Source organism: Aliivibrio salmonicida LFI1238, from assembly GCF_000196495.1.
GTDB lineage: Bacteria > Pseudomonadota > Gammaproteobacteria > Enterobacterales > Vibrionaceae > Aliivibrio > Aliivibrio salmonicida.
This window is the reverse complement of sequence record NC_011312.1, coordinates 2764372-2995057: the sequence shown is the minus strand read 5'-3', so window position 1 is coordinate 2995057 and position 230686 is coordinate 2764372. Positions and strand designations below refer to the sequence as shown.

At 39.9% G+C, this 230686-nt stretch carries 189 protein-coding genes, 8 tRNA genes, 3 rRNA genes, 1 other RNA gene and 12 pseudogenes (2 of these 213 running past the window's edge); 116 read left to right on the top strand and 97 right to left on the bottom strand.

Annotation, left to right across the window (positions count from 1 at the left end; translation table 11 throughout):
- The 7 genes from priB to VSAL_RS14455 all read left to right on the top strand — a co-directional run.
- On the top strand, positions 1-224 hold the 3' portion of the coding sequence (gene priB / locus VSAL_RS14485; protein WP_012551201.1) for a primosomal replication protein N. Its footprint begins 79 nt before the window's first position; only the last 224 of its 303 coding nucleotides appear in the window; the start codon falls outside the window, past its left edge; its stop codon occupies positions 222-224.
- A 15-nt stretch (positions 225-239) separates the two neighbouring features.
- Positions 240-467: a 30S ribosomal protein S18 gene (gene rpsR / locus VSAL_RS14480; RefSeq protein WP_005421136.1), complete on the top strand. Its 228-nt coding sequence runs from the start codon at positions 240-242 to the stop codon at positions 465-467.
- A 40-nt stretch (positions 468-507) separates the two neighbouring features.
- On the top strand, positions 508-957 hold the full coding sequence (gene rplI, locus VSAL_RS14475; RefSeq protein ID WP_012551200.1) for a 50S ribosomal protein L9: 450 nt from the start codon (positions 508-510) through the stop codon (positions 955-957).
- Between the two features lie 294 nt (positions 958-1251).
- Entirely contained in the window at positions 1252-2148 is an 897-nt protein-coding gene (metF, locus tag VSAL_RS14470) for a methylenetetrahydrofolate reductase (protein ID WP_012551199.1), read from the top strand.
- A gap of 148 nt (positions 2149-2296) precedes the next feature.
- Entirely contained in the window at positions 2297-2611 is a 315-nt protein-coding gene (tnpA, locus tag VSAL_RS14465; RefSeq protein ID WP_012548925.1) for an IS66 family insertion sequence element accessory protein TnpA, read from the top strand.
- A complete protein-coding gene (gene tnpB, locus VSAL_RS14460; RefSeq protein ID WP_012548924.1) occupies positions 2608-2955 on the top strand; it encodes an IS66 family insertion sequence element accessory protein TnpB in 348 nt (115 codons plus the stop codon). The genes tnpA (VSAL_RS14465) and tnpB (VSAL_RS14460) overlap by 4 nt, the downstream gene beginning before the upstream one ends.
- Positions 2956-3026: 71 nt before the next feature.
- Positions 3027-4514, top strand: a complete 1488-nt coding sequence (locus VSAL_RS14455) for an IS66-like element ISVsa2 family transposase (RefSeq protein ID WP_012549088.1) — start codon at positions 3027-3029, stop codon at positions 4512-4514.
- Positions 4515-4640: 126 nt separating this feature from the next.
- Here the strand turns inward: VSAL_RS14455 and VSAL_RS14450 are convergent, their stop codons facing one another.
- The 3 genes from VSAL_RS14450 to argC form a co-directional block, all read right to left on the bottom strand.
- On the bottom strand, positions 4641-5852 hold the full coding sequence (locus tag VSAL_RS14450) for an argininosuccinate synthase (RefSeq protein WP_012551198.1): 1212 nt from the start codon (positions 5850-5852) through the stop codon (positions 4641-4643).
- 67 nt (positions 5853-5919) lie between these two features.
- Complete coding sequence (gene argB, locus VSAL_RS14445; RefSeq protein ID WP_044583335.1) at positions 5920-6699, bottom strand: acetylglutamate kinase; 780 nt, start codon at positions 6697-6699, stop codon at positions 5920-5922.
- A 15-nt stretch (positions 6700-6714) separates the two neighbouring features.
- The gene (argC, locus tag VSAL_RS14440) at positions 6715-7719 is read right to left on the bottom strand and encodes an N-acetyl-gamma-glutamyl-phosphate reductase (RefSeq protein ID WP_012551196.1); all 1005 of its coding nucleotides are present in this window, start codon (positions 7717-7719) and stop codon (positions 6715-6717) included.
- Between the two features lie 206 nt (positions 7720-7925).
- Here argC and argE point away from each other — a divergent pair, with 206 nt between their 5' ends.
- Together argE and ppc are read left to right on the top strand one after the other, a co-directional pair.
- Positions 7926-9062, top strand: coding sequence for an acetylornithine deacetylase (argE, locus tag VSAL_RS14435; RefSeq protein WP_012551195.1), 1137 nt, complete (start codon positions 7926-7928; stop codon positions 9060-9062).
- A gap of 177 nt (positions 9063-9239) precedes the next feature.
- The gene (gene ppc, locus VSAL_RS14430; protein WP_012551194.1) at positions 9240-11870 is read left to right on the top strand and encodes a phosphoenolpyruvate carboxylase; all 2631 of its coding nucleotides are present in this window, start codon (positions 9240-9242) and stop codon (positions 11868-11870) included.
- Positions 11871-11987: 117 nt separating this feature from the next.
- Here the strand turns inward: ppc and VSAL_RS14425 are convergent, their stop codons facing one another.
- The 7 genes from VSAL_RS14425 to VSAL_RS14395 all read right to left on the bottom strand — a co-directional run bounded on the left by VSAL_RS14425 (position 11988) and on the right by VSAL_RS14395 (position 21577).
- On the bottom strand, positions 11988-13475 hold the full coding sequence (locus VSAL_RS14425; protein ID WP_012549818.1) for an IS66-like element ISVsa2 family transposase: 1488 nt from the start codon (positions 13473-13475) through the stop codon (positions 11988-11990).
- 71 nt (positions 13476-13546) lie between these two features.
- On the bottom strand, positions 13547-13894 hold the full coding sequence (gene tnpB / locus VSAL_RS14420) for an IS66 family insertion sequence element accessory protein TnpB (protein WP_012548924.1): 348 nt from the start codon (positions 13892-13894) through the stop codon (positions 13547-13549).
- Positions 13891-14205, bottom strand: a complete 315-nt coding sequence (gene tnpA, locus VSAL_RS14415; RefSeq protein ID WP_012548925.1) for an IS66 family insertion sequence element accessory protein TnpA — start codon at positions 14203-14205, stop codon at positions 13891-13893. The genes tnpB (VSAL_RS14420) and tnpA (VSAL_RS14415) overlap by 4 nt, the downstream gene beginning before the upstream one ends.
- 386 nt (positions 14206-14591) lie before the next feature.
- Positions 14592-16427, bottom strand: coding sequence for an AMP-dependent synthetase/ligase (locus tag VSAL_RS14410; protein ID WP_012551193.1), 1836 nt, complete (start codon positions 16425-16427; stop codon positions 14592-14594).
- A 247-nt stretch (positions 16428-16674) separates the two neighbouring features.
- Positions 16675-17649: a transcriptional regulator LeuO gene (gene leuO / locus VSAL_RS14405; protein WP_012551192.1), complete on the bottom strand. Its 975-nt coding sequence runs from the start codon at positions 17647-17649 to the stop codon at positions 16675-16677.
- A gap of 341 nt (positions 17650-17990) precedes the next feature.
- A complete protein-coding gene (locus VSAL_RS14400) occupies positions 17991-20411 on the bottom strand; it encodes a bifunctional aspartate kinase/homoserine dehydrogenase II (RefSeq protein ID WP_012551191.1) in 2421 nt (806 codons plus the stop codon).
- Positions 20411-21577, bottom strand: a complete 1167-nt coding sequence (locus tag VSAL_RS14395; protein WP_012551190.1) for an O-succinylhomoserine (thiol)-lyase — start codon at positions 21575-21577, stop codon at positions 20411-20413. Before VSAL_RS14395 ends, VSAL_RS14400 begins: the two co-directional genes overlap by 1 nt.
- Positions 21578-21764: 187 nt before the next feature.
- On the opposite strand from VSAL_RS14395, the gene metJ reads away from it, so the two are divergent.
- A complete protein-coding gene (metJ, locus tag VSAL_RS14390) occupies positions 21765-22085 on the top strand; it encodes a met regulon transcriptional regulator MetJ (protein WP_012551189.1) in 321 nt (106 codons plus the stop codon).
- Positions 22086-22425: 340 nt separating this feature from the next.
- On the opposite strand, the gene VSAL_RS14385 is transcribed toward metJ, so the two are convergent.
- Entirely contained in the window at positions 22426-23673 is a 1248-nt protein-coding gene (locus tag VSAL_RS14385; protein ID WP_012551188.1) for a malic enzyme-like NAD(P)-binding protein, read from the bottom strand.
- Positions 23674-23905: 232 nt separating this feature from the next.
- Complete coding sequence (gene rpmE, locus VSAL_RS14380; RefSeq protein WP_012551187.1) at positions 23906-24124, bottom strand: 50S ribosomal protein L31; 219 nt, start codon at positions 24122-24124, stop codon at positions 23906-23908.
- A 255-nt stretch (positions 24125-24379) separates the two neighbouring features.
- Between rpmE and priA the strand changes: the two genes are divergently transcribed.
- The 5 genes from priA to hslU all read left to right on the top strand — a co-directional run bounded on the left by priA (position 24380) and on the right by hslU (position 30589).
- A complete protein-coding gene (gene priA, locus VSAL_RS14375; RefSeq protein ID WP_012551186.1) occupies positions 24380-26581 on the top strand; it encodes a primosomal protein N' in 2202 nt (733 codons plus the stop codon).
- A gap of 203 nt (positions 26582-26784) precedes the next feature.
- Positions 26785-27792, top strand: a complete 1008-nt coding sequence (cytR, locus tag VSAL_RS14370) for a DNA-binding transcriptional regulator CytR (RefSeq protein ID WP_012551185.1) — start codon at positions 26785-26787, stop codon at positions 27790-27792.
- Positions 27793-27963: 171 nt separating this feature from the next.
- Positions 27964-28533 (top strand): SPOR domain-containing protein, encoded by a 570-nt coding sequence (locus tag VSAL_RS14365; protein WP_012551184.1) that lies wholly within the window; start codon positions 27964-27966, stop codon positions 28531-28533.
- A gap of 178 nt (positions 28534-28711) precedes the next feature.
- Positions 28712-29242, top strand: a complete 531-nt coding sequence (gene hslV / locus VSAL_RS14360; RefSeq protein ID WP_012551183.1) for an ATP-dependent protease subunit HslV — start codon at positions 28712-28714, stop codon at positions 29240-29242.
- A 12-nt stretch (positions 29243-29254) separates the two neighbouring features.
- Positions 29255-30589, top strand: a complete 1335-nt coding sequence (hslU, locus tag VSAL_RS14355; RefSeq protein ID WP_012551182.1) for an HslU--HslV peptidase ATPase subunit — start codon at positions 29255-29257, stop codon at positions 30587-30589.
- A 72-nt stretch (positions 30590-30661) separates the two neighbouring features.
- Here the strand turns inward: hslU and VSAL_RS14350 are convergent, their stop codons facing one another.
- Positions 30662-31063, bottom strand: a complete 402-nt coding sequence (locus tag VSAL_RS14350) for an OsmC family protein (protein WP_012551181.1) — start codon at positions 31061-31063, stop codon at positions 30662-30664.
- A 245-nt stretch (positions 31064-31308) separates the two neighbouring features.
- Here VSAL_RS14350 and crp point away from each other — a divergent pair, with 245 nt between their 5' ends.
- Positions 31309-31941 carry a cAMP-activated global transcriptional regulator CRP gene (gene crp, locus VSAL_RS14345; RefSeq protein WP_005421074.1) on the top strand — a complete coding sequence of 211 codons (633 nt, stop codon included), beginning with the start codon at positions 31309-31311 and terminating at the stop codon, positions 31939-31941.
- An 84-nt stretch (positions 31942-32025) separates the two neighbouring features.
- On the opposite strand, the gene VSAL_RS14340 is transcribed toward crp, so the two are convergent.
- The 16 genes and pseudogenes from VSAL_RS14340 to VSAL_RS14265 all read right to left on the bottom strand — a co-directional run.
- A complete protein-coding gene (locus VSAL_RS14340; RefSeq protein WP_012551180.1) occupies positions 32026-32820 on the bottom strand; it encodes a DUF1338 domain-containing protein in 795 nt (264 codons plus the stop codon).
- Positions 32821-32832: 12 nt separating this feature from the next.
- Complete coding sequence (gene astD / locus VSAL_RS14335) at positions 32833-34290, bottom strand: succinylglutamate-semialdehyde dehydrogenase (RefSeq protein ID WP_012551179.1); 1458 nt, start codon at positions 34288-34290, stop codon at positions 32833-32835.
- A gap of 12 nt (positions 34291-34302) precedes the next feature.
- The gene (gene astA / locus VSAL_RS14330; protein ID WP_044583334.1) at positions 34303-35319 is read right to left on the bottom strand and encodes an arginine N-succinyltransferase; all 1017 of its coding nucleotides are present in this window, start codon (positions 35317-35319) and stop codon (positions 34303-34305) included.
- A gap of 164 nt (positions 35320-35483) precedes the next feature.
- Positions 35484-36698 carry an aspartate aminotransferase family protein gene (locus tag VSAL_RS14325; protein WP_012551177.1) on the bottom strand — a complete coding sequence of 405 codons (1215 nt, stop codon included), beginning with the start codon at positions 36696-36698 and terminating at the stop codon, positions 35484-35486.
- A gap of 187 nt (positions 36699-36885) precedes the next feature.
- Positions 36886-38373 carry an IS66-like element ISVsa2 family transposase gene (locus VSAL_RS14320; RefSeq protein WP_012549088.1) on the bottom strand — a complete coding sequence of 496 codons (1488 nt, stop codon included), beginning with the start codon at positions 38371-38373 and terminating at the stop codon, positions 36886-36888.
- A gap of 71 nt (positions 38374-38444) precedes the next feature.
- Entirely contained in the window at positions 38445-38792 is a 348-nt protein-coding gene (tnpB, locus tag VSAL_RS14315; RefSeq protein ID WP_012548924.1) for an IS66 family insertion sequence element accessory protein TnpB, read from the bottom strand.
- Entirely contained in the window at positions 38789-39103 is a 315-nt protein-coding gene (tnpA, locus tag VSAL_RS14310; protein WP_012548925.1) for an IS66 family insertion sequence element accessory protein TnpA, read from the bottom strand. The genes tnpB (VSAL_RS14315) and tnpA (VSAL_RS14310) overlap by 4 nt, the downstream gene beginning before the upstream one ends.
- A gap of 225 nt (positions 39104-39328) precedes the next feature.
- A complete protein-coding gene (locus VSAL_RS14305; RefSeq protein WP_012551176.1) occupies positions 39329-39907 on the bottom strand; it encodes an aminodeoxychorismate/anthranilate synthase component II in 579 nt (192 codons plus the stop codon).
- A gap of 96 nt (positions 39908-40003) precedes the next feature.
- On the bottom strand, positions 40004-41020 hold the full coding sequence (gene trpS, locus VSAL_RS14300) for a tryptophan--tRNA ligase (protein ID WP_012551175.1): 1017 nt from the start codon (positions 41018-41020) through the stop codon (positions 40004-40006).
- A gap of 119 nt (positions 41021-41139) precedes the next feature.
- On the bottom strand, positions 41140-41823 hold the full coding sequence (locus VSAL_RS14295) for a phosphoglycolate phosphatase (protein WP_012551174.1): 684 nt from the start codon (positions 41821-41823) through the stop codon (positions 41140-41142).
- A 5-nt stretch (positions 41824-41828) separates the two neighbouring features.
- A complete protein-coding gene (gene rpe / locus VSAL_RS14290) occupies positions 41829-42506 on the bottom strand; it encodes a ribulose-phosphate 3-epimerase (protein ID WP_012551173.1) in 678 nt (225 codons plus the stop codon).
- Positions 42507-42628: 122 nt separating this feature from the next.
- A complete protein-coding gene (gene dam / locus VSAL_RS14285; RefSeq protein ID WP_012551172.1) occupies positions 42629-43459 on the bottom strand; it encodes an adenine-specific DNA-methyltransferase in 831 nt (276 codons plus the stop codon).
- Positions 43460-43530: 71 nt separating this feature from the next.
- Positions 43531-45048: an SPOR domain-containing protein gene (locus tag VSAL_RS14280; RefSeq protein ID WP_012551171.1), complete on the bottom strand. Its 1518-nt coding sequence runs from the start codon at positions 45046-45048 to the stop codon at positions 43531-43533.
- A gap of 3 nt (positions 45049-45051) precedes the next feature.
- Positions 45052-46140, bottom strand: a complete 1089-nt coding sequence (aroB, locus tag VSAL_RS14275; protein WP_012551170.1) for a 3-dehydroquinate synthase — start codon at positions 46138-46140, stop codon at positions 45052-45054.
- Positions 46141-46178: 38 nt separating this feature from the next.
- A complete protein-coding gene (gene aroK / locus VSAL_RS14270) occupies positions 46179-46697 on the bottom strand; it encodes a shikimate kinase AroK (RefSeq protein ID WP_012551169.1) in 519 nt (172 codons plus the stop codon).
- Positions 46698-46921: 224 nt separating this feature from the next.
- A pseudogene (locus VSAL_RS14265) lies at positions 46922-47308 on the bottom strand (type IV pilus secretin PilQ); the annotation flags it as partial.
- Positions 47309-47402: 94 nt separating this feature from the next.
- Here VSAL_RS14265 and VSAL_RS14260 point away from each other — a divergent pair.
- Positions 47403-48284 carry an IS982-like element ISVsa6 family transposase gene (locus tag VSAL_RS14260; protein WP_012549007.1) on the top strand — a complete coding sequence of 294 codons (882 nt, stop codon included), beginning with the start codon at positions 47403-47405 and terminating at the stop codon, positions 48282-48284.
- A 25-nt stretch (positions 48285-48309) separates the two neighbouring features.
- Here the strand turns inward: VSAL_RS14260 and VSAL_RS14255 are convergent.
- From VSAL_RS14255 to pilM, 5 genes and pseudogenes are all read right to left on the bottom strand, one after another.
- Positions 48310-49626, bottom strand: a pseudogene (locus tag VSAL_RS14255) (type IV pilus secretin PilQ); the annotation flags it as partial.
- Positions 49627-49676: 50 nt separating this feature from the next.
- Positions 49677-50195: a pilus assembly protein PilP gene (locus tag VSAL_RS14250; RefSeq protein ID WP_012551168.1), complete on the bottom strand. Its 519-nt coding sequence runs from the start codon at positions 50193-50195 to the stop codon at positions 49677-49679.
- Positions 50188-50769, bottom strand: a complete 582-nt coding sequence (locus VSAL_RS14245) for a type IV pilus inner membrane component PilO (RefSeq protein ID WP_012551167.1) — start codon at positions 50767-50769, stop codon at positions 50188-50190. Before VSAL_RS14245 ends, VSAL_RS14250 begins: the two co-directional genes overlap by 8 nt.
- Complete coding sequence (locus VSAL_RS14240) at positions 50762-51331, bottom strand: PilN domain-containing protein (RefSeq protein ID WP_012551166.1); 570 nt, start codon at positions 51329-51331, stop codon at positions 50762-50764. Before VSAL_RS14240 ends, VSAL_RS14245 begins: the two co-directional genes overlap by 8 nt.
- The gene (pilM, locus tag VSAL_RS14235; protein ID WP_012551165.1) at positions 51316-52314 is read right to left on the bottom strand and encodes a type IV pilus biogenesis protein PilM; all 999 of its coding nucleotides are present in this window, start codon (positions 52312-52314) and stop codon (positions 51316-51318) included. The genes VSAL_RS14240 and pilM overlap by 16 nt, the downstream gene beginning before the upstream one ends.
- Positions 52315-52452: 138 nt before the next feature.
- Here pilM and VSAL_RS14230 point away from each other — a divergent pair, with 138 nt between their 5' ends.
- The gene (locus VSAL_RS14230; RefSeq protein WP_012551164.1) at positions 52453-54951 is read left to right on the top strand and encodes a penicillin-binding protein 1A; all 2499 of its coding nucleotides are present in this window, start codon (positions 52453-52455) and stop codon (positions 54949-54951) included.
- Positions 54952-55017: 66 nt separating this feature from the next.
- Here VSAL_RS14230 and oxyR read toward each other — a convergent pair whose 3' ends face one another.
- On the bottom strand, positions 55018-55926 hold the full coding sequence (gene oxyR, locus VSAL_RS14225) for a DNA-binding transcriptional regulator OxyR (RefSeq protein WP_012551163.1): 909 nt from the start codon (positions 55924-55926) through the stop codon (positions 55018-55020).
- Positions 55927-56105: 179 nt separating this feature from the next.
- Here oxyR and VSAL_RS14220 point away from each other — a divergent pair, with 179 nt between their 5' ends.
- The 3 genes from VSAL_RS14220 (at position 56106) to VSAL_RS14210 (ending at position 58781) form a co-directional block, all read left to right on the top strand.
- On the top strand, positions 56106-56834 hold the full coding sequence (locus tag VSAL_RS14220) for a glutathione peroxidase (protein WP_012551162.1): 729 nt from the start codon (positions 56106-56108) through the stop codon (positions 56832-56834).
- An 89-nt stretch (positions 56835-56923) separates the two neighbouring features.
- Positions 56924-58390 (top strand): dihydrolipoyl dehydrogenase, encoded by a 1467-nt coding sequence (locus VSAL_RS14215; RefSeq protein ID WP_012551161.1) that lies wholly within the window; start codon positions 56924-56926, stop codon positions 58388-58390.
- 127 nt (positions 58391-58517) lie between these two features.
- Positions 58518-58781, top strand: a complete 264-nt coding sequence (locus VSAL_RS14210; protein WP_012551160.1) for a DUF3624 domain-containing protein — start codon at positions 58518-58520, stop codon at positions 58779-58781.
- Between the two features lie 152 nt (positions 58782-58933).
- Here VSAL_RS14210 and argH read toward each other — a convergent pair whose 3' ends face one another.
- On the bottom strand, positions 58934-60808 hold the full coding sequence (gene argH, locus VSAL_RS14205; protein WP_012551159.1) for an argininosuccinate lyase: 1875 nt from the start codon (positions 60806-60808) through the stop codon (positions 58934-58936).
- Positions 60809-61052: 244 nt separating this feature from the next.
- Between argH and tnpA (VSAL_RS14200) the strand changes: the two genes are divergently transcribed.
- The 6 genes from tnpA (VSAL_RS14200) (at position 61053) to VSAL_RS14175 (ending at position 67641) form a co-directional block, all read left to right on the top strand.
- Positions 61053-61367: an IS66 family insertion sequence element accessory protein TnpA gene (tnpA, locus tag VSAL_RS14200; protein WP_012548925.1), complete on the top strand. Its 315-nt coding sequence runs from the start codon at positions 61053-61055 to the stop codon at positions 61365-61367.
- Positions 61364-61711: an IS66 family insertion sequence element accessory protein TnpB gene (gene tnpB, locus VSAL_RS14195; RefSeq protein ID WP_012548924.1), complete on the top strand. Its 348-nt coding sequence runs from the start codon at positions 61364-61366 to the stop codon at positions 61709-61711. The genes tnpA (VSAL_RS14200) and tnpB (VSAL_RS14195) overlap by 4 nt, the downstream gene beginning before the upstream one ends.
- Positions 61712-61782: 71 nt before the next feature.
- The gene (locus VSAL_RS14190) at positions 61783-63270 is read left to right on the top strand and encodes an IS66-like element ISVsa2 family transposase (RefSeq protein WP_012551158.1); all 1488 of its coding nucleotides are present in this window, start codon (positions 61783-61785) and stop codon (positions 63268-63270) included.
- Positions 63271-63430: 160 nt separating this feature from the next.
- Positions 63431-65152 (top strand): acetolactate synthase 3 large subunit, encoded by a 1722-nt coding sequence (locus VSAL_RS14185; RefSeq protein ID WP_012551157.1) that lies wholly within the window; start codon positions 63431-63433, stop codon positions 65150-65152.
- Positions 65152-65646, top strand: coding sequence for an acetolactate synthase small subunit (gene ilvN, locus VSAL_RS14180; RefSeq protein ID WP_012551156.1), 495 nt, complete (start codon positions 65152-65154; stop codon positions 65644-65646). The genes VSAL_RS14185 and ilvN overlap by 1 nt, the downstream gene beginning before the upstream one ends.
- Before the next feature lie 120 nt (positions 65647-65766).
- On the top strand, positions 65767-67641 hold the full coding sequence (locus VSAL_RS14175) for a sensor domain-containing diguanylate cyclase (RefSeq protein WP_044583332.1): 1875 nt from the start codon (positions 65767-65769) through the stop codon (positions 67639-67641).
- Between the two features lie 310 nt (positions 67642-67951).
- Here VSAL_RS14175 and VSAL_RS14165 read toward each other — a convergent pair whose 3' ends face one another.
- The 6 genes from VSAL_RS14165 to VSAL_RS23920 all read right to left on the bottom strand — a co-directional run bounded on the left by VSAL_RS14165 (position 67952) and on the right by VSAL_RS23920 (position 73478).
- Positions 67952-68611, bottom strand: coding sequence for a GntR family transcriptional regulator (locus VSAL_RS14165; RefSeq protein WP_012551153.1), 660 nt, complete (start codon positions 68609-68611; stop codon positions 67952-67954).
- A gap of 228 nt (positions 68612-68839) precedes the next feature.
- The gene (gene pykF, locus VSAL_RS14160; RefSeq protein WP_012551152.1) at positions 68840-70252 is read right to left on the bottom strand and encodes a pyruvate kinase PykF; all 1413 of its coding nucleotides are present in this window, start codon (positions 70250-70252) and stop codon (positions 68840-68842) included.
- A gap of 381 nt (positions 70253-70633) precedes the next feature.
- Positions 70634-71035, bottom strand: a complete 402-nt coding sequence (locus VSAL_RS14155; RefSeq protein ID WP_012551151.1) for a hypothetical protein — start codon at positions 71033-71035, stop codon at positions 70634-70636.
- An 89-nt stretch (positions 71036-71124) separates the two neighbouring features.
- Entirely contained in the window at positions 71125-72669 is a 1545-nt protein-coding gene (locus VSAL_RS14150; RefSeq protein WP_012551150.1) for a long-chain-fatty-acid--CoA ligase, read from the bottom strand.
- A gap of 187 nt (positions 72670-72856) precedes the next feature.
- Entirely contained in the window at positions 72857-73183 is a 327-nt protein-coding gene (locus VSAL_RS23925; protein WP_231850855.1) for an outer membrane protein, read from the bottom strand.
- Positions 73184-73220: 37 nt separating this feature from the next.
- The gene (locus VSAL_RS23920) at positions 73221-73478 is read right to left on the bottom strand and encodes a hypothetical protein (RefSeq protein WP_231850854.1); all 258 of its coding nucleotides are present in this window, start codon (positions 73476-73478) and stop codon (positions 73221-73223) included.
- Positions 73479-73665: 187 nt separating this feature from the next.
- On the opposite strand from VSAL_RS23920, the gene VSAL_RS14140 reads away from it, so the two are divergent.
- Positions 73666-73848 carry a hypothetical protein gene (locus VSAL_RS14140; RefSeq protein ID WP_044583330.1) on the top strand — a complete coding sequence of 61 codons (183 nt, stop codon included), beginning with the start codon at positions 73666-73668 and terminating at the stop codon, positions 73846-73848.
- 25 nt (positions 73849-73873) lie between these two features.
- Here VSAL_RS14140 and VSAL_RS14135 read toward each other — a convergent pair.
- The 5 genes from VSAL_RS14135 to rpsU form a co-directional block, all read right to left on the bottom strand.
- A tRNA-Ile gene (locus tag VSAL_RS14135) sits at positions 73874-73949 on the bottom strand.
- Between the two features lie 151 nt (positions 73950-74100).
- Positions 74101-75933 carry an RNA polymerase sigma factor RpoD gene (gene rpoD, locus VSAL_RS14130; RefSeq protein WP_012551149.1) on the bottom strand — a complete coding sequence of 611 codons (1833 nt, stop codon included), beginning with the start codon at positions 75931-75933 and terminating at the stop codon, positions 74101-74103.
- A 97-nt stretch (positions 75934-76030) separates the two neighbouring features.
- Positions 76031-77791: a DNA primase gene (gene dnaG, locus VSAL_RS14125; protein ID WP_012551148.1), complete on the bottom strand. Its 1761-nt coding sequence runs from the start codon at positions 77789-77791 to the stop codon at positions 76031-76033.
- A gap of 113 nt (positions 77792-77904) precedes the next feature.
- Positions 77905-78348, bottom strand: coding sequence for a GatB/YqeY domain-containing protein (locus tag VSAL_RS14120; RefSeq protein WP_012551147.1), 444 nt, complete (start codon positions 78346-78348; stop codon positions 77905-77907).
- 29 nt (positions 78349-78377) lie between these two features.
- Positions 78378-78593 (bottom strand): 30S ribosomal protein S21, encoded by a 216-nt coding sequence (rpsU, locus tag VSAL_RS14115; RefSeq protein ID WP_005421025.1) that lies wholly within the window; start codon positions 78591-78593, stop codon positions 78378-78380.
- A 227-nt stretch (positions 78594-78820) separates the two neighbouring features.
- On the opposite strand from rpsU, the gene tsaD reads away from it, so the two are divergent.
- The gene (gene tsaD / locus VSAL_RS14110; RefSeq protein WP_012551146.1) at positions 78821-79837 is read left to right on the top strand and encodes a tRNA (adenosine(37)-N6)-threonylcarbamoyltransferase complex transferase subunit TsaD; all 1017 of its coding nucleotides are present in this window, start codon (positions 78821-78823) and stop codon (positions 79835-79837) included.
- A gap of 73 nt (positions 79838-79910) precedes the next feature.
- Here tsaD and plsY read toward each other — a convergent pair whose 3' ends face one another.
- Complete coding sequence (gene plsY / locus VSAL_RS14105; RefSeq protein ID WP_012551145.1) at positions 79911-80492, bottom strand: glycerol-3-phosphate 1-O-acyltransferase PlsY; 582 nt, start codon at positions 80490-80492, stop codon at positions 79911-79913.
- Positions 80493-80637: 145 nt separating this feature from the next.
- Between plsY and folB the strand changes: the two genes are divergently transcribed.
- The 3 genes from folB to VSAL_RS14090 are packed head-to-tail and all read left to right on the top strand — an operon-like array spanning position 80638 to position 82288.
- Complete coding sequence (gene folB, locus VSAL_RS14100) at positions 80638-80991, top strand: bifunctional dihydroneopterin aldolase/7,8-dihydroneopterin epimerase (protein WP_012551144.1); 354 nt, start codon at positions 80638-80640, stop codon at positions 80989-80991.
- The gene (gene folK, locus VSAL_RS14095; protein WP_012551143.1) at positions 80988-81476 is read left to right on the top strand and encodes a 2-amino-4-hydroxy-6-hydroxymethyldihydropteridine diphosphokinase; all 489 of its coding nucleotides are present in this window, start codon (positions 80988-80990) and stop codon (positions 81474-81476) included. Before folB ends, folK (VSAL_RS14095) begins: the two co-directional genes overlap by 4 nt.
- A gap of 8 nt (positions 81477-81484) precedes the next feature.
- Positions 81485-82288: an undecaprenyl-diphosphate phosphatase gene (locus VSAL_RS14090; protein WP_012551142.1), complete on the top strand. Its 804-nt coding sequence runs from the start codon at positions 81485-81487 to the stop codon at positions 82286-82288.
- A 65-nt stretch (positions 82289-82353) separates the two neighbouring features.
- Here VSAL_RS14090 and VSAL_RS14085 read toward each other — a convergent pair whose 3' ends face one another.
- Positions 82354-83577, bottom strand: coding sequence for a multifunctional CCA addition/repair protein (locus VSAL_RS14085; RefSeq protein WP_012551141.1), 1224 nt, complete (start codon positions 83575-83577; stop codon positions 82354-82356).
- A gap of 141 nt (positions 83578-83718) precedes the next feature.
- On the opposite strand from VSAL_RS14085, the gene VSAL_RS14080 reads away from it, so the two are divergent.
- From VSAL_RS14080 to VSAL_RS14060, 5 genes are all read left to right on the top strand, one after another.
- Complete coding sequence (locus VSAL_RS14080) at positions 83719-85278, top strand: ExeA family protein (RefSeq protein WP_012551140.1); 1560 nt, start codon at positions 83719-83721, stop codon at positions 85276-85278.
- Complete coding sequence (locus VSAL_RS14075) at positions 85279-85980, top strand: general secretion pathway protein GspB (protein ID WP_012551139.1); 702 nt, start codon at positions 85279-85281, stop codon at positions 85978-85980.
- A 176-nt stretch (positions 85981-86156) separates the two neighbouring features.
- Positions 86157-86468, top strand: a complete 312-nt coding sequence (gene tnpA, locus VSAL_RS14070; protein WP_012549149.1) for an IS66 family insertion sequence element accessory protein TnpA — start codon at positions 86157-86159, stop codon at positions 86466-86468.
- Entirely contained in the window at positions 86465-86812 is a 348-nt protein-coding gene (tnpB, locus tag VSAL_RS14065; RefSeq protein ID WP_012548924.1) for an IS66 family insertion sequence element accessory protein TnpB, read from the top strand. The genes tnpA (VSAL_RS14070) and tnpB (VSAL_RS14065) overlap by 4 nt, the downstream gene beginning before the upstream one ends.
- Positions 86813-86883: 71 nt before the next feature.
- Complete coding sequence (locus VSAL_RS14060; protein WP_012549008.1) at positions 86884-88371, top strand: IS66-like element ISVsa2 family transposase; 1488 nt, start codon at positions 86884-86886, stop codon at positions 88369-88371.
- Between the two features lie 23 nt (positions 88372-88394).
- Here the strand turns inward: VSAL_RS14060 and VSAL_RS14055 are convergent, their stop codons facing one another.
- From VSAL_RS14055 to VSAL_RS14045, 3 genes are all read right to left on the bottom strand, one after another.
- The gene (locus tag VSAL_RS14055; protein WP_012551138.1) at positions 88395-89006 is read right to left on the bottom strand and encodes a TIGR04211 family SH3 domain-containing protein; all 612 of its coding nucleotides are present in this window, start codon (positions 89004-89006) and stop codon (positions 88395-88397) included.
- Positions 89007-89180: 174 nt separating this feature from the next.
- Positions 89181-90467 carry an inorganic phosphate transporter gene (locus VSAL_RS14050; protein WP_012551137.1) on the bottom strand — a complete coding sequence of 429 codons (1287 nt, stop codon included), beginning with the start codon at positions 90465-90467 and terminating at the stop codon, positions 89181-89183.
- Between the two features lie 27 nt (positions 90468-90494).
- Positions 90495-91175 (bottom strand): TIGR00153 family protein, encoded by a 681-nt coding sequence (locus VSAL_RS14045; RefSeq protein ID WP_012551136.1) that lies wholly within the window; start codon positions 91173-91175, stop codon positions 90495-90497.
- Between the two features lie 186 nt (positions 91176-91361).
- Here VSAL_RS14045 and VSAL_RS14040 point away from each other — a divergent pair, with 186 nt between their 5' ends.
- A complete protein-coding gene (locus VSAL_RS14040; protein ID WP_012551135.1) occupies positions 91362-92879 on the top strand; it encodes a CYTH and CHAD domain-containing protein in 1518 nt (505 codons plus the stop codon).
- Between the two features lie 54 nt (positions 92880-92933).
- Here VSAL_RS14040 and VSAL_RS14035 read toward each other — a convergent pair whose 3' ends face one another.
- Complete coding sequence (locus VSAL_RS14035; RefSeq protein WP_012551134.1) at positions 92934-93695, bottom strand: potassium channel family protein; 762 nt, start codon at positions 93693-93695, stop codon at positions 92934-92936.
- A 109-nt stretch (positions 93696-93804) separates the two neighbouring features.
- Between VSAL_RS14035 and VSAL_RS14030 the strand changes: the two genes are divergently transcribed.
- The 3 genes from VSAL_RS14030 to hldE all read left to right on the top strand — a co-directional run bounded on the left by VSAL_RS14030 (position 93805) and on the right by hldE (position 99972).
- Positions 93805-95406, top strand: coding sequence for a methyl-accepting chemotaxis protein (locus VSAL_RS14030; RefSeq protein WP_012551133.1), 1602 nt, complete (start codon positions 93805-93807; stop codon positions 95404-95406).
- Between the two features lie 125 nt (positions 95407-95531).
- On the top strand, positions 95532-98372 hold the full coding sequence (gene glnE, locus VSAL_RS14025) for a bifunctional [glutamate--ammonia ligase]-adenylyl-L-tyrosine phosphorylase/[glutamate--ammonia-ligase] adenylyltransferase (RefSeq protein ID WP_012551132.1): 2841 nt from the start codon (positions 95532-95534) through the stop codon (positions 98370-98372).
- Positions 98373-98541: 169 nt separating this feature from the next.
- A complete protein-coding gene (hldE, locus tag VSAL_RS14020) occupies positions 98542-99972 on the top strand; it encodes a bifunctional D-glycero-beta-D-manno-heptose-7-phosphate kinase/D-glycero-beta-D-manno-heptose 1-phosphate adenylyltransferase HldE (protein ID WP_012551131.1) in 1431 nt (476 codons plus the stop codon).
- A 75-nt stretch (positions 99973-100047) separates the two neighbouring features.
- Here the strand turns inward: hldE and tolC are convergent, their stop codons facing one another.
- The gene (tolC, locus tag VSAL_RS14015; RefSeq protein WP_012551130.1) at positions 100048-101373 is read right to left on the bottom strand and encodes an outer membrane channel protein TolC; all 1326 of its coding nucleotides are present in this window, start codon (positions 101371-101373) and stop codon (positions 100048-100050) included.
- A gap of 232 nt (positions 101374-101605) precedes the next feature.
- Here tolC and nudF point away from each other — a divergent pair, with 232 nt between their 5' ends.
- The 6 genes from nudF to parC all read left to right on the top strand — a co-directional run bounded on the left by nudF (position 101606) and on the right by parC (position 108409).
- A complete protein-coding gene (gene nudF, locus VSAL_RS14010) occupies positions 101606-102253 on the top strand; it encodes an ADP-ribose diphosphatase (protein WP_012551129.1) in 648 nt (215 codons plus the stop codon).
- On the top strand, positions 102246-102677 hold the full coding sequence (locus VSAL_RS14005; RefSeq protein ID WP_012551128.1) for a DUF1249 family protein: 432 nt from the start codon (positions 102246-102248) through the stop codon (positions 102675-102677). Before nudF ends, VSAL_RS14005 begins: the two co-directional genes overlap by 8 nt.
- A gap of 23 nt (positions 102678-102700) precedes the next feature.
- Complete coding sequence (gene cpdA, locus VSAL_RS14000) at positions 102701-103525, top strand: 3',5'-cyclic-AMP phosphodiesterase (protein ID WP_012551127.1); 825 nt, start codon at positions 102701-102703, stop codon at positions 103523-103525.
- A gap of 1 nt (position 103526) precedes the next feature.
- Positions 103527-104111, top strand: a complete 585-nt coding sequence (yqiA, locus tag VSAL_RS13995) for an esterase YqiA (protein ID WP_012551126.1) — start codon at positions 103527-103529, stop codon at positions 104109-104111.
- Positions 104112-104254: 143 nt separating this feature from the next.
- Positions 104255-106135 carry a DNA topoisomerase IV subunit B gene (gene parE / locus VSAL_RS13990; protein WP_012551125.1) on the top strand — a complete coding sequence of 627 codons (1881 nt, stop codon included), beginning with the start codon at positions 104255-104257 and terminating at the stop codon, positions 106133-106135.
- Between the two features lie 3 nt (positions 106136-106138).
- Positions 106139-108409, top strand: a complete 2271-nt coding sequence (gene parC, locus VSAL_RS13985; protein ID WP_012551124.1) for a DNA topoisomerase IV subunit A — start codon at positions 106139-106141, stop codon at positions 108407-108409.
- Between the two features lie 123 nt (positions 108410-108532).
- On the opposite strand, the gene degS is transcribed toward parC, so the two are convergent.
- The 3 genes from degS to zapG form a co-directional block, all read right to left on the bottom strand.
- Complete coding sequence (gene degS, locus VSAL_RS13980; RefSeq protein WP_012551123.1) at positions 108533-109597, bottom strand: outer membrane-stress sensor serine endopeptidase DegS; 1065 nt, start codon at positions 109595-109597, stop codon at positions 108533-108535.
- Positions 109598-109729: 132 nt separating this feature from the next.
- Complete coding sequence (locus VSAL_RS13975) at positions 109730-111097, bottom strand: Do family serine endopeptidase (RefSeq protein ID WP_012551122.1); 1368 nt, start codon at positions 111095-111097, stop codon at positions 109730-109732.
- A gap of 80 nt (positions 111098-111177) precedes the next feature.
- The gene (zapG, locus tag VSAL_RS13970; protein ID WP_012551121.1) at positions 111178-111633 is read right to left on the bottom strand and encodes a Z-ring associated protein ZapG; all 456 of its coding nucleotides are present in this window, start codon (positions 111631-111633) and stop codon (positions 111178-111180) included.
- A gap of 124 nt (positions 111634-111757) precedes the next feature.
- Here zapG and zapE point away from each other — a divergent pair, with 124 nt between their 5' ends.
- The 8 genes from zapE to sspB all read left to right on the top strand — a co-directional run bounded on the left by zapE (position 111758) and on the right by sspB (position 118248).
- Complete coding sequence (gene zapE / locus VSAL_RS13965; RefSeq protein ID WP_012551120.1) at positions 111758-112864, top strand: cell division protein ZapE; 1107 nt, start codon at positions 111758-111760, stop codon at positions 112862-112864.
- 278 nt (positions 112865-113142) lie between these two features.
- Positions 113143-113571 carry a 50S ribosomal protein L13 gene (rplM, locus tag VSAL_RS13960; protein WP_012551119.1) on the top strand — a complete coding sequence of 143 codons (429 nt, stop codon included), beginning with the start codon at positions 113143-113145 and terminating at the stop codon, positions 113569-113571.
- Between the two features lie 15 nt (positions 113572-113586).
- Positions 113587-113979 carry a 30S ribosomal protein S9 gene (gene rpsI, locus VSAL_RS13955; protein ID WP_012551118.1) on the top strand — a complete coding sequence of 131 codons (393 nt, stop codon included), beginning with the start codon at positions 113587-113589 and terminating at the stop codon, positions 113977-113979.
- A 396-nt stretch (positions 113980-114375) separates the two neighbouring features.
- Entirely contained in the window at positions 114376-114969 is a 594-nt protein-coding gene (gene petA, locus VSAL_RS13950) for a ubiquinol-cytochrome c reductase iron-sulfur subunit (RefSeq protein ID WP_023604180.1), read from the top strand.
- Complete coding sequence (locus VSAL_RS13945) at positions 114969-116237, top strand: cytochrome b (RefSeq protein ID WP_012551116.1); 1269 nt, start codon at positions 114969-114971, stop codon at positions 116235-116237. Before petA ends, VSAL_RS13945 begins: the two co-directional genes overlap by 1 nt.
- A complete protein-coding gene (locus VSAL_RS13940; protein WP_012551115.1) occupies positions 116234-116971 on the top strand; it encodes a cytochrome c1 in 738 nt (245 codons plus the stop codon). Before VSAL_RS13945 ends, VSAL_RS13940 begins: the two co-directional genes overlap by 4 nt.
- 156 nt (positions 116972-117127) lie before the next feature.
- The gene (sspA, locus tag VSAL_RS13935; RefSeq protein ID WP_012551114.1) at positions 117128-117793 is read left to right on the top strand and encodes a stringent starvation protein SspA; all 666 of its coding nucleotides are present in this window, start codon (positions 117128-117130) and stop codon (positions 117791-117793) included.
- Positions 117793-118248, top strand: a complete 456-nt coding sequence (gene sspB, locus VSAL_RS13930; protein ID WP_012551113.1) for a ClpXP protease specificity-enhancing factor — start codon at positions 117793-117795, stop codon at positions 118246-118248. Before sspA ends, sspB begins: the two co-directional genes overlap by 1 nt.
- Positions 118249-118294: 46 nt before the next feature.
- Here sspB and VSAL_RS13925 read toward each other — a convergent pair whose 3' ends face one another.
- From VSAL_RS13925 to VSAL_RS13910, 4 genes are read right to left on the bottom strand one after another with little or no spacing between them, the layout of a single operon-like run.
- Positions 118295-118882 (bottom strand): BON domain-containing protein, encoded by a 588-nt coding sequence (locus VSAL_RS13925; RefSeq protein ID WP_012551112.1) that lies wholly within the window; start codon positions 118880-118882, stop codon positions 118295-118297.
- Positions 118883-118887: 5 nt separating this feature from the next.
- Entirely contained in the window at positions 118888-119478 is a 591-nt protein-coding gene (locus VSAL_RS13920) for a phosphoheptose isomerase (RefSeq protein ID WP_012551111.1), read from the bottom strand.
- Positions 119479-119481: 3 nt separating this feature from the next.
- Positions 119482-119853 (bottom strand): YraN family protein, encoded by a 372-nt coding sequence (locus tag VSAL_RS13915; RefSeq protein ID WP_012551110.1) that lies wholly within the window; start codon positions 119851-119853, stop codon positions 119482-119484.
- Positions 119834-121645 (bottom strand): penicillin-binding protein activator, encoded by a 1812-nt coding sequence (locus VSAL_RS13910; RefSeq protein WP_012551109.1) that lies wholly within the window; start codon positions 121643-121645, stop codon positions 119834-119836. The genes VSAL_RS13915 and VSAL_RS13910 overlap by 20 nt, the downstream gene beginning before the upstream one ends.
- 136 nt (positions 121646-121781) lie before the next feature.
- Between VSAL_RS13910 and rsmI the strand changes: the two genes are divergently transcribed.
- From rsmI to lpxC, 16 genes and pseudogenes are all read left to right on the top strand, one after another.
- Positions 121782-122645, top strand: coding sequence for a 16S rRNA (cytidine(1402)-2'-O)-methyltransferase (gene rsmI, locus VSAL_RS13905; RefSeq protein ID WP_012551108.1), 864 nt, complete (start codon positions 121782-121784; stop codon positions 122643-122645).
- A gap of 55 nt (positions 122646-122700) precedes the next feature.
- An RNA gene (gene rnpB, locus VSAL_RS22455) (RNase P RNA component class A) lies at positions 122701-123109 on the top strand.
- Between the two features lie 167 nt (positions 123110-123276).
- The gene (rsmH, locus tag VSAL_RS13900) at positions 123277-124227 is read left to right on the top strand and encodes a 16S rRNA (cytosine(1402)-N(4))-methyltransferase RsmH (RefSeq protein ID WP_012551107.1); all 951 of its coding nucleotides are present in this window, start codon (positions 123277-123279) and stop codon (positions 124225-124227) included.
- On the top strand, positions 124224-124550 hold the full coding sequence (ftsL, locus tag VSAL_RS13895; protein ID WP_012551106.1) for a cell division protein FtsL: 327 nt from the start codon (positions 124224-124226) through the stop codon (positions 124548-124550). The genes rsmH and ftsL overlap by 4 nt, the downstream gene beginning before the upstream one ends.
- On the top strand, positions 124547-126286 hold the full coding sequence (locus VSAL_RS13890) for a peptidoglycan glycosyltransferase FtsI (RefSeq protein ID WP_012551105.1): 1740 nt from the start codon (positions 124547-124549) through the stop codon (positions 126284-126286). The genes ftsL and VSAL_RS13890 overlap by 4 nt, the downstream gene beginning before the upstream one ends.
- A gap of 7 nt (positions 126287-126293) precedes the next feature.
- The gene (gene murE / locus VSAL_RS13885; protein WP_012551104.1) at positions 126294-127775 is read left to right on the top strand and encodes a UDP-N-acetylmuramoyl-L-alanyl-D-glutamate--2,6-diaminopimelate ligase; all 1482 of its coding nucleotides are present in this window, start codon (positions 126294-126296) and stop codon (positions 127773-127775) included.
- Positions 127772-129130 (top strand): UDP-N-acetylmuramoyl-tripeptide--D-alanyl-D-alanine ligase, encoded by a 1359-nt coding sequence (locus tag VSAL_RS13880; RefSeq protein ID WP_012551103.1) that lies wholly within the window; start codon positions 127772-127774, stop codon positions 129128-129130. The genes murE and VSAL_RS13880 overlap by 4 nt, the downstream gene beginning before the upstream one ends.
- On the top strand, positions 129130-130212 hold the full coding sequence (mraY, locus tag VSAL_RS13875) for a phospho-N-acetylmuramoyl-pentapeptide-transferase (protein ID WP_012551102.1): 1083 nt from the start codon (positions 129130-129132) through the stop codon (positions 130210-130212). Before VSAL_RS13880 ends, mraY begins: the two co-directional genes overlap by 1 nt.
- A gap of 1 nt (position 130213) precedes the next feature.
- Positions 130214-131542, top strand: a complete 1329-nt coding sequence (gene murD, locus VSAL_RS13870) for a UDP-N-acetylmuramoyl-L-alanine--D-glutamate ligase (RefSeq protein ID WP_012551101.1) — start codon at positions 130214-130216, stop codon at positions 131540-131542.
- 2 nt (positions 131543-131544) lie between these two features.
- Positions 131545-132747 (top strand): cell division protein FtsW, encoded by a 1203-nt coding sequence (gene ftsW, locus VSAL_RS13865; RefSeq protein ID WP_012551100.1) that lies wholly within the window; start codon positions 131545-131547, stop codon positions 132745-132747.
- Complete coding sequence (gene murG, locus VSAL_RS13860) at positions 132731-133795, top strand: undecaprenyldiphospho-muramoylpentapeptide beta-N-acetylglucosaminyltransferase (protein ID WP_012551099.1); 1065 nt, start codon at positions 132731-132733, stop codon at positions 133793-133795. Before ftsW ends, murG begins: the two co-directional genes overlap by 17 nt.
- Before the next feature lie 18 nt (positions 133796-133813).
- Positions 133814-135277: a UDP-N-acetylmuramate--L-alanine ligase gene (gene murC / locus VSAL_RS13855; RefSeq protein WP_012551098.1), complete on the top strand. Its 1464-nt coding sequence runs from the start codon at positions 133814-133816 to the stop codon at positions 135275-135277.
- A gap of 224 nt (positions 135278-135501) precedes the next feature.
- Positions 135502-136254, top strand: coding sequence for a cell division protein FtsQ/DivIB (locus VSAL_RS13850; RefSeq protein ID WP_231850853.1), 753 nt, complete (start codon positions 135502-135504; stop codon positions 136252-136254).
- A gap of 1 nt (position 136255) precedes the next feature.
- Complete coding sequence (gene ftsA / locus VSAL_RS13845) at positions 136256-137518, top strand: cell division protein FtsA (protein WP_012551096.1); 1263 nt, start codon at positions 136256-136258, stop codon at positions 137516-137518.
- Positions 137519-137550: 32 nt separating this feature from the next.
- Positions 137551-138670, top strand: a pseudogene (gene ftsZ, locus VSAL_RS13840) (cell division protein FtsZ); the annotation flags it as partial.
- Between the two features lie 221 nt (positions 138671-138891).
- Positions 138892-139809 carry a UDP-3-O-acyl-N-acetylglucosamine deacetylase gene (gene lpxC, locus VSAL_RS13835; protein ID WP_012551094.1) on the top strand — a complete coding sequence of 306 codons (918 nt, stop codon included), beginning with the start codon at positions 138892-138894 and terminating at the stop codon, positions 139807-139809.
- Between the two features lie 62 nt (positions 139810-139871).
- On the opposite strand, the gene VSAL_RS13830 is transcribed toward lpxC, so the two are convergent.
- Complete coding sequence (locus VSAL_RS13830; protein WP_012551093.1) at positions 139872-140339, bottom strand: DUF721 domain-containing protein; 468 nt, start codon at positions 140337-140339, stop codon at positions 139872-139874.
- Between the two features lie 313 nt (positions 140340-140652).
- Between VSAL_RS13830 and secA the strand changes: the two genes are divergently transcribed.
- Positions 140653-143376, top strand: coding sequence for a preprotein translocase subunit SecA (gene secA / locus VSAL_RS13825; protein ID WP_012551092.1), 2724 nt, complete (start codon positions 140653-140655; stop codon positions 143374-143376).
- Positions 143377-143475: 99 nt separating this feature from the next.
- Positions 143476-143877 (top strand): 8-oxo-dGTP diphosphatase MutT, encoded by a 402-nt coding sequence (gene mutT / locus VSAL_RS13820; protein WP_012551091.1) that lies wholly within the window; start codon positions 143476-143478, stop codon positions 143875-143877.
- A 67-nt stretch (positions 143878-143944) separates the two neighbouring features.
- Here the strand turns inward: mutT and yacG are convergent, their stop codons facing one another.
- From yacG to nadC, 8 genes and pseudogenes are all read right to left on the bottom strand, one after another.
- Entirely contained in the window at positions 143945-144154 is a 210-nt protein-coding gene (gene yacG, locus VSAL_RS13815; RefSeq protein ID WP_012551090.1) for a DNA gyrase inhibitor YacG, read from the bottom strand.
- 7 nt (positions 144155-144161) lie between these two features.
- Complete coding sequence (gene zapD, locus VSAL_RS13810; RefSeq protein ID WP_012551089.1) at positions 144162-144908, bottom strand: cell division protein ZapD; 747 nt, start codon at positions 144906-144908, stop codon at positions 144162-144164.
- A gap of 8 nt (positions 144909-144916) precedes the next feature.
- On the bottom strand, positions 144917-145540 hold the full coding sequence (gene coaE / locus VSAL_RS13805; RefSeq protein WP_012551088.1) for a dephospho-CoA kinase: 624 nt from the start codon (positions 145538-145540) through the stop codon (positions 144917-144919).
- Positions 145537-146424 (bottom strand): prepilin peptidase, encoded by an 888-nt coding sequence (locus VSAL_RS13800; protein WP_012551087.1) that lies wholly within the window; start codon positions 146422-146424, stop codon positions 145537-145539. The genes coaE and VSAL_RS13800 overlap by 4 nt, the downstream gene beginning before the upstream one ends.
- 108 nt (positions 146425-146532) lie before the next feature.
- A pseudogene (locus tag VSAL_RS13795) lies at positions 146533-147770 on the bottom strand (type II secretion system F family protein).
- A 27-nt stretch (positions 147771-147797) separates the two neighbouring features.
- The gene (gene pilB / locus VSAL_RS13790; RefSeq protein ID WP_012551086.1) at positions 147798-149489 is read right to left on the bottom strand and encodes a type IV-A pilus assembly ATPase PilB; all 1692 of its coding nucleotides are present in this window, start codon (positions 149487-149489) and stop codon (positions 147798-147800) included.
- Positions 149490-149491: 2 nt separating this feature from the next.
- Positions 149492-149908, bottom strand: coding sequence for a pilin (locus VSAL_RS13785; protein ID WP_012551085.1), 417 nt, complete (start codon positions 149906-149908; stop codon positions 149492-149494).
- A 348-nt stretch (positions 149909-150256) separates the two neighbouring features.
- Positions 150257-151144: a carboxylating nicotinate-nucleotide diphosphorylase gene (gene nadC / locus VSAL_RS13780; RefSeq protein WP_044583329.1), complete on the bottom strand. Its 888-nt coding sequence runs from the start codon at positions 151142-151144 to the stop codon at positions 150257-150259.
- A gap of 113 nt (positions 151145-151257) precedes the next feature.
- Between nadC and ampD the strand changes: the two genes are divergently transcribed.
- From ampD to VSAL_RS13740, 8 genes and pseudogenes are all read left to right on the top strand, one after another.
- A complete protein-coding gene (gene ampD, locus VSAL_RS13775) occupies positions 151258-151809 on the top strand; it encodes a 1,6-anhydro-N-acetylmuramyl-L-alanine amidase AmpD (RefSeq protein ID WP_012551083.1) in 552 nt (183 codons plus the stop codon).
- Between the two features lie 286 nt (positions 151810-152095).
- Positions 152096-152866, top strand: a complete 771-nt coding sequence (gene pdhR, locus VSAL_RS13770; RefSeq protein WP_012551082.1) for a pyruvate dehydrogenase complex transcriptional repressor PdhR — start codon at positions 152096-152098, stop codon at positions 152864-152866.
- Between the two features lie 55 nt (positions 152867-152921).
- A complete protein-coding gene (gene aceE / locus VSAL_RS13765) occupies positions 152922-155585 on the top strand; it encodes a pyruvate dehydrogenase (acetyl-transferring), homodimeric type (protein WP_012551081.1) in 2664 nt (887 codons plus the stop codon).
- 20 nt (positions 155586-155605) lie between these two features.
- Positions 155606-157183, top strand: a pseudogene (aceF, locus tag VSAL_RS13760) (pyruvate dehydrogenase complex dihydrolipoyllysine-residue acetyltransferase); the annotation flags it as partial.
- A gap of 278 nt (positions 157184-157461) precedes the next feature.
- Positions 157462-158889 (top strand): dihydrolipoyl dehydrogenase, encoded by a 1428-nt coding sequence (lpdA, locus tag VSAL_RS13755; RefSeq protein ID WP_012551080.1) that lies wholly within the window; start codon positions 157462-157464, stop codon positions 158887-158889.
- A 163-nt stretch (positions 158890-159052) separates the two neighbouring features.
- On the top strand, positions 159053-159367 hold the full coding sequence (tnpA, locus tag VSAL_RS13750) for an IS66 family insertion sequence element accessory protein TnpA (RefSeq protein WP_012548925.1): 315 nt from the start codon (positions 159053-159055) through the stop codon (positions 159365-159367).
- Positions 159364-159710: pseudogene (gene tnpB, locus VSAL_RS24275) on the top strand (IS66 family insertion sequence element accessory protein TnpB). The gene tnpA (VSAL_RS13750) and the pseudogene tnpB (VSAL_RS24275) overlap by 4 nt, the downstream one beginning before the upstream one ends.
- Before the next feature lie 71 nt (positions 159711-159781).
- A pseudogene (locus tag VSAL_RS13740) lies at positions 159782-161271 on the top strand (IS66-like element ISVsa2 family transposase).
- 17 nt (positions 161272-161288) lie between these two features.
- Here the strand turns inward: VSAL_RS13740 and VSAL_RS13735 are convergent.
- Complete coding sequence (locus VSAL_RS13735; RefSeq protein WP_012551079.1) at positions 161289-161894, bottom strand: TetR/AcrR family transcriptional regulator; 606 nt, start codon at positions 161892-161894, stop codon at positions 161289-161291.
- A 325-nt stretch (positions 161895-162219) separates the two neighbouring features.
- Here VSAL_RS13735 and hpt point away from each other — a divergent pair, with 325 nt between their 5' ends.
- Positions 162220-162750, top strand: a complete 531-nt coding sequence (gene hpt, locus VSAL_RS13730) for a hypoxanthine phosphoribosyltransferase (protein WP_012551078.1) — start codon at positions 162220-162222, stop codon at positions 162748-162750.
- A 486-nt stretch (positions 162751-163236) separates the two neighbouring features.
- Positions 163237-163488: a hypothetical protein gene (locus VSAL_RS13725; RefSeq protein WP_012551077.1), complete on the top strand. Its 252-nt coding sequence runs from the start codon at positions 163237-163239 to the stop codon at positions 163486-163488.
- A 90-nt stretch (positions 163489-163578) separates the two neighbouring features.
- Here VSAL_RS13725 and can read toward each other — a convergent pair whose 3' ends face one another.
- Entirely contained in the window at positions 163579-164238 is a 660-nt protein-coding gene (can, locus tag VSAL_RS13720) for a carbonate dehydratase (RefSeq protein WP_012551076.1), read from the bottom strand.
- Between the two features lie 96 nt (positions 164239-164334).
- Here can and VSAL_RS13715 point away from each other — a divergent pair, with 96 nt between their 5' ends.
- From VSAL_RS13715 to VSAL_RS13695, 6 genes are all read left to right on the top strand, one after another.
- On the top strand, positions 164335-165252 hold the full coding sequence (locus tag VSAL_RS13715) for an ABC transporter ATP-binding protein (RefSeq protein ID WP_012551075.1): 918 nt from the start codon (positions 164335-164337) through the stop codon (positions 165250-165252).
- Positions 165252-166022 carry an ABC transporter permease gene (locus VSAL_RS13710; protein WP_012551074.1) on the top strand — a complete coding sequence of 257 codons (771 nt, stop codon included), beginning with the start codon at positions 165252-165254 and terminating at the stop codon, positions 166020-166022. Before VSAL_RS13715 ends, VSAL_RS13710 begins: the two co-directional genes overlap by 1 nt.
- 87 nt (positions 166023-166109) lie before the next feature.
- Entirely contained in the window at positions 166110-166424 is a 315-nt protein-coding gene (gene tnpA, locus VSAL_RS13705; RefSeq protein ID WP_012548925.1) for an IS66 family insertion sequence element accessory protein TnpA, read from the top strand.
- Positions 166421-166621, top strand: coding sequence for an IS66 family insertion sequence element accessory protein TnpB (gene tnpB / locus VSAL_RS22340; RefSeq protein ID WP_049940413.1), 201 nt, complete (start codon positions 166421-166423; stop codon positions 166619-166621). Before tnpA (VSAL_RS13705) ends, tnpB (VSAL_RS22340) begins: the two co-directional genes overlap by 4 nt.
- Positions 166621-166761 (top strand): hypothetical protein, encoded by a 141-nt coding sequence (locus VSAL_RS23535; protein WP_158306883.1) that lies wholly within the window; start codon positions 166621-166623, stop codon positions 166759-166761. The genes tnpB (VSAL_RS22340) and VSAL_RS23535 overlap by 1 nt, the downstream gene beginning before the upstream one ends.
- A 71-nt stretch (positions 166762-166832) precedes the next feature.
- Positions 166833-168320, top strand: coding sequence for an IS66-like element ISVsa2 family transposase (locus VSAL_RS13695; protein ID WP_012551073.1), 1488 nt, complete (start codon positions 166833-166835; stop codon positions 168318-168320).
- 102 nt (positions 168321-168422) lie between these two features.
- On the opposite strand, the gene panC is transcribed toward VSAL_RS13695, so the two are convergent.
- The 7 genes and pseudogenes from panC to sfsA form a co-directional block, all read right to left on the bottom strand.
- Positions 168423-169319 (bottom strand): pantoate--beta-alanine ligase, encoded by an 897-nt coding sequence (gene panC, locus VSAL_RS13690; RefSeq protein WP_012551072.1) that lies wholly within the window; start codon positions 169317-169319, stop codon positions 168423-168425.
- Positions 169320-169328: 9 nt separating this feature from the next.
- Positions 169329-170123 (bottom strand): 3-methyl-2-oxobutanoate hydroxymethyltransferase, encoded by a 795-nt coding sequence (panB, locus tag VSAL_RS13685; protein ID WP_012551071.1) that lies wholly within the window; start codon positions 170121-170123, stop codon positions 169329-169331.
- A gap of 22 nt (positions 170124-170145) precedes the next feature.
- The gene (folK, locus tag VSAL_RS13680) at positions 170146-170631 is read right to left on the bottom strand and encodes a 2-amino-4-hydroxy-6-hydroxymethyldihydropteridine diphosphokinase (protein ID WP_012551070.1); all 486 of its coding nucleotides are present in this window, start codon (positions 170629-170631) and stop codon (positions 170146-170148) included.
- Positions 170628-171971: a polynucleotide adenylyltransferase PcnB gene (gene pcnB / locus VSAL_RS13675; RefSeq protein WP_207211021.1), complete on the bottom strand. Its 1344-nt coding sequence runs from the start codon at positions 171969-171971 to the stop codon at positions 170628-170630. Before pcnB ends, folK (VSAL_RS13680) begins: the two co-directional genes overlap by 4 nt.
- Positions 171972-172076: 105 nt before the next feature.
- Positions 172077-172971: pseudogene (gene gluQRS / locus VSAL_RS13670) on the bottom strand (tRNA glutamyl-Q(34) synthetase GluQRS).
- 64 nt (positions 172972-173035) lie between these two features.
- The gene (gene dksA, locus VSAL_RS13665; RefSeq protein ID WP_023604206.1) at positions 173036-173485 is read right to left on the bottom strand and encodes an RNA polymerase-binding protein DksA; all 450 of its coding nucleotides are present in this window, start codon (positions 173483-173485) and stop codon (positions 173036-173038) included.
- A gap of 165 nt (positions 173486-173650) precedes the next feature.
- Positions 173651-174358, bottom strand: a complete 708-nt coding sequence (sfsA, locus tag VSAL_RS13660) for a DNA/RNA nuclease SfsA (protein ID WP_012551067.1) — start codon at positions 174356-174358, stop codon at positions 173651-173653.
- 59 nt (positions 174359-174417) lie between these two features.
- Between sfsA and hrpB the strand changes: the two genes are divergently transcribed.
- The 5 genes from hrpB (at position 174418) to VSAL_RS13635 (ending at position 179805) form a co-directional block, all read left to right on the top strand.
- Positions 174418-176883 (top strand): ATP-dependent helicase HrpB, encoded by a 2466-nt coding sequence (gene hrpB / locus VSAL_RS13655; RefSeq protein WP_012551066.1) that lies wholly within the window; start codon positions 174418-174420, stop codon positions 176881-176883.
- A gap of 30 nt (positions 176884-176913) precedes the next feature.
- Positions 176914-179289: a penicillin-binding protein 1B gene (mrcB, locus tag VSAL_RS13650; RefSeq protein WP_012551065.1), complete on the top strand. Its 2376-nt coding sequence runs from the start codon at positions 176914-176916 to the stop codon at positions 179287-179289.
- Between the two features lie 202 nt (positions 179290-179491).
- A tRNA-Phe gene (locus VSAL_RS13645) sits at positions 179492-179567 on the top strand.
- Between the two features lie 56 nt (positions 179568-179623).
- Positions 179624-179699, top strand: a tRNA-Thr gene (locus VSAL_RS13640).
- A 30-nt stretch (positions 179700-179729) separates the two neighbouring features.
- Positions 179730-179805: transfer RNA gene (locus VSAL_RS13635), tRNA-Asn, on the top strand.
- Positions 179806-179947: 142 nt separating this feature from the next.
- Here VSAL_RS13635 and VSAL_RS13630 read toward each other — a convergent pair.
- A pseudogene (locus VSAL_RS13630) lies at positions 179948-181572 on the bottom strand (methyl-accepting chemotaxis protein).
- A gap of 698 nt (positions 181573-182270) precedes the next feature.
- Between VSAL_RS13630 and VSAL_RS13625 the strand changes: the two are divergent.
- The 13 genes from VSAL_RS13625 to acnB all read left to right on the top strand — a co-directional run bounded on the left by VSAL_RS13625 (position 182271) and on the right by acnB (position 196304).
- Positions 182271-183815: ribosomal RNA gene (locus VSAL_RS13625) — 16S ribosomal RNA — on the top strand.
- A 95-nt stretch (positions 183816-183910) separates the two neighbouring features.
- Positions 183911-183986: transfer RNA gene (locus VSAL_RS13620), tRNA-Glu, on the top strand.
- Positions 183987-183988: 2 nt separating this feature from the next.
- Positions 183989-184064, top strand: a tRNA-Lys gene (locus tag VSAL_RS13615).
- A 31-nt stretch (positions 184065-184095) separates the two neighbouring features.
- Positions 184096-184171 (top strand) — tRNA-Val (locus tag VSAL_RS13610).
- Positions 184172-184440: 269 nt separating this feature from the next.
- Positions 184441-187331, top strand: a 23S ribosomal RNA gene (locus tag VSAL_RS13605).
- Positions 187332-187426: 95 nt separating this feature from the next.
- Positions 187427-187542, top strand: a 5S ribosomal RNA gene (gene rrf, locus VSAL_RS13600).
- Together the 16S, 23S and 5S rRNA genes with 4 tRNA genes alongside form the textbook arrangement of a ribosomal RNA operon.
- 97 nt (positions 187543-187639) lie before the next feature.
- Positions 187640-187716, top strand: a tRNA-Asp gene (locus VSAL_RS13595).
- Positions 187717-187924: 208 nt separating this feature from the next.
- On the top strand, positions 187925-188239 hold the full coding sequence (tnpA, locus tag VSAL_RS13590) for an IS66 family insertion sequence element accessory protein TnpA (protein ID WP_012548925.1): 315 nt from the start codon (positions 187925-187927) through the stop codon (positions 188237-188239).
- On the top strand, positions 188236-188583 hold the full coding sequence (gene tnpB / locus VSAL_RS13585; protein WP_012548924.1) for an IS66 family insertion sequence element accessory protein TnpB: 348 nt from the start codon (positions 188236-188238) through the stop codon (positions 188581-188583). Before tnpA (VSAL_RS13590) ends, tnpB (VSAL_RS13585) begins: the two co-directional genes overlap by 4 nt.
- A 71-nt stretch (positions 188584-188654) precedes the next feature.
- Positions 188655-190142 carry an IS66-like element ISVsa2 family transposase gene (locus tag VSAL_RS13580; RefSeq protein ID WP_012549818.1) on the top strand — a complete coding sequence of 496 codons (1488 nt, stop codon included), beginning with the start codon at positions 188655-188657 and terminating at the stop codon, positions 190140-190142.
- Between the two features lie 82 nt (positions 190143-190224).
- Positions 190225-192471, top strand: a complete 2247-nt coding sequence (locus VSAL_RS13575) for a patatin-like phospholipase family protein (protein WP_044583327.1) — start codon at positions 190225-190227, stop codon at positions 192469-192471.
- Positions 192472-192559: 88 nt separating this feature from the next.
- Positions 192560-193441, top strand: coding sequence for an IS982-like element ISVsa6 family transposase (locus VSAL_RS13570; RefSeq protein WP_012549007.1), 882 nt, complete (start codon positions 192560-192562; stop codon positions 193439-193441).
- 274 nt (positions 193442-193715) lie between these two features.
- Positions 193716-196304 (top strand): bifunctional aconitate hydratase 2/2-methylisocitrate dehydratase, encoded by a 2589-nt coding sequence (gene acnB, locus VSAL_RS13565; protein WP_012551064.1) that lies wholly within the window; start codon positions 193716-193718, stop codon positions 196302-196304.
- Between the two features lie 89 nt (positions 196305-196393).
- Here the strand turns inward: acnB and VSAL_RS13560 are convergent, their stop codons facing one another.
- From VSAL_RS13560 to VSAL_RS13550, 3 genes are all read right to left on the bottom strand, one after another.
- Positions 196394-197533, bottom strand: coding sequence for a glycerate kinase (locus VSAL_RS13560; protein ID WP_012551063.1), 1140 nt, complete (start codon positions 197531-197533; stop codon positions 196394-196396).
- Between the two features lie 12 nt (positions 197534-197545).
- Entirely contained in the window at positions 197546-198811 is a 1266-nt protein-coding gene (locus VSAL_RS13555; RefSeq protein WP_012551062.1) for a GntP family permease, read from the bottom strand.
- A 127-nt stretch (positions 198812-198938) separates the two neighbouring features.
- Complete coding sequence (locus VSAL_RS13550; RefSeq protein WP_012551061.1) at positions 198939-200084, bottom strand: sugar diacid recognition domain-containing protein; 1146 nt, start codon at positions 200082-200084, stop codon at positions 198939-198941.
- A 143-nt stretch (positions 200085-200227) separates the two neighbouring features.
- On the opposite strand from VSAL_RS13550, the gene VSAL_RS13545 reads away from it, so the two are divergent.
- The 6 genes from VSAL_RS13545 to VSAL_RS13520 all read left to right on the top strand — a co-directional run bounded on the left by VSAL_RS13545 (position 200228) and on the right by VSAL_RS13520 (position 206283).
- Positions 200228-200596, top strand: a complete 369-nt coding sequence (locus VSAL_RS13545; RefSeq protein ID WP_012551060.1) for a YacL family protein — start codon at positions 200228-200230, stop codon at positions 200594-200596.
- 167 nt (positions 200597-200763) lie between these two features.
- Positions 200764-201102, top strand: a complete 339-nt coding sequence (locus tag VSAL_RS13540; RefSeq protein WP_012551059.1) for a P-II family nitrogen regulator — start codon at positions 200764-200766, stop codon at positions 201100-201102.
- A gap of 20 nt (positions 201103-201122) precedes the next feature.
- Positions 201123-202352 (top strand): ammonium transporter, encoded by a 1230-nt coding sequence (locus VSAL_RS13535; RefSeq protein WP_012551058.1) that lies wholly within the window; start codon positions 201123-201125, stop codon positions 202350-202352.
- A 178-nt stretch (positions 202353-202530) separates the two neighbouring features.
- Positions 202531-203544: a Fe(3+) ABC transporter substrate-binding protein gene (locus VSAL_RS13530; RefSeq protein WP_012551057.1), complete on the top strand. Its 1014-nt coding sequence runs from the start codon at positions 202531-202533 to the stop codon at positions 203542-203544.
- 67 nt (positions 203545-203611) lie between these two features.
- Positions 203612-205243 (top strand): ABC transporter permease, encoded by a 1632-nt coding sequence (locus VSAL_RS13525; RefSeq protein ID WP_012551056.1) that lies wholly within the window; start codon positions 203612-203614, stop codon positions 205241-205243.
- Entirely contained in the window at positions 205243-206283 is a 1041-nt protein-coding gene (locus VSAL_RS13520; RefSeq protein WP_012551055.1) for an ABC transporter ATP-binding protein, read from the top strand. The genes VSAL_RS13525 and VSAL_RS13520 overlap by 1 nt, the downstream gene beginning before the upstream one ends.
- A 92-nt stretch (positions 206284-206375) precedes the next feature.
- Here the strand turns inward: VSAL_RS13520 and VSAL_RS13515 are convergent, their stop codons facing one another.
- From VSAL_RS13515 to hemL, 14 genes and pseudogenes are all read right to left on the bottom strand, one after another.
- Complete coding sequence (locus VSAL_RS13515) at positions 206376-207788, bottom strand: phosphoglucomutase/phosphomannomutase family protein (protein WP_012551054.1); 1413 nt, start codon at positions 207786-207788, stop codon at positions 206376-206378.
- A 78-nt stretch (positions 207789-207866) separates the two neighbouring features.
- Positions 207867-210180 (bottom strand): annotated as a pseudogene (locus VSAL_RS13510) (GH36-type glycosyl hydrolase domain-containing protein).
- 38 nt (positions 210181-210218) lie between these two features.
- Positions 210219-212123 (bottom strand): annotated as a pseudogene (locus tag VSAL_RS13505) (beta-N-acetylhexosaminidase).
- Positions 212124-212144: 21 nt separating this feature from the next.
- On the bottom strand, positions 212145-213020 hold the full coding sequence (locus VSAL_RS13500; protein ID WP_012551051.1) for an N-acetylglucosamine kinase: 876 nt from the start codon (positions 213018-213020) through the stop codon (positions 212145-212147).
- Positions 213013-214740, bottom strand: coding sequence for a glycoside hydrolase family 9 protein (locus tag VSAL_RS13495; RefSeq protein WP_012551050.1), 1728 nt, complete (start codon positions 214738-214740; stop codon positions 213013-213015). Before VSAL_RS13495 ends, VSAL_RS13500 begins: the two co-directional genes overlap by 8 nt.
- Before the next feature lie 51 nt (positions 214741-214791).
- Positions 214792-215787 carry an ABC transporter ATP-binding protein gene (locus VSAL_RS13490; RefSeq protein WP_012551049.1) on the bottom strand — a complete coding sequence of 332 codons (996 nt, stop codon included), beginning with the start codon at positions 215785-215787 and terminating at the stop codon, positions 214792-214794.
- 23 nt (positions 215788-215810) lie between these two features.
- Positions 215811-216794, bottom strand: a complete 984-nt coding sequence (locus VSAL_RS13485) for an ABC transporter ATP-binding protein (RefSeq protein ID WP_012551048.1) — start codon at positions 216792-216794, stop codon at positions 215811-215813.
- A gap of 1 nt (position 216795) precedes the next feature.
- Positions 216796-217821 carry an ABC transporter permease gene (locus VSAL_RS13480; protein WP_012551047.1) on the bottom strand — a complete coding sequence of 342 codons (1026 nt, stop codon included), beginning with the start codon at positions 217819-217821 and terminating at the stop codon, positions 216796-216798.
- 2 nt (positions 217822-217823) lie between these two features.
- Complete coding sequence (locus VSAL_RS13475) at positions 217824-218810, bottom strand: ABC transporter permease (RefSeq protein WP_012551046.1); 987 nt, start codon at positions 218808-218810, stop codon at positions 217824-217826.
- Between the two features lie 147 nt (positions 218811-218957).
- Positions 218958-220603, bottom strand: a pseudogene (locus VSAL_RS13470) (ABC transporter substrate-binding protein).
- 613 nt (positions 220604-221216) lie between these two features.
- Positions 221217-224600, bottom strand: a complete 3384-nt coding sequence (locus VSAL_RS13460; RefSeq protein WP_012551045.1) for a response regulator — start codon at positions 224598-224600, stop codon at positions 221217-221219.
- Positions 224601-224764: 164 nt separating this feature from the next.
- On the bottom strand, positions 224765-225784 hold the full coding sequence (gene rsmC / locus VSAL_RS13455; RefSeq protein WP_044583325.1) for a 16S rRNA (guanine(1207)-N(2))-methyltransferase RsmC: 1020 nt from the start codon (positions 225782-225784) through the stop codon (positions 224765-224767).
- Between the two features lie 126 nt (positions 225785-225910).
- Complete coding sequence (locus tag VSAL_RS13450; RefSeq protein ID WP_012551043.1) at positions 225911-226996, bottom strand: AI-2E family transporter; 1086 nt, start codon at positions 226994-226996, stop codon at positions 225911-225913.
- 259 nt (positions 226997-227255) lie between these two features.
- A complete protein-coding gene (hemL, locus tag VSAL_RS13445) occupies positions 227256-228551 on the bottom strand; it encodes a glutamate-1-semialdehyde 2,1-aminomutase (protein WP_012551042.1) in 1296 nt (431 codons plus the stop codon).
- 235 nt (positions 228552-228786) lie between these two features.
- Between hemL and erpA the strand changes: the two genes are divergently transcribed.
- The 3 genes from erpA to VSAL_RS13430 all read left to right on the top strand — a co-directional run.
- Positions 228787-229128, top strand: a complete 342-nt coding sequence (gene erpA, locus VSAL_RS13440) for an iron-sulfur cluster insertion protein ErpA (RefSeq protein ID WP_012551041.1) — start codon at positions 228787-228789, stop codon at positions 229126-229128.
- 130 nt (positions 229129-229258) lie between these two features.
- Positions 229259-230371 carry an efflux RND transporter periplasmic adaptor subunit gene (locus VSAL_RS13435; RefSeq protein WP_012551040.1) on the top strand — a complete coding sequence of 371 codons (1113 nt, stop codon included), beginning with the start codon at positions 229259-229261 and terminating at the stop codon, positions 230369-230371.
- 9 nt (positions 230372-230380) lie between these two features.
- Positions 230381-230686, top strand: the beginning of a protein-coding gene (locus VSAL_RS13430; protein WP_012551039.1) for an efflux RND transporter permease subunit. It continues 2823 nt past the right edge of the window; 306 of the gene's 3129 nt are visible here — the first part of the coding sequence; it begins with the start codon at positions 230381-230383; its stop codon lies beyond the right edge, outside the window.

The following is a 230686-nucleotide window of genomic DNA, read 5'->3' as shown; positions in this document are numbered from 1 at the left end:
GTCATTTTGTCATTGAGCATCGTTCGGTTAAACAGGAAGCTGGCTTATCACGTGAAGTCTATTGCAGAATGAACGTGGTAGTTAGTGGACAAGGGTCTCAAGCTTTAACTGCAAACTTGGCTCAGGGTAGTAACGTTATGGTAGGTGGTTTTATCACGTACCAGACAGGCCGAAATGGTGTGTCTAGAGTAGTGTTACATGCTGAGCATATTAAATTCATTTAGATCTGGAGATAGCCCATGGCTCGTTTCTTCCGTCGTCGTAAATTCTGCCGTTTTACAGCAGAAGGCGTACAAGAGATTGACTACAAAGACGTAGCAACTCTAAAAAACTACATCACTGAAGCTGGTAAAATCGTACCTAGCCGTATCACTGGTACTCGTGCTAAATACCAACGTCAGCTAGCTCGCGCTATCAAGCGTTCTCGTTACCTTGCACTTCTACCGTACACAGATAAGCATCTGTAAGTCGATAGCGGTTTAAATAAGTTTATAGAGGACTAAGATAATGCAAGTTATTCTACTTGATAAAATCGGTAACCTAGGTGGCCTTGGCGACCAAGTTAACGTTAAAGCTGGTTACGCACGTAACTTCCTTATCCCACAAGGTAAGGTTGTTATGGCAACTAAAGCTAACGTAGAGATGTTTGAAACTCGTCGCGCTGAATTAGAAGCTAACGTTGCTAAGCAACTAGCTGCTGCAGAAGCTCGCGCTGAGTCTGTTAACGCTCTAGAAGTTACTATCGCATCAAAATCTGGTGACGAAGGTAAACTATTCGGTTCAATCGGTAATCGTGATATCGCTGACGCTGCTACAGCTGCTGGCGTTGCAATCGCGAAAAGCGAAGTTCGTCTTCCTGAAGGCGCTCTACGTACAACTGGTTCTTTCGAAGTTAGCATCCAACTTCACTCTGAAGTATTTGCTACATTGAAATTAGAAGTTGTTGCTGCTGAGTAATCAATAGCCAACTAATAATTTTAAACGCCAGCACTCGTGCTGGCGTTTTTTTATGTTTGAATTTAATATCTAATTAATAGCTTTAGAATAAATGGACACGCTATCTCTTCTCTTCTCTTTATTTCTTTCTGCTTGAAAATCCCTCATTGTTAACTTGAAAAAAATTCATAATCAGATCCTTGACTTTGAACTCTATAACATACATTCTGTAGACATATAGACGTCCAAACATGATGTCACGGATGATAGAGTTTTGTAGTATTCCTTTTAATACTACAGCAGGGAGAGCAAGACATGGCCTATTCACACGCAAGCCACTTAGAGTCGTTAAATCAAAATATTGCAGAGCTTAATGGCTGTATCAATGTATCTTTTGAGTTTTTTCCACCAAGTTCAGAGAAGATGGAAGAAACGCTCTGGAACTCAATTCATCGTTTAAAAACACTAAAACCAAAATTTGTGTCTGTAACGTATGGGGCTAACTCTGGTGAACGTGATCGTACCCATTCCATTATTAAAGAAATTAAAGAGCAAACGGGTCTTATTGCTGCTCCGCATTTAACGTGTATTGATGCGAGCCGTTCAGAGTTAATCGACATTGCGAATGATTACTGGGCAAATGGTATTAAAGATATTGTTGCATTGCGTGGTGATATTCCAGCGGGTGGTGGTGCACCAGATATGTATGCTTCAGATTTGGTTGAGTTACTAAAATCACAACATGATTTTGATATTTCAGTGGCTGCATTTCCTGAAGTACATCCAGAAGCCAAAAGCGCACAAGCGGATTTATTAAACCTAAAACGTAAAGTAGATGCGGGTGCTAACCGTGCGATTACTCAGTTTTTCTTTGATGTGGAAAGCTATTTACGTTTCCGTGATCGCTGTGTTTCTGCGGGCATTGATGTTGAAATTATTCCAGGTATTTTACCCGTTTCAAATTTCAAGCAAGCCTCACGTTTTGCTAAAATGAATAACGTAAGAATCCCAGGTTGGATGGCTCAGCAATTTGAAGGCTTGGATGATGATCCTGTGACTCGTCAAATGGTTGGGGCAAGTCACGCGATTGATATGACGCGAATTTTAAGTCGTGAAGGCGTAAAAGATTTTCACTTCTATACGTTAAATCGTGCAGAACATACTTATGCTCTTTGTCATACATTAGGGGTTCGTCCTGACGTTAATCGTTAATGATAATGTATTAAGAAAAACCGCCATTTGTGGCGGTTTTTTTGTTTGTATAAGAGGATCTTTTAACGTAAGCGTGCGGGGAACTACACCTAACAAATAAAATTCATTATGCGTATCTTACGATCTTTCATTTAACGAGAACGTAATTATGCAAAAAGATAAAAAGAGAACACCAGAGCAATGGCACGCTCTATTTGAATCTCAGCAATCTAGCAAGCTTAGTGCCGCTGAATTTTGTCGTAACCATAATATTCTGCCAAAGACATTTAGTGCACGTAAAGCACGATGGAAACAAAAGATTAACGCTTCTACTTTCTTGAAAGTAGAAGCGTTAACATCAACTATCATCGCCACTCCACAATTACCAGATATTCAACTTTCTATCGGAAAATTGCGATTAACATTGCCAGCTAATACTGAACCTCACTGGATAGGACTCTTATTAAAAGGGTATCAATCATGAATGTATTTACTGATGTTTCCACCATTTATCTTCATCGTGATTTTGTCGATTTTCGCAAGGCCATTAATGGCCTTGTCGTGATTGTTGAGCAAGAAATGCAACTATCACCGTTTAGTGATGCTCTATTTATATTTTGCAATAAGCCTCGTGATAAACTCAAAATATTGTATTGGGATAAAACAGGATTCGCTTTATGGTACAAGCGATTAGATGAAGACCGCTTCAAATGGCCACGAAATATAAATAACGATACGTTAGCATTATCAGAGCAGCAACTGACACTGCTATTACAAGGTTTTGATATCTTAGGACATCAACCGGTACATTATCAAACAACCCTTTAAATAGTTGATTCTCAGTCAAGAATAGGAGGCAACCGATTGATTACCTGTATTATCGTTATATAGTCATCTACATGACTGATAAAATAAAACCACTTCCTGATACCATTGACGAGCTGAAAGCACTTGTGCTTCAGCTTGAAAATAAATATAACCGTCTTCTAGAGCAATTTCGGCTGGCTCAACATCAGCGCTTTGGTAAAAGCAGTGAATCTGACTCGACTCAATTTGATTTATTCAATGAAACAGAAGAAGAAATCATCATTGAAAATGATGACACACAAACGATTACCTACACTCGTCAAAAGCCAAAACGCCAACGCTTACCTGAAGACTTACCGCGTACTGTTATTATCCACGACATAAAAGATAAAACTTGTAAGTGTTGCGGTCTAGAGATGCATGCGATGGGTAAAGACATCAGTGAAAAGTTGGAATTTGTACCAGCTAAAGTGGAAGTTATTCAACATGTTCGTCCTAAATATGCTTGCCGAAATTGTGAAAAAAACAATACTTCAGTAGACATTAAACAAGCCCCAATGCCAGCGTCACCAATCCCTAAAGGGATTGCGACCGCAAGTTTACTTGCTCAAATTATTACGGCTAAATTTCAATACAGTCTTCCACTTTATCGTCAAGAAACGTTATTTCAGCAATGGGGTATCATTATTGGACGGCGAACGATGGCGGATTGGTTAATAAAATGCTCGGTACTATTTACCCCTCTTAATAACGAGTTACATCGTATTTTGCTTGAACAACCCACTCTGCATTGTGATGAAACAACGGTAAATGTGTTGGATGTTGAAAAAGCAAAATGTTATATGTGGGTCTACTGCTCTGGCTATGATTCTCCAGGCTCTGGTGTTTTGCCTGGAATTGTACTTTATGATTATCAATCTAGCAGGCATGGCTACCATCCAGTTAACTTTTTAAAAGGTTATAACGGGTATTTACATACCGATGGTTACCAAGGTTATGAACAAACTGAAGCGATGTTAGTTGGCTGTTGGGCACACGCACGTCGACGATTTATTGAGGCTCAACGTGTTCAAGTAAAAGGGAAAACAGGGAGTGCAGATTGGGTATTGAGTAAAATCCAAAAGCTATACCGGATCGAATCGTTATTAAAAGAGGCTTCCCCTGAAGCCAAGTATGTTGCTAGGCAGACAGAAGCCCGCGATTTACTTAAAGAGCTCCGTGATTGGCTTGATAGCGCAGTTAGTCGAGTATCACCTAAAACAAAATTAGGTGAGGCGATTAGCTATACATTAAATCAATGGGATAAATTAGTTCGTTATATTGATGATGGATTGTTATCTATTGATAACAATCGAGCAGAGCGAGCGGTTAAACCGTTTGTTATCGGCCGGAAAAACTGGTTATTTTCGGGTTCAACGGCTGGTGCAGATTCAAGTGCAATGCTTTACAGCATTGTAGAAACAGCAAAGGCAAACGGATTAATCCCTTACGATTATATTAGGTATTGTCTAGATCGTTTATGTGTTGGATCGCCAGATATCGATTCACTTTTACCTTGGAATGTAAAAGACAAGGTGTAGTTCCCCGCACGCTTACAAAGTTCTTATTATAATAATGTAGACAAAAAAAATCGAAGTTCATTTAATCATTAAATGAACTTCGACTAGTGTAAAACAAATTATCAAACAGTTGTTACATAATAGTAATTACTTACTATTTAGAGCACGAATACGGCTTGATAATGAGTAAAGACGGATAAAACCTTCTGCATGGCTTTGGTCGTAAACTTCATCAGCACCAAAAGTAGCAAACTCTTCTGAATACAAGCTATTATCAGAGCGCTTTTGAGTTACGGTCGCTTGACCTTTATAAAGCTTAATAACAACATCACCATTAACGTCTTGAGCCAGTTCTTCTGTTGCCGCTAAGATTGATTTACACAATGGTGTAAACCAACGACCATCATAAACAAGATGAGAGGCTTTGATCCCTAACTCTTCACGAAATTCAAATGACGCTTTATCTAACACCAATTGCTCAACCGCACGTAGTGCTTCATTGATAATCGTGCCACCTGGAGTTTCATAACAACCACGAGATTTCATTCCAACAAGGCGGTTTTCAACGATATCGATACGACCAACACCGTGTTTTATTCCTTTCTCGTTTAGATAAACAACCACTTCATAAGGGGTCATCGCTTTACCATCAACGGCAACAACCGCGCCTTTTTCAACTTTTATTGATACTGTTTCTGATTCATTTGGCGCTTGCTCTGGATCGACAGTCCATGCCCAGCAATCTTCGTTTGGCTCGTTCCATGTATCTTCAAGAACACCACCTTCAGTTGAGATATGCCATGCGTTTGCATCACGAGAGTAGATCTTTGTAAGTGAAGCAGTACAAGGGATATTACGTTCAGCAAGGTAATCAAGACACTCTTCACGGCTCACTAAATCCCACTCACGCCATGGTGCAATTACGTGTAGATCTGGTGCTAATGCTGCGAATGCACCTTCAAAACGGATTTGGTCATTACCTTTACCTGTGCAGCCATGGCAAAGTGCATCTGCGCCAACATTACGCGCCACTTCAACTTGTGCTTTTGCGATAATAGGACGAGCCATTGACGTACCAAGTAGGTATTTACCCTCATAAAGAGCGCCTGTTTTTAACGTAGGAAAAATGTACTCAGAGACCATTTCTTCTTTTAAGTCAGCCACATAGCACTCAGATGCACCGGAAGCAATCGCTTTAGCTTCAATACCTTCTAACTCTTCAGCCCCTTGACCCACATCAGCAACAAATGCAATCACTTCACAATCGTAGTTTTCTTTTAACCACGGGATAATCACAGATGTATCTAGACCACCAGAGTATGCAACAACGACCTTGTTTACGTTTACTTTCTTATTCATTCTATTCTCCTTGATCCGCATACTCGCGGCGACTGTATTCTATAAAGTTAATTCTATTCAATGCCAATTAAGGCTGAAACTGTGTGCCGATGCTATTTCCAATAAACAACTCGGCTAATTTTTCAGGTGAGCGCCATGACGCGACCTCTATCGCTTTGCCTAATGTTTGTGCCGCTTCTAGAGCCGCGCGCACTTTCACTATCATGCCATCAGTGATAACACCTTGTTGAATTAACAACTCGGCCTGCTCTGAATCCAAACTTGGTATCAATGATTTATTTGCATCGAGTACGCCAGCAACATCCGAAAGTAAAACGAGATCTGCATTTAATACGGTAGCAACCGCCACAGCAGCTTGGTCAGCATTCACATTCATCAGCTCACCATCAGCAGTAATGCCAATAGAACTGATAATGGGGGTAACTTGTGTCGCTAGAATGGCATTTAATACCTTTGCATCACCCGCTGTCGCTAAACCCACATTTCCGAGCTCAGGGCTTAATTGAGTAATGCGACATAAACCGCCATCAGCCAAACTTAATCCAATCGCATTCACACCATTTTTCATCGCTTGGCCTTGCAGCATTTTATTTGCCGTCCCTGCCAGTGCGCCGGTGATATAACCAATTTGCTCTTTTGGTGTTACACGTAATCCTTCTTTTTTAATCGTTTCTAACTGAAGCTTTTCCATTAACTCATCAACTAAATACCCACCGCCATGAACAATAACTAATGATCGTTGGGCTTGTTGTTGATAATTTGAAACCGTTTTAAATAATAGTGTTAACGTTTCGGTTGATGCCAATACCGCACCACCTAACTTAATCACTAATGGACATTGATTCATACTATATTCCATACCTTATATTAAAGCGGTTAACATTGGAAAGCAGAAACGAATATTAATGCACTGCATCGCTTGGCTTGATGCACCTTTTAATAAATTATCGATCGCAGAAACAACAATTAGGTGTTCGGCTTGCACTTTCCAACCAATATCACAGAAAGGCGTCTTCTCTACTGACTGCAATTTTGGCATTTCATTACCGAGTAGACGAACCACGGGTGTATCGGTATAAGCGGCATCAAATGCTTTTTGAATTTGCTCTTCTGTCACCCCTTTTTGTAATTTAGTCGTGATGGTTGCTAAGATCCCACGTTTAAAGTTACCAAGGTGAGGCGTAAAAATAACATCACACCCTAAATGTGCGGCAATTTCAGGTTGATGACGGTGATTGAACACCCCATAAGGTTGAAGACTCACTTCACAAAAACTACTGGCTAAATTAGCTTTACGTCCAGCCCCTGTCACTCCGCTCGTTGCATTAATAACAGGCCACTGATTTTGATCTAATAATCCAGCGTCAACTAATGGTTTTAATGCTAATTGTGACGCCGTTGGATAACATCCAGGAACGGCAATTAATTGGGCTTTAGCAATCGCATCCGCATTCCACTCAGCCAATCCATAAACCGCTTTATCTAACCAATCTTCATATTTATGTTCAAAACCATAGAACTCAGAATAGAAACCTTCTTTTTGAACACGAAACGCACCTGACAAGTCAAAAACAACACAGCCATTCTCTAAAAAAGTGGCCGCCAAATCGTGACTCACTTCATGAGCCGTCGCTAATAAAACAATATCACTCTCTTTAGCCACTTGATTTACATTTACTAGAGGTTGCAATGTGTCATCCACCACCCCTCTTAATGAACCATGTAATTTACTGATCGCTTTTCCTTTATCCAAACTGTTTTCAGACACATATAAGCCAGATAAAGAAAGATGCGGGTGCTTAAATACCATCAATGCCAGTTCAGCACCTGTGTATCCGCTTGCTCCGATGATGGTTGTTTTCAACATAAATACGTCCATTTAGCTCTTCAACTATTGAAGGAAAAAGCCATTCAAGGTAACTTGAGCGTTACACATATTAGATACTGCTTTCCTTTTTAAATTTTAGTTTATTCATTAAAATTAAACTAAACTGTATTTCTATTCACTTATTGTGATTTAATATGTGTTTTACAGGGTTCTCTCTTTTGTGTCAACAGTGGATGTATGAATAAATGAAAATACCAGAATTTAAAGAATATTATCAACAGCTCATCTCAACCTCTTCAATCAGCTCTACAGACTCAAGCTGGGATGAAGGTAATGCAAAAGTCATACATAAATTAGCACAGTGGTGTGAAGATTTAGGCTGTGAAGTTGAAATTGAAGAAATAGAGAAAGGAAAACTCAACCTATTGGCTAAATTAGGTTCAGGAGAAGGCGGGTTATTACTCGCAGGACACACCGATACCGTCCCTTATGATCAAGGTCGTTGGAACTACGACCCTCACACTCTAACCGAAGCCAACGATCGATTTTATGGGCTTGGAACCGCTGATATGAAAGGCTTCTTTGCCTTTATCTTAGAGGCAATAAAAAACATCAATTGGAAAGACCAATCTAAGCCACTTTATATTTTGGCCACCTGTGATGAAGAAACAACCATGCTTGGCGCCCGCCATTTCGCCTCAAACACTAGCATCCAACCGGATTACTGTATTATTGGTGAACCAACAAACTTAATGCCTATTCGTGGTCATAAAGGCCATGTCGCCAACGCCGTTCGTGTTACCGGTAAATCTGGTCATTCATCAAACCCGGCTTATGGTGTTAATGCGTTAGAAATCATGAATGAAATCATGTTTGCTTTAATGAATTTAAAAAATAAATTAGTTAAGGAATACCACAACCCTGGTTTTTCTATTCCTTATCCAACCCTTAATCTTGGCCATATCCATGGCGGTGATAGCCCGAATCGTATTTGCGGCTGTTGTGAACTTCATTATGACGTACGCCCATTACCGGGAATTAGCCTTGATGGATTAGATAATATGCTGCGTGATGCATTGAAAGACGTCGAAGAAAAATGGCCAGGAAGAATTGAAATAACCCCGTTGCATGAACCTATCCCAGGTTATGAATGCAGCGCTGATAGCCCTATCGTAACAAGTGTTGCTGAGATTTGTGGCCAAGAAGTAGAAACCGTTAATTACTGTACTGAAGCTCCTTTCTTACAAGATCTTTGTCCAACATTAGTGTTAGGTCCGGGTTCCATTGAACAAGCGCACCAACCTGATGAATTTTTAGCATTTTCATTCATTGACCCGACAATCAATATATTGAGCAAATTAATGTATAAACATTGCTTTTAATCTGAAATAAATTTACAACACTCATTAAAAGCAAATCAATATTCGATGATCTACGGCAATGTATCGTTTAAAAAATCATCGTTTATTCTTCAAAGTTTGACGAAGAGCCGTAAATTCGGATAGATTGAATGCAGAAAAAATTTAGGATGTAATAAAATTACAGTATAGGAAGTATGTATGAATGAAAAGTACGCGGCTTTAAAAAGCAATGTAAGCATGTTGGGTCATCTACTTGGAAACACAATTAGAGACGCTCATGGTGAAGAGCTATTAGCAAAAGTTGAAACCATTCGTAAGCTGTCTAAAACAGCGCGCGCAGGAAGCGACAATGACCGTAATGCATTAATTGAAGAGATTAAAAGTCTCCCTAATGATCAACTGACCCCAGTTGCTCGTGCATTCAGTCAGTTCCTAAATTTAACCAATATGGCAGAACAGTATCATACGATTTCTCGTCACTGCGAAGAACACGTATGCGAACCTGATGCGATCAGCTCACTGTTTTCTAAATTAAGCCAAAACAACATCAGCAAATTAGATACGGTACAAGCGGTGCGTGAACTCAACATTGAGCTAGTGCTAACTGCGCATCCAACAGAAATTGCGCGCCGTACCATGATCAATAAATTGGTAAAGATCAATGAATGTTTATCAAAACTTGAACTGAGTGATATCTCATTTTCTGAACGAGAAAAAACAGAACGTCGCCTTGAGCAACTGATTGCTCAAGCTTGGCATTCTGATGTTATTCGTCAAGAACGTCCAACGCCATTAGATGAAGCAAAATGGGGGTTTGCCGTTGTTGAAAATTCATTATGGCAAGGTATTCCTGATTTCTTACGTGAATTTGATCAACGTCTTGAAAATCATTTAGGTGAAGGCTTACCGATTGATGCTCGTCCTGTCCATATGTCTTCTTGGATGGGGGGAGATCGCGATGGTAATCCATTTGTAACTCACACGATAACACGTGAAGTTATGCTGCTTTCTCGCTGGAAAGCGGCCGATCTTTACTTAAAAGACGTAAATGAGTTAATCAGTGAATTGTCGATGGTGAAGTGTACCGATGAAGTTCGTAAGCTTGCTGGTGATCAACACGAACCTTATCGAGCTATCTTAAAACAACTTCGTACTCTATTAAACGATACGCTTGAAAATCTTGATGCACAAATGAAAGGTGAGTTAACCAATAACAAACCGATCCTTCGTAATGCTGAACAATTATGGTTACCTTTGCACGCTTGTTACCAGTCACTACACGCTTGCGGTATGGGTATCATTGCTGAAGGTTCTTTATTAGATACGCTACGCCGTGTCAAAGCCTTTGGAGCCCATCTTGTTCGCCTAGACATACGTCAAGAAAGTACTCGCCATTCAAATGTACTCTCTGAACTAACGCGTTACTTAGGCATTGGTGATTACGATCAATGGAGCGAACAAGATAAGATTTCTTTCTTAGTGAATGAATTAAGCTCTAAACGCCCTCTTCTTCCTCGCGATTGGACTCCAACAGCAGAAGTTCAAGAAGTTATTGATACATGTAAAATTGTCGCTGAGCAATCAAAAGAAGCTCTCGGTTCTTATGTAATTTCAATGGCTCGCACCGCATCAGACGTATTGGCTGTTCATCTTCTGCTTCAAGAAGCAGGTTGCCCATTCCGTATGGATGTGTGCCCATTGTTTGAAACATTAGACGATTTAAACCGCTCTAAAGAAGTCATGGAACAATTGTTCTCTATTGATTGGTACCGCGGATTTATTCAAAATCATCAGATGGTCATGATCGGCTATTCAGATTCAGCAAAAGATGCCGGTGTGATGTCTGCTGGCTGGGCGCAATACAGTGCGATGGAAGCCTTAGTTGATGTCTGTGAGAAAGAAAGCATTGAACTAACCTTATTCCACGGCCGTGGCGGTACAATTGGTCGTGGGGGTGCACCAGCCCATGCCGCACTTCTATCTCAACCACCAAAAAGCTTAAAAGGTGGCCTACGTGTTACTGAGCAAGGTGAGATGATCCGGTTTAAGCTTGGTCTACCTGAAGTGGCAGTAAACAGCTTTAATTTATACGCAAGTGCGATTCTTGAAGCGAATCTTCTTCCACCACCAGAGCCTAAGCAAGAATGGCGCGATTTAATGGAAGTACTTTCTGAAGTATCGTGCGAAGCGTACCGTAATATTGTTCGTGGCGAAAAAGACTTCGTGCCTTACTTCCGAGCAGCAACCCCTGAGTTAGAGTTAGGCAAATTACCGTTAGGATCTCGCCCTGCAAAGCGTAATCCAAATGGCGGTGTTGAAAGTCTACGAGCTATTCCTTGGATCTTCTCATGGAGCCAAAACCGTCTGGTACTTCCTGCATGGTTAGGCGCGGGTGAAGCGATTCAATACTCGATTGATAAAGGTCACCAAGAGCTATTAGAAGAAATGTGTCGTGAATGGCCATTCTTCTCTACCCGTCTTGGTATGCTTGAGATGGTCTACACTAAGTGTAATCCACAAATGTCAGAGTACTACGACCAACGCTTAACGGATAAATCCTTATGGCCTCTAGGCGTACGTCTACGTAATCAATTACAAGCAGACATTAAAGCGGTCTTGAATGTAGAAAACAGTGACCACTTAATGGAAAGTGACCCGTGGGGATCGGAGTCGATACGTCTGCGTAATATCTACGTTGATCCACTAAATATGCTGCAAGCTGAATTACTGTATCGAACACGTCAGCAAGAAGAGACCTCTCCTGAGCTTGAAGAAGCGCTGATGGTCACTATTGCAGGCATAGCTGCAGGTATGCGAAATACAGGTTAATGCCTGATTAGCATGACATAACGCACTCTACATTAAGGTCACTTCGGTGGCCTTTTTTTATAATCTTATTTTTAACAATTACGATGAATTAACGTTAAAAGGTAAGCGTGCGGGGAACTACACCTTGTCTTTTACATTCCAAGGTAAAAGTGAATCGATATCTGGCGATCCAACACATAAACGATCTAGACAATACCTAATATAATCGTAAGGGATTAATCCGTTTGCCTTTGCTGTTTCTACAATGCTGTAAAGCATTGCACTTGAATCTGCACCAGCCGTTGAACCCGAAAATAACCAGTTTTTCCGGCCGATAACAAACGGTTTAACCGCTCGCTCTGCTCGATTGTTATCAATAGATAACAATCCATCATCAATATAACGAACTAATTTATCCCATTGATTTAATGTATAGCTAATCGCCTCACCTAATTTTGTTTTAGGTGATACTCGACTAACTGCGCTATCAAGCCAATCACGGAGCTCTTTAAGTAAATCGCGGGCTTCTGTCTGCCGAGCAACATACTTGGCTTCAGGGGAAGCCTCTTTTAATAACGATTCGATCCGGTATAGCTTTTGGATTTTACTCAATACCCAATCTGCACTCCCTGTTTTCCCTTTTACTTGAACACGTTGAGCCTCAATAAATCGTCGACGTGCGTGTGCCCAACAGCCAACTAAAATCGCTTCAGTTTGTTCATAACCTTGGTAACCATCGGTATGTAAATACCCGTTATAACCTTTTAAAAAGTTAACTGGATGGTAGCCATGCCTGCTAGATTGATAATCATAAAGTACAATTCCAGGCAAAACACCAGAGCCTGGAGAATCATAGCCAGAGCAGTAGACCCACATATAACATTTTGCTTTTTCAACATCCAACACATTTACCGTTGTTTCATCACAATGCAGAGTGGGTTGTTCAAGCAAAATACGATGTAACTCGTTATTAAGAGGGGTAAATAGTACCGAGCATTTTATTAACCAATCCGCCATCGTTCGCCGTCCAATAATGATACCCCATTGCTGAAATAACGTTTCTTGACGATAAAGTGGAAGACTGTATTGAAATTTAGCCGTAATAATTTGAGCAAGTAAACTTGCGGTCGCAATCCCTTTAGGGATTGGTGACGCTGGCATTGGGGCTTGTTTAATGTCTACTGAAGTATTGTTTTTTTCACAATTTCGGCAAGCATATTTAGGACGAACATGTTGAATAACTTCCACTTTAGCTGGTACAAATTCCAACTTTTCACTGATGTCTTTACCCATCGCATGCATCTCTAGACCGCAACACTTACAAGTTTTATCTTTTATGTCGTGGATAATAACAGTACGCGGTAAGTCTTCAGGTAAGCGTTGGCGTTTTGGCTTTTGACGAGTGTAGGTAATCGTTTGTGTGTCATCATTTTCAATGATGATTTCTTCTTCTGTTTCATTGAATAAATCAAATTGAGTCGAGTCAGATTCACTGCTTTTACCAAAGCGCTGATGTTGAGCCAGTCGAAATTGCTCTAGAAGACGGTTATATTTATTTTCAAGCTGAAGCACAAGTGCTTTCAGCTCGTCAATGGTATCAGGAAGTGGTTTTATTTTATCAATCATGTAGATGACTATATAACGATAATACAGGTAATCAATCGGTTGCCTCCTATTCTTGACTGAGAATCAACTATTTAAAGGGTTGTTTGATAATGTACCGGTTGATGTCCTAAGATATCAAAACCTTGTAATAGCAGTGTCAGTTGCTGCTCTGATAATGCTAACGTATCGTTATTTATATTTCGTGGCCATTTGAAGCGGTCTTCATCTAATCGCTTGTACCATAAAGCGAATCCTGTTTTATCCCAATACAATATTTTGAGTTTATCACGAGGCTTATTGCAAAATATAAATAGAGCATCACTAAACGGTGATAGTTGCATTTCTTGCTCAACAATCACGACAAGGCCATTAATGGCCTTGCGAAAATCGACAAAATCACGATGAAGATAAATGGTGGAAACATCAGTAAATACATTCATGATTGATACCCTTTTAATAAGAGTCCTATCCAGTGAGGTTCAGTATTAGCTGGCAATGTTAATCGCAATTTTCCGATAGAAAGTTGAATATCTGGTAATTGTGGAGTGGCGATGATAGTTGATGTTAACGCTTCTACTTTCAAGAAAGTAGAAGCGTTAATCTTTTGTTTCCATCGTGCTTTACGTGCACTAAATGTCTTTGGCAGAATATTATGGTTACGACAAAATTCAGCGGCACTAAGCTTGCTAGATTGCTGAGATTCAAATAGAGCGTGCCATTGCTCTGGTGTTCTCTTTTTATCTTTTTGCATAATTACGTTCTCGTTAAATGAAAGATCGTAAGATACGCATAATGAATTTTATTTGTTAGGTGTAGTTCCCCGCACGCTTACATAACAAAAGCCAACATTACGAAACAACTTTAACCTTTTCATAGCACCTTGGTCTAGCGTCATTTTAACTCTACAGAATATAAATTCAGGCTTTAATTAATTCTCAATATTTAAAATCAACCTAACCAAGATAAATCAGAAGTAAAAACCAAGTTATAGGCAATAAAGAGAGATTAAAATAGTTACGTTTCAATAAAAAACGAAGGCATAACGCTTTCTACATTGAGTAAGATCTCATTTTTTAGGCGAAAAAAAACCAGCCTAAAAGTGACTGGTTTTTTTATCTATGAATCTACAGAGATATACTATTCTGCTTTCTCTTTCTTCTCATCGTACATTTCTTCAATTTCGTCTTGATAACGCTCACTGATAACTTTACGACGTAACTTTTGTGTTGGGGTTAATTCACCTTTATCCATCGAAAATGCTTTCGATAATAATGTGAATTTTTTCACTTGTTCAAAACGAGCCAATTCTTTTTGTAAATTAGCGACACGCTTTTCAAGCATTTCGACAATTTCACTGTTCTTAACTAATTCCATACGGTCATGGTAAGCAATATTCAACTCTTTTGCGTATTCTTCAAGAGCATCATAACAAGGAACAATCAATGCAGAAACAAACTTACGCGTGTCAGCAATAACGGCAATTTGCTCAATAAAATGATCTTTACCAATCGCTCCTTCAATCACTTGTGGTGCAATATATTTACCACCAGAGGTCTTCATAAGCTCTTTAATACGATCAGTAATGTATAAATTACCGTCGGCATCAAACTCACCAGCATCGCCTGTTTTTAGGAAACCATCTTCAGTAAAGGTCAATGCGGTTTCTTCTGGCTTATTATAATATCCTTTCATGACCATCGGACCACGAACTAGAATTTCATTCTTTTTGCCAATCTTAACTTCAGCGCCAGGCATTAATGTGCCTATAGAATCAGGATGAAATTTACCGTCTTCCCAGCATGAAATCGTTGCTGTGGTTTCTGTCATGCCATAACCTAATTTAACATTGACGCCAAGCGCATGAAAAAACCGGCCAATGGTTGCATCCAATTTAGCGCCACCACACGGCATAAAATTGATGTTTCCACCCAAAATCATTCGTAATTTAGACAACACTAACTTATCTGCAATTTTATGAGACTGTTTCAGTATCCATGAAGGTTCACGTGCCTCTTGTTTACAAGCAGACATCTTCGCCCCCATATTTACAGCCCAAGTAAACATCACTTTACGATGAGCAGGAGCACGGGATACTTTTTCATGGACCGTTGAGAAAATCTTCTCGTAAAAACGAGGAACCGCACACATAACCGTTGGTTTAACTTCAATGAGTGCGTCTTTAATTAAGTTTGTGTTTGGTAAATAGCAGTTAATCGCGCCTTTATAAAGAACGTAAAACGTCCAAGCACGTTCAAAAACATGCGATAACGGTAAGAAACACAATGATACGTCTTTTTCCGTTAGCGCTAAATTCGTGTTATGTCCCTCTAATTGAGAACCAATATTGGTGTAATCTAGCATTACCCCTTTTGGCTCCCCTGTCGTACCAGAGGTGTAGATCAATGTCAGCAAATCATCCATTTCAGCCGTATCAAGGCGATGAGTTAACTCTTCTTGATGAGATTCATTTGCTGCAGAAATGAAGTCATTCCACGAAATACCAGCTTCGTGATCATTTAAATCAATGTCATCACTTAACGCAACAATATGAGTTAATTGTGGGCATTGTTCAAAAATCACAACCGCCGAATTATACTGCGCTTGTTCACCCACAAATAATATGCGGATATTTGCGTCATTAATAACATAAGCCGCTTGTGTTGGTGTGTTCGTTGGATAAATAGGCACAGGCACTGAACGCAATTGCATTGTTGCAAAATCAGCAACAGTCCAGCGAGGCATATTATTGGCGAAGATCCCTACTTTCTCTTGTATTTTCAATCCATGAGCTAATAGTGCTAAAGACAGAGTATCCATTTGCTGACCAAATTCACCCCAAGTGATGTCACTCCATGCTGAGCACTGAGTGTCACTCCAAGCGCCACATTTACGTTCACGTAATGCAGTGTCATTTGCACGAGTTGCAATGTGCTGGCGGATCTCTTTTACAATATGTGGATTTTGAATAGTCATCTCGTATCACCTTTAGGCTTACACTTGTAAGCTATAATCTAAACAAAGTGTACAAGTGGTGCTAAAAAAGGCAATACTTTCCCTGTATAAAATGTAAGGAATGTTGTACGAAACTCATTTCTGATGAGCCGTATTAACAAGTTCATTATTAATAATATACATTTCATTTATATCGAATGAGATCCTACAAAAAAGGCAACATCAATGATGCTGCCTTTTATTCTTCTAATTTTAGAGTATTTCAACGCTAAAACATCATACCTTTACTTGAAGCAACGACTTCTTCGCCACAAATAAGCATCAATTGATCACGCATCCAAATATGACCTTTGTCTTTTTGGTACGAGTCATGCCAGCTTAAATAGCCACTGATCCCTTTTGATTCAATTGGCAATGGAAGAATAGCCAGTTGATCGCGGTTTGGCATTGAACTGACCAACCACTTAGGAGCAACCGTAATCAACTCTGATTGAGAAACAACATAAAGAATGTTGCTGATGCTAGCCCCTTTGTAAGCTTGCTCATAAATAGCATCTTGATATAAATGGTCTGCAAACCCTTTTGTATTTTCAATACGAGCAGGAACAGCATGTTTCTCATTTGCCAATTGCTCTTTAGTAATCATACCCTGAATTCGAGGGTGATTAACGGCAGCAACAACCACTAATTCATCAGTAAATAACTCAGTGCTCATAAAACCAGGTTCGTCAAAACGAACATAATCAATCACAAAGTCAATTTCTTGATAACGAAGCTTTTGAGCAATATCCGCTTCATGTTCACCAGACAACTTTAAACTAATATGAGGCGATTTTTGCTGAATATCTCTCATGATTCGTGGAGCAAAACGAATATCCGAAGGGCTACAAATTGAGAGCTTAAATTGTCTCATTGATGTTTCAGGAATAAACGTCGAACTTGGTAATTCATTTTTTACCAATTGCAGTGCTTGACGCATTGGTGCGAATAATTGACGAGCACGTTGCGTTGGTTGAATACCACGACCATGGCGAATAAAGAGTTCATCATTAAACATCACTTTTAGTCGTGATACCGCATTACTCACTGCCGGTTGTGACATACCTAGGTTTTGAGCTGCTCGAGTAATATTTTGCTCTTGCATTACTGCATCAAAAACAGTCAGTAGATTTAAATCTACTCCACGTAATACTTGTTCTGCTCTAACGCTATTAGATGCAGAGGAAAATTCAGACATACTCATTTAAAGGCTCTCTCTATTTTTCAGCAAATTATTAAAATAAGAAAAAGTAAGCTGCATATTATTATAGTTATACACGTTATTGACAGAACGTATGCTAGCCAACTGTTCAACATAATCACTGAATAGATTTACAAAATCCATAGCACGTAACAGATTTTAATTTTAATTTATGCTTAATCAAAGTTAACCGATTAATTTTATTTACAAATCAATCAATTAGGAAAAAACATAAAATAACCTAAATATCAATAGTTTCCGATTTTTCCTACGTTAAACGAAAAAAACCATGCAACATGGCATGGTTTAAAATATAACGAAACGTTAATAAGTATTACATTTGGTTAAAATAACGCTGAAATTTTATTCAAATCAGACTGGATTGCTCCAGCGGTAACCTCTCTTCCGGCGCCTGGCCCTCTTATCACTAAAGGGTTATCTTTATACCACTGACTTTCAATCGCAAAAATATTATCGCACGGTAATAAATTAGCCAATGCATGATGTTCAGACAGCGCTTCAATCCCAACCGTTGCACTGCCATTTTTATTCAAACGGGCAACATAACGAAGTACTTTTTGTTCTCGCTGCGCTTGTTCCAAACGTTCCGATAATGCTTCATTTAAGGCATCACCTTTTGCCAAGAAGTCATCAAGACTCACTTGCTGTAATTCGGCGGGAACCAACGATTCGACTTCGATTTGATTCGGTTCGATTTGTAACCCTGACTCTCTTGCCAAAATAACAAGCTTTCTCATTACATCGGAACCATCTAAATCATGCCTAGGATCTGGCTCTGTCAATCCTTGTTGCCATGCTAAATCGACTAACTCAGTAAAGGGAGTCTCTCCAGTATATTGTTGGAATAACCAAGAAAGAGTGCCAGAAAAGATCCCAGAGAGTGCAACAATGCTGTCTCCGCTTTCACGCAAATCTTGCACAGTATGATTAATTGGTAATCCCGCGCCAACCGTTGCATTGTATAACCAATGTCGACCGGTTTTTGCAAACGCATCAACAACCGCTTGATATTCATGACTTGGTGCTGAACCAGCGACCTTATTTGCAGAGATCAAGTGCATGCCTTGTTCTGCAATTTTAGTGTATTGACTTGCAAGCTCAGAGCTTGCCGTTACATCTAAAATAACAACGTCATCGTATCCTTGGACTGAACCGATTTTTTCAATCCATTCAAATTCTTCGTAGCTCACCGCTTCATCATCAAAATGGCTGACTACCGATGCACTATCGATACCGTCAAAATCGAACCAGTATCGATGACTGTCAACGACTCCGACTAATGAAAAAATCATGCCTCGACGTTTTTCTAAAATTCGTTTTTGCTGAGTAAACAATGTAAGCCACTGCGCACCAATATTACCGTGACCACACAAAACAAGGCCAACTCGTTTCTGAGCTTGAAATAAACTGGTATGAATCTCATTGATCAATTCATCGGTGTCTAATTTACGAAGAATAGCAACAAGACTTAACCCTGATTCCGATTCACACACAAACTCTAAAGGTCTATTTTTTAATTGATGGTAAAAACCATGGCTATGAATGGCATTAGCCGTTACACCAGCACCTACTGCTGCAACCATTGAGTACCCTTCTTTTAATTTAATTTCAGCATGCACCGCTGTATTTTGCAGCATATCTAAAGCATCACTGACGATCTCTGAAGTGTAGGCAAGTAATAAAGTAAATTTATCGGCTTGTGCTTCTAACGCAAGAGGTTGAAGTTGAGCACGAGTTAAAAGAGAAAGCACCTCGGTTTGAGCTCGTTCAAAATCTTGCCCACGGCCAAAGCCAAGTTGAATTAAGTACACATCATCCAACGAAGTAACAATTTTAGCGCCACGACCAGAGGCCAAGACACGTTCAATGCGTGTTGAACCCGATTCTGGTTGATAACTGCAACGTAGACTCAAATCTAACGCACTTTGCGCTACTGGCTGTAATGTTCTGCTATGTAAAACAGGGGCAGCTAAACGAGCCAATTCACTGGCTTCATCCAAACGAAGTAGCGGCAATAAACAAGCGTCTTCCACTTTTCTAGGATCCGCACTAAATACCCCAGCAACATCACTCCAAATCGTAACACGAGAAACTTCAGCTAATGCACCAATCATAGTTGCTGAGTAATCCGATCCATTACGCCCTAATAATACGGTTTCACCCTTTTGGTCACGGGCCATAAATCCAGTAATAACAAGACGGCCATGAGGGTGTTGTGCTATTTGTTCTTTAAATAAAGGCCATGAAAGAACACGATCAACCTCAGGCTGAGCCCCTCTTTCTGCTCTTAAAAAATGGCGAGAATCCAACGGTGCCGATTTTAATTCAATCTGGTTTAAATAAGCCGACAACAAACGAGACGACCATATTTCACCATGACCAAGCACATCGGCTTGTTGAACTTCATTTAGCGGAGCATGTAATTGACCGATTGCAATCAACTCTTTATGCAACAATGCCTGCAATACTTCCGCCTGATCTGGCTCTAACAATTCAGAAATTAACTGTTGCTGATAATGACGCAAAGACTCCAATGTATCGTGAGCCAAACGACCATCTTTAGATAAGTTATCAATCCATTCAAGAATACGGTTTGTTGTATTACCCGCGGCAGAAACAACAACAAGATCATGCTCGTTTGAATATTCTTTTAAGATGGTTGCCACACGGCGATAACACTCAGGATCAGAAAGACTGCTGCCACCAAATTTATGTAACTGACGTTGCACCAAAGACGTTGTCATTATTTCACCTCTGCAGCCACAGCAAACGCTTGTGTAAGATCTGCGATTAAATCTCTACTGTCTTCTAGGCCAACAGAAATACGTAATAACGTCGGCACCAAACCGGCAGCAGCCTGAGCTTCATCTGACATCGCTCTATGTGTCATCGTTCCCGGATGAGCAATCAGACTTTCTACTCCTCCTAACGATTCAGCTAAAGAGAAATATTTTAACGCTTTCACAAAAACTTTAAGTTGGTCTAACGAACCGTTTAATTCAAAACTCAGCATTGCACCAAAACCCGCTTGCTGACGCTTTGCTATTTCATGCCCTGGGTGCTCAGGTAGACTAGGGTGATAGATCGTTCCCACTAACTCTTGCTGTTGTAAGCATTTTAATACTTCCATCGCATTTTCTTCATGCACTCGCATACGAGCACTAAGAGTACGAATTCCTCGCAGGGTTAAATAGCTATCAAATGCAGTACCTGTTGCACCAATGCAGTTCCCCCACCATGCCAATTCATCGGCATGTTCTTTCGTTTTAGATATGATCACACCACCAACAACGTCTGAATGCCCATTAATGTATTTTGTTGTGGAATGAAGAACGAAATCAGCCCCAAGAGTCAGTGGCTGCTGTAATACAGGAGAAAGGAACGTGTTATCAACCGCAACTAATGCACCGACTTCTGCCGCTTTTTTACAAATTTCGGCAATATCGACTACGCGAACTAATGGATTGGAAGGCGTTTCTAATAAGATCAGTTTTGGCTTTTTAGCAAGCGCTTCATCTAAAGCGGCGGCATTAGACTGATCCACAAACAACGTTTGAAAATCACCTTTATTTGCTCTGGTGTTAAAGAGTCGATAAGTGCCGCCATAGCAGTCATGAGGGGCAACAATTAAATCATCAGGACCAAGCAAGGCTGATACCATTAAATTAAGAGCCGCAGTGCCACAGTTCGTCACCACCGCCCCCGCACCACACTCTAAATCAGACAATGTTGTTTCTAATTGAGTTCGGGTTGGATTCCCTGAGCGAGCGTAATCGTACGTTGGAACATCTCCAAATTCTGGAAAGCTATAATTAGTCGATAAATAGATAGGAGGCACAACCGCATTGTGTTGTGAATCGGTTTCAATGCCAGTACGAACAGCAATAGTTGCAGGTTTTCTCTCGCTCATTATTTCCCTTCCAAACTGCTATGCAGTGGTATAATCTAATCCATAAGTTATATTCTTCTACTTTACCATCACAAAATGAGACGTCAATACTTCTAGACGTCTATATATCTTTGCTTATAGACGTAAATATCGCTAGAATTAGCTCATCGCATTTTAAACAACAATAATATTAGAACGAAGGTGAGCAATGGCTGATTGGAATGGTGACTATTTAAGTCCTTATGCCGAGCATGGTAAAAAAAGTGAACAGGTAAAAAAAATTACCGTGTCAATTCCAACGAAGGTACTACAAATCCTTACGGATGAACGTACTCGTCGTCAAGTAAGTAATCTTCGCCACGCCACAAACAGCGAATTGTTATGTGAAGCGTTTCTTCATGCTTATACTGGCCAACCATTGCCAACAGATGAAGATTTACGTAAAGATCGTCCTGATGATATTCCAACAGAAGCAAAAGCGTTAATGACCGCAATGGGCATTGAATTCGAAGCATTCGACGAAGAATAAAAGTGATTAACTCCTAGCTAATGATAACAATCATTAGCTAGATCACATTTTCGATTATTTCCTACTTTCTTTATCCCCTCTGTTTTTCTGCTCATTTCAATTTTACATTACCTCTCTGCCTCATACTTACCCTATCCAATTGGCCATGTTCAAGTTCTAAAAGCGCATGATAATTTACTCTATCGGCTGTATTACAATAGTGCTAAACAACAACGAATACATTAGTGGTATTCAAGTTAACGTTTGGTGGTAAACCCATAATTTAATTCCCTCTAATAAAAAGGCTTCCTCATCAATGACGTAGGAAGCCTTTTTACTTTAATTAATATATAAAAGCAGTTTACGCTTCCATGTATCCTTCTGGCATTTCAATACGAGCGACACCTGAATCAACCGCGGCTTGTGCTACCGCTTTTGCAACTCGAGGAAGTAAACGAGGATCCATCGGTTTAGGAATGATGTAACCTTTGCCAAACTCTAAAGAATCAACACCCGCCGCTTTTAATACTTCGACAGGCACAGGTTCTTTCGTTAATTGACGAATTGCTTCAACCGCAGCCAATTTCATTTCATCATTAATCACGCTTGCACGAACATCGAGTGCACCACGGAAGATAAATGGGAAACAAAGTACGTTATTTACTTGGTTAGGATAATCAGAACGACCAGTACCCATAATTAAATCATTACGAACTTCATGAGCCAATTCTGGTTTGATCTCAGGATCTGGATTTGAACAAGCAAATACAACGGGCTTATCAGCCATTAATTTAAGCGCTTCAGGTGGCAATAGGTTAGGACCCGATACCCCTAAGAATAAATCAGCGCCTTCAATAACATCTTCAAGCGTACGTTTATCTGTGTTGTTCGCAAAACGTTGTTTATATTCATTAATGTCATCACGACGAGTGTGAATTACGCCTTTACGATCAAGCATGTAGATCTTCTCGCGCATCGCGCCACATTTAATCAGCATTTCCATGCAGGCAACCGCCGCGGCACCCGCACCTAAACAAACAATGATCGCGTCTTCTAACTTCTTACCTTGAAGCTCGATAGCATTCAACATGCCCGCTGCCGTTACAATTGCAGTACCGTGCTGATCATCGTGGAATACAGGAATATCACAACGTTCAATTAAACGACGTTCAATTTCAAAACAATCAGGGGCTTTGATGTCTTCTAAATTAATACCACCAAAAGTATCTGCAATGTTCGCCACTGTATCTACAAATTCATCAATAGTGCGATGTTTCACTTCGATATCAATCGAATCTAGACCGGCAAATCGTTTGAAAAGTAATGATTTGCCTTCCATTACAGGTTTTGAAGCCAGAGGACCTAAATTACCTAAGCCTAAAATAGCCGTACCATTTGAAATAACCGCAACCATATTGCCTTTAGACGTGTATTTATAAACATCGTCTGGGTTTTTCGCGATTTCACGTACTGGTTCAGCTACTCCTGGGCTATAAGCCAAAGCAAGGTCTTCTACCGTATCGGCGGGTTTAGTCAGTGCTATTTCAATTTTACCCGGCGTTGGGTAAGCGTGATAATGGAGAGCTTGTTCGCGAAAATCTTCAGACATGGGGTTTTCCTGAATGCTAATAAATATAAGAGAATTGTTTCAAAATAGTAAACTATATAATAGTTGATCTAGCTCAAACTTCATAGTCTTCGCTTACAGATCGTACCAACAAAAATGTCGGGTTAATTAATGATTTTATGACTTAATTTCAAATAAGAAAGTGACTTTACTCTGAATTTTAGACATAAAAAAAGGAGTCCTAATGGACTCCTTTCTTATCGGAAATTGGTAATTATTTTTTAGAACCAATTGCACCGAAACGTTTGTTGAAGCGATCAACACGGCCGCCAGTATCTACGATACGTTGCTTACCAGTGTAGAACGGGTGACATTCGCCACATACGTCTAGGTGGATTGTGTCTTTGCCTAGCGCTGATTTGAATTCAAATTCGTTGCCGCAAGAACAAGTAGCTTTAACAGCTTTGTATTCTGGGTGGATACCTACTTTCATGGGAAAACCTTATAATTTAGGCCGTGTCGCCATCCGAATCTAAGCCGGACACCACACGTCGTGTAACAAAAATAATAAGCATAAATAAATTACACCTACTTAAGGTCGCGTATAATAATGAATCGCGGCCAATCAATCAACTAATCTGTTACTTTTTCCACCGATTATTTTACTCCTTTGCGATATTTTTATCTAAGAGTAGACTATTCATCCTATTCATCCTATTCATCCTATTATTCCTGATTAATGTTGGCTATGTCCTATTCAATTGCACACGTTTCACTGCCCGTTCCTCTTGACCGCACCTTTGATTACTTAATTAAAGCCGGACAACACCCTGTCATTGGGGGCCGTGTAAAAGTGCCTTTTGGTCGTCAGCGCCTTATCGGTATAGTCACAAAATTAAGCAATGACTCTGAATTTGCTCGTGAGAAATTAAAAGGATTAGACTCCGTACTCGATAGCACTTCTCTCTGGCCTCCTCACCTTTATAAGCTTCTTAATTGGAGCAGCACTTATTATCAATACCCATTAGGGGAAACCTTAGCGAATGCGATGCCATCGTGGCTACGTAAAGGCAGAGAAGCCAGTTTTGCTGCACTAAAAGCGTGGCAAATTACTGAGCTAGGAAAAAATCAAGATCTCAACAAACTGACTCGAGCACCGAAACAAGCCAAGGCCCTTAACCTTGTTCGTCACCAACAATGCAGTCACGAACAAATGCTTGAAGAAGACATTACGGCTGCAACCTTAAAAGCCGTCGTGGATAAAGGATGGATAGAAGAAATCTCTCTTGCTCCAAAACCAACTTATTGGCAACGTAATGTCGAAATAACACAAGAAAAGCCACAGTTAAATGAAGAGCAAGCTATTGCTATTGCCACGGTTAATGCAAACCCTGAATTTGGTTGTTACTTATTAGATGGCGTTACGGGATCGGGTAAAACGGAAGTGTATCTCCAGTTATTAGAGCCTATTTTACACGCAGGCCGACAAGCACTTATTCTTGTTCCTGAAATAGGATTAACCCCACAAACCATTAATCGCTTTAAGCGTCGTTTTAATGTGCCTGTCGACATGATCCATTCTGCACTTAATGATACCGAACGTTTAAATGCATGGTTAGCAGCACGAGATAACCATGCCGGCATCATTATAGGCACTCGCTCAGCACTTTTTACCCCATTTAATGATCTCGGTATCATCATTGTCGATGAAGAACACGATGCCTCTTATAAACAGCAAGACAGCATGAGATATCACGCCCGAGATCTGGCAGTAATGCGAGCAAATTTAGACAATATTCCGATTGTGCTAGGCTCAGCAACGCCAGCTCTAGAGACGTTACATAATGCTAAGGTCGGTAAATACCACCATCTCACATTAACCAAACGCGCGGGTACTGCAATCCCAGCTCGACATGGTGTGTTAGATGTCAAAGGCTTGTATCTAAACAGTGGATTATCTGCACCTTTAATTGCTCAAATGAGAAAACATTTATCTGAAGGCAATCAGGTGATGTTATTTTTGAATCGCCGAGGATTCTCCCCAGCCCTAATGTGTCACGAATGTGGCTGGATGGCCGAATGTAAACGCTGTGATGCTTATTATACGTTCCACCAACACAGTAATGAAATTCGCTGCCACCACTGTGGTTCACAGCAGCCAATAATGCATCAATGCCAAGGCTGTGGATCCACTCAGCTTATTTCTGTAGGGGTTGGTACCGAACAGCTCGAAACTCAACTAATGACCCTCTTTCCTGAATACAAAACCGTTCGTATCGATCGAGACAGTACTCGCAGAAAAGGCAGCTTAGAAAACTATCTAGACGCAATTAAAAACAACGAATACCAAATCCTTATTGGCACTCAAATGCTAGCAAAAGGGCACCATTTTCCTAACGTAACCCTTGTCGGTTTAATTGATGTAGATAGTTCATTGTTTAGTAGTGATTTTCGAGCTCCTGAACGTTTAGCTCAGTTGTTTATCCAAGTCGCTGGACGCGCAGGGCGAGCAAGTAAACCAGGGGAAGTGATCTTACAAACTCACCACCCTGAACACTCTCTTTTACAAAGCCTTCTACGTCATGGTTATGGTCACTTTGCTGAACATGCGTTAAATGAGCGCAAATTCGCTCAGCTCCCTCCTTATACGCATTTATCTCTCTTTAGAGCAGAGTCCAATAACAATGACAATGTCGAGCAATTCTTACGACAAGTCCGTGATATTTTAGAAAGTAACCCTCAATATCATGACGCCACACCAGTGCTAGGGCCTATTCCGGCACCTTTAGCACGTCGAGCCGGAAAATACCGTTGGCAACTGCTCTTTCAAGCGCCAAATCGTACCGTAATGCAATCAATGTTACGTGGTGCAAAAACCGCGATTGAGCTATTACCATTAGCTAAAAAAGTACGTTGGACTTTAGACATTGAGCCACAAGACCTTAGTTAATCACGCTTTTTTAATTTCAAAACTAAGACTTACTCAGGAAATACCCTCTCATGTGAGGGACATCACAATATAGATGTAACTTTTGTTAAATGCGCCGTATTTAAATCTTTATTTTACACATAAAATATCTTCTCAATAAACAAAGCAATCGTTTACTTTACGTATGTTGTTTAACTTTATATAAATAGTTGGGAGAGGTCTTTATGGCGACAATGAAGGATGTTGCTTTGTCTGCGGGAGTATCAACAGCAACCGTATCACGGGCATTAATGACACCAGAGAAGGTATCATTAAGCACTCGAAAAAGAGTGGAGGACGCCGTTCTGGAGACGGGTTACTCTCCAACAACATTGACGCGAACCTTGCGTCGTAACGAATCAAAAACCATCGTAACCATTGTGCCTGATATCTGTGATCCCTATTTCAGTGATATCCTACGTGGTATTGAAGATGCAGCCGTAGAGAATGGCTACATCATTTTGGTTGGCGACAGTAGCCAACAAAAGAAACGTGAACAAACTTTTGTCAATTTAGTCTATACCAAACAAGTTGACGGTATGGTTCTCCTCGGTTCAGATCTTCCATTTAGCGTCAGTCGTCAAGAACAAAAGAATTTACCCCCATTAGTGATGGCGTGTGAATACGCTCCAGAACTCGAATTACCTACCGTTCACATTGATAACCTAACCGCGGCTTATGAAGCGGTGAATTACCTAACAAAACTGGGTCATAAGCGCGTCGCTGAAATTTCAGGTCCTGAAGATTCAGCATTATGCCAATTTAGGCATCAAGGTTACCAACAAGCATTACGCCGCGCAGGAATAACAATGAACACCACTTATGTTCATTATTCTGATTTTTCTTTTCAGGCTGGCGCTAAAGCAATCACAAGCTTACTCTCATTATCATCACCGCCAACGGCTATTTTTTGTCATAACGATATAATGGCGATTGGTGCGATTCAAAAAGCAAAGCAAATGGGATTTCGAGTTCCACAAGACATTTCAATCATGGGCTTTGATGACATTGAATTTTCACAGTACTGCGATCCGCCACTCACCACCATATCTCAGCCTAGATATGAGATAGGACGCCAATCGATGTTAATGCTTTTAGATTTATTAAAAGGTCATGATGTGCGTTCAGGCTCTCGACTTTTAGAGTCATCTTTAGTGGTAAGAGAAAGTACGGCTCCCCCTAAAAACACCTAATTGAGCCTTTTATTCATAACTTAATTAAGCACACTTTAGTAAAGTCATTATTAAGAACAATAATTTTGTCCAAATAGTGACTTTTTGCGTACTTTTTTACACTAAGACTGGTATGAGTTCTCACAACTGATTACCATTGTAAATATCAGTGACTGCATTTAAGTAAAGACCGTGGCTAATAAAGATTATGTGAAACGTGGACGCTCTCCTCAGAAAGCGCCAAAAAAAACCGCCAAGAAAAAAGGCGTAAAAAAACCAGTATCTAGTGGCTCAACGCCATGGAAAGCTGTTGCTGTTGCAGGATTACTTGTCGCCGTATTTGGTTATGCATTGTACTTTCTAAACGATGCGCCAGAACCAAAAACAAAACCTGAAATAGTAGAAGCTGTTGCTCCTAAGCCAAAAGACTCAACAAGCAATATTCCACCGCTACCAAAAGAACAGTGGAGCTACATGGATGAGCTTCCAAATAAAGAAATCGCCGTTGAGCAAAAAGACCTAAAAGTCTCAGAAATTCCATACATAATGCAATGTGGTGCTTATAAAAATCGTTCTCAAGCAGAAGAGCGAAAAATGAATATTGCTTTCCAAGGGTTAACGTCGACGGTTCGACACTCAGAAGGAAGCAGTTGGTTTAAAGTGGTGCTTGGACCTTATAAATTCAAGCGTGACGCAGAAAAAGATCGTCATAAATTGCAACGTGCAAAAATAGAACCTTGTGCAATTTGGAAAGATCAATAACCGTCATTTAAAAAAGTAGACAACACATCACATATTTAAAAAGGAGTACCTAAGGTGCTCCTTTTTCTATTCAAGCAACTTGAAAACCGCAATCCCTCCCCCCATTACATAAGTAATAATCATGAAGAAGACAGTTATTGAATAAAGTAACTACTTCATCGAATAAGAGGTTTTACTCGTGACTACAATTGTTTCTGTTCGCCGTGAAGGCAAAGTCGTTATTGCTGGTGATGGCCAAGCATCTCAAGGCGATATGATCGCTAAAGGCAACGTAAAAAAAGTTCGTCGTTTATATAACGATTCTGTACTCGTTGGATTCGCAGGCAGCACCGCAGATGCCTTCATTTTGTTCGACCTATGTGAACGAAAATTAGAAATGCACCAAGGTAATTTAACGAAAGCCGCCGTTGAACTAGCAAAAGATTGGCGTAGTGATCGTAATTTACGTCGTCTTGAAGCCATGCTAATTGTTGCCGATGACACTACCTCACTGATCATCAGTGGTACTGGTGACTTAATCAATGCAGATAATGACCTCCTCACTATTGGTTCTGGTGGTTATTTTGCTCGTTCTGCGGCAACCGCATTATTAGAAAATACAGATTTAGATGCATACGATATTGCAGTGAAAGCACTGACTATCGCTGGTGATACTGATGTATACACCAATCATAACCATACCGTTGAAGTTCTTGATACCAACAAATAGTAAGGAATACCCATGTCTGAAATGACTCCTCGTGAAATTGTACACGAATTAGATAGCCATATTATTGGTCAAGATAAAGCAAAACGATCAGTCGCCATTGCATTACGTAACCGCTGGCGTCGAATGCAACTTCAACCAGAATTACGCGCAGAAGTAACGCCTAAAAACATTTTAATGATCGGACCTACAGGTGTCGGTAAAACAGAGATTGCTCGTCGTTTAGCAAAACTAGCCAATGCACCGTTCATTAAAGTAGAAGCGACTAAATTCACAGAAGTCGGTTATGTAGGCAAAGAAGTCGACAGCATCATTCGTGATTTAACCGATGTCGCGATCAAAATGACACATCAACAGGCGGTAGAAAAAGTAAAATTCCGCGCTGAAGAGCAAGCTGAAGATCGTATCCTTGATATTTTATTACCACCCGCTCGCGATGCATGGGGTAAGAATGAAGAAGGTGATAATGACTCTGGCACTCGTCAATCTTTCCGTAAGAAATTGCGTGAAGGCAAATTAGACGATAAAGAGATTGATGTTGATGTTGCTGCACCTCAAGTGGGTGTCGAAATCATGGCTCCTCCAGGCATGGAAGAAATGACGAACCAACTTCAGGGCATGTTTCAGAACCTATCTGGTGGCGAAACAACGAAAAAGCGCAAGATGAAAATCAAAGATGCGCTTAAAGCCCTTGCTGAAGAAGAAGGCGCTAAATTAGTCAACCCTGAAGAGCTAAAAGAACAAGCCATATTTAACGTAGAAAATCACGGCATCGTCTTTATTGATGAGATCGATAAAATCTGCAAAGGATCAAATTCTCAATCTGGTGATGTATCTCGCGAAGGCGTTCAACGTGACCTTCTTCCATTAGTGGAAGGCAGCACAGTAAGCACGAAACACGGCATGGTTAGAACTGATCACATGCTATTCATCACATCAGGTGCATTCCAAATGGCGAAACCATCCGATTTGATCCCTGAATTACAAGGTCGCTTACCGATCCGTGTTGAGCTAGAAGCGCTAACGGCAAATGACTTTAAGCGTATTTTAACCGAGCCAAATGCCTCACTAACTGAGCAATACATCGCTCTATTAGCGACTGAAAATGTCAATATCGAATTTACTGAAGATGGTATTAGTCGTATTGCAGAGTCTGCATTTAGAGTTAATGAAACGACAGAGAACATCGGTGCTCGTCGTTTGCACACCGTAATGGAACGTCTAATGGAAGAGATTTCTTATGATGCTTCAGAGAAAGGCGGTGACAGCTTAACGGTAGATGACGCTTATGTAACCTCTCGTTTAGGTGAATTAATTGAAAATGAAGACTTAAGTCGCTTCATTTTGTAATCATTCCCCCTTTTAAAAAAGGCCCTGTTCAACACTGAACGGGGCCTTTTTACATTAATTTTTCAAATGTAATTACGCAATGATTTCCCAGCTGTGAGTCATTTCAATACCCGAGCCAAGCATTAAACACACTGAACAATATTTCTGTAAAGAATCTGCCGTCACTCTTTCCACGATCGTAGGATCAAGCTTATCCCCTGTTACCTCAAAATGAATATTTACGTGAGTAAATAATTTTGGTGCCACATCTCGACGAGCACTTGATAGCTTAGCGACACAACCAGTGACCGCTTGATTGGCTGATTTCAAGCCATCAATCACATCAACAGAGCTACATCCCCCCGCCGCCATTAATACCAATTCCATCGGGCTTGGTGCTTTTTCTCCACCATTACCATCCATAACAACAGAGTGACCAGATTGTGATTGACCTAAGAAAGTAAATCCATCAATCCATTTAACTTCAGCATTCATAAAAGCCTCTTTACAACATAAAAGGAAAACTCGTGATCCATTTCACGAAATTGTGCCCTTGGTCGCACTATTCATACGATCAAAGTCAAGAAATCGATTGCGAAACAGGGTATTATTTTATCAATTATCTCAACGAACATGCAGCCTTGTTCCGATAACCATATTCTATAGGCCAAACTGATATTTGGCTCAGTTATTTTAAAATGGACATCGCCTACTTGGCAAACGCAGAGGAAGTATAAAGTATGGTTCTAGGTAAACCTCAGACAGATCCAACATTAGAGTGGTTCTTATCTCATTGTCACATTCATAAGTACCCATCAAAAAGTACTTTGATTCACGCGGGTGAAAAAGCTGAGACTCTTTACTACATCGTAAAAGGTTCTGTTGCTGTACTGATTAAAGATGAAGAAGGAAAGGAAATGATCCTTTCTTACCTTAACCAAGGTGACTTCATTGGTGAACTTGGTTTGTTTGAAGAAGGCCAAGAACGTTCAGCATGGGTTCGTGCAAAAAGTCCTTGTGAAGTTGCTGAAATTTCATTCAAGAAATTCCGTCAACTTATTCAAGTAAACCCAGACATTCTGATGCGTCTTTCTGCTCAAATGGCAACTCGTCTACAAATCACTAGCCAAAAAGTGGGTGATTTAGCATTCCTAGACGTAACAGGCCGTATCGCTCAGACTCTACTGAATCTAGCTAAACAACCAGATGCAATGACTCACCCAGATGGCATGCAAATTAAGATCACTCGTCAAGAGATCGGGCAAATTGTAGGTTGTTCACGTGAAACTGTTGGTCGTATCTTGAAGATGCTTGAAGAGCAAAACTTGATTTCAGCACACGGTAAAACAATTGTAGTTTACGGCACTCGTTAATTTAACGGTAACCATAAACAAATAAAAACGCAGCCCATAAGCTGCGTTTTTTTATGAGTAGACTTTACGACCTAAAGACTTAGGTTACCCATCGGTACTTTCAAAAATCTTATCCGCAGAAGCCTCAACAAACCCTTGATATAATTCCCCTGTAGGTAAGGCATAACGTTTGGCAAACTCATAAAAACCACCCGGAATGTCAAATTCACCCTCAGTAAAGTTTACGGTTACTTTATCAGCCATCGTTGAGGACTGCTCTAAATGAACCTCAGGAGATCCTTTTACTTCTCCACCAACTTCATTAATAGAAAAACCCGCTTTTCGAAGATGTTGATTTACATCCACCACGCTATCAAAACCATCCAACTGATTAACATACACAGTAAAATGATTTGCCCCATAACCATGAGCCGCCAACCAAGAAGCGTATTCACTTTCTTTTGCTAACGTTTCGTACTCTTCATAACTTAATGACCAAGGTCGGCCAGAAGACAAAAAGTCATTACTAACAAAATAGTGGGCAGGCACTTGTTTAACTAATTTATGAATAATATCTTGAGCCTGAACAGAAAGTTCCTCAACTAATAATTCACTAATAAACACTTTAGGCGCTTTTGGATCTGGGTGTTCGAAATGTTGAGCTTTTAATTTTTTAGCAACAAACTCATATTCATCACACGCTTTATAGCCCATCGCTAAAAATGGCGCCGCTAACGTAGATAAACCCACTTTAGATAGATTAAACGTTCTTAATGCGATGTGATCATTAATAATCTCGTCACCGCCAGACAGTAATTGTCGAACCTTCCCAGCAGAAGGAGATAGCCGAACGACATAATCTTGCCATAGTGCCGAAAATAAAGAATTCACATTATTCATACTCGTTACCTCTTAAAGAGTTAGTCCTGGAGATAATTGTGCAGGAATTTCACACGCATCACCTTCCATCGATGCCATTGGATAAGCACAATAATCTGCCGCATAATACGCACTCGGCTTCATATTACCCGATGCACCTGGGCCACCAAATGGCGCATCACCACTCGCACCTGTCAATTGACGGTTGCGATTAACGATACCTGCACGAATGTGTTCTACAAAGTATTCCCACTCACTGTCATCCGTCGATACTAGACCCGCAGATAAACCATAGCGAGTGTCATTAGCAAGCTCTACCGCTTCTTCTAATGTCTCGTAACGCACGACTTGTAGCAATGGTCCAAAGTATTCTTCATCGGGTAATTCAGCAACGTTAGTAGCATCGATAATCCCCGGAGAAACAAAGGCGTGACCTAGGCTTTTAGCTTCAAGTAGAGACTCCCCACCTAAATCTTGTAAATTCTTCTGAGCGTTGAGAATAAACTCTGCTGCTGCGATTGAGATTTGTGGTCCCATAAATGGCGTATTCTCGGCAAAAGGTTGATCAACCACGATGGTTTTTGCCACTTCAACAAGACGAACTAATAACTCATCTCCCGCCTTACCTATAGGAACATACAAACGACGGGCACAAGTACAACGCTGGCCTGCACTAATAAATGCCGACTGAATAATCGTATAAACTGCGGCCTCTTGCTCACCAAAGGACTTGGAAATAACCATTGGATTATTGCCACCCATTTCTAGAGCGAGCATTTTCCCGGTATCACCAGAAAATTGACGATGCAGGATATGCCCCGTATTGGCACTGCCAGTAAACAGCAAACCATCAATACCTTTGGCACTCGCTAACGCTTCACCAGTTTCACGAGCGCCTTGCACCAAATTAATCACCCCATTTGGCAAACCCGCTTGTTGCCATAACTTCATAATGACTTCACTGGTCCACGGCGTTTGCTCTGATGGTTTTAATACCACCGTGTTACCCGCAAGCAATGCAGGAACGATATGGCCATTAGGGAGGTGACCAGGGAAGTTGTACGGTCCAAAGACCGCCATTACACCTAATGGGCGATGTCTGAGTACTATTTTATTTCCCGCCGCTTCACGCTCTTTATGGGGCGTTCTTTCATGATACGCACGTATAGAGATAGCAATTTTACCTACCATCGCGCCCGCTTCTGTTTTTGTTTCCCAAAAAGGCTTTCCAGTCTCTTTAGAAATGACTTCAGCAATCTTATCCGTGTTCTCTTTCACTAACGCTGCAAAACGCTCAATAATCACTTGGCGCGCTTCGAAAGGCTGCTTTTTCCACTCAATAAAGGCATGTCGTGCCGCACTAACCGCAGACTCAACTTGATCTTTGGTTGCGCTTTCTCCCTGCCATACAACGTTGCTGTTGTATGGGCTTAATGATTGTATTGTTTCACCGTGGCCAGAAACCCAATCCCCTGCAATCCAATGTGTCATATCCTTTGTCCTCTATTGAGCCAGTAAACGTACGTAATCATCAACATCAACTTGTAATGCATCTGCCGCATCTCTAGTTAAATGAACGGTATCAGTGGCTTTGTCATAAGCAGCTGTTGTTGCCGTTGCTCTAAAGTTTTCAAACGATGTATTTGAAATTAAATACTGTTGAGAGCTGTTATGTTCTGTAATGATAACTTTGGCTTTAAATGAATTTCGCACCGATTCAATGCTGCGTAAATCGCACTCTACTGTTGGGCCCGCGTCAAAAATATCCACATAACCACGACAACGAAACCCTTCATTCTCTAACAGTTTTAAAGCTGGTTTAGTACTGTCATGCACCTTGCCAATAACCTCTTGAGCTTCCTTACTTAATAAGCTGACATAGATAGGTAATTTAGGCATTAAATCCGCAATAAACCCTTTATAGCCAATTCCAGTTAAATAATCGGCTTCTGTAAAATCGATAGAAAAGAAATGCTTTTGTAACCATTTCCAGAATGGTGATTGCCCCTCTTCATCTGACACACCACGCATCTCTGCAAAAATAGTGTCTGAGAAACGGTGCGGGTGTTCTGCCATCATTAAAAATCGGGCTTTTGACATCAAGCGACCATTGAGGCCTTCACGAAATTCCGGACGTAGAAATAGAGTACAAATCTCAGTGCTTCCCGTGTAATTACTGCCGAACGTCAGCACTTTTACCACATTGTTTACGTTTAATTTACGAGAGAAATGAACCACTTTACTGATGTGATAATTATAAAATGGTGAATCGAGTCCGACTGCCGCTTCTATCCCTGTGGTTCCGGTCACTTCACCGGTAACCGTGTCTTCGCCAACCATAAGGTAGCCTTCAGTCCCAGGGGAAAGCGCTTCTTTTTCAAAACTTTCTGTGGAATGATCAATACGATTTCTAAGCTGCTCTTCATTAACGGGTAATGACGTAAAACCATGTCCAGATTCTACGGCACACTGATGAAGTGCAGGATAATCTGCCTGAGTAATAGGGCGAATAACAAGCATCAATAATCCCTCCGATGCGATGTATAAAGATCATGCTAATTCCAATAAATAAAACCACGAGACTATTCATTGGAGTGAGCACTATACTGTAGAAATAAAAGTAAGATCGAACTGAGAAGAGTGACCCAAATTAATGGGTCACTGACATAATTAAGAGATGGCGATTATTTAGTTAATGATGCTAATGCGTTATCTAAACGCTCGAAACCTAACTCAACATCTTCTTTTGTGATAACTAGCGATGGCGTAAAACGAACAACATTAACACCGGCAACTAAGACCATTAAGCCTTGTTCACCAGCGGCAACTAACACGTCACGAGCTCGCCCTTGCCATGCTTCATTTAATGCCGCACCAAGCAATAACCCTTTACCACGTATCTCGGCAAACATATCGTATTTGGCATTCAACGCTTCTAAGCCGTCACGAAACCATTGTTCACGCTCTTTCACGCCAGCCAATACTTCTGGCTTGCTCACTTCGTTTACAACGGCTTCTGCCACTGCACAAGCTAATGGATTACCACCATAAGTTGACCCATGTGTACCCACTTTTAAATGTTGAGCAAGCTCGGTTGTGGTAAGCATCGCGCCAATAGGAAAGCCACCACCGAGTGATTTAGCTGTACTCAGAATGTCAGGCGTAACCCCTAAGCCTTGGTATGCATAAAAGTCACCAGTACGGCCGTTTCCGGTTTGAACTTCATCAAAAATAAGCAGTGCGTTGTATTTGTCACATAGCGCTCTGACGCCCTCAACAAATTCAGCCGTTGGTGAAATTAACCCACCTTCACCTTGCAGTGGTTCCATCATGATCGCACAGGTTTTTTCTGACATGTGCGCTTCAAGTTCGGCAAGGTTATTGTATTCAAGATGAGAGATATCACCCGGCTTAGGTCCAAAACCATCAGAATAAGCTTCTTGCCCACCGACCGTTACGGTAAAGAAAGTACGCCCATGAAAGCCTTGCTTAAATGCAATGATTTCACTTTTTTCTGCACCATGAACATCAACCGCCCAGCGACGAGCCAATTTCAATGCGGCTTCATTTGCTTCTGCGCCAGAGTTAGCAAAAAAAACTTTTTCAGCAAAAGAAACTTCGGTTAATTTTTTAGCCAGACGAATTGCAGGTTCATTCGTTAACACGTTACTTAAGTGCCACAGTTTTTGTGACTGCTCTTGCAGTGCATTAACCATAATTGGATGGCAGTGGCCAAGACAACTAACTGCAATCCCTCCAGCAAAATCAACGTATTCTTTTCCCGCTTGATCCCACACTCGTGCACCTTGACCTTTCACTGGAATAATTTCCATCGGGTTATAACAAGGTACCATTACATCATTAAAGTCTTTACGTTCTACTTGTGAATTGGTCGTCATCACACTTTCCTTCTGCGTATGCCGTTTTTCAGCATAGTATTTACAAACCATTACCTTTTCAATAGTACAAAATTCTTTTTTTGAACTAAAAAAGTTTCACCTTCTGTAATTAAATGACTGCTCAGTCATTATTTCAGAATAGTTATAAAATCAAGCTATAGGAGGTTTGTTGTAAGCGTGCGGGGAACTACACCTTGTCTTTTACATTCCAAGGTAAAAGTGAATCGATATCTGGCGATCCAACACATAAACGATCTAGACAATACCTAATATAATCGTAAGGGATTAATCCGTTTGCCTTTGCTGTTTCTACAATGCTGTAAAGCATTGCACTTGAATCTGCACCAGCCGTTGAACCCGAAAATAACCAGTTTTTCCGGCCGATAACAAACGGTTTAACCGCTCGCTCTGCTCGATTGTTATCAATAGATAACAATCCATCATCAATATAACGAACTAATTTATCCCATTGATTTAATGTATAGCTAATCGCCTCACCTAATTTTGTTTTAGGTGATACTCGACTAACTGCGCTATCAAGCCAATCACGGAGCTCTTTAAGTAAATCGCGGGCTTCTGTCTGCCTAGCAACATACTTGGCTTCAGGGGAAGCCTCTTTTAATAACGATTCGATCCGGTATAGCTTTTGGATTTTACTCAATACCCAATCTGCACTCCCTGTTTTCCCTTTTACTTGAACACGTTGAGCCTCAATAAATCGTCGACGTGCGTGTGCCCAACAGCCAACTAACATCGCTTCAGTTTGTTCATAACCTTGGTAACCATCGGTATGTAAATACCCGTTATAACCTTTTAAAAAGTTAACTGGATGGTAGCCATGCCTGCTAGATTGATAATCATAAAGTACAATTCCAGGCAAAACACCAGAGCCTGGAGAATCATAGCCAGAGCAGTAGACCCACATATAACATTTTGCTTTTTCAACATCCAACACATTTACCGTTGTTTCATCACAATGCAGAGTGGGTTGTTCAAGCAAAATACGATGTAACTCGTTATTAAGAGGGGTAAATAGTACCGAGCATTTTATTAACCAATCCGCCATCGTTCGCCGTCCAATAATGATACCCCATTGCTGAAATAACGTTTCTTGACGATAAAGTGGAAGACTGTATTGAAATTTAGCCGTAATAATTTGAGCAAGTAAACTTGCGGTCGCAATCCCTTTAGGGATTGGTGACGCTGGCATTGGGGCTTGTTTAATGTCTACTGAAGTATTGTTTTTTTCACAATTTCGGCAAGCATATTTAGGACGAACATGTTGAATAACTTCCACTTTAGCTGGTACAAATTCCAACTTTTCACTGATGTCTTTACCCATCGCATGCATCTCTAGACCGCAACACTTACAAGTTTTATCTTTTATGTCGTGGATAATAACAGTACGCGGTAAGTCTTCAGGTAAGCGTTGGCGTTTTGGCTTTTGACGAGTGTAGGTAATCGTTTGTGTGTCATCATTTTCAATGATGATTTCTTCTTCTGTTTCATTGAATAAATCAAATTGAGTCGAGTCAGATTCACTGCTTTTACCAAAGCGCTGATGTTGAGCCAGCCGAAATTGCTCTAGAAGACGGTTATATTTATTTTCAAGCTGAAGCACAAGTGCTTTCAGCTCGTCAATGGTATCAGGAAGTGGTTTTATTTTATCAGTCATGTAGATGACTATATAACGATAATACAGGTAATCAATCGGTTGCCTCCTATTCTTGACTGAGAATCAACTATTCAAAGGGTTGTTTGATAATGTACCGGTTGATGTCCTAAGATATCAAAACCTTGTAATAGCAGTGTCAGTTGCTGCTCTGATAATGCTAACGTATCGTTATTTATATTTCGTGGCCATTTGAAGCGGTCTTCATCTAATCGCTTGTACCATAAAGCGAATCCTGTTTTATCCCAATACAATATTTTGAGTTTATCACGAGGCTTATTGCAAAATATAAATAGAGCATCACTAAACGGTGATAGTTGCATTTCTTGCTCAACAATCACGACAAGGCCATTAATGGCCTTGCGAAAATCGACAAAATCACGATGAAGATAAATGGTGGAAACATCAGTAAATACATTCATGATTGATACCCTTTTAATAAGAGTCCTATCCAGTGAGGTTCAGTATTAGCTGGCAATGTTAATCGCAATTTTCCGATAGAAAGTTGAATATCTGGTAATTGTGGAGTGGCGATGATAGTTGATGTTAACGCTTCTACTTTCAAGAAAGTAGAAGCGTTAATCTTTTGTTTCCATCGTGCTTTACGTGCACTAAATGTCTTTGGCAGAATATTATGGTTACGACAAAATTCAGCGGCACTAAGCTTGCTAGATTGCTGAGATTCAAATAGAGCGTGCCATTGCTCTGGTGTTCTCTTTTTATCTTTTTGCATAATTACGTTCTCGTTAAATGAAAGATCGTAAGATACGCATAATGAATTTTATTTGTTAGGTGTAGTTCCCCGCACGCTTACGGTTTGTTTATATGTAAACGACTTTATTAGGATGAGCGCTCAATTTATTATGCATAAATCAGCACTTATTATTTTTAAAACGGAGAAAAAAGAAAAAGCAAGAAGGGTGAACTGGATCGCTCTCTTAATTAAGAGAGATATTAATTATTTATTAATAAAGTTAGATAAAATCTCATGACCTTGTTCTGTCATTATCGATTCAGGATGAAATTGAACCGCTTCTATTGGTAATGTTTTATGACGAAACCCCATGATCTCATCCATTTCTCCCTCATCATTTTCAGTCCAAGCAGTGATATCAAAACACGCAGGTAATGTGTCTGCTTTCACGACTAAAGAATGATAACGAGTAACCGTTAACGGATTATTCAACCCTGTAAATACACTGCAATTGGTGTGTGTAATTAACGATGTTTTACCGTGCATCACTTTTCTTGCACGCACAACATCACCACCAAAAACTTGAGCAATCGCTTGGTGGCCTAGACACACGCCTAAAATAGGTAATTTGTCAGAAAAATACGTAATGGCTTCTAATGAAATACCCGCTTCATTCGGGGTACAAGGGCCAGGAGATATGACTAAATGTGACGGGTTAAGCGCCTCAATACCTTTAATATCAATTTCATCATTACGTATTACTTTGACCTCTATACCTAACTCACAAAAGTACTGATATAGGTTATAAGTAAAAGAATCATAATTATCGATCATTAACAGCATAAAAAAGACTACATTCGCTAAGTAGAGAAGAAGAAATAAAAATTGCTCGCTAGCAAAAAGCTAACGAGCAATTCATTTAACTCATTGGCAGACTAACTATGGGCGAGTAACAAAACCAACGGCTTCATACGCTTTTTTCAGTGTCACTGCAGCGCGTTCTGATGCCTTTTCAGCTCCCGCTTTCATTACTGAATCCATATACGTACGATCATCACGAATACGTTTATATTCAGATTGAATCGGCTCTAGCATCGTCACAATCGCTTCACCAACGTCTTTCTTGAATGGACCATACATTTCAACACCTTGGTATTGAGCTTCGATCTCTTCAAACGTTTGGCCACTTGCTGCAGAATACAGACCCATCAGGTTTGAAATACCGGCTTTGTTTTCCCAATCATGAGCAATACGAGGGGGCATTTCTGCGTCTGTTTGCGCTTTATTGATTTTCTTAAGAATTGACTTAGGATCTTCTAACAGCGTAATAACATTCTTACGGTTATCATCTGATTTAGACATTTTCTTCGTCGCATCTTGTAGACTCATCACACGCGCATTCACTTGTGGGATGTAGGGTTCTGGAACCGTGAATAAAGGCGATTCAGGGCAGTAAGCATTATTGAAACGATTCGCAATATCACGCGCTAATTCTAAATGCTGCTTTTGATCACTGCCCACAGGCACTTGATGCGCGCCGTACAATAAAATATCAGCCGCCATTAAGACTGGGTAACCGAATAACCCAACATTCACATCATTTGAATGACGAGCAGACTTATCTTTAAACTGAGTCATACGACTTAGTTCACCCATTTGGGTATAACAGTTAAGAAGCCAACCTAGCTGAGCATGCTCTGGTACATGTGACTGAACAAATAACGTGCTCTTCTTTGGATCAACACCAACCGCGAGACAAATTGCCAGAGCATCGAGTGTCGCTTCATGCAATGCTTTAGGATCTTGACGAACCGTAATGGCATGAAGGTCTACAACACAGTACTGACAATCATAATCGTCTTGCATCTGTTGCCATTGACGTAGAGCACCCAAGTAGTTACCAATACTCAGTTCACCTGACGGTTGAACACCACTTAATACGATGGGCTTGCTCATGGTTATGATTCCTTGTTTAACTGTAAAAATTAAATGACCCGTTATCGGATCATTTAATGGTTATTCTATCGATATTAATAATGCCGAATTACGTTAATCCGTGTACTTATTAACGAATACTATCTTGCCACACTCATCACGGCTAATAAATGATTAAATTCATCACTCACAACATCAGGATCACTGTCTGCAATAGGTTCCCCATGGTTATAACCATAAGTTAATCCGAAACTATAACAACCAGCGGCTTTAGCGGCTTGAATATCATTTTGAGAATCACCCACCATCAACATTTGCGTCGGCAAAAGATGATGCTTATCGAGTAACCAATTTAAAGCGAATGGATTAGGCTTCTTCTCGACAAACGTATCGCCACCAATAACATCAACAAATAAATGTTCAAGTTGATGTTGTTTTAATAATTCAGGAACAAATTGCGCGGGCTTATTCGTCACAAGCGCTAGCGTATACCCTTCCTGATATAGCGACTCTAATGTCTCTTTTACGTTTGGGTAAAGATGGCTCAGCTTATGGCCACCCTCATGGTAATGATGATCTAAACGCCCACGAGCTGTTTTTACCAACTCAAGATTAAGACCTTCAGCAACGACCACACTTTGACTTAAAGCACGAGAGACCAAAACATCAGCACCATTGCCTATCCAATGAGAAGCTTGCTCTAATGTAACGCCAGGGTAATCTAGGTCTTGCATAGCAAGATCAACCGCACGAGCTAAGTCTGGAACACTATCTAGCAGTGTTCCATCCAAATCAAACGCGATCAGTTTGATGTTTTCAAACATGTCTCTTAATTACCTTTCACTTTAGCGAGTTCAGCACGCATTTCATCTATCACTTCTTTATAATTTGGTTGATTAAAGATTGCAGAGCCTGCCACAAACATATCCGCGCCCGCTTCTGCGATTTCACGAATGTTATCCACTTTTACGCCACCATCAATTTCAAGACGGATATCACGACCAGAGTCATCGATCAATTTACGTACTGCACGCAATTTATCTAACGTACTAGGAATAAATGACTGACCACCAAAACCCGGATTAACTGACATAAGTAAGATCATATCGACTTTATCAAGAATGTAGTCAAGACAGGATAATGGCGTTGCAGGATTAAGAACAACACCCGCTTTACAGCCGTGCTCTTTAATTAACTGAAGGGTACGATCAACATGTTCAGATGCTTCAACATGGAAAGTGATCATTGTTGCACCGGCTTTTGCAAACTCAGGAACAATACTGTCCACTGGTTTCACCATCAAATGCACATCAATTGGAGCGGTAATACCGTAATCACGTAACGCTTTACAAATCGGCGCACCGAACGTTAAGTTTGGTACGTAGTGGTTATCCATCACATCAAAGTGAACCACATCAGCGCCTGACGCTAATACTTTGTCTACGTCTTCACCAAGACGAGCAAAATCAGCAGAGAGAATAGATGGTGCGATCAAAAAATCTTTCATGTTGAGCCTCAGGTTAAAATAAGTATCTGATAAGAGTTACGCAATCGATTAAATCGACGGCGCAATTCTACCTGATATTTTAAACACTGTCTTAGGCAATTGTTTGAAAAGGGTCGCTTAGATTACTCGGTACATTTCGGCGCATAAAACAAAGCCATGAGTTCATCAACTTTATTTCGGCCAGCACCATTTCGACTAATGGTACGTTTAACTTTTATCTTATTCAGCGTTGCACCATGATACAAACGACGAGTCAAAATGGTGTCATGATTAGAAATCAGAACTGGAATATCTCGCCCAAATGCCGCTTTTTCCGCAATATCAGCGAGAGCCGCTTGGTCATCTAAAGAGAAACCATTCCCTGCGTACGAAGTAAAGTTCGCAGTTGTAGATAAAGGGGCATAAGGAGGATCGCAATAAATCACACAACCTTTGCGTGCTCGCTTAAAGGTTTCTAGATAGCCTTCGCAAACAAACGTCGCTTTCTTTGCTTTCTCAGCAAAAAAATACATTTCTTTTTCAGGGAAATACGGTTTTTTATAAGAACCAAAAGGAACGTTAAACCCTCCTTTTTTGTTATAACGACACAACCCATTAAAGCCATGACGGTTCATATAGAGAAATAACAAAGAACGACGGTACGTATCTGTACATTGATTAAATTCAATACGCAGATCTAAATAGACTTCTTTTTGATTATATTCAGGTTGGAATAATTCACGAACGTCTTCAACAAAGCGCTCTGGATTCTCTTTAAGATGGTTATAAAGATTGATCAAATCAGGATTAATATCCGCAAGAAGATAATGATCATAGTCTGTATTTAAAAATACAGAACCGGCCCCAACAAAGGGTTCGATCAATTTTCTAGCATCAGGAAGATGACGTTGAATTTCTTCTACTAGGCTATATTTGCCGCCAGCCCACTTAAGAAATGCGCGATGCTTTTTCATACGTCTTTTTAGCCTTTTACCCTAATCCAGAAAGCGGGCGATTGTACCCTATTTTTAATCAATACTCAGTGTTATTTTAAAGAATCAATTTCTCGATGTACTTGAACTAAAGATTTTGCCCAAGGACCCAGAGTTTGAACTGAATTTGGTAGATTCTTCACCGCACCACGAGCTTTTGAAATGGAGACATAATCACCATAACTCACGATATACCAAATCGAACCATTTCTTAATGCTTGATAAATTCGAGCTGAACTTCCAAGTTGATGTTCATCTAAGAACTCTTGCACTGCTTCTTCATTTGTTAAAGCGGCTAATTGCAATATATAGCGCTTTTCAGAAATGGCTTTAAGTTCAGAATTAGCCAAAGTAAACGTAATACGTTCTTTGCCTACGTCTGTATTTTTTTCGACAACTAAAGGCTTACTCTCATTAACAATACTCGCCATATCTTCTTTTTTAGAAGACACTGATGTCGTATTTTCTTTATTTACCGTCTCTTGAGTAGCAAGAATATCATCTGCAGAAGACGTTAATGACGCCGATTCATCCAAAGATTCAGAATCACCGACTAAAGCATCAACCACTTCAGAGGGGACGACAACACGCTTACCTTCTTCTTTACTTGATTCAATAATTATCGGCTTATCAATCACATCAGGAGGGATCGTATGTGTATCATCTTCAGGCAGATTAATACTGTTAAGCTCTGAGTTTTCTTTATTAAGTGCATCTAAGACTAAACTGTCATTATTTAATGATTGATTCAGTGAATCATGAAGCATTGAGTTCATAGAAGGCAACGATGACTGATTCATCCACCAATAACCACCTGCGGAACCAAGAAGTAAAATAGCCGCTAAACTTAAAATACCAACGGGAGATTGCGCTACTGAACGAATAATTACTCGTCGTTCTGCTTTTTTCTCACCTAATATAATAAGTTTCCCTGGCAATCTATTATTCTTATTCACCAAGCGACGAATTCTTGCTTTCTCTTCTTTGCTTGATGCAAAACGAATCACAAGCATTTCAGAAAACGTTGCAGCTTCATCTTGCGTCAATAACTCAATATCAATATCAATCGGTTTACTGTCCTGCCCATAAGACATCTGCGATAAAGGTTGTGTTAACGTTCCTTTATCAGCAAAAAGCAGCACATTAATTTGCCAGTTAGACGCTGACTGTGCTTTTTGAACCAGTAACCACAACTCACTAAGTAACTCAGAAGAGAGTAGATGTGCGTCATCAATAACCAGAACTAAGTTGCACTTTTCACCCGCTAACATCCGACTAATACTATCAACAACAGTATCGTGCTCATTAAAAAGCGGATCACGAACCATCTGTTTTAAAATGATCCCACGCTGTTGATATATTGATTGATTGGTATGGCACATCAATAGTACTTGATCTGCATCATCACACCATTTTTCAAGATAACGCTGAGATAGCCATGACTTTCCAGAGCCTTTAACTCCTTCAATATGTACCAAATTAGAACCAAAACGAGAAACAAACTGAATGCGAGATAACACATCAATCTGACTTTCTAATTCTAAAACAGTTGAATCATGACCAATATTCATCGTTTATGCCTTACATTGCTCTATCACATCAGCGAGAACACGCTCAGAAACACCTGTTACGACCTCAGAGCTACCAATTGAAGTTGGGAGTACCAAACGTAACTTGCCTGACAATACTTTCTTGTCACGCATCATGTGCTTCATAAATGCCTCTACCGTCATTTCTTTAGGTGCTTTCAAAGGTAATTTCGCTTTTTTAAGTAGAGCACAAATGCGATCCACTTCTTGCTGTGAAATTAAGCCTTCTTTTTGAGCTGTCACTGCAGCCATTACGGTTCCAGCAGACACGGCCTCACCATGAAGCCAATTACCGTAACCCATTTCGGCCTCTATCGCATGGCCAAAAGTATGTCCTAAATTCAAAAGTGCGCGAACGCCTGATTCTTTTTCATCTTTAGCCACAACATCCGCTTTGATTTGGCAACAACGTGAAATGGCATACACCAATGCATCGTGATCGAGTGCATAGAGTTTTTCCATGTTCTCATCAAGCCAATCAAAGAAATCACTATCAATAATAATGCCATATTTAATGACTTCAGCCATGCCCGCTGCAAATTCGCGTTCAGGTAACGTCTTAAGACAATTAATATCAATAATAACCGCTTTAGGTTGATAAAAGGCACCCACCATATTTTTACCTAGTGGATGGTTTATTGCTGTTTTTCCACCAACGGATGAATCCACTTGGGACAATAACGTCGTTGGAACTTGAATAAAATCGACACCACGCTGATAACACGCAGAGGCAAAACCAACCACATCACCAACAACACCACCGCCTAATGCAACAATAGTCACGTCTCGGCTGTGATTTTCTTCTAATAAGAACGTCAGGATTTGATTGAAAGTATCAAGATTTTTATATTGTTCGCCATCGTCTAATTCAAGCAGTGATACTTGGCATTCAAACGTATTTAAAGTGTCGATGATTTGTTGAGCATACAACGGCGCAACCGTTACATTACTAATAACGACAACACGTTTTTTGGCAGGTATTACAGATGAAAAATGCGCCGGGTTGCAAAACAACTCGGCGCCGATAGAGATGGGATAGCTACGTTCTGCTAAATCTACATGAATCGTTTCCATGATTCGTTCCCAATATCCGTCTTATAAAATGACTTGAATTAACGCTCTTCAAGCATTTGGATGATTTGATTTGCTACCACTTTTGCACTTTGATCATCGGTACGAACAACGTAATCAGACACTTCTTCATAAAGTGCGTTACGTTCTTTCGCTAGTGCTTCTAACACTTCTCGAGGCTCATCAGTTTGAAGCAACGGACGTTTTTTATCGCGTTGTGTGCGAGCTAATTGCTTCTCAATCGTAGTTTCAAGATATACAACAACACCACGAGCAGATAAACGATTGCGACTCTCTTTACTAATTACAGAGCCACCACCCGTCGCAAGTACAATACCTTGCTCTTGAGTTAAATCGTTAATTACACCTTCCTCACGTATACGGAAACCTTCTTCACCTTCAACGTCGAATACCCAAGCGATATCTGCGCCTGTGCGTTCTTCAATTACCGTATCAGAATCAAGAAACTCCATGTGAAGTTGCTGTGCTAAGTGCCTACCAATTGTACTTTTGCCGGCGCCCATTGGGCCAACAAGGAAAATATTTCGTTTTTCAGCCATTTTTTAGAAATTATGCAAAGTTCATTAACGACATTGCCAACAGTTGTCTCTTCAACAGACATGCTTCTGTGGCACCATATTCCTCACAGATATTTCGTGATAAGACCAAAAATTATCTCAGTTAATAGCTAGTAATTGCAATAGCTAGATGAAAAGTTCAGCATAATTATTTTTCTTTACACCTATTTCACCAAAAATAAACCATCAAATTTTCAGCTATCTTACTATTGTATAACAACTTTTTGTGTGACAAAGATTAATAATTCTTTTTTACCTATATTTTCGGAGCTGCGACGAAATAGCACTCCAAGTAGGGGTAAATCACCCAGAAGGGGTACTTTTTCTACACTATTTGATAAGGAATGCTGATAAATACCACCCAAAACAACAGTTTCGCCATTATCCACTAAAACTTGAGTCCCTATTCTTTGTGTTTCAATTGCGACCGCTTCACCTGTCCCCGTTTTCACAATTTGACCGGGTCTATCTTGCGTCACAATCAAATCAAGAACCAATCGATTATCCGGCGTTATCTGTGGTGTAACCATTAAACTTAATACCGCTTTTTTAAAGGCAACGGTTGTTGCACCGCTCGATGACGACTCTAAATAACCTGAATTCTGGATAAGGCTGAACTAATTGCCCACCTAACGATCAGATCTTTCGACCAAGAATTATTTGAACGTATTTTAAAAGGTGGGCAAGATGAATAAATTAGTTGATATATTTTGTGATGTCGATGATTTTTGTTATCAATTCTTATCTCAATGGGAAAAATACCTTGTTGAGGCTAGTGAGAGAAAAAGAAAACGTCAGTCAGTAATGTCTACTAGTGAATGTATGACTATTGTCATCGCTTTTCATCAATCAAATCATAGAGATTTCAAGAACTTCTATATCGGGTTAGTTCATCAATATTGGAAAGGATACTTTCCAAATTTACTTAGCCACACTCGATTTGTGAGCAAAATGCCTAGCCTAATCGCCCCAATGTGTGCCTATTTTCAATCTATCAAAGGTAAGCCGACTGGCATTGCTTTTGTTGACTCCACGAGTCTTAAAGTATGCCATAACATTCGAATTCCTCGCCATAAAGTCTTTGATGGTGTTGCGAAAAGAGGAAAAGGTACCATGGGATGGTTTTTCGGCTTCAAACTTCATTTATTGATTAACCATCTTGGAGAAATTATTTCGCTGAAAATCACAGCTGGCAATGTAAATGATAGGACTCCTGTACCTGATTTATGCAAAGAACTCTCGGGGAAATTGTACGCTGATAAAGGGTACATAGGTAAAAAGTTGAGTGAGAGCTTAAAGAACTCTGATGTCGATTTAGTGACTACCTCGCGAAAAAACATGAAAGCAAAAGAGATAAGTGCTTTTGATAAGGCTATGTTATCAAAGAGATACATTATCGAAACGATAAATGACCAATTGAAGAATATCTCTCAAATTGAACATAGCCGTCATCGTAGCGTGACTGGTTTCATGCTAAATGTAATTTCAGGCGTTGTGGCTTATTGTTTAAAAAAACAAAAGCCACGAATTAAGCTATCAGAATGTGAATTTGAACTAATCCTCGCTTAAAGCATGTTTTATCCAGAATTCAGGTTAAATAAGGAATTTCAGTCCCTTGTTCGATATAAGCGGGCTTTTTATTCGTCGTAATTAAGCGAGGACTCGAAATAATCTCCGCTTTTGATTCCGATTGAAGCGCGGAAAGTTCAAGATCCAGTAATAAGTTTGAACCGAGTTTCGCCACTTGAAAAGCAATACTTGATGCTGCTGGATTTGATAGCCCTAAATTCACATTTAAAAAATCATCTACGGGCAACCCATCTTTTCCACCATCATATAAACCCACAGCAGCCAAATTACTTTCAATCGAACCTCCTGCCGTTGCACTTCCGTTGGTATTTGAGAATCCCCAGCGAACCCCTAACTCATCAAGATTTCCTTCATTAACGGTAACAATTCGGGCTTCTATTTGCACCTGCTTAACCGGAATATCTAATGATTCAATAATGTATTTTATTACCATTATATTTTCTGATAAGTCTCTTAATAATAAGGAGTTCGTTCTTTCATCGACCGTAATACTACCTCGGCTCGATAACATGGTTATATCACCTTCGCCTACCAATAAATCAGCAATTTCAGAGGCCTTAGCGTATTTAATCGACAGAATTTCAGAGGACAATGCACTTAACTCTGACGCCATCTGAGCTTGCTCTAACACTTGCTTCTCTTGTGCATCGAGCTCGGCCTTAGGTGCGATCAAAACCACATTACCTTCAACTCGCTTATCTAATCCTTTTACTTTCAAAATAATATCGAGAACCTGCTGCCATGGAACACCATCGAGACGCAATGTCAAATTGCCTTTCACTGAATCAGCAACCACTAAATTAAAGTCGTTATAATCAGCGATCAACTGCAATACATGGCGTACGGGGATATCTTGGAAGTTGATTGAGATAGGTTTACTCTCTTCTTTAACTTTCGTCGCTTCTTTCTGCGCTGCTACAACAACAGGAGCAGACACTATCACTTCTAAAAAAGGCCCTTTAAGAGAATAGTCATAATCATAATCCCCCTTAATATCAACAAAAAGCAACGTACTCTTAGGCTCTCTAAATGTCTCAATACGAGACACCAACGTCGCAAAATCTTCGACATCCAAAATGACCAATTTATCATCATTCACTTTAGTGTCATGAAGCTCGATCACTAACTTACCGTTCTCTTTACGTAAATCTACCGTAGCGGCAGCAGAAGCAAGTTCGACGGTTATCTGCCCTCCTTTTTGCTTACTTAATTGAAAATCGACAGAAACGAGTTGATTCTCAAGCGACTCTTCAGCAAATGCATGAATATGAACAAAAAACAGTACAAGAAAAGCGCACCATCTCATTGCTCCAGTATTCATGTTACCTCTGCATCCTTGCGACATGTTATTTTCCTAATCCTAAAAATTAATTAATGGTTTAACGCTAATTTTATGTACCGTTTTTGCCAACACCCCATCCCATCAGACAGCGTTTCTTTTAGCGTGATTTGTTTTGATTGGATATCGACAACTTGACCATTATTCATGCCCATAAATTGTCCTTTTCGAATTTTTATAACCCCACCTTTTGGTGTTTGTATTAACGCAGTAATGTCATTTTCACTTCCCATAACACCTTTAAGACGTAATTTCCGTAATGAATAGCGCTCTAAACTGCCGGTTTTCTTTCTGTATGCTGGTTGCCAGCATGATTTCTTAGCGATTGGCTGACTGACTTTCTCTGGTAATTTAGGTAAAACAAAAGGAGAACGTTCATCAGCCCTATTATAGGAATCGACTTCAAAAGGAAGCACGCCAGCTAATACTTCAACCTCTTTACTGCCTTGTAATTTGGCCTCTACATAAAAGTCATTTAATGGCTCTTTGTTTGCTTTGCACCCTATTATCACGAAAAGAAAAGTGAGCATAACGAATAATGGCCTATTCATGGATCCCCCTAAATTGATAGGTATAAGCCATTACTCGAAAGTGCAATGTACTGCTCTCTTTACTCACTCGTTGAATATCAATATTCTCCAAACTTACAATTCGAGGGAGATCAGCAATTGCTTCTGAAAATGATCCGATATCATGATATTGCCCCGTTAGTTCGATATTTAGAGGCAGTTTATATAGAAATTCTTGATTCTGTTTTTCTCCCCAATCAATACGAGTAAACGTAAGTTTGTTTTGAATTCCGACTTGATTGATCCCTGACAACATACTCGCTAGTTCTTTTTGCGCAGGAAGCTGCTGCGCTAAAAATTCATAACGTAAATTCAATTCATTTAATTGATCTTCCATTTCAGGCATTGCCGCGACTTGATTGTATTTATATTTGATGGTTGTTTTTAACGTTAATTCGTCTCTCTTTAATTGCTCTGTTTTTTCGTGAATCGGTGATAACCAAAACCAATACCCTGCGGCATGCACACATAGGCACAGTAAAAACACGACAAGTAACTGAGGTAACAATGGCCACTCAGTAATTTCATCTATATCTAACTCACGCCAATCAATCATTATTGACCCTCTTCTTTGGGGCTAATAATCGAAAGGACACGTCAAAACGACTCATTTCATGCCCAAACATCGTTTGCCCAGAAACAATCGAATGCATTTCGACATCAACAATCTGCGTGGACCGTTCCAATTTATCCAGCATCGTCGCCAATCGAGCATTACTGTCACTAAACCCTTTCATTTCAATACTGCGAGCATCCATTCTAATTTTGTTTAAATAGACACCTTCAGTAATCACTTCCGGTAATATATTAAGAATTTGCGTTGTTTTATTTCTATTTTGCTGCAGATTCTCGACAACTTTTAAGCGAGTCAAAATAGCCTCATGCTGCTTTCCTATTTCTGCCAATCCCTTCAGTTCACTATTAAGCCAAGTAACGTGGGTAGTTAATGAGTTATTACGCGAATCTTGCAATGAAGCTTGATGATTCAAATACCGAGCAAAACCCCACTGCAAACAAACCGAAAGAATAACCGCCAAGACTAATATCGCTATAAACCGTTGTTTATATTTAAGCCTTTTTTCATCTCGCCAAGACAGCAAGTTTATCTCGTAAGCCATGACACCCCTCTCAACGCCAGACCTAAAGCAACCGCATATTGACTTGCATTGACAGCCATTGGCATCACTCGTTTTTTATCTTGAAAAAAAAGAGACGATACATTTAATTCCATTGTTGGGAGAGAGACTTCATAACTTAGACAGTCCGACAAGCCAGGTAACAGTGCTCCACCACCGACAACCCACAAACCTTCAATTTTATGGTGATGGATCGATGAATAGAGTGTGACTTGCCGTTTAATATGCTCAGAAAGTTGAGCAATAAACTTCGTATCATGTTCAAAACTAATACTTTCACTGGTTTCTTGTTCGTCTTTACTCTGTAAATCTTGCGCTCCAAACATAATATTTTTAGAGTAAAAGTTATGATTCGGTGACATCACACAAAAAATAGTTTGAGCGTGCCCAATATCAATTAACATCCAGTTTTTTTTATTCGGATAGGATTCCGTTGCCTTCTTCCACAGTGCGAATAACGAATGTGAATGAGCATCGGCTAAAACGGGGGTTAATCCTCCAGAAGAGAAACATAATTGACGAGATTCGATGAGATCCTTACGTGTAGCAAACACTTGATATGTGGTTGTTTTAACGCTGCTTACCCCTCGTTGATTTAACGCGACATAATCTAAATTAAGATCTTCCACAGAAAAAGAGGACTGCTGGTTAAAAGTATGCGCAATCGCAAACTCTGTTTCTTTTTCATCAAGCTGACTGTCTATCTGTATGACCTTGCTGATAATGTTGCTATCAGGTACAGAAAAAGCGATACGCTTTTGATTAAATGAGAGCATTTTTTTTAAACGAGTCAGATATGGCGTTAACTCTTCGAGGTTTACTGAGTTCGTATCAATAAAAACAGAGTCAGGTAATAACACTTCATGACAAGCAATCAGTTCAAATTGACCTTTTTTTAACCTTATAGACGCCGCTTTAATGCTATGATGCCCTATGTCTACACCAGTGACTGTAGGATAAATCATCTTGATTTGGCTCCGAGTAAAAAATAAATATCTCAAAATTAAGCGTTAATTTACGTTATTTTTCGTTGTGTTATATTTATACTACTCAGTTATTGGTTAGAAACGACAATACAGATTAAAGTAAACGGGAAATATCAGGTGAAGTTCATAAAGGCACTGCTCATAGTTACATTTTTTTGCATAATTATTGGGGTCACTACAATTTTTGGTTTTTACCAATATGTGAAACCAGAATTACCAGATGTCGCGACATTGAAAGACGTTCAGCTACAAACGCCAATGCAAGTTTATAGCCGCGATGGAAAGTTGATCGCTCAATTTGGTGAAAAACGCCGTATTCCTTTAAAATTGGAAGACATGCCCCCTCATTTACTTGAGGCCATCATTGCAACTGAAGACAGTCGTTTCTATAGCCATTATGGTTTTGATCCTATTGGTATTACTCGTGCCGCATTTGCAGTACTTGCTTCAGGTTCCGCAAAACAAGGGGCGAGTACCATTACTCAGCAACTTGCGCGTAATTTCTTCTTATCAAATGAGAAGAAAATCATGCGAAAAATCAAAGAGATTTTTATCGCGGTTCACATTGAGCAATTGCTAACAAAACAAGAAATTTTAGAACTCTATTTAAATAAAATTTACCTTGGTTACCGTTCATACGGTGTTGGTGCTGCCGCTCATGTTTATTTTGGTAAAGAAGTAAACGAATTAACGCTAGGTGAAGTCGCTATCATTGCTGGCTTACCAAAAGCGCCTTCAACGATGAACCCTATTTATTCAGTTGACCGTGCTACGACTCGTCGAAATGTCGTATTGGCTCGTATGCTCGATGAAGGCTATATCACAAAACAAGAATTTGAAGACGCAAAAGCGGAAGTGGTTATTTCTAAATATCACGGCGCAGAAATTAAACTACAAGCCCCTTATGTTGCAGAAATAGCTCGTGCATGGATGGTGAATAAGTACGGTGAAGAAGCGGCTTATACATCAGGTATGAACATCTACACGACTGTTGATTCAAAAATGCAAGCCGCTGCAAATAAAGCATCCATCGATAACTTACTTGCTTATGACGAACGCCATGGTTTCCGTGGTGCAGTCAAAACAGTCTGGGAACCGAAAGCCACACCGCTTAATGAAGACGCGATGGCAAAACACTTGAAAAAAGAACCTTCGTACGGTGAGTTAATGCCTGCAATTGTGACTCAAGTGAAAGGAAAAACAGTCACGGTTAATATCAAAAATAACGGTACAGCAACCATTCCCTGGGATGGATTAAAATGGGCTCGTCGTTTCAAAACAGATAAACGCCAAGGTTCTGCACCTCGTCGTGCCTCTGATATTTTGAGTGTTGGTGAGAAAATTTACGTTCGCCCTCTCAGCGAAGAAACAAAAGACGACGTTACGACTATCGTCTGGAAACTAAGCCAAGTTCCTGCAGCGAATACCGCATTTGTTGCAATGGATCCTAATGACGGAGCGATTACCTCTCTGGTTGGTGGTTTCAACTTTGTTCATAATAAATTTAACCGTGCGACTCAATCTGTTCGTCAAGTTGGTTCGAGTATTAAACCATTTATTTATTCCGCGGCGTTGTATCACGGTAAAACACTCGCAAGCTTAATTACCGATGCACCGATCAATACATGGGATGAAAGCCAAGGTACGGCGTGGAGACCTAAAAACTCACCACCAACCTACATTGGTCCTGCTCGTTTACGTATTGGTTTAGCTCAATCGAAAAATGTAATGGCTGTTCGCGTTTTGCGTGATGTCGGCTTAGATGAAACGATTGATTATCTTACTCGTTTTGGTTTCAAGAAAGATGAGTTACCTCGCTCAGATACCATTGCTCTTGGTGCAGGCAGTTTAAGCCCAGTGCAAATGGTACAAGGCTTTTCAGTCTTTGCTAATAATGGTTACTATGTTGAACCTTATTATATAGACCATATTGAAAGCCCATACGGCGATGAGGTTTACAAAGCAACGCCAAAACTTATCTGCCAAAAAGAGTGCGATCACCAAAATGATGAAAACTCACCTTATGCGAAAAAAGTTATCTCAGCTCAAAATGCGTTCCTCACAAAACAGATGATGTATAGCAATATCTGGGGTGGTGGCGTATGGAGCAAAGGTACCGGTTGGAATGGTACAGGCTGGCGAGCACAAGTGCTGAAACGTCGTGATATTGGTGGTAAAACCGGTACAACCAATGACTCTGTTGATGCATGGTATAACGGTTACGGTCCAAACGTTGTTGCAACGGCTTGGGTTGGTTTTGATAACCCATCACACCATTTAGGCAGCACAAGTAAAAATGACAACATGCCTAAAGATGAGATGCTAACTGGCGGAGAAGCTGGCGGTAAAACAGCAATCTACGCTTGGGTTAATTTCATGAAGGTTGCTTTAGAAGGTGTGCCTGAAGAAAACTTAAGACTTCCAGCCAACATCATTAAAGTAAAAATAGACCGTGAAACCGGCCTATTAAGTAATAAAAATGATGAAACGAGTATGTGGGAATATTTTGCTGGAGGTACAGAGCCAACTGAATACGTAAAACAAGATTTCCAAGATACTATCTATTCATCAGGTGATGCTGATGGCGACGGCGAAGAAGACGAAAGCTTATTCTAAGTACTTAGTTTAAAGTAAAGAACAAGGGACGCTCACTTAGCGTCCCTTTTTTTATTCGTATTTTATCTATAAAACAGTTTGATGGATAACGTCAGCCATTTTACTTTCTATTTCTTTTGCTAATGCCTCATAGCGGCTCTTTAAGGGTGAACCCGGACGATAAGCCAATACAATTTGGCGATGCGGTACAGGCGCTTTCGCTGGCAAATAACACACCCCATCACGCTCTTTTTCTTTTGGCACAGAAAGATAAGGCATCAATGTTATCCCTCCTCCAGCGGCGACCATATTTCGCAACGTTTCTAAGCTTGTTGCTTTAAAGTGATCGTCGTCTTTTGCGCCTGCCGCAAAGCAAAAACCTAATGCTTGATCTCGTAAACAATGTCCATCGCCAAGCATCAGTACGGATTCACCATTAAGACGAGACATATCGATCGACTTTTCTTCTGCCCACTTATGCTCTTTAGGGACAGCCAACACCATCGGTTCATCATAGACAGGCACTTCAATAAAGCCACTCGTCTCATCAACCGAGGCCAAAATCATACAATCAATCTTGCCTTCTTCTAGCATTTTAACCAATTGATGTGTCTGGGCTTCATGAAGATATAAATTCAAATCAGGAAACTGTGCTTTTAATGTTGGTACGATCCAAGGCAACAAATAAGGACCTACCGTTGGGATAAAGCCTAAATGTAATGGCCCTGTCATCTCTTTACCTTGCTGATTAGCAAGCTCTGAAAATAACTTTACTTCAATAAGAATACGCTTTGCTTGATCGACCAATTGTAAGCCCGCTTCGGTGAACAATACTTTACGACTGGTTCTCTCTAGCAGCGTCAATCCTACTTCTTCTTCTAACTTCTTGATTTGACCACTTAACGTTGGTTGACTAACAAAACAAGACTCTGCAGCTTTACGAAAATGTTTATGCTCAGCAAGTGCGACCAAGTACTCAAAATCACGGATATTCATGTATTACACTCCTGAAAGCTTATATCTTATTGATGGCAATAAGTTCGATAGCTTTTAACGATTGAAACGATAACACCAAACGATTAGAACTATCAAGCTGGCTTTTGCATAATAGCTACATCAACCGGGCAGACCCCGAAAAGAAATTCAAAATTATTTAAAAATTAAAGGACATCATTATGTTTACATCTAAAGAAGGCCAATCAGTTCCTCAAGTAACTTTTCCAACACGTAAAGGTGACGCTTGGGTTAACGTAACAACAGAAGAACTATTCAAAGACAAAACCGTTATCGTATTCAGTCTTCCTGGTGCATTTACTCCAACATGTTCTTCAAGCCACTTACCTCGTTACAACGAGCTTTATTCTGTATTTAAAGACAACGGCGTTGATGAAATCGTTTGTGTCTCTGTAAACGATACGTTTGTAATGAACGCATGGAAAGCAGACCAAGAAGCAGAAAACATTACCTTCATTCCAGATGGTAACGGCGATTTCACCGATGGTATGGGCATGTTAGTTGAGAAAAATGACATTGGTTTTGGTAAGCGTTCATGGCGTTACAGCATGTTAGTGAAAAACGGCATCGTTGAAAAAATGTTCATCGAAGAAAACGTACCGGGTGACCCGTTCAAAGTTTCTGATGCAGATACGATGCTGAACTACCTTGCTCCTGAGCACAAAGAGCAAGAATCAATCACTGTATTTACAAAACCTGGTTGTCCTTTCTGTATGAAAGCCAAACAAACTTTGATTGATAAAGGCCTAAACTACGAAGAAGTGGTACTGGGTAAAGATGCAACGACAGTAAGCCTACGTGCAATTACTGGTCGCACTACCGTTCCTCAAGTATTCATCGGTGGCAAACACATTGGTGGTAGCGAAGAGCTTGAAGTGTTCCTAGCTTAATCTCTCGCTCAAAATGAATAAAAATGGCCCACGACACCGTGGGCCATTTCAAAACTTCTTCTAAAATGAATCTACGTGAGATATGAATTATGAAACAAGTCAATGTTGATGTAGCTGTTATCGGTGGTGGTACAGCAGGTTTAGGCTCTTACCGTGCAGCAAAAGCACATACTGACAGTGTTGTCATGATCGAAGGCGGCCCTTACGGTACCACTTGTGCTCGTGTTGGTTGCATGCCATCAAAACTGTTAATTGCAGCGGCAGAAAGCGTTCACCAAATTGAAAAAGCACCTCAGTTCGGAATTCACCCTCAAGGTGACATCGTAATTAACGGCCGCGAAGTCATGGCCCGTGTTAAATTTGAACGTGACCGTTTTGTTGGGTTTGTTTTAGAAGGCGTTGATGAAATCCCAGCGGAAGATAAAATCTCTGGCTACGCTAAATTTTTAAACGACAATACATTGCAAGTCGATGATCATACGATCATTACAGCAAAACGTATTGTTATTGCAACAGGCTCTCGCCCTGCTTACCCTGCGGTATGGAATGAATTAGGTGATCGCCTTATCATCAATGATGACGTATTTGATTGGGATGATTTACCGACATCAGTCGCCGTATTTGGTCCTGGCGTTATTGGTCTTGAACTTGGACAATCACTTCACCGTTTAGGCGTTGAAACTAAGCTTTTTGGTTTAGGTGGTCAAGTCGGTCCGGTAACAGATCCTGAAGTAATGGCTTATGCAAACAAGGCCTTCAACGAAGAGTTTTACCTTGATGCCGATGTGAAAATAGAGAGCATGAAACGCATATCTCTTAATGATGATGAAGATAAAGTTGAAATCAAATTCATCAATAAACAAGGCGAACAAGAAACGATCCTAGTTGAGTATGTACTTGCAGCAACCGGTCGTCGTCCAAACACCGACAAATTGGGCTTAGAAAACACATTGGTTGAATTAGACGAACGCGGTGTACCAACAGCCGATCACTACACATTACAAACATCATTACCAACCATCTTCATTGCTGGTGATGCCAGTAATCAACTGCCCCTATTGCACGAGGCCGCTGATCAAGCACGTATTGCTGGTGATAATGCAGGACGTTTCCCAGAGATCCGCGCAGGCCTTCGTCGCTCGAAAATCTCAGCGGTATTCTCAGATCCACAAATCGCAATGGTTGGAGAAAGCTATAAAGAAATCACAACTCGTTTAGGGACTTGTGGTTGTTTCGCAACTGGTGAGGTTTCTTTTGAAAATCAAGGCCGTTCACGAGTAATGCTGCGGAACAAAGGAATTCTTCATGTATACGGTGAACAAGGAACGGGGCGTTTCTTAGGCGCTGAAATGATGGGACCAAATGCAGAGCATTTAGCGCACCTATTAGCTTGGGCACACCAAAATAAAATGACTATTTCTGAAATGCTAGATATGCCATTTTATCACCCAGTAATCGAAGAAGGTATTCGTACTGCACTTCGTGATTTAAATGCGAAACTGCATTTAGGCCCTGAAATGATTAAACATTGTATGGATTGTGGTCCTGGTTGTTAATCACCAGCAACTAACATAAAAACAAAATAAAAAAGGTCGATGTGAAAACATCGACCTTTTTTATTTCTATCTTACCCATCACTCGTTAAAATAACGGCCATAACTCGTCATTTAAAATGGAATCAACATGGCTTGCCAATTTTGTCACTCTGATATATTCAAACAAAAACTAGGCCGATGCTTTCGCTGTATGAAACAACTTACTTTTTTATCTATCGGCGGATGGTTAACATGGCTGGAGTTTTTTCAAGCAACACCTTATCAAATCGAAGCCATTGCCACTTTCATGGTAAGTGCTGCATTTAGCGGATTACTGACATTGCATTTATTAGCGATGGGCTATTATCGTTTGATAAAATCATCAAATATTAAAGGTAAGCACAAAAAATAAAGCCCCAATACCAATAAAGATATTAGGGCCTCTTAGAATCTATCTAAGAAAAAGCAGTATTAATAAGACTAGTCTTTAATTAAAAAGTTCACCACTTTTTCTCTTTATTCTGTATTTTTAGCTCAGTGCCGATCATTACCATTCAACGCCAGTTAAGCCACATTCGTTTTGATAATAATTTGCTCTTGCAGATTCACCTCTAATGCCACTTCATCACACGCATGTTGACGAGGACACTGATCGCAATCTTTCAATACTTTCTCTGGTAACAACGAACGAGATGTTGGAATAAAATCTTGTTTCATAAAGAATTCAGGCACACGAGTTAATACAAACACTTTATTAATCGCCATTTCACGCGCTTTTTCTACCAAGTGTTGAACAATCGCTTTCCCTTGACCTTGACTCTGCCATCCCGCTTCAACACCTAATGAGCGAATTTCAGCTAAACCAGAATCGTACACATACAAAGAGGCACACCCAGTCACTTCCCCATGATGTTCTGATACTGCAAACGATCCAATATCACGCACCAACTCATTACGACTACGTGGTAAATTCTCTCCAAGACCAGCCCAGTAAGCGACCATTCCTTCTAATGCATCTAAATCCGTTAATCGTGCAGGACGAACTTTAACCCCTGTCGAATCACGCTCTTCTAAACGTTTACCTGCTTGCTCAACAGCATAAGCTACCTGTTCAGGAGCAACACCACCTAGGGCATTACGTTTCGCAAGACAAGATTCGATAGTTAAAATTGCATACACATCGTCTTCAATCACATCAGAGAATACTTTTAATTCTGCAATAGATAACTCTTCTAATGCACAGCCTTTTTCTATTGCACTAACCACAGCAACACCAACGATATGATGAGCTTCGCGGAATGGAATGCCTTTCGCTACCAAATAATCGGCTAATTCGGTTGAGTTTGCATACCCTTGTTTCGCCGCTTCTAAAGTACGTTCTTTATTTATTTTAATGCCTTCAAAGCAAAGTGCAGCCATTTCAATACAATCAGACCAGCTGTCTAATGCATCAAACAAACCTTCTTTGTCTTCTTGCATGTCTTTATTATAGGCTAAGGGCAACGCTTTTACTGTCATCATCATACCAGCCAATGCGCCATATACACGGCCACATTTACCACGGATAAGCTCTAAGGCATCCGGGTTCTTTTTCTGTGGCATCAATGATGAACCAGACGTCACGGTATCCGCTAACTCAATGAAATTAGATTCACCTGAGTTATAAAAAATCATGTCTTCGGCAAGACGAGAAAGGTGAACCATAGAGATTGAAGCAATCGACATTAACTCCATCACATGATCACGATCCGATACAGAGTCTAAGCTATTACGTGTTGCTCTTTGAAAACCAAGATTACGAGCCAATTTCTCACGATCCATTGGATAAGCCGTTCCAGCCAAAGCCCCTGATCCTAATGGACACGTATCTAAACGCTTAATCGCATCTTCAAGGCGAGAGTAATCACGCTCAATCATTTCAACATACGCCAAACACCAATGCGCAAATGTCACAGGTTGTGCACGTTGTAGGTGAGTATAACCAGGAAGCACCGTCGCCTGATGCTCACTCGCTACATTCACGAGTTGGTTCAATAATAAATCTAATGTGCGAAGCAGTTGATGGCCTTGTTGACGACACCACAATTTTAAATCTGTCGCCACTTGATCATTACGAGAACGACCAGTGTGGAGTTTTTTACCTAAATCACCCACTTTACCGATAAGCTGTGTCTCAACCCAGCTATGAATATCTTCAGCGTCTGACAATAAGATCTGTTCAGGATCTTCCATCACTTCTAATTTCAATTCATTCAATGCTAATTCAAGTTTTTGTTGTTCTATTTCTGTAATAACATTGACAGAAAGTAGTGCTTTAGACCATGCGATAGAGCCGACAATGTCTTGTTCTGCAAGGCGATAATCAATACGAAGTGAATCGTTAAACTGTTTAAATCTTGTGTCTGCTGCTTGACTAAAACGTCCGCCCCATAATGCCATGGTGTTTCTCCTAAATGCACAGTGCTCACTGCTTTTTGAAACTATTAAGTCTGATTTAATTCAGTATTTTTCTTGATGATTCAAACTTACGGCAATTCCAGATAAAAATAAAGAATTAAATGCATTATTTTTACATATTTATTCAATTATTACTGAAAGTTCTGTAAGCGTGCGGGGAACTACACCTAACAAATAAAATTCATTATGCGTATCTTACGATCTTTCATTTAACGAGAACGTAATTATGCAAAAAGATAAAAAGAGAACACCAGAGCAATGGCACGCTCTATTTGAATCTCAGCAATCTAGCAAGCTTAGTGCCGCTGAATTTTGTCGTAACCATAATATTCTGCCAAAGACATTTAGTGCACGTAAAGCACGATGGAAACAAAAGATTAACGCTTCTACTTTCTTGAAAGTAGAAGCGTTAACATCAACTATCATCGCCACTCCACAATTACCAGATATTCAACTTTCTATCGGAAAATTGCGATTAACATTGCCAGCTAATACTGAACCTCACTGGATAGGACTCTTATTAAAAGGGTATCAATCATGAATGTATTTACTGATGTTTCCACCATTTATCTTCATCGTGATTTTGTCGATTTTCGCAAGGCCATTAATGGCCTTGTCGTGATTGTTGAGCAAGAAATGCAACTATCACCGTTTAGTGATGCTCTATTTATATTTTGCAATAAGCCTCGTGATAAACTCAAAATATTGTATTGGGATAAAACAGGATTCGCTTTATGGTACAAGCGATTAGATGAAGACCGCTTCAAATGGCCACGAAATATAAATAACGATACGTTAGCATTATCAGAGCAGCAACTGACACTGCTATTACAAGGTTTTGATATCTTAGGACATCAACCGGTACATTATCAAACAACCCTTTAAATAGTTGATTCTCAGTCAAGAATAGGAGGCAACCGATTGATTACCTGTATTATCGTTATATAGTCATCTACATGATTGATAAAATAAAACCACTTCCTGATACCATTGACGAGCTGAAAGCACTTGTGCTTCAGCTTGAAAATAAATATAACCGTCTTCTAGAGCAATTTCGACTGGCTCAACATCAGCGCTTTGGTAAAAGCAGTGAATCTGACTCGACTCAATTTGATTTATTCAATGAAACAGAAGAAGAAATCATCATTGAAAATGATGACACACAAACGATTACCTACACTCGTCAAAAGCCAAAACGCCAACGCTTACCTGAAGACTTACCGCGTACTGTTATTATCCACGACATAAAAGATAAAACTTGTAAGTGTTGCGGTCTAGAGATGCATGCGATGGGTAAAGACATCAGTGAAAAGTTGGAATTTGTACCAGCTAAAGTGGAAGTTATTCAACATGTTCGTCCTAAATATGCTTGCCGAAATTGTGAAAAAAACAATACTTCAGTAGACATTAAACAAGCCCCAATGCCAGCGTCACCAATCCCTAAAGGGATTGCGACCGCAAGTTTACTTGCTCAAATTATTACGGCTAAATTTCAATACAGTCTTCCACTTTATCGTCAAGAAACGTTATTTCAGCAATGGGGTATCATTATTGGACGGCGAACGATGGCGGATTGGTTAATAAAATGCTCGGTACTATTTACCCCTCTTAATAACGAGTTACATCGTATTTTGCTTGAACAACCCACTCTGCATTGTGATGAAACAACGGTAAATGTGTTGGATGTTGAAAAAGCAAAATGTTATATGTGGGTCTACTGCTCTGGCTATGATTCTCCAGGCTCTGGTGTTTTGCCTGGAATTGTACTTTATGATTATCAATCTAGCAGGCATGGCTACCATCCAGTTAACTTTTTAAAAGGTTATAACGGGTATTTACATACCGATGGTTACCAAGGTTATGAACAAACTGAAGCGATTTTAGTTGGCTGTTGGGCACACGCACGTCGACGATTTATTGAGGCTCAACGTGTTCAAGTAAAAGGGAAAACAGGGAGTGCAGATTGGGTATTGAGTAAAATCCAAAAGCTATACCGGATCGAATCGTTATTAAAAGAGGCTTCCCCTGAAGCCAAGTATGTTGCTCGGCAGACAGAAGCCCGCGATTTACTTAAAGAGCTCCGTGATTGGCTTGATAGCGCAGTTAGTCGAGTATCACCTAAAACAAAATTAGGTGAGGCGATTAGCTATACATTAAATCAATGGGATAAATTAGTTCGTTATATTGATGATGGATTGTTATCTATTGATAACAATCGAGCAGAGCGAGCGGTTAAACCGTTTGTTATCGGCCGGAAAAACTGGTTATTTTCGGGTTCAACGGCTGGTGCAGATTCAAGTGCAATGCTTTACAGCATTGTAGAAACAGCAAAGGCAAACGGATTAATCCCTTACGATTATATTAGGTATTGTCTAGATCGTTTATGTGTTGGATCGCCAGCTATCGATTCACTTTTACCTTGGAATGTAAAAGACAAGGTGTAGTTCCCCGCACGCTTACTTTGTTATCACATATAGCCATATGCATAGGGATTTAATTTAATTAATTCGGTTTAGGCTAAAAATAAGCCCTAACTATGTAAAACCAATAATTTGTAGATAATTCAAATCTTCTATTTGAGGTTTTCAGCGTCTGGAGATAAATATGGAAATGTTATCTGGCTCAGAGATGATCGTACAGTCTTTGATTGATGAAGGTGTAGAGCACATATTCGGATACCCTGGCGGTTCTGTTCTTGATATTTATGATGCGTTGCATATGAAAAGCGACGATATTCAACATGTATTAGTGAGACATGAGCAGGCAGCAACACACATGGCTGATGGTTATGCACGTGCAACAGGTAAACCTGGCGTGGTTCTTGTGTGCTCAGGCCCGGGAGCAACGAACACGATTACAGGAATAGCAACGGCCTATATGGATTCTATTCCAATGATTGTGCTATCTGGCAACGTACCAAACAACATGATTGGCACTGATGCCTTTCAAGAGTGCGACATGGTAGGCGTCTCTCGCCCGATAGTTAAGCATAGTTTTTTAGTTAAAAAAGCCGAAGACATTCCTGAAATTATAAAAAAAGCATTTTATATTGCATCGACAGGCCGACCAGGCCCTGTTGTTATTGATATTCCTAAAGATGTCATGAGCCCTGCATTTACATTCCCTTATCAGTATCCTGAAGCGGTTTCGTTACGTTCTTATAATCCCACAATGAATGGCCATAAAGGGCAAATTAAAAAAGGGCTAAAAGCATTACTTTCTGCTAAGAAGCCTGTCCTTTATATTGGTGGTGGTGCAATTATTTCTTCCGCAGATGCTCAAATATTAACGTTAGCTGAAGCGTTAAACTTACCCGTCATAAGTACCTTAATGGGGCTAGGAGCATTTCCTGGTACGCATAAGAATGCATTAGGTATGTTGGGTATGCATGGTACGTATGAAGCAAATATGACAATGCACAATGCAGATCTAATTTTTGGTATTGGCGTTAGATTCGATGATCGAACGACGAATAACTTAGAAAAATATTGTCCAGATGCAACCATTATGCATATTGATATCGACCCTTCTTCTATTTCTAAAAATGTTCGAGTGGATTTACCTATTGTTGGTTCTGCTGATATTGTCCTCGACTCAATGCTGTCATTAATGAATGAACAAGATGGACATAATGATGCCGAAGCGATGGAAGCATGGTGGAAAGATATCGCAGGGTGGCGTGCTCGTAATTGTTTAGCGTATAAAAAATTACCGGATAAAATTAAACCGCAACAAGTGATAGAAACACTCTATAAATTAACCAATGGTGATGCTTATGTTGCTTCTGATGTAGGTCAGCATCAAATGTTCGCGGCATTATATTATCCATTTGATAAACCTCGTCGTTGGATAAATTCGGGTGGTTTGGGGACAATGGGCTTTGGTTTACCTGCGGCTTTAGGGGTTAAATTTACGCATCCTGATGACGTTGTTGTGTGTGTTACCGGAGATGGCAGTATTCAGATGAATATCCAAGAGTTATCAACGGCGCTTCAATACGATATTCCGGTAAAAATTATTAATATTAATAACCGATTTTTAGGCATGGTTAAACAATGGCAGGACATCATTTATCAAGGCAGACACTCAAACTCTTACATGAGCTCTGTTCCTGATTTTGCAGCGATTGCAGAAGCTTATGGACACGTTGGAATCCGAATTAATCACCCTGATGAATTGGAATCTGGTCTAGAAAAAGCATTAGCAATGAAGGATCGACTGGTCTTTGTTGATATTAATGTTGACGAAACGGAACATGTTTACCCAATGCAAATTAAAGGGGAAGCAATGGACAAGATGTGGCTAAGTAAGACGGAGAGAACGTAATGAGACATATAATATCACTGCTATTAGAAAATGAGTCAGGGGCGTTATCTCGTGTTGTAGGTCTGTTCTCTCAACGAGGTTATAATATTGAGTCATTAACGGTTTCTCCAACTGAAGATAGAACCTTATCGCGCTTAAATATCACGACTGCAAGTGATGCTATGGAGCTTGAACAGATTCAGAAGCAATTACATAAATTAATAGATGTCATTAAAGTACAAGAAGTCACAGACGCTGACCATGTAGAGCGAGAACTTTTACTTATTAAGGTTAAAGCCAGCGGTTTTGCACGCGAAGAAGTCAAGCGTACTGCTGATATTTTCCGTGGACAAATCGTTGATGTAACCAGTTCTTTATATACCATTCAGTTAACAGGGACATCAGAGAAACTCGATGCGTTTATTACCGCGGTTTCTGAAGTGACGGATGTTATCGAAGTGGCAAGAAGTGGTGTTGTTGGTATTGCTCGAGGAGAAAAATCTCTTAGAGTGTAATATTCATTTACAATTCAATTAGATAGATTTATAAATCAAGCCTTCTTTTTGAGAAGGCTTGATTGTTTATATAATGATAAAAATATAGAATGACGCCCTGTATGTTTGAGTTCAACTGACATGAATAAGAAAAGTTTTAAAATAGTAGCTTATTCTAGCTGTGTTTATCTTGTGTTATCAATGATAACGCTGGTGTATTTTTATAGTGAATATCAGAAAGAAAAACTGGTTATTATTGAGCAAGTTCAAAATGAATCAACTCGACAGTTAGCTTATACACATCATGAATTTGATGAGTTATTAACTCGTATCCAAAATACATTAAGCTTACTCTCTGACAGCCGACCTGTTTATGATTATTTTTTATATCCTTCCAATCGTGCTAAAGCAGCCGTAGAAAGCTCATGGGTTAATTTGGTTAAAGCTGAAAAGTTCTTCTCTCAATTAGAGCTTATCGATAACCAAGGGATTGCTTTATTTAGCTTATCTTATAACGCCATCAATAATGAGACATCTAAACATAATTTGCCCTTAACTGTCGTGAATCACTCCTTATTAACAACGTTATCCCAATTAGCTGCCGGACAAGTATTTTCGGAAGGGGTGGTCTTAAATGAAAAGTTAGCGACGTCGGGTGTTTATAAGCCAGTCATGCAAATTATTATTCCAATTGAAGTGTTAGGATCTCGTAAAGGGTATGTTGTTGCTGAACTGAGTGAGACGAGAATTGAAAATGTGATTAAATTTTCTCCTACGCTTAATATCTCTCCCTCTATCGTTAATCAAGATGGTTATTATTTATTAACGAATAAGCGAAATAAAATGTTTGGTCATCTTGTTAATGGAAGAGAAGATCAAACATTAAAGGCTGAAAATTCGGAGTTATGGCGCTTAATGACTACTCAAAAAACAGGCAGTGCTTACATTGATAAAAATATTTTTTCGTTTTATAAATTCTCTCTTAATCAAAAAGTGCCAAATAAAGAAGTGTACTTTTTATTGGATTACTCTGAAGAAAGCTTGAATGTTTTATTTCAAGAAGCGAAGTCTGAATTAATCGAAGAAACAACGATTGTATTATTGTTATTAAGCTTAATCGTACTTCCTTGTGGGGTCGCTTTAACATTATGGGATAAATCAAATATTGAAAGCCAACTTGCAAAGTCAGCTCTTGAGGGGATGACGGCTGTGGTGATCACAGATAAATATCAACGAATTATAAAAGTAAATTCAGCGTTTTCTTTAATTAGTGGATGCTGTGCATCAGAGACGATAGGAAAAACCACATTTGATGTATTGAAGTCAGGTGTTGAACATTCAGAAAAGCGAGTTCAGAACTGGAAACAAGTCGAAGAACTGGGTGTTTGGCAAGGTGAAATCGAAGCATTAAATAAAGACGAAAAAAAATTAAGCTTGCTGGTAAGAATTCAAGTTGTTAAAAATAAGCGTAAAGACATTCAATATTATATTTTGTCTTATATTGATATTACTCAACGAAAATTATTAGAAAAAGAATTGCGTTATTTAAGTGAAAAAGACAGTTTATCGGATTGTTGGAATCGCAGAAAATTCGAGTTTGAATTAGAGAATCAGACGTTATTAACGAATCGTTATTACCCAGTACATCAATGTTGTTTAGCCATTCTTGATATTGACTGGTTTAAAAGAATTAATGACACTAAAGGCCATGACGTTGGTGATAAGGTCATTTTTCTTGTCGCAGGTATACTGCAAAAAGGCTCTAGAGATGGAGGAGAAGAGTTTGCGATAATTATGCCTCATACTGAGTTGAAAGATGCAGAGAGGGTCGTCAATCGCTTACGTGTCGCGGTTTCTCAATTGGAAGAATATCAATTAACGATTAGTGGTGGTTTGGCTGATATAGGTATTGCAGGTAATGATGCTTATAAATGTGCCGACTTAGCATTGTATGAATCAAAAACCAATGGACGTAATCTTATTTCTATTTGTAGTGATTTAGGGGATTTGGCTTAGGTACATTATCGCTTATTAGACTAAAGTAGTAAGACGGCTATACTTATTAGTATCGTTTAATTTGTCTACAGCAGGACGCTGATATTGCAAAGTGATGCGCAGGACTAAAGAGGCTGGGGTATTTATGCTTACAGATTTTTTAGTGAGATTAACAATCGGCAGTTTGGCTATTCTAGGATTTCAGTTAAGTGCAATATACTTTTTACTTATGGTGTTATTGATTGGTACGCATAATAAAGAGTTTTTTGGATGGTAAGCTAAACACGAATACAAAAAACCAGGTGATTTACCTGGTTTTTTTGTAGACAAATTAAGCTTCAAAATAGGCAGAGAGTAGATCCATGGTCTTAATATAATGACTTTCTAATAATGCAACCGCTTGATCTGTATTTCGAGAAAGCGTTAATTTCATGATTGTTTCATGTTCTTCCAAATAATCAGTATGTTCTTTATTAAACATTTTATGTGTATTTTGAAGATGGCGATAACGCCTAATTTGGTTTGTTAATTCTTGATAAAACTGGAACATAATAGGAGCGTCTGCGCCAGAAAGCAGTGAGTTATGAAAGTCAGAGTGACGCTGTGTCCATTCTTGGATTGCTTCTGGTGTATTCTCTAAGTTGACTTTACTTAATCTGTGGTAGCTTGTTAATACACTGAGTTCCCACGCTTCATCACCTTTAGAAATGGCTTTTTCTAACAGCATTTTTGCTACAACTCGTAAACCTTCGAATAGCTCTTCAAGTTCAATAATTGAGATCGTTGCAACCCAACATCCCTTTTGAGGTTCTAGCTTAACGTATTTGCTCCATGATAATTGAACAAGAGCTTCACGAATTGGAGATGCGCCTACGTTGTAGCGTTTTTTTAATTCAGCAACAACCAGCTTTTTACCGGGGTGAAGATCGCCACTAAGAATATCTTGGTGGATCATTTTTGATACTTTATCAGTAAGGGTAGGGCTAGACACTGCGATTCTCTCTATAAATATTCATAGCAGATCATCGGTTTAGGCCTGTGTTTAGCTTATCGAGTAAGGTGTGCTAAATAAAGGGTGGCTATACCATCTGCTGTGTGGTTAATAATGCGGAAGAGAGTATACCGTATTGCATGTTTTGTGCCAATGATAATTCATAAAAAAAGAGAGCCGAAGCTCTCTTTTATTGATTGTTACGTAATTTTTATATATTCATCTGAATTATAATACGTGAACAGATGCTGTGTTAGTTGTGCCTGATGGTACTAGAGCACCAGAAACCATAACAACGATATCGCCTTTAGCGCCAATACCAGACTCAAGAGCTAACTCTTTACCGCGTAGGTAGAATGCGTCAGTACTGTCGATAGCATCAACAACCATTGGTGTAATACCTTTAGAAAGACAAAGTTGAGCTGCTGTCTTAGTATTAGTCGTTACGGCAATGATTCTTGCTGTTGGGAAGTATTTACGAATAGAACGAGCTGATTTACCCGCTTCTGTCGCTACTACGATTACAGGTGCACTTAGTTTCTCTGCTGTATCAACAGCGCCTTTACATACCGCTTCAGTGATACGTAGACGTGGGCTGTCTAGGCGAGAGCTAAGCTCTGCTTTTAATACTGCATCTGTACGAGCACAGATTGTCGCCATGATAGTCACAGCTTCGATAGGGTATTTACCTTTCGCAGACTCACCAGAAAGCATTACTGCATCTGTACCATCAAGGATTGCGTTAGCTACGTCGCCCGCTTCTGCGCGAGTTGGACGTGGGTTTTTGATCATAGAATCAAGCATTTGAGTTGCAGTGATTACAACTTTACGTGCGCGATTACATTTCTCGATCATCATCTTCTGTGCAAAGATTACTTCTTCAACAGGGATTTCAACACCAAGATCACCACGAGCAACCATAATACCGTCAGAAGCTTCTAGGATTGAATCGAAGTTATCTACACCTTCTTGGTTTTCAATCTTAGAGATGATTTGGATGTGCTCGCCGCCGTTAGCAACAAGTAGAGCACGGATTTCTTTAACATCTTCTTCTTTACGAATAAAAGATGCAGCAACGAAATCAACGCCTTGCTCACAACCAAATTTAAGGTCAGCTTTATCTTTTTCAGAAAGAGCTGGAAGCTTAACTGAAACACCAGGAAGGTTAACACCTTTGTTTTCGCCTAGGTCACCGTTGTTAAGAACTTTACATTTAACTTCAGTTTCAGTAGTCGAAACTACTTCCATTTCAATTAGACCGTCATCAACAAGGATAGTGTTACCAGTAACAAGATCTTTTGCAAAACCTGGGTAAGTAACAGCAACAACGTCTTTATTACCTACAACTGAAACGTCAGTTGTAAATGTGAAGTCTTGACCAGCAACTAGAGCGACATCATTGCCGTTGTCTAGTTTGATAGTACGGATTTCAGGACCTTTAGTATCAAGAAGGATAGCAAGTTGCTTACCTGTGTTCTTCATTACTTGACGAAGATTATCGATACGGTTGCCGTGCTCTTGGAAATCGCCGTGTGAGAAGTTAAGGCGCATTACGTTCATGCCAGCATTTGCTAATTCAGTTAGTTTTTCTACTGATTCAGTTTTTGGGCCAATCGTACAAACGATTTTGGTCTTTTTCATGTGAGAAATCTCTCCAGATAAGTATATTTAAAATGATAAACACAGTTACGCTCAGCTTAATGGTATGAAGTGTTGAAATATAACAACAAATTCTTGCTTCATTACTCATATGGCTAAGCATATAAATTCAATAATTATTGGTAGTGTAGACCGAAAAGAGTAATGGATTATTGATTCAGGTAAACAATTTGCTCTTTAATCACAATATTAAAAACAAACTTACATTACTTACATTGTCTCGATCAGATCTTTTTCGTAATTTTCTATCTATTTTCGGGCAAATTCTAACAGTAAAACTGATGAAGATCACTTTCTTGTTGTTATGTTCGTTAGCAAATATTTATTTTACAAATCAAAAAAGGCACATAGAGTGCCTTTTTATTATTGATTTTCAATTGGTTGATATGCCTTAAGTTTTTGCATACCTTTAGCTAATTTTACAAACCAAGTCCCAATTGCTAATAATGAAATTATTGCACCAATAACGGGAATAGCAGAATAGATTTTCTCTAAAATAGAGCTATGTACCCAGTACTCTAAGCCGGCAACCATTCCACTCATTGTTGCAGCAGTAACACCAAGAACAACAAAGAAAGTGAGAAACAAAAAGAAGCTCTTGATAATGGCATAGTAGTGACTATTAATGACTTCGTCATTAGTCCCTTTATTCATTTGATAACCAGCGTATATGATGGCAACAATACCTGAGACCATTAATGTTAACGGAGTAAGAAGGCTGGCAATGTAGGCAAACCAAATGCCTTTATTTGTTTTATTCGACATGGTAGTTATCCAATTATTAAATTGTTCCGCAAGTATATACCTATTCTTTGTGTGGGAATATACCTGCAAAAATAGTGGTGAGGGGAGAGTTAAGGTTTTAGCATTCGCTTTAAGATTTTCCCCGTTGCTGTCATTGGTAGAGCTTCAACGATATCGAGATGTTTAGGGCATTTATAGTCGGCTAAATGTTGCTTGCTCCATTTTATCAATTCTTTTTCTGATATTGAGTGGCCTTCTTTTAAAATAACAAATGCTTTTACTTCTTCCCCAAATCGAGGGTGTTCAATGCCAATTACTGCCACCAAATGAACCGAAGGGTGCTTCATATACACTTCTTCAACTTCTCGTGGATACACATTATAGCCACCGCTAATGATCAGCTCTTTTAAGCGGTCAACGACATAGATATAACCTTCGTCATCAAAGCGTACAATATCTCCGGTATGAAGCCAGCCATCAATAATGGTTTTTGCTGTTTCCTGGGGCTTTTTGTAATAGCCTTTCATCACATTATGACCTCGGATTACCAATTCGCCTTCTTGTCCTACAGGTAATTCATGACCATTTTTATCGATGACTTTCATTGTTATGCCCGGCAAGGGTTGACCAATACTGCCGGGCTTGCGTTGAAACTCTAGATGATTAAAAGCCGCTACCGGAGATGATTCAGATAAACCGTAACCTTCAATGACAGGAACTTGTAGTTTCTCTTCAAATTGCTTTAGTACTTCTATCGGCATTGAAGCCCCACCTGAAATGGCCACTTTTAATGTTTGTGCTATTTCTTTTAGGTAGTCACCTTTATTTTTTTCGGCATAAGCAAGCAACCCAATAAACATGGTAGGCACACCAGCAAGGTGCGTAACTTTATGCTCATGAATTTGCTGCAAAACGGTTTTAGGTACAAAGCGAGAAATAAGCACTAATGCACTGCCAGCTAAGATAGAGGTGTTCATTATTAACGATTGGCCAAACGTATGGAAAAGAGGAAGTATGGCAATGCTAACGTCCGTTCCTTTTTGGTTCGTTAATGATTGGCAAGCCTGTGCATTACAAAGCATATTACTTTGACTTAATTCTGCGCCTTTTGCTGTACCTGTTGTTCCAGAGGTATATAAAATTACACAGCTGTCTTGAGCGGTTCTGCAAACGGTATCAAAGGTATCTCTGCCAGTGTTTAACCATTGATTAAAAGAATACGCAGCAACTGGTTTCTGTGATTCGGTCGTCTCAATTAAAATGAAATGCTCACAAAAATCGGCTTTTTCGTAGCCATCATAACCAAATTTACCTATCGGCATTGCATCAGAGCCTTGGTATGAAATAAGAGCAACAGCGTCGGAGTCTTTTAAATGATAAGCAACTTCATCACTTTTCAACATTACGTTGAGAGGAACGACTACTGCACCTATTTTTTGTATTGCGTAATAAGCGATAACAAACTCAGGGGTATTTGGGCACGAAAGTGCGATTTTGTCATCGGGTTGGATGTGCAGTTGTGTTAGATGATCAGCAATGGCATTTACTTTTTTATTGAGCTCTGAATAAGTCATCTTTAGGTCATGAAAAATTAGGGCAATATTATTTGGACGAAATGTGGCGTTACGCTCAAGGTTGGTCGCAAGATTGTACATATATAACCTTTCTTGGTTTTTGTTGTTGATGTTATATCGAGATCTAAGTCTCTCTAAATGCGTTAAGTGTATATCAAGAAATGAAAAAAAGTAGGGAGGTCAAAGGGGATTTTGTGTTTTTATTATCAATAAGAGCAGTAACTTACTTATTTGTCGATTACTGCTTATTTATTGAGATAGATTGGATTTAAAATTTATAGGAAGCACCTACATAAAGGGAATCCAATGAGTATAAGTTGGTCTCTGTGGTTAAGCCGCTGCCGCTTTGATAATCGAGATACTCCACAGAATATAAGTCCATTTCATAAGCGGCTCTAAATTGAATGCCGTTCAATGCTGTTGGGGTATATTCAACACCAAACCCAAATTTAAATGCGGCGCCTTTATCATCAGTTAACAATTCTTCATTTTGATTTAAATCTAAGCTAGACATACCAACTAAGCCAAAAGGTCTAAGCCCATTATCAAAGGTGTAGCCTAAATTAGCCGCTAATGAGATAGAGGTTGGCTTCATTGAATAGTTACCTACTTTGGCTTTTGCTGTTCCATAATCAGTATAGGTCCCTTCTAATGCCGACTATTTTATTAAATTGATAACCAAGATAAATTTTAGTGGAGTTACCATCCGCCTTTGCTGAAATCTCGTTACTATTGTATCCCCAAGAATCTTCTTCTGAGTACCCAAAAGTGCCGAAGCCTGCACCAATATAAACGCCACTGATTTTAGGTCCTTGTGTTGAAATATCCTCATTTGCAATAGCGAAAAGTGGGGATGTTGCTAGAACAAGCGGAAGTAATATTCTTTTCATTGATAACTCCATAATCAAATTAATTCGTTATCAGTATAGGTAGGTTTATTTAATATCCAAGGTGCGAATGATTGATTCTGAGGGATGGATAGTGCAATTGGTTCTTTGATAGAGGAAAAGGCTATTTTTCAATGCTCGCTTAATATTGAATAATGGATTTTTCTATGGCGTATCAAAGGAATTGAGAATGAATAATAAAGGGATCATTAGCGTTGTGATTTTATTGATTATGGCTGCGATATTCACTTCTGGATTAATAAGAGCAATGATTGAACTCTCTGTTTTCTCCATACTCATTGGGTATGTATTACTGGAGAAAAAGAAGAAAACAAATCGCTTTTCTCTCAATGACAAAAAGCCAGATAAGTAGTGATACTTATCTGGCTTTTTTAATTTGGTGGCCCCTCCCAGATTTGAACTGGGGACCGAACGATTATGAGTCGTGCGCTCTAACCACTGAGCTAAGGGGCCTTACTAGGTGGTGATTATAGGGGAAGATGAAAAGGGTGTCTAGAGAGAAGGCGTTTGCTTTTTAATCAGTTAGTCAAAAATATGGATTTAGATCGAAAAAAGGTGAGCCTAAGCCCACCTTTTTGATTCTATTGATGAATAATCGTAATTATTATTCGTCTAAGAAACTACGTAATACTTCAGAACGACTTGGATGACGCAATTTACGAAGCGCTTTTGCTTCGATTTGACGAATACGTTCACGTGTTACGTCAAATTGCTTGCCCACTTCTTCTAGCGTATGGTCAGTATTCATATCAATACCGAAACGCATACGAAGTACTTTTGCTTCACGAGGTGTTAAACCAGCAAGAACATCGTTAGTTGCAAATTTCAAACTGGTTGAAGTTGCAGAATCAACAGGAAGTTCAAGGGTATTATCCTCGATGAAATCACCTAGGTGCGAATCTTCATCATCACCAATTGGTGTTTCCATTGAAATAGGTTCTTTTGCAATTTTCAAAACCTTACGGATCTTGTCTTCTGGCATTTGCATGCGTTCAGCAAGTTCTTCAGGTAATGGTTCGCGACCCATTTCTTGTAGCATTTGACGTGAAATACGATTCAATTTATTGATCGTTTCAATCATGTGTACAGGAATACGAATAGTACGTGCTTGGTCGGCAATTGAACGAGTGATAGCTTGACGGATCCACCATGTCGCATAAGTTGAGAACTTATAACCACGACGGTATTCAAATTTATCAACGGCTTTCATTAGACCAATGTTACCTTCTTGAATAAGATCCAAGAATTGTAAACCACGGTTTGTGTATTTTTTTGCAATTGAGATAACAAGACGTAAGTTTGCTTCAACCATTTCTTTTTTCGCACGACGAGCTTTCGCTTCACCGATAGACATACGACGGCTGATGTCTTTGATATTTACAACTGGTAAACCTGTTTCTTTAACAATGCTGTTAATTTTCTTAATTGAACGGCGAATGTCTTCTTCGTAACGCTTTAGGCGTTCTACGTATGGCTTATCTGACGCAAGAATTTCGTTAAACCATTCGTCAGAAGCTTCATTGCCTGAGAACAGAGCAATAAATGACTTCTTAGGCATTTTCCCGTATTCAACACACATACGCATAATTAAGCGTTCTTGTGTACGAACACGATCCATGCTGCCACGCATTTCACGAACAAGAAAATCAAATTGTTTAGGGATCAGTTTGAATTCACGGAATACATCAGTGAGTTCACCGATTGCTTCACGAGCTTTTCCGTTATCACGACCATGCTCTTCGAAAGCAAGTTGCATGTTATGATAAGAAGTACGAAGTTGAGTGAATTTTTCCAAAGCAAGCTCTGGATCGATACCTACATCTTCTTCCTCATCATCTTTTGCTTCTTTATCTTCATCAGCAAGATCTGATTCGCTCAATTCTGAGCCGATATGAGTCGCAGTTGGTGCCGCTGAACCGTCATCATTAGGATCAACAAAACCAGAGATGATGTCAGTTAAGCGAATTTCTTCGGCTTGAACTTTATCAAACTGTTCTAGTAAGTATGAAATAGCGCCTGGGAATTCAGCAACAGAACACTGAACCTCATTGATGCCTTCTTCAATACGTTTAGCGATGTCGATTTCGCCTTCACGAGTAAGAAGTTCAACGGTACCCATTTCACGCATATACATACGAACTGGGTCCGTAGTACGGCCAATTTCACTTTCAACACTTGATAGTGCGGCTGCAGCGGCTTCTGCTGCATCTTCATCAGTTACGGCATCATCATCATTCAATGACATATCATCGGCATCAGGAGCGGTTTCAACCACTTTGATACCCATGTCATTGATCATTTGAATAATATCTTCAACCTGCTCAGAATCTACAATTTCTTCTGGTAGGTGATCGTTAACTTCTGCGTAGGTCAGATAGCCTTGTTCCTTGCCTTTAATTACAAGTAATTTTAGCTGTGACTGCGGATTTTGATCCATAGACGGTTCCTACTTTTGGTCTGTGTGACAGAATTAGTATGCGAAATGCAAACCACAAATAATAACAAATTTTTTTATTGATGACGATGTCGGGATTCTATGCTTTTAATTCTAGCATTAAGGCTAGTAGCTCCCGTTTTTCTTCGACTGATAAGCCAAGCGTTCTTTCTTTCGTCTGCAAACTTTCAATTTGTTGGTTGATGCACTGGGCTAAAATGTTGTCCAGCGAATCCATAAATACATCTTGTATATTGTCTTGGTCTATATGGAGTTCCCATGCTGCCAAGCGTGATAATAGTTTTTCATTTTTATCACCGCGCCAATATTCTAATAATTGGCCTGTAGTGATATGGGGATTATGTCGGCAATTTTCAAGTAATTGTAGAAATAAACTTAAACCCGGCAGTGGAATATCTTGAACACTGCTTAAATCTGGGACTAATTGAGCTAAATTTGGATTTTGTAATAACAACGTAATGACTTCGCGCATCGCTGTTCGTTTAATATCTGGTTGTACCTGTCGCTTGGTTTCAGGAGCACCTTGTTTAGATATTAGTTGCTGTAATTGGCTTTCATCCATAATTCCAAGCGTTTTGCCAAGTTGCTCACGTAAATAAAGGCGTAACGTACCACCAGGAACTTTGTCTATGAGAGGAACAGCAAGTGTTGTGAGTTTTGCTTTGCCTTCTCGGCTGCTTGTATCTACTTGATCAATCAAGCTTCTAAACATGAAATTAATCAATGATTCAGATTGAGCGATTTCTCGCTCGAAGGCTTCTTTACCATATTGACGGATATAGGTATCTGGATCTTCACCGTCGGGTAAAAACATGAATTTTAATTGGCGGCCATCATTGAGGTAGGGAAGCGCTTGTTCCATTGCTCGCCATGCCGCTTCCCGACCCGCTCTGTCTCCATCGTAACAACATACGACAGTGCTTGTTTGACGGAAAAGTAATTGCATATGATCGCCGGTAGTTGCTGTGCCTAGGGAGGCAACGGCATAATCTACACCGAATTGAGCAAGGGCGACAACATCCATATAGCCTTCAACAACCAAAGCTTGAGGCAGGTCTTTATACGCTTGTAATGCTTCGTATAAGCCATAAAGTTCTTTGCCTTTATGGAAAATAGGCGTTTCTGGAGAATTTAAGTATTTCGGTGTACCTTCACCAATAACTCGACCACCAAAACCAATAACGCGTCCGCGACGATCTCGAATAGGAAACATGACTCGACCACGAAAGCGATCATAGCGTCGCCCTTTATCGTTTTCAATTAACATCCCGCCACTCACTAAAGCATCTTGTGATGCTTTGTCGCGACCGAAGTTATTTTTCACTAATTCCCATTCATCAGCAATATAACCAACCCCAAATTTTTGAGCAATCTCACTAGAGAGACCGCGTTCTTTAAGGTAGTTAATTGCAACAATGTTATTAGCGGATTTTAATTGAGAACGATAAAACTGACTAATACCGCCCATTAGATCGTATAAACTGCGTTTTTGTTCTGAATTTGCGGTTGGGCCAGAAGGCGCACTAAAGCCACTACGCTGTTCGCGAGGAACATCTAAACCAAGCATTGAAGCAAGTTCTTCGATGGCTTCTACAAACTCAAGACGGTCGAATTCCATTAAGAAATCAATGGCATTACCATGAACGCCACAGCCAAAGCAGTGATAGAATTGCTTTTCTTGGCTTACAGAGAAAGAAGGACTTTTTTCATTATGAAAAGGGCAACAAGCACCGTAGTTTTTCCCTTGTTTTTTTAGTTTTACTCTAGTGTCGATGATGTCGACAATATCGTGTCGATTTAAAAGTTCATCAATAAAACTACGAGGGATATGTCCGGACATGCTACTTCTTACCTCAATGGTTTTTCATACTATTCTAGTGTTTATATTATCTCAGATACAAACAAGCCGTGCATATCAAAGATAGCACGGCTTGCTTTATAAATAGAGTAGTATTAAGCCAGTTTCGATTTGACGAGTTGGCTTACTTTACCCATGTCAGCGCGGCCTTGGATTTGAGGTTTTAACACGCCCATCACCTTGCCCATATCTTGCATTCCAGCAGCACCAGATTCAATAATTGCTTTGTCTAATAACTCAGCAACTTCTTCATCGGTAAGTGCTTGCGGCATAAAATCATCAAGTACTAAAATCTCAGCACTCTCTTTATCTGCAAGATCATCACGACCAGCGGCAGTAAACTGCGACACTGAATCACGACGTTGTTTAACCATCTTAGTTAACACAGCAATGATATCATCGTCAGACAAAGTTGTATGACCATCGATTTCACGTTGTCTAATTTCAGATAAAGCTAAACGAATTGTGCCAAGGCGTAATTTGTCCTTGGCTTTCATCGCTAACTTTTGCTCGTCTTTGAGTTGTTCAATTAGAGCCATAACTTAGTCCTAAATAGTTAGGTAAGTTATTAGTACAGGCGAACGCGACGTGCGTTTTCGCGAGACAACTTCTTAGCATGACGCTTTTGAGCTGCTGCTTTAGCGCGTTTACGTACTGTAGTAGGTTTTTCGTAATGCTCACGACGGCGAACTTCAGAAAGAATACCTGCTTTTTCGCAAGAGCGCTTGAAACGACGTAGTGCAACGTCGAACGGTTCGTTTTCACGTACTTTAACTACTGGCATATGCCTTTCACCTCAGGTGTTAGTCAATTCGCTGGTAGTTATAATTAACCAGCTATTATTCAAATTGGTGCCGAATTTTAATCCGATCACGTCGTTTTGTAAAGCATTCTTGATTAAGAATTGAGTAATTTCTTTGTTTATTTTAGCTATGCTAGTCATCTCCTTGCTTGAGCTAGCTTAGGGATGTAGGTAATATGGCGATAAATTAACAGGTAACAGAGAAAAATATGCGAATTTTAGGTATTGAAACCTCGTGTGATGAAACGGGTGTGGCTATTTATGATGACGAAAAAGGGCTATTGGCTCATCAGCTGTACAGCCAAGTTAAGTTACACGCAGATTATGGTGGTGTAGTACCTGAATTAGCGTCTCGTGATCATGTTAAAAAAACAATTCCACTGATTCAAGCGGCATTAAATGATGCTGGCATGACAAAAGATGATATTGATGGTATTGCGTATACCGCTGGCCCTGGTTTGGTTGGTGCGTTATTGGTTGGTTCAACTATTGGTCGTAGCATTGCGTACGCATGGGATGTACCTGCGATTCCTGTTCATCATATGGAAGGACATTTATTGGCTCCAATGCTGGAAGATAATCCACCGGAGTTTCCGTTTGTTGCATTGCTCGTGTCTGGCGGACATACGTTGATGGTTGAAGTTAAAGGCATTGGTGATTATCAAATTCTTGGAGAATCTGTGGATGATGCTGCGGGTGAAGCGTTTGATAAAACGGCAAAATTAATGGGATTAGATTACCCAGGTGGCCCACGACTTTCTAAATTAGCGGAAGCGGGTGTGAAAGGTCGTTTTAAATTCCCTCGCCCAATGACTGATCGTCCGGGACTTGATTTTAGTTTTTCAGGATTAAAAACATTTGCTGCAAATACCATTCGAGCAAATGATGACGATGAACAGACTCGTGCAGATATTGCATTTGCTTTCCAAGAAGCAGTGGCGGATACGTTAGCGATAAAGTGTCGTCGTGCTTTAAAACAAACAGGTATGAAGCGATTGGTGATGGCGGGTGGTGTGAGTGCAAATACGTATCTTCGTCAGGAATTAGAAGCCATGATGAAGAAAATTGGTGGCGAGGTATTTTACCCTCGAACTGAGTTTTGTACGGATAACGGTGCGATGATTGCTTATGCAGGAATGCAACGTTTGAAAAATGGCGAAACAACAGATTTGGCCGTTCAAGCTAAACCTCGTTGGCCGATAGATCAATTAGCACCGATTAAATAAGAAAAGATCGACAGAGATCGTAATGGATCTTTTTTACGAAATAAAGAAGGGGGACTTATTAGTCCCTTTTTCTTTACCAAATTTTCTTTTCTTTTCCGGCAAAAAAACGTCGAATATTTTCGTGATGTTTTAAGACGATTAAGCATGAAAGCATCGCAACGGGTAACGTATATTGAGGTTTCACAAGCCACGTGAATAAAGGGGCGAGTAATGCGGTGGCCATTGAGGCTAACGAAGAATATCCAGTAATTAGTACGATTACGACCCAAGTTCCAAATAGAAGACCAGTTAGATCTAAACCGATAGGAGCCAGTGCACCTAATGCGGTAGCGACGCCTTTCCCTCCTTTAAAATGGAAAAAAAGCGGATACATATGCCCTAAGCACGCCGCAATAGCAATAATGCCAAGTAGTAGTGGATTGCTCTCAAGAAAGTAACCTCCCCATACCGGTAACATTCCTTTTAAAATATCACACAGTAGAACCAGACCTGCCGCCCCTTTTCCACCCAGTCGGAATACATTGGTTGCACCAGGGTTTTGAGATCCTGATGTTCTAGGATCGGGTAAGCCTCTTAATCGACAAATAAGCACAGCACTAGAGATCGATCCCAGTAGATAGGCGATGATGATCATAATTAGCGCAAGAGGAGTCATGAATGAGCCTTTATTTAAGTGTTCAACAGCGATCAGAAATAACTTTTATAGTATATTGCTCTACACATTGAGCAAGGTAATAACAATATTACGTTGTTTTTCTTTTGATGGGTATCCGACCTCTTAATAAAAAGTGTGATCAAAGATGGATTTAGTATTTATAAAACAACTTGAAGTTATTACAACCATTGGTGTTTATGAGTGGGAACAGGGCATTAAACAGAAGCTAGTATTAGATATTGATATGGCTCACGATAATAAACCAGCCGCGGATTCTGATAATGTAGAGCAATGCTTAAATTATGCAGAAGTCAGCGACGCGGTTACTGCGCATATTCAACAAGGGCGTTTTTTACTTGTTGAGCGAGTGGCAGAAGAAATTGCCGAGCTAATAATGACTCGTTTTTCTGTTCCTTGGGTTCGCATTCATTTATCAAAACCTGGTGCGGTAGTTAACGCGCACAGTGTTGGTGTGGTGATTGAACGAGGATCAAAATGAGCACTGTGTATATCGGTGTAGGTTCCAATATTGATCCTGAAAAACACGCAAAAATAGCAATAACAGAGCTAAAGCAATTGGGTAAGTTAAAAAAAGTATCAACAATTTATGAAGCGGAACCGGTTGGTTTTTCGGGGGATAATTTCTTTAATTTTGTTGTTGAGCTTGAAACAAAGCACAGTTTATCTTTGTTAGGCGATTATTTGCGTGCTATCGAGATTAAGTGGGGTCGCAAGCCCCAAGCACAAAAAAATCAAGATAGAACCTTAGATCTTGATATTTTACTTTATGATAATGTCGTATCTAAATTAGCTCCAACATTACCAAGAAGCGATCTTTTTAAGTTCGCTTTTGTGATTTTGCCTATGGTTGAATTAAATCCTGAATTGGTTATTCCAAGTACAGATAAAACCATTAGTGAAATATGGGCGGGTTTCCCTAGAACTCAATCATTAACACCTGTCACTTTGACATTGATTATTTAAGAGATGTAATGACGTATTTTGAAGCATTTTTTCTTGCTTTATTGCAAGGATTTACTGAATTTTTACCAATATCTAGTTCGGCTCATTTAATTTTACCGTCGGAGGTACTTGGTTGGTCTGATCAAGGTTTAGCTTTTGATGTTGCTGTTCATGTTGGTACGTTAGCCGCGGTTGTTATGTATTTCAGAAAAGAAGTAGTGACATTACTTTCTGCTTGGACTTTCTCTATTGTAAAAAAAGAACACAATAAAGAATCTAAACTAGCGTGGTTAATTATATTATCAACGATTCCTGCCGCAGTATGTGGGCTGATGTTTAAAGACTTCATTGAAGTTTATTTACGTAGTGCTTGGGTGATTGCGATAACGACTATCGTGTTTGGTCTATTACTGTGGTGGGTAGACAAAAACTCAACGCTTGTTAAAGATGAATATGAAATGACGTGGAAAAAAGCCTTGTTCCTTGGTATTGCTCAGGCAGCAGCTATGATCCCAGGAACATCACGCTCAGGTATCACAATCACAGCGGCGTTGTATCTTGGCTTTACCCGTGAGGCGGCAGCGCGTTTTTCTTTCTTAATGTCGATACCAATTATTACCTTAGCTGGTTCTTATCTTGGTTTAAAATTAGCATTAAGTGATGCGATTATTCACTTTGGTTTCTTAGGTACCGGTATTATTGTTTCATTTATTAGTGCTTATATTTGTATTCACTTTTTCTTGAAACTGATTTCGAGTATGGGAATGACGCCATTTGTTATATATCGATTATTGTTAGGGACGAGCCTACTTGCTTGGTTAGCGTTAACGTAATAATTAGAGTCTAGATTAAGGTGGTTGTTGTAAGTGATGAACTTATTAACAACCACTTTTTAATTCTAGTTTATTAAAAGTGCCACTTTGACAGCTTCAATTCTTCTCTTGGTTAATTCATCTCTGATTTCTGGTCCTTTAAACCCTGCTGCGACCACTTCTTTTACCTCTACATGTTGTGCTGCATTAAATGCGGATTCCATTCGTTCTTTTTGAGGGTATGGATTTAACTCTAACCCTAGTCGCCCTGCATGATCGGCTTGGCAGCACAATAGAATCGATTCTAAACGTTCTGGTTTACGCCATAAGTCCATTTTATCGAATATCTTGATAAAGGTTTGTGCTCGTAGTTCTGAAGCTCTGTGGACATTTGTGTGATGCTCACAAACCAATAAGGCTAGCTCTTTGTATTCATTAGGGACTCGAACTCGCTTACACAAATTCTTGATTACTTTTATCCCTGTATGGCAATGCATTTTGTGGCTTGGCCATTCTGATTCAGGAGTAATCCCCTTACCTAAATCATGAACTTGCGCTGCAAAGCGTATTGGAAGTGAGGTACTTAGTAATGATGCTTGCTGAGAAACCATCAATGTATGCATTCCAGTATCAATTTCTGGGTGCCATTGTTCTGGTTGAGGAACGCCAAATAAAGCATCAATTTCCGGCAATACGACCGCTAATGCACCACATTCTTTGAGTACAGAAAGAAAAATATTTGGGTGTTTACTTGATAATGATTTTTCCCATTCTTGCCATACTCGTTCTGGGGTTAAATGAGAGAGCTCGCCACTCGAAACAAGTGTTTTCATTAATTGCATTGTTTCTGGTGCAATTGTAAAACCAAGATAATGAAAGCGAGCGGCAAAACGAGCAACTCGTAGTACCCGTAACGGGTCTTCGACAAAGGCATTGGATACATGGCGTAATAACCGATTCTTTAAATCTTCTTGCCCATGGTAAGGATCAATTAATAGGCCCTTATCTGATTGAGCTATCGCATTAATCGTCAAATCTCGACGCAACAAATCTTCTTCTAATGTGACATCTGCTTCTGCGTAACAAGTGAATCCTTTATATCCTTGACCACTTTTTCGTTCTGTTCTGGCTAAGGCGTATTCTTCTTTTGTTCTTGGGTGTAAGAAAACAGGAAAGTCTTGCCCTACGCTTTGGTAGCCAAGCGAATTCATGTGAGTGGGTGTAGAACCAACAACGACCCAATCTTTATCTTTTACGTCAATATTGAGGAGTGAATCTCGAACTGCACCACCTACTAAATAAATTTGCATCTGTTTTTCCTACACACAATCAAGATAAAGAGAACTTTCTTTACTTTCTGACTTCCAATGATACCGTGCAATGATAATATTTCGACTTTTTATTCGAAGACTCACTCATCGATATAGATAAATTAGGTAGATCCCCCTTTTATGTACCAAGACTTCTTTGGCTTTACTGAATGTCCATTTTCAATGACTCCTAATGCGCGTTTTCTTTATTTAAGCGAGCGTCACAAGGAGGCATTAAGCTATTTGCAATCAGGATTAGGGCAAGGGGGCGGATTTGCTTTATTAACGGGAGAAGTTGGTACTGGTAAAACGACAGTATCGAGAGCACTTTTTTCGGAGTTAAATGAAAATATACATCTTGCTCTTATTTTAAATCCGACATTTACCGCATTGGAATTATTCACGGCTATTTGTGATGAGTTAAAAATTGAATATTCATCAACACCGTCATTAAAGCAATTAACGGAAGTGATTGTTGAGTTCTTAGTGAGTGAAGATAAAAAGGGATTTCAAACCATTGTCGCGATAGATGAAGCTCAACATTTAGGTCCTGATGTATTAGAACAGCTTCGTTTATTAACTAATTTTGAAACGGACAGTGATAAATTATTAAAGGTTCTGTTGATTGGTCAGCCTGAACTGCAACAGAAACTGCAACAAGCTAATTTACGCCAGTTGGCTCAGAGGATCACCGCTCGATATCATTTATTGCCGTTAACAGTAGAAGACATCCAATATTATATCGATCACCGTTTGCAGGTTGTTGGTAGTAATGCGACGTTATTTTCGTCTTCGGCGATTAAAATCATCGCATTGCGATCAAAAGGCATTCCCCGTTTGATTAATCTATTATGCGATAAGGCACTATGGGTGAGTTACCAACAGGGAGAAAAAAACGTTAATGCTTCATCGGTAAAGCGTGCTTGTGAATTGGTTTTAGAGTGGGAAATCCCAGCAGTAAGTCACATTGACCTACCCGCTAAAAACAACGCGCCTTGGTTAATGTTATCTATTGCAATTGCACTATCGGTTAGTGGTACTTGGGGGGTTTATAAAGCACTCCCTAGCTACTTAGCATCGACGTATCCTATCGTCGAACAAGTGAAAGAACATCCATTAATCGGCTTTGATTCCGAGCAAGCGGCTTTTCAACAATTACTCGAAGTATGGGGTTATGAAACAAATACATTTCAAGCCAACTGTACTAATGCAAAAAGAGCGCAGTTATATTGTTTAGATAATAATGGGTCTTTAAATGATCTATTAGCACTAAATCGCCCCGCGATTGTATGGTTACAACAAGAGAATGGAGATGACTTACTGGCTATTGTTTATCATATCTCATCTAAAAATATTGCATTATTATTGCCAGAGCGCCAGATTGAAGTTTCTCATCAATGGTTTGAAAAACATTGGAATGGCGCTTATATGCAACTCTGGAAAAAACCAATTATGACCAAAAGAGCGATGAGACTTGGTGATGAAGGTGAAGCCATTGTGGAATTGAATCAATTACTTTCTTTTGCCTTAGAGCAACCACTGACTGATTCGAATCGTTTTACTGAAGAAACCGAAGAACAAGTTAAGCAATTTCAAGCTATTTTCGGTTTGAAGACAGATGGAGTGGTGGGGTCAAGTACGTTAATGTGGTTAGACAGTGTGATAAATACCAATGTCCCTATGCTTCAAGGAGACAAATAAATGAGTACTTTCTTTTCTCATCCTTCAAAGTTTTTGATAGGTTCATTGGTGATATTACCTCCCTTTGCTTTATCCTTGGTTATCGCGTTGCCTTATTATGAAGCAAGTAAGCAAGAAATTGTTCCCTATCACGCCAATTATGTTGAGTTAGCATTCCCTACATGGGAAACACAAAAGATCCCTATGCGCCGTCATTTGTTAGCGCTTAATTCTTCAAATAATGCAAAGAAAGAGGTAGAGACGCCTCTATCTGATAAGACTGGATTCGGTACAGTCAAGCGTGTTCCCGCTCAAGCTAATTCAAGCATTACGTCAGCGAAACAAGAAAAAGATTTTAATATTAATAATTTAGATTTATCTGGATTGTCACCTGAGCTTGCAGCGCGGTTTGAATCGGCTATGAATGATCCGGCAGACGTTAATCAAGAGAAAGAATTTGTTTGGGATAATGATGAATCGACCATTGAACTTGTTAAAAATGGGGCTGAATTTATGGGGCGATTACCCGCGTTGAATTTTCAGACGCACAATTACACATCTAAGCTCAGTCAGCGGTGGGTAAAAGTGAATGGAAAAGAAGTCAGTGCAGGGGAGAAAATCACACCTAGTGTGTCATTACTTGAGATTAACCCAAGAAATGTAATCATTGAGTTTGAAAATAAAAAAATTGAAGTGCCTGCACTTTATGAGTGGAAAGGATGATGGATGTTCTTTCTGTATAAATAAGTGGATTATATAGATACAAAAAAGCTCAGAATAATTCTGAGCTTTTTTGTATTAGTTGAACCTTAATAAATGTAAGCGTGCGGGGAACTACACCTAACAAATAAAATTCATTATGCGTATCTTACGATCTTTCATTTAACGAGAACGTAATTATGCAAAAAGATAAAAAGAGAACACCAGAGCAATGGCACGCTCTATTTGAATCTCAGCAATCTAGCAAGCTTAGTGCCGCTGAATTTTGTCGTAACCATAATATTCTGCCAAAGACATTTAGTGCACGTAAAGCACGATGGAAACAAAAGATTAACGCTTCTACTTTCTTGAAAGTAGAAGCGTTAACATCAACTATCATCGCCACTCCACAATTACCAGATATTCAACTTTCTATCGGAAAATTGCGATTAACATTGCCAGCTACTGAACCTCACTGGATAGGACTCTTATTAAAAGGGTATCAATCATGAATGTATTTACTGATGTTTCCACCATTTATCTTCATCGTGATTTTGTCGATTTTCGCAAGGCCATTAATGGCCTTGTCGTGATTGTTGAGCAAGAAATGCAACTATCACCGTTTAGTGATGCTCTATTTATATTTTGCAATAAGCCTCGTGATAAACTCAAAATATTGTATTGGGATAAAACAGGATTCGCTTTATGGTACAAGCGATTAGATGAAGACCGCTTCAAATGGCCACGAAATATAAATAACGATACGTTAGCATTATCAGAGCAGCAACTGACACTGCTATTACAAGGTTTTGATATCTTAGGACATCAACCGGTACATTATCAAACAACCCTTTAAATAGTTGATTCTCAGTCAAGAATAGGAGGCAACCGATTGATTACCTGTATTATCGTTATATAGTCATCTACATGACTGATAAAATAAAACCACTTCCTGATACCATTGACGAGCTGAAAGCACTTGTGCTTCAGCTTGAAAATAAATATAACCGTCTTCTAGAGCAATTTCGACTGGCTCAACATCAGCGCTTTGGTAAAAGCAGTGAATCTGACTCGACTCAATTTGATTTATTCAATGAAACAGAAGAAGAAATCATCATTGAAAATGATGACACACAAACGATTACCTACACTCGTCAAAAGCCAAAACGCCAACGCTTACCTGAAGACTTACCGCGTACTGTTATTATCCACGACATAAAAGATAAAACTTGTAAGTGTTGCGGTCTAGAGATGCATGCGATGGGTAAAGACATCAGTGAAAAGTTGGAATTTGTACCAGCTAAAGTGGAAGTTATTCAACATGTTCGTCCTAAATATGCTTGCCGAAATTGTGAAAAAAACAATACTTCAGTAGACATTAAACAAGCCCCAATGCCAGCGTCACCAATCCCTAAAGGGATTGCGACCGCAAGTTTACTTGCTCAAATTATTACGGCTAAATTTCAATACAGTCTTCCACTTTATCGTCAAGAAACGTTATTTCAGCAATGGGGTATCATTATTGGACGGCGAACGATGGCGGATTGGTTAATAAAATGCTCGGTACTATTTACCCCTCTTAATAACGAGTTACATCGTATTTTGCTTGAACAACCCACTCTGCATTGTGATGAAACAACGGTAAATGTGTTGGATGTTGAAAAAGCAAAATGTTATATGTGGGTCTACTGCTCTGGCTATGATTCTCCAGGCTCTGGTGTTTTGCCTGGAATTGTACTTTATGATTATCAATCTAGCAGGCATGGCTACCATCCAGTTAACTTTTTAAAAGGTTATAACGGGTATTTACATACCGATGGTTACCAAGGTTATGAACAAACTGAAGCGATTTTAGTTGGCTGTTGGGCACACGCACGTCGACGATTTATTGAGGCTCAACGTGTTCAAGTAAAAGGGAAAACAGGGAGTGCAGATTGGGTATTGAGTAAAATCCAAAAGCTATACCGGATCGAATCGTTATTAAAAGAGGCTTCCCCTGAAGCCAAGTATGTTGCTAGGCAGACAGAAGCCCGCGATTTACTTAAAGAGCTCCGTGATTGGCTTGATAGCGCAGTTAGTCGAGTATCACCTAAAACAAAATTAGGTGAGGCGATTAGCTATACATTAAATCAATGGGATAAATTAGTTCGTTATATTGATGATGGATTGTTATCTATTGATAACAATCGAGCAGAGCGAGCGGTTAAACCGTTTGTTATCGGCCGGAAAAACTGGTTATTTTCGGGTTCAACGGCTGGTGCAGATTCAAGTGCAATGCTTTACAGCATTGTAGAAACAGCAAAGGCAAACGGATTAATCCCTTACGATTATATTAGGTATTGTCTAGATCGTTTATGTGTTGGATCGCCAGATATCGATTCACTTTTACCTTGGAATGTAAAAGACAAGGTGTAGTTCCCCGCACGCTTACTAATAAATTAAGACCAACCGTTTTGTTTTTTCTTGCGGCTTGGGATCATGTGCGGAAGTAGAAGGCCAAATAGAAGACCAATACCAGCAACACCACCGCCATACATGAAGTACTTAAGTAGTAAGTCTTCTTTTTGCGTATCTAACTTAGCGCGTAATTCACGAACTTCAGATTGAGAGCTAACCAGTTGGTTATTTACATCGCTGTAGCTTTGCTCTAAATCTTGCATTTGTTGATTACGTTGAGTCAAGCTATCTGCCAACCCTGCTTTCTCATCATTTGCGGCTTTACGCGCATTTGCAAGCTGTGCTTTAACTGACGTTAATTCAGCTTGAACTTTTGGTAAGCGCTCTCCAAGACCCGCTTGGCGAGAAACAAACTTGCTTTCAACCCAGCCTTTACGGCCTTTAGTATCGACAATTTGAGTAAAGCTCGCATTTTTGTTGCTGCTTAATAGAGTCACTCGATCACCCGCATCTACGCTGCCAATGATTTTATATTGGTTACTTGGACCTGAGTGCATGTACGTAAACAGGTTATCAGAAATATAACGAGTTTGAGCTTGCGCTTGCGCAGCAATAGCCCAAGCAAGTAAAATCAGGCTAATAAAATGCTTCACAATAATATTCCTTTGAAAAATTGGTATTGAATCGTTTAAGTTAAAGAAAAAATGACACTCTTATCACTGTAAATTCAAACGAAGGTATAGATACTAAAAATATTTAAGCCCAGATGCAAGAAAAGAGGAGATTTTACTCTCCTCTTTGTGCAATTGTTTCAAAATTGATTAAGCTTATACTGGAGCGCCGATACCGAAGATGGCTTGTATTGCGTAGTAGAAAACGACCGCCAATAACGCACCAGCTGGTAGGGTAACAACCCAAGAGGCAACAATGTTACGTACTACACCTAAGTTTAGTGCGCCAATACCACGAGCAAAGCCTACCCCAAGAACCGCACCAACCAATGTTTGTGTTGTTGAGATTGGAAGACCAGTACCTGATGCTAATACAACAGTCGAAGCCGTTGCTAACTGTGCAGCAAAGCCACGGCTAGGAGTCAGTTCTGTAATACCAGTACCAACGGTAGCCATTACTTTATGACCTAAGGTTGCAAGACCAACAACGATACCAATACCACCTAGCGGAAGGATCCACCAAGCAATAGAGGTTTGAGAGGTAATTTGACCCATGTTTTCAATGGTTGAAACAACCGCAGACAATGGACCGATCGCATTGGCAACATCGTTAGAACCGTGAGCAAATGCCATCGCACAGGCTGTAATTACCATTAACGTACTAAAGATACTTTCTACGCCAGTAAAGCCACGGCTGTCTTTCTCATCATTTACTGTATTTGCAAATTTACGAGAAATATAAAGATACCCACCAACCATGACTAATGCAGAGACTGCAATAGAGGCTAGCCATGCTTCGCCGCTTGATAGGTGTAAGCCAACGTGTTTTAGACCTTTCTTGATCGTAACAAGTGCAATGACCATTGTCGTAATGAACATGTAAACAGGAACAAAACGTTTTGCGTTCATCAATGGTTTATCAGTATCGAAGATTAATCGCTGAGCACTAATGAAAATCATATAGGCAAAAATACCGGATATGAGAGGCGTGATTAACCAACTTCCCACAATACCTTGCACAGAACTCCAATTAACCGCTTCCGTACCAACAGCAACACAAGCAAAACCGATGATAGCACCGATAATTGAGTGCGTTGTTGATACCGGCCAACCCATGTAAGAAGCAAGTAATAACCAAGTACCAGCGGCAAGAAGCGCTGACATCATGCCATAAACTAAAACTTCAGGTTGATGAGCGAAAAGAGAGGTATCAATTACCCCTTTACGAATTGTATCTGTAACCTCACCACCAGCAAGGTACGCCCCTGCAAATTCGAAGATCATAGCAATGATAATTGCTTGTTTTACTGTTAACGCTTTAGAACCTACAGAAGTGCCCATCGCGTTGGCTACATCATTAGCACCAATACCAATAGCCATTAGAAGACCGAAGAAGGCCGCAACTATAATTAGGGTCGTGCCGTAGTTAGCAAGAATATCCATTGTAGTACCTGTTACTGAATCACAAACTTATGAGCGAGATAACATCAGTTCTAAACGAGAACCAACACGTTGTGCTTGGTCGGCAATGCCACCAACCCACTCAAGAATTTTATAAAGGAACATAACATCGATTGGGTTGTATTTGTGCTCGATGCCCATGAGTTGTTGACGCAATTGAATCTGCAGATCATCAGTATCATCTTCAATGATATCTAGTTTGTTGATCATTTCTGCAACTAAGGTGACTTCACGTCCTTTAAAGCCGGTTTCTAACAGTTCGTCTAATTCGCTGATTACTTCTTGGGCTTGGTTAGCCGCATCTAAACAACGCTGAACATAAGCTAGAAATGCATCCTGCATAGAGGTTGGAATTTCAAGTTGACGACCGACAACGCGACCTGCGATATCTTTAGCCAAGTTTGCGAGTTTATCTTGTTGAGTCAGAAGGCCGAGCATATCGGTACGATCAACAGGCATAAACAACCCGCGAGGAAGTTTTAAACGAATTTCACGTTTCAGAACATCCGCTTCTTTCTCAAGATGAGAAATTTGCGCACGAAGTTCATTCGCTTTTTCCCAATCACCAGTTGCACACGTTTCGAAAAACGGAATAAGCAGTGAGCAGCATTCATTGACACAAACAACGTGACGCTGCAAAGGTTTCATTGGGGACTTTGCGAATAACCCCATAATAGTATTTACTGGCATGGTTTCTTAACCTAATAAAACAACCACCTAATGGTGGATTGTTAGACGATGGCCACAAAGGCGCGAATGTTAACCCAATCCCACAATCAATAAAACTACTTTAGATCATGGTTTGGCTATTATTTCTTACTTGATACGGGATAGTTTAAGCCATATCCTTGGAAAGACAACGGTTATGAGGTCATTATGGAAACTGAAATAGAACTAAAGTTTTTTGTTTTTCCTGAATTTGCAGACACTATTATAGACAAAATTTCGGATGCCAAAGTCATAGAACACAGCAGTCTTGATTTAGGGAACACCTATTTTGACACGCCAGAACAGCATTTACGTAAGCACGATACGGGGTTACGTATCCGTCGCTTTAATGATGAACGTATTCAAACACTAAAGACCGCGGGTCGTGTTGTAGCAGGATTACATCAACGTCCTGAATATAATGCAGAGCATGATTCGGATGTACCTAATGTGTTATTGCATCCCGCAGATGCATGGCCAAACGACATTACATTAGATGCACTTCAATTGCAGCTTGCTCCTTTGTTTTCAACTAATTTTACTCGTAAGCAGTGGTTGATTTTAATGTCTGATGGCAGTGAAATTGAATTAGCTTTTGATCAAGGTGAGGTTCTCGCTGGTGATAAAACAACACCGATATGTGAAGTTGAACTTGAGTTGAAGTCAGGCCAAACGGATGCCTTGTTTACATTAGCTCGGGATCTTTGCCGTTCTGGTGGGATGCGCTTAGGCAATCAAAGCAAGGCTGCTAAAGGGTATCGTTTAGCCATGAATAGCCCTAAAGATAATGTAAAACCATTATCATTAGTCAAAACGAGTTCCAACGACAGTGTTGAAACGTGTTTTGTAAACTCGCTAGAGCATGCTTTGTCTCATTGGCATTATCACGAACAAATTTACGTTGATACACACGATAAATTAGCGTTGCAGGAAATTCGAATCGCAATCGCGTTTTTACGTCAGATCTTCCTTGTCTTCGGTGAAATGGTGCCAAAGCGTGCGAGTGAGTTATTACGACAAGAATTAAAGTGGTTAGAAGAAAAACTGCATTGGCTTGATGTTTCTGAGCATATTGAATACCTGACAGAAGAAAAAGGCAACGTACTAAGAAAACTGAATGCGCGTAAGTTTTTAGTTTCTAGTTTAGAAGAAGGCGCAAAAACACTGCCAAGTGATGACGAAATGCTCTCTCTATTAAGATCATCTCGTTATTGTGGTTTATTGCTTGATTTAAGCCGTTGGATTTTAACGCGAGATTGGCAACCTTTTTTAGATGATAAAAAACGTCAATCATTGCAAGAACCAATAGATGCTCATTCAGGAACGCTTCTTGATCGCACTTGGGAGGCGCTAGAGTCTGCTTTTTCAAGTTCCAATCAATTATTACCACAAGATTATTTTAAACAGAAAATGCGCTTACGCCGAAATTTGATGACGGGAACGTGTTTTGCTCTTATCTATGATGATGAGCGTCGTACTGGTTTTCGATTACCTTGGCTTGATTTATTGCAAGGCATTGATGATTTGATGAGTTTGGAGCCATTAAGAGCACGTGTTGACTTACTTACCGGTGAAGAAGAGCGTGATCAGTTAGAACGTTGGATTATTCGTCAAGAGCGATCCATGCTCCATGCAATGGAACAAACACGACGGGCTGGGTTAGCGTACCCTCCTTATTGGCAATAAAAATACGATCTATTTATTGTCTTAAGCTGTCATGAAATATAAAGAGAAGTGTGCTTACTTCTCTTTGTTATTTTCGATTTGATTAAGTCGTTCTAAAATTTCGGTTTGTTGCTGGAGGAGCAAATCAAGCTTTTGGCTTCGTACTATTTGCTCTTGCTCGTGCATATGCTTTTCTCTGACTTTTTCAGGCTCTGTAATTATGGAGGTAATTAAACCTGAAATCATACCAAAGATCCCAACGCCTGAAATGATGATAAAAACGGCCAGTATTTTTCCCGCAACAGTAATAGGATAATGATCACCATAACCGACGGTTGATATTGTCACAAAAGCCCACCATATCGCATCTCCTGCGGTTTGTATGTTTGCATTCGGGTTTTGCCCTTCAAATACAAGCATAAAGACAGAGCCAAGCGAAATTAATGTCACCATCAACACAAGAATAGAAGCAATAGTGGCTTCTTTTCGGTTTTTCTTAATCTGTTTTAAGACGGATTGACTGGATCGGAAAAGTCGGCATATTCTTAAAATATGAAAAATTCGGGCATATCGAATGGGTTCAATGATCGGAATACTGGCAATAAAATCGATCCAATGATCTTTCATATATTGACGACGATCTTGACTTCTAAGTAAATCAATACTTAATTGCAGAAGAAACAAGGCACAGATGGTGGTGTCGATACCAATCAACATTGCTTTACTGGCACTATTTAGTGGTAGAAACAGCAAGCTTGAGATCACAATTAATGATAAAAACGACAGTATCAGTGACATTAAGCTCATGGGTTTAAGGTCAATTTTGGTATGATTCATGTTAAATTTATATGTATCTCAGTAGATATAAAAAATGTGCACATAGGCTTGCACAGCTTGCTCCATGATGCACTAAATAATCAGAGACTTAAAGGAATGAGGAAATGCTATGCCCGTAATAACATTTAAGCCATGGGAAAGGCTGGTAACTGATATTAAGTTAGTCCCTAAATTGGTCATGTTAATGGTATTTAGTACCGTTTTGTTAGTATCAAAACAATTATGGGATGCAAATACGTTCTATCATGCCGTTATTGATGTTCAAAAAGAAAGCGCACAAAGCGCTGCGACAGCGAATGCAGAATTAATTAACGGTATTTTAAACAGCCAATCGGGCAATCAGCAATTGGTGGCAGAGGCCATCACCGCTCAAGCAAAGGCATGGACCACCGGAAACTACATTTACGCGATTGATCGTAATAGTGGGGAAGTCTTTGGCCATAAATCGATTCAATCGTTGTCTTCATTAACAGGATCTATTGATGGTGGAAACTCCGTTAACCAACTCTTGCGTAATGTATCGTCTCAGCAAGCGTATTCCCTTAATGATAATACTCGCTATGAGTTTGCCGTAAAAGTGGCAAATCATAATTGGGTTGTTGCTTCTTCATTAACAACAAAAGGTGCAGAGGCTTATTATCAAGAATATTTGATGCAAGTGATTTGGCAGACCATTGCCATGATTGTTGCTTTTATGGTTATTCTGTTGGGTGCTTCAAGCATTATGCTGCGCCAAATGCGTTACTTGAACAGTTCAATGAAAGAGATTGCGGCGCAAAATTTATCGCTACCTGTTGAGATGAATTGCAAAGATGAATTTGGTGATCTAGCAAGAGAATTAGATAAAACGCGTTTACAGCTTAAATCGGTTGTGGAGAATCAATTATCGGCATCTCAAGAGTTGGCCAGTTTGACTGAAATCATGACGATAAGCATGGAAGGAACAAAAGAAGCGGCCCAAGAAGAGTTTGCAGAAATTGATCAGCTAGCGACAGCAATGAGTGAAATGAATTCTACGGTTCAAAACGTAGCAGAAAATGCGCGCAGTGCCTCTATAGGGACAGAGCAAGCTAAAATCCAAGCAAAAATAGGTCAAGAATTTGTTCAAGGGACCATCATTAAAATTCAAGCACTGTCTGGTGATATAGCGGCTTCTGCTGAAGTGGTTAATCAAGTAGAAGAACGAGTAATATCCATTAGTTCAGTGGTTGAGACGATTCGTGGCATCTCAGAACAAACGAATTTATTAGCATTAAACGCGGCAATTGAAGCGGCACGCGCAGGTGATGCTGGTCGAGGTTTTGCGGTCGTTGCTGATGAAGTGAGAAACCTAGCACAGAGCACACAAGGTGCAACGGTTGAGATCCAAGAAATGATCACTCAGCTTCAAAACAGCGCGAATCAAGCCGTTGACCTAATGGAAAAAAGTGTGGTTGAAGCGGCTGAAGGCGTGGAATTGGTGACGAATGCTGGGACAGAACTAGACAGCATTGTGAATCAAGTGAATAACATTAATGAAATGAACTTCCAAATCGCGAGTGCTGCGGAGCAACAAAGCAGTGTGGCTGAAGAAATGGATCAGAACCTAACGAATGTTCGTGAACTGGTTGAAGCGTCAGTGGTTGTAATGACAGAGCTAACCGAAACCTCAGAAGAAATGAAGAAGAATGCTGAAGATCTCGAAAGTAAAATGAAGATGTTTAAGATCTAGTTTACGACGGTCTCTTTTTTTATGAACGCCCGCACTCAGTTGTGGGCGTTTTTGTTTGCGACAAAATACAAAGTTTGGCACAGTGTTAGCATTACCTTTGTATGGAATTTTCGATAAGGAATATCATGTCTTTGCCTTCATCATTAGTGTCTCTTGCTCAGCAACGTGTAGACGAACTAACCTATCTTTCTCATGTAAAAATGTGGCCTGAAGAATTTCAACAACAGTTACTGGTTTCTTTCGGTTGCAGTGATTTTTTGTATGACGCATTTCAACAAGATGAGTTTCTATGCGAACACTTTCCCTCATTTTTTGAGAATACGCCTCGAGCAGAATCATATCGTTCTCGATTAGAGATCCAGCTTCAGTTGTGTCTTGATGAAAATGCATTAATGAGAGAACTGCGTTATTTTCGTCGCAGAGAAATGAGTTACATTGCGTGGCGCGACTTTAACCGTTCGTGGTCATTAGAAGAAAGCCTGTCACACCTTTCTTTACTTGCAGAGGCGTTAATTGTTGAGTCTTACCAATGGATATACAAGCAAGCGTGTATCGATTGGGGCACCCCTAAAAATGAGCAAGGGGAAGAACAACCCATGCTTATTATTGGAATGGGTAAACTTGGTGGTGGAGAACTTAACTTTTCTTCGGATATCGATTTGATTTTTACCTACCCAGAAAATGGAGAGACAGAAGGAGCACGTCGAAGCATCGCTAATGCACAATTTTTTACACGTTTAGGGCAAAAACTGATTAAAGCTCTTGATCAAACCACCTTCGATGGGTTTTGTTATCGAGTGGATTTACGTTTGCGCCCATTTGGGGACAGCGGCCCGTTAGTCATGAGTTATGCGGCATTAGAAGATTATTACCAAGAACAAGGTCGTGATTGGGAACGCTATGCCATGATAAAAGCCCGAGTGATGGGCAAAGAAACATATAGCCATTATCAAGAATTGCGTCAAATGCTTCGCCCTTTTGTTTTTCGTCGTTATATCGATTTTGGTGCAATTCAAGCATTACGCCGTATGAAATCAATGATAAGTACAGAAGTTCGCCGTCGTGGATTAAGCAATAATATTAAATTAGGGGCTGGCGGGATCCGTGAAATTGAATTTATCGCTCAAGTGTTTCAATTAATTCGAGGAGGCAGAGAGCCTTCATTGCGAGGGCGTGGCTTATTAGAAACATTAGAGGCAATTAAAGTGTTAGGACAATTGCCCCCACAAGATGTTGATGATCTTGTCGATTCTTATTGTTTTTTACGTCGTTTAGAAAACTGCCTTCAGGCGATTAATGATAAACAAACTCAAACTCTGCCTGATGATGAAAGAGATCAACATCGTTTAGCTTTTGCGATGGGTGAAAATAATTGGGATGATTTATTCGTTACAATCCAACAACGAATGAATACCGTCCATACCGTTTTTGAAGAGCTTATTGGTCATGATGACGATGAATCAGAAAGCAATATTGATAAATCGTACAGTGAACTTTGGGATATGGCTCATAACCAAGATGTTTTAGAGCACATTCTGGAAGAGTTAAACCCAGAGCAAGCAGAAATTCTTGTCTTACAAATCATTAGATTTAAAGGGGAACTGAAAAAGAAAACTTTAGGTCCAAGAGGACGAGAAGCCATCACGCATCTAATGCCCAAACTATTTAGTATTGTGATTAGTCGAGAAGATGCGAAAGATACGTTACCGAGATTAACAAACCTGATTCAAGCAATCGCTACACGTACGACGTATTTAGAATTACTTGATGAGAACTCAGGGGCATTGCAACATCTTGTCCGTTTGTGTGCGGCAAGCCCGATGGTTGCCGAGCAACTTACTCGTTACCCAATCTTGTTAGATGAATTACTGGATATTAACCAACTCTATAATCCAATTGAATTAAGCCAATACAAAATTGAGCTGCATGAGTTTCTTGCTCGTATTCCTGAAGATGATATGGAACAACAGATGGAAGCATTACGCCAATTTAAGCAAGTTGGCTTATTGCGTATCGCTGCGTCTGATATTTCTGGTGGCTTATCATTAATGAAAGTGAGCGACCACTTAACGTACTTATCTGAAGCGATTGTTGAAGCTGCATTAAACCAAGCTTGGTTACAAGTGACTGAAAAGTTTGGAGTCCCCACACATCTTGAAGGTCGAGACAGTAAAGGGTTTGCAGTTATAGGTTATGGCAAAGTGGGCGGTTGGGAGCTTGGCTATAATTCTGATCTTGATATTGTGTTTATGCATGATTGTGATGCCAATACATATACGAATGGCAAAAAAGAGATTGATGGACGTCAGTTCTATTTGCGTTTAGCACAGCGAATTATCCATATTTTCTCGGTACGAACCGCGTCAGGTATTTTGTATGAAGTTGATACACGCTTACGTCCATCAGGAGCATCAGGGTTACTTGTTAGTACCAGTGACGCTTTTGATGAATACCAAAGAAAAGAGGCGTGGACATGGGAGCATCAAGCGTTAGTTCGTTCTCGTATGATTTATGGTGATCCTATTTTACAGGATGCATTTAATACAACACGCCATGAGATTTTATGCTTGAGACGTGAGAGTGCAAAATTACGACAAGATGTAGTCGAAATGCGTGAAAAAATGCGCGACCATCTGGGAAGTAAAAAACAAGGTCGGTTTATGTTGAAACAAGATGCCGGGGGCATTACCGACATTGAATTTCTCGCTCAATATCTTGTGTTAAACAACAGTCACGATAATCCTAAATTAACGCGTTGGTCTGATAATGTTAGGATATTTGAAAGTCTTGCTGAACAAGGCGTGATATCTGAAAGTCTTTCATCAACGCTGATTGATGCGTATTGTGTCATGAGAAATGAGATACATCATCGCAATTTATTAGGGTTTGATGCCGATGTGGCGGATGATTGTTTTCTTGATGAGAAGAGTGCGGTAATGACTGCATGGAAAGATTGGCTTGAATAGTCGTTTATTTACCTAATGATTGGGGGTGATTAGGGTTATTTAACCATGAGTTCAGTAATCCTAAGTTGGCGCAGAACTTGCGTAAATGCTACCATTTATAAAGATATTATTTTTGATAGATAGCAACTGTGAGTAAACAGGTGATTGCTATTTACTGCCGGAGAAAAAAATGAAACCGACACTTCCGAATTATGATCAATCTGGTGTATTGATTGTAGGTGATGTGATGCTTGACCGTTACTGGGTTGGTCCTACAAGTCGTATCTCACCAGAAGCACCCGTTCCTGTCGTTAAAGTTGAAAATAATGAAGAACGTCCAGGTGGCGCAGCCAACGTAGCAATGAACGTTGCAGCGTTAGGCGGACAAGCACATTTGGTTGGCTTAGTTGGTGAAGATGAACCAGCGCAAGCATTAACAACAACGTTAGAATCACTAAAAGTACATTGTGATTTTGTTGCGTTACCTAATTTCCCGACGATTACTAAATTACGAGTGATGAGTCGTGGTCAGCAATTGATTCGTTTGGATTTTGAAGAAAGTTTCCATGATATTCCTGCTGAACCGATCATTAGCCGTATGCAAGCGACGTTACCCAAAGTAAAAGCCGTTGTATTATCTGATTATGCAAAAGGTGCTTTAGAGCATGTGCAGCTGATGATCCAAGAAGCGCGTAAAGCGGGTGTACCTGTATTTATCGATCCAAAAGGCGCTGATTTTGAACGTTACCGTGGTGCGACATTATTAACGCCTAATATGCTTGAATTTGAAACGGTTGTTGGCAAAGTAAAAGATGAAGAAGATTTAGTTGTTAAAGGCCAACAAATCATCGAAGAGTTTGACTTTGAAGCCTTACTTGTTACACGCAGTGAGCATGGAATGACACTGCTTCGTAGTGATATGGCGCCATTGCATTTACCGACGCAAGCTCGTGAAGTTTTTGATGTTACTGGTGCGGGTGATACGGTTATTTCGGTTTTAGCAGCATCAGTCTCAACTGGGAAACCTCTTGATGAAGCGTGTGCGTTAGCAAATGCCGCAGCAGGCGTTGTTGTCGGTAAGTTAGGTACATCAACACTATCAACGATTGAATTAGCTGAAGCGATTCATGGTAGCCAAGATTCTGGTTTTGGTATTATTAATGAAGAGCTACTGATCAGTGCGGTAAAACAAGCGCGTGAGCGTGGCGAAAAAGTCGTAATGACGAATGGTTGTTTTGATATTCTACACGCAGGTCATGTGTATTATTTAAATCATGCAGCAGAGCTAGGCGATCGCTTGATCGTGGCTGTGAATACGAATGAATCAGTACAACGCCTAAAAGGCCCTGGTCGTCCTATTAATCCGACGGATCGCCGTATGGCGGTACTTGCAGGTTTAGGTGCTGTTGATTGGGTTGTTCCCTTCTCTGAAGACACACCACAACGTTTAATCTCTGAAGTATTGCCTACTTTATTAGTTAAAGGTGGCGATTATGAGATTAAAGACATTGCTGGTGGTGCTGAAGTGATTGCCGCAGGCGGTGAAGTGAAAGTATTAAATTTTGAAGATGGTTGTTCAACAACGGGAATCATTGAAGCCATTAAAGGTGGTAGAGGCTAATTTAGTTTTTACTCTTTAATCGCTAATAAAAAAGCCACATTATAAATAATGTGGCTTTTTTTATTTGATATCAGGTTATTTAGCTTGAGTTGTTTTACCCGCTTTTAGACCCATGTTGATATCGATAATATCTTGTTCGCTTAGTGTACCAACGGCTTGTTTTAGCTGAAGAACACTTAAAATGTAATCGTAACGAGCATTTGCTAGGTTACGGTTTGCATCGTATAAACGACGAGTTGAATCCAACACATCAACAATAGTACGAGTACCTACATCAAAGCCTGCTTCTGTTGCTTCTAATGCAGAGTTTGCTGAGATAACCGTTTGTCCGTAGGCTTTTAATGCACCAATAGAGGCATTAATGTTGTTATTGTAAGCACGAACATCTTTAGTGACTTCGCGGTATGTAGCTTCAAGATCTTGGCTTGCTGCGACATATTGGAATTCAGCTTGGCTTGTTAATGAACTTGTATTACCACCCGTGTATAGAGGGATATTTAAGTTAATGCCTGCGTTGATGTCACCGTAGTTACCGTCGTTTGCTGATAAGCCCGAATTGCTTTGGTCAGTATAATTATAACTAGCGTCTAATGTTAACGATGGCATGTGACCAGAGCTTGCTAAGGAGATGTTATCTTTTGCAATATCAGCACTAATGCGAGAAGCCAATAGTGTTAAGTTTTTCTTTTGAGCTTCTTCAATTAAAGTGTCAGATGATTGTTCTGAAGGACTCGCAGAGAAACGCTTAGTATCTAATACACTTAGAGAGGTATGACCTAAACCCGTAATAACACGAAGATCTTCGTAGCTGTTTACTAGTTGGTTTTCGGTTAATACTTCATTCGCTAGTACGCTATCGTATTCAGCTTGTGCATCATGAACATCAGTAATTGCGGATAGACCAACATCAAAACGTTGTTTTGTTTGTTCAAGTTGACGACCAACAGCGGCTTTTTCTGAGCGGACAAATTCTAGATTGTCGTTAGCACGTAATACATCAAAATAAGCCTGAGCAACACGTAAAATCACGTTTTGTTGCTCTGCTGCATAAGCAGAATCTGCTTGGCGAGCATTTTTCTCAGAAATATCTAAACTTACCCAGCTTGATTGTTGGTAAAGTTCTTGAGATAAATTAATACCTGCAGTTAATCGGTCATTATCTCTACGATCTTCATCACTACGTAATATGTTGTAACCTGCGGTTAAATCTATTTGTGGTAATAATGAACTTTGAGAAGAGTTCACCGCTTCAAATGCCGCATCTTTAGTCGCCGCAGCTCTTAATAATTGGGGGTCATTTTCTTTAGCTTGATTGTAGATTTGCGCTAGGTCATCAGCAGTAGCTAGAGAGCTGAAACTACCTAATGCCATTCCAATAAAAAGCGGAAGCAGTTTTTTCATGGTGGTTGATCCTGCAAAATTGTTTTATATAAAAATAGTACATAGAGTGTACCTTATCTCTATAGACTATGGCTGCAAAGATTACATTTTTTTACGTTTAATGAACTTTACCTATTGTAATAATGTGGAAAGGATCTAAAAAAAATGTAAGCATTATCAAAAAAAATGAGTTAAAAAATTGTTGCTCTGTATTATGAGTGATAAAACAGAGTTGAAATATTGGGAAATAAAAATGAATTCATCATCAAGTATAGTACGAGCGAATCAATTTACGGTTGATGATGTTGATGTTGTATCGAAAAATTCGTTATACAACGGTTTTTTTAAAATGACCAATATTGCTTTTCGTCATCGGTTATTCAGTGGTGGGTGGAGCGATATTATAGAGCGTGAATTATTTGAACGCGGTCATGCCGTTGCTTTGTTGCCTTATGATCCGGTGACTGACAGTGTTGTTATTATCGAACAAATTAGAGTTGGGGCTTTAGAGTCTGCTTCTCTATGGCAATATGAAATCGTTGCGGGCATGATTGATAAAGATGAGTCTGCAGAACAAGTTGCGATTAGAGAAACAGAAGAAGAAGCGGGGATTTCGGTCTCTAAATTAGAGAAAATATCACACTTTTACCCTTCGTCGGGTGGGTGTACTGAACAGTTAGATGTGTTTGTTGGTTGCATTAACTCATTAGAAGCCATCGGTATACATGGCCTCGAAGAGGAAGGTGAAGACATCAAGGTTCATGTTATGACTCGAGAAGATGCGTATGCTTTAGTGACTCGTGGCATAATTGAGAATGCCGCCACAATTATTGCGCTCCAATGGTTAGAATTAAATGTTTCTCGCTTAAGATCACAGTGGAACATGATAGAAAATGCGTAAATATCACGTTAATTTATCAGAGTTAATGCGAGTATATGAAACCAATTATGCCAAAATGGTGTCACTACTACCTAAGCCAGAAGTGATTGGTGCTCTTGTTAGTTATCGAGTATGTAAACAACAGTACCAGATAAAAGTATTGGAAATAACGGTATACACAACATTAGTTGAGCTTTACCAGATAGATGAAAACCCCGTGTACCCTTTGCCTAAATTAACCGTGAGACTGTATCACGACGCAAGAGTTGCCGAGGTTTGTGCTATTCAGCAATTGGCTTATATAAAAGCGAAATATGATTACCCGAATGGGAAGATGCTGCAAAAAGATGAAAAGCATCAATTGAATCAATTTTTAAGTGACTGGCTCACGTTTTGTTTGAAGAATGGGATAAGTCAGGAACCCATTTTTTTAGAGAAAAGTTAAAGAATTAAAAGGTTGTAGCTATTTTGCTGTCTGAAACACTACTTAATAAAAAAAACGGCCCAATTCGGTTGTTACAGATAACAGATACCCATTTATTTGCGCTCCCAGAAGGAGCGTTACTTGGCGTGTCTACGTTAAAAAGCTTTCAGAGTGTTGTCGAACAAGTTCAGCAACAGAGTCCTCATTTTGATGCGATTTTAGCCACTGGCGATATTTCTCAAGATCATACGGTTCAATCGTATCAGCATTTTGTTGAGGGTATTGAACCATTAAAAAAACCGTGTTACTGGCTTCCTGGAAATCATGATTATAAGCCAAGTATGGGGGGCGTTTTACCGTCACCTCAAATAAAAGATTGTGAACATTTGTTGATAGGAGAGCACTGGCAAGTTGTTATCTTAGACAGCCAAGTCGTGGGGGTTCCTCATGGCGCACTATCAACAGAGCAGTTACAGCTATTAGATTCTGCATTATCTCAGCACTCCGAACGGCACAGTTTGATTTTACTTCATCATCATCCACTTCCTGCGGGTAGTGCATGGCTTGATCAACATCAGCTGAAAGACAATGAAGTGTTTTGGGAAGTGTTAGCCAAGCATCGTAATGTGAGTGGCATTCTGTGTGGACATATTCATCAAGAAATGGATTGTATTGTGAATAATATTCGTCTAATGGCAACGCCTTCAACATGCGTGCAGTTTTTGCCAGATTCGAATGATTTTGCTTTAGATTCAAAAGCACCAGGTTGGAGAATATTGGATTTATTACCCAATGGAGAGATCGTGACTCAAGTGTACCGCTTAGAACAGTGTGAGTTTTCAGCAGATGCAGATGCAGGAGGATATTAAGATGAAAAAGCCAAGTTTATTATTGTACATTCATGGTTTTAACAGTTCCCCATTGTCACATAAAGCTCAGGTCATGAGTCGTTATTGTAAAAATGAGCGTCCTGATATTCGCGTTATAACCCCACGCTTGCCTTCTTACCCTAAAGAAGCCGCTGAATTTTTAGTGAATCTAATTGAAGAATATAGATCTGACTATACGATTGGCTTAGTGGGAAGTTCACTTGGTGGGTATTTATCAACATGGTTAAATGATCAATATGGTTATAAAGCCGTCCTAGTTAATCCGGCGATTAAACCTGATGAGTTGTTAGCGGATTATTTAGGTAAGCAAGTTAACCCTTACACAAATGAAACGTATTTTCTTGAAGCGCAGCATATGGCTGAGTTACAAGCATTAGCAATAGCGACCATTACTTCACCAGAAGATCTGTGGTTATTGCAGCAAGAAGGTGATGAAGTTTTAGATTATCATCAAGCTGTTGAGAAATACGCACAAAGCAAACAAATAGTAGAAAAAGGGGGCGATCACAGTTTTGTTGATTTCGAACGCTATCCTGAACAAATAATTCAATTTCTAAATTTATAGTTACTGTTTATCTACAGTGAACACACACTAACTATACAATCTTTAATACAAAGCCACATATTTAGAGAGGAATAGGGGCGATTGCTTGACTTTCCTTTCTGCCTTTCAGACTATGTAACAAATTTTAAGAAGCCTTCCGAGATATGACTGAACAATATAATGCAGGAGCCATTGAGGTTCTAAATGGCCTTGAGCCCGTTCGTCGCCGTCCTGGTATGTATACCGACACCTCTCGCCCAAACCATTTAGGGCAAGAAGTTATAGATAACAGTGTCGATGAAGCCTTAGCCGGACACGCGAAAAAAGTTGAAGTAATTTTGCATGCAGATCAATCGCTTGAAGTGATTGATGATGGCCGTGGTATGCCTGTAGATATCCATCCAGTAGAGAAAGTCTCTGGTGTGGAGCTTATTTTATGTAAGTTGCACGCCGGTGGTAAATTCTCAGGTAAAAACTACGAATTCTCCGGTGGTTTGCATGGGGTTGGTATCTCGGTCGTAAATGCGTTATCAAAACGTGTTGAAGTGACCGTTCGTCGTGATGGCGAAATTTATGAAATTGCGTTTGAGCATGGTGAAAAAGTATCAGACTTAACTGTCGTTGGTACTTGTGGTCGACGTAACCGTGGTACCAGTGTGCATTTTTGGCCGGATACCAGTTACTTTGATTCACCTAAATTTTCGGTTTCTCGCCTTGTTAATAATTTAAAAGCCAAAGCGGTATTATGCCCAGGTTTAGAAATTGTTTTTAAAGACAAAGTAAACGATAAAGAATACCAATGGTGTTATGAAGACGGTTTAAAAGATTATCTTTTAGAAGGTGTCGCGGGTTATACCCTATTACCTGAAATTCCATTCACTGGTGCATTTTTAGGTAAAGGCGAGGCGGCTGATTGGGCGGTTACGTGGTTACCTGAAGGTGGAGAATTAGTTTCTGAAAGTTACGTTAACCTTATCCCTACTGCGCAAGGCGGTACACACGTAAATGGTATGCGCCAAGGACTTCTTGATGCAATGCGTGAGTTTTGTGAATTCCGTAACTTGCTCCCACGCGGGGTTAAATTAACCGCTGATGATATTTGGGATCGTTGTGCTTACGTCTTGTCGGTTAAGATGCAAGATCCACAGTTCGCGGGTCAAACCAAAGAACGTTTATCATCGAGACAATGTGCTGCGTTTATATCTGGCGTACTTAAAGATGCTTTCAGCTTATGGTTGAACGAAAAACCACAAATCGCAGAACTTATCGCCGAAGCGTGTATTGCTAATGCCCATCGTCGTATGCGTGCAGCGAAAAAAGTCGTTCGTAAGAAAATTGCTTCTGGTCCTACGTTACCAGGAAAATTGACCGATTGTTCAATTCAAGATTTGGCTCGTACTGAACTTTTCTTAGTGGAAGGGGACTCGGCGGGGGGCTCAGCTAAGCAAGCGCGTGACCGTGAATTCCAAGCGGTAATGCCATTACGTGGTAAAATTCTTAATACGTGGGAAGTCTCGGCGGATCAAGTGTTAGCCTCTCAAGAGGTACACAATATTTCAGTCGCGTTAGGTATTGATCCTGATTCGGACGATTTATCGGGATTACGTTACGGTAAAGTTTGTATCTTAGCCGATGCCGATTCAGATGGGCTTCATATCGCAACATTGTTGTGTGCTTTATATCTAAAACACTTCACGTCTTTAGTTCGTGCTGGTCACGTCTATGTGGCAATGCCGCCACTGTATCGTATCGACTGCGGTAAAGAAGTTTTCTACGCCCTTGATGAGGCAGAGAAAGAAGGTGTGTTAGAGCGTTTAAGTAATAAACGTGCAAAAATTAATGTTCAACGATTTAAAGGATTGGGCGAGATGAACCCACTTCAACTTCGTGAAACAACCATGGATCCAAACACCCGTCGTCTTGTTCAACTGACCATTGATGATGATGAAAAAACTAATGAAATGATGGATATGCTTTTAGGTAAAAAACGTGCTGACGATCGTCGAGCTTGGTTACAATCTAATGGCGATCTGGCAGAGGTATAACAAATGAGTGCAGAAATGTCCTTAGAAGGTGTTGAACAGCTGCCGCTGCGCAAGTTTACAGAAGACGCTTATCTAAATTACTCCATGTACGTAATCATGGATCGCGCGTTACCTTATATTGGTGATGGTTTAAAACCGGTTCAACGTCGTATTATTTTTGCGATGTCTGAATTAGGTTTGTCTGCGAATGCAAAATACAAAAAATCGGCACGTACAGTTGGTGATGTACTCGGTAAGTATCACCCACATGGTGATTCTGCGTGTTACGAAGCCATGGTATTAATGGCTCAACCTTTCTCTTATCGTTATCCATTGGTTGATGGTCAAGGCAACTGGGGGGCTCCAGATGACCCTAAGTCGTTCGCCGCAATGCGTTATACAGAATCAAAACTGTCTAAGTTTGCCGATGTATTACTTGGTGAGATAAGCCAAGGTACGGTTGATTGGCAGCCCAATTTTGATGGGACGATGAAAGAGCCAAAAATCTTACCAGCACGTCTGCCTCATATATTACTGAACGGTATTATGGGAATCGCGGTTGGTATGGCGACAGATATCCCACCTCATAATGTACGTGAAGTTGCGAATGCGACCGTGCATTTATTGGATAATCCAAAAGCGGATTTAGATGAAGTGATGAACTTTATCCAAGGCCCTGATTACCCAACAGAAGCGGAAATCATTACATCGCATTCTGATATTAAGAAGATTTACAGTACGGGTCGAGGCAGCGTTAAAATGCGCGCAGTGTGGCATAAAGAAGGCAGTGATATTGTTATTACTGCATTGCCACATCAAGTGTCGGGCAGTAAGTTATTAGAACAAATTGCCAATCAAATGCGAGCGAAGAAATTACCAATGGTAGACGATCTTCGTGATGAATCGGATCATGAAAATCCGACACGTATCGTGATTGTTCCTCGTTCAAATCGTATTGAAGCTGAGCCATTAATGAATCATCTATTTGCTTCTACGGATCTTGAAAAGAGTTTCCGTGTAAACTTAAATATGATTGGTTTGGATTTACGTCCACAGGTGAAGGGCTTAGTTAGCATTCTTAATGAATGGATTGAATTTCGTCGCACCACGGTACGTAAACGTCTGCAGCATCGTCTAGATAAAATATTAGCGCGTTTGCATATTTTAGATGGTTTGCTTGCTGCGTATTTGAATATCGATGAAGTTATCGAAATTATTCGTACAGAAGACGATCCTAAACACGAGTTAATGACTCGCTTTGATTTAACCGCGATTCAAGCGGAAGCCATTTTAGAGATTAAACTTCGTCAGTTAGCAAAACTGGAAGAGATTAAGATTCGTGGCGAGCAAGATGAATTAGCGAAAGAGCGTGATCAACTTGAGAAACTGTTGGGTTCTGAGCGTCGTTTAAGTACGTTAATTAAGAAAGAAATCTTAGCCGATGCTGAAAAGTTTGGTGATGATCGTCGTTCTCCATTAATCGAACGTGATGAAGCGAAAGCAATGACGGAACGTGATCTAATTCCAAGTGAAGCGATTACGGTTATTCTTTCTGATAAAGGTTGGATACGTCATGCAAAAGGTCATGAGGTTGATCCAACAACGCTAAACTTTAAATCTGGTGATAAATACCTTACTCATGCTCATGGTAAGAGTAATGCACCGGCGGTCTTTATCGGAAATAATGGTCGAAGTTATGCGCTTGAATCACATACATTACCGTCAGCAAGAAGCCAAGGCGAGCCAATTACAGGTCGTCTAAATATTACTGCTGGTAGCCAAATTACGCATGTAGTTATGGGTGAAGAAGATCAAACGTGGTTAATCAGTTCTGATGCGGGTTATGGTTTTGTCTGTAAAGGCAGTGACTTATTATCAAAGAATAAGAATGGTAAAACATTGTTAACGCTTCCTGATAATTCTTTAGTTATGAATCCAGAGACGGTATCGGATCTTGATAGCGATGAGATACTCGCCATTACGAATGAAGGCAGAATGCTTCTGTTCCCTATTAAAGATTTACCTCAATTAGGTAAAGGTAAGGGAAACAAGATCATTAATATTCCAGCGGCTCGTTCTAAATCGCGAGATGAATTCTTGTCTTATTTATTGCCATTACCTCAAGGCGCAACGATTACCCTCTATGCAGGTAAGCGTAAATTAGGCTTGAAACCAAGTGATTTAGATAATTTCCGAGGTGAGCGTGGCCGTCGTGGTAGTTTGTTACCAAGAGGCTTACAGCGAGTTACTCGTATTGATATCAATGGTGACAATGGTTCTACAGAAGAGAGTTAAGCACTCTCGATAGAGCGATTGAATCGTTAATAAAAAATAGCGCATGATGAATGCGCTATTTTTTTATTTCGATATTTCGATATTTCGATATTTCGATATTTCGATATTTCGCTTATGGGGGTTCTAGTCCGCGGGGTCTTCTTCGATCATTAGTGGAATAGTTTGAGTCACCCCTTTTCGAATTACATCGACATTAACGTTAGTTCCTGGACGTAATTCAGTCACAATATCAATGACACTTTGTCGATTAGTGACTGTTTGCCCATCAATACTGGTAATTATATCCTGAGTCATAATGCCACTTTTTTCAGCCGGGCTATCAGGAGCAACACCAAGAACTAAAATACCATTGATATTATCGGCATTCATTAAGCGAGCCATTGCTGGATTTATGTCTCTGCCATCAATACCTATATAACCACGGATAACTTGACCATCAGCAATTAAGCGACGCATTATCTTATCTGCCAGTGCGTAAGGAATCGCGAAAGAAATCCCATAGGTTTCTAGCTCTGTGGCTTGTTGAAAAGAGGCGGTATTGATACCGACTAATTCTCCTCGAGTATTAACGAGCGCCCCGCCTGAATTACCGCGGTTAATCGCAGCATCTGTTTGAATAAGGCCTTGAGTACCATCAGAACTTAAGGCAGCACGACCCGTTGCTGAAATAATACCAAATGTGGTGGTCTGTCCTAAATTATAAGGATTACCAATAGCCAACACGACATCACCAATATCCGCTTGATATTTCGGATTTAAAGGGATCACTGGAAGGTTGGTGTCTTTAATTTGTAGAACAGCAAGATCGGTACGTTTATCTTTCCCAATTAATTGCGAATTAAACAATCGTCCATCTTGAAGGGCAACAATAATTTGATCGGCTTCTGCAACTACATGGTAATTGGTAATGATGTAGCCTTTATCGCTAACAATAACACCAGAACCAAGGCCTTCTGTATCTAGTCGTAATCGATCTTTATCATTATATTTACGGCTATAAATATTTACGACAGCAGGCGCAGCTCGACGTACCGCATCATTAAATGAAATTTGGTTACTGATTCGAGGTGTTTGTTGGTTCGTATCTTGTTCAGGCGTTATACCTGAGCGAAGGTTAGGAAAAGCAAGAAGTAATACAGCGGCAGTTACTGTGCCTATTACAGCAGAACGCAGTAAAAATGAGAGCATTGGCTTCCTAAACTTGTAAGTAATAAATGACCAGAAGTTAGGATAACATTAATGTTGCCAAGAAGTAGAGAAGAAAGAGCAGGCTCGGCTCATCGAAATGAAGAATAGAGCCTACTTTTTATATTCTACCTATTAACGAATAACAAGATATAAGGTTTGCTTCCCACGTTGAATGTTGAGAGCTAAAACGGGCGGTTTGCTGTCGAGTAATTGTCTAAATTGTTGCAAGTTCTTAATCTGAGTTCGATTGACGCCAATAATAATATCGTCTTTCTGTAAGCCATAACGTTGTGCCATTGACCTTTTTTGTATTGCACTGACTTTTACACCCTTTATCGGATCTGACGATGCAGTATTTTTTAATTGAGCGCCTTTTAGTCCTTCATGTAGGTTTTCTGCTTTTGTTTTTATTTGGTCGGCTTCTGCGAGAGTAGCAATAACGGTTTTCTCTTTGCCATCACGGATTAACCCTAAAGTGATTTTTTTACCTGCGCCAAGTGTGGCTACTTTGGCTCTCAGTTCCCCAAAACTTTGAATGTTTTTTCCATTCAGGGAAATTAAAATATCGCCTGCTTTTATTCCCGCTTTTTCGGCAGCGCCATCGGGTAATACTTGGCTGACAAATGCACCGTGATTAGTGTCATAATCGAATGCTTCAGCAAGCTCAGCGGTGAGTTCTCCACCTTGAACACCAAGGATCCCTCGCTTGACGTGACCAAACTCAATAATTTGCTCAGATAAGTTTCGAACCATGTTCGATGGGATGGCAAAACCAATACCGACATTACCGCCATTCGGACCTAAAATTGCGGTATTTATCCCAATCAGCTCACCATTAAGATTGACTAATGCCCCGCCAGAGTTACCGCTATTAATTGCTGCATCGGTTTGGATGAAGTTTTCAAAATTTTCAAGATTTAGTCCGCTGCGTCCTAAGGCTGAGACGATACCCGAGGTGACGGTTTGCCCTAAACCAAAAGGATTACCGATAGCAACACTGAAATCTCCCACGCGTAAATCATCTGAATCAGAAAGCACTATCTGTGTTAAGTCTTTAGCTTCCTCTAATTTTAATAAGGCAATGTCTGACATTTCGTCACTGCCAATGAGTTCTGCTTTATATTCTCGGCCATCATGCAACTGAACGAGGATTTCTTTGGCATTATTAATGACGTGATGATTGGTAACGATATAGCCTTTTTGGGCATCAAGTATAACGCCAGAGCCTAACCCTTTGAATGGGCGCTCTTGAGCTTGCTCTTCTGGGAAGTCTGGACCTAAAAAGAAACGAAATTGTTCAGGGATCTGACGTTTTGATAGTTGAGTCCCTTCGACAGAAATACTAACCACTGCGGGGGTTATTTTTTCGAGCATCGGAGCCAAACTTGGCAGCTGCTGAGAATTGACAGTAAGAGGAAGGGCAGCTTGAGTTTGAATTGGGGTGATGATGGTACTGATCGTTAACGTCAGTAAGCCTAAAATTAATAAAGGTTTCTTCATCTACATATACTCCATTTATAATAAAGATGTATATGTGAGACTTAGAAACCTTTAAAAAAGTTCATTGTGGTGTTTATTTATTATGCAATTTTATCTTCTTTCTTTGCGCTGATATCCATTAATGGTTCATCTTTAAGTAGACCGGTTGCGCCATTTGCATAATCTTTGGGTTGTTTGCTTACTTCTTCTTTTATATGAGCCACTTTCTTATTTAATTCAGGAGAAAGTGTCATTTCATCTAAACGAGCGGTAAATGGGTTATCTTGCTCTGGAAGATTTGGCATTAGCTCTTTAGATGTTGACGCCATGTGGTCATACATTTTATTAAAATCTTTTGCTAACGCTTCAAGCATTGTCGCGCTAGTTGCAAAGTGATCAACCAGCTCTTGTCGGTATTGCTCTAATTCATATTTTGATTTTTCTAAATCTTGTTTTAATGATTTTTGCTGTTTAATACCCGGTATAGTAAATCGAGAAATGATAAAGCCAATACTTATACCAATAGCTAAACCAATTAATGCGTATGTCCAAGCCATGAAGTGCTCCTTGTCATTTTATTATGCATGAGTAGGCATAAATGTGAGTAAGCCCACTCATAGTGTTTATTGCGATCATGCTACTATGAACAGAGTGAATCAACAAAAGAAAAGATAAAAACTGATGACACCATTAGAAAAATACCAGCTTGACCTTACGCAAGATACATTTCATCACGACAGTGCTCAGCAACACGCCGTGGAGTGTTTGGATGAGTTATATCATCGATTATTGCAACCAAAAACGACACCCAAAGCAGAACGAAAATCTTGGTTGTCTGTATTTAAAAAATCAGAACCTCAGACCGTCGTGCCAGAGAAAGGATTGTATTTTTGGGGAGGAGTGGGGAGAGGAAAAACGTATTTAGTCGATACTTTTTACGATGCCTTGCCTACTGAACGTAAAATGCGAGTGCACTTCCATCGGTTTATGCAGCGAGTTCATGATGAGCTTGGTGAGCTTCAACAACAAGCGGATCCATTGTTGATTGTGGCTGATAAATTTAAACAAGAAACCGATATTATCTGTTTTGATGAATTCTTTGTTTCTGATATTACCGATGCCATGATATTAGCGACATTATTAGAGGCGTTATTTGAACGAGGTATTGCCCTTGTTGCGACATCAAATATTGTCCCTCAGGAGTTATACCGAAATGGATTGCAAAGGGCGCGTTTTATTCCTGCTATTACGTTGATCGAACAACACTGCCAGATAGTTAATGTGGACAGTGGCATTGATTATCGTTTAAGGACGTTAGAGCAAGCTGAAATCTATCATTTCCCTCTCGATAGTTTAGCTCAACAAAATATGTTGGATTATTTCCATCAGTTAACGTCAGAAACGGAACATGAAGAGAAAGAAATAGAAATTAATCATCGGATATTGTCCGTGAATGCCGAAGGGGATGGGGTTGTGCATTTTGAATTCACTTCTCTATGTGAAAGTGCGCGCAGTCAACATGATTACATTGAATTGTCTCGTTTGTATCATACGGTTCTTCTTTCTAACGTAAAGGTCATGGGAGAGCTCAATGATGATGCGGCTCGTCGTTTTATTGCCATGGTTGATGAGTTTTATGAGCGAAACGTGAAATTAATCATTTCAGCGGAAGTCCAATTAGCTGATTTGTATCAAAATGGACGATTAACCTTTGAATTTAAACGTTGTCAGTCAAGGTTGATTGAAATGCAAAGTCATGAGTATCTAGCAAAAGAACATTTATCTTAGTCGAAATGGGATGATTTTCTTTTGTTAACGTATTTATTTAGTGTGATAAGGCTCAAATTTCATTTTTTTTAATGTTTTTTACTGATATGTGAAAAATCTTCAAAAAAAAGGTGATTTTTTCTTCACGCTTCACTATAATCCTCCGACCCACCGTTACTGTACTGGCTTAATAGCCAAGAGTGCCAACCACTCGAAGGGGTGATGACTGGGCTCGAAAATATACAGTGGGAGCGAAAGCTCCTAATCAGTGAATTTATTTAATAACGGGTATCATTAGCATGAAAACTTTCGTTGCTAAACCAGCCGCTGTAAAGCGTGACTGGTATGTTGTAGACGCTGAAGGGAAAACTCTTGGTCGTATCGCAACTGAAATCGCATCTCGCCTACGTGGCAAGCATAAAGCAGAATACACTCCTCACGTAGATACTGGTGATTACATCATCGTTATCAACGCAGAGAAAGTTCGCGTAACTGGTAACAAAGCAGCTGGCAAGATCTACTACCGCCACTCAGAGTTCCCAGGCGGTCTAAAATCTATTTCTTTCGAGAAACTGATTGATCGTAAACCTGAAATGGTTATTGAATTAGCTGTTAAAGGTATGCTTCCACGTGGTCCTCTTGGTCGTGCTATGTACCGTAAACTTAAAGTTTACGCTGGCGTTGAACATAACCACAGTGCTCAACAACCACAAGTACTAGACATTTAACCGAGGATCATGGCAATGGCAGAGAATCAATACTACGGCACTGGTCGCCGTAAAAGTTCAGCAGCTCGTGTTTTTATCAAACCGGGTACTGGCAACATCGTAATCAACAAGCGTAGCCTTGAAGTTTACTTTGGTCGTCCAACAGCACGTATGGTTGTTAACCAACCTTTAGAGCTAGTTGAAATGACTGATAAACTAGACCTATTCATCACTGTTTCTGGTGGTGGTATTTCTGGTCAAGCTGGTGCGATCCGTCACGGTATCACACGTGCGCTTATGCAATTCGATGAAACATTACGTCCTGCACTACGTGCTGCTGGCTATGTTACGCGTGACGCTCGTTGCGTTGAACGTAAGAAAGTTGGTCTACGTAAAGCACGTAAGAAACCACAATTCTCTAAGCGTTAATATTACGCTTACCAAGTGGCTTTGTTTCAAAGCTACTTTGGTTATTGTGGAAAAAGCTCAGCATTTATGCTGGGCTTTTTTTGTTTTTGTGAGGTGTAAACATCTTTAGTTCTTGAATCCTTTTCTCTTTTCTTATCATTTCTCCTATCTCGACTTCAAAAGTAAATCTAGTTCACAAATGTTGCAAAAAAGTAGCTTTACCTTGTCAAAAAGTAAGGTTTTCTTTATCATTTATGGGTTAAAACAACAGTGTAATAATTATGAACAAATTCTTAGCTTTTTTTTAAAGCTTTGGACATCAATATTCTGTTGTTCCACACCTTAAAAAGTTAGCCGTAGCTCGACAATGTATGGACATAATAAAAACTATATAAAGAGCACATGGGAGAAAGTTGGATGAGCAATGCGCCAGTGAGTAATGGTCGACGTCGTTTCTTGACTGCAACAACAGCTGTTGTTGGTGGTTTAGGGGCAGCGGCGGTGGCCGTACCTTTTATTAAATCTTGGAACCCGAGTGCACGAGCCAAAGCGGCAGGTGCACCGGTTGAAGTCGACATCAGTAAGCTTGAAAACGGGCAAATGGTTCGTGTTGAATGGCGAGGTAAGCCTGTATGGGTTGTTCGTCGTTCAGAAGCACTTCTGCAATCATTAACTGAAATTGACGGACAACTTAGAGACCCATCTTCAGGTGAAGAGCAGCAACCTCAATATGCACAAAATGCATATCGCTCAATTAAACCTGAGATATTTTTAGCCGTTGGTATTTGTACTCACCTTGGTTGTTCACCTACCTATTTACCTGACAGTTTTAGTGAACAAGTTAAAGGAGTTAACTCTGGTTTCTTCTGCCCATGCCATGGTTCTAAATTTGATATGGCAGGTCGAGTATTCCAAGGCGTACCTGCACCATTAAATCTCGTGGTGCCAAAACACATGTACCTTAGTGATACTCGTATCCTAATTGGGGTTGATGACGGAGGGGAAGCCTAATGCAACCATTACTTGATTGGGTAGAAAAACGTCTACCTGCAATGAATGCCTATAAAAAGCATTTATCTGAATATCCAATGCCGAAAAACTTTAACTTTTGGTACTTTTTTGGCTCATTAGCAATGCTTGTACTCGTTAATCAGTTAATTACGGGTATTTGGTTAACAATGAATTATGTTCCTTCTGGAGAAGGTGCATTTGCTTCTGTTGAATACATCATGCGTGATGTCGATTACGGTTGGCTATTACGTTATATGCACTCCACTGGGGCGTCAGCTTTCTTTGTTGTGGTTTATCTTCATATGTACCGCGGTTTAATTTACGGCTCTTACCAGAAGCCTCGTGAACTGTTGTGGTTATTTGGTATGTTGATTTTCTTAGTGTTAATGGCTGAAGCTTTCATGGGGTATTTATTACCATGGGGACAAATGTCTTACTGGGGAGCTCAAGTTATTATCTCTCTGTTTGGTGCTATCCCTGTTATTGGTGATGACCTAACACTGTGGATCCGTGGTGATTATGTTATCTCGGGTGCGACGCTCAACCGTTTCTTTGCCTTACACGTTATCGCTTTGCCGATTGTGTTATTGCTTTTAGTTGTTCTGCATGTTCTAGCTTTGCATGAAGTCGGGTCAAACAACCCTGATGGTATTGAACTTAAAAAACCAAAAGCGAAAGATGATAAGGGTGAGCATAAAACTCAATTTAAATTCCATGAGTATTATACGAAGAAGTACAACATTATTGATTCTGTTCCTTTCCATCCTTATGGGACGGTAAAAGATATGATCGGTGTTGCTGGCTTCTTATTCTTCTTTTGCTATGTATTGTTCTTTAATCCTGAAATGGGTGGTTACTTCTTAGAAGGACCAAACTTTGAAGCCGCAAATCCACTGAAAACGCCAGAGCATATTGCCCCTGTGTGGTACTTCACTCCATTTTATGCAATCTTGCGTGCCGTTCCTGATAAGTTAATCGGTGTTGCAGCAATGGGTGCTTCAATTGTTGTGCTGTTCCTTCTTCCTTGGTTGGATCGCTGTAAAGTAAGGTCGTACCGTTACCGTAGTAAGTTGCATTTACTTAATATTGCGCAGTTTACTGTGAGCTTTATTGCTCTTGGTGTTTTGGGTTCATTACCTGCAACGTCACTGTATACATTGTTAGCTCAGATATTCAGCTTAACTTACTTTATGTTCTTTGTTCTTTTGTTTGTTTACAGTAAAAATGAAAAAACAAAACCATTACCAGAAAGGGTGACATTCAAATGAAAAAGTTGATTTTAGTACTTTTTGCTTTGTTGCCATCAATGGCAATGGCTGCAGGGTCGGGAGCGCCATTAGATAGCGCAAATAATGATATTCGTGATCAAGCATCTCTTCAAAATGGTGCTAAGTTGTTCATGAACTATTGTGCGGGTTGTCACTCTACTCAGTACCAACGTTACGGTCGAGTTGCTGAAGATCTTGGTATCCCTGTTGATCTGATGATGGATAATCTCGTGTTTAATCCAGATGCGAAGATTGGAGACTTAATGGAAAATGCGATACCAGAAGAACAAGCGGCTAGTTGGTTTGGCGCTCCACCACCAGATCTAACGTTAGTTGCTCGCGTTCGAGGTACCGATTGGTTATATACGTATTTACGTACATTTTATGCCGATCCAACTCGTCCATTCGGTGTAAATAACATGGTTTTCCCTAGTGTCGGTATGCCTCATGTTCTTCAAGAACTGCAAGGCGTAACAACCCCTATTTATGAAACCACTGTTGTTGATGGCGTTGAACATAAAACGGTTATTGGTGTGGAATCAGATGGTACTGGTGAGTTAACGGTCGGAGAGTTTGATGACTCTGTGCGCGATTTAGTTAATTTCTTGGAGTATTCAGGTGATCCAGTTCAGCTTGAGCGTCATCGTTTAGGTTGGTGGGTGATGGGATTCCTAGTGATATTCGCTTTTGTTTGTTATTTACTTAAGAAAGAATATTGGCGCGATGTCCATTAATCGTGATATTCTAGGTCGTTAATTGTATGCAATGGAGGCCCTGCCTCCATTGTTTTTGTGTCACTACTTATTTTTATACGAATGTTATAAAAAAATTAGCTGACTGGCACCAGAAAATGGTGCTTTTTGCTCCTTAGATAAATACCGGAGGGCTCAATGGCTGTTGCTGCCAACAAACGCTCAGTAATGACGCTTTTTTCAGACGCTTCTGACATGTACAGTCACCAAGTACGCATTGTATTGGCTGAGAAAGGAGTAAGTGTTGAAGTTGAATTGGTTGAACCATCCAACTTACCTGCAGAACTTGTAGAGTTAAACCCTTACAAAACGGTTCCAACATTAGTTGACCGCGAGCTTGCACTATATAACTCAAACATCATTATGGAATATTTAGATGAGCGTTTTCCTCATCCGCCATTGATGCCTGTTTATCCTGTCGCTCGTGGTAATAGTCGTTTGATGATGCACCGTGTTGAAACTAACTGGTACTCATTGGCTAAGATCATTGCTACTGGTACTTTTGAAGAATCAGAATCAGAATCAGAATCAGAATCAGAATCAGAAGCGGCACGTGCTAAATTGCGTAATGATTTATTGATGTTAGGTCCTATCTTCGCTGAGTACACTTACTTCATGAGTGATGAATTTAGCTTAGTTGACTGTTATTTAGCTCCGCTGTTATGGCGTTTACCTTCTATGGGTATTGAGTTATCTGGTCCGGGTTCTAAAGAGATGAAAGTGTATATGAATCGTGTATTTGAACGAGATTCATTCCTAGCATCTTTAACTGAAATTGAACGTGAAATGCGTCTAACGAACTAATGGATATTAGTTCTATGATGCCTCGTCGCCCATATTTATTACGTGCTTTTTATGAATGGATTGTAGATAACGAGTTGACTCCTCATCTTGTTGTTGATGCCACTATGAATGGTGTTCGTGTACCTGAAGAGTTTATCCAAGATGGACAGATTATTTTAAATACTGCCCCTCACTCTGTTGGTAATTTAGAAATGGGAAACGAAGCGGTAACGTTTAATGCTCGTTTTAGCGGTCGTCCTCATTCGATCATTGTGCCAATTTATGCAATTCAAGCTATCTATGCCCGTGAGAATGGTGCTGGGACTATGTTTGAACCTGAAGAAGCTTATGAGATGGATGCTGATGAAGGTATCTTCGAAGATGAATCATTAGATTCAACTGAAAATACGCTATCTGATGATAAACCCGAGCCACCACGCCCAAGTGGTCGTCCGAGTTTACGAGTCGTCAAATAAAAAAAAGCCTGCATATGTGCAGGCTTTTTTGTATGTCTTTATTTATCTACTTTTTAACACTGTCGCCTTGACCATATTCAAACGCTTTTATAACCCCTTTAACACCGGTTACGTTTCGTGCGATATCGGCTGCTAAATTGCCTTGCTCTTCAGTGACAAAACCGACTAAAAATACTTCCTGAGCTTCAGTGTAGACGCTCACTTTAATCCCATTTAATTCAGAATCGGCTAACAATGACGATTTCACTTTGGTTGTGATCCAGCTGTCATTATTAATTTGAGTGAAAGTTAATAAAGGGCGAATTCGAATTTGATTATAAACGGTTTTAACGCCTTTAATTGTTTTTACTTGTTGCTCAAATTGTTGATTTATCTCTTTGTCTTTTGCCTGCCCCATAAGCAATACTTTACCGTCATAAGCAACAGCACTTACTCTCATGTTGTATTGGTAAGGGGATTTATTTGCTAATCCCGTCGCTTCTAACGCGCGATTCTTATCTGATAATTGTTCTTTCATGCTTCGGTGGTCAGTAACAACAGAAGCTGTGGTAGCCGCACCAGCAATAAATAGTCCTGCACAGCCTTGCAACAGTACGATAGAGAGCAACAATGCACTTAGTTTAAAGGCTTTCATGATATTTACTCTGTGTGTTGTGGGAAGAGGACTTGATCAACAAGATCACAAATACAATGCAATGTAACTAAATGAACCTCTTGAATTCGAGCTACTCGGTGTGATGGTATTCTTATTTCAACGTCTGATTCACCTAATAAACCAGCCATTACACCACCATCCATTCCTGTTAGTGCAATAATTGTCATGTCGCGACTTACGGCGGCTTCCATTGCTTTTAGAATGTCTTGGCTATTACCACTTGTTGATATGGCTAATAATATGTCCCCAGGTTGGCCTAATGCTCTCACTTGTTTTGAGAAGATCTCATCATAGTTATAGTCGTTTGCAATCGCCGTTAATGTTGATGTATCAGCCGTTAATGCCATGGCAGGAAGACTTGGTCGTTCTGTTTCAAAACGGTTTAGCAAACAAGAGGCAAACTGTTGAGCATTTGATGCAGAACCCCCATTACCGCAGCAGAGCACTTTATTGCCGTTCAATAGCGTTGAAACCATCGCTTGAGAAGCATGCATAATATGATCTGGGAGTGCTTCCGCAGCCGCAATTTGGATTTGAATACTTTCAGTAAAGCTTTCTTTGATATGTTCTAGCATTGTTTACCCTTCAACAATTGCATTTTTGATCCAGTTGATGTCCTGACCTTGAGAGTGGATAGCAACTACATCAAATCTAAAAGATGTGTGTTCAACCGAGAGGCCATTTTTCATTAGCCAGAAGAGAGCGGTTCTTTGTAACTTGCGTTGTTTTTGCCATGTTACCATTTCTTGAGCAGAACCGTAATTTGAAGATGCTCGGTATTTTACTTCGACAAAAACGAAAGAATCTCGATCTCGCATAATGAGATCGAGCTCTCCCGTTTTTGAATAAAAATTACGCTCGATGAATGTGAGTTGATGTGTCTCTAAATAGCGCTTTGCCATCAACTCATAATATTCACCTTTAATTCGTTTATTCGGTTTCTTCTCCATGAATAGCCCAACTCATTTTTCGTTGAATCACACATTCTTGGTTAATGCTTAACTCACCGGTTTTACCTTCCATTTGATAATTATCTACCGCTTTCATCTGTGGTAATTCGGTAATTAGTTGGTAAGCATCCATACCAAGTGCGTGAAGTCGAGTTTCACCATTACTGCTGTCAGGCCATAGTTTTTCAAACTGAACATTAAAACTGTGGTTTTCGTTTGTCAGTAGTGGAATGTCACTGAATTCAACACCACGAATTTCAGCTAGCTGTGTTTGACGTCCATTGTTACTGCGTGAACTTGCGTATAATTTAGGCGGTGTAATACCTGGGTTAATCGCCACTTCAATAAATGGTTTTAGTAGCGTTAATTCACCACTGGTTGCAATCATATAGACCGCATCAATATCACGACGACTGCGTGGTTGAGATTCTAAATCAATACCAGCTAAGGCGTTCATTTGGTAAATACGAGCTTGGCTGCTTTCAAGGCCAAATACGCTGTTCACTTTTTGTTGTAGCTGTGCTTTTGAACCAAAGTAACTTGTCGATGGTTTTTGTGACGTTAATTGGAACCATTTATCACTGAATGCTTGATTCAAACGTTCACCCATTCTTCCTTGCGGAGCAAGAAACAGGGGATGTTTGTGACCAAGTTTAAATAAGTGAATGGCTGCTTGCTCTACTTCTTGTTCCGGAGATAGAGTGAAATAGCAGCTGTTTTTATCAACATTAATTTCGCTTGGAATATTAAGCGCGAGTTGCGGAATGTCTGCTGAATTTAAGGTCTGAAACTCTTCAATTTCACTGCGAATTAGCGGGCCAACCACAAATTGAATTTGCTCTTTATCAAGGATAGGAAGAATCTCTGACATTGGGGTTACTTGAGTGTCGATAATTTTTAATGTAGTGAAATCGTCACGTTCTTTATCTTCCATCATGGCATTAATAAAGCCATCGCGTACACGCATACCTTGTGGTCCAAAGCGGCCAGTCAAAGGAAGAAGTAAAGCGACATGCTCTGGACGAACAATATCTAATGCTAATATATCTAATACTTCTTGTGGAGTGTAAGTCGCTGCGGGATGCATTGGATTTGCTTGTAACCAGTCTTTAAATGCTTGCTGCAAACGAACAGGAGAGTGTTTTAGTGTGTCTGAATAGGTTGCTAATTGGACCCAGCCATGAAGAATGTTTTCTTTTTCGTCAAGTTGTATTGCTTGAAGGCTTGCGCTATTTAGTGATGAAATATTCGTCCATACTTGTGACCATAATTGCGCTTTTTGATCTTGAGCTTTAAAAGGTTCTAATTGAATGAGCTCTCTTGCCGCATTCAGATTGTCGCCATTAAATAAATACAGTTCATGACGAAGCTCGTAGTACTCAATCCATTGTGAGTTTTCTAGTTTCCACCAAGCTTCAAAATTTAGTTCTTGCAACGCTTGAGTGTATTTATTTTGTGACTTCAGTTGCTCTGCTTTTATTAACTGAATCTCAGCGATTTGAGCTGGGGATAAATCCATCGTAGCTAAACGCGTAAGTAAATTTTTAGAGAGCTCTGTATTCTGTTCTTGTACCGCGGCCTTCAATGCCATGATAAGTAAGTTAGCTTGTAAGTTACCTTGTTGCTGATCGGCTTTTAGAATATAAGCAGAACTTGTTTCTGATGGCGATTGAGTGATATCAAGACGCTCAGGGGATGTCGGTGAGCTTGAACACGCGGCTAATGTTAGCGCTAAGGCTACAGGAGCAACAAGGCGTGTTACACTGTTCTTTCTAAAGGTCATATTTGCCATGGGTAATATACTGGTCCTACTTAAAAGGGCTGTTTTTACTATGGATGCGAATCACCCGAACAGCTAAAATATTATTTTCATTATAGTGATGTCTACTTATATTCCCTATATTAATCGCAGAAGAGATAGTAAACAAATGACAGATCACAATTTATCTGTGGTAGAGGCTGCAACTTTGTACATTGTACCTACCCCAATCGGTAATTTAGGCGACATAACCCAACGAGCTTTGGATGTTTTAAAATCCGTAGACTTGATTGCGGCTGAAGATACCCGACATACAGGCAGGTTATTGTCTCATTTTGGCATTTCTAGTCAAACGTTTGCATTACATGATCACAATGAACAGCATAAAGCAGACCTTCTAATCAGTAAATTACAAGAAGGTAAATCTATTGCTCTTGTCTCAGATGCGGGAACGCCACTGATCAGTGACCCAGGTTACCACTTAGTAAACCGCTGTCGTCAAGCAAATGTCAATGTTGTCCCATTACCTGGCGCTTGTGCTGTTATTACTGCATTGTCGGCTGCTGGTTTACCTTCTGATCGATTTAGTTTTGAAGGTTTCTTGCCCCCGAAAAGTAAAGGTCGTCGAGATAAATTTGAAGAAATAGCACAAGCAGAACGTACGTGTATTTTTTATGAATCACCACATCGAATTATGGATTCATTAGACGACATGTTGACAGTACTTGGTGCTGACCGACAGGTTGTCTTGGCTCGTGAATTAACAAAAAGATATGAAACCATTTATGGCGCACCACTGGGTGAGTTGATTGAATGGGTTAAAGAAGACGAAAATCGCAAGCGTGGAGAGATGGTTTTACTTATCCATGGCTTTAGAAGTGAAGCGAAAGATGAACTGCCATTTGAAGCAACTCGCTCTGTTTCTATCCTTGTAAAAGAGCTTCCGCTTAAAAAAGCAGCGGCGATGGCGGCTGAAATACACGGAGTGAAGAAAAATGCCCTATACAAATGGGGTTTAGAGCATTTAGATTAAGAGAATCGAGAAAAAGGGTGGTAAGTTATAACTGACTCTTATATCATTCGCTTCAGGAGCTGACTCGGTAATCGCTGCTTCATTCAAGTCCTTAGGGAAACTGGTGAAGGGGAGGAAAGTCCGGGCTCCATAGAGCAGGGTGCCAGGTAACGCCTGGGAGGCGCAAGCCTACGACAAGTGCAGCAGAGAGAAAACCGCCGATGGCTTAATCTTCTTTTATTCTTCGGGATAGGGAAGTAAGCACAGGTAAGGGTGAAAGGGTGCGGTAAGAGCGCACCGGGCGTCTAGTAATAGTGCGTTGCAAGGTAAACTCCACCCGGAGCAAGATCAAATAGGCCCTCACATAGCATTGCTCGTGTTTGGGGGCGGGTAGATTGCTTGAGCCTGTGAGCGATTGCAGGCCTAGACGAATGGTTACCACCGCGCAAGCGGGACAGAACCCGGCTTATATGTCGGCTCCTAACTTAGCCCACCATAAAACTATTTCGGTAGTCTTATGGTGGGCTTTGTGCTTTCTGCTACATTGGTTTAGAATTATCACTAATTTGACACACACCACTGTATTTTTAGTTTACACTTCTAGCTAAAATTCAGTCGCTTATTCTCATTATTACGGTAGTAAATACTCACTATGTCTGAACAATTTCAACACGTATCCGTTCTTCTTCATGAATCTATTGATGGTTTAGCGATTAAACCTGATGGTATCTATATTGATGGTACTTTTGGCCGCGGTGGTCATAGTCGTCAAATTTTATCTCGATTAGGTGAAAACGGACGTTTGTACAGTATTGACCGTGATCCTCAAGCAATTGCTGAAGCGAAAACCATTACGGATCCTAGATTCAACATTATTCATGGACCATTCTCTGGTCTAAAAGGGTATGTCGAAGAGTTAGGTTTAGTGGGACAAATTGATGGTGTTTTACTTGATTTAGGTGTGTCATCACCACAACTTGATGATGCAGACCGTGGTTTTAGCTTCATGAAAGATGGCCCATTAGATATGCGCATGGATCCAACCTCTGGAATGCCGGTATCTCAATGGTTATTGACTGCCGATGTTGAAGATATTACTTGGGTTATTCGTGAGTTTGGCGAAGATAAGCACGCATGGCGAATTGCTAAAGGTATTGTTGCTTACCGTGATAACGAAGAGAATGAGCCGTTAACTCGTACTGGTCAACTCGCTAAATTAATTTCTGATGTTGCGCCTAAGAATTTTAAAGAGAAAAAGCATCCTGCGACTCGTACTTTCCAAGCATTCCGCATTTATATTAATAGTGAATTGGATGAGATTGATACGGCGTTAAATGGCGCTCTTGATGTGTTTGCTGAGGGTGGACGTTTGTCTGTGATTAGTTTTCATTCATTAGAAGATCGCATGGTTAAGCACTTTATTCGTAAAGAAAGCAGAGGTCCGCAAGTCCCTCATGGTATTCCTCTGACTGAAAACCAAATTAAAGCATTAGGCAGTGCAAAAATGAAGCCTATTGGTAAAGCCATTAAACCTACCGTTAATGAAGTTGATGTTAATGTTCGCTCGCGTAGTTCTGTTCTACGTATCGCTGAGCGCTTATGAGCCACAAAGCATCATCACAATCCAGTTTAACTAAAATGATAGGTCTAGACTTAATAGGTGTAGGCCGTTTTCACTCGATCTTATTAATGTTTCTTTTTATCAGTGCTATTGGTGTTGTTCTTATCACTCATAATACTCGTCAAATGGCCGTGAAAAGTGAAAATTTATTACTTGAGAAAGATATTTTAGATGGTGAATGGCGCAATTTGATATTAGAAGAAAGTGCACTCGCAGAGCATAGTCGAGTGCAGTCTCGTTCCATACGCGAATTAGATATGGAAAGACCCTCCCCGGATAAAGAAGTCATAATAAAACTACGATGAAATTACCAAGTAGAAAGACAAATAATAAACGTATAAGCAAAGCGCCACCGACTTTAATTCAGTGGCGCTTTGGCGTTATTGTTTTTTTTGTTTTTCTTGCTTTGGCTATTTTGATTGCTCGTGCGGCTTATATTCAAGTAATAGAACCAGATAACCTTATTAAACAAGGTGATATGCGTTCTATTCGAGTTAAGACAATGCCTTCTGCTCGCGGTATTATTTCAGACCGAAATGATGAGCAACTTGCGGTGAGTGTTCCTGTTGATGCGGTGTGGGCTGATCCTGTCGCGATCTATAAAGCGGGCGGTTTAGTTGAAGTTGATCGTTGGCATGCTCTGGCTGATGTTCTTGGTTTAAAACGTACCGAATTACTCTCCAAAATAGAAAAGAATAAAAAACGCCGTTTTATCTATCTTCAGCGTCAAATTTCCCCTGCGGTTGCTGCTTATATTCGAAAATTAAAACTCGCTGGTATTGGTTTAAAAGCGGAATCTCGTCGGTATTATCCTTCGGGTGAGATCAGTGCTCACGTTATTGGTGTGACGGGGATTGATAGCCACGGCCTTGAAGGTGTGGAGCGAAGCTATGATGGCTGGCTAACTGGTGAACCAGGTCGTCGTACAGTGCGAAAAGATCGTTATGGTCGAGTGGTTGAAAATATTTCGTTAAAAGAGAAACAAGAAGGTAAGCCATTAACGTTAAGTATTGATCAACGTTTACAAGCGATTGCTTATCGTGCGATTAAACAAGCCGTTTCAGACTTTAGAGCCATGTCGGGTTCTGTTGTCATGATTGATATTAAAACGGGTGAAGTATTAGCAATGGTTAATGCCCCGTCTTATAACCCAAATGACAGAAGTCAGTTACAAAACTTTAGAATGCGAAATCGTGTTATTACCGATACGTTAGAGCCAGGCTCAACCGTTAAACCTTTTGTCGTATTAGCGGCGCTTGATAGTGGCACTGCAAACCTAAATACGATTGTGGATACCGGTAATGGCATTATGCGAATTGGTGGAAGTCGAGTTCGTGATAGCTCTAAAGTGGGTAAAGCGAACTTAACTACTATTTTAAAAAAATCGAGTAACATCGGTGTGGCGCACTTGGCGTTAAATATGCCCTTACAAGAACTATTGGCGGAATACAGTGCGGTTGGTTTGGCAGATCCTTCTGGATTAAGTTTGATTGGTGAAGCGACGGGTATATTCCCTGATCGCCGTCGTTGGTCTGATTTTGAAATTGCCACTCTTGCATTTGGTTACGGCCTTTCTGTTACTCCCATTCAGTTAGCTCATGCGTATGCAACATTGGGTGCTTATGGTGAATATCGTCCGCTTTCTATTTTGAAAACGACGGGACCCACTCCGGGTAAACAAGTGGTTAATCGTGAACACGCTAAAGCGGTATTAGCGATGATGGAAACGGTAACTCAACCTGGAGGTACAGCGACTAAAGCGGCCGTTCCTGGATACCGAGTTGCTGCGAAAACAGGGACATCTCGTAAAGCGGTTCGCGGTGGCTACAGTGATGAATATATGACGGTAACCGCGGGTGTTGCTCCGGTAAGTAATCCTCGAATTGCTCTGGTGACGATCGTGAATCAACCGCAAGGCGATGAATATTATGCGGGTCAAGTCGCTGCGCCTATTTTTGGTCAGGTGATGAAAGATGCATTACAAATATTAAATGTAGCCCCAGACGAAAGTACCGTAAAACATATCGATGTATTGAATTAGGAAAAGGATGATGCAGTTATCTGAATTATTGTTGCCTTGGTGTGAATTAAATCAAGTCGTAGAAATATCATCCATGACATTGGACAGTCGTAAAGTAACCACTGGTTGCCTATTTGTTGCGATTAAAGGCCACGCGGTCGATGGCCGACAATTTATCCCTGTTGCGATTAAGCAAGGTGCATCGGCGGTATTGGCTCAAAGTGATGAGGTTAATAAGACGGGAACCATTAGTTTTCTCGATCAGACCCCTATTATTTATCTCGATGCGCTATCGATAAAACTCAGCGCGGTCGCTGGGCGTTTTTATCACGCTGAACAAAGAAAAATGCAGTTGGTTGGCATTACTGGAACCAATGGAAAAACAACCATATCGCAAATTATTGCTCAATGGGCCACATTACTTGGTAAACCAGCTGGAGTCATGGGGACCACGGGCAATGGATTATTAACCGATCTGAAACCTGCGTTAAATACGACGGGTAGCCCAATCGAGATCCAACAGACATTAACGGATCTTGAAAATATAGGGGCAAAGCTAACCGCATTAGAAATATCTTCTCATGGGTTGGTTCAAGGGCGTGTTAATGCCTTGAATTTTGATGCTGCTGTATTCACTAATTTAAGTCGTGATCACTTAGATTATCATGGTGATATGGCAAATTATGCTGAAGCAAAAAAACTGTTGTTTACCTCTCACAGTCCTAAATATTCAATCATTAATGCCGATGATACTGTGGGTGCTTCTTGGTTAAAAGAATTGCCTAATGCTGTCGGGGTATCATTGAACGAAGGTAATCTTTCTTTTCATTCAGGGAAAAAAGTGTTTGCAACTTCTGTCATTTATTCTACGGATGGAATTCAAATATCTCTGAATTCTGATTGGGGAACCGCGGATCTTTCTGTTCCGTTGATCGGTGCGTTTAATGCCAATAATATTTTAGTTGCTTTTGCTACTCTTCTATCGCTTGGTTACGACATAACTGAATTAGCGGACGCCGCTCCTAAATTAACCGCGGTTATTGGACGAATGGAGCTTTTCAGTTCTGAAGGTAATGCGAAAGTGGTTGTGGACTATGCACATACTCCAGATGCTTTAGATAAAGCCTTGCAAGCCCTTCGAGTTCATTGTGAAGGCAAGCTGTGGTGTATATTTGGTTGTGGCGGTGATCGAGATACGGGCAAGCGTCCGATGATGGCTAGTATTGCTGAGCAACAAGCTGATGTGATTATTTTAAGTGATGATAATCCTCGTTCAGAAGATCCAAGCTTGATTACTAAAGACATGTTAGCTGGTTTGAACCAACCAGACATTGCACACGTGATACATCAGCGTTTTGATGCATGCCAGTTTGCTCTCTCTCAAGCAAGTAAGCATGATATTATTTTATTGGCAGGCAAGGGGCATGAAGAATATCAAGTGCTTGCTACAGAAACGATTCATTATTCTGATCGTGAAACTGCGCAGAAATTATTAGGACTATCATCATGATCTTAATGTCATTGAATGAAGTGGCGAACATTTGTCAGGGACGTTTGAATGGGGTAAATACCTCGATTTCAAGCGTGTCGACTGACAGTCGAAATATTGAGGCTCAAGGGCTGTTTGTTGCGCTGATTGGTGAGCGATTTGATGCCCATTCTTTTGTCTCAGTGGCTGAAGAACAAGGTGCGGTTGCTTTACTTGTTTCACATGAGGTTGATTCTTCATTACCTCAAGTGATCGTTAGTGATACGGAAAAAGCGTTTGGGTTACTCGGTCAATATGTTCATCAGCAATGCCATTCCTTTACCATTGCTTTAACTGGCAGTTGTGGCAAAACCACCGTAAAAGAAATGTTAGCGTCTATTTTAAAACGTTCTGGTGAAGTGTTAGCCACTGCGGGTAATTTTAATAATGAAATCGGCGTGCCATTAACGTTGTTACGATCTCAACCAAGTAATGATTTCTCTGTCATTGAACTCGGCGCTAATCATCAAAATGAAATCGCTTATACCACACAACTTGTTCGTCCTGATGTCGCCTTAGTAAATAATATTGCGGCGGCACATTTAGAAGGATTTGGTTCGATAGAGGGGGTTGCGAAGGCAAAAGGTGAAATCTTTGAAGGTCTAAAAGAAAATGCGACGGCTATTTATAATTTAGACAGTAATGGATTGCCTCGCTGGTCTGATTTATTTGAAAACAAAACGGTATTGAGTTTTTCACAAGAAAATAATCAAGCTGACTTTCATGCAAGTAATATAGAGATCAATGGTCTTGGTGCATCTTCATTTACATTGAATACGCCGGTAGGAAGCATTGTGGTTTCACTCACGATTATTGGTAAGCATAATGTATCAAATGCAGTTGCGGCTGCGGCGTTAGCTGTTCAAGCTAACTGTACATTAGCTGATATTCAACAAGGCTTACAATCGCTTGAAAATGTAAAAGGAAGGGTTGCTGTTGAGGTTTTACCTTCTGGTTTGAAAGTGATCGATGATACTTACAATGCCAGCGTTCCTGCGATGAAAGCCGCAGTGGACTTACTCGGTGGCTTTAATGGCAGTCGTTGGCTGGTTTTAGGCAATATGGCTGAGCTTGGTAAAGAAAGCCTTGCACTTCACCGTGAAGTTGGTGAATATGCTGCCCCATATCAATTTGAGCAAGTAATAACGTTTGGTGATGATACCAAGGTGATCAGCGAATTATGCAATGGTCGACACTTTGAGTCTCGTAACGAATTAAATGCCTATTTATTGCAAGAATTACAATTAATTAAACATAATGAGGTTACCGTGCTAGTAAAAGGTGCCAATAGTTCACGTATGAGCGAAGTAGTTTTAGCTCTTAAGGAGTGTCAGTAATGATTATCTGGTTATCTAACTTTCTAGAGCAATATTTCCCATTTTTTCGTTTATTCGAATACCTTAGCTTTCGAGCTATTTTAAGTATTATTACCGCATTATCTATTTCGTTATGGATGGGGCCTAAACTGATTCGATGGTTACAAAATCTTCAAATCGGTCAAGTAGTACGTGATGATGGTCCTGAATCTCATTTCAGTAAGCGCGGTACGCCAACCATGGGCGGTATCATGATATTAACGGCTATTACGGTCACTGTCTTCTTATGGGCAGATCTTACAAATCCTTATGTTTGGGCGGTCATGTTTGTATTGCTAGGCTATGGTGCCGTTGGTTTTGTTGATGACTATCGTAAAGTGGTTCGTAAAAATACGGACGGTTTGATTGCTCGTTGGAAGTACTTCTGGCAATCAGCCATTGCATTAGTGGTTGCGTTTGCTTTATATGCTTATGGTAAAGATACGGCGGCAACACAGCTCGTTGTTCCTTTCTTTAAAGATATAATGCCACAACTTGGTTTAACTTATATTTTGCTAACCTACTTTGTTATTGTCGGTACAAGTAATGCAGTAAACCTAACGGATGGATTGGATGGTTTAGCTATCATGCCAACGGTATTTGTTGCCGCTGGTTTTGCTTTTATTGCATGGGCGACAGGCAACGTACAATTTGCGAATTACTTACATATTCCACATATTCCACAAGCAAGTGAGTTGGTTGTTGTCTGCGCTGCGATTGTCGGTGCTGGATTTGGTTTCTTATGGTTTAACACTTACCCTGCACAAGTATTTATGGGCGATGTTGGTTCATTAGCACTGGGTGGCGCACTAGGTACGATAGCGGTTTTAGTACGTCAAGAATTCCTTTTGGTTATCATGGGTGGTGTATTTGTTGTAGAAACACTTTCTGTAATTCTACAAGTTGGCTCATACAAGCTACGTGGTCAACGTATCTTCCGTATGGCTCCAATTCATCACCATTATGAATTGAAAGGGTGGCCAGAACCGCGTGTAATCGTGCGTTTTTGGATTATCTCTATGTTATTGGTTCTTATTGCATTAGCGACATTGAAGGTACGTTAATATGACTGGTTTTGGTGGTGTAAAAAACGTTGTTGTGGTTGGCTTAGGAATGACAGGGTTATCTGTTGTTAAGCATTTGCTGAGACAACCAGAAGCGTTAATAGTCAAAGTTATTGATACTCGTGAAACGCCACCAGGCCAAGAACAATTGCCTGAACAGGTTGAGTTACATTCTGGTAGTTGGCAACAAGATTGGCTGTTAGACGCCGATCTTATTGTTACTAACCCAGGTATTGCGCTTGCTTCTTCTCAATTACAACCAGCCATTAAAAAGGGCACGCCAGTTGTTGGTGATATTGAATTGTTTGCGTGGGCAGTGACGGCCCCTGTGATTGCAATTACCGGCTCTAATGGCAAAAGTACGGTCACCGATTTAACCGGTGAAATGGCCAATGCTGCAGGGGTTAAAACCGCTGTCGGTGGTAATATCGGCTTTGCTGCGTTAGATCTATTAGAACAAGATGCCGATCTTTATGTACTGGAACTATCCAGTTTTCAACTCGAAACTACATCATCATTAAAGCTAAAAGCCGCCGCATTTTTGAATCTATCTGAAGACCATATGGATAGATACCAAGGTATGGAAGATTATCGTCAAGCTAAGTTGCGTGTATTTGATCATGCCGATGTTTGTATTGTTAATCGTGATGATAAAGAAACTTACCCAGATACAGCAGATAAAACGTTAATTAGTTTTGGGTTTGATACCAGTGATGAGTACGGTTGCATTGAAGAAAATGGTCGGCTGTTTTTAGCTAAAAATAACACACCTATTATTGCTGCCAATGAGCTTGGTCTTGTTGGTAAACACAATATTGCTAACAGCCTTGTTGCTCTTGCTTTACTTGATGCTGCAGGTGTTAATACCAATAAAACATTAGATACGTTGAAGCGTTACAATGGATTAACGCATCGCTGCCAAGTTGTCGCTGAAATGAATGGTGTTCGATGGGTTAACGATTCTAAAGCAACTAATGTGGCGAGTACACTGGCTGCACTTTCTGGTCTTAGTATTGAAGGGAAACTTCATTTGTTGGTTGGTGGTGTTGGTAAAGGGGCTGATTTTTCGGAATTATCGCCAGCATTGAACGAATTGGATTTAATGATGTATTGTTTTGGCGAGGATGGCGTGCAATTTATGCCTTTAGATCCTCGGTCTCGATTATGCCAAACAATGGATGAGGCGATTGAGTTATTATCCCCTGAATTAACATTTGGAGATATGGTAATGCTTTCTCCTGCATGTGCCAGTTTTGATCAATATACTAACTTTATGGCAAGAGGCGATGCATTTACAGCATTAGCTAAACACTATTCAACTGAGAAATAATTTTGGTTATTGAGCGAATTAAGCACTTAGCTTCTCCATTACAAGATTGGGTATTTACCCCATCACCTAAGGTTATGTTTGATCGTCAATTGATCTGGATTGCCTTGGGTTTGATGTTAACGGGTTTAGTGATGGTTGCTTCTGCTTCTTTTCCTATCAGTACTCGTCTGACTGGTCAGCCTTTTCATTTTATGATGCGACATATGTTATTTGTGTTTTTAGCATTAAGCATCTCCTCGATTGTTTTACGTATAGAATTGAATAAATGGCTTAAGTACAGCAGCCATTTATTGTTAATTTCTCTTTTACTCCTTGCGGCTGTTCTTGTTGTGGGAAAATCTGTAAATGGTGCCGCTCGTTGGTTACCTTTAGGTATTTTTAATCTACAACCAGCGGAAGTCGCAAAACTGTCTTTATTTGTTTTTATCGCTGGGTATTTAGTTCGACGTCATGGTGAGGTTAGAGACAGTTTTCGTGGGTTTGTTAAGCCTTTATTAGTCTTAATCACGTTGGCTTTTTTCCTTCTAATGCAGCCCGATTTAGGGACAACTGTTGTGATGTTTGTCACTACGATTGCGATGTTGTTTATTGCTGGGGCGAAACTTTGGCAATTTATTGCGTTAGTGATGGGCGGAATTTCGTTAGTTATCGTTCTTATTCTTGCTGAACCTTATCGTATGCGCCGAGTTACTTCTTTTCTTGACCCGTGGCAAGATCCGTTTGGTAGTGGTTACCAATTGACGCAATCTTTGATGGCGTTTGGACGAGGTAGCTGGTTTGGTGAAGGATTAGGTAATTCGATTCAAAAGTTGGAATATTTACCAGAAGCTCATACTGACTTTGTATTTGCGGTTATCGCCGAAGAGCTCGGTTTTGTTGGTGTGTGTTTGGTGTTGTGTTTGATTTTTGCACTCGTATTTAAAGCGCTTTTAATTGGTCGGAAATGTCTTGCACATGACCAACGATTTGGTGGTTTCTTAGCGTTTGGTATTGGTATTTGGTTTGCGTTCCAAACGTTAGTTAATGTTGGTGCTGCTGCGGGTATTGTCCCGACAAAAGGTCTTACATTGCCATTGATCAGTTATGGCGGTTCAAGTTTAATTATTATGTCTGTTGCGGTGTCTTTACTTATTCGTATTGATCATGAGTGTCGTGTTTATCTCGCAAACGAGCCACCTCGGAGTGAAAATGAAGAACAAAAATAAACGTTTATTAGTGATGGCTGGTGGAACGGGCGGACATGTGTTTCCTGGATTGGCTGTTGCAAAACAATTACAAAGTGAAGGGTGGGAAATCCGCTGGCTTGGAACAGAAGATCGAATGGAAGCTGATCTCGTACCAAAACACGGTATTGAAATCGATTTCATTAAAGTGAAAGGATTACGCGGGCAAGGGCTTAAAAAACTATTAATCGCTCCTTTTCAAATTATTGGTGCTATTTTACAAGCAAAAAAACACATTCAAGCATGGCAGCCCGATGTCGTTTTAGGCATGGGGGGCTATGTGAGTGGTCCTGGTGGCATTGCGGCGTGGTTATCTGGTATTCCGGTTGTATTGCATGAACAAAATGCTGTTGCTGGCTTAACCAATCAGTGGTTATCTAAAATTGCTAAACGGGTATTTCAAGCATTTCCGGGTGCTTTTCCAAATGCCGACGTTGTAGGTAATCCAGTAAGAGAAGATGTATGTCAACTGCCTCATCCAAGCGAACGATTTGCAGAGCGTAACGGACCTATTCGCGTATTAATCATGGGTGGCAGTCAAGGTGCCCGTATTCTTAATGCGACATTGCCAGAAGTATTGCCAAAACTGAATCACTCTGTTGAAATTTGGCATCAAGCAGGTAAAGGCAATCAAGAAACCGTTAATAATGCCTATAAAGACAATGGGATTACTGACGCGAAGGTGACTGAGTTTATTGATGATGTTGCTGCGGCTTATGCATGGGCTGATGTATTGGTGTGTCGCTCTGGTGCGTTAACGGTATCCGAAGTGTCAGCGGCAGGTGTCGGCTCTGTATTTATTCCCTTTATGCACAAAGATCGCCAGCAAGCATTGAACGCAGATCACCTTGTACAGTGTGGCGCAGCGAAAATGATAGAACAACAAGATTTAACAGTTCAGAGTTTGGTTGATACACTGAACGGTTTAGAGCGACCTAAGTTATTAGAAATGGCATGTAATGCCCGTAATGCAGCTATTATTGATGCAGATGTACGTGTTGCCACTGCGATTAAAAGCCTCGCTAAATAAAAGAATTGAGATTAAAAAATGACAACAGAACAGAAACTACAATTAGCTGAAATTAGAACGATGATCCCTGAAATGCGCCGTGTTGAATGCATCCACTTTGTTGGAATTGGCGGTGCGGGTATGAGTGGGATTGCGGAAGTTTTATTAAATGAGGGCTACCATATTAGTGGCTCTGATGTTGCAGAAAATAGTGTCACTGTTCGTTTAGCTGAAAAGGGTGCTGATATATTTTTTGGGCATCACGCAAGTAATGTAGAAAAAGCGAGTGTGGTGGTTGTATCAACGGCGATAGATCAAGCTAACCCTGAAATCGTAGCAGCAAAAGAAAATCGTATCCCTGTGATACGTCGCGCTGAAATGCTTGCTGAATTAATGCGTTATAGACATGGGATCGCGGTTGCGGGGACTCATGGTAAAACAACAACAACGGCATTAACCACTCAAATTTATTCAGAAGCAGGTTTAGATCCTACTTTTGTTAATGGCGGCTTGGTTAAGAATGCTGGAACGAATGCCCGTTTAGGTTCAAGTCGTTTTCTTATTGCTGAAGCCGATGAAAGTGATGCCTCATTTTTACACTTGCAGCCAATGGTAAGTATTGTCACTAACATTGAAGCCGATCATATGGATACTTATGGCGGTGACTTTGAAGTGTTAAAACAAACTTTTATTGATTTTCTTCATAACCTGCCATTTTATGGTCAAGCTGTCATGTGTATTGATGATGATGTGGTAAGAGAGTTATTACCGCGCGTTAGTCGCCAAGTTATTACGTACGGTTTTTCCGATGATGCGGATGTACGTTTAATTAATTATCGTCAAGAAGGTCAAAAAAGCTTTTTCACGGTACAAAGAAAAGATCGTACAGATTTAGATATTGTCCTTAATATTCCGGGTAAACATAATGCATTGAATGCAACAGCAGCCATTGCTGTTGCTACTGAAGAAGACGTTGAAGATAGCGCGATTCTTTCCGCATTACTCAATTTTGAAGGTGCTGGGCGTCGATTTGATCAGTTAGGTGAGTTTGAAACGGGCAATGGACACGCGATGCTTGTCGATGATTACGGTCATCACCCTACAGAAGTCGATGTTACGATTAAAGCGGCACGTGCAGGCTGGGAAGATAAACGTTTAGTTATGATATTCCAACCTCACCGTTATAGCCGAACGCGTGATTTGTATGATGATTTTGCTAACGTTTTAGATAATGTTGATGTACTTATTATGCTTGATGTTTATTCAGCGGGTGAAAAACCCATTGCAGGTGCTGATGGCCGAGCGTTGTGTCGTACGATTCGAGCTCGTGGTAAATTAGATCCAATATTTGTTCCAACTATTGATGCATTACCCTCTGTTTTGGCTAACATCATTCAAAATAATGATTTAGTGCTGACACAAGGGGCTGGTGATGTTGGTAAATTAGCAAAACAACTCGCTTCATTGGAATTAAATATCCAAGCAATGAAAGAGTTAGGTTAAATATTGTTTAAATAGTTAGAACAACTAAGAAAAAAACGCATAATGGGATAGAATCCTCATTGTATTAATAATATGCTATCAAACATTGGATAGAGGGTTTTTACACCCTATAATTATTAGATAATGGCATTTTGGCATTACTTAATGTCTATTTGAGCGAATTAGGTAGGCATTACGTTGTTTATTAACACTGTTATGAAAATTATATGATTAAGACTGTCAAAATGAATGCATCATTTGATAAAGAGAAAATAAGAAAACACTTACCAGGTGGCTTATTTCTTTTATTTGTTATTATCATTTCGCTTTGGTTGTTAGTGTCGACGATTAGCTGGATGACGGATAAAGATAGATTGCCCTTATCTCACATGATCATTCAAGGACAATTAAAACATATAACGGCTGATGATATTCGTGGAGCCATTGAATCTATGGATTCTGTCGGTACCTTCATGACTCAGGATGTCAATAAACTGCAAGATGCATTGTTATCTTTGCCTTGGATAGCTCAAGTCTCGGTTAGAAAGCAATGGCCAGAAACGATCAAAGTGTTTGTGGTTGAGAATCAACCGGAAGCAACATGGAATAACAGCGTTATTGTTAATCCTGAAGGTGTTGTTTTTAATGCACCAATGAGCGATTTGTTAGAATCAAAGCCTGCATTATTTGGTCCAGATACGGACAGTAAAGAAGTGTTGAGTTTTTGGCATCAACTACAAAAAGAATTTAAACCACTAAATATTACGGTTCACAGTGTTGCGTTAACTGAACGATTATCTTGGCAAGTGGTTCTCGATAATGGTATTCGATTAGAACTTGGTCGCGATGCGCGTGAAGAAAGAGTGGAACGCTTTATTGCTTTATATAAGCAATTAGCAGATAAGAAACATTCGATTGATTACATAGATCTTCGTTATGACACCGGTGCCGCTGTTGGCTGGAAATCAGAAAATCTAGAAGACAAAGAAGAGAATTGACATGAGTAAAACGCCAGAAGGCAGTATTATTGTTGGTTTAGACATAGGTACAAACAAAGTATCCGCACTCGTGGGTGAGGTTTTACCTGATGGCCAAGTGAGTGTAATAGGCTCTGGTTCGTGTCCCTCTCGTGGAATGGATAAAGGTGGTGTCAATGACCTTGAGTCAGTAGTGAAATCAGTGCAACGCGCGATTGATCAAGCTGAACTGATGGCTGAGTGCACGATTACTTCTGTATTTATTTCTTTATCAGGAAAGCATATTGCGAGCCAGATAGAAAAAGGAATGGGGTCGATATCTGAAGAAGAAGTTACCCAAGATGATATGGACAGTGTTATTCATACTGCAAAATCCGTTAAAATCGGTGACGAACAGCGAACACTGCATGTAATACCACAAGAATTTACGATTGATGTTCAAAAAGGCATCCGTAATCCAATTGGCTTGTCTGGTATGAGAATGGAAGTGAGCGTTCACCTCATTACGTGCCATAATGATATGGCAAGGAATATTGTGAAGGCCGTTGAACGTTGTGGCTTGAAAGTGGAACATATTATATTTTCAGGCCTAGCTTCAAGTAATGCTGTTATCACTGAAGATGAACGTGATCTTGGTGTTTGTGTTGTCGATATCGGCGCAGGTACAATGGATATTGCGATTTGGACTGATGGTTCATTACGTCATGCAGAGGTGCTTCCATATGCTGGAAATGCAGTAACTAGTGATATAGCTTACGCTTTTGGTACACCATTTAACGATGCTGAAAAATTAAAAGTAAAGTATGGTTGTGCACTTAGTGAGCACATTAATCGTGATGAAACGGTCAATGTTCCTAGTGTTGGTGGGCGTCCATCAAGAAGTTTACAACGAAGAATGCTAGCAGAAGTGATTGAACCAAGGTATTCTGAACTGTTAGGCTTAGTAAACCAACGCATTATCGCGATTCAGGACAAATTACGTACTGAAGGAACTAAGCATCATCTTGCCGCTGGTATTGTATTGACCGGTGGTGGATCACAAATTGATGGTTTGGTTGATTGCGCAGAACGAGTCTTCCAGACCCAAGTAAGAATTGGCCAACCTCTAGATGTAACAGGCCTAACAGATTACGTAAAAGAACCATATCAAGCAACAGCGGTAGGTCTTTTACATTACGGTAAAGAAAGTCAGTTTCATGACGACGACGATTATGTGCCAAGTAAGCATCAATCGTTTACTACCGTAATTAAGAAATTTAAAAATTGGATACTAAAAGAGTTTTAACCTGAGCGAACAGGAAGAAACGGAGAGAACAAATGTTTGAGCCGATGATGGAAATGTCCGACGACGCAGTAATTAAAGTTGTTGGTGTAGGTGGCGGTGGCGGTAATGCCATTGAACACATGGTACGTGAGTCAATTGAAGGCGTTGAGTTTATCAGTGTAAATACTGATGCTCAGGCACTTCGTAAGACGAGTGTAAACACAGTTATTCAGATTGGTGGAGACATCACGAAAGGCTTAGGTGCAGGTGCAAACCCACAAGTAGGCCGTGATGCAGCTCTAGAAGATCGAGAAGCGATTAAAGAAGCTCTGATGGGTGCCGATATGGTATTTATTGCAGCGGGCATGGGTGGCGGTACAGGTACTGGTGCGGCTCCAATTATTGCTGAAGTTGCAAGAGAGCTGAACATCTTGACCGTTGCTGTCGTAACAAAGCCATTTAGCTTTGAAGGTCGTAAGCGTCTTGCTTTTGCTGAGCAAGGAATCGAAGAATTATCAAAACATGTTGATTCATTAATTACGATTCCAAATGAAAAATTACTTAAAGTACTTGGTCGTGGTATTACGTTATTAGAAGCGTTTGCGAAAGCAAATGATGTTCTTCGTAATGCAGTTCAAGGTATTGCTGAGTTAATTACTCGTCCAGGTATGATCAACGTCGATTTCGCGGATGTTCGTACGGTAATGTCTGAAATGGGACATGCAATGATGGGTAGCGGCGTCGCCGTTGGTGAAGAAAGAGCAGAAGAAGCGGCTGAGATGGCTATCTCAAGCCCATTGCTTGAAGATATCGATTTGGCTGGTGCTCGTGGTGTTCTTGTTAACATTACTGCTGGTCTTGATATGCGCCTTGACGAATTTGAAACCGTTGGTAACACAGTAAAAGCATTTGCTTCAGATAATGCGACAGTCGTTATTGGTACGTCTTTAGACCCTGATATGACTGATGAAATTCGAGTTACTGTAGTTGCGACTGGTATCGGCACTGAAAAAAAGCCTGAAATTACATTAGTAACAAATAAAGCAACATCAGCGCCAGCACAACAAACACCAGCGGCTCAAGTTAAGCCAAAGGCAGAAGCTCCCGTTGTTGAACCGGTTGTTGAGAAAGCGGCACAAAATGTGCAAGTAACTAAACCAGCATCACAGCAAACAACATCGACCTCTCCGGCGGCTGGTGTTCAAAATGCAGGTGCAGCACAAGCTAAACCAGATCAAAAAGAAGATTATTTAGATATCCCGGCGTTCTTACGTCGTCAAGCTGACTAATTAATCATCAAAACGATTTGGTTTTATTAGAAGACTTATGCTAAAATTCCAAACCAGTTCATTGAATTGGTTTGGATTCAAGTATATTTAAGTTGGGATGAGCATATGATCAGACAACGTACACTGAAAAGTATAGTGCAAATGACAGGGGTGGGTTTACACTCAGGCCGTAAAGTCACGCTTACTCTTCGTCCTGCAGCGGCAAATACAGGTGTAATTTATCGTCGTACAGACCTTAATCCACCGGTTGATTTCCCTGCGGATCCAGAGTCAGTTCGCGATACTATGCTATGCACAGCGTTAGTTAATGATGATGGCGTACGAATCTCAACGGTTGAACACTTAAACGCTGCATTAGCGGGCGTTGGTATTGATAACGTAGTTATCGAAGTCGATGCTCCTGAAATTCCAATTATGGATGGCAGTGCGAGTCCTTTTGTTTATCTTTTACAATCTGCGGGTATTGAAGAACTTAATACAGCGAAGAAATTCATTCGTATTAAGAAACCTGTTCGCATTGAAGATGGTGATAAGTGGGCTGAAATTCGTCCTTATAACGGTTTCCGCTTAGATTTCACAATTGACTTCAATCACCCTGCGATTGAATCTGATGACCAAAAATTAGTGTTTGAATTTTCAAGCCAATCGTTTATTAAAGATATTTCACGTGCCCGTACTTTTGGGTTCATGCGTGATATCGAGTACTTACAATCACAAAACCTATGTTTAGGCGGCAGTTTTGATTGTGCTATTGTACTAGATGATTACCGTATTCTTAATGAAGACGGGTTACGTTTTGAAAATGAATTTGTAACACATAAAGTACTAGATGCTGTTGGCGACCTTTATATGTGTGGTCATAGTATTCTTGGTGAGTTAAGTGCTTATAAATCAGGTCATGCACTAAATAATCAGTTGCTCCGTGCCGTTCTTGCTGATCAAGAAGCATGGGAGTGGACAACCATTGAAGATGAAAAAGACTCTCCAGTTGCGTTTATGCAACCGGGAATGGTTCTTGCGTAAACTATCATCGAAATAAAAAAGCCAAGCATTGCTTGGCTTTTTTTATGTCTGAAGAATAAAGCTTATTTTTTATTTGCCAAGGCAGCTAGGCTCTCTAAGCGTTTTTTTAATTTTGGTGAAGCGGTTTCTGCAACCATTTCCAAAGCACTTGCGGCTGCTTTAGATAACTCTCGTTTTGCCTGCGTTTCTGTTTTATAAACCTCAGGCTTTTCTCCCACAAAAGATCGAGCGAGATCTGGGTTGATCTTAACCTCTAAGTTCGATAATCCTGGTAGGCCGTGCTTACGAAATGTAGACAGTATCGTTAATCGCTCATAGTTTATTCGTGTTGCCCAGACACTGCTTGACACTTCGATCACTAAAGATCCTTGGCGATAATTTGCCACACGGCAATGATCTTCACAGCCTTTAGGCAATGAATCTTTTAAAACATGGGATAATTTAGACAAAATAATCGCTTTTTCTTGTAGATCTTTAAATCGAGTATTATTGAAAAAATCATTTGCCGGTTGAGGTCTATGGTCACGCATTATTGGTATATCTCATAAATAAGCTAGGAAAAAGTCATAAATGCCAATTAGATCTGAATTTTTCAGAATTGAAATCAAACTCTACGGATTTAACTTAGGATTGCTTTACATTATCGCTTATACTTTCTTAATTATTACTTATGCTGATAAGCAACACAACCATCAGCTCAGGCCTTGAAAAATCATTGCCTCATCCCCATAAAATAATTATACCGAAGAAGTATTTTTCTTAGAGTAATTTCTCTAGGTGATTGATTCAAATTTCAAATTAAACGATCTATTACGATCAAGAGATAAGAGAAGCAACGGAATCATGTTTTCTAAAATCCTAACTAAAGTTATTGGTAGCCGTAATGATCGTACATTACGTAAGCTACGTAAAATTGTTGACCAAATTAATAAACTTGAACCACAATTCGAATCATTACAAGACGAAGAATTAAAAGCGAAAACGATAGAGTTCCGTTCACGTTTAGAACAAGGTGAATCTTTAGATGATTTACTGCCAGAAGCATTCGCAACAGTTCGTGAAGCTTCTAAGCGTTTATATGGCATGCGTCATTTTGATGTACAAATGATTGGCGGCATGGTGCTAAACGATAGCCAAATCGCAGAAATGCGTACAGGTGAAGGTAAAACATTAACGGCAACCCTACCATGTTACTTAAATGCGTTAACAGGTAAAGGTGTTCATGTTGTTACTGTGAATGATTACCTTGCTAAGCGTGATGCAGAGACAAACCGCGAATTATTTGAATTCTTAGGCATGACAGTTGGTATTAATGTACCGAATATGCCACCGCAAGAAAAAAAATTAGCTTATCAATCCGATATATTATACGGAACAAACAATGAGTTTGGTTTTGACTATCTACGTGACAACATGGCTTTCCGTGCTGAAGACCGTGTTCAACGTGAGCGTTATTTTGCGGTAATCGATGAAGTGGATTCCATTTTAATCGATGAAGCTCGTACTCCATTGATCATTTCTGGTCCTGCAGACGACAGTTCTGAACTATACACCCGTATCAATATACTGATCCCTCAACTTGTTAAACAAGATGAAGAAGACAGCGAAGATTACCGTGGTGAAGGTCATTACACATTAGATGAAAAAGGCAAGCAAACTCATTTAACTGAAAATGGTCAAGAATTTGTTGAACAATTACTAAAAGATGAAGGCTTAATGGAAGAAGAGGATACGTTATATTCTCCTGCTAACATTAGTTTACTTCATCATATCAATGCGGCATTACGTGCTCATGTATTGTTTGAAAAAGACGTCGATTATATTGTAAAAGACGATGAAGTTATCATCGTTGATGAACATACTGGCCGTACTATGCCTGGTCGTCGTTGGTCTGAAGGGTTGCACCAAGCTGTAGAAGCGAAAGAAGGTGTGAAAATTCAAAATGAAAACCAAACATTAGCTTCTATCACATTCCAAAACTTCTTCCGTTTATATGACAAACTATCTGGAATGACGGGTACCGCTGATACTGAAGCTTTTGAGTTCCAATCTATTTATGGTTTAGATACGGTTGTTATCCCAACGAACCGTCCAATGACTCGTAATGACATGGGCGATTTGGTCTACATGACTGAAGCTGAAAAATTTGCAGCTATCATTGAGGACATAAAAGCGTGTTCTGAACGTGGTCAGCCAGTATTGGTTGGTACTGTTTCAATTGAAAAATCTGAATTACTTTCAAATGCATTGAAAACAGCAAAAATTAAGCACAACGTTCTTAATGCTAAGTTCCATGAACAAGAAGCCGATATCGTTGCTAATGCGGGTACGTCAAGCGCCGTAACTATTGCTACAAACATGGCTGGTCGTGGTACTGATATCGTGTTGGGTGGTAACTGGCAAGCAGAAGTTGCTAAGTTAGATAATCCGTCTGCGGAACAAGTTCAAACCATTAAAGCGGCTTGGAAAGAAGCGCATGATACGGTTTTGACTGCTGGTGGTCTTCATATTATTGGTACAGAACGTCATGAATCACGTCGTATTGATAATCAATTACGTGGTCGTGCTGGTCGTCAAGGTGATGCTGGTTCTTCACGTTTCTACTTATCAATGGAAGATGCGTTAATGCGTATCTTTGCTTCAGATCGTGTGTCTAACATGATGAAAAAGTTAGGTATGGAAGAAGGCGAAGCGATTGAGCATCCTTGGGTAACTAAAGCGATAGAAAACGCACAACGTAAAGTTGAAGGTCGTAACTTCGATATTCGTAAACAATTACTTGAATACGATGATGTTGCAAATGACCAACGTAAAGTCGTTTATGAATTACGTGATGAGTTAATGAACGTTGATGATATCAGTGAAATGATTAATCATAATCGTCAAGACGTACTTGAAGGGTTGTTTGGTCAGTATATTCCGCCACAATCATTAGAAGAAATGTGGGATGTTGAAGGGTTAACGACTCGCCTACGCACTGATTTTGATTTGGATTTACCAATTCAAGAATGGCTAGATAGCGATAATAAACTTCATGAAGATAACCTACGTGAAAAAATTATTGAAAGTGCATTCCAAGTTTATAAAGAGAAAGAAGAGTCTGTTGGCGAATCTGTTCTACGTAACTTTGAAAAAGCCGTGATGCTGCAAACGCTTGATGGATTATGGAAAGAGCACTTAGCGGCGATGGACCATTTACGTCAAGGTATTCATTTACGTGGTTATGCTCAAAAGAACCCGAAACAAGAATACAAGCGTGAGTCATTTGAGTTATTTGAAGGTTTACTTGATACGTTAAAATTAGATGTTGTTTCAATTTTAAGTAAAGTTAGAGTTCAACAACAAGAAGATGTTGAACGTATGGAAGAGCAACGTCGTAAAAATGCAGAAGAAGTTGCTCGACTTCAAAAACTACAGCATCAAAATGCAGAAAATCAACTTGATGATGGTCATTCTTCAGATCAAAACCACTCACCAATGGTACGTGATGAACGTAAAGTTGGACGAAATGAAGTATGCCCATGTGGTTCAGGTAAAAAATACAAACAATGCCATGGTAAAATCTAGTCAGTCATTTACCTGCGCATGAATAAATAAAAAGCCGCTCTTGTTAGCGGCTTTTTTTATAGCGATACCGATTTAAAATTGAAAAATATAGGGAAGATAATGAAGCGTGTACATATTGTGGCTGCGGTCATTTTAAATGAAGAGCAAGATAAAGTGTTCATCACTAAACGCCCAGACAAGGCTCATAAAGGTGGTTTTTGGGAGTTTCCTGGTGGAAAGGTCGAGCTTGATGAAAGTGCAGAGCAGGCATTAATAAGAGAGCTTAACGAAGAGGTTGGGATAGAGACGACGGAATTAAAGTTATTTGAATCGTTAAATCATGACTATTCTGATAAATCGCTCTATTTTGATTTTTTTACTGTGACTAAATTTAATCATTCCCCTTATGGAAAAGAAGGTCAACAGGGACTGTGGGTACCTATTTCTGAATTGAATCAGTATGAATTTCCAGAAGCCAATGTACCGATCTTAAATAAAGTGATGACATGTTACTTAAGATAAATATGAACCTGGATAGAATAGAAAAGGTGAATCATTGAGATTCACCTTTTCTATTTATATGGACGTATTAATACGGTTCTGATGACCATCCATCAGAGTCTGACATATCAGGTGCACCAGCAATTGACTTCTCTTCATCTGCCCATTCACCAAAATCAATCATTTGGCATTTTTTGCTGCAAAAAGGGCGAAATTCACTTTCTGTATTCCAAACGACTTTGTTTTGGCAAGTTGGACATTTCACGATCGTTGGTTGTTGACTGTTCGGTTGTGACATAATTTCCTCAGCAGACAGCAAGGGTAAACTCGATGTCTTTTTCACAATTCTTGTTTGTTTCAAAAGACATAAAGCGTAACGCAAATCGACTTTTATGCCCAGAGATCATTGGGTAGACACCTTGGTCAATCGGGATTTCTAAGCGAAGTAAATTGGAATTTTCCATTTCGCTTTGCATAAATCCATTACGTGCAATCTGAGGTGTATACCGTGCGGTTTCTCTGGTTAAACGTAACCATAGAGATAAAGCATCAGACAGAGAGAGTAATTGAGACATCCAGTTGTGTGTATTTCGACAACGTACATCAAGAGGGAGGTGTAGCCAATGATGAAGTGCAGGTAAATCGAAACAGCAATCGCCACCAGGAATAAAGAAACGTTGCTTCAATGCAGAAAGAAAGCGATCTTCTTTTAGGCTATGTCCTGGGCGAGTCGTTTGCATTAGGTTTTGGTGAACTTGACTTATTTGTTCTAATACGGAAAGAAGCGCAGATTGATCGACGCCTTCAATATTCATCCATGCACGGTATTGTAAACGCAGTTTCTCTAAGTCTTTACCTAGATCGGCTTTGACTTGAACTTGCTCTAAAATATCCAACATATGGAATAAAGAGCTAAAGAACACTTGGTATTCGTAAGGTTGTGTTAAATCAGCAGAATGACCAAGCTTACGCAATAGAGATTCTATACGTAAATAAATTCGAGTCCTTTCATTTAAAGGATGTTCAAACTTTTGCATTCCAAGTCCATTCATAGTCGTTATCAATTCTTTTCTTCTATCTTAGAGGCTTGAGACAATACCAGATATTTCTGATGTAGAAGAGCAATTTTGCTATTAAGGTCTACATTTTGTTGGTTATTATCAATGACATCATCGGCAATCGCTAGACGTTGCTCTCGACTTGCTTGAGAAGCAAGAATAGCATTAACTTGTTCATTAGTTACTCTATCACGATTCATTGTTCGATTAATTTGAGTTTGCTCCGAAACATCAACAATGAGAATACGATTTGCTAAGTTTTGTAGATTGTTTTCAACTAATAGAGGGACAACGAGTAAAGCGTATGGCGCTTGAGTCAGAGTAATCTGATGTTGCATCTCTTGGCGAATTAAAGGATGAAGTAAATTATTTAGCCATTCTTTTTCTTTTGGAGCAGAAAAAATACGTTGTCGTAACTCTGCACGATTTAAACTGCCATCACTTAATAAAATCGAGGATCCAAAATGCGCTTCGATTTGGTGTAATCCGTTTGTTTTCGGTTTAACAACGTCACGAGCAATGATATCGGCATCAACAATATCAATGTCATATAATTGGTTAAATTTATCTGCAATTGTCGTTTTACCACTGCCTATACCACCCGTAATAGCGATGACATAACTCATACGGGAAACCCTAGAATTGAGGTGAAGTACCATTGGCTAATTTCTTGGCCCCACAATAAACATATCCAACCTGCAATCGCGAGATAAGGACCAAATGGAATGGCTTTGTCATACCCATTTTTTTGTGCCCTTAACATTGCAATGCCAATGATGGCACCAACAATAGAAGACAATAAAACGATTAATGGCAATTGTTGCCAACCAAGCCAAGCACCAAGTGCGGCTAATAATTTAAAGTCCCCATAACCCATGCCTTCTTTACCGGTTAATAATTTAAATGCCCAATAAATGGACCATAATATTAAATAACCAGCCATGGCTCCAATGACCGAATCCATTAAGCTGACTGAACTCCAACCGACTAAGGATAAGTATAGGCCAGTCCACAGTAATGGCAGCGTTATTTGATCGGGGAGTAACATGGTATCGATATCAATAAAGGTTAATGCAATAAGCGTTAGAGTAAAAAGAACGGCAGCAATAGCAAAATAAGAAAATGGTAATAAGTAAGAGACGCCAAAACACATTGCGCCTGACAGAAGCTCAATGGCAGGATAACGGAAGCTAATAGGATTACTGCATTGACGGCATTTTCCACGCAACAACAACCAGCTAATAACGGGAATGTTATCGTAAAATTTTATTTGAGTATTGCATTTAGGGCAGCGTGAACGAGGAACACTTAGATTGAATTTTTCTTCTATATCCGCTGTTTTTGGTGTGGATTTCAAATCAGGAAAGCACTCAGTGCATTCTTTTTTCCATTCTTTTTCCATCATTATGGGTAAACGGTAGATGACCACATTTAAAAAGCTACCGACGAGTAGGCCAAATAAAGTAGCAAAGAGAGGAAAGAGCCAAGGGTAGTATTCAAAAGCAGCCATGTGAAATTGCATCCGATATTAATTATATTTTTAGTTAATTAATTTTATCAGAGTTCGGTGCAATGAAGTAGGAGAGAGTCGCGGTAACATGGTTGAATTATTTTAACTTTATCCAATAACGTTCATTAAATTGAAGATAGGAAGGTACATTGATACGACTAACCCTCCAATCATAGTCCCTAAAAATAGAATAATAAAAGGCTCAAGTATTTTACCTAAATTATCCACCGTGTTATCGACGTCATCTTCATATACCAGTGCGACTTTGTTGAGCATATCATCCAGTTGTCCTGATTCCTCCCCTATCATCACCATCTGTAACACCATTTCAGGAAAGGTCTGGGTATGGCGCATGGCTAAATACAGAGGCATACCTGCTGCGGTATTTTGTTGTACGGAGAGAATCGCTTGTTGGTAATGAAGATTACCCGCAGTTTTACTGGTGGTGTGTAAGCTATGTAGAATGGGTAAGCCAGAGCTAAAACTGGTTGCTAGCGTTCGACTAAATTTAGCAATCGCGGCTTTAGATAATACGGTTCCAATGATGGGGATCTGAAGACTACGTCGACTGACCATTAATCTAAATTGATAGGATTTTTTTTCAGTAAATTGAGCGAGAGAATAGCGGAAACAATCATTAATAAAATCAAAAAACCATAGCTTTGAAGAAAATGTGAAGCATTGACAACTTGTTGGGTAAACCAAGGCAGCTCGGCTCCGAACCCTTTAAAAATAGATTCAAATTCTGGAATAACAAAAGTTAGCATTAATACTGTCACGGTAATGGCGATGATAAAAACCATGCTAGGGTAAATCATCGCTTTGATGACTTTAGCTCTAAGCGTTTCACTTTTTTCTCTGTATTCCGCGAGACGAGAGAAGGCAAGAGAAAGGCTCCCTGTTTCTTCTCCGGTTGCTACGAGATCAATATAAAAAGAATCAAAATGTGAGCAACTGGTTGAAAGTGCTTTTGACAGTTGGGTTCCCGCTTCAATCGACAAGCAAACTTGATTTAGAATGGATTTCATTTCTGCTTTGATATTGTTTTCAGCAATCAGATGCAAAGATTGAACGATAGGAACACCTGCCCCTAGCATTGTCGCAAGTTGTCGGGTGAAGAGGGTAATGTCTTTTCGCTTAACGGCATGTCGCATTTTTTCAAAGCTAGAAATACTGCGTTTTTTTAGTTTTTTAATCTGAATGCTTTGAGCGGTAAGTTTTGCTCTGACTTCGGTATCGGTAAGAGCCATAATTTTACCTGATACCTTTTTTCCTGTGCTATTGATACCACGCCAATGGAAGTTTTTTAAGGTCGGTGTTTTTACTTTTGTTGTTTTTTTTAGCATGGGGAAATTCACTTTACTGCTGAGTGATTAAAAATACAGAACACGAGTTAATTCTTGTAAGCTGGTTGTACCATCTTCGAGGCGTTTAATTCCTGATGTGGCTAAATTATCCATGCCTTGCTTGATAGCAAGTTGTTCAATCTGTCTTACCGTTGCGCCTTTTAAAATCGCAATGGAAAGCTCTCGGGTAAAGGGCATCACTTCGTAAATACCAATTCGCCCTGAATAGCCATGCGTACATTCATTACAGCCTTCAGTGTGCGCTTGAAAAACAGTGCCTAATAAATCAATACCATATTCTTCTCTGATCTCTGGGGTTAATGGATCGATAGCTTTGCAATGAGGGCAAAGCCTTCTTGCTAATCGTTGAGCAATGATAAGAGTAAGAGAGGAGGCAAGGTTAAAATTCTCGATCCCCATATTTCCTAAACGTACCACTGTTTCTGCCGCTGAGTTGGTATGAAGTGTTGAAAGAACTAAGTGCCCAGTTTGTGCGGCTTTTACTGCGATTTCGGCTGTTTCTAGATCTCGGATCTCTCCGACCATTACAATATCGGGATCTTGACGAAGAAATGATCGCAAGGCGTAAGCAAAGGTAAATCCAATTTTAGGGTTTACTTGAACTTGGTTAATGCCATTCAGATTTATTTCGACAGGATCTTCTGCGGTGGAGATGTTTTTTTCTGTCGTATTTAAAATGTTTAGGCCAGAGTAAAGAGATACGGTTTTGCCACTGCCGGTCGGGCCCGTCATTAAGATCATGCCTTGAGGGCGTTTTAATGCCGTTAGGTATAACTCTTTTTGGGCGTCACTGTAGCCGAGTTTGTCGATATCCAAACTGGCCGCGCTGCTGTCTAATAATCGAAGAACAATCTTCTCTCCCCATAACGTAGGAAGAGAGGACACGCGCATATCAATGGAGACTTCGCTGTTCAGTTTAAGTTTGATGCGTCCGTCTTGTGGTAATCGTCGCTCTGCGATATCAAGTTTTGCCATGATTTTTAAGCGGGCTGAAAGATGACGACTTAAATGAGAAGAAGGACTACTGTTCTCTACTAAAATCCCATCACAACGAAAACGCACACGATAAGTTTCTTCATAAGGTTCAAAGTGAATATCAGAAACGCCTTTTCGAACGGCCTCTAGTAATATTTGGTTTATAAAACGGGTAACCGGGGCGTCGTCTTGGCTGAGATCTTCTGTGAATACCATTTCATCATTTGATATATCAACCAGTGATGCGAGCTCATCTTGGGTGATTTCTTTATTTTGTGATGGCAGTGAATCCGATAACCCTTTCCCATAAAGACGCCGAATGGCCGCTTGAAGCTGTCCTTCGTCAGCTAACACTAATTCAATTTGTTTGTTGGTAGTGAAACGAAAATCATCCTCAATTTGAGCAATACTTGGATCACTCACTGCGAGTCGAATCAAGCCGTGATCATAATGAATCGGCAATGCTTGATGTTGGGTTATGAGCTCTCTTAGTCCTAATTTTTGACAGCACGTGGCGTAATCATATTGAGCGACATTAATGACATCCAAACCAAAAATTTGAGAAAGATGACTGATTAATTCATCAGGTGTAAAAATATGAGCAGCTAAAAGCGCAGAAGGCACAGTGTGTGCCCCTGATTGAACGTGTTCGATAATGGTATTTTCTTGCGTCAAGCTGATGAGTTCAGCTTGACGCAAGATTGAAGCTAGGTTGGTGTGCATTATTATGGTGTTACTATTTTGCAACCATCCATAACAGGAACACCTGTAGATGGAGTACAAGACCAACCAGTGTCAGAATTTCTTGCTAGTGTTAATGTTTTGCCATTTAAAGCACTGTCTGAACCGAAAGTAAATACAATAGCGCTATCAACAAGAGGATCTGTTATTACCCCTAAGGTATTTGCTTTAGCAGTTGTTCCTAGTTGAGCTAATGTTGGTTGAGTAGTACCGCTTTCTTGAAAGAATAATTCTGCCGGTGTTTGCAGTGCTTTAATTGTTGCTAACCCAGACGCAGCCTCACTTTTTGAAACATAATCTTTATAAGCAGGAATAGCTATTGCTGATAACACACCAATGATGGCAACTACGATCATTAATTCAATTAAGGTGAAGCCTTTCTGTCCTTGACGCTTGTTCATTACTTTCTCCAATATAAATCAGGCTGATTTATGTTTTATTTGATGCGTGAAATAATAAAACGAATGGGGAGATATAATAGAAGGAAAAATAGGCACTTCGAGTGAGGTTGCACTTTATTATGTGCTTATTGAGGAGTTACAAATCTAATACGACGCACTTCAATTTATGCTCTTTTTTAATGATCTGTAGATCGCAATTCTTATTTTAGAAACAAATGGTTAAGTGATATTTATCATAATGGATATATGTGGTGTTCATCAAAGAAAGTAGATGATTTTTATGTTCAGTTTAAACAAAAAGAGCCAACCATTAAGGCTGGCTCTTTTATAAAACAAGGTGAGATTAATTTATTTAAAACGCATGGATAAATCCATTGCAGTAAGGTGCTTAGTTAAGGCGCCCACAGAGATATAATTGACCCCTGTTTCTGCGTATTCCGCGATGGTATCTAAAGTGACATTACCTGAATTTTCTAATGCAGCACGACCTGCGTTTAGTTTAACGGCTTCACGCATCATGTCTGTGGTGAAATTATCGAGCATAATAATATCAGCCCCTGCATCAATGGCTTGTTGCAACTCTTCTAAACTTTCTGTTTCGACTTCTACAGGCTTGCCCGGATTCAATTCTTTTGCCGTTGAAATGGCCTTTTCAATGCCACCACATGCAATGATGTGGTTTTCTTTAATTAGATAAGCATCAAACACACCGATACGATGATTATAACCACCGCCACACGCGACGGCGTATTTTAATGCACTGCGTAACCCTGGGATGGTTTTACGCGTATCAAGTAAGCGGCATTTTGTGTGTGCGATTTTTTCAGCATAGGTTGCGGTAATAGTCGAACAACCAGACAACGTTTGAATAAAGTTCATCGCATTACGCTCACCCGTTAGTAGGGCGCGTGAAGGGCCGCTTAATGTACAAAGTGTTTGGTTTGGTTTTACTTTGTCGCCATCTTCTACGTGCCATTCAATCGTAACGGTCCCGCCTAATTGTTTAAATACTTCTTCGGCCCACATTTTTCCACAAAATACACCGTGTTCTCGGGTAATAATCGTCGCAACAGATTGACTGTCTTCTGAGATTAAACTTGCTGTGATATCAGCAGAAACATCAAGTGTTCCTCCTAGATCTTCACGAAGTGTATCGGCAACGGCGCGAGTAATTTCAGCAGGAAGTTGCTGTTTTAAATATTCAAGACGAGAGTCGCTGTCGTGGGTTTTAATCATGCTGAGGTCCATTGAATTATTTGAAATAAGTTGATTCACACAATAATACTCGCGCTAGAGCAGAATTTCATCATAAGATACCTAAAGTTACTTCAATTTATGTAGGAATAGATATGAGATTCACGTTATCAACAACGCATTGGATCAATGAAGCGAAACACGTTGTCTCGCCATTTTATGACGAACGCTCCGATGACTTAGACATATCTTTACTTGTGGTACACAACATCAGCTTACCGCCGGGTCAGTTTGGTGGCCCTTATATTGAACAATTATTTACCGGTACTTTAAATCCGAACGAACACCCATTCTTTAACGTTATCCATCAATTTAAAGTGTCTGCCCATTGTTTGATTCGTCGAGATGGGCGTGTTATTCAATTTGTGCCCTTTAATTCTCGAGCGTGGCATGCGGGAGCATCGTCGTTTGCGGGCAGATCGAAATGCAATGATTACAGTATCGGCATTGAATTAGAAGGAACGGATTCAGTGGCCTATACTGAGGAGCAGTATCAATCACTGGCTTCATTAACAAAGGTGATACAACAGCATTACCCGTTAGTAAAGGATGATCGTATTACGGGTCATCAGTATATAGCGCCGCTTAGAAAGACGGATCCGGGGCTGTCTTTTCATTGGGAAAAGTATAATAAGTTAAGAAAATAGGGGAGTTACCTCTGAAAAGGTATATACATTGTTAGGGGTTGTGGCACAATCTTTTTGCCTCACAAATCAAATTGGTCTGACCAATTATTTCAAATATGTTTTTATATTGTTAATTAACGGTATATGGCAACTTCGTTCCATGATTCAAATCAACTTTTATCTAGACAGATCGTCTTTTTTTATGATAAATTTCAGCTCAGTTAAAATTGGTATTACCAATTAATTAGAATGACGAATGACTCACGGTAAAGTGAGCGGTAATCAACTTAAATCAGGTTGAGCTACGATGGCATATCAAAGGATCCGTCAGCCAAAATTGTCCGATGCAATCGAACAAGAACTTGAACGGCTGATATTAGAAGGAACCCTTTCTCCGGGACAGAAGTTACCCGCAGAAAGAGAGTTAGCAAAACAATTTGATGTTTCTCGTCCTTCTGTGCGAGAGGCAATACAACGTTTAGAAGCGAAGCATTTATTAACTCGCCGTCAAGGTGGTGGTACGTTTGTTAATAAAGGCTTGTGGCAAAGCTTTTCAGAGCCGTTGCTCGATTTATTGGCAACACACCCTGAAACGCAATTTGACTTACTGGAATCGCGTCACGCGTTAGAAGGTATTTCTGCTTATTACGCGGCTTTACGTGGTAATGAAGAAGATTTCAAACGGATTAAAGAGTCACATGAATTAATCCAACAAGCGCAACAGGATGGTGATTTAAAAGCAGAAGCCTCTGCGGTTATGCACTGTCTTATTACGGTCACTGAATCAGCGCATAATGTGGTATTACTTCACATGGTGCGCAGTTTAGAGCCGTTGCTTGAGCAAAACGTATTACAAAACTTTACCTTATTAAATCGTCGCGAAGCGGTGGTTGAAAAGGTGAGAGCACATAGAGCAGAAATGGTAGAAGCGATTGTGTCAGGAAAGCCTGAAGAGGCTCGTTTGGCATCTCATTCTCATCTTGCTTATATTGAAGAAACATTGTTGGAATTGACAAAAGAAGAGAGTCGCCGAGAGTGCTCACTTCGTCGAATTCAACAAAGTAATGACATGAATTAATCTGATTCATTTCATTGTCACCCTATTTGAACCAACAAATAAAAGGATAGCTCGCATGTCTGACATGAAGCATGACGTTGATGCACTAGAAACTCAAGATTGGTTAGAAGCTCTTGAGTCAGTTGTACGTGAAGAGGGTGTTGAACGCGCCCAGTATCTATTAGAGCAAGTTCTTGATAAAGCTCGTTTAGATGGTGTTGATATGGCTACAGGTATCAATACAAACTACATCAATACCATCCCAGCAACGCAAGAACCTGCGTACCCTGGTGATGTTACTCTTGAGCGTCGTATCCGTTCAATTATTCGTTGGAACGCAATCATGATCGTTCTACGTGCTTCTAAGAAAGATTTGGATCTAGGCGGCCACATGGCGTCTTACCAATCTGCAGCAGCATTTTACGAAGTCTGTTTTAACCATTTCTTCCGTGCTCCGAATGAGACGGATGGTGGTGATTTAGTTTATTACCAAGGTCATATCTCTCCAGGTATCTATTCTCGTGCATTCGTTGAAGGTCGTTTAACGGAAGAGCAACTAGATAACTTCCGTCAAGAAGTTGATGGTAAAGGTATTCCTTCTTACCCGCACCCTAAACTGATGCCTGAATTCTGGCAGTTCCCTACCGTATCTATGGGTCTTGGTCCTATTTCTGCAATCTATCAAGCGCGTTTCCTTAAGTACCTTGATGGCCGTGGCATGAAAGAAACATCAGCACAACGTGTTTACGCGTTCCTAGGTGATGGTGAGATGGATGAGCCAGAATCACGCGGTGCGATCTCTTTCGCTGCTCGTGAAAAACTGGACAACCTATGTTTCTTAATTAACTGTAACCTACAGCGTCTAGATGGCCCTGTTATGGGTAACGGTAGCATCATTCAAGAACTAGAAGGCCTATTTAAAGGCGCTGGCTGGAATGTTGTTAAAGTTATTTGGGGCAGCAACTGGGATTCACTACTTGCTAAAGACACGACTGGTAAGCTTCTTCAGTTAATGAACGAAACTATCGATGGTGATTACCAAACATTCAAATCTAAAGATGGTGCTTACGTACGTGAGAACTTCTTTGGTAAATACCCAGAAACAGCAGCACTTGTTGCTGACATGACTGATGACGAAATCTTCGCTCTTAAGCGTGGTGGTCATGACTCATCTAAACTGTTTGCTGCATTCAACAATGCAAAAGAAACAAACGGTAAGCCAACAGTAATCCTAGCTAAAACAGTTAAAGGTTACGGCATGGGTGATGCAGCTGAAGGTAAGAACATTGCACACGGTGTTAAGAAAATGGACATGACTCATGTTCAACACTTACGTGATCGTTTAGGCCTACAAGACATTCTTTCTGATGAGAAGATTAAAGAACTGCCTTATCTAACACTAGAAGAAGGTTCTGCAGAGTACAAATACCTACACGCTCGTCGTGATGCGCTACATGGTTATACGCCTAAGCGTCTGCCTAAGTTCACTCAAGAATTCATTGTTCCTGAAGTTAACGCGTTTGATGCTCTTCTTGGTGAACAAAAGCGTGATATCTCTACGACAATGGCATTTGTTCGTGCGCTTAACGTTCTTCTTAAAGACAAAAATATTGGTAAGAACATTGTTCCTATCATTGCCGATGAAGCTCGTACTTTTGGTATGGAAGGTTTATTCCGTCAGGTTGGTATCTATAACCCACACGGCCAAACATATACTCCTGAGGATAAAGGCATTGTTTCTTACTACAAAGAAGCAACGTCTGGTCAAGTACTTCAAGAAGGCATCAATGAGTTAGGTGCTATGTCTTCATGGGTTGCCGCAGCAACGTCATACAGCACTAACGATCTTCCTATGATCCCATTCTACATTTACTACTCTATGTTCGGTTTCCAACGTGTTGGTGATATGGCATGGATGGCGGGTGACCAACAAGCACGTGGTTTCCTATTAGGCGCTACTGCAGGTCGTACTACGCTAAATGGTGAAGGTCTACAACACGAAGATGGTCACTCACACATTCAAGCGAACACCGTGCCTAACTGTATCTCTTACGATCCAACATTCGCTTACGAATTAGCGATCATCATGCAAGACGGTATTCGTCGCATGTACGGTGAAAACCAAGAGAACATTTATTACTACCTAACGCTAATGAATGAAAACTACGCAATGCCAGCAATGCCACAAGGCGCTGAAGAAGGCATTCGTAAAGGTATTTATAAGCTTGAGTCTTACGTTGGTGATAAAGCTAAAGTTCAATTAATGAGCTCTGGTACTATCATGAACGAAGCACGTAAAGCGGCTCAAATTTTGAGTGAAGAGTACGGTGTTGCTTCTGATGTTTACTCTGTGACATCGTTCAATGAATTGACTCGTGACGGCCAAGCGGTAGAGCGTGACAACATGCTTCACCCTGAAGCTGCAACGAAAGTACCTTACATTACTCAAGTTCTTGGTAACGAACCTGCAATCGCAGTAACGGATTACATGAAGAACTACGCTGAGCAAGTACGTGCATTCGTTCCTGCTGAGTCTTACAAAGTACTTGGTACTGATGGTTTTGGTCGTTCAGACAGCCGTGAGAACTTACGTCGTCACTTCGAAGTTAACGCAGGCTACGTTGTAGTTGCTGCTCTAGCTGAACTTGTGAAACGTGGTGATATTGATAAATCTGTAGTTGCAGAAGCAATTGCTAAATTCAATATCGATACTGAAAAAACTAACCCGCTATACGCATAAGGTAGAAAACAATGACAATCGAAATTAATGTACCTGACATCGGTGCAGATGAGGTTGAAGTAACTGAGATTCTAGTTAAGGTCGGTGACCGAGTTGAAGAAGAGCAGTCACTGATCACTGTTGAAGGCGACAAAGCTTCAATGGAAGTTCCAGCGTCTCAAGCGGGTATCGTTAAAGAAATTAAGATTTCTGAAGGCGACACAGTATCAACCGGTTCTTTAATCATGATCTTTGAAGTAGAAGGTGCTACGGCATCTGCTGCTCCAGCAGTTGAAGCGGCTGCTCCTGTCGCTGCTCCTGCGGCATCTGTTGCTGAGCTTAAAGAAGTTCACGTTCCAGATATCGGTGGTGATGAAGTTGAAGTAACTGAAATCATGGTAGCGGTTGGCGATACAGTAGAAGAAGAGCAATCTTTAATTACTGTTGAGGGCGACAAAGCCTCGATGGAAGTTCCTGCACCATTTGCGGGTACTATCAAAGAGATCAAGATTACTGCTGGCGATAAAGTATCGACTGGTTCTTTAATCATGACGTTTGTTGTTGAAGGTGCAGCGCCAGTTGCGGCTCAAGCGACAGCAGCACCGGTCGCACAAGCAGCTCCAGCGGCGGCACCAGTTGTTGCGGCTTCTGCTCCAGCAGCTACGGGCGAATTTGAAGCAAACAATGAGTACGCACACGCATCTCCTGTTGTTCGCCGTCTTGCTCGTGAGTTTGGTGTAAATCTTGCTAAAGTTAAAGGTACTGGCCGTAAAGACCGTATCCTAAAAGAAGACGTTCAAAGCTTTGTTAAAGATGCACTTAAGCGTCTTGAGTCTGGTGCTGCAGCATCAAACAAAGGTGGTGACGGTTCTGCTCTTGGTTTACTTCCATGGCCGAAAATTGATTTCAGCAAGTTTGGTGAAACTGAAGTTAAAAAACTGTCTCGTATTAAGAAGATTTCTGGTGCTAACTTGCACCGTAACTGGGTAATGATTCCACACGTTACACAGTGGGATAATGCAGATATCACAGAGCTAGAAGCATTCCGTAAAGAACAGAATGCAATCGAAGCGAAGAACGATACGGGTATGAAGATCACGCCATTAGTGTTCATCATGAAAGCGGTAGCAAAAGCACTAGAAGCATTCCCATCGTTTAACTCTTCTTTATCTGATGATGGTGAAAGCGTCATTCTTAAGAAGTACGTAAACGTAGGTATCGCTGTTGATACACCAAACGGTCTTGTTGTTCCTGTCTTTAAAGACGTGAACAAAAAAGGCATTTACGAGCTATCTGAAGAGCTAATGGCTATTTCTAAGAAAGCACGTTCTGGCAAATTGACTGCGTCTGATATGCAAGGTGGTTGTTTCACAATCTCAAGCCTTGGTGGTATCGGTGGTACCGCATTTACTCCTATCGTAAATGCACCAGAAGTAGGTATCCTTGGGGTATCGAAATCTGAAATCAAACCTGTATGGAATGGCAAAGAGTTCGCTCCTCGCCTACAGCTTCCTCTGTCTTTATCATACGATCACCGTGTGATTGATGGTGCAGAAGGTGCTCGTTTCATTACTTACCTAAACAGTGCATTATCAGACATTCGTCGCTTAGTACTGTAATTAGCGGTAATTGAAATAAACAATAAGGTGGCAAATAAGCCGCCTTATTGCTTCATAAATTGAAGGGAAATCTTCAGTTTTTTTGAATTAAATTAAATACAATTTACGAATATTATTGTCTCTCTCTTAGAGTCGTCGTAACGTGAATTGTTGTCTAGCTCACAGGCTAACCCAATCTTGCTTTCACACTGTTAACATCTATGTAAAATAAAGTCAGTCTGAAAACAATAATAGAATATCGGTCAGCCTGTTAGGGAAATGACTATAACGAGGTCAAAATGAGCAAAGAAATTAAAGCACAAGTTGTCGTACTTGGTGCCGGCCCTGCTGGTTACTCTGCCGCATTCCGTTGTGCAGATTTAGGTTTAGAAACAGTTATCGTTGAACGTTACAACACGCTTGGTGGTGTATGTTTGAATGTGGGTTGTATCCCATCAAAAGCCTTGCTTCACGTAGCTAAAGTTATCGAAGAAGCAAAAGCGATGGCCGCTCACGGTATCGTATTTGGTGAACCTCAAACTGACATCGATAAGATCCGTTTGTGGAAAGAAAAAGTAGTAACACAACTAACTGGCGGTCTTGGCGGTATGGCCAAGATGCGTAAAGTAACGGTAGTTAATGGCTTTGGTAAATTTACTGGTGCTAATACTATTGAAGTGACTGCTGAAGATGGCAATACAACAATCAATTTTGATAATGCGATTGTTGCTGCTGGTTCTCGTCCAATTAAACTGCCATTCATCCCACATGAAGATCCACGTATTTGGGATTCAACGGATGCACTTGAGCTAAAAGAAGTCCCTAAGAAGCTGCTTATTATGGGCGGTGGTATTATCGGTCTAGAAATGGGTACGGTTTACCATGCTCTGGGTTCTCAAGTTGATGTTGTTGAGATGTTTGACCAGGTTATTCCTGCGGCAGATAAAGATATCGTTAAAGTTTACACTAAACGTATCAAAGACAAATTCAATCTAATGCTTGAAACGAAAGTGACAGCAGTAGAAGCAAAAGAAGACGGTATTTACGTATCAATGGAAGGCAAAAAAGCACCAGCAGAAGCTGAGCGTTATGATGCTGTTCTTGTTGCTATCGGCCGTGTTCCTAATGGTGCTTTATTAGACGTTGAAAAAGCAGGAGTTGCTGTTGATGAGCGTGGTTTCATCAATGTAGATAAGCAAATGCGTACTAATGTACCTCATATTCATGCCATTGGTGATATCGTAGGTCAACCTATGCTTGCACACAAAGGCGTGCATGAAGGTCATGTTGCTGCGGAAGTTATTTCTGGTAAGAAGCACTACTTCGATCCTAAAGTAATTCCTTCAATTGCGTACACGGAGCCCGAAGTTGCTTGGGTTGGTAAAACAGAGAAAGAAGCAAAAGCTGAAGGCATCAACTACGAAGCTGCAAGCTTCCCTTGGGCCGCATCAGGTCGTGCAATCGCTTCAGATTGTGCAGATGGTCTTACTAAGCTTCTTTTTGATAAAGATACTAACCGTGTTATCGGTGGTGCTATTGTTGGTACTAACGCTGGTGAGCTTCTTGGTGAAATCGGTCTTGCAATTGAAATGGGTTGTGATGCTGAAGATATCGCATTAACTATCCATGCTCACCCAACATTGCATGAATCAATTGGTATGGCTGCTGAAATTTATGAAGGTTCTATTACTGACCTTCCAAATGCAAAAGCCGTTAAGAAAAAATAATTTTCTTTTAAACCAATAGAATTTAAATATAAAAAAACCGCTGACTTATCAGCGGTTTTTTATTATCTTCTGAATCTACTTAGTAAGCGTGCGGGGAACTACACCTAACAAATAAAATTCATTATGCGTATCTTACGATCTTTCATTTAACGAGAACGTAATTATGCAAAAAGATAAAAAGAGAACACCAGAGCAATGGCACGCTCTATTTGAATCTCAGCAATCTAGCAAGCTTAGTGCCGCTGAATTTTGTCGTAACCATAATATTCTGCCAAAGACATTTAGTGCACGTAAAGCACGATGGAAACAAAAGATTAACGCTTCTACTTTCTTGAAAGTAGAAGCGTTAACATCAACTATCATCGCCACTCCACAATTACCAGATATTCAACTTTCTATCGGAAAATTGCGATTAACATTGCCAGCTAATACTGAACCTCACTGGATAGGACTCTTATTAAAAGGGTATCAATCATGAATGTATTTACTGATGTTTCCACCATTTATCTTCATCGTGATTTTGTCGATTTTCGCAAGGCCATTAATGGCCTTGTCGTGATTGTTGAGCAAGAAATGCAACTATCACCGTTTAGTGATGCTCTATTTATATTTTGCAATAAGCCTCGTGATAAACTCAAAATATTGTATTGGGATAAACAGGATTCGCTTTATGGTACAAGCGATTAGATGAAGACCGCTTCAAATGGCCACGAAATATAAATAACGATACGTTAGCATTATCAGAGCAGCAACTGACACTGCTATTACAAGGTTTTGATATCTTAGGACATCAACCGGTACATTATCAAACAACCCTTTAAATAGTTGATTCTCAGTCAAGAATAGGAGGCAACCGATTGATTACCTGTATTATCGTTATATAGTCATCTACATGACTGATAAAATAAAACCACTTCCTGATACCATTGACGAGCTGAAAGCACTTGTGCTTCAGCTTGAAAATAAATATAACCGTCTTCTAGAGCAATTTCGACTGGCTCAACATCAGCGCTTTGGTAAAAGCAGTGAATCTGACTCGACTCAATTTGATTTATTCAATGAAACAGAAGAAGAAATCATCATTGAAAATGATGACACACAAACGATTACCTACACTCGTCAAAAGCCAAAACGCCAACGCTTACCTGAAGACTTACCGCGTACTGTTATTATATCCACGACATAAAAGATAAAACTTGTAAGTGTTGCGGTCTAGAGATGCATGCGATGGGTAAAGACATCAGTGAAAAGTTGGAATTTGTACCAGCTAAAGTGGAAGTTATTCAACATGTTCGTCCTAAATATGCTTGCCGAAATTGTGAAAAAAACAATACTTCAGTAGACATTAAACAAGCCCCAATGCCAGCGTCACCAATCCCTAAAGGGATTGCGACCGCAAGTTTACTTGCTCAAATTATTACGGCTAAATTTCAATACAGTCTTCCACTTTATCGTCAAGAAACGTTATTTCAGCAATGGGGTATCATTATTGGACGGCGAACGATGGCGGATTGGTTAATAAAATGCTCGGTACTATTTACCCCTCTTAATAACGAGTTACATCGTATTTTGCTTGAACAACCCACTCTGCATTGTGATGAAACAACGGTAAATGTGTTGGATGTTGAAAAAGCAAAATGTTATATGTGGGTCTACTGCTCTGGCTATGATTCTCCAGGCTCTGGTGTTTTGCCTGGAATTGTACTTTATGATTATCAATCTAGCAGGCATGGCTACCATCCAGTTAACTTTTTAAAAGGTTATAACGGGTATTTACATACCGATGGTTACCAAGGTTATGAACAAACTGAAGCGATGTTAGTTGGCTGTTGGGCACACGCACGTCGACGATTTATTGAGGCTCAACGTGTTCAAGTAAAAGGGAAAACAGGGAGTGCAGATTGGGTATTGAGTAAAATCCAAAAGCTATACCGGATCGAATCGTTATTAAAAGAGGCTTCCCCTGAAGCCAAGTATGTTGCTAGGCAGACAGAAGCCCGCGATTTACTTAAAGAGCTCCGTGATTGGCTTGATAGCGCAGTTAGTCGAGTATCACCTAAAACAAAATTAGGTGAGGCGATTAGCTATACATTAAATCAATGGGATAAATTAGTTCGTTATATTGATGATGGATTGTTATCTATTGATAACAATCGAGCAGAGCGAGCGGTTAAACCGTTTGTTATCGGCCGGAAAAACTGGTTATTTTCGGGTTCAACGGCTGGTGCAGATTCAAGTGCAATGCTTTACAGCATTGTAGAAACAGCAAAGGCAAACGGATTAATCCCTTACGATTATATTAGGTATTGTCTAGATCGTTTATGTGTTGGATCGCCAGATATCGATTCACTTTTACCTTGGAATGTAAAAGACAAGGTGTAGTTCCCCGCACGCTTACTCTACTTATAGATACACAGCATATTTAAAAAGCAATTTGCCGTTTGTTCTAGTTCTTCATAAGAGCTATTACGGTTTGCTTGAATAAATACAGAGTAACAAATCCCATGAAGCATTTTAGCTAAGTTTTCAGGGGTATGATCATTACATACTTCGTTACGCTCAATCCCTTCAGCAAACATATCATGAATAACTTTTTGGTTATTCACTTGAGTGCTTAAGAAAAGAGGCCATACTTCTTCGCGAGTAGAGGTGCTCCATTCAAACCACACTTTAATCCACTTATTATCCATTTGAACTGTATCTATGATGTTCACGAGTAAAGAGTGAAGATTGGAGCGTACATCTCGGTCTAATGAGATTGAATTGAGAATGAAGTTATGAAATTGTTGTTCAACTCGATTTAATACATCATCAACCAGATCTTCTCGGGTTGGGAAGTAATTAAATACCGTAGCAACAGATACTTGAGCAATTTCTGCTATATCTGCATGACCGCCACGACCAATACCACGTTGAGAAAAAACCTCAATCGCAATATCAAGTAGTTGTTCTTTTCGTTTCTCTGGAGATAGCCTAGTTCTCGGTCTTTTTTGGATCGTTTCCATTTTATTATATCCTTGCCAACAAATTATTATTTTTTATAGGGGTATTATTATTCTCAATAACTGTACATAAGGCTGTTTATATATTCAACAATTATTACGGGTCTCAATCAAATTTTTGACGGAGTTAAAGATTATTCTGTCAAATTACATACATTTGTCATATCAATCTTAACCTTTGATAGCCATAGAAAAGATTATGGAACTATTGAGCGGTATATAATCTTAAAAACTTTTTATAATTGGCGGTATGTCGATTCTTATTTTGTTGTAAACTGTGTCTGTCTAAGTCCTGCCGTTGGTGGGTTTAATGAATAAGTGAGATGGTATGAAGCATACAGTAGAAGTTATGATCTCTGAGCAAGAGGTTAATAAGCGCGTATTAGAGCTAGGAAAGCAAATTTCAGAACACTATAAAGAGTCTGAAGGGCTTGTTATGGTTGGTTTGTTACGTGGTTCATTTGTTTTTATGGCAGATTTAGCTCGTGCGATTGATACTCCAATGACTGTCGATTTTATGACAGCATCAAGCTATGGCAATAGCATGGAAAGCACACGAGATGTACGAATCCTTAAAGATCTTGATGATGATATTAAAGGAAAAGACGTATTATTAGTGGAAGATATTATTGATACTGGTAACACATTGAGTAAAGTATGTGACATTCTTTCTATTCGTGAGCCTAACTCAATCGCAATTTGTACGTTACTTGATAAACCTTCTCGTCGTGAAGTTGAAGTTAAAGTAGATTGGCTTGGTTTCTCTATTCCTGATGAATTTGTTGTGGGTGTGGGTATTGATTACGCTCAAAAGTACCGTAATTTACCTTATATTGGTAAAGTTGTTCCTCAAGAATAACGTGAGTCAAAAATAATAATTAAATAAAAAAGCCAAAGAAAATACCCTTTCTTTGGCTTTTTTATTGATACTTCTATTATCTGTGGTGTGTAGATAAAAATAGGGTATTTAAGGGACTTAACTGTATATTTATAGGATAAATGATGTTCTATTTATCTATTTCCATTAATTTATTTTGTTTTTTTTATACTGTTATTTTGTACTTGATTAATAATTGCCAGTGGTTACAATTTAACCGTAAATAAGTTTTTACAACTCACCCATTTAAAGAATTAATTTTAGTTTAGGAGGCTCAACATGTTGGTATTTCATTCATTAAAACAACGTTGTGCTGATTTTATATTGTTGACATCTGTAAACGATCGAAACTGGTAATTAATTCGTAATCTTTTTATAGGCTGCGATTATTGCGGCTATATAAAAAGAGATCCCCATCTCTTCGTATTTTTTAGTCGTAATATATTTGCCTTATTTTGGAGAAATATTATGCGACATTCACTATATCTACATTTAGCTACGTTATTAATTAAAGCTGACTTTGCTCGAGAAGAGAGAGAGTGGAAGCGGAAAGTACGTAAAGTTAGATATGAAATTCCATTCGGAAATGAGTATTTACTTAAAGACATCGGTTTGCATTTTGATGGTCGTACGATTAATGATTTAGAGATCCCAACAATAAAAGCAGAACGCCAAATGCGTCATCTTCGTCGACTTGTTCGGTTGAAAATTACAACGTAGTGATAACCAGAAGGAAATATCCTTCTGGTTTATTTAGCAATAACATTGAGTAAATCTTAAAAAAGAGCAGATTATCTGCTCTTTTTTGATTTATGCTTTACTTACAGGGTTCGTTATAATAGCCATTGCGGCTTGGTAAGATATTTCTAAGGATTCTCTGCTGTGCCCTTTGACACCAAGATCATTTAAAACACCATCTCCCATACCATAAACGACACCATGAACATGAACTTCTTGGCCTCGTTCCCATGCATTTTGCATAATGGTAGAATTACCTACGTTATAAACTTGTTCCGCTACATTTATTTCACATAATTTATCACCCCATTCTTCACGAGGAAGGAAGCCAAATAAAGTACGATGTTTTAAATATAAGTCTCTGATATGTAGTAGCCAATTATTGATTAAACCTAATTGAGGGTTATCAATTGCGGCATTTACACCGCCACAACCATAGTGGCCGCAAACAATTATATGTTTGACTTTCAATACATCGACCGCATATTGGAGTACAGATAAGCAATTTAAATCTGTATGAATAACTTGGTTCGCTACATTACGGTGTACAAAAAGCTCACCTGAATGTAATCCGGTTAGGCGTTCTGCCGGTACTCGACTGTCAGAGCAGCCAATCCATAAATAATCTGGATTTTGTCCTTCTTCTAACTGAATGAAGAATTCTGGATTTTCAGATTTGATTTTTTTAGACCATTTACTGTTATTGGCAAAGAGTTCTTTTAATTCTGGCATGGTAAGTCCTTCTATTTATCCTGCTTTACTATACACAAGCTTTTGATTTATCAAATCCGATTTGTTGTAAATATTTCAATAAGAAGATAACAAAATATGAATGCATTAGAAATTACACAATTAACGAAGACGTATGCAGGTGGTGTTCAAGCCTTGAAAGGAGTTTCGTTAAACGTTGAAAAAGGCGATTTTTACGCATTACTTGGTCCAAACGGAGCGGGTAAGTCGACGACGATAGGAGTTATCAGCTCCCTTGTAAATAAAACATCAGGAAAGGTGAGTGTTTTTGGCTACGACATTGACTCCCATTTAGTTCAAGCTAAACAACAAATTGGTTTAGTTCCGCAAGAGTTTAACTTCAATCCGTTTGAAACAGTGAAACAAATTGTTATGCAACAGGCGGGTTATTATGGGGTGTCACGTGCTTTGGCAGCAGAAAGGGCTGAAATCTATTTATCTAAATTGGATCTATGGGAAAAGAGAAATGAACGTGCTCGCCACCTTTCTGGGGGAATGAAACGTCGCCTGATGATAGCAAGGGCATTAATGCATGAACCTCAGTTGTTGATTTTAGATGAGCCTACGGCGGGCGTTGATATCGAATTACGTCGTTCTATGTGGGAGTTTCTAAAAGAAATTAATGAACAAGGAGTGACGATTATTTTAACCACTCACTACCTTGAGGAGGCTGAAATGTTATGTCGAAATATAGGGATCATCAATAAAGGCGAAGTCATTGAAAATACGTCAATGAAAGCATTATTGAATAAATTGCAAGTTGAAACGTTTATTTTAGATTTGGCTGAAGGTAGCCCTGAACCTATTCTGGAAGGGGCGAAGGTAACGAATGGCAAAGAGGGGTCAATTGAAGTTGAGATTGATAAGTCACAAGGTTTAAATTATTTATTTGAACAGTTAAATCACCAAGGAGTTAATGTGCTGTCTATGCGTAATAAGGCAAACCGATTAGAAGAGCTATTTGTTAGTATTGTTCGTAATGGAGATGCTAAGTAATGATGGATTTATATTGGACTGCATTTAAAAGTCTTATTTCAAAAGAGATAAAACGTTTTACTCGTATTTGGGTTCAAACGTTAGTTCCTCCAGCGATTACCATGACACTTTATTTTATTATTTTTGGTAATTTAATCGGCTCCCGTATTGGTGAAATGAGTGGTTTTAGTTACATGGAATACATTGTTCCTGGTTTAATTATGATGTCAGTGATTACTAACTCTTATTCAAATGTGGCTTCTTCATTTTTTAGTGCGAAGTTTCAAAAGAACATTGAAGAGCTTCTCGTTGCGCCTGTGCCTAACTATATCATTATTGCTGGTTTTGTCGGTGGTGGTGTCGTACGCGGGCTTCTCGTGGGTGCATTAGTTACCTTTGTCTCTTTGTTTTTTGTTGATATTCAAATTGCTCATATTGGCGTTATTATTTTAACGGTTCTTATGACGTCGATTGTTTTTTCTCTTGGTGGTCTAATTAATGCTGTTTTTGCGCGAACTTTTGATGACATCAGTATTATTCCAACATTTATTCTAACGCCATTAACGTACTTGGGCGGCGTTTTTTACTCGATTAATTTATTGCCCGAATTCTGGCAAAGCGTATCTAAATTAAACCCAATTGTTTATATGGTAAACGCATTCCGTTATGGTTTTTTGGGAGTGTCAGATGTTGGTATTGGAGTGGCTTTTTCTGTACTGACGGGGCTTATTCTTGGTTTGTACGGTGTGGCTTGGTACTTAATATCAAAAGGTATTGGCTTAAGAAGTTAATTTAAGGTAAGCGTGCGGGGAACTACACCTAACAAATAAAATTCATTATGCGTATCTTACGATCTTTCATTTAACGAGAACGTAATTATGCAAAAAGATAAAAAGAGAACACCAGAGCAATGGCACGCTCTATTTGAATCTCAGCAATCTAGCAAGCTTAGTGCCGCTGAATTTTGTCGTAACCATAATATTCTGCCAAAGACATTTAGTGCACGTAAAGCACGATGGAAACAAAAGATTAACGCTTCTACTTTCTTGAAAGTAGAAGCGTTAACATCAACTATCATCGCCACTCCACAATTACCAGATATTCAACTTTCTATCGGAAAATTGCGATTAACATTGCCAGCTAATACTGAACCTCACTGGATAGGACTCTTATTAAAAGGGTATCAATCATGAATGTATTTACTGATGTTTCCACCATTTATCTTCATCGTGATTTTGTCGATTTTCGCAAGGCCATTAATGGCCTTGTCGTGATTGTTGAGCAAGAAATGCCACTATCACCGTTTAGTGATGCCCTATTTATATTTTGCAATAAGCCTCGTGATAAACTCAAAATATTGTATTGGGATAAAACAGGATCTGATCGTTAGTGGGGCAATTAGTTCAGCCTTATCCAGAATTCAGGTTAAATAACGATACGTTAGCATTATCAGAGCAGCAACTGACACTGCTATTACAAGGTTTTGATATCTTAGGACATCAACCGGTACATTATCAAACAACCCTTTAAATAGTTGATTCTCAGTCAAGAATAGGAGGCAACCGATTGATTACCTGTATTATCGTTATATAGTCATCTACATGACTGATAAAATAAAACCACTTCCTGATACCATTGACGAGCTGAAAGCACTTGTGCTTCAGCTTGAAAATAAATATAACCGTCTTCTAGAGCAATTTCGACTGGCTCAACATCAGCGCTTTGGTAAAAGCAGTGAATCTGACTCGACTCAATTTGATTTATTCAATGAAACAGAAGAAGAAATCATCATTGAAAATGATGACACACAAACGATTACCTACACTCGTCAAAAGCCAAAACGCCAACGCTTACCTGAAGACTTACCGCGTACTGTTATTATCCACGACATAAAAGATAAAACTTGTAAGTGTTGCGGTCTAGAGATGCATGCGATGGGTAAAGACATCAGTGAAAAGTTGGAATTTGTACCAGCTAAAGTGGAAGTTATTCAACATGTTCGTCCTAAATATGCTTGCCGAAATTGTGAAAAAAACAATACTTCAGTAGACATTAAACAAGCCCCAATGCCAGCGTCACCAATCCCTAAAGGGATTGCGACCGCAAGTTTACTTGCTCAAATTATTACGGCTAAATTTCAATACAGTCTTCCACTTTATCGTCAAGAAACGTTATTTCAGCAATGGGGTATCATTATTGGACGGCGAACGATGGCGGATTGGTTAATAAAATGCTCGGTACTATTTACCCCTCTTAATAACGAGTTACATCGTATTTTGCTTGAACAACCCACTCTGCATTGTGATGAAACAACGGTAAATGTGTTGGATGTTGAAAAAGCAAAATGTTATATGTGGGTCTACTGCTCTGGCTATGATTCTCCAGGCTCTGGTGTTTTGCCTGGAATTGTACTTTATGATTATCAATCTAGCAGGCATGGCTACCATCCAGTTAACTTTTTAAAAGGTTATAACGGGTATTTACATACCGATGGTTACCAAGGTTATGAACAAACTGAAGCGATTTTAGTTGGCTGTTGGGCACACGCACGTCGACGATTTATTGAGGCTCAACGTGTTCAAGTAAAAGGGAAAACAGGGAGTGCAGATTGGGTATTGAGTAAAATCCAAAAGCTATACCGGATCGAATCGTTATTAAAAGAGGCTTCCCCTGAAGCCAAGTATGTTGCTCGGCAGACAGAAGCCCGCGATTTACTTAAAGAGCTCCGTGATTGGCTTGATAGCGCAGTTAGTCGAGTATCACCTAAAACAAAATTAGGTGAGGCGATTAGCTATACATTAAATCAATGGGATAAATTAGTTCGTTATATTGATGATGGATTGTTATCTATTGATAACAATCGAGCAGAGCGAGCGGTTAAACCGTTTGTTATCGGCCGGAAAAACTGGTTATTTTCGGGTTCAACGGCTGGTGCAGATTCAAGTGCAATGCTTTACAGCATTGTAGAAACAGCAAAGGCAAACGGATTAATCCCTTACGATTATATTAGGTATTGTCTAGATCGTTTATGTGTTGGATCGCCAGCTATCGATTCACTTTTACCTTGGAATGTAAAAGACAAGGTGTAGTTCCCCGCACGCTTACAATTTAAGAGGAGATAAATGAAATAAAAAGGGCGGACGCTATAATCGCATCTGCCCTTTTTTTGTGATTCAATAATTAGGAAGGGATTACTTTTCTTCTTCCTCTTCTTCCTCTTCTTCCTCATTTGCAGCGGTTGTTAATTCAACAACGAGATTATCAATTAAACGTACTTGGCCAAGAAAAGCGGCCATTAGGATAACGGCTTGTGTTGTCTCTTCTGTTGGTTCTTGCAGTGTTCTTGCATCACGAATGAAAATTTCATCAGGTTGTAAGTCTGCTGCACGCAGTTGATCACTTGCATCTTCAATTAATGATTCATAATCATTACGCCCACGGCGCATTTGACTGCTTATCCAGCGCATAGTACGAGCGAGTACCGGTGAGCGTTGGCGTTCATTCAATGTAAGCAAGTTATTGCGAGAGCTCATTGCTAATCCATCCATTTCTCGAACGGTAGCAACACCAACGACATCAATATCCATGGCCATATCAATAACCATTTGACGAATTAGCGCTAATTGCTGGAAATCTTTTTCACCAAAACAAGCAACGTCAGGTTGAACGATATTAAATAGTTTCGCAACGACTGTTGATACACCTTTAAAGTGACCAGGTCGAGACGCGCCCTCTAGAATCGTTGAAATTACAGGAACATCGACAACCGTCTGTTTATCTAAACCGTCGGGATACATGACTTCTGGCGTGGGAGTAAAAAGCATATCCACATTTTCTGAGGTTAGCTTTTCAATATCTTCATCTATTGTACGAGGGTAGTTTGTTAAATCATCAACATTATTAAACTGCATTGGATTTACAAAAATACTAGCGACAATAATATCAGCATGTTCTCGGGCAGTTCGTACTAAAGTAAGATGGCCCTCATGCAAATTTCCCATCGTAGGAATAAAAGCAATACGCTTTCCTTCTCGTTTCCATGTTTTTATTTGCTCGCGCAATGGTAAAATATCGGCAAAAATTTCCATTACGGTTCCTTAGTTAAACGTATGTTCAGCTGCAGGGAATACACCTAGCTCAACATCTTTAATATATTTGGTTACAGCGGTACGCATATCGCCAGTTTCAGCTAAGAAATTCTTAGAAAATTTAGGCATGTAGTTTGCTGAGATACCAAACATGTCATGCATTACTAAAATTTGACCATCAGTCACGTTACCAGCACCAATGCCAATCACGGGAACGGTACAAGCTTTCGTTATACGTTCAGCAAGCGAAGCGGGAACACATTCCAATAAGATAATTTGAGCGCCAGCTTTCTCAAGAGTCAGTGCATCTTTTACCATTTGATTCGCTTTAGTTTCATCACGACCTTGAATTCTAAATCCACCAAAAATGTTGACAGATTGAGGGGTTAACCCAAGGTGAGCACAAACAGGTACCGCTCTTTCTGCAAGGAGTTTAATGGTTTCCGCTATCCATTCACCACCTTCGATTTTTACCATATTAGCGCCAGCTTGCATTAACTTAGCCGCGTTCTGACAGGCTTGTTCTGGAGTGGCGTAACTCATAAATGGCATATCAGCCATTAATAAGCTGTTTGGGCTACCAGCGCGTACACAGCGCGTATGATAAGCGATCTCTTCGGTTGTTACAGGCAATGTATCGCTTTTACCTTGTAATACCATACCTAATGAATCACCGACTAATAAAACAGGCATGTCTTGCTGTTCAAATAGTTGTGCGAAGCTAGCGTCATAAGCTGTGACTGTTGCAAATTTACGACCATCTTGCTTCCATTTCATTAGATCATGAATAGAGATTTTTTTCATAAAACATCCTTACGAGAAGCGATTACTTTTCCCAAACGGCTAGCCCATTCTTATCTATTGTTGTCAATAGTTGAGAAAGGGTTGAGCCATCAGGTAAAGTTAAATCGTTATTAATTTCTGCGAGCGGGTAGAGAACAAATTCTCGTTCTTTCATTCCGTAATGAGGTACGGTTAATCGCTCATTGTCGATCGTTTGATCGCCAAATAAAATAATGTCGAGATCAAGGGTTCTTGGTCCCCAGCGTTCATCTTTTCTTACTCGACCTGTTTCAAGTTCGATTTTCTGGGTAAGATCCAATAATGCTAAGGGAGACAGTGCTGTTTCTATTTCTACTACCGCATTAATATAGTCAGGTTGATCTTGAGGTCCCATAGGTGAGCTGCTATACAGTGATGATACCGCCGTCACTGTCGATTCTGGTAATTGATGAAGAGCATCAATCGCCGCTTCTGCTTGGGCTACAGGGTCCCCTAGATTACTCCCTATGGCGATAATTACTTTGATCATGAATCGTTATTCGTTCTTTTTTTCTTACGATAAGGGCTACGACGTTTACGTGTACCGGTTGAACGGCCACCATGTAAGCCTTGAATCATGTTATTACGGTGTGGAACGGGTGCGTCCTGGAATTCAGTCCACCATTCAGCGAGTGCTTTTACATCACCACCTTCTACTTTTCCACGCATTTCAAGGAAATCATAAGCAGCACGGAATTTTTGTTGGTCAATAAGAATAAACGCACGTTTACCAGTACGACGAGGTAAACGGAGTTGTAATTGCCAAATATCACGAATAGTCGCGGTTAAGCGACGAGGGACCGCCGTGCTTTTTACTTGAATATCAAGCATGATATTAGACGCTTCCATAATGGATTCGTATTCATCAAGTTTGCTATTTTCGTTTTGAATTTCTTTTGCTTGAGCCGTTAATGGATACCATAACATTGCTGCAAACATGAATGCAGGGTTAACTCGTTGACCGCTATTTATACGTTTGTCTGTTGAATGTAATACAAGTTCGATCATTTGTTCCGTTTGACTGTTGCCTTCTTTTGTTAAAAATGGCGTAAGCGCGGGAAACAACTGTTGAAACAAGTTAAATTTACGCAGCATTAAATAGGTATTTAAGCCTTTTCCTGCTTGAAGTAGTTTAAGTGATTCTTCAAATAAACGAGCCGCAGGGATATCACGTAAAAGTGGGGACAATTCAACCATTGGTTCTGCGGTTTTATTGCAAATTGTCATGTCTAATTTTGCAGCAAAGCGTACCGCACGTAGCATTCGAACAGGATCTTCTCGATAACGAGTTTCAGGATCACCGATAAGACGTACGACACCATTTTTTAAATCTTCAATGCCATTGGCATAATCATGAATTGAGTAATCTGCAATGTTGTAATACATCGCATTAATCGTAAAGTCACGACGTTGGGCATCTTCTTCAACGGTGCCATAGACATTATCACGCAATAACATGCCTTCTTTTGATTGAGAAGAGATGTTCTTTTTCTCTGATTCTTCTTCTTTATGGTGACCACGGAAAGTGGCAACCTCAATGACATCTCTGCCAAAAAGAATATGAGCAAGACGGAATCTACGGCCAATCAATCGGCAATTTCTAAATAGTTTTTTGATTTGCTCGGGAGTGGCATTGGTGGCGATATCAAAATCTTTAGGTTCTTGTCCTAGAATTATATCGCGCACACCTCCTCCTACTAGATAGGCGTCGTATCCAGCATTGCTTAGGCGGTAAAGAACTTTGAGTGCATTATCACTTAAGTCTTTACGTGAAATATTATGTTCTTGGCGTGTGATAACGTTCAGTTTCAAATCCTCTGTTGAGCAGATTTCACTGTTGTTTTTGAGTAAATTACGACAAAAACGGGCGACTTGATTAAAGATAATTTACCTCGATATTCAAGTGAGCAGTCAAAAATAGGCGCACATGATAGCTTAAATTGAAGAGCTTGAGAATGGGGTAGTGATCTCGAGCCCAACAGGGAGCTGTTTTAGTTGCCAATTTTTGATTGCCCATTGAAAAATTTCATTCAATGTGGCTTGTTGTATATCCCTGGGTAAAACAAAACCTAAAAATACTAACGCTGCTAATAGTGTCGGTATTGGGTTGTTATTGTCTATTGCCGGGGCATGATTTTGTTTGGATAATTTTTTCCCTAAATTATCAACGGCCAGAGGTAAATGAAGGTAACTTACTTCTTTTATATTCAGTTGACGGTATAGTGAAATTTGACGTCCTGTTGGCTCTATTAAATCAGCGCCTCGAACCACCTCAGTAATGCCTTGTTCTATATCATCTAAAACAACCGCTAAATTATAAGCAAAAAGGCCATCACGGCGTTTGATTATAAAATCTTCTTTAGCGAGTTGTTGTGGTATATGAATCGTACCATGCTTTATGTCTTCAAATGCTTCTATGGGATGAGTCATCACAAGACGAACTGCAGAGTCTGTTTTAGCGCATTGCTTATCCTTGCAATGACCAAGATAAAAACCACCGTCTTCTTTTATTCTTTTTCGAGAACATTGGCAATAGTAAGCTTGATTTTTTAGAAGTAATTCTTCGATTTTATTTTGGTAGATATGATGACGTTGGCTTTGGTAAATCACTTCATTATCCCATTCGAACCCAAAATCTTCGAGGGTTTGTAGAATAAGGGCAGAAGCGCCTTCTACTTCACGAGGGGGATCGAGGTCTTCAATACGAACTAACCATTGGCCCTGTTGGGGACTTGGCTTGCAAGTAACTTCCTAATGCAGCGATAAGAGAGCCAAAATGCAATGGGCCAGAAGGTGATGGAGCAAATCGTCCTATGTACTGAGTGTTCATCATATTCTACTATTTAGACGTAAAAAAGGGAGCCAATGCTCCCTTTTTAATTACTTTATAGGTATTAACCTGCCATTTGCTTTTCTTTGATTTCTGCAAGTGTTTTACAGTCAATACAAAGGTCAGCAGTTGGACGTGCTTCTAAGCGACGAATACCAATTTCAACACCACAAGAATCACAGAATCCGAATTCTTCTTCTTCGATTTTGCTTAGTGTTTTTTCAATTTTTTTAATCAGGCGACGCTCGCGATCGCGATTACGTAGCTCTAAACTAAATTCTTCTTCTTGAGCGGCGCGATCTACTGGATCCGGGAAATTCGCTGCCTCATCTTTCATATGATTAACTGTGCGTTCAACTTCTTCCCTTAGTTGATTACGCCAAGCGTCTAGAATTTTAGTAAAATGTTCTACTTGTGCTGGGCCCATGTACTCTTCACCAGCTTTAGGCTGGTAAGGTTCTACACCTGCAATAGCTAGAATACCTAGCGTCTTTTTTGTATTGCTCTGTGGCATTACAGCTTCTCCTAAAAACATCTCTGACTCTCACTAGCCAAATGAGGGCGCTATCTATAACAGAAAGAAAAGGGGCAATCAAATATTGATTTCACCAATTGAGATCTAGTATCAAGAACGTAGCACTTTTCTTCAAAAGAATGTATTTATTGCCATTAAATGCAATTAAATACTAAAAGGTAGCTTGCGTACGATCTTCATCTCTGTTGGTGACATCTCTGCTTGGTAGCAAAGTACAGTGACCCCACTTTCTATCGCTTCTAATAATAAAGAATAATATTGTTGGTCTATATGGTGTGCGATAGAGACTTTTTCAATACCTGAATGCAAAACAGCAAAAAATAAAACGGCTTTTTGTCCATTTTGCGCTATTTCAGTCAGTTCTCTAAGGTGTTTTTGTCCTCTTGTTGTGACTGAGTCAGGAAAATAGCCTTGCCCAGATTCATCCAATAGAGTCACACTCTTCACTTCAATATAGCAGTCAGGCAGCATTTCTGCACTGAGAAAAATATCAATACGGCTATTTTCTGAACCATATTTTACTTCCGTTTTTAACTCTGCGTAATTAACTAACTCATCAATCTCTTTATTGATAATGGCTTCAACAACCAATTGATTTGCTCGGATGGTATTAACGCATATTGTGTGATTATGTTCTGTGACGCTGAGCTCCCAACTGTTAGGGTATTTGCGCTTTAGGTTACTGGATGTTGAAAAAAACACCGTATTGCCTGGTTCTGCGCAGCCAGTCATCGCTCCAGAGTTCGCACAATGTATTGTTCGTTCACTTTTATCGGGTAACTTTATGTCTGTTAAAAAGCGTTTATAACGTCTTATTAATATTCCAGACTCTAATTTGGCTTCAAATTTCATTTAACTACTGTTTTTTTGTACAATGGTTTAATTCGAGATAATGCCATAAGGCGAGAACATTGTCACAGTTGCCGATTGAAAGAGTGATCCCATCACTGATTGATAAATTACGAACGCATTCACAAGTGATTTTAAAAGCATCGACGGGGGCGGGTAAGTCGACTCATTTACCTCTGATGTTATTAAAAGAGAATGTCATCACGGGTAAAATTATCATGCTAGAACCGAGACGATTGGCCGCGAGAAATATTGCGTCTTATTTAGCGTCTTTGTTAGGTGAGAAGGTGGGAGAGCAAATCGGATTTAGAGTTCGTGGTGAGACGAAAGTAAGTAATAAGACTCGACTTGAAATTGTGACTGAGGGGATTATGACTCGAATGATTCAATCTGATCCTGAATTATCCGGTGTTGGCCTATTAATCTTCGATGAATACCATGAACGTAGTTTACATGCAGACACGGCGTTGGCGTTTGCATTAGAAGTTCAAGAAGCCTTACGAGAGGATCTTAAGCTACTTGTTATGTCTGCAACATTGGAACATGACGCGTTAAAGCAACTTTTACCACAAGCCTGTTATTTAGAATCTGATGGACGAATGTTCCCGGTGACAACGCAATATCAACCTTTAAAAGTAAATCAAAGAATTGTTGAAGCCACTGAGTCTTCTATTCGTAAAATGTTAGATGAAGAAAAGGGATCTATTCTTGTTTTTCTTTCTGGTGCTAGTGAAATTAGACAATTAGAAGATAGGCTTAGAAATGTATCTTCAGATGTGATTGTTGCTCCACTTTATGGTCAGCTAGAACCGAAAAAACAATTACAAGCTTTGCAGCCTGCTGCGAATGGAAAGAGAAAGGTGGTATTGGCAACAAACATTGCTGAAACAAGTTTAACAATTGAAGGGATTAGAATTGTTATTGATAGTGGTTATGAGCGTACTGCTACGTTTGATGCGAAAACAGGTATTACTAAACTAGAACAAAAACGAATAGCTCAATCTTCTGCGGAACAACGAAAAGGGCGGGCAGGACGCTTAGAAGAAGGGATTTGCCTTCGCTTATACAGTGAATCTCAATACCAACAATTGGCGGTGTCTCAAACGCCAGAGATTGAGTCTTCGGATTTATCTTCGCTTATCGTTGAGCTAACAAAATGGGGGGTGACAGATCCTCTTGACTTAATGTGGTTAACTCCACCGCCAGATTCGAATATGAATCAAGGAAAGGAATTGTTGTGCTTACTCGGGTTGATTGATCAACAAGGTAAATTGACATTAAAGGGAGAGCAAGCTCAACGACTGGGTATTGAGCCTAGATTAGCGACGGTGTTATTACAAGCGAAGGCTCTGTCTAATGAGCACTTACAGACCGCATTACATATCTTACCGATTATTGAAGAGTCCGCTAAATCAATTAAATCGAATGATCTTTCCCTTCATCTTTCTGTTTTTATAGACGGAAAGTACCCAAAACAACATTACTATCAGCAAAGAGTCTCTTGTTTAGCCAAATTGATGGAAGTGGATGTTGATCTACATAACGTCTCCTTAGCGTTAATTGGTGAGACATTAGCGTGTGGTTTTCCTGATCGTATAGCGATAGAAAAGGGTGCAGTGGGTCATTTTCAATTATCTAATGGTCATGGAGTTCAAATTGATGAAATTGAATCTATTGCCCAGAGTGAACATTTGGTGGTGGTGGATTTATTAAAAGGAATGCAGAATCGCAGTCAGGTGTTTTTAGCGGCAAGTTTATCGAGAACATCATTAAATACCGTGTGTGCAAGTTGTATATTTGATGTTGAGCATGTGGATTGGGATGAAAAATCAGGGAGAATGATTGCAGAAAAGAGAACTTATTTAAATAAAATCCTTTTAAGCAAAGAGCGAATTTCTTCCCCTGATAAAAATAAGATAGCACATGCGTTATTATCGATGGTTAAGCGTAAAGGATTAGATTGCTTAGGCTGGAGCTCAACGACGTATTCATTGCTATTACGCTTACGTTGCATGGCACTGTGGATGCCAGAATATCCCCTGCCCCCTATGAATGATGACGATTTGTTAAGCCGACTTGATGAGTGGCTATTGCCGTTCATGAACGGTGTTAATAACGATAAACATTTGAAGTCGATTAATTTAAAAGATGCGTTAGAAGCCTATGTAGGGTGGGAAAACATTAAGTTGTTAAATGAGTATTTACCTACTCATTATGTCTTACCTACGGGAACTAAAGCAGCAATTGTGTATGATCCACAATATGAGCCTAAAATATCCGTTAGAATGCAAGAAGTGTATGGTGAAGCTGATTCTCCTTTATTAGCTCAAGGTAAAAAACGTTTAGTGATGGAGTTACTGTCTCCTGCTCAACGACCATTACAAACAACGAGTGACTTAGCTGGTTTTTGGGCTGGGTCTTATCGAGAGGTTCAAAAAGAGATGAAAGGACGCTACCCAAGACATATTTGGCCTGATGATCCTGCATCCCATGCAGCAACAAAGAAAACAAAACGTCATTTTAATTAATTTTTATTCTCTAATTTAAAAAGAACTCTCATGGTTGAAAAAAAGAAAACACCAGTAAAGGCTGCACCAAAAAAGCCGGTAGCAAAAAAGAAAACGCGAACAAAGCGTAAAGCGACGGCAAAAAAGAAAATACAGAATAAAAATTCGTTTTGGAAAGCTCTATTTATTCTTGGTTTGAAGTTAGGGTTAGTCGTACTCGCTGTTTTAGTTATCGCGGGTATTTATTTAGATACTGTGGTTAAAAATCGATTTGATGGTCAATTATTTAAATTGCCTACGGTTGTTTATAGTCGAGTATTGTCGTTATCTCCTGGGCAAAATATTAGTTTAAAATCCGTTAAAAGTGAATTGGATTTTTTAAAATACCAAAAAGTAGGACAACCACAGCGATCTGGTGAATATTCATCATCATCAACAAAAATTGAATTGATCCGTCGACCTTTTGAATTCCAACAAGGTCCAGAACCGGATCGTCATGTCATGTTGTATTTCAATTCTAATGGTTTACAAAAAATAGTTAATTTGAGTGCGAAAAAGCAAATGGGCTTTTTACAAATAGAGCCTCAATTTTTAGGTATGCTAGATGCGGATGATGACCAACAACGTTTGTTTTTACGTAGAGAGCAATTTCCAGAAGTTATGGTCGATGCGTTATTGGCAACAGAAGATCGTGATTTTTATCAACATGATGGCGTTTCGCCTTTAGCCATTGCAAGGGCGATGGTGGTAAATATTAAAGCAGGTAGAACAGTACAAGGCGGAAGTACCTTGACTCAACAACTTGCTAAAAACTTATTTTTATCAAGTGAGCGAACATTGTGGCGAAAAGTGAGAGAAGCCTACATCGCACTTATCTTGGATTATCGTTACAGTAAAGACCGTATACTAGAAGCGTATTTAAATGAGGTTTATTTAGGGCAAACAGGAGGCGAAGCGGTTCATGGCTTTGGTTTGGCTGCTCAAGTTTATTTTGGACGTCCAATTGAAGAGTTAAGAATTGATCAACTTGCTATGCTTGTTGGTATGGTGAAAGGACCTTCTTATTATAATCCGATGCGCTTCCCTGAAAGAGTAAAAGAGCGTCGAGATTTGGTATTACGTTTGATGATGCAAGAAGAGATCTTATCACCTCGTCAATATGAAATGGCAGCGACTCGTCCTTTGGATGTAAAAAAGAGAGCGACGATATCTACCCGCCAACCTGCGTACTTTCAGCAACTGAAATGGGAATTGAAAGAAAAAGCAGGGGAGGCGTATCAAAAAGGCGAAGGACTACGAGTCTTTACTACACTTGACCCATTATCACAGCAAAAAGCAGAACAAGCGGTAGAACGAACGGTTCCTCAGCTAGAGAAGCGAGCAGGTAAGGGATTAGAGGCTGCAATGGTTGTGGTGGATCGTCAAAGTGGTGAAATTAGAGCGATGATTGGTGGTAGTCGAACGGGATTTGATGGATTTAATCGAGCGATTAATGCGAAGCGTCCTATTGGTTCGTTAGTAAAACCGGCTATTTATTTATCTGCCTTAGAAAGTCCTGAGAAGTTTTCATTGGCGAGTACGCTAGATGACAAACCGATCGAATTAAAAGGAAGCAAAGGAACTACGTGGACTCCGAGAAATTTTGATCGCAAATTCAGAGGGGAAGTCCCTCTTTATTATGCATTTTCGCGTTCGTTAAATGTGCCAACGGTCAACCTTGGCTTAATGGTTGGTTTAAATAAAGTAACAGATACCTTGGTCAAGCTTGGTATTGAAGCGAGTGAAATTAATCAGGTTCCTTCAATGTTATTGGGATCATTAAATTTATCTCCTTATCAAGTGGCTCAAATGTATCAAACATTAGGCAACGGTGGGCGAAAGTCACCTTTAACGGCACTTAAAGCCGTTGTGAATAGTGATGGAGAGTTACTTTATGAAAACTTCCCTCGATCTTCTCTGGTTGTCTCTGAACAAGCGGTTTGGTTAACTATTTATGGGATGAAGAAAGTCGTTAGTGAAGGAACGGCAAGATTTTTAAACAGTAAATACAATTGGGCCACTCTAGCGGGTAAAACAGGTACCAGTAATGACTCTAGAGACAGCTGGTATGCAGGGGTTGATGGAAGAGAAGTCGCGATCACATGGCTTGGAAGAGATGACAATAAGCCGATGAAGTTGACTGGTTCTAGTGGGGCATTAAGGGTGTACGCAGATTATCTTAGCTTAAGAACGCCAGAAGCTTATCAATTACCTTGGCCTAAAGAAGTGACAACGGCCAGATTTGACTTAGAAAGTAATAAAACATTAGAGCCGGATTGTTCTGGAAGCGTTAAGTTACCTATCTGGGATAAGAGTGGACAATATAAAGTTGAATGTGAGAAGAAAAACAGTCCTGCTAGATGGTTAACTGATATTTTTGGGTTGTAAGTCGTAGTTAATCGAGATTAATGATGGTTTTCAAGAGATGTAATAATTGCGAATGAAGCCTGTGTTTGATGTTGTATTTTAAGTGCTATGTTTAATGAAACGTTATAAAAACAGGCATTCAGTGTATATTTTTATCAAACGAACTTTTTTTCGCAATTATTAGTTGACCTAGAAGCCAAAAAGCCGTCTAATACATCTCGTTGCCCGGATAGCTCAGTCGGTAGAGCAGAGGATTGAAAATCCTCGTGTCGGTGGTTCGATTCCGCCTCCGGGCACCATATTATATTGTTGGTGCTTAAATTTAATTAAACACGAGCAATTAAAAAATTAGTGTGCCGACTTAGCTCAGTAGGTAGAGCAACTGACTTGTAATCAGTAGGTCACCAGTTCGACTCCGGTAGTCGGCACCATTAATTCTCTTTATGAGACGCAATACCTGTTCCCTTTTAGTTCAGTTGGTAGAACGCCGGACTGTTAATCCGTATGTCGCTGGTTCAAGTCCAGCAAAGGGAGCCACTTTTAAAGCCTCGTCAGAAATGACGAGGCTTTTTTCGTTTCTGTTTTATACATAGAAAGTATCTACCTTTTTAATAAAGTATTCAGATATAAAGATGGCACACCTGCGAGGTATGCCATTTTTGTTTGAGTCAGTTATATATTATCCTTTAACTCGAAACTTGTTTAACCATGTTTCTAAATCATCAGCTAATTCTGTTAATGTTTGAGTACTTTCTTTGCTGTCTGCGACAACTCTTGCTAGTTGCTGTCCGCTTTCTTCAATAATATTAACGCGTTGAGTTATATCTTCACTAACATGCTTTTGTTCTTCAGAGGCGCTTGCAATTTGATGACTCATACTTGATATAGATTCAAGAGCAGTGACTATTTGCTGTAATGCATCAGAAGCATTTTTAGATTCAGCAACGGTACTTTGACTTGTTTCAGCACAAATTGTCATTGTTGATATGGCATTCCGTGAACCTTCTTGAAGGTTAGAGATCATTTGCTGTATTTCTTTAGTACTGCCTTGTGTTCGTCCTGCAAGATTACGAACTTCGTCAGCAACAACAGCAAAACCGCGGCCTTGTTCACCTGCTCGAGCTGCTTCAATTGCGGCATTTAGTGCTAATAGATTGGTTTGTTCCGCGATGTCACCAATGACATCAAGCACTTTAACTATACTATTAACTTCATTATCTAATTCAGCAACGGCGGTACTTGCGGTGTTTAATTGATCTGCTAACCCTTCTATATTAGAAACGGTCGCATTAATTAATTCTTGAGTTCGAAGACTTTGCTTATCAGCTTCATCGGTATTGATTGCGGTTTGTTGTGCTGATTCAGCTACATTGTTTGCAGAAGAGGCCATTTCAGTTATAGCTGTTGCAATCATTTCTGTTGATTGGTGTTGGTTCTCTGTTAGTTGACTAACAGTGCCTGCCCTTGAGTGGACATCCGACAGTTCTGACTTTAATGCCAACATTGATTGAGTTAAGTGTTGAACAAGATCTGCTAAAGAAATATTCATCGTTTGTACTGCTTGATAAATACTGCCTTCAGGTGCTTTTATTTCAAATTGAGTTACGATCTCTCCTGCGGCTACTGTTTGAATAGCGGCATGGACATCTTTAGGTTCACCACCAAGTAAAGCTAGTATACGTTTAATTGAAATCATTAAAATACTAAATATTAAACTAGCAATAATAAAGGCAAGTCCAAACTGCCATTGAGCGGTAGACCAAAAACGAGTATTTACTTCTGTTTCTCCGATCCCTGTACCTACTACCCAATTCCAGTCTGTTGTTTTTTCTGCGATAGATAATTTTTTATCAATGCTGCCATCTGGCATTTTCAAAGACCAGGTATATTCAGCGATTCCATTTGGATTTTGAGAAATGGCATTATCTAAGATTTGACCTACGCTACGACCTTCACTGTCTCTAAATTCATGAAAACTGGTTCCATGGAGTTGAGGATCAAGCGGAGCAGCTAGAAACATTAAATTTTCATCAGCAACGTAAACGTATTCATTATCTTTATAAATATTATTTCGCAGGATAGTAATCGTTAGTTCTTTTGCTTTCTCTTCATCGATCTTACCTTCTCTTACCATATCTTCCATATTGGCAATTAAATTATAAGTTGTTTGAAAAAGCTCAGTAACTCGTGCTTTATTATCAATGGTACTTGCAACTCGCAAGGTCCATAACCCAGTAGCTGTCATTATAATCAGTGAAAATAAAATAATAGTTGCGAGACATAAGATTGTGTTTTTAGCTTCATGCTGTTGATCCTAATTTTGATGATTATCCTTAACTTGCTATATCGACCAAAAGAGAAATAAGTTTAAGGAATGAATGGCTTTGGTTTTTCAGCTCAAGCTTATATAACACTTTGTTGGTATCTAATTAGATCTAAATCATAGAAGGTGGTCATTACGGTATACTTAGAGAGTTAATTAATAACTATGTGATTTGAGTATTTAATCGATAAAAGTTCATAATCTGAGCGTTAAGCTGTATTAATGTGCATCTAAGGTGGATTATTACGCACTTAAATTGAAAATTAATAATAATCACATAAAAGGCTTGCCAATGTGATCGAACTCTCTATAATGCGACCTCACTGACACGGAGAGCCCATCCCATAAGGGATTAGCAATTACGGTTAGTAAGATGGTTTAGAAATTAAGTTTCAAATAAGTGCTTGACACTGAGACTTAAATCGATAAAATGACCGTCCTCTTCACAGGAAAGCGAAAACGCTTTGAAAGTAGAAGAAAAGCTCTTTAACAATTTGAAACCTATTAATCTGTGTGGGCACTTGTGAGTTGATAATCACTAGTTTGCATTTACTTTTCGAAGTGAATGCAAACAAAAATAATCAATGAACTGAGTGACTACACAAAATTACTTTTATGTAAGAAATCAGTATAAATCATTGAGTCGGTTTTGTTTCTGCTGAAACAAACCAAAAAACTTTAATTGAAGAGTTTGATCATGGCTCAGATTGAACGCTGGCGGCAGGCCTAACACATGCAAGTCGAGCGGTAACAGAAAGTAGCTTGCTACTTTGCTGACGAGCGGCGGACGGGTGAGTAATACCTGGGAATATGCCTTGATGTGGGGGATAACTATTGGAAACGATAGCTAATACCGCATAATGTCTTCGGACCAAAGAGGGGGATCTTCGGACCTCTCGCGTCAAGATTAGCCCAGGTGAGATTAGCTAGTTGGTGGGGTAAGAGCTCACCAAGGCGACGATCTCTAGCTGGTCTGAGAGGATGATCAGCCACACTGGAACTGAGACACGGTCCAGACTCCTACGGGAGGCAGCAGTGGGGAATATTGCACAATGGGCGAAAGCCTGATGCAGCCATGCCGCGTGTATGAAGAAGGCCTTCGGGTTGTAAAGTACTTTCAGTCGTGAGGAAGGGTGTGCAGTTAATAGCTGTACATCTTGACGTTAGCGACAGAAGAAGCACCGGCTAACTCCGTGCCAGCAGCCGCGGTATACGGAGGGTGCGAGCGTTAATCGGAATTACTGGGCGTAAAGCGCATGCAGGTGGTTCATTAAGTCAGATGTGAAAGCCCGGGGCTCAACCTCGGAACCGCATTTGAAACTGGTGAACTAGAGTGCTAGTAGAGGGGGGTAGAATTTCAGGTGTAGCGGTGAAATGCGTAGAGATCTGAAGGAATACCAGTGGCGAAGGCGGCCCCCTGGACAGACACTGACACTCAGATGCGAAAGCGTGGGGAGCAAACAGGATTAGATACCCTGGTAGTCCACGCCGTAAACGATGTCTACTTGGAGGTTGTGGCCTTGAGCCGTGGCTTTCGGAGCTAACGCGTTAAGTAGACCGCCTGGGGAGTACGGTCGCAAGATTAAAACTCAAATGAATTGACGGGGGCCCGCACAAGCGGTGGAGCATGTGGTTTAATTCGATGCAACGCGAAGAACCTTACCTACTCTTGACATCTACAGAATTCGCTAGAGATAGCTTAGTGCCTTCGGGAACTGTAAGACAGGTGCTGCATGGCTGTCGTCAGCTCGTGTTGTGAAATGTTGGGTTAAGTCCCGCAACGAGCGCAACCCTTATCCTTGTTTGCCAGCACGTAATGGTGGGAACTCCAGGGAGACTGCCGGTGATAAACCGGAGGAAGGTGGGGACGACGTCAAGTCATCATGGCCCTTACGAGTAGGGCTACACACGTGCTACAATGGCGCATACAGAGGGCTGCAAGCTAGCGATAGTGAGCGAATCCCAAAAAGTGCGTCGTAGTCCGGATCGGAGTCTGCAACTCGACTCCGTGAAGTCGGAATCGCTAGTAATCGTGAATCAGAATGTCACGGTGAATACGTTCCCGGGCCTTGTACACACCGCCCGTCACACCATGGGAGTGGGCTGCAAAAGAAGTGGGTAGTTTAACCTTTCGGGGAGGACGCTCACCACTTTGTGGTTCATGACTGGGGTGAAGTCGTAACAAGGTAGCCCTAGGGGAACCTGGGGCTGGATCACCTCCTTAACGATAGATTACGATTTATGAGTGTTCACACAGATTGATTAGGTTAAAAAAGTAAAAAGCAATGGAAGGTGCCCAACACCTTCAAAATATCCAGTGTCCCGTTCGTCTAGAGGCCTAGGACACCGCCCTTTCACGGCGGTAACAGGGGTTCGACTCCCCTACGGGATACCATTGGGTCGTTAGCTCAGTTGGTAGAGCAGTTGACTTTTAATCAATTGGTCGCAGGTTCGAATCCTGCACGACCCACCATTCTTTTTCACGAAGGAATTAAAACTTTCGTGGGCGATTAGCTCAGTTGGGAGAGCACCTCCCTTACAAGGAGGGGGTCACTGGTTCGAGCCCGGTATCGCCCACCATCTTTAAGTATTCTCTTTGAGAGTCTTTAAAAATGGTTTCGAAAGAAACATTGCTCTTTAACAATTTGGAAAGCTGACTGATTTAACTAACTTACGAGTTAGATAAATCAAAATTTAAAAGTTCTTAATATCTTTTGTTTATCTTTAGATAAACAAATTAAAAACACATTCAAGTGTTCTTGTATTTTGAATCCGGCGAAAAACCAGAACTCTCAATGAAGAGTTCAACCTTGGTTGTTTATGCCATACGAAACCTCTTGGGGTTGTATGGTTAAGTGACTAAGCGTACACGGTGGATGCCTTGGCAGTCAGAGGCGATGAAAGACGTATTAACTTGCGATAAGCCCAGATTAGGTAGTAAAAACCTTTTGAGTCTGGGATTTCTGAATGGGGAAACCCACTAGCATAAGCTAGTATCGCTGCGTGAATACATAGCGCAGCGAAGCAAACCGGGAGAACTGAAACATCTAAGTACCCCGAGGAAGAGAAATCAACCGAGATCCCGAAAGTAGCGGCGAGCGAAATTGGGTTAGCCCTTAAGTTGTTAATGAGACAGGTGAAGCCTCTGGAAAGTGGCGCGATACAAGGTGATAGCCCTGTAACCGACATCTCATCATCAGTGAAAACGAGTAAGGCGGGACACGTGATATCCTGTCTGAATATGGGGGGACCATCCTCCAAGGCTAAATACTACTGACTGACCGAGATGGAACCAGTACCCTGAGGGAAAGGCCAAAAGAACCCCTGTGAGGGGAGTGAAATAGAACCCGAAACCGTGTACCTACCAGCAGTAGGAGCATACTTGTTATGTGACTGCGTACCTTTTGTATAATGGGTCAGCGACTTATATTTAGTGGCAAGGTTAACCGTTTAGGGGAGCCGTAGGGAAACCGAGTCTTAACTGGGCGTTCAGTCTCTGGATATAGACCCGAAACCAAGTGATCTAGCCATGGGCAGGTTGAAGGTTGAGTAACATCAACTGGAGGACCGAACCGACTAATGTTGAAAAATTAGCGGATGACTTGTGGCTAGGGGTGAAAGGCCAATCAAACTTGGAGATAGCTGGTTCTCCCCGAAATCTATTTAGGTAGAGCCTCGGACGAATACTACTGGGGGTAGAGCACTGTTAAGGCTAGGGGGTCATCCCGACTTACCAACCCTTTGCAAACTCCGAATACCAGTAAGTAATATCCGGGAGACACACGGCGGGTGCTAACGTCCGTCGTGGAGAGGGAAACAACCCAGACCGCCAGCTAAGGTCCCAAAGTTATAGCTAAGTGGGAAACGATGTGGGAAGGCTCAGACAGCCAGGATGTTGGCTTAGAAGCAGCCATCATTTAAAGAAAGCGTAATAGCTCACTGGTCGAGTCGGCCTGCGCGGAAGATGTAACGGGGCTAAGCTATACACCGAAGCTGCGGCAGTGCAATTTATTGTGCTGGGTAGGGGAGCGTTCTGTAAGCCGTTGAAGGTGTGCTGTAAGGCATGCTGGAGGTATCAGAAGTGCGAATGCTGACATGAGTAACGATAAAGGGGGTGAAAAACCCCCTCGCCGGAAGACCAAGGGTTCCTGTCCAACGTTAATCGGGGCAGGGTAAGTCGACCCCTAAGGCGAGGCCGAAAGGCGTAGTCGATGGGAAACGGGTTAATATTCCCGTACTTCTTATAATTGCGATGGGGGGACGGAGAAGGCTAGGTAGGCTTGGCGACGGTCGTCCAAGTTCAAGTGCGTAGGCTAAGAGTTTAGGTAAATCCGGACTCTTGTTAGGCTGAGACACGATGTCGAGCACCTACGGGTGTGAAGCTATTGATGCCATGCTTCCAGGAAAAGCCTCTAAGCTTCAGGTTATAAGAAATCGTACCCCAAACCGACACAGGTGGTCGAGTAGAGAATACTAAGGCGCTTGAGAGAACTCGGGTGAAGGAACTAGGCAAAATGGTACCGTAACTTCGGGAGAAGGTACGCTCCTAGCGGTGATGAGACTTGCTCTCTAAGCTGCCGGGAGTCGCAGATACCAGGTGGCTGCAACTGTTTATTAAAAACATAGCACTGTGCTAAATCGTAAGATGACGTATAGGTGGGGACCCTGCCCGGGGCCCGGAAGGTTAATTGATGGGGTTAGACTTCGGTCGAAGCTCTTGATCGAAGCCCAAGTAAACGGCGGCCGTAACTATAACGGTCCTAAGGTAGCGAAATTCCTTGTCGGGTAAGTTCCGACCTGCACGAATGGCGTAATGATGGCCACGCTGTCTCCACCCGAGACTCAGTGAAATTGAAATCGCTGTGAAGATGCAGTGTACCCGCGGCTAGACGGAAAGACCCCGTGAACCTTTACTACAGCTTGGCACTGAACATTGACCCTACATGTGTAGGATAGGTGGGAGCCTTTGAAGCAAGTACGCTAGTATTTGTGGAGGCAATCTTGAAATACCACCCTTGTATGCTTGATGTTCTAACGTTGGCCCCTTATCGGGGTTGCGGACAGTGCCTGGTGGGTAGTTTGACTGGGGCGGTCTCCTCCCAAAGAGTAACGGAGGAGCACGAAGGTGGGCTAAACACGGTTGGACATCGTGTGGTTAGTGCAATGGCATAAGCCCGCTTGACTGCGAGAATGACAATTCGAGCAGGTACGAAAGTAGGTCATAGTGATCCGGTGGTTCTGAATGGAAGGGCCATCGCTCAACGGATAAAAGGTACTCCGGGGATAACAGGCTGATACCGCCCAAGAGTTCATATCGACGGCGGTGTTTGGCACCTCGATGTCGGCTCATCACATCCTGGGGCTGAAGTCGGTCCCAAGGGTATGGCTGTTCGCCATTTAAAGTGGTACGCGAGCTGGGTTTAGAACGTCGTGAGACAGTTCGGTCCCTATCTGCCGTGGGCGTTGGATGATTGAAAGGGGCTGCTCCTAGTACGAGAGGACCGGAGTGGACGAACCTCTGGTGTTCGGGTTGTTACGCCAGTAGCATTGCCCGGTAGCTAAGTTCGGGATCGATAAACGCTGAAAGCATCTAAGCGTGAAGCGAGCCTTGAGATGAGTCATCCCTGATACTTTAAGTATCCTAAAGGGTTGTTGAAGACTACGACGTTGATAGGCAGGGTGTGTAAGTGCTGCGAGGCATTGAGCTAACCTGTACTAATTGCCCGTGAGGCTTAACCATACAACACCCAAGGGGTTTTGAACGGATTTAAGATAGCAAGAAACAGATTGAATGTGATTAAGAACACAATACAGCTTTCCGAATTAAAGAATTTGCTTGGCGACCATAGCGTTATGGACCCACCTGATCCCATGCCGAACTCAGAAGTGAAACGTAATAGCGCCGATGGTAGTGTGGGGTCTCCCCATGTGAGAGTAGGACATCGCCAGGCTTGAATTAAGTTTTTATCTTTTTTAGAAGATGAAGACAAAGAATAAAACGCTGACACGTTTTATTTAAGTAATAGCATAATGCTGAATAGACACTGCGGAGTGGTAGTTCAGTTGGTTAGAATACCGGCCTGTCACGCCGGGGGTCGCGGGTTCGAGTCCCGTCCACTCCGCCACTATTTAAAAAGCCCTAATCTTACGATTAGGGCTTTTTTTCGTCTGTAGAAACGTAATCTACGTTTATTAAATATATTGTTAAATACCTTACTCTGCTAGTTGAGCGTAAGCGTGCGGGGAACTACAGTAAGCGTGCGGGGAACTACACCTAACAAATAAAATTCATTATGCGTATCTTACGATCTTTCATTTAACGAGAACGTAATTATGCAAAAAGATAAAAAGAGAACACCAGAGCAATGGCACGCTCTATTTGAATCTCAGCAATCTAGCAAGCTTAGTGCCGCTGAATTTTGTCGTAACCATAATATTCTGCCAAAGACATTTAGTGCACGTAAAGCACGATGGAAACAAAAGATTAACGCTTCTACTTTCTTGAAAGTAGAAGCGTTAACATCAACTATCATCGCCACTCCACAATTACCAGATATTCAACTTTCTATCGGAAAATTGCGATTAACATTGCCAGCTAATACTGAACCTCACTGGATAGGACTCTTATTAAAAGGGTATCAATCATGAATGTATTTACTGATGTTTCCACCATTTATCTTCATCGTGATTTTGTCGATTTTCGCAAGGCCATTAATGGCCTTGTCGTGATTGTTGAGCAAGAAATGCAACTATCACCGTTTAGTGATGCTCTATTTATATTTTGCAATAAGCCTCGTGATAAACTCAAAATATTGTATTGGGATAAAACAGGATTCGCTTTATGGTACAAGCGATTAGATGAAGACCGCTTCAAATGGCCACGAAATATAAATAACGATACGTTAGCATTATCAGAGCAGCAACTGACACTGCTATTACAAGGTTTTGATATCTTAGGACATCAACCGGTACATTATCAAACAACCCTTTAAATAGTTGATTCTCAGTCAAGAATAGGAGGCAACCGATTGATTACCTGTATTATCGTTATATAGTCATCTACATGATTGATAAAATAAAACCACTTCCTGATACCATTGACGAGCTGAAAGCACTTGTGCTTCAGCTTGAAAATAAATATAACCGTCTTCTAGAGCAATTTCGACTGGCTCAACATCAGCGCTTTGGTAAAAGCAGTGAATCTGACTCGACTCAATTTGATTTATTCAATGAAACAGAAGAAGAAATCATCATTGAAAATGATGACACACAAACGATTACCTACACTCGTCAAAAGCCAAAACGCCAACGCTTACCTGAAGACTTACCGCGTACTGTTATTATCCACGACATAAAAGATAAAACTTGTAAGTGTTGCGGTCTAGAGATGCATGCGATGGGTAAAGACATCAGTGAAAAGTTGGAATTTGTACCAGCTAAAGTGGAAGTTATTCAACATGTTCGTCCTAAATATGCTTGCCGAAATTGTGAAAAAAACAATACTTCAGTAGACATTAAACAAGCCCCAATGCCAGCGTCACCAATCCCTAAAGGGATTGCGACCGCAAGTTTACTTGCTCAAATTATTACGGCTAAATTTCAATACAGTCTTCCACTTTATCGTCAAGAAACGTTATTTCAGCAATGGGGTATCATTATTGGACGGCGAACGATGGCGGATTGGTTAATAAAATGCTCGGTACTATTTACCCCTCTTAATAACGAGTTACATCGTATTTTGCTTGAACAACCCACTCTGCATTGTGATGAAACAACGGTAAATGTGTTGGATGTTGAAAAAGCAAAATGTTATATGTGGGTCTACTGCTCTGGCTATGATTCTCCAGGCTCTGGTGTTTTGCCTGGAATTGTACTTTATGATTATCAATCTAGCAGGCATGGCTACCATCCAGTTAACTTTTTAAAAGGTTATAACGGGTATTTACATACCGATGGTTACCAAGGTTATGAACAAACTGAAGCGATTTTAGTTGGCTGTTGGGCACACGCACGTCGACGATTTATTGAGGCTCAACGTGTTCAAGTAAAAGGGAAAACAGGGAGTGCAGATTGGGTATTGAGTAAAATCCAAAAGCTATACCGGATCGAATCGTTATTAAAAGAGGCTTCCCCTGAAGCCAAGTATGTTGCTCGGCAGACAGAAGCCCGCGATTTACTTAAAGAGCTCCGTGATTGGCTTGATAGCGCAGTTAGTCGAGTATCACCTAAAACAAAATTAGGTGAGGCGATTAGCTATACATTAAATCAATGGGATAAATTAGTTCGTTATATTGATGATGGATTGTTATCTATTGATAACAATCGAGCAGAGCGAGCGGTTAAACCGTTTGTTATCGGCCGGAAAAACTGGTTATTTTCGGGTTCAACGGCTGGTGCAGATTCAAGTGCAATGCTTTACAGCATTGTAGAAACAGCAAAGGCAAACGGATTAATCCCTTACGATTATATTAGGTATTGTCTAGATCGTTTATGTGTTGGATCGCCAGATATCGATTCACTTTTACCTTGGAATGTAAAAGACAAGGTGTAGTTCCCCGCACGCTTACAGTTGAGCTTTCTCTCTACGCAATCATCCTGTATTCTTTTCTTATTGTATTTTCAAGGATGATGTTATGCGCTTCAAGCCACTTATATTCCCTTCTTTATGTCTTTATCTTTTTTCTTTCTTAGTGTTAGCTGATGAATCTCGTCCAAAAATTGGATTAGTTCTTGCCGGAGGTGGGGCTAAAGGTGCTGCTCATATAGGAGTATTAAAAGCTTTAGAAGAAATGCATATTCCCATTGATTATATAACGGGGACAAGTATGGGAGCTTATGTCGGTGGTCTATATGCATCAGGTATGAGCGCGAGCGAAATAGAAGTTTTTATTGATACGGTCGATTGGAATAGTGGATTTGTTGATAAGGTTGAGAGAAGTGAAAGAGAAATTAGAGATAAAGAGTATGAAGATCGCTACCAAATAGGGACCGATATCGGTTTTTCATTTACAGAATTGAAAGCACCGAAGGGGTTCGTTCAAGGACAAAACATGGCCCAAATACTTCGAACTACTTCTGGGAATGTGTCTTATCTCTCTTCATTTGATGATTTACCTATTCCTTTTAGAGCGGTAGCTACTGATATTGAAAAATTGGAACCTGTTGTTTTAGATAAAGGCAATTTAGCTGAAGCAATGATGGCTAGTATGTCCGTTCCAGGAGCGTTACCTCCTGTGGAGTATAATGGACGATTACTCGTTGATGGCGGAAGTGTAAATAATATGCCCGTGGATGTCGCTCGAGAGATGGGGGCAGATATCATCATTGCTGTTGATATTGGTTCAGACTATTTAGAAGCAGATGAGATTACGAGTTATTTATCTGTTATGGGCCAATTAACTAATTATATAGTAAAAAATAGTACGAAAGAGCAAGAAAAGCTTTTAGATGAAAATGACATATTTCTTGCCCCTAATGTAGGAAAAATGGAAACTGCTGAGTTTGATAAAATGCGCTTTGCTTATAATAAAGGTTATGATATCGCGTATGAGCAGCACCTGAAATTAGATAAATTAGTATTATCTAAGGCCGAATATAAAGCGTATTTGATTGAAAAAAATAAGAAAACAAAAGCATTAAAGCGAGGTAATGATCTTAAAGTTGAACGTATAACTTTACATAATAATAGTTCATATAGTGAACGTATGTTATTGGAATACTTGCAAATTGATGAAGGTCATATCTATACGTCAGAAGAACTAGAAGAAAAGGTTAGGGCTCTATATACGATTGACAGATTCGAGCGTATTGATTATTTCTATAAAACAACCAATGAAGGGAAAACTGAGTTAGTCATTGATGTTAATGAGAAAAGTTGGGGGCCAAACTATTTAGATTTTCGATTCTCATTAGAGGATGATTTTTATAATGAAAGTAAATATTCCTTAGGTTTCTCAATTAATTTTACGGATATTAATATTATAGGGTTGTCTGAGAATAGCTCTGAATTAAGAACGAATTTCGAGTTAGGTACAGATAAGTTGATGCAAGCCGAACTGTATACTCCTTTTCTTAGTAACCAGTTATTATTTTCTTCTTTAAAAGGTACTTATAGCGTAACTCAAACTCAGTTTAGACCAACGCCTACTCTTGATAATATAGATAATTATCTGCCGACTGAATACAATGAATTTGAATTTGAAGCTTCTCTAGGTATACAACCAGCGCTTTGGAGTGATTTTAGAATCGGGGGGAGATATACAATAGGTGATTTGGTTTTAAATATTATACCTGACTTTAATAGTAACTATGAAAGAAAAGGGATATTCGCACAATATCGTTTAGATACATTAGACAATTTTACTTTTCCAACGAAAGGATTTTATTTATTTTCTGAGTATTTATATAGTGAAGATACATTCGGAGAATTAACTAGCAGTGATACGAAAGATGATTCAGTTGTTGAACTAACCGTTAATGGTCGATTTGCTTATACCATAAAACGTCATACTTTAGTCGTGCATGGAGAGTATGGGGTTGTTGAAAATAAAAATGGAGGAATTTCTCTTGAGCCTAAATCTCTCGGTGGTTTTTTGCATTTATCAGGAATATCAAAAGACAGTTTATCTGGCGAAAACTTGGCATTTGCAAGCTTAGTTTATCGCTATCGTTTAATGGATAATGATTTTGGATTATTCCAGTCACCTATATACTTAGGAAGCTCTATTGAACAAGGAAGTGTGTGGAATGACGAGCATTTTAGTGATGCTCCTATGTATACTGCGGGCTCCATTTTTGCCGGAATAGATTCACCAATAGGCCCTATTATTTTGGCTTATGGCAGAACAGAGCAAAATCATGAATCAATATACTTAACCTGAATTCTGGATAAGGCTGAACTAATTGCCCACCTAACGATCAGATCTTTCGACCAAGAATTATTTGAACGTATTTTAAAAGGTGGGCAAGATGAATAAATTAGTTGATATATTTTGTGATGTCGATGATTTTTGTTATCAATTCTTATCTCAATGGGAAAAATACCTTGTTGAGGCTAGTGAGAGAAAAAGAAAACGTCAGTCAGTAATGTCTACTAGTGAATGTATGACTATTGTCATCGCTTTTCATCAATCAAATCATAGAGATTTCAAGAACTTCTATATCGGGTTAGTTCATCAATATTGGAAAGGATACTTTCCAAATTTACTTAGCCACACTCGATTTGTGAGCAAAATGCCTAGCCTAATCGCCCCAATGTGTGCCTATTTTCAATCTATCAAAGGTAAGCCGACTGGGATTGCTTTTGTTGACTCCACGAGTCTTAAAGTATGCCATAACATTCGAATTCCTCGCCATAAAGTCTTTGATGGTGTTGCGAAAAGAGGAAAAGGTACCATGGGATGGTTTTTCGGCTTCAAACTTCATTTATTGATTAACCATCTTGGAGAAATTATTTCGCTGAAAATCACAGCTGGCAATGTAAATGATAGGACTCCTGTACCTGATTTATGCAAAGAACTCTCGGGGAAATTGTACGCTGATAAAGGGTACATAGGTAAAAAGTTGAGTGAGAGCTTAAAGAACTCTGATGTCGATTTAGTGACTACCTCGCGAAAAAACATGAAAGCAAAAGAGATAAGTGCTTTTGATAAGGCTATGTTATCAAAGAGATACATTATCGAAACGATAAATGACCAATTGAAGAATATCTCTCAAATTGAACATAGCCGTCATCGTAGCGTGACTGGTTTCATGCTAAATGTAATTTCAGGCGTTGTGGCTTATTGTTTAAAAAAACAAAAGCCACGAATTAAGCTATCAGAATGTGAATTTGAACTAATCCTCGCTTAAAGCATGTTTTATCCAGAATTCAGGTTACTTAAGCATTGGTGCAACATTATAATGTTTAAAAGTGCGCTATAAGTCATATGTTGTTTGATGTCGTTAGATTTTAATTTTAAGTTAAATTTGATATAGTCTGGCCACATTTTTAGTCTATATCGACATCATATTCTCTTGTTTTATTGAGATTTATAACAGTATTTAAAAGTTAATGGATATAAACTGAATCGTTTCCAAGGATGTTTACTCATTAAGAGTAGACCAGAAAGTGAGGAATTAAGTCGTGCTTGAAGCTTATCGTAAACACGTCGCAGAACGTGCTTCTGAAGGTGTGGTCCCAAGACCATTAAATGCTGAGCAAGTAGCAGCATTAGTTGAACTAGTAAAAAATCCGCCACAAGGTGAAGAAGAACTCCTTCTTGATTTACTAGAAAATCGCATTCCCCCAGGTGTTGATGAAGCAGCTTATGTTAAAGCCGGTTTTTTAACTGCAATTACAACGGGTGATATTTCTTCACCATTAGTGAATCGTGAAAAAGCAGCAGAGCTACTAGGTACGATGCAAGGCGGCTACAATATTGATTCATTAGTAAGTTTACTTGATGACGTCGAATTAGCGCCTATCGCAGTTAAGGCATTATCCCATACATTATTAATGTTCGATTCTTTTTACGATGTAGAAGAAAAAGCGAAGGCTGGCAATGTCTCAGCTCAACAGGTTATTCAATCTTGGGCAGATGCTGATTGGTTTACAGCAAAAGAAAAAGTAGCTGAAAAAATTACCGTTAAAGTATTTAAAGTCACGGGTGAAACTAATACCGATGATTTATCACCAGCACCAGATGCTTGGTCTCGTCCTGATATACCTGTACATGCGAAAGCGATGCTAAAAATGGAACGAGAGGGTATTCACCCAGACCAAGAGGGTAGCATTGGTCCAATTAATCAAATAGAAGAAATGCAAAAAGATGGTATTCCACTGGCTTACGTTGGTGATGTTGTTGGTACTGGTTCTTCACGTAAATCAGCAACAAACTCAGTACTTTGGTTTATGGGTGAAGATATCCCATTCGTACCAAATAAGCGCACTGGTGGTGTTTGTTTAGGTGGTAAGATTGCGCCAATCTTCTACAACACAATGGAAGACTCAGGTGCACTACCGATTGAATTGAATGTTCAAGACATGAATATGGGTGATGTCATAGATATATTCCCTTATGAAGGTGTTGTTCGTAAAGATGATGCGGAAATTTCTAGTTTTAAGCTTGGAAAAGTATTGCTTGATGAAGTTCGTGCCGGTGGTCGTATTCCACTGATCATTGGTCGTGGTTTAACAAGTCGTGCTCGTACTTCTCTTGGTCTTGAAGAGACAGATTTATTTGCTAAACCCGTTGATCCATCGGTTTCAGATAAAGGCTACACTTTAGCTCAGAAGATGGTTGGTAAAGCTTGTGGAGTTGAAGGTGTTCGTGCTGGTCAGTATTGTGAACCTAAAATGACCACAGTGGGCTCTCAGGATACCACTGGCCCTATGACTCGTGATGAACTAAAAGATCTTGCTTGTCTTGGCTTCTCTGCTGATCTTGTAATGCAGTCATTCTGTCATACATCGGCTTATCCAAAACCTGTTGATGTTAATACTCACCATACACTTCCTGATTTTATTATGAATCGTGGCGGAGTTTCACTTCGTCCGGGTGACGGTGTTATTCACTCTTGGCTAAACCGTATGCTTCTACCTGATACCGTGGGTACGGGGGGGGATTCGCATACACGTTTCCCTCTAGGTATTTCTTTTCCTGCCGGTTCTGGCCTTGTTGCCTTTGCTGCTGCGACAGGCGTTATGCCTCTAGATATGCCTGAATCAATTTTGGTTCGTTTTAAAGGTGAGATGCAACCAGGTATTACACTGCGTGATCTGGTTCATGCAATCCCTTACTACGGTATTCAGCAAGGGTTACTAACAGTCGCTAAAGCGGGTAAAGTAAATGAATTCTCTGGTCGTGTACTTGAGATTGAAGGTGTTGAACATTTATCTGTAGAACAAGCGTTTGAGTTATCAGATGCATCGGCAGAACGTTCAGCGGCTGGTTGTACAGTTAAGCTTTCTCAAGGGTCAATTGAGGAGTACTTGAATTCAAACATTGTTATGTTGAAGTGGATGATTTCTGAAGGTTATGGCGATCGCCGTACACTTGAGCGTCGTGTGACTTCAATGGAAGAATGGTTAGCGAATCCAGAGCTAATGGAAGCAGATAAAGACGCGGAATATGCGCATGTAATAGATATTGATCTTGCCGATATTAAAGAACCAATTCTTTGTGCTCCAAATGATCCTGATGATGCTCGTTTACTTTCAGAAGTTCAAGGTACAGAAATTGATGAAGTGTTCATTGGTTCTTGTATGACGAATATTGGTCATTTCCGTGCCGCAGGTAAAATGCTAGAAGAGTTTAATGGCTCTCTAAGTACTCGTTTATGGGTTGCTCCACCGACGAAAATGGATAAAGATCAACTAATAGAAGAAGGCTACTACGGGATCTTTGGTCGTGCTGGGGTTCGTATTGAAACTCCGGGTTGTTCTCTATGTATGGGTAACCAAGCCCGTGTTGCTGATAAAGCAACAGTAATGTCGACATCAACACGTAACTTCCCGAACCGTTTAGGTAATGGTGCTAATGTTTATCTAGCGTCTGCTGAGTTATCTGCGGTTGGAGCGATTCTAGGTCGAATTCCAACGCAAGCTGAGTATTTAGAATATGCTCAAAAAGTGAATGCAACAGCAGCGGATACGTATCGTTACTTGAATTTCCATAAAATGGGTCAATACACAGACAAAGCAGATACGGTTATTTTTCAAGAACCTGCTTAATCTTTGTTTATAAATAAAAAAGCAGCCAATTGGCTGCTTTTTTATTGCGTATTATTTGATTCCACAAGGGTATATTTGGAGGTACTACATTATTTTTTTGCACTCATAGAATAAATAGAAGCTACGTTTCTTGCTGTATTTTCAACATTTATTGTTGCTTCTTTTAGTGCAATCTCTAATGATACAGAACGAGGGACGACACTAAATACCGCGTCAATCCCGTAATCATGAACAACAGCACAATCGTCAGATAAACAACCAGCAATGCCAATAACAGGTAAGTTATATTTTTTTGCGGTCCTGGCTACCCCAATTGGTGTTTTACCATGAATGGTTTGGCTATCGATACGACCTTCACCTGTAATGACTAAATCTGCATTAGATAACACATCACTTAAATTAACCGCGTCCATTACGATTTCGATACCAGGGCGAAGGGTGGCATCAAATAACCCAAGCAATGCAGCACCAAGACCACCAGCAGCACCTGCGCCTGCTATATCTTTAACGTCTTTATTTAGCTGTTTCTTCATGATGTCAGCGTAATGACTCAGATTATTATCAAGTTGGTTAACTATTTTAGGGGTAGCTCCTTTCTGTGGTCCAAAGACAAACGAGGCTCCTTTAGCGCCACATAATGGATTATCTACATCACAAGCGACTTCTAATAGAATGCTATCCAATCGAGGATCTTTATTACTCACATCGATAGTAACTAAGTTTGCTAATGAGCCGCCACCAAAAGCCAGATTATTGCCTTCTTTATCTAATAGTTTAATACCAAGTGCTTGAGCCATACCGATACCGCCATCATTGGTAGCACTGCCACCAATACCCACGATAATATGTTTTACGCCTTTATCTAATGCCGCTTTAATTAATTCACCCGTACCATAGGTTGTCGTATGTAATGGGTTGCGATGCTCAGGTGCAACAAGGTGAAGGCCAGAAGCTGCTGCCATTTCAACAATAGCCGTTTTCCCATCGCCTAATAAGCCATAAAAACCAGTGACAGTATTTCCAAGAGGTGCAGTTACTTGGCATTCAATAATGGATCCGCCAGTAGCATCGATTAGAGATTGAACTGTGCCTTCGCCTCCGTCAGCCATTGGGAGTTTTATGTATTCAGCATTCGGTAGCACTTGTTTAAATCCAGCTTCAATTGCGGTAGCAACTTCCATTGCGGTCAAACTTTCTTTGTATGAATCGGGAGCAATAACAATTTTCATAATAAAGCCTTATTAAACAAATAAACCAAAGACGCCAAAAATAAGAGTAGAGACGGTAGCGATCATTAGACCGACTGCTGATTCGTAAGGGATTAGTTTTAAGCGTTCTTTCATATCCATATGAACAGCACCGCCTGTCGCATGAAAGAAACTGCCGTGTGGCATGTGATCAAATACCGTTGCACCTGCATGAATCATTGCGGCACCAGCAAGAGCAGGCACGCCAAGCTCTAGGATAGTATGACTAAATACACTTGCAGCAACGGCAGTACCGGCTGTGGTTGATGCTGTTGCTAGTGACATCATGGCACCAGAAATTGGTGCTAATAAATAAGAAGGAAGACCAGATGCAGTTAATACTTCAATCAACCCTGATTTGAGACCTGAATTTGCAATGATACCAGCGAGTGTACCTGTACCTAGCAACATCACTGCAACGGGAGCCATTCGAGATAGACCGGATACTGCAAAATGGTTAGTGTCTTTAAATCGGCCCATTGCTAGAGCACCAAGTAAGCCACCAAGTGGAAGGGCAATTAAAGGGTCAACATTAATTCCTGCGATAGGACGTAAGGCAAGAAGGCTGATAGCAACAAGAGGGGCAACCATTGAAGCAACAAAACTTGGTAGACGAGAATGATCAACAGAGACGATTTCGTGTTCTTGAACTTTACTGCCTTTATTCACTAATTTTTTCGCAATAAAGTAAGCGAAAACGACGCCAAATAAACCAGGAATAACACCGGCAGCCATTACCGAAGTTAAAGGAACATTAAAGGCATCAGCAGCAGCAATCGCATTTGGGTTAGGTGACATCACATTACCTGCTTTACCGCCACCAACCATAGCTAATAGAATTGCCATTTTTGAAAGGTCAGCACGACGAGCAATCGCTAATGCAATCGGAGCAACGGTAATTACTGCTACGTCAACAAAGACACCTACGGCAGTTAAAATCATCGTTGCGACGGCGAGTGCGAGTAAAGCTCTGGTTTCTCCTACTTTTTTAACAATAGTTTCTGCTATCGAAGTTGCTGCTCCTGATTCAATCAGAACACCAGCAAGAACACCTGCTGCTAGAATTCGAAGTACTGCTGTAACGATACTTTGTGCACCGCCAATCATTAAATTTACAGTATCGGTTAAAGACACTCCACCAACGATACCACCGATAAGCGCACCAATGATCATGCCATACGCAGGCGGTACTTTTCTCAAAATGAGCGTAATTGAAACGGTGAGAGCGGCCAGTGCACCCAAAGTAGATACTTCGATCATATTAATGTTCCGTTTAATAATTAAGATGTCGGTAATCTATCGGTAACAACGATAATAAGCTTTAGACTAATGACCAAATTTAATTGACAGATAATCTATTTTATTGTGTAGATGCACAAAGTGTGACTTATTGTTCATGCATTAATGTCGCTAGATATAAATATGTAATTTCATTTATCTTATTGATATCTAAGCCTGTTTCTTTTTGTATGTTATCTAATCTGTATCGTAATGTATTTCTATGTATGTGGAGAGCATTGCAGGTTTGAGCTGAATCACAATTATGGTTAAAAAAAGCGTGGAGCGTTTTAAGTAATACTCCTTTTGAATCGTGAGCAGTAAGTTTTGTTATTGGCAGTTTCAATTGTTCCGAGCGCCAATCATCTGATTTGAGACCATTAATTAATACAGGAAGAACATTATCTTGATAAAAAAGAATTCGATTTTTTGAGTTTGCAGTGTTCATTGTGGCTTTTGCTGTCATATAGGACTGTGCAAGTCCTTCTATTGTTGGAAAATAATCACCGAGTGCTATTTTTATCGTAAATTTTTCATCATGAGAAATTCGTTGAAAAAGTTGGCGAATACGTTTTTCTTCATAAGTACGGTTCCAACCATTTTCAGTTAATGTGATTGGTTTCAAAACGACGACTTCATTTAATGTAACTGAACTAATAGCAACCAGATTATCTCGTTCAGGATATTCCAATAAATGGACAAGTTTTTGTAAGTGAGTCAGAGATAAATTTTCTCCTTTAAAAGAATCTACTTTTATAATTGTAGCTATTCTTGGTTGTTGAAGATCGAGTTCTAACCGCTCTGCAATAGAGTTGAGTTGTTGTGTATTTAAATCTGAAGGTTGAATTAATTGCAGTACTAATTCTTCTTTGTGCCTTTTTGACCACTGTATTTCAGTCATTAAAGCCGCTTGTTCTATGATGAGTTCTGCGGTCATTTTAACGAGTTCACCATATTGTTGTATTTCGCAAAGCTTTCCAGAAACGCCAACAGCACCAATAACCGTATTTTGAAAAATAATAGGGAGATTTATTCCCGCTTTTACACCACGTAATTGTAATGCGGTGGCGTTATCTATTTCGACGATTCTATTTTCATTAATCGCTAAAATCGCACCCTCATGACGACAGTGTAATCTTGTTTGGTCACCTGAACCGATAATCACGCCGTATTCATCCATGACATTGACTGAATGCTTAATTATTTTCATTGTTCTTTCTACGATTTGTTTCGCAATGATAGTGGTTAACTGCATTATAAAATCTCGTTAATCATAAGGTGAAGCTACGGTTAGCTATAAAAAAAGCAGGGATGGGATTATACTGAAAGAAAATAGCTCAACGTTATCTTTGATTTTAAACGTGTGAGTTAACGCCAATATTATCGCTAGGGTATCCAATGGATTACGAATTTAAGAAAAACACACTTGATGGCACTTATCATGCAAACTTTTCGATGGGACATGAGGCGATGGGTCGTTGGCTGGTTGAAGACGTAGCGAAGGATACAGAATTATTGGCTGAATTATATAAACAGATTGCAGCAGTAAAAAATACACAAGATGAATGGAAACTGTCAGGAAAGGTAATGACATTGGTTTTGACTGACCAAGAGGTTATTGTGCAGGAAAATGCATTATTTGAAAATTCAGAAGAAGAATTTGAAGAAGATATTCATATATACGATGATGAATGTATTTCTGTTTGTGGATTAGAGGACTTTGAAACGATGCTTCAAAGTTGGGAAGCATTTATTAGACGTTTCTAATTCGCGTTATTATTGCTCATTATTCGGGAAAGGCTGCACTTATTTAGTGCGGCCTTTTTTGTTTTAAATAAAGGCGGATTATAACTTGTTGATTGTTATCTGTTTAAAAGTTGGCACACGAATTGGATTGTTAATTATAAGTTACAAATAATTCGAAGGATTGAATCATGAAAATAATTAATGCCATTATTAAACCATTTAAGTTGGATGATGTTCGTGAGGCGCTAGCGGATGCAGGGGTTGATGGAATGACGGTCTCTGAAGTAAAGGGATTTGGTCGTCAAAAAGGACATACAGAACTGTATCGTGGGGCTGAATATAAAGTCGATTTCTTACCGAAAGTAAAATTGGAAATTGCAGTTCAAGCAGAACATGTAGATAACATCATTGACGCCATTGTGAAAGCGGCTCATACCGGAAAAATTGGTGATGGTAAAATTTTTGTTTATGACCTTCAGCAAGCGGTACGTATTCGTACTGGTGAAACTGACACTGAAGCACTTTAAGGATAGAGGACAATAATATTATGGAACTTTCAATTACAGTATCAGAACTTCGTTATGCCCTTGATACCTTCTTCTTTTTAATGTCTGGCGCTCTTGTTATGTGGATGGCCGCCGGCTTTGCAATGTTAGAGGCTGGTCTGGTTCGCTCAAAAAATACCACTGAAATTTTAACTAAAAATCTTTGTTTGTATGCGATAGCTTGTACAACATACTTAATTGTCGGTTATAACATTATGTATGTTGATAATGTGAGTGGTGGTTTTCTACCTTCATTCGGAACATTAATTGGAACTCAAGTAGAAGGTGCAGATCACTCATTAGAGTCTGATTTTTTCTTTCAAGTTGTATTTGTTGCGACGGCAATGTCAGTTGTTTCTGGTGCCGTGGCTGAGCGAATGAAGCTATGGTCTTTTTTAGTATTCTCTGTGATTTTAACCGCGTTTATTTATCCGATGGAAGGGTATTGGACATGGGGGGGTGGTTTCTTATCAGAAGCTGGGTTTAGTGATTTTGCTGGTTCAGGTATTGTTCATATGGCAGGGGCTTCAGCGGCATTAGCCGGAGTATTATTGCTCGGTGCACGTAAAGGTAAATACGGTAAGAAAGGTCAAATCTATCCAATTCCAGGATCTAATATGCCATTAGCAACATTAGGTACTTTTATTTTATGGTTTGGTTGGTTTGGTTTTAATGGCGGCTCTCAATTGATGATTTCTGATTTTGAAAATGCGACAGCAGTCGGCCAAATCTTCTTAAATACGAATGCAGCCGCAGCTGCAGGGGCGATAGCTGCGTTATTTGTGTGTAAAATAACGTGGGGAAAAGCCGATTTAACAATGGTATTAAATGGGGCGTTAGCAGGTCTTGTTGCTATCACAGCAGATCCGTTATCACCTTCTCCTTTAGCTGCTGTTATTGTGGGTGCAGTTGCTGGAGCGTTAGTTATTTTTAGTATTGTGGCCTTTGATAAAATTAAAATTGATGATCCAGTAGGGGCGATTTCAGTGCATGGTGTTTGTGGTTTTTTTGGGTTAATGGTTGTGCCACTGAGTAATGCGGATGCTAGTTTTGGTGCGCAGTTATTGGGAGCGGTTGTTATCTTTGCTTGGGTATTTATAGCAAGCCTTGTAGTTTGGGCAATAATTAAAGCAACCATCGGAATTCGAGTTACAGAGGAAGAAGAACTAGAAGGGATGGATGTTCATGATTGTGGTATTGATGCTTATCCTGAGTTTGTCAGTGTGAAATAAACAGCATTGCTAATATGTTGTTACATAATTATTAACCTCAATGCGGTCGTATTGAGGTTTTTCTTCATAAAAGATGAGTCTGGTCATTGTCATTTTTAAATTCATTTGTATAATATCGATATCGATATTGATAAGTATTCTTATTACCATTTGTAACTAGAGATTTTAAAGGAATATCATGAAAAAGTTATTATCAGTTTCTGCATTAATTGCAGGCGTATTCGCACCAAGTGTTATGGCTGCAGAAGAAGTGAATGTTTACTCTTACCGCCAACCTTTCTTAGTTGAGCCAATGTTTAAAGAATTCACTAAAGAGACTGGTATTAAAGTTAACGTGAAATTTGCTAAGAAAGGGCTGGCTGAAAAATTGGCTCAAGAAGGTGAGTTAAGTCCTGCTGACGTTATTTTAACTACCGACATTAGCCGTCTTGCTGAATTAACGAATAAAAAATTAGTTCAACCTGTTGATAGTAAAACTATTGATGCGAACGTCCCCGCTCAATACCGTGACGCAGACGATGAATGGTTTGCATTAACACTTCGTGCTCGTAACGTGTATTCATCTCGTGATCGTGTGGGTAAATTAGGTGCTGATTTTGATTATGCTGATTTAGCTAACCCTGAGTGGAAAGGAAAAATTTGTACTCGTAGTGGTAAGCACCCTTACAATGTATCTCTTGTTTCTTCGATGATAGCTCATCATGGTGAAGCAGAAGCTAAAACATGGTTAGAAGGCTTAAAAGCAAACCTTGCACGTAAACCTCAAGGTAATGACCGTGCTCAAGTTAAAGCGATTAAAGAAGGCCTTTGTGATGTTGCTTTAGGTAACAGTTATTACCTAGGTAAAATGGTGAATGATCCTAAGCAAGTATCATGGGCTGAGTCGGTATACATTAATTTCCCTAACCAAAATACTGATGGTACACATGTAAACATCAGTGGTATGGCGATGGCTAAATATGCACCGAATAAAGACAATGCATTAAAATTAATGGAGTTTTTAACTGGTGATGTTGCTCAAGGCATGTACGCTGAAGTGAACTACGAATACCCAGTTAAGCCAAGTGTTAAACCTTCAGAGTTAGTGGCATCGTGGGGCGAATTTAAAGCGGATACTCTACCTTTAGATGACATCGCAGATAACCACACGAAAGCAATTAAACTTTTAGATGAAGTGAAGTTTGATCTTTAATTTGATATTTACTATTGGTGAGGTAACAATACCTCATCATTTTTAAAAGAGCCTTGTTGTTTAGGCAATGAAAGAAAAATTATTATTCTGGAAAACCAGTAGTTGGAGTATTTCTCTACTACTGGTTTTACCGATCCTAGCGATCTTATATACCGCCCTTGGTAATACTGATGACATCTTTACGCACTTATTTAATACGGTGCTACCTACTTACACCTTAAATACGGTGTTATTAGTTTTTGGTGCGATGTTCTTCTCTCTTATTTTAGGTGTTCCTTCCGCATGGTTTATGGCTATGTGTCGTATCCCATCAGCTTCAGTTTTACAGTGGGCACTTGTGCTTCCTTTAGCTATGCCTGCATATATTGTCGGTTATATCTATACAGACTGGTTAGATTTTGCTGGGCCAATTCAAATCCTTTTAAGGGATGTTTTTGGGTGGCAATCTTATTCTGATTATTGGTTTCCTGATATTCGGACATTAACTGGCGCGATTCTTGTTATGTCTCTTGTGCTGTATCCCTATGTGTATTTGCTTGCTCGTGCTGCCTTTATGGAGCAAAACATTAGCTTATTACAGTCAGCTCGTTTGTTAAAATGTACCCCGTGGGAAAGCTTTAAGCGTATATCGTTACCTTTAGCTCGACCTTCTATTGCTGTGGCTTTATCTTTAGTGGCGATGGAAGCTTTAGGGGATTTTGGTACGGTGAGTTATTTTGCGGTGAATACGTTAACTACCGCAGTTTACGATACGTGGTTAGGCTATTCCAATTTAAATGCAGCAGCGAAAGTATCAGCCTTCATGTTAATGGGCATTCTTTTATTGATCAGTGGTGAGCGTTATAGTCGTCGTAAGCAAAAAATGTTTCAAGAAAAATTTAATACGAATGAAGAGTTTCAATATGAACTTCATGGATGGAAAAAATGGGCTGCATTTATGTGGTGCTGGGGACTAGTATCTATCGCTTTTATTCTCCCTTTGCTGCAACTGATTAGTTATTCTATTGATTATTTTGACGAAAGTTGGACTGGTGAATTTCAGCAATACGCATTAAATAGTTTATATGTTTCATCCATTGCCGCGATCATTGCTGTGTTAATCGCTTTAGTTGTTAATTTTTTATACCGCTTGCATCCAAGCAGTAAGTGGAGTGTGGTCCCGATGCGTTTAGCTTCTTTAGGTTATGCGGTTCCTGGAACGGTACTTGCTATTGGTGTAATGCTTCCGATGATTAGCTTAGATCATTTTGTTAATGATGTATCTAAACAACTTGGTTTTGGTGTGATTGGATTAGTTTTTTCAGGTTCTATTTTTGCGCTGATTTTTGCTTCTGTTGTGCGATTTTCTGCCGTTGCTATTGGCTCTATTGAAAGTAATTTAAATAAAATCCCACCGTCATTAGACATGGCATCGCGCACTTTAGGTTGTGGAACATGGTCTATGCTACGTCGAGTTCATTTCCCATTAATTCGTCGTGGTTGTTTAATCGCTGGCTTATTGGTCTTTATTGAAACCATGAAAGAGTTGAATGCTGCACTATTGCTGCGCCCATTTAACTTTGAGACTTTGGCAACATATGTATTTAATTTTGCTTCTGATGAGCAATTAGAAATTGCAGCGATGCCTGCGGTATTATTGGTTTTGGTTGGATTGATCCCATTGATCATTGTTAACCGTTCTTTGGAGCGACATCATTAATGAACTCTGCACTATCTATATCTAATTTAACTTGTAGTTACCATGATCAGAATATCCTAACTCAGTTATCATTAACGGTTGAATCCGGTGAAATTGTTTGTTTGCTTGGTGCTAGTGGTTGCGGTAAGACGACATTATTAAAAGCTATTGCTGGTCTTTTACCCTTGTCGGAAGGTGAAATGAACCTTAATGGAAAAGTCATCACAAACAACAAGACGTGGTTGCCACCAGAGCAACGTAATATTGGGATGATCTTCCAAGACTATGCACTATTTCCACATCTTACCGTAAGCGAAAATATTGGCTTTGGATTAAAGGACTGGGAGAAGGTGCGGGCGGCAGATAAAGTCGAATCAATGCTTAACCTTGTTCATTTAAGCGGGTTTGGTGACCGTTACCCACATCAATTATCTGGCGGTCAGCAGCAACGTGTTGCAATTGCAAGAGCGTTAGCCAGCGAACCGGATCTTCTATTATTGGATGAACCCTTTTCTAATATCGACACTCAAGTTCGACATGATTTAATTAAAGAGATCCGCCGTATTTTTAAAGCTCAGGGTGTAACCGCTATTTTTGTGACTCATAGTCGTGAAGAGGCATTTGCTTTTTCTGATAAATTAGCAGTAATGAATCACGGTGTGATTGAGCAATTCGGTAGTGCTAATGATTTATATTATTCACCAAACAGTCGTTTTGTCGCTGACTTTTTAGGTGGTGGATCGTATGTATCAGGAATGATTCAACAAGATGGAAATATTGATAGTGCCGTAGGTTTGATTTCTTGTGGTCGTAGTACTGAAGATACGAATAAAAAAGCAGATGTATTACTTCGTCCGCAAAATATTACGTTGTATCGTGATTCAAAAGGTACTGCTATTGTTAAAGAATTGCAGTTTATGGGGGATACTTGTCGATACGTAATTGAAGATGATGGGACGCAATTAATTGGAGTGTCTAATGATTCTTTATCTAATGGTGAGAAAGTGAGAATTGATATTAAACCTCATTGCCCAATTGTATTTCTTCAAGAGAACAACTAAGTATTTAAAACAAAAAGAACCCAGCTAATCGACTCAAGAATTAGCTGGGTTAAGTCTTTAGAAATGTATTTTTATTTAAAATACATTAGAAACTAAAGAGAAAGGAAAGCTTTCATTTCATTCAATATTTTTTCTGCTGTTAGTTGATCTTCCATTTCAGCAAAAATTCGTAGTAATGGCTCTGTTCCAGAGAATCGAGCAATTACCCAGCCGCCATTTTTAAAATAGACTTTCGCGCCATCTTCATAGCTGACTTTTTCTATTTCATATTCAAATTCTGGTAATTGTTGTTCAATATAAATTTTATTGTACAGTGCTTCTTTTTCGCTTGGTTTAAAAGTACAGTCCCCTTCGGCAGTATAGGCATAACCATATTTAGCATAAATTTCATCAAGCATTTCAGACAATTTTTTACCAGTAACACTGATCATTTCAACTAATAAGCTTGAAGCGAATACGCCATCTTTACCTTTAATGTGGCCACGAATAGTTAGACCACCCGAACTTTCACCACCCAATAAAGAATCATCCGCTTCCATTTGTGAACTAATATGCTTAAAGCCTACAGGAACCTCAAAGCTCTTTTCACCATGATCAGCTGCAACTTTGTCTAGTAAGTGTGTGGTTGCGATATTACGTACGACAGAGCCTTTCCAGCCTTTGTACTCAAGAAGATAATAATAAAGCAGTAATAACACTTCATTTGGGTGAATAAAGTGACCTTTTTCATCAATGATACCTAAGTGGTCGGCATCACCATCAGTACCGATACCTATATCATAGCCATCATGAGCAACTAAGTGCTTTAAGCGATATAGCGTAGCTGCATTTGGTGATGGCATTAAACCGCCAAACGACGGGTTTTCACCATCGTTGATAACATCAACATCACAGCGAGCACTGATTAATACTGTTTGTAAGGCATTTTTTGCAACCCCAAACATTGGATCGATTAACACTCGCAAGTTGGCTTTTTTAATTGAATCCATGTCAATTTTATCGATGATAGAATCAACAAAGGCATTCATTGGATTGATGATTTCGATACAACCGTCATTTAACGCGGCTTCAAAATCAACACTGCTTACATCTTGTTGCGTTAGGTGAGCGACTTGTTGTTCAATTTTTTGAGTAATAATTTCATCGGCATCTCGGCCTCCTTCAATAAACACTTTTATGCCATTGTAATCGGCTGGATTATGAGAGGCAGTGATACAAGCTGAGTAAATACATCCCATCTCTTTCGCTTGGAACATAACAATCGGGGTTGGGACGAATCGGTCAATAAAGCTGACTTTTATCCCATTTGCTGCAATAACTTCAGCAAACCATTTACCTGCTTTATCTGAAAGAAAACGACGGTCATAACCAATAACAAAACCTTTTTTTTGAGCTTGTTCATTGATCATAATATTAGATAACGCTTGAGCGACAAGACGTACATTATCTTTAGTGAACTCTTCACCAATGAAAGCACGCCATCCGCCAGTACCAAATTGAATCATTGTAAATTCCTTTTAGAGTAAGGAGCTTGCTATAAGCTCCTTACTTTTGTCTCTACATTAGGCCGTTGATTAAACTAACTAACCCATAATAACGATAACGTCATTAACACTGCCTTCCGCTTGGACTGGCACTGCGCCATTGACGACTCACTGAGAACTCAGGCCAATCAGTTGGAATACAAGGATCAATAGTTAAGCCTTCAAAGCCAGCACGAACACCAAGAATAAAGTTAGTTACCGCGAAGTAAGCCCAACCAGAAGTACCTGTTAACCAAGGGTGATTAGCACGACCATGATCTTGATGATCTTTACCCATGATAAACTGTACGTATGAGTATGGTTCAGCTATACGCTTTTCAATCATGTCATTTTGGTTATATGGATTTAGTGCATCATAGAATTTCATTGCACGGTCACCACGACCTAGTTTCGCTTCTGCTACCCAAGCCCATGGGTTTGGGTGAGAGAAGATAGCGCCATTCTCTTTTACGCCTTGGTAAACGCGAGTAACAAAACCAATGTCATCATTTGGTGTTGAGAATGATGGTGAGTTTAAATGTAATCCGTATTCAGAGAATAGATTCTCATCTACCGCATCCATTGCTTTTTCACCGCGCTCTTGAGATACCGCACCAGATAAAACAGCGAGTGTGTTTGATTCAAGATGAACACGACCTTCAGTTTGCTGTGCTGTACCAATTTTATCGCCATCTTTGGTTAGACCACGAATGTACCAACCGCCTTCTTCATCCCAAAGATGAGTTTCACACGCTTCACGTACGTTAGCTGCCATTTCAGAGTATTTAGAGATATCGGCATCATTTTTATGGAATTTAGCTAAATCTAAGAATTCTTCTAATGCCCAGAAATGTAAGAATGAAACCATTGATGATTCGCCACCACCTAAGTTCAGACAGTCATTCCAGTCAGCTCGTAAACCTTTACAAATACCAGTACGACCAACGTATTCTGCAGAGAAATCTAACGCCGCTTTCATGTGTTCATAAACTGTTGCGTCACCGCCATCAGCGTATGGGATCACTTCGTCGAAGAAAGAGTGTTCACCGGTTTCCATTACATATTTGATGATAGTTGGAACGATCCATAAATGGTCATCAGAACAGGTATCTTCAATGCAGTGGATCTTATCGTCATCTGATGGGGTAGGAACAACCGTAGGTGACTTTGATGGAACAACGTCTGCTTTTTCAGGATCAAACCAATCAGGATCAAATAAGTGTAGACCGTACCCCGCTTTCACTTGGCCGCGTAGTAAATCGACAATACGTTTACGTGTCATTTCAGGATTAGAGTGAGGGACAGAGATTGCATCCTGAGCCGTATCGCGGTAGCCAAGGCCTGTACGTCCGCCGACTTCAATGAATGAAGCAAAACGTGACCACACGACACAGGTTTCTGCTTGATACAGTGTCCAAGTGTTGATCATCGTATCCAAACCTTCGTTTGGTGATTTAACTTGGAATTTTTCACAACGCTCGCTCCAATGATCTTTGATCTCTTGGAATGCAGCATCAACATTTGCGACATCTTGGTATTTTTTACGTAGACGATCGCCATTGCCTTTACCTAGGCCAAGTACGTAAGCAAAGCGAACTTCTTCACCTGGTTGAATGGTGAATTGTTTATGAAGTGAACCACAATGGTTGTAACAGGTTTGTGCAGAGTTAGAGCACTGACCTTTTTCAACGGCGATTGGATTAGCTTCATCACGATATGCACCTAAGAAAGTGTCACGTTGGCCGTCATATAAATCAGGATCAAAGGTTGATGCTAGGTAATAGAAACCTTCAAAATCATTGGTGTTGTAATAAAGATCACATTCAATTACGCCTTCAGTATAAGAAGTGCCAGCTGAATACAAGGACATTTGATGGTTTTGGTTATCTGATTGAATGTGGCTGAATGAGAATTCAACAAAAGAGAATGCAGAGATAACACGAGGCTTATCGCTGGTATTCTTAATTACCACATCCCATACTTCAGCATCTTCACCCTTTGGAACAAATAAGGTTTTGGTGGCTTCAATGCCATTGTAATCACATTTGAATTTAGAGTAAGAAAGGCCGTGGCGAACTTCGTAGCTTGCTTCATCTAAGCTTTTTGCTACTGGCTGCCATGAGATTGACCAGTAATCACCCGTTTCATCATCACGAAGGTATACATAGTGCCCTGGACGGTCAAAAGTACCGTTTGGACGGAATTTAGTAACACGATTGTACTCTGGAGAATTATAGAAAGAGTAACCGCCAGCATTATGAGAAATAACGGTACAGAATTTTTCTGTGCCTAAATAATTCGTCCATGGAGCTGGTACGTCAGGGCGTGTAATTACATATTCGCGATTGTCGTTATCAAAAAAGCCGTATTTCATTGTTTTATCCTTAACTAAAATACTAATAAATGGGTGACTTATGGTTGACGGAAATTAATACCCTGACGTGTTAGGGTTGGTAATCGTCCATTTAACTTTGATAAAAAGTCTGTCCAGTTTCTGTGTTGTTTTTGTGTCTACATCCCTTCAGACATCGCTAAAAGGCGTGGGAAAATCATGTAATCCATACGCTCTTGGTTATTGATGATTTCACACCAAAGCGCGCATTGAATACCAAGAATTCGTTTACGAATAGGGTCGTTATCAGCAAGTTCTGCTAGTGGTTCATAGTTATATGCATCTTCAAGAGGAAGTACATTAGCCCAATCTACTCCTGGCTCTTCAGGAGCATAATCTTGAGCCATATCTAGGTAAGTCGTTTGTCCAGGTTGAAGTACCACATCAAAGCCTTGTTTTGCACAGTTAAGTGCCGCTTCTTCGCTTAACCAAGAGTAAATAACCGTGTCTTTACTGACTTTATTTCCGTGTTGCGCCTCTTCCCATCCCAACATTCTTTTACCGAGCTGCTTTAATTTTGTTTCAGCATGACGAAGTAGATGACCTTGAAGTTCAACGGGATCGCGATAACCTTGTTTGGCCATTAATGCTTGACACTTTTCACTGTCAGTCCAGACACCTTTAGGTACTTCATCTGCACCTATGTGAATGTAAGGGGCTGGAAATAACGCCGCAATTTCTTCAAGTACAGTATCAATAAAGGTGTAAGTACCTTCAATCGCAGGAGATAAAACATTATCGGTGTAATGCTGAATACTGCGGTAGTTTGAATGATCGTCTTTATCAACCAATAAATGAGGTAATGCTTTGATTGCTGCACGGCAGTGTCCCGGAATATCAATTTCAGGAATAACGGTGATACCACGCATGTCGGCATAAGCGATGACCTCTTTGATTTCTTCTTGTGAGTAAAATCCGCCGTGTTTTTTTGCTACGTGGGTATATTGAGGTTCTAGAGTTTCTTCAGGGCCGCGCCATGCGCCGATGTCAGTTAATTCTGGAAATGCTTTAATTTCAACACGCCAACCTTCGTCATCCGTTAGGTGCCAGTGAAAAACATTAAATTTATACTGGGCTAACTGATTGATAAGTCGTTTAACTCTCTCAAGAGGGTGGAAGTGCCTTGCACAATCGATCATCATTCCGCGGTAATGAAAGCGAGGTTGGTCGCTTATTTTTACACATGGAATTGTTTGATTTTGTTCACTTACGAGCTGCAATAAGGTGGCACACCCATGAGAAAAACCTTCGTTTGAGCCAGCTTTAATTTGTACGGTACTTTCTGTAACGGTAAGTTGGTATGCGCCTTTATCCAATGTTGGATTAGACATAAAAACAATATTACCGGTATTTTTGATGGCGAACTCTTGAGATGTTATTGCTGCGAGCTCCTCAATAAGCCATTGTGAGGCACCATTGGCTAAATGCGTCTGAATTTCTAATGACGTTTTATTGCTTAAAACAAATTGCCCATCAAGACGTTGAACCGATTCCGGTTTTGGTATTAATGATAATTCAGCCGGAGCGACTCTTGGTATTTGAGTTCTCTCTGAGTAAGGTGATGCTAAAACGATAGGAGAAATAGAGACATCTAAAAAATAGTTTTTATCATCTTGAGTAATAAAAATACTCGCATCATCAAGCCCATCAGAAATAAAGCGGAACGGGGCCGTCGCAATCGTAAATTCGATATAATAATGGTTGTTCGCTTTTAGTACTTGTTTTTCTTCGGGAGTTAACTTGCAGAAACTACCGACTTGCTCAAGTTTTCCTTGGGTGTTGCTGTTTGGTGCGATGAAGCGATCAATGGTGAAATGAAGCTGCCAATGATGAAGATCTACATCACTTAAATTATGTAATGTTAAACCAAAACGACTTAGGTTGTCTTTTTCAGACAAAACAGCAAGATCTACACGATAATCCATCATATCTTCCTTAATATAATGCTAGAACAGGTTATGTTCTGCTTTTCCTGCCATCAGGATGCCACCTTCAATAGCATCAAATTGTGGTTGTACTAAATATTGGCGAATAGAAGGCGATAGCCATTCAACAATGCGTTCCCCAATACTTCCCATTAATGCAATTCTTGTTGCGCCTTTATTATGCAATGCCGTTAAATACAGCTCGATGTCAGTTGCTGTTTGTTTTAACAGGTCAATCGCTAACGTATCGCCTTGTAGTGCGAAAGAGAAAATCTCAGGAGAGAACTGGCCATAATCACATGGTCGAGCGCGTTTAGACCAGTCAACGATACTGTCGATATCATGGTTGAAATGATGAATAACATGATCGGTTAGAGTTGTCGTAGGTTTTATACCATCATAAGCTAAAAGGGTATTTTGAATTAAACGCAATCCCATAATTGCCCCTCCACCTTGGTCTGAGATAGGGAATTCTCTTCCGCCGACAACATGTTGTTTTCCATCATTAATATAAATCCCACAAGACCCTGTTCCTGCGATCATTATTGCACCATTATCGCTATTATGAGCACCGAGACAGGCACCATATGCATCAGTATTTAACACCATAGATGCAAACGGGTGTTCTAATTCCATGAATGCATACCATGCCGATTTTTGTTCTGCACCCGCGAGAGCAAGACCAACATGCATACGTGTAAAGTCGAGTTCTGTTAGTTGATGTTGTGACGATGCTTGAGTAATTGCGGTGATAATTGAATCCATCGCGACATTGATACCAAGTAAGATATTCGCACTGCCACTCCTAGCTTCACCAAGTAATTCGCCTTGTTTATTGCGAATTCGAGCACGACAAGATGTACCGCCACCATCAATACCTACATACAGATCAGTCATTATTATTTACCTGCATTGATTGATAAGAATATTGAGATAAAATCGCCAGTAGGTACCATGCACCGTGAGGGATCCATTGCTCTCCCCAACGCCAGTTTTGTAACATGTCATCACCGTGTGGGACTGGATTAAACGCAATATCGTCTTCATCTTCAAATCCACCAGTAATCCCGTTACATACACCACCTTTAGCATTAAAGAACCCAAGATGAGGAAGGTAATCTGGATTGTTATGTCCATGACCATCTAACATGCACATGTCATAAGGATTTAAACCTAATACCCAATTTAAATTTTGTTGAGCAAAGCATTCGAGTTTTTGTACCGTATTTTTAGAGGTGATATAAGGGAGAGCTAAGTAACTCATGCTTGCCAAAGAGCCTAAACGTGCATTTTCACCTTGCCACCAATAGCCCGATTCATTGTCGTGGGCGACAAAAAAAGAACTGCGTTTATTATCATTTACTGGTTTTACATATTGGCGAGGATAGCCAAAAGGGTTACTGACTTCTGATGTTATTGTCAGTTCAAATTGAACGGCTTGAGTTATTGTCAGTTGAGTCTTTGCTCGGCGACTATTATCCGTTTCAATGTCGAGGTATTGAGAAAGCGCAATTGCAGGAAGACCCGCTTCAGCCGCATGGTAATAAGGACGCTCTCCATTTTTAGTTGCAGACCAGAAATTATTTTGATTTTCATCACTTAGTTGGCGAGCAGATAATCTTTCAGCCCATACACGAGCTTCAATTAAGAAAGCGTTATTTTGGGTTGTTTTGAACAGTTCGATAACAGCAAGAAGAGCGCAATATTCATCAATAATATTTTCTTCACCGTTATTCAAGTAATTGAGATTGTTTTCTTTTAAGTGCCAATAGCCTTTAACTGCTGCGCTTAAATACTCGTCGTGAGTAAATTCACCTTCAGTACTTAAACGAGAAGCAGCCGCAAGAGCTGCAATGGATATACCACCACCTTGACGAAAACCAGCTTGATAATCATCAGACTTATGACCATTTTGAGTTGAATAAGCACAGATATCTCGTTGAGTTATATCTTTACTCCATTTATCAAAAACCGTCATATAGAAGAAACCTTCCGGACTTTGCATACGAACTAAGAAGTCAGCACCAAATAACGCCTCTTCCGTAAGACGAGTGCGAGAGAATGCAGCAAAATCCGATAGGTTTTGAGTTAACTCTAAGCCTTTAAGCATATTCCATACAACCATTGGGATTTGCTGAGGGTTTAAATAATTAGCGTAAGATAAGTGGCTTAAATACTTACTGACATCACCCGATGCGTCATACCAACCACCATGAACATCAATGGTTTCTTTGCTATTGATGATAGGTTTTTTTTTATCTTGTTTATCAAAAATACCACTACAACGTTGAGACTTAAAATAATGTAAAACATCAGAAAACGTGTTTTTCATCAGTAAATGAGTACCAATGGTAAAAGGGTGTGATTTACTGTCATTAATCGTGAGAATAAACTTACCTTGTTGATTAAAGTCTGAGAAATCAATCTCTGCAAAATACCCTTGATGCCATTTAGCAATTTGGAGTGATGAAGAAATAGAAAACTGATGTTTTACCTGCTGTGTTTGAGTACAAATAAGGTTGCCTAATAACTCTTTATTAAGAGGTGAATCAGTTAATAATACGGCTGATTTAGGTCCATTATGTTCATATCCAATGTGGTTTGTTAACAGTTGCATCTATTTCTCCAAAATACCAATTACTGCTGTTTGAGGTTAACTTGTGTGAAATTAATTTTCGAACAAGTAACAACGAACAAAATGGTTGTCTGACAGTTTTGTTACGCCAGGCATACGTTCTTTACATTTTTCAGTTACATGAGTACAACGCCCAGCAAAAGGACAACCTACTGATTCTGGAGTCCAAAGAGGGATTTTCCCTTTATTTCCTTTCAGTTTGGTATGAATCGACTTGCTTGGATCGGGTACAGCAGAAACTAATAATTGTGTATATGGGTGTTGAGGATCATGGATGATCTCATCGGTATCGCCCCATTCAACCATATGCCCAACGTACATTACCGCGAGATCTTCCGCGATGTAACGTGCTGTCGCGATATCGTGAGTGATATAAAGTAGAGACATTTCTTTCTCAAACTTCATTTCTTCCATCAGGTTAAGTACACCAGCACGGATAGATACATCAAGCATTGATGTTGGTTCATCAGCCAGAACAACTTCTGCACCTACTGCAATATTACGAGCTAAATTCACACGTTGACGTTGACCACCAGAAAGTTGATGTGGGTATTTTTCTGATGTTTCTTTTGGTGGATTTAGGCCGACCTGATCTAAAAGATCGAAAACGCGTTCTTGTAACTCTTGTTTGTTTCTAGGGTCTATTTTCTTATGGATAAGCAGTGGTCGAGCAATATGGTGAAAGATGTTATGGGTAGGGTTTAGAGATCCAAATGGGTCTTGCCATACCATTTGCACGCCTTCACGGTAAGCCATTAGATCGTTTTTCTTGACGATATCCTGGATGTCGCGGCCTTTATACTCGATAAGACCGTCTGTTGGCGCATACATTTTTGCGATCATTTTTGCTGTTGTAGATTTACCTGATCCAGATTCACCAACAACAGATAAGCCACGGCTTTTGTACATTTTGAAAGATACGTCATTAATTGCACGCATCATTGGTTGTTTGAGTGCGTTACTGCTGATAGGGAAATCTTTTACTAGATTTTTACCTTCAACTAATAGTTTGCCAAGTGGTTTGCTCATAATTTACTCCAGATAATCCGTTATTATGCTTTTGCTTGTCTAATTGGATCACCGTATAGATGACAATTAGATAAGTGGCCAATTTCAATCTGACGTAATTGTGTCGGTACTGAACGACATGTATCGTGTACGCGGTCACAACGTGATTGGAAGCGGCAGCCTTGTGGGATCTCAAGTAAATTTAATGGGTTTCCTGGGATACCTGTTAACTTAGTTTTTGGCCCCGTTAGTGGTGGAAATGAACTCCCCAACCCTTTCGTATATGGGTGGTAAGGTGAGGTTAAGATCTCCTTTGAAGAGGCAACTTCAATTAACTCACCTGAGTACATGATCTCAATGCGATCAGAAAACTCAACCATTAACGATAGTTCGTGCGTAATGAATAGAATAGAAAAACCAAACTCTTCTTTAAGCGCGTAAATTTTCTGTAGAATTTCACGTTGAACGACAACATCAAGTGCGGTTGTTGGTTCGTCCATGATGATCATTTTAGGATTAAGTGCTAATGCAATAGCAATCATCAAGCGTTGACGCATACCACCAGAAAACTGGTGAGGGTAATCCGTTAAACGGTTTGGGTGAATATCAACAATTTCTAACAAACCTTGAGCACGAACAATCGCTTGTGCACGAGTCATCGTTGTGTGGCGCATAATTACGTCACAAAATTGCTCTTCGATTGTTAATACAGGGTTCAATGCGTTCATGGCACTTTGGAATACCATGGACATTTCACTCCAACGGAATGCCTGCATTTGTTTATCGCTGTATTTTAAAATATCACGGCCATCGAATATTACTTCACCACCAGTGATAAATGCTGGTGGCTTATGCAAGCGCATTAAAGAGAATGCAATAGTTGATTTTCCACAACCAGATTCACCTGCTAAACCAAAGACTTCACCTTTACCAATGTCAAAACTCACATTGTTTACAGCACGTACATCACCTGATTCAGTAATGTAATCCACACACAGATTGCGGATAGAAATTTGCGGGTCAGTCATATCAATCTTCCCTGTTCCAATTTAATACTGGTTTACCTAGGTCTGGTTTACGCTCGTTTGTATCTTGAGCGGCTAGTTTTTTCCAACGTTTCATTCCTTTGTGAGAACGAAGTTGTGGGTTAGCGATTTCATCAACGGCGAAGTTAAGCATTGCAAGACCGACAGCGAGAAGTGTCAGAGCCATACAAGGTGCAATCAACTCCCACCATGCGCCAATTAGGATAGATGATGATGTTTGTACGTTGTACAGCATGATGCCCCAGCTAATGGTACTTGGATCACCAAGACCTAAGAATGAAATCGTTGCTTCCATCATGATGGCGTACATTACTGAACCAATGAAACTTGCGCCTACAATTGAAATAAGGTTTGGAAGAATTTCAACAAAAATGATGCGCAATGAAGATTCACCTAAAACCTCTGCCGCTCTAACAAATTCTTTTTCACGTATTGATAAGGTTTGAGCTCGAATAACACGTGCGCCCCATGCCCAGGACGTACACCCAATAATCAAAGTAATGGTTACGGGGCCCGCTTCACCGATGAATGCAGCAAGAACGAACAGTAATGGATATTGTGGAATAACCAGCATGATGTTCATTGCTGCGGTTAAGATATCATCGACTTTGCCGCCGAAATAACCCGCAGAGATACCAATTACGGTTGCTAAGAAACACACCACGAAACCAGCACCAAAACCAACCGCCAGTGATACACGAGCGCCATGAGCAAGCTGAGACCAAACATCACGTCCCATACGTGTTGTTCCCATTACGTGATCTGCTTTTTTAGACATTAATAAAGAACGACGGTCAGTGGCTAAATTTTCTGAAACCCATCCATCAGGATTGTTTTCAGCCGCATTGACAACAAAGCTTGGGTATTCATGTGGATTACCTGTTCGTTTATCTGGTGCGTGGTCACTCAAAAATGGAGCAAATACAGCGACGAAGATAAACGTGAATAAGATACCTAAACCAAACAGTGACTTAGAGTTACCAGTAAGAAGTTTAATTAAGTTTTTCATTATTATTTTCCTCCCTTGCGTAAGCGAGGGTCTAGAACAACGTATAACATGTCTGCAAGAAGGTTAAAGAAGAGCATAAACAGAGTCATGATTAATAGCTGACCTTGAAGTACTTGGTAATCTCGAGAATTAATGGCGTTGAATAATACAGAGCCAAGACCCGGGTAGTTAAAAATGATTTCAACAATAAGTTGACCGCCAATAGCCATACCTAAAGACATTGATAAAGCAGTAACGCTTGGTAGCATTGCGTTACGAGCAGCGTAGTTAAATACCACTCTGTTTTCACTCAATCCCTTGCCTTTTGCCATGGTGATGTAGTCTTCACCAAGCAGATTAATCATGTTGTTACGCATGTTTATCAGGAAGCCACCAATTTGAACTATTGATGCACACAACAAAGGAAGAATAGCGTGGTAAGCGACATCTTTAATAAATGCCCAGCTAGTCCAGTCGGGAATATTACCTGGTGTATATGCATAACCTGTGGGGAACCATTTTAATCCCACGGCAAAAGTAAACATGGCAAGCATCGCAATAACTACTTGTGGTACCGCTTGGATAACCAACATCCCAGGAGAGATAAATGTGTCATAAGCGCTGCCTCGTTTCCAAGCCGCAAAAATACCTAATATAGAACCTAGAGAGAAAGATAGAACAACCGCAGTACCCGCCAAGAAAAGAGACCAACCAAATGCACCACCTAATAGTGTATTTACACTTAGAGGGTAGAATTTAATTGAAGTACCTAATTCCCAAGTTAGGATATTTTTAATATAGATAAAGTATTGCTGATAAAGAGGCCCATCAACAAAACCAAGTAGTTGTTTCATAGCTTCTATACGCTCAGGAGTTACCTGAGTAGTCGCATTCGCGAACATCATGGTAACTGGGTCACCTGGCATTGCTCGCGGTATAATAAAGTTAATCGTTGCAGCAACGACCAACGCAATAAAATAGAACGATAAACGTCTTAGAAAAAATCCCATAATTCACACCTTACTCATCCAGATTATTATTTGCCTGATCTGGAAATCAGGACGCAAAATCCCCTGACGACGAGCGCCAATCCTTTAGCTAATAGGGAAGGGGGAATAGGCGGTGCACAAGAGATGCACCGCAAAAGTTGTCACATATTACTTAACAGGTTTTAGGTCAAGAACATGTAGAAGACGTTCAGGAATACCAGCCCAGATGTTTGGACGGCCCTTAGGATTCTTCTCGTTCCACCAGCCAGTGAAGCGTTGTGTGTTGTATTGGTACATGTAAGCACCAGACAAGATTGGTAGTGTTACTTGGTTTTCAGCGATGATCTTCTGAATACCATGAGCGATTTCAATTTGCTCTTCTTTGTCTGCTGTTTTGTAGAAGCTATCAAGTAGTGCATTGCGAAACGAGGCATACCATCGCCTTCTTGTAGTGCTGAGTTGTATGCACTGTTCCAGTAAAGGTGTGGATCGGCACCGTGGAAGTAGTTAGTGAAAGCTACATCATATGTGCCTTCTAGCATCGCTTGGTTATAAACAGCAAACTCAGGAGTACGAGCTTTTGTTTTAATGCCAACTTCATCTAGTTGTTCAACCGCAAGTTGTACTGTGTTATTAAAATCAGTCCAGCCATTTGGTGATTGGATTAGAAGCTCAAATGGTTTACCTGATGGAGTATCAACATAGCCATCGCCATTTACATCTTTAAATCCAGCGTCAGCTAATTGCTTCTTGGCACCTTCAACGTTGTATGTGTTGAATTTTTTGTATTTATTATGAATTGTTTCGTCAGACCATGCTTCAAATGCATAACCAAGACCTGATGCGAAATCATTCACTGTACCGCCACCGTAGAATGCGATGTCGATGATAGTTTGACGGTCAAGAGCCATACCCATAGCGCGACGGAATTCAACGTTTGTTAACGCTTCGTTTTTAGCTGCATCTGGGTTTTTGAAGTTAACCATCAACGCTTGAGTACCTGATGGCGGGTACCAGTATTGGTGATTTGGACTTGCTGATGCGTAAGTACGGTCGATGTCAGGAATGAACGATGAAGTCCAATCTAGCTCAGAGTTTACGATTTTACCAAGTAGCTGGTCATTATTCGCAATTTGAGGAACACGTAAACAATCAACATCTAGGTTCGCATTATCCCAGTAATTAGGGTTACGACACTGAATGTAAAGTTGAGGTGTAAATGTATCGATTTCAGTGAACGGACCAGTACCAACTGGATTTTCATTAGTAAACGTTGTTGGGTTTTCAACTTTTGACCAAATGTGCTCAGCAACAACTGGAACTAATGAAATTTCGTAAGGTACGTTTGAGTTAGCTTCAGACAAAGTGAATTTAACTTGGTATTCATTCAAACGTTCAACTTTAGTAATCCACTTATTGATACCACGTTGGTCAAGTTCTGGCTTGTCCTTCAGTAGTTGATAAGAGTAGATAACATCATCAGCAGTAAATTTTTCGCCATCAGACCATTTAACGCCTTTACGAATGTCAAAAGTAACACTCATTAGGTCGTCTGACATACGGAAGTCTTCTGCAAGACGCATTACTGGTTCATTACCATGCATTTCATTAAAGATAACTAATGGCTCGTAAACAAAATCAGTTGTTGTACGAAGGTTAGTGGCAAGGTATGGGTTAAAGTTTTGAATCATTGTAGGGTAGAAATCAGGTACTATTGTTAGCTCACTGCGAGCTGCTGCATCTGTAGCAGCAAAACCAGTTGTTGCTGCTAATACTGCAGCAGCTAATGTAGTTTTTTTAATATTGGCAAGCATAGCTGTTCCTTACTCTTTGCTTTAGTTTCACGATTATACATATTTAACAATTTGCTAAATACACATTAAGGCATACCTCAAATTCCAATTTTTCCAGAACATCCTAAATGGTTGTTGAGTGGTCTGTATGCCTTGGGCATGTATAGAAAAACGTTTTCTGACTAAAACGTCAATTGAGATTACCGTTAAAAACGGCAAAATCAGCTTTTCTCACGTCAAAAACGTCATTTTTGTTTTTTACGAGTGAATTTCGCACAATTATTCTAATGTGACGAGCCTCTTGTTTACATCGTTCTATAAAACGAATGGTTAGTGCTTGCTTACTTTTTGGCTCTTTATTTAAAGGGTTTTGTGTCCTCATTGGAGAGATGGTGATAAGTGTCACGTGTGATCTCTGTCATTAATTTTACCGCTAAAATTATCACCGCGTGTTTGTTGTGAGTGGCTTCTCATTCTTATGACAAATATATTATTTACAACTTATTTGTCGATTTTTTAGCGTAATTTTATCTTTTTAAGTCGTGAGTTTTTATCTTAATTCGCTGAGAAAAATTGTGTAGGCATAAAAAAGCCTACAATATATTGCAGGCTTTTAATCGGAGGTTTGCGATGATTAATTTGATGAAATAAGAATTTGAAGCTTATCTTTTATTCTTATGAGCTTCTCTCTGTCTTGGTTATGTTCGTTACAATGTTCTAGAATATATTCCAATGTACTGACTACCGTTCGCCAACGTGGTGTTTTAGGGAGAGACTCAACTCGTAAATACTTATCTAGCGTACGAGTTTGCAATGTGCTTCTATCAAGATATACGCGCCATAATCCACTTTCTTCTGCGAGTGTAAACTTTGAATGCCCAGTAGATTCTTCCCAATAAGATAGGGCAGATATCATGCCATCAACAATGAGTTCTCGCATAATTGTTCCCTTATCTTCTTTATTTTCATTCGCTTTAATTGCCAATTGTGCAATGTCACCACCAATAGAAGACAAAGAGTTAAGCTTTTGCTTATCTCCTTCGAAAGCAAACGCAGACAATGCTTCTACCGCGCTTTCTAAATCATATATACGCTGCTCACTGGCTTCATTTTTATGACTAACAATAAGCATTAGAGATAAGCCTGATGCGGGAGGTAGGTGTACTAAGTCAGCATTAATTTGTTCAATAGAACCATCAATATAGACATCGATATTACCTCTATGATGTTTATCACCCTCAATTAAGCTGCGTTTAGCAATTAACTCATCAATTGAATATCGTGACAATTGCTCTTCTGTACGTAAAAAAAGTTTTGCTGCTGCATGGTTAACATATTGAATTTTACCGTCAGATTTAGCACAAATAATGGCTTCTTGGGCATGGTTTAGTTGCCCTAAGATATGAGTTTGTGTTTCTAATAAACTGGCTTCTACTTTTTCTCTATGTCGGATCTCTTGTTGTAAGCGATCATTCTCTGTTAGCCTTATTTCTGCTTGGCTTGCTTGTAAATGTGCTTTTATCCTTGCCGCCAGCTCTTGTTTATTAAATGGTTTACTCAAATAGTCATTAGCACCTGATTCAAAACCTCTCACTCTATCTTGAGTTTGGTTTAAAGCCGTGAGCATGATAATAGGCAATTGAGAGTGGCTATATTGCTTTCTGACCTCTTGGCATACCTCATATCCACTCATTCCTGGCATCATGACATCTAGTAGCACTAATTCAGGGGTTTCTTCTTCTAACTGTTTTAATGTCTCAGGGCCATCATTGGCCGTTTTTACGCGATAGCCTTCCAGTTTTAAGAAACTACTTAACACTTGTAAATTAACGGGCTCATCATCAGCAACAAGAAGTAAAGGACCATTCGGATTTTCTGGTTGAGTTTCATCTAAATCGTCTAAGTTATATTCTAGTTTTTCTGGTGTTTGATAATGAGCAATATCTTCTTTTGTTAGGGATTTATGTTGTTGAATTTGATCTTTAGATGCTAAAGGTAAAGTAAAGCTAAAGGTCGCGCCAACCATTGGTTGGCTGCTTACGTACAGCGATCCACCCATTAATTCTATTAATTGACGACTGATTGACAAACCAAGCCCTGATCCTTGGCGATAGCGATTAGAATCATGCCCTGCTTGAATTAAGGGTTCAAAAATATGCTCTAATTCATCAGCAGGAATACCATGACCAGTATCGACAACTTGAACTCGTAAGAATTGATCGACAACACTTGCTGAAATAACAATTTTTCCTTCTGAAGTATATTTAATCGCATTACCGATTAAATTATAAAGTACTTGTTCTAATCGTTGTTCATCAGCATAGACAGAAGGTAAAGACTTATCTACTTGATTGATTATTCTTATTGGTTTGTTGCCCAGCAAATGATGCGATAACTCTAAAACCAAACTTGTTGCCGATGATAAGTCGGCAACGTGGCGATTTATATCCAGATTGCCGTGACGCATTTTGTGGTAATCCAAAAGATCATTCACTAAGTTGGTTAGGCGCTGGCCACTATTAATTATAATTTCTAATTGATGACGATGAGAAGCGGAGATTGGACCATTAGCCCCGGTATAAAGGGCTTCAGCAATACCGACCATACCGTGTAATGGTGTTCTTAATTCATGAGATGTGGTGGCTAGGAATTCATCTTTGAGTTTATCAGCCGCTTCTAATTCTTGGTTTTTATGTTGAATAATAGAAAGGTTTGTTTCTAATTCTTCATTTTGAGCTTTGATTAATTGAATTTTTTCACGAATAGATCGCTGCATACGTGCAAAGCTGACTGCTAATCGTCCTATTTCATCTTTTCGATCGGTGCTGATCATTTTTTGATCGAGATCGCCTGCCGAGAGTCTCTCTGCTACCCACGTTAACCTCAATAAAGGTGCAGTAATTGAATTTGATAAGAAATGGGAAGCAATAACAACACACACAATGGCTAAGATCATCGCGATAACAAAAATTTGTTCTAATTGTTTGATACGAGAGAAGGCTTCTTTTTCTGGTAATTCAACAGAGAGTCCCCATACTTTGTCATCAATGTGAACCACGGTAAAAGCAGAAAGTACACTATTATTACTTTTATCAGTAAAGCTACCTACGTCAGTTTTCCCGCTTAATGCTTGAATAATATTTTCAGACGTATTTTTATCGGTACTGATACCACTAATTAAAGAAAGAGAATTATCACCAACAAGATAGCTTTTTATCGATGATGAATCTTGTTGTCCATTTTTTAATAGTAGGCTTAGACCGTTGTTTGGCAGTTTAAACAAGACGAAGCTGTGCAAATAACCTTGCTGTACAATTGGTGCCGCAAACCAAGAGACATTTTCTCCATTCATAATAGAAAAGTCAGAAAATACGACAGGAATATCGTCTTTATTTTCTGGTTTTTCCATCATAGACCGAATTTTACTGTAGGTTTTTCCAAGTGGTGTGTCGTGGTATTTTCCCGTAATTAAATTAGTACCGTAGTTATCTTCTTTTTTCTGGGAATAAACGACATTACCATCGATATCGACTAAAAGAATGTCAGTGAAATCAGATCGCTTTAATAATTCAAGGTATGCCCAGTGGTATCGTTTATGAAGTAGACTATAGCGTTCACTGCCAATATAAGAATCGGATTCAGGAAGAATACTGGTTCGTATTTTATTACCAGAGCCGCCAATGTATCGAATTTGAGCATTGCTCCTCGCATCTTCAATCGTATTACCAAGACGAGGAAAGGCACTAATTAAACCATAGAAACGCCCACCACTAGCATTAGCTAACTCGGAACGAGCAAAGCCAAGCACTTCTGATTTACGAGCTTTGACGTAGTTACTTACTTGCTGCTCTTTATTGTCTCTTAATGAAACAAGATGCGCCGTACTTTGAGTTGCGAGATCTTGGCTATGTGAGTGTAGAAAAAATATAGCAATAACAGAAAGAGGAGTAATACTTAAAACAAGAAATGCAATCATTAACGTATTTTGAAGACGTTTAAAGTGTTGTTTTTTATCCATTTGAAGGCCTAATATGCACTGTTATCCGTTCTGCGAAATTGACACGATTGACGTATCAATGAAAATATGAAGTTTATTAATAACGAGGAACTCTGCTGCCTCTTATACGTAAATTACGTTAAAAATCAAGCAACAGAGTCTCAAAGTGCGGCGGTATACGATAATTACTTTTGTGCGGAATAAATTCTGAATTTATTATTCTTTGCTAATGTGTTGCAATGACCAAATACTTTTTCAACAATTGGTGGATATTGTAGAAAGCTATTAGCGACAAAAATCATTTGACCGCTATGAGTTAAATTTTGCGGTGCTTTTTGAAGCAACTCTTCGGTTGAAGAATAATGTGTTTTTAGCCCAGCATGAAAAGGTGGATTGCTGACGATAAATTGGTAGTTTTGTTTCGTGTCAGAATATACGTCACTTGCAAATACATTCCCTTCTAATCCATTGGCTTTTAATGTCTCAATGGAAGAAGCAATTGCGAACGCACTAATATCAACCATATCTAAGTGGATTTTCGGATTAATGGTTTTCATTACAGAACCTAACACGCCGGCACCACAACCAAAATCTAAAACATGACCACGTAAACTTGGCAGAGTTTGAAGCAGTAACTCTGAACCTTTATCAAATTCACCATGGCTAAATACACCAGGTAAGCTTCTTACTTCAATCGTGTGTTCTTTAAATTGAACTTGATATTCTTTAAACCAATCTTGTAAGTTAAAGCTTGGCGCCGTTTCTGTACATTGACCCCAATAAAAGCTGCAACGTCGAGCTGAATCCAGTTTGTTCATTGGTCCAAAATTCGCGAACATTTTCTCTACGCTTTTTACTCCGCTGCGGTTTTCACCAACAACGATGATCTCGGTGTCTTTTCCTAGTTTGGCTAATAGCATAGTGAGTAAGTACTCAGCTTCAGCTTTTGCTTTTGGCCAATACAGTAAAATCATGTCTGCATGGCTTTCTTCTATTAATTCGGTTCCGAAATAACAGTTAATTTTTGGGTTTTCTGAAAATTGTTTGTAGTAACCATAATTGGTCGTAAAGATAGATGTAGAAGCACAATGCTTATCTAGCTCAAGAGGGAAATTATCATTAAGCTCACCAGCAATGAGTACGTGTTTACCTTCAAAATAGGCAAGTTGACGCTGAGTTATTTGACTTGGAGCAGAGTAAGACATAATGGCCTCGAAAGAATACAAAAACTGGCGAGATTGTCCCACAAAGGAAGGGTAAGGAAAAGAAAAGTAAGAGGCTGTTTAACCTTAGCTAGGTAATACAGCCTTAATGTGGTTGCTTTGAGGGCGTTAGTTCTTATCTTGCTGGTCTAAGAAGCCTTTGAATTCAGTTTCGTACATATTAAATAGAACAAAAGTCAGTGCGAAAATCAATGGGCCATAGATTAAACCGATTAAACCATATAAATGAATGCCGCCTAATAGTGAGAAGAAAATAAGCAGAGTGTTCATTCCTGAATTTCCTTGCATTAATAATGGTCGCACAATGTTATCAATTGAACCAACAACAAGTACTCCCCAAACGGTTAAGAAAATCGCCCATTCCCATTGATTGGTTAGCAGTAAATAAATGGTTGCCGGAATCCAAATAAGTGCGGTTCCTACGACTGGAATAAATGAGGCAAATCCCATCATCGTTCCCCAGAATAAACCTGGGAAGCCAGCTAGCCACATAGCAAAGCCACCAGCAAGACCTTGTGCTATTGCGGTCAAAAACGAACCAAGAATAGCGGATTTTGATACTTCTTCAATTTCATCAAGTAAACGGTCTTCTTGGCTTCTAGAAAGAGGAAGTACATGACGAAATGCCGAGATTATTTTATCTTGATCGCGCAGTAGGAAGAACAGAACAAATAGCATTAAGAAGAAATTTACTAAGACATTCGTTGCATCGCCAAGGATCTGAGCACTAACACCGACAACTTTAGTTCCAACTTGAGAAGCTAATTGCGCTACTTTTTGTGTGATTTCATTTGGATCTATGGCATCAAAAGGCAAGTGTTTATTAATAAAAGCCAATATTTGAGAGACAATAGGGTGTTGAAATAAAGTTTGAATGCCGCCTTCGGTTATCCAATGATAAGCGTCTTTAGAAAAAGTAGCCCCTTGCTGAACAATGGCAACAAAGACAAAAAAGAGGGGAATAGCGATAATAAAAGTTAACGCGGTACAAGATAAAATAGCCGCACTATTTGGGCTTTTTGGTAGTTTTTCGCTAATTTTATTATGTAAAGGTGCAAATAAGAGAGACATAATAAAGGCAAGAATGATCGGGTTTAAATAGGGTTCTATTAATAGAAAGCACGCATAACTTGCAACAAGTAAAGCGGTGACTAAAACCCAATGACTAGAATTTAGTTTATTGAAATGAGACACATTATTCCCTTATGATGCGGTAGCGATTTATAAATGATGAATGTAAGTTAAGTTATATAGATACTTGTTAATCTTAGCAAGAATAATGGAGAGTAACGATGGGCTGTTGTGGTAAAGAGACGTGCAGTAGTAATAAAAAAAGAAAAATACCAATATTGCCGTTAATTATTATTGGGCTAGGAGTACTAGTCATTTATTTTTGGCAATAAAAATGGTCTTCTTTGATTAAGAAGACCATTTATCGGTTAATTGATTACATTTATTTTGATTCGGCCGCTATTTTAGCAAAACAACGATCAGCGGCTTCTAATGTTGCTTCGATTTCTTTTGGACCGTGTGCTAAAGAAGTAAAGCCAGCTTCAAATGCAGAAGGGGCAAGGTAAACACCGTGTGCTAACATTAGATTAAAGAAACGTTTGAATCGTTCGATATCACATTTAGTCACATCTTCGTAAGTTGTGATTGTCTCTTGGTCTGTAAAGAAGAAGCCAAACATTCCACCAACATAGTTAACAACCATCGGGAGCCCGTGTTTATTTGCTAATTCTTTAAAGCCTAAAGCAAGTTGTTTTGTTGTTGTGGCAAGTCTTTTTTCATTGCCTTCTTCAGTAAGAACTTTCAAGCAAGCAAAACCTGCTGCCATCGCTACGGGGTTGCCAGAAAGCGTACCTGCTTGATATACAGGACCCGTAGGTGCAATGTATTGCATTATATCTTTGCGGCCACCAAATGCGCCTACAGGCATGCCGCCACCGATAACTTTACCTAAACAAGTTAAGTCAGGCTTAATGTTGTAATAGCCTTGAGCACAATTTTCAGCAACACGGAAACCCGTCATCACTTCATCAAAAATTAATAGAGCGCCTTCAGCATCACAAATTTCACGAAGACCTTCATGAAACCCTTCAACTGGCGGAATGCAATTCATGTTGCCTGCAACAGGTTCCACGATAATACAAGAAATCTCGCCTTTATTTGCAGCAAAAAGTTCACGAACAGAATCTAAATTATTAAAGGTGGCTGTTAATGTATATTTAGCAAAATCAGCAGGAACGCCTGGAGAGCTTGGTTGGCCAAGAGTTAATGCGCCTGAACCCGCTTTTACAAGCAAACTATCAGCATGACCGTGATAGCAACCTTCAAACTTCATGATTTTGTCACGACCAGTGTAGCCACGAGCAAGGCGAATCGCACTCATCGTTGCTTCAGTACCAGAACTTACCATGCGAACTTGTTCCATCGATGGAACTAATTCTGATACTAATTCAGCCATGTTAATTTCAGTTTCAGTTGGAGCTCCGAAACTCAGTCCGCGTTGTGCCGCAGAGATAACCGCTTCACGGATCGCAGCATGATTGTGACCAAGGATCATTGGACCCCAAGAACCTACATAATCAATATAAGCTTTACCATCGGCATCAAAAATTAATGGGCCATCGGCACGCTCAATAAAAATTGGTGAACCACCAACGCCAGCAAAAGCACGAACGGGTGAGTTTACGCCACCAGGGATTTTCTCTTGCGCTTTTGCGAATAATTCTGCTGATTTGGTCATTACTTATATCCTCATAGTAATCAAGTGGATCAGTTGGACGTTATTGTACCTAAATTGAATTAGAATGCTTGAGTTGATCGTATTAATCCCCATCTTATAAGTAAATAATCGTGTTGTGTGAGCATTGACTTAGCGCGGTTGAAGAGGATGTTTGTATTGAATACTTGAATGAAACAGTCAGGTATTAGATAATCAGAATTAAAATAGAATTGGAAACCAATCTTGAGAGGTTTAAATGAGTGATGTATCTGTGCCGTTAACGTTTTCTGATGTTGCAGCAGCAAAAGTTAAAACGTTAATTGCAGAAGAAGAAAATCCAAATCTAAAACTGCGTGTTTATATTACAGGTGGTGGTTGTAGCGGTTTCCAATACGGATTTACTTTTGATGAAGAAGTAAATGAAGGCGATATGACCCTTGTAAATGATGGTGTAACACTTGTTGTTGATCCAATGAGTTTACAATACTTAATTGGTGGTATTGTTGATTATACTGAAGGCCTAGAAGGCTCTCGTTTTTTCATTAATAACCCTAATGCAACGACAACTTGTGGTTGTGGTGCATCATTTAGCGTTTAAGATTTACTATAATATAGGTAAATGAATATTTTTTCGTTTACCTTATTCTCTGCTTTGTAAAACGACATAACTTACAGTAAATCAGGATGTATTACTGTTTACCTATTCCTAAGCACTAAGGATTGTTGCTATGGGTAAATTCACATCTGCTTTTTTTTCATACCTCGTTCATCGCCCTTGGATTATTTCGTCCATTTTATTTTGTTGTTTATTATTCTGGGTATTAAGTGGACCTTCTCAAGCTGAAGAATCTACGAGAAAACAAACACTAAATACGCTCACTATTCCTCTTGCTAATGTTGTTGTTGAAATTTTTTCATCAACGCCAACGAACCGTACTATTTCTTTATATGGGCGCACAGCTCCTGATCGTGAAACGACGCTTGGGGCTCAAGTTGCGGCTCAAATTGAAGAAATTCTAGTTAAAAAAGGGGCTCAAGTAAAAAAAGAACAGCCAATAGCTCGTCTTGATATGGCCGATCTTGATTTGCAACTTAGTCAAGTTAAAGCCATTTATTCTGTTCGAATGAAAGAATTTAAAGCCTCGAAAGAGTTACGACGCAAAGGATTACAAGGTGAGGTCGCTTTTAGTCAATCTCAAGCTTCATTAGCCGAAGCGAAAGCCAGAGTTAGAAATGCAGAATTAATATTAAAAAATACCACGATAGTTGCGCCATTTGATGGGATTGTTGAACATTTGTTTGTGGAAGTTGGCGATTTTGTGAGTCGAGGAGATCCAGTTGCAAAAGTGGTGGTGCTTGATCCACTAGTGATCGAAGTAAATGTGAGTGAAAGACACATTATTCAATTGAATGTAAATCAAAAAACAAGGGTGAGTTTTATTAATGACTCTTCAATTGAAGGGCGCGTTCGTTATATATCGAGGGTTTCTTCGATTTCGACAAATACGTTTCCTGTTGAAATCGAAATTCCCAATATAGGAGATCGATTACCCGCAGGAATAAGCACTGAAGTTGAGATCGATTTAGATCTTCAACCGGCCATTAAAATTACACCAGCCATGCTTTCGCTTAATGAAAATGGAGATCTCGGCGTTAAAACGGTAGTCCAATCGATGGGCAGTCAAGAAAGCACTGATCAGGTGAAATTTATTCCCATTCAATTAGTAAAAGCAGAAGATGATGGAGTGTGGTTGACAGGGTTAGGCGAATTAGTTGAAATCATTACGGTTGGACAAGGATTTGTTCGCGATGGTGATTTTATTCATGCGAGAAGAAAGTAAGGGAATACTATGCTAGCAATTATTAATGCGGCATTAAGTCGTTCTCGGACGATGTTAATGTTACTTACTTTACTGCTTATTTCTGGTGCGTTGACATACATAGTTATCCCCAAAGAATCGAACCCCGATATCACCATTCCTATTATTTACGTTTCAATGAGTCATCAAGGAATTTCTCCAGAAGATTCTGAGCGTTTACTTGTTCGGCCGATGGAGCAAGAATTACGATCCATTGAAGGGATTAAAGAAATGACGTCGGTGGCGGGTGAAGGTCACGGTTCAGTGACGTTAGAGTTCTCCGTAGGAACGGATTTA

What these genes read in the sequence shown, in the direction of transcription:
- VSAL_RS23920 (WP_231850854.1), bottom strand. Translation starts at nt 73,478, where the DNA reads ATGAAAAGAATATTACTTCCGCTTGTTCTAGCAACATCCCCACTTTTC.
- VSAL_RS14090 (WP_012551142.1), top strand. Translation starts at nt 81,485, where the DNA reads ATGACGTATTTTGAAGCATTTTTTCTTGCTTTATTGCAAGGATTTACT.
- zapG (WP_012551121.1), bottom strand. Translation starts at nt 111,633, where the DNA reads ATGGCTTGGACATACGCATTAATTGGTTTAGCTATTGGTATAAGTATT.
- VSAL_RS13785 (WP_012551085.1), bottom strand. Translation starts at nt 149,908, where the DNA reads ATGAACAAGCGTCAAGGACAGAAAGGCTTCACCTTAATTGAATTAATG.
- VSAL_RS13975 (WP_012551122.1), bottom strand. Translation starts at nt 111,097, where the DNA reads ATGAAGAAACCTTTATTAATTTTAGGCTTACTGACGTTAACGATCAGT.
- VSAL_RS14175 (WP_044583332.1), top strand. Translation starts at nt 65,767, where the DNA reads ATGAATAAGAAAAGTTTTAAAATAGTAGCTTATTCTAGCTGTGTTTAT.
- petA (WP_023604180.1), top strand. Translation starts at nt 114,376, where the DNA reads ATGAGCAATGCGCCAGTGAGTAATGGTCGACGTCGTTTCTTGACTGCA.
- aroK (WP_012551169.1), bottom strand. Translation starts at nt 46,697, where the DNA reads ATGGCTGAAAAACGAAATATTTTCCTTGTTGGCCCAATGGGCGCCGGC.
- VSAL_RS13735 (WP_012551079.1), bottom strand. Translation starts at nt 161,894, where the DNA reads ATGGAAACGATCCAAAAAAGACCGAGAACTAGGCTATCTCCAGAGAAA.
- VSAL_RS14450 (WP_012551198.1), bottom strand. Translation starts at nt 5,852, where the DNA reads ATGAATAAGAAAGTAAACGTAAACAAGGTCGTTGTTGCATACTCTGGT.
- pilM (WP_012551165.1), bottom strand. Translation starts at nt 52,314, where the DNA reads ATGATTTATCCTACAGTCACTGGTGTAGACATAGGGCATCATAGCATT.
- VSAL_RS14400 (WP_012551191.1), bottom strand. Translation starts at nt 20,411, where the DNA reads ATGACAACGTCTTTGGTGCAACGTCAGTTACATAAATTTGGTGGCAGC.
- dam (WP_012551172.1), bottom strand. Translation starts at nt 43,459, where the DNA reads ATGAAAAAGCATCGCGCATTTCTTAAGTGGGCTGGCGGCAAATATAGC.
- VSAL_RS13725 (WP_012551077.1), top strand. Translation starts at nt 163,237, where the DNA reads ATGCGACATTCACTATATCTACATTTAGCTACGTTATTAATTAAAGCT.
- secA (WP_012551092.1), top strand. Translation starts at nt 140,653, where the DNA reads ATGTTTTCTAAAATCCTAACTAAAGTTATTGGTAGCCGTAATGATCGT.
- panC (WP_012551072.1), bottom strand. Translation starts at nt 169,319, where the DNA reads ATGGAAATTTTTGCCGATATTTTACCATTGCGCGAGCAAATAAAAACA.
- VSAL_RS13940 (WP_012551115.1), top strand. Translation starts at nt 116,234, where the DNA reads ATGAAAAAGTTGATTTTAGTACTTTTTGCTTTGTTGCCATCAATGGCA.
- argE (WP_012551195.1), top strand. Translation starts at nt 7,926, where the DNA reads ATGAAAATACCAGAATTTAAAGAATATTATCAACAGCTCATCTCAACC.
- tnpB (WP_012548924.1), bottom strand. Translation starts at nt 13,894, where the DNA reads ATGAATGTATTTACTGATGTTTCCACCATTTATCTTCATCGTGATTTT.
- VSAL_RS14030 (WP_012551133.1), top strand. Translation starts at nt 93,805, where the DNA reads ATGCCCGTAATAACATTTAAGCCATGGGAAAGGCTGGTAACTGATATT.
- VSAL_RS13890 (WP_012551105.1), top strand. Translation starts at nt 124,547, where the DNA reads ATGAAATTACCAAGTAGAAAGACAAATAATAAACGTATAAGCAAAGCG.
- VSAL_RS13945 (WP_012551116.1), top strand. Translation starts at nt 114,969, where the DNA reads ATGCAACCATTACTTGATTGGGTAGAAAAACGTCTACCTGCAATGAAT.
- folK (WP_012551070.1), bottom strand. Translation starts at nt 170,631, where the DNA reads ATGATCAAAGTAATTATCGCCATAGGGAGTAATCTAGGGGACCCTGTA.
- dksA (WP_023604206.1), bottom strand. Translation starts at nt 173,485, where the DNA reads ATGCCACAGAGCAATACAAAAAAGACGCTAGGTATTCTAGCTATTGCA.
- zapE (WP_012551120.1), top strand. Translation starts at nt 111,758, where the DNA reads ATGACACCATTAGAAAAATACCAGCTTGACCTTACGCAAGATACATTT.
- VSAL_RS13560 (WP_012551063.1), bottom strand. Translation starts at nt 197,533, where the DNA reads ATGAAAATTGTTATTGCTCCCGATTCATACAAAGAAAGTTTGACCGCA.
- VSAL_RS14240 (WP_012551166.1), bottom strand. Translation starts at nt 51,331, where the DNA reads ATGGCTTACGAGATAAACTTGCTGTCTTGGCGAGATGAAAAAAGGCTT.
- rpe (WP_012551173.1), bottom strand. Translation starts at nt 42,506, where the DNA reads ATGAAAGATTTTTTGATCGCACCATCTATTCTCTCTGCTGATTTTGCT.
- VSAL_RS14295 (WP_012551174.1), bottom strand. Translation starts at nt 41,823, where the DNA reads ATGTTTGAAAACATCAAACTGATCGCGTTTGATTTGGATGGAACACTG.
- VSAL_RS13695 (WP_012551073.1), top strand. Translation starts at nt 166,833, where the DNA reads ATGACTGATAAAATAAAACCACTTCCTGATACCATTGACGAGCTGAAA.
- VSAL_RS13485 (WP_012551048.1), bottom strand. Translation starts at nt 216,794, where the DNA reads ATGACTGACCCGCAAATTTCTATCCGCAATCTGTGTGTGGATTACATT.
- VSAL_RS13915 (WP_012551110.1), bottom strand. Translation starts at nt 119,853, where the DNA reads ATGGAGAAGAAACCGAATAAACGAATTAAAGGTGAATATTATGAGTTG.
- yacG (WP_012551090.1), bottom strand. Translation starts at nt 144,154, where the DNA reads ATGTCACAACCGAACAGTCAACAACCAACGATCGTGAAATGTCCAACT.
- VSAL_RS14035 (WP_012551134.1), bottom strand. Translation starts at nt 93,695, where the DNA reads ATGAATCATACCAAAATTGACCTTAAACCCATGAGCTTAATGTCACTG.
- ilvN (WP_012551156.1), top strand. Translation starts at nt 65,152, where the DNA reads ATGAGACATATAATATCACTGCTATTAGAAAATGAGTCAGGGGCGTTA.
- yqiA (WP_012551126.1), top strand. Translation starts at nt 103,527, where the DNA reads ATGAAAAAGCCAAGTTTATTATTGTACATTCATGGTTTTAACAGTTCC.
- tnpA (WP_012548925.1), top strand. Translation starts at nt 61,053, where the DNA reads ATGCAAAAAGATAAAAAGAGAACACCAGAGCAATGGCACGCTCTATTT.
- murC (WP_012551098.1), top strand. Translation starts at nt 133,814, where the DNA reads ATGACAACAGAACAGAAACTACAATTAGCTGAAATTAGAACGATGATC.
- tnpB (WP_049940413.1), top strand. Translation starts at nt 166,421, where the DNA reads ATGAATGTATTTACTGATGTTTCCACCATTTATCTTCATCGTGATTTT.
- VSAL_RS14085 (WP_012551141.1), bottom strand. Translation starts at nt 83,577, where the DNA reads ATGCAAATTTATTTAGTAGGTGGTGCAGTTCGAGATTCACTCCTCAAT.
- metJ (WP_012551189.1), top strand. Translation starts at nt 21,765, where the DNA reads ATGGCTGATTGGAATGGTGACTATTTAAGTCCTTATGCCGAGCATGGT.
- crp (WP_005421074.1), top strand. Translation starts at nt 31,309, where the DNA reads ATGGTTCTAGGTAAACCTCAGACAGATCCAACATTAGAGTGGTTCTTA.
- VSAL_RS13830 (WP_012551093.1), bottom strand. Translation starts at nt 140,339, where the DNA reads ATGCGTGACCATAGACCTCAACCGGCAAATGATTTTTTCAATAATACT.
- ftsA (WP_012551096.1), top strand. Translation starts at nt 136,256, where the DNA reads ATGAGTAAAACGCCAGAAGGCAGTATTATTGTTGGTTTAGACATAGGT.
- rplM (WP_012551119.1), top strand. Translation starts at nt 113,143, where the DNA reads ATGAAAACTTTCGTTGCTAAACCAGCCGCTGTAAAGCGTGACTGGTAT.
- priA (WP_012551186.1), top strand. Translation starts at nt 24,380, where the DNA reads ATGTCCTATTCAATTGCACACGTTTCACTGCCCGTTCCTCTTGACCGC.
- VSAL_RS14045 (WP_012551136.1), bottom strand. Translation starts at nt 91,175, where the DNA reads ATGCCAGTAAATACTATTATGGGGTTATTCGCAAAGTCCCCAATGAAA.
- plsY (WP_012551145.1), bottom strand. Translation starts at nt 80,492, where the DNA reads ATGACTCCTCTTGCGCTAATTATGATCATCATCGCCTATCTACTGGGA.
- rpoD (WP_012551149.1), bottom strand. Translation starts at nt 75,933, where the DNA reads ATGGATCAAAATCCGCAGTCACAGCTAAAATTACTTGTAATTAAAGGC.
- VSAL_RS14425 (WP_012549818.1), bottom strand. Translation starts at nt 13,475, where the DNA reads ATGATTGATAAAATAAAACCACTTCCTGATACCATTGACGAGCTGAAA.
- leuO (WP_012551192.1), bottom strand. Translation starts at nt 17,649, where the DNA reads ATGAGTATGTCTGAATTTTCCTCTGCATCTAATAGCGTTAGAGCAGAA.
- VSAL_RS14050 (WP_012551137.1), bottom strand. Translation starts at nt 90,467, where the DNA reads ATGGATATTCTTGCTAACTACGGCACGACCCTAATTATAGTTGCGGCC.
- parC (WP_012551124.1), top strand. Translation starts at nt 106,139, where the DNA reads ATGAGTGCAGAAATGTCCTTAGAAGGTGTTGAACAGCTGCCGCTGCGC.
- VSAL_RS13545 (WP_012551060.1), top strand. Translation starts at nt 200,228, where the DNA reads ATGGATTACGAATTTAAGAAAAACACACTTGATGGCACTTATCATGCA.
- VSAL_RS14350 (WP_012551181.1), bottom strand. Translation starts at nt 31,063, where the DNA reads ATGAATGCTGAAGTTAAATGGATTGATGGATTTACTTTCTTAGGTCAA.
- VSAL_RS13540 (WP_012551059.1), top strand. Translation starts at nt 200,764, where the DNA reads ATGAAAATAATTAATGCCATTATTAAACCATTTAAGTTGGATGATGTT.
- VSAL_RS14075 (WP_012551139.1), top strand. Translation starts at nt 85,279, where the DNA reads ATGAGTACTTTCTTTTCTCATCCTTCAAAGTTTTTGATAGGTTCATTG.
- VSAL_RS14340 (WP_012551180.1), bottom strand. Translation starts at nt 32,820, where the DNA reads ATGAATAATGTGAATTCTTTATTTTCGGCACTATGGCAAGATTATGTC.
- VSAL_RS14215 (WP_012551161.1), top strand. Translation starts at nt 56,924, where the DNA reads ATGAAACAAGTCAATGTTGATGTAGCTGTTATCGGTGGTGGTACAGCA.
- murE (WP_012551104.1), top strand. Translation starts at nt 126,294, where the DNA reads ATGATGCAGTTATCTGAATTATTGTTGCCTTGGTGTGAATTAAATCAA.
- tsaD (WP_012551146.1), top strand. Translation starts at nt 78,821, where the DNA reads ATGCGAATTTTAGGTATTGAAACCTCGTGTGATGAAACGGGTGTGGCT.
- lpxC (WP_012551094.1), top strand. Translation starts at nt 138,892, where the DNA reads ATGATCAGACAACGTACACTGAAAAGTATAGTGCAAATGACAGGGGTG.
- VSAL_RS14190 (WP_012551158.1), top strand. Translation starts at nt 61,783, where the DNA reads ATGATTGATAAAATAAAACCACTTCCTGATACCATTGACGAGCTGAAA.
- VSAL_RS13490 (WP_012551049.1), bottom strand. Translation starts at nt 215,787, where the DNA reads ATGAGCAAACCACTTGGCAAACTATTAGTTGAAGGTAAAAATCTAGTA.
- sspB (WP_012551113.1), top strand. Translation starts at nt 117,793, where the DNA reads ATGGATATTAGTTCTATGATGCCTCGTCGCCCATATTTATTACGTGCT.
- VSAL_RS13710 (WP_012551074.1), top strand. Translation starts at nt 165,252, where the DNA reads ATGATGGATTTATATTGGACTGCATTTAAAAGTCTTATTTCAAAAGAG.
- panB (WP_012551071.1), bottom strand. Translation starts at nt 170,123, where the DNA reads ATGAAAAAAATCTCTATTCATGATCTAATGAAATGGAAGCAAGATGGT.
- dnaG (WP_012551148.1), bottom strand. Translation starts at nt 77,791, where the DNA reads ATGTCCGGACATATCCCTCGTAGTTTTATTGATGAACTTTTAAATCGA.
- VSAL_RS13460 (WP_012551045.1), bottom strand. Translation starts at nt 224,600, where the DNA reads ATGGATAAAAAACAACACTTTAAACGTCTTCAAAATACGTTAATGATT.
- pdhR (WP_012551082.1), top strand. Translation starts at nt 152,096, where the DNA reads ATGGCATATCAAAGGATCCGTCAGCCAAAATTGTCCGATGCAATCGAA.
- VSAL_RS14410 (WP_012551193.1), bottom strand. Translation starts at nt 16,427, where the DNA reads ATGACTATTCAAAATCCACATATTGTAAAAGAGATCCGCCAGCACATT.
- VSAL_RS13880 (WP_012551103.1), top strand. Translation starts at nt 127,772, where the DNA reads ATGATCTTAATGTCATTGAATGAAGTGGCGAACATTTGTCAGGGACGT.
- VSAL_RS13800 (WP_012551087.1), bottom strand. Translation starts at nt 146,424, where the DNA reads ATGGCTGCTTTTGAATACTACCCTTGGCTCTTTCCTCTCTTTGCTACT.
- mrcB (WP_012551065.1), top strand. Translation starts at nt 176,914, where the DNA reads ATGGTTGAAAAAAAGAAAACACCAGTAAAGGCTGCACCAAAAAAGCCG.
- VSAL_RS13520 (WP_012551055.1), top strand. Translation starts at nt 205,243, where the DNA reads ATGAACTCTGCACTATCTATATCTAATTTAACTTGTAGTTACCATGAT.
- tnpA (WP_012548925.1), bottom strand. Translation starts at nt 14,205, where the DNA reads ATGCAAAAAGATAAAAAGAGAACACCAGAGCAATGGCACGCTCTATTT.
- coaE (WP_012551088.1), bottom strand. Translation starts at nt 145,540, where the DNA reads ATGAGTTATGTCATCGCTATTACGGGTGGTATAGGCAGTGGTAAAACG.
- tnpB (WP_012548924.1), top strand. Translation starts at nt 61,364, where the DNA reads ATGAATGTATTTACTGATGTTTCCACCATTTATCTTCATCGTGATTTT.
- tnpB (WP_012548924.1), top strand. Translation starts at nt 188,236, where the DNA reads ATGAATGTATTTACTGATGTTTCCACCATTTATCTTCATCGTGATTTT.
- VSAL_RS14280 (WP_012551171.1), bottom strand. Translation starts at nt 45,048, where the DNA reads ATGAATATTGGTCATGATTCAACTGTTTTAGAATTAGAAAGTCAGATT.
- murD (WP_012551101.1), top strand. Translation starts at nt 130,214, where the DNA reads ATGACTGGTTTTGGTGGTGTAAAAAACGTTGTTGTGGTTGGCTTAGGA.
- VSAL_RS14080 (WP_012551140.1), top strand. Translation starts at nt 83,719, where the DNA reads ATGTACCAAGACTTCTTTGGCTTTACTGAATGTCCATTTTCAATGACT.
- metF (WP_012551199.1), top strand. Translation starts at nt 1,252, where the DNA reads ATGGCCTATTCACACGCAAGCCACTTAGAGTCGTTAAATCAAAATATT.
- VSAL_RS14245 (WP_012551167.1), bottom strand. Translation starts at nt 50,769, where the DNA reads ATGATTGATTGGCGTGAGTTAGATATAGATGAAATTACTGAGTGGCCA.
- hpt (WP_012551078.1), top strand. Translation starts at nt 162,220, where the DNA reads ATGAAGCATACAGTAGAAGTTATGATCTCTGAGCAAGAGGTTAATAAG.
- zapD (WP_012551089.1), bottom strand. Translation starts at nt 144,908, where the DNA reads ATGAATGGACTTGGAATGCAAAAGTTTGAACATCCTTTAAATGAAAGG.
- VSAL_RS13435 (WP_012551040.1), top strand. Translation starts at nt 229,259, where the DNA reads ATGGGTAAATTCACATCTGCTTTTTTTTCATACCTCGTTCATCGCCCT.
- rsmH (WP_012551107.1), top strand. Translation starts at nt 123,277, where the DNA reads ATGTCTGAACAATTTCAACACGTATCCGTTCTTCTTCATGAATCTATT.
- rsmI (WP_012551108.1), top strand. Translation starts at nt 121,782, where the DNA reads ATGACAGATCACAATTTATCTGTGGTAGAGGCTGCAACTTTGTACATT.
- mraY (WP_012551102.1), top strand. Translation starts at nt 129,130, where the DNA reads ATGATTATCTGGTTATCTAACTTTCTAGAGCAATATTTCCCATTTTTT.
- VSAL_RS13575 (WP_044583327.1), top strand. Translation starts at nt 190,225, where the DNA reads ATGCGCTTCAAGCCACTTATATTCCCTTCTTTATGTCTTTATCTTTTT.
- VSAL_RS14395 (WP_012551190.1), bottom strand. Translation starts at nt 21,577, where the DNA reads ATGAGCGAGAGAAAACCTGCAACTATTGCTGTTCGTACTGGCATTGAA.
- glnE (WP_012551132.1), top strand. Translation starts at nt 95,532, where the DNA reads ATGTCTTTGCCTTCATCATTAGTGTCTCTTGCTCAGCAACGTGTAGAC.
- rplI (WP_012551200.1), top strand. Translation starts at nt 508, where the DNA reads ATGCAAGTTATTCTACTTGATAAAATCGGTAACCTAGGTGGCCTTGGC.
- VSAL_RS13920 (WP_012551111.1), bottom strand. Translation starts at nt 119,478, where the DNA reads ATGCTAGAACATATCAAAGAAAGCTTTACTGAAAGTATTCAAATCCAA.
- rpsU (WP_005421025.1), bottom strand. Translation starts at nt 78,593, where the DNA reads ATGCCAGTAGTTAAAGTACGTGAAAACGAACCGTTCGACGTTGCACTA.
- tnpA (WP_012548925.1), top strand. Translation starts at nt 2,297, where the DNA reads ATGCAAAAAGATAAAAAGAGAACACCAGAGCAATGGCACGCTCTATTT.
- VSAL_RS13550 (WP_012551061.1), bottom strand. Translation starts at nt 200,084, where the DNA reads ATGCAGTTAACCACTATCATTGCGAAACAAATCGTAGAAAGAACAATG.
- ppc (WP_012551194.1), top strand. Translation starts at nt 9,240, where the DNA reads ATGAATGAAAAGTACGCGGCTTTAAAAAGCAATGTAAGCATGTTGGGT.
- hldE (WP_012551131.1), top strand. Translation starts at nt 98,542, where the DNA reads ATGAAACCGACACTTCCGAATTATGATCAATCTGGTGTATTGATTGTA.
- astD (WP_012551179.1), bottom strand. Translation starts at nt 34,290, where the DNA reads ATGACACATTGGATTGCAGGGGATTGGGTTTCTGGCCACGGTGAAACA.
- argB (WP_044583335.1), bottom strand. Translation starts at nt 6,699, where the DNA reads ATGAATCAATGTCCATTAGTGATTAAGTTAGGTGGTGCGGTATTGGCA.
- VSAL_RS14155 (WP_012551151.1), bottom strand. Translation starts at nt 71,035, where the DNA reads ATGTCGAATAAAACAAATAAAGGCATTTGGTTTGCCTACATTGCCAGC.
- parE (WP_012551125.1), top strand. Translation starts at nt 104,255, where the DNA reads ATGACTGAACAATATAATGCAGGAGCCATTGAGGTTCTAAATGGCCTT.
- aroB (WP_012551170.1), bottom strand. Translation starts at nt 46,140, where the DNA reads ATGGAAACGATTCATGTAGATTTAGCAGAACGTAGCTATCCCATCTCT.
- tnpA (WP_012548925.1), bottom strand. Translation starts at nt 39,103, where the DNA reads ATGCAAAAAGATAAAAAGAGAACACCAGAGCAATGGCACGCTCTATTT.
- VSAL_RS13515 (WP_012551054.1), bottom strand. Translation starts at nt 207,788, where the DNA reads ATGATTCAATTTGGTACTGGCGGATGGCGTGCTTTCATTGGTGAAGAG.
- tnpB (WP_012548924.1), bottom strand. Translation starts at nt 38,792, where the DNA reads ATGAATGTATTTACTGATGTTTCCACCATTTATCTTCATCGTGATTTT.
- VSAL_RS14320 (WP_012549088.1), bottom strand. Translation starts at nt 38,373, where the DNA reads ATGACTGATAAAATAAAACCACTTCCTGATACCATTGACGAGCTGAAA.
- tnpA (WP_012548925.1), top strand. Translation starts at nt 166,110, where the DNA reads ATGCAAAAAGATAAAAAGAGAACACCAGAGCAATGGCACGCTCTATTT.
- VSAL_RS13500 (WP_012551051.1), bottom strand. Translation starts at nt 213,020, where the DNA reads ATGACTGATCTGTATGTAGGTATTGATGGTGGCGGTACATCTTGTCGT.
- can (WP_012551076.1), bottom strand. Translation starts at nt 164,238, where the DNA reads ATGCCAGAATTAAAAGAACTCTTTGCCAATAACAGTAAATGGTCTAAA.
- VSAL_RS14040 (WP_012551135.1), top strand. Translation starts at nt 91,362, where the DNA reads ATGGAAACTGAAATAGAACTAAAGTTTTTTGTTTTTCCTGAATTTGCA.
- VSAL_RS14385 (WP_012551188.1), bottom strand. Translation starts at nt 23,673, where the DNA reads ATGTCTGAAGATTTTCGCGAACAAGCTCTCCATTATCACGCTTACCCA.
- VSAL_RS14005 (WP_012551128.1), top strand. Translation starts at nt 102,246, where the DNA reads ATGCGTAAATATCACGTTAATTTATCAGAGTTAATGCGAGTATATGAA.
- folK (WP_012551143.1), top strand. Translation starts at nt 80,988, where the DNA reads ATGAGCACTGTGTATATCGGTGTAGGTTCCAATATTGATCCTGAAAAA.
- VSAL_RS13525 (WP_012551056.1), top strand. Translation starts at nt 203,612, where the DNA reads ATGAAAGAAAAATTATTATTCTGGAAAACCAGTAGTTGGAGTATTTCT.
- tnpB (WP_012548924.1), top strand. Translation starts at nt 2,608, where the DNA reads ATGAATGTATTTACTGATGTTTCCACCATTTATCTTCATCGTGATTTT.
- degS (WP_012551123.1), bottom strand. Translation starts at nt 109,597, where the DNA reads ATGCTCTCATTTTTACTGCGTTCTGCTGTAATAGGCACAGTAACTGCC.
- tolC (WP_012551130.1), bottom strand. Translation starts at nt 101,373, where the DNA reads ATGAAAAAACTGCTTCCGCTTTTTATTGGAATGGCATTAGGTAGTTTC.
- VSAL_RS14325 (WP_012551177.1), bottom strand. Translation starts at nt 36,698, where the DNA reads ATGACGACCAATTCACAAGTAGAACGTAAAGACTTTAATGATGTAATG.
- VSAL_RS14455 (WP_012549088.1), top strand. Translation starts at nt 3,027, where the DNA reads ATGACTGATAAAATAAAACCACTTCCTGATACCATTGACGAGCTGAAA.
- pilB (WP_012551086.1), bottom strand. Translation starts at nt 149,489, where the DNA reads ATGCACACCAACCTAGCTTCAATCTTGCGTCAAGCTGAACTCATCAGC.
- VSAL_RS14220 (WP_012551162.1), top strand. Translation starts at nt 56,106, where the DNA reads ATGTTTACATCTAAAGAAGGCCAATCAGTTCCTCAAGTAACTTTTCCA.
- pykF (WP_012551152.1), bottom strand. Translation starts at nt 70,252, where the DNA reads ATGAAAAAGACCAAAATCGTTTGTACGATTGGCCCAAAAACTGAATCA.
- VSAL_RS14210 (WP_012551160.1), top strand. Translation starts at nt 58,518, where the DNA reads ATGGCTTGCCAATTTTGTCACTCTGATATATTCAAACAAAAACTAGGC.
- folB (WP_012551144.1), top strand. Translation starts at nt 80,638, where the DNA reads ATGGATTTAGTATTTATAAAACAACTTGAAGTTATTACAACCATTGGT.
- VSAL_RS14140 (WP_044583330.1), top strand. Translation starts at nt 73,666, where the DNA reads ATGAATAATAAAGGGATCATTAGCGTTGTGATTTTATTGATTATGGCT.
- VSAL_RS14250 (WP_012551168.1), bottom strand. Translation starts at nt 50,195, where the DNA reads ATGAATAGGCCATTATTCGTTATGCTCACTTTTCTTTTCGTGATAATA.
- oxyR (WP_012551163.1), bottom strand. Translation starts at nt 55,926, where the DNA reads ATGAATATCCGTGATTTTGAGTACTTGGTCGCACTTGCTGAGCATAAA.
- VSAL_RS13580 (WP_012549818.1), top strand. Translation starts at nt 188,655, where the DNA reads ATGATTGATAAAATAAAACCACTTCCTGATACCATTGACGAGCTGAAA.
- lpdA (WP_012551080.1), top strand. Translation starts at nt 157,462, where the DNA reads ATGAGCAAAGAAATTAAAGCACAAGTTGTCGTACTTGGTGCCGGCCCT.
- rpsI (WP_012551118.1), top strand. Translation starts at nt 113,587, where the DNA reads ATGGCAGAGAATCAATACTACGGCACTGGTCGCCGTAAAAGTTCAGCA.
- mutT (WP_012551091.1), top strand. Translation starts at nt 143,476, where the DNA reads ATGAAGCGTGTACATATTGTGGCTGCGGTCATTTTAAATGAAGAGCAA.
- VSAL_RS13925 (WP_012551112.1), bottom strand. Translation starts at nt 118,882, where the DNA reads ATGAAAGCCTTTAAACTAAGTGCATTGTTGCTCTCTATCGTACTGTTG.
- tnpA (WP_012548925.1), top strand. Translation starts at nt 159,053, where the DNA reads ATGCAAAAAGATAAAAAGAGAACACCAGAGCAATGGCACGCTCTATTT.
- hemL (WP_012551042.1), bottom strand. Translation starts at nt 228,551, where the DNA reads ATGACCAAATCAGCAGAATTATTCGCAAAAGCGCAAGAGAAAATCCCT.
- VSAL_RS14120 (WP_012551147.1), bottom strand. Translation starts at nt 78,348, where the DNA reads ATGGCTCTAATTGAACAACTCAAAGACGAGCAAAAGTTAGCGATGAAA.
- hslU (WP_012551182.1), top strand. Translation starts at nt 29,255, where the DNA reads ATGTCTGAAATGACTCCTCGTGAAATTGTACACGAATTAGATAGCCAT.
- VSAL_RS13910 (WP_012551109.1), bottom strand. Translation starts at nt 121,645, where the DNA reads ATGGCAAATATGACCTTTAGAAAGAACAGTGTAACACGCCTTGTTGCT.
- rsmC (WP_044583325.1), bottom strand. Translation starts at nt 225,784, where the DNA reads ATGTCTTACTCTGCTCCAAGTCAAATAACTCAGCGTCAACTTGCCTAT.
- murG (WP_012551099.1), top strand. Translation starts at nt 132,731, where the DNA reads ATGAAGAACAAAAATAAACGTTTATTAGTGATGGCTGGTGGAACGGGC.
- VSAL_RS13570 (WP_012549007.1), top strand. Translation starts at nt 192,560, where the DNA reads ATGAATAAATTAGTTGATATATTTTGTGATGTCGATGATTTTTGTTAT.
- VSAL_RS13530 (WP_012551057.1), top strand. Translation starts at nt 202,531, where the DNA reads ATGAAAAAGTTATTATCAGTTTCTGCATTAATTGCAGGCGTATTCGCA.
- VSAL_RS23925 (WP_231850855.1), bottom strand. Translation starts at nt 73,183, where the DNA reads ATGAAGCCAACCTCTATCTCATTAGCGGCTAATTTAGGCTACACCTTT.
- VSAL_RS13850 (WP_231850853.1), top strand. Translation starts at nt 135,502, where the DNA reads ATGAATGCATCATTTGATAAAGAGAAAATAAGAAAACACTTACCAGGT.
- ampD (WP_012551083.1), top strand. Translation starts at nt 151,258, where the DNA reads ATGAGATTCACGTTATCAACAACGCATTGGATCAATGAAGCGAAACAC.
- VSAL_RS13555 (WP_012551062.1), bottom strand. Translation starts at nt 198,811, where the DNA reads ATGATCGAAGTATCTACTTTGGGTGCACTGGCCGCTCTCACCGTTTCA.
- VSAL_RS13715 (WP_012551075.1), top strand. Translation starts at nt 164,335, where the DNA reads ATGAATGCATTAGAAATTACACAATTAACGAAGACGTATGCAGGTGGT.
- VSAL_RS13495 (WP_012551050.1), bottom strand. Translation starts at nt 214,740, where the DNA reads ATGCAACTGTTAACAAACCACATTGGATATGAACATAATGGACCTAAA.
- VSAL_RS14060 (WP_012549008.1), top strand. Translation starts at nt 86,884, where the DNA reads ATGACTGATAAAATAAAACCACTTCCTGATACCATTGACGAGCTGAAA.
- sfsA (WP_012551067.1), bottom strand. Translation starts at nt 174,358, where the DNA reads ATGAAATTTGAAGCCAAATTAGAGTCTGGAATATTAATAAGACGTTAT.
- nudF (WP_012551129.1), top strand. Translation starts at nt 101,606, where the DNA reads ATGAATTCATCATCAAGTATAGTACGAGCGAATCAATTTACGGTTGAT.
- argC (WP_012551196.1), bottom strand. Translation starts at nt 7,719, where the DNA reads ATGTTGAAAACAACCATCATCGGAGCAAGCGGATACACAGGTGCTGAA.
- VSAL_RS14260 (WP_012549007.1), top strand. Translation starts at nt 47,403, where the DNA reads ATGAATAAATTAGTTGATATATTTTGTGATGTCGATGATTTTTGTTAT.
- VSAL_RS13475 (WP_012551046.1), bottom strand. Translation starts at nt 218,810, where the DNA reads ATGGGATTTTTTCTAAGACGTTTATCGTTCTATTTTATTGCGTTGGTC.
- VSAL_RS13480 (WP_012551047.1), bottom strand. Translation starts at nt 217,821, where the DNA reads ATGAAAAACTTAATTAAACTTCTTACTGGTAACTCTAAGTCACTGTTT.
- tnpB (WP_012548924.1), top strand. Translation starts at nt 86,465, where the DNA reads ATGAATGTATTTACTGATGTTTCCACCATTTATCTTCATCGTGATTTT.
- VSAL_RS14305 (WP_012551176.1), bottom strand. Translation starts at nt 39,907, where the DNA reads ATGCTGTTAATGATCGATAATTATGATTCTTTTACTTATAACCTATAT.
- tnpA (WP_012548925.1), top strand. Translation starts at nt 187,925, where the DNA reads ATGCAAAAAGATAAAAAGAGAACACCAGAGCAATGGCACGCTCTATTT.
- rpsR (WP_005421136.1), top strand. Translation starts at nt 240, where the DNA reads ATGGCTCGTTTCTTCCGTCGTCGTAAATTCTGCCGTTTTACAGCAGAA.
- ftsL (WP_012551106.1), top strand. Translation starts at nt 124,224, where the DNA reads ATGAGCCACAAAGCATCATCACAATCCAGTTTAACTAAAATGATAGGT.
- cytR (WP_012551185.1), top strand. Translation starts at nt 26,785, where the DNA reads ATGGCGACAATGAAGGATGTTGCTTTGTCTGCGGGAGTATCAACAGCA.
- sspA (WP_012551114.1), top strand. Translation starts at nt 117,128, where the DNA reads ATGGCTGTTGCTGCCAACAAACGCTCAGTAATGACGCTTTTTTCAGAC.
- erpA (WP_012551041.1), top strand. Translation starts at nt 228,787, where the DNA reads ATGAGTGATGTATCTGTGCCGTTAACGTTTTCTGATGTTGCAGCAGCA.
- rpmE (WP_012551187.1), bottom strand. Translation starts at nt 24,124, where the DNA reads ATGAAAGTAGGTATCCACCCAGAATACAAAGCTGTTAAAGCTACTTGT.
- aceE (WP_012551081.1), top strand. Translation starts at nt 152,922, where the DNA reads ATGTCTGACATGAAGCATGACGTTGATGCACTAGAAACTCAAGATTGG.
- VSAL_RS13535 (WP_012551058.1), top strand. Translation starts at nt 201,123, where the DNA reads ATGGAACTTTCAATTACAGTATCAGAACTTCGTTATGCCCTTGATACC.
- astA (WP_044583334.1), bottom strand. Translation starts at nt 35,319, where the DNA reads ATGCTTGTTATTCGCCCTATTACTCAGGCAGATTATCCTGCACTTCAT.
- VSAL_RS14150 (WP_012551150.1), bottom strand. Translation starts at nt 72,669, where the DNA reads ATGTACAATCTTGCGACCAACCTTGAGCGTAACGCCACATTTCGTCCA.
- argH (WP_012551159.1), bottom strand. Translation starts at nt 60,808, where the DNA reads ATGGCATTATGGGGCGGACGTTTTAGTCAAGCAGCAGACACAAGATTT.
- nadC (WP_044583329.1), bottom strand. Translation starts at nt 151,144, where the DNA reads ATGATTAAAACCCACGACAGCGACTCTCGTCTTGAATATTTAAAACAG.
- VSAL_RS14185 (WP_012551157.1), top strand. Translation starts at nt 63,431, where the DNA reads ATGGAAATGTTATCTGGCTCAGAGATGATCGTACAGTCTTTGATTGAT.
- tnpA (WP_012549149.1), top strand. Translation starts at nt 86,157, where the DNA reads ATGCAAAAAGATAAAAAGAGAACACCAGAGCAATGGCACGCTCTATTT.
- trpS (WP_012551175.1), bottom strand. Translation starts at nt 41,020, where the DNA reads ATGAGCAAGCCCATCGTATTAAGTGGTGTTCAACCGTCAGGTGAACTG.